This window comes from Prochlorococcus marinus CUG1415 (assembly GCF_017696015.1).
GTDB classification, from domain to species: Bacteria; Cyanobacteriota; Cyanobacteriia; order PCC-6307; family Cyanobiaceae; genus Prochlorococcus_A; species Prochlorococcus_A marinus_AE.
Genome location: NZ_JAAORL010000001.1, coordinates 573,237 through 802,601, shown reverse-complemented (window position 1 = coordinate 802,601; position 229,365 = coordinate 573,237). Strand labels below are relative to the sequence as shown.

At 30.9% G+C, this 229,365-nt stretch carries 273 protein-coding genes, 2 tRNA genes, 1 other RNA gene and 1 pseudogene (2 of these 277 running past the window's edge); 138 read left to right on the top strand and 139 right to left on the bottom strand.

The window, feature by feature from the left end; translation table 11 throughout:
- The 5 genes from HA143_RS04590 to HA143_RS04570 all read right to left on the bottom strand — a co-directional run.
- Positions 1–290, bottom strand: partial view of a Mini-ribonuclease 3 gene (locus HA143_RS04590; protein WP_209083453.1) — the 5' portion only. Its footprint begins 100 nt before the window's first position; 290 of the gene's 390 nt are visible here — the first part of the coding sequence; the start codon lies at positions 288–290; its stop codon lies beyond the left edge, outside the window.
- Positions 287–649, bottom strand: coding sequence for an STAS domain-containing protein (locus HA143_RS04585; protein ID WP_373921643.1), 363 nt, complete (start codon positions 647–649; stop codon positions 287–289). Before HA143_RS04585 ends, HA143_RS04590 begins: the two co-directional genes overlap by 4 nt.
- Positions 650–718: 69 nt before the next feature.
- Positions 719–1,858: a glutamine-hydrolyzing carbamoyl-phosphate synthase small subunit gene (gene carA / locus HA143_RS04580; protein WP_209083448.1), complete on the bottom strand. Its 1,140-nt coding sequence runs from the start codon at positions 1,856–1,858 to the stop codon at positions 719–721.
- A complete protein-coding gene (gene trpD / locus HA143_RS04575) occupies positions 1,858–2,907 on the bottom strand; it encodes an anthranilate phosphoribosyltransferase (protein ID WP_209083443.1) in 1,050 nt (349 codons plus the stop codon). Before trpD ends, carA begins: the two co-directional genes overlap by 1 nt.
- Positions 2,908–2,955: 48 nt before the next feature.
- A complete protein-coding gene (locus HA143_RS04570; protein WP_209083442.1) occupies positions 2,956–3,252 on the bottom strand; it encodes a DUF3288 family protein in 297 nt (98 codons plus the stop codon).
- Positions 3,253–3,332: 80 nt separating this feature from the next.
- Between HA143_RS04570 and HA143_RS04565 the strand changes: the two genes are divergently transcribed.
- From HA143_RS04565 to HA143_RS04555, 3 genes are all read left to right on the top strand, one after another.
- Entirely contained in the window at positions 3,333–5,084 is a 1,752-nt protein-coding gene (locus HA143_RS04565) for an ABC transporter ATP-binding protein (RefSeq protein ID WP_209083441.1), read from the top strand.
- 31 nt (positions 5,085–5,115) lie between these two features.
- Positions 5,116–5,844, top strand: coding sequence for a peptide-methionine (S)-S-oxide reductase MsrA (gene msrA, locus HA143_RS04560; protein ID WP_209083440.1), 729 nt, complete (start codon positions 5,116–5,118; stop codon positions 5,842–5,844).
- 27 nt (positions 5,845–5,871) lie between these two features.
- Positions 5,872–5,945, top strand: a tRNA-Pro gene (locus tag HA143_RS04555).
- A gap of 208 nt (positions 5,946–6,153) precedes the next feature.
- Here the strand turns inward: HA143_RS04555 and HA143_RS04550 are convergent.
- Positions 6,154–6,954, bottom strand: a complete 801-nt coding sequence (locus tag HA143_RS04550; RefSeq protein WP_209083439.1) for an undecaprenyl-diphosphate phosphatase — start codon at positions 6,952–6,954, stop codon at positions 6,154–6,156.
- 83 nt (positions 6,955–7,037) lie between these two features.
- On the opposite strand from HA143_RS04550, the gene HA143_RS04545 reads away from it, so the two are divergent.
- Positions 7,038–7,319: a hypothetical protein gene (locus tag HA143_RS04545; RefSeq protein WP_209083438.1), complete on the top strand. Its 282-nt coding sequence runs from the start codon at positions 7,038–7,040 to the stop codon at positions 7,317–7,319.
- 423 nt (positions 7,320–7,742) lie between these two features.
- On the opposite strand, the gene HA143_RS04540 is transcribed toward HA143_RS04545, so the two are convergent.
- The 4 genes from HA143_RS04540 to HA143_RS04525 form a co-directional block, all read right to left on the bottom strand.
- Positions 7,743–7,970 (bottom strand): DUF1830 domain-containing protein, encoded by a 228-nt coding sequence (locus HA143_RS04540; protein WP_032526118.1) that lies wholly within the window; start codon positions 7,968–7,970, stop codon positions 7,743–7,745.
- Between the two features lie 91 nt (positions 7,971–8,061).
- Positions 8,062–9,009, bottom strand: a complete 948-nt coding sequence (locus HA143_RS04535; RefSeq protein WP_209083437.1) for a kinase — start codon at positions 9,007–9,009, stop codon at positions 8,062–8,064.
- A 4-nt stretch (positions 9,010–9,013) separates the two neighbouring features.
- On the bottom strand, positions 9,014–9,811 hold the full coding sequence (gene yedP, locus HA143_RS04530) for a mannosyl-3-phosphoglycerate phosphatase-related protein YedP (RefSeq protein ID WP_209083436.1): 798 nt from the start codon (positions 9,809–9,811) through the stop codon (positions 9,014–9,016).
- On the bottom strand, positions 9,812–11,572 hold the full coding sequence (locus tag HA143_RS04525; RefSeq protein ID WP_209083435.1) for a sugar phosphorylase: 1,761 nt from the start codon (positions 11,570–11,572) through the stop codon (positions 9,812–9,814).
- A gap of 50 nt (positions 11,573–11,622) precedes the next feature.
- Between HA143_RS04525 and HA143_RS04520 the strand changes: the two genes are divergently transcribed.
- Positions 11,623–12,849 (top strand): glycosyl transferase, encoded by a 1,227-nt coding sequence (locus HA143_RS04520; protein WP_209083434.1) that lies wholly within the window; start codon positions 11,623–11,625, stop codon positions 12,847–12,849.
- On the opposite strand, the gene ureC is transcribed toward HA143_RS04520, so the two are convergent.
- Genes ureC through HA143_RS04500 form a run of 4 tightly spaced genes read right to left on the bottom strand, consistent with a single transcriptional unit; the run spans position 12,846 to position 16,138 of the window.
- Entirely contained in the window at positions 12,846–14,555 is a 1,710-nt protein-coding gene (gene ureC / locus HA143_RS04515; protein WP_209083433.1) for an urease subunit alpha, read from the bottom strand. The two genes, HA143_RS04520 and ureC, sit on opposite strands and share 4 nt — an antisense overlap.
- Before the next feature lie 4 nt (positions 14,556–14,559).
- Positions 14,560–14,880, bottom strand: a complete 321-nt coding sequence (locus HA143_RS04510) for an urease subunit beta (protein ID WP_209083432.1) — start codon at positions 14,878–14,880, stop codon at positions 14,560–14,562.
- Between the two features lie 2 nt (positions 14,881–14,882).
- Positions 14,883–15,185, bottom strand: coding sequence for an urease subunit gamma (locus HA143_RS04505; protein ID WP_025924424.1), 303 nt, complete (start codon positions 15,183–15,185; stop codon positions 14,883–14,885).
- Between the two features lie 50 nt (positions 15,186–15,235).
- On the bottom strand, positions 15,236–16,138 hold the full coding sequence (locus tag HA143_RS04500; RefSeq protein ID WP_209083431.1) for an urease accessory protein UreD: 903 nt from the start codon (positions 16,136–16,138) through the stop codon (positions 15,236–15,238).
- Positions 16,139–16,186: 48 nt separating this feature from the next.
- Between HA143_RS04500 and ureE the strand changes: the two genes are divergently transcribed.
- From ureE to urtE, 8 genes are all read left to right on the top strand, one after another.
- Positions 16,187–16,636, top strand: coding sequence for an urease accessory protein UreE (gene ureE, locus HA143_RS04495; protein ID WP_209083430.1), 450 nt, complete (start codon positions 16,187–16,189; stop codon positions 16,634–16,636).
- Positions 16,629–17,315: an urease accessory protein UreF gene (locus HA143_RS04490; protein ID WP_209083429.1), complete on the top strand. Its 687-nt coding sequence runs from the start codon at positions 16,629–16,631 to the stop codon at positions 17,313–17,315. Before ureE ends, HA143_RS04490 begins: the two co-directional genes overlap by 8 nt.
- 3 nt (positions 17,316–17,318) lie before the next feature.
- Complete coding sequence (gene ureG, locus HA143_RS04485) at positions 17,319–17,930, top strand: urease accessory protein UreG (protein WP_209083428.1); 612 nt, start codon at positions 17,319–17,321, stop codon at positions 17,928–17,930.
- 127 nt (positions 17,931–18,057) lie between these two features.
- On the top strand, positions 18,058–19,338 hold the full coding sequence (gene urtA / locus HA143_RS04480) for an urea ABC transporter substrate-binding protein (RefSeq protein ID WP_209083427.1): 1,281 nt from the start codon (positions 18,058–18,060) through the stop codon (positions 19,336–19,338).
- Positions 19,339–19,423: 85 nt separating this feature from the next.
- Positions 19,424–20,578, top strand: a complete 1,155-nt coding sequence (locus HA143_RS04475; RefSeq protein ID WP_209083426.1) for an ABC transporter permease subunit — start codon at positions 19,424–19,426, stop codon at positions 20,576–20,578.
- Positions 20,578–21,702: an urea ABC transporter permease subunit UrtC gene (gene urtC, locus HA143_RS04470; RefSeq protein ID WP_209083425.1), complete on the top strand. Its 1,125-nt coding sequence runs from the start codon at positions 20,578–20,580 to the stop codon at positions 21,700–21,702. Before HA143_RS04475 ends, urtC begins: the two co-directional genes overlap by 1 nt.
- The gene (urtD, locus tag HA143_RS04465) at positions 21,702–22,451 is read left to right on the top strand and encodes an urea ABC transporter ATP-binding protein UrtD (RefSeq protein ID WP_209083424.1); all 750 of its coding nucleotides are present in this window, start codon (positions 21,702–21,704) and stop codon (positions 22,449–22,451) included. Before urtC ends, urtD begins: the two co-directional genes overlap by 1 nt.
- A 2-nt stretch (positions 22,452–22,453) precedes the next feature.
- Complete coding sequence (gene urtE / locus HA143_RS04460; RefSeq protein WP_209083423.1) at positions 22,454–23,164, top strand: urea ABC transporter ATP-binding subunit UrtE; 711 nt, start codon at positions 22,454–22,456, stop codon at positions 23,162–23,164.
- Positions 23,165–23,199: 35 nt separating this feature from the next.
- On the opposite strand, the gene HA143_RS04455 is transcribed toward urtE, so the two are convergent.
- The 4 genes from HA143_RS04455 to HA143_RS04440 all read right to left on the bottom strand — a co-directional run bounded on the left by HA143_RS04455 (position 23,200) and on the right by HA143_RS04440 (position 24,875).
- Positions 23,200–23,379: a hypothetical protein gene (locus HA143_RS04455; RefSeq protein WP_209083422.1), complete on the bottom strand. Its 180-nt coding sequence runs from the start codon at positions 23,377–23,379 to the stop codon at positions 23,200–23,202.
- A gap of 262 nt (positions 23,380–23,641) precedes the next feature.
- Positions 23,642–23,815, bottom strand: coding sequence for a hypothetical protein (locus HA143_RS04450; protein ID WP_209083421.1), 174 nt, complete (start codon positions 23,813–23,815; stop codon positions 23,642–23,644).
- Between the two features lie 264 nt (positions 23,816–24,079).
- The gene (locus tag HA143_RS04445; RefSeq protein ID WP_209083420.1) at positions 24,080–24,394 is read right to left on the bottom strand and encodes a hypothetical protein; all 315 of its coding nucleotides are present in this window, start codon (positions 24,392–24,394) and stop codon (positions 24,080–24,082) included.
- 112 nt (positions 24,395–24,506) lie between these two features.
- Positions 24,507–24,875: a hypothetical protein gene (locus HA143_RS04440; RefSeq protein ID WP_209083419.1), complete on the bottom strand. Its 369-nt coding sequence runs from the start codon at positions 24,873–24,875 to the stop codon at positions 24,507–24,509.
- 75 nt (positions 24,876–24,950) lie between these two features.
- Between HA143_RS04440 and HA143_RS04435 the strand changes: the two genes are divergently transcribed.
- The 3 genes from HA143_RS04435 (at position 24,951) to HA143_RS04425 (ending at position 26,029) form a co-directional block, all read left to right on the top strand.
- Positions 24,951–25,100, top strand: coding sequence for a hypothetical protein (locus HA143_RS04435; protein ID WP_209083418.1), 150 nt, complete (start codon positions 24,951–24,953; stop codon positions 25,098–25,100).
- 106 nt (positions 25,101–25,206) lie between these two features.
- Positions 25,207–25,503, top strand: coding sequence for a hypothetical protein (locus HA143_RS04430; RefSeq protein ID WP_209083417.1), 297 nt, complete (start codon positions 25,207–25,209; stop codon positions 25,501–25,503).
- A gap of 343 nt (positions 25,504–25,846) precedes the next feature.
- Positions 25,847–26,029 (top strand): hypothetical protein, encoded by a 183-nt coding sequence (locus tag HA143_RS04425; RefSeq protein WP_209083416.1) that lies wholly within the window; start codon positions 25,847–25,849, stop codon positions 26,027–26,029.
- A gap of 21 nt (positions 26,030–26,050) precedes the next feature.
- Here HA143_RS04425 and HA143_RS04420 read toward each other — a convergent pair whose 3' ends face one another.
- On the bottom strand, positions 26,051–26,392 hold the full coding sequence (locus HA143_RS04420; protein WP_209083415.1) for an RNA-binding protein: 342 nt from the start codon (positions 26,390–26,392) through the stop codon (positions 26,051–26,053).
- A gap of 369 nt (positions 26,393–26,761) precedes the next feature.
- Between HA143_RS04420 and HA143_RS04415 the strand changes: the two genes are divergently transcribed.
- From HA143_RS04415 to HA143_RS04405, 3 genes are all read left to right on the top strand, one after another.
- Complete coding sequence (locus tag HA143_RS04415) at positions 26,762–26,950, top strand: hypothetical protein (protein ID WP_209083414.1); 189 nt, start codon at positions 26,762–26,764, stop codon at positions 26,948–26,950.
- A gap of 165 nt (positions 26,951–27,115) precedes the next feature.
- Positions 27,116–28,438: a Rieske 2Fe-2S domain-containing protein gene (locus HA143_RS04410; protein WP_209083413.1), complete on the top strand. Its 1,323-nt coding sequence runs from the start codon at positions 27,116–27,118 to the stop codon at positions 28,436–28,438.
- A 123-nt stretch (positions 28,439–28,561) separates the two neighbouring features.
- Positions 28,562–29,350, top strand: coding sequence for an ABC transporter ATP-binding protein (locus tag HA143_RS04405; protein WP_209083412.1), 789 nt, complete (start codon positions 28,562–28,564; stop codon positions 29,348–29,350).
- On the opposite strand, the gene HA143_RS04400 is transcribed toward HA143_RS04405, so the two are convergent.
- Entirely contained in the window at positions 29,343–29,531 is a 189-nt protein-coding gene (locus tag HA143_RS04400; RefSeq protein ID WP_209083411.1) for a hypothetical protein, read from the bottom strand. The two genes, HA143_RS04405 and HA143_RS04400, sit on opposite strands and share 8 nt — an antisense overlap.
- Before the next feature lie 156 nt (positions 29,532–29,687).
- On the opposite strand from HA143_RS04400, the gene HA143_RS04395 reads away from it, so the two are divergent.
- Together HA143_RS04395 and HA143_RS04390 are read left to right on the top strand one after the other, a co-directional pair.
- Entirely contained in the window at positions 29,688–30,275 is a 588-nt protein-coding gene (locus tag HA143_RS04395) for a Crp/Fnr family transcriptional regulator (RefSeq protein WP_209083410.1), read from the top strand.
- A gap of 4 nt (positions 30,276–30,279) precedes the next feature.
- On the top strand, positions 30,280–30,570 hold the full coding sequence (locus tag HA143_RS04390; RefSeq protein ID WP_209083409.1) for a hypothetical protein: 291 nt from the start codon (positions 30,280–30,282) through the stop codon (positions 30,568–30,570).
- On the opposite strand, the gene HA143_RS04385 is transcribed toward HA143_RS04390, so the two are convergent.
- Both HA143_RS04385 and HA143_RS04380 read right to left on the bottom strand, forming a co-directional pair.
- On the bottom strand, positions 30,556–31,110 hold the full coding sequence (locus tag HA143_RS04385) for a ferritin (protein WP_209083408.1): 555 nt from the start codon (positions 31,108–31,110) through the stop codon (positions 30,556–30,558). The two genes, HA143_RS04390 and HA143_RS04385, sit on opposite strands and share 15 nt — an antisense overlap.
- Positions 31,111–31,353: 243 nt before the next feature.
- Positions 31,354–32,412: an ABC transporter ATP-binding protein gene (locus tag HA143_RS04380; protein WP_209083407.1), complete on the bottom strand. Its 1,059-nt coding sequence runs from the start codon at positions 32,410–32,412 to the stop codon at positions 31,354–31,356.
- A gap of 96 nt (positions 32,413–32,508) precedes the next feature.
- Between HA143_RS04380 and nth the strand changes: the two genes are divergently transcribed.
- The 3 genes from nth to HA143_RS04365 are packed head-to-tail and all read left to right on the top strand — an operon-like array spanning position 32,509 to position 34,072.
- The gene (gene nth / locus HA143_RS04375) at positions 32,509–33,162 is read left to right on the top strand and encodes an endonuclease III (RefSeq protein WP_209083406.1); all 654 of its coding nucleotides are present in this window, start codon (positions 32,509–32,511) and stop codon (positions 33,160–33,162) included.
- Positions 33,163–33,197: 35 nt separating this feature from the next.
- On the top strand, positions 33,198–33,857 hold the full coding sequence (locus tag HA143_RS04370) for an SDR family oxidoreductase (RefSeq protein ID WP_209083405.1): 660 nt from the start codon (positions 33,198–33,200) through the stop codon (positions 33,855–33,857).
- 26 nt (positions 33,858–33,883) lie between these two features.
- On the top strand, positions 33,884–34,072 hold the full coding sequence (locus HA143_RS04365; RefSeq protein ID WP_025923092.1) for a hypothetical protein: 189 nt from the start codon (positions 33,884–33,886) through the stop codon (positions 34,070–34,072).
- 10 nt (positions 34,073–34,082) lie between these two features.
- Here HA143_RS04365 and HA143_RS04360 read toward each other — a convergent pair whose 3' ends face one another.
- Positions 34,083–34,694: a PCC domain-containing protein gene (locus HA143_RS04360; RefSeq protein ID WP_209083404.1), complete on the bottom strand. Its 612-nt coding sequence runs from the start codon at positions 34,692–34,694 to the stop codon at positions 34,083–34,085.
- 184 nt (positions 34,695–34,878) lie between these two features.
- On the opposite strand from HA143_RS04360, the gene pgsA reads away from it, so the two are divergent.
- Positions 34,879–35,418, top strand: coding sequence for a CDP-diacylglycerol--glycerol-3-phosphate 3-phosphatidyltransferase (gene pgsA / locus HA143_RS04355; RefSeq protein ID WP_209083403.1), 540 nt, complete (start codon positions 34,879–34,881; stop codon positions 35,416–35,418).
- On the opposite strand, the gene HA143_RS04350 is transcribed toward pgsA, so the two are convergent.
- Positions 35,392–36,312: an NAD-dependent epimerase/dehydratase family protein gene (locus HA143_RS04350; RefSeq protein WP_209083402.1), complete on the bottom strand. Its 921-nt coding sequence runs from the start codon at positions 36,310–36,312 to the stop codon at positions 35,392–35,394. The two genes, pgsA and HA143_RS04350, sit on opposite strands and share 27 nt — an antisense overlap.
- 92 nt (positions 36,313–36,404) lie before the next feature.
- Between HA143_RS04350 and hisA the strand changes: the two genes are divergently transcribed.
- The 17 genes and pseudogenes from hisA (at position 36,405) to fba (ending at position 52,552) form a co-directional block, all read left to right on the top strand.
- Entirely contained in the window at positions 36,405–37,172 is a 768-nt protein-coding gene (gene hisA, locus HA143_RS04345) for a 1-(5-phosphoribosyl)-5-[(5-phosphoribosylamino)methylideneamino]imidazole-4-carboxamide isomerase (protein WP_209083401.1), read from the top strand.
- Positions 37,173–37,251: 79 nt separating this feature from the next.
- Positions 37,252–38,868, top strand: a complete 1,617-nt coding sequence (locus HA143_RS04340) for a DUF3685 domain-containing protein (protein WP_209083400.1) — start codon at positions 37,252–37,254, stop codon at positions 38,866–38,868.
- A 14-nt stretch (positions 38,869–38,882) separates the two neighbouring features.
- Positions 38,883–39,410: pseudogene (locus tag HA143_RS04335) on the top strand (thylakoid membrane photosystem I accumulation factor); the annotation flags it as partial.
- A 266-nt stretch (positions 39,411–39,676) separates the two neighbouring features.
- Positions 39,677–40,846: a hypothetical protein gene (locus HA143_RS04330; protein WP_209083399.1), complete on the top strand. Its 1,170-nt coding sequence runs from the start codon at positions 39,677–39,679 to the stop codon at positions 40,844–40,846.
- A complete protein-coding gene (locus HA143_RS04325; protein ID WP_209083398.1) occupies positions 40,843–41,898 on the top strand; it encodes a hypothetical protein in 1,056 nt (351 codons plus the stop codon). Before HA143_RS04330 ends, HA143_RS04325 begins: the two co-directional genes overlap by 4 nt.
- Positions 41,895–42,362, top strand: coding sequence for a Holliday junction resolvase RuvX (gene ruvX, locus HA143_RS04320; protein WP_209083397.1), 468 nt, complete (start codon positions 41,895–41,897; stop codon positions 42,360–42,362). Before HA143_RS04325 ends, ruvX begins: the two co-directional genes overlap by 4 nt.
- 21 nt (positions 42,363–42,383) lie before the next feature.
- Positions 42,384–42,920 (top strand): DUF3727 domain-containing protein, encoded by a 537-nt coding sequence (locus tag HA143_RS04315; protein WP_209083396.1) that lies wholly within the window; start codon positions 42,384–42,386, stop codon positions 42,918–42,920.
- A gap of 5 nt (positions 42,921–42,925) precedes the next feature.
- On the top strand, positions 42,926–43,420 hold the full coding sequence (locus tag HA143_RS04310; protein WP_209083395.1) for a YqeG family HAD IIIA-type phosphatase: 495 nt from the start codon (positions 42,926–42,928) through the stop codon (positions 43,418–43,420).
- Positions 43,417–44,499 carry a glutamate 5-kinase gene (proB, locus tag HA143_RS04305; protein ID WP_209083394.1) on the top strand — a complete coding sequence of 361 codons (1,083 nt, stop codon included), beginning with the start codon at positions 43,417–43,419 and terminating at the stop codon, positions 44,497–44,499. Before HA143_RS04310 ends, proB begins: the two co-directional genes overlap by 4 nt.
- 21 nt (positions 44,500–44,520) lie before the next feature.
- A complete protein-coding gene (gene lpxD, locus HA143_RS04300) occupies positions 44,521–45,555 on the top strand; it encodes a UDP-3-O-(3-hydroxymyristoyl)glucosamine N-acyltransferase (RefSeq protein WP_209083393.1) in 1,035 nt (344 codons plus the stop codon).
- A 28-nt stretch (positions 45,556–45,583) separates the two neighbouring features.
- Entirely contained in the window at positions 45,584–46,657 is a 1,074-nt protein-coding gene (gene leuB, locus HA143_RS04295) for a 3-isopropylmalate dehydrogenase (RefSeq protein WP_209083392.1), read from the top strand.
- Positions 46,658–46,744: 87 nt separating this feature from the next.
- Positions 46,745–47,644: a phosphoribulokinase gene (locus HA143_RS04290; protein WP_032522338.1), complete on the top strand. Its 900-nt coding sequence runs from the start codon at positions 46,745–46,747 to the stop codon at positions 47,642–47,644.
- A 140-nt stretch (positions 47,645–47,784) separates the two neighbouring features.
- Entirely contained in the window at positions 47,785–48,666 is an 882-nt protein-coding gene (gene accD / locus HA143_RS04285; protein ID WP_209083391.1) for an acetyl-CoA carboxylase, carboxyltransferase subunit beta, read from the top strand.
- A gap of 1 nt (position 48,667) precedes the next feature.
- A complete protein-coding gene (locus tag HA143_RS04280; RefSeq protein ID WP_209083390.1) occupies positions 48,668–49,060 on the top strand; it encodes a hypothetical protein in 393 nt (130 codons plus the stop codon).
- A gap of 2 nt (positions 49,061–49,062) precedes the next feature.
- The gene (locus tag HA143_RS04275) at positions 49,063–50,160 is read left to right on the top strand and encodes a Gfo/Idh/MocA family protein (protein ID WP_209083389.1); all 1,098 of its coding nucleotides are present in this window, start codon (positions 49,063–49,065) and stop codon (positions 50,158–50,160) included.
- A gap of 103 nt (positions 50,161–50,263) precedes the next feature.
- Entirely contained in the window at positions 50,264–51,331 is a 1,068-nt protein-coding gene (locus tag HA143_RS04270) for a class I fructose-bisphosphate aldolase (RefSeq protein ID WP_209083388.1), read from the top strand.
- 147 nt (positions 51,332–51,478) lie between these two features.
- Positions 51,479–52,552, top strand: coding sequence for a class II fructose-bisphosphate aldolase (gene fba, locus HA143_RS04265; RefSeq protein WP_011376344.1), 1,074 nt, complete (start codon positions 51,479–51,481; stop codon positions 52,550–52,552).
- 50 nt (positions 52,553–52,602) lie between these two features.
- On the opposite strand, the gene purQ is transcribed toward fba, so the two are convergent.
- The 5 genes from purQ to HA143_RS04240 form a co-directional block, all read right to left on the bottom strand.
- Positions 52,603–53,268 carry a phosphoribosylformylglycinamidine synthase subunit PurQ gene (gene purQ / locus HA143_RS04260; RefSeq protein ID WP_209083387.1) on the bottom strand — a complete coding sequence of 222 codons (666 nt, stop codon included), beginning with the start codon at positions 53,266–53,268 and terminating at the stop codon, positions 52,603–52,605.
- A 1-nt stretch (position 53,269) separates the two neighbouring features.
- Positions 53,270–53,524: a phosphoribosylformylglycinamidine synthase subunit PurS gene (gene purS / locus HA143_RS04255; RefSeq protein ID WP_209083386.1), complete on the bottom strand. Its 255-nt coding sequence runs from the start codon at positions 53,522–53,524 to the stop codon at positions 53,270–53,272.
- Between the two features lie 97 nt (positions 53,525–53,621).
- Positions 53,622–53,786, bottom strand: coding sequence for a hypothetical protein (locus HA143_RS04250; protein ID WP_209083385.1), 165 nt, complete (start codon positions 53,784–53,786; stop codon positions 53,622–53,624).
- 46 nt (positions 53,787–53,832) lie between these two features.
- The gene (locus HA143_RS04245) at positions 53,833–54,897 is read right to left on the bottom strand and encodes a GTP-binding protein (RefSeq protein WP_209083384.1); all 1,065 of its coding nucleotides are present in this window, start codon (positions 54,895–54,897) and stop codon (positions 53,833–53,835) included.
- 9 nt (positions 54,898–54,906) lie between these two features.
- Entirely contained in the window at positions 54,907–55,419 is a 513-nt protein-coding gene (locus HA143_RS04240; RefSeq protein WP_209083383.1) for a pentapeptide repeat-containing protein, read from the bottom strand.
- A gap of 63 nt (positions 55,420–55,482) precedes the next feature.
- On the opposite strand from HA143_RS04240, the gene HA143_RS04235 reads away from it, so the two are divergent.
- Genes HA143_RS04235 through ilvD form a run of 3 tightly spaced genes read left to right on the top strand, consistent with a single transcriptional unit; the run spans position 55,483 to position 58,117 of the window.
- Complete coding sequence (locus HA143_RS04235; protein WP_209083382.1) at positions 55,483–56,100, top strand: uracil phosphoribosyltransferase; 618 nt, start codon at positions 55,483–55,485, stop codon at positions 56,098–56,100.
- 29 nt (positions 56,101–56,129) lie between these two features.
- A complete protein-coding gene (locus HA143_RS04230) occupies positions 56,130–56,420 on the top strand; it encodes a hypothetical protein (protein WP_032526055.1) in 291 nt (96 codons plus the stop codon).
- Between the two features lie 23 nt (positions 56,421–56,443).
- Positions 56,444–58,117 carry a dihydroxy-acid dehydratase gene (gene ilvD / locus HA143_RS04225; protein ID WP_209083381.1) on the top strand — a complete coding sequence of 558 codons (1,674 nt, stop codon included), beginning with the start codon at positions 56,444–56,446 and terminating at the stop codon, positions 58,115–58,117.
- 21 nt (positions 58,118–58,138) lie between these two features.
- Here ilvD and HA143_RS04220 read toward each other — a convergent pair whose 3' ends face one another.
- The 7 genes from HA143_RS04220 to glpX all read right to left on the bottom strand — a co-directional run bounded on the left by HA143_RS04220 (position 58,139) and on the right by glpX (position 65,088).
- Positions 58,139–58,525: a coat-like protein gene (locus HA143_RS04220; RefSeq protein ID WP_209083380.1), complete on the bottom strand. Its 387-nt coding sequence runs from the start codon at positions 58,523–58,525 to the stop codon at positions 58,139–58,141.
- Entirely contained in the window at positions 58,515–59,063 is a 549-nt protein-coding gene (locus HA143_RS04215; protein ID WP_209083379.1) for a CIA30 family protein, read from the bottom strand. The genes HA143_RS04220 and HA143_RS04215 overlap by 11 nt, the downstream gene beginning before the upstream one ends.
- A 30-nt stretch (positions 59,064–59,093) precedes the next feature.
- Positions 59,094–59,831, bottom strand: a complete 738-nt coding sequence (gene pgl, locus HA143_RS04210; protein ID WP_209083378.1) for a 6-phosphogluconolactonase — start codon at positions 59,829–59,831, stop codon at positions 59,094–59,096.
- A complete protein-coding gene (gndA, locus tag HA143_RS04205) occupies positions 59,819–61,237 on the bottom strand; it encodes an NADP-dependent phosphogluconate dehydrogenase (protein WP_209083377.1) in 1,419 nt (472 codons plus the stop codon). The genes pgl and gndA overlap by 13 nt, the downstream gene beginning before the upstream one ends.
- A 95-nt stretch (positions 61,238–61,332) precedes the next feature.
- Entirely contained in the window at positions 61,333–62,628 is a 1,296-nt protein-coding gene (locus tag HA143_RS04200) for a glucose-1-phosphate adenylyltransferase (RefSeq protein WP_209083376.1), read from the bottom strand.
- Between the two features lie 129 nt (positions 62,629–62,757).
- Positions 62,758–64,068, bottom strand: coding sequence for a glutamyl-tRNA reductase (locus tag HA143_RS04195; RefSeq protein WP_209083375.1), 1,311 nt, complete (start codon positions 64,066–64,068; stop codon positions 62,758–62,760).
- An 18-nt stretch (positions 64,069–64,086) separates the two neighbouring features.
- A complete protein-coding gene (gene glpX / locus HA143_RS04190; RefSeq protein ID WP_209083374.1) occupies positions 64,087–65,088 on the bottom strand; it encodes a class II fructose-bisphosphatase in 1,002 nt (333 codons plus the stop codon).
- A 189-nt stretch (positions 65,089–65,277) separates the two neighbouring features.
- On the opposite strand from glpX, the gene rpe reads away from it, so the two are divergent.
- Positions 65,278–66,036 carry a ribulose-phosphate 3-epimerase gene (rpe, locus tag HA143_RS04185; RefSeq protein ID WP_209083373.1) on the top strand — a complete coding sequence of 253 codons (759 nt, stop codon included), beginning with the start codon at positions 65,278–65,280 and terminating at the stop codon, positions 66,034–66,036.
- Positions 66,037–66,046: 10 nt separating this feature from the next.
- Here the strand turns inward: rpe and ccsB are convergent, their stop codons facing one another.
- From ccsB to HA143_RS04160, 5 genes are all read right to left on the bottom strand, one after another.
- Positions 66,047–66,976, bottom strand: coding sequence for a c-type cytochrome biogenesis protein CcsB (gene ccsB, locus HA143_RS04180; protein WP_209083372.1), 930 nt, complete (start codon positions 66,974–66,976; stop codon positions 66,047–66,049).
- 113 nt (positions 66,977–67,089) lie between these two features.
- Positions 67,090–67,818 carry an LPS export ABC transporter ATP-binding protein gene (gene lptB, locus HA143_RS04175; RefSeq protein ID WP_209083371.1) on the bottom strand — a complete coding sequence of 243 codons (729 nt, stop codon included), beginning with the start codon at positions 67,816–67,818 and terminating at the stop codon, positions 67,090–67,092.
- 94 nt (positions 67,819–67,912) lie between these two features.
- Positions 67,913–68,281, bottom strand: coding sequence for a DUF309 domain-containing protein (locus HA143_RS04170; protein WP_209083370.1), 369 nt, complete (start codon positions 68,279–68,281; stop codon positions 67,913–67,915).
- An 11-nt stretch (positions 68,282–68,292) separates the two neighbouring features.
- Positions 68,293–70,089: a translational GTPase TypA gene (gene typA, locus HA143_RS04165; RefSeq protein WP_209083369.1), complete on the bottom strand. Its 1,797-nt coding sequence runs from the start codon at positions 70,087–70,089 to the stop codon at positions 68,293–68,295.
- Between the two features lie 129 nt (positions 70,090–70,218).
- Positions 70,219–70,932: a M15 family metallopeptidase gene (locus HA143_RS04160; RefSeq protein ID WP_209083368.1), complete on the bottom strand. Its 714-nt coding sequence runs from the start codon at positions 70,930–70,932 to the stop codon at positions 70,219–70,221.
- A 116-nt stretch (positions 70,933–71,048) separates the two neighbouring features.
- Between HA143_RS04160 and chlP the strand changes: the two genes are divergently transcribed.
- Positions 71,049–72,389 carry a geranylgeranyl reductase gene (gene chlP / locus HA143_RS04155; RefSeq protein WP_209083367.1) on the top strand — a complete coding sequence of 447 codons (1,341 nt, stop codon included), beginning with the start codon at positions 71,049–71,051 and terminating at the stop codon, positions 72,387–72,389.
- On the opposite strand, the gene glyS is transcribed toward chlP, so the two are convergent.
- Complete coding sequence (gene glyS, locus HA143_RS04150) at positions 72,370–74,532, bottom strand: glycine--tRNA ligase subunit beta (RefSeq protein WP_209083366.1); 2,163 nt, start codon at positions 74,530–74,532, stop codon at positions 72,370–72,372. The two genes, chlP and glyS, sit on opposite strands and share 20 nt — an antisense overlap.
- An 87-nt stretch (positions 74,533–74,619) precedes the next feature.
- Here glyS and HA143_RS04145 point away from each other — a divergent pair, with 87 nt between their 5' ends.
- The gene (locus tag HA143_RS04145) at positions 74,620–76,407 is read left to right on the top strand and encodes an NADPH-dependent assimilatory sulfite reductase hemoprotein subunit (protein ID WP_209083365.1); all 1,788 of its coding nucleotides are present in this window, start codon (positions 74,620–74,622) and stop codon (positions 76,405–76,407) included.
- 3 nt (positions 76,408–76,410) lie between these two features.
- Here HA143_RS04145 and HA143_RS04140 read toward each other — a convergent pair whose 3' ends face one another.
- From HA143_RS04140 to HA143_RS04090, 11 genes are all read right to left on the bottom strand, one after another.
- Positions 76,411–77,094: a M15 family metallopeptidase gene (locus tag HA143_RS04140; RefSeq protein ID WP_209083364.1), complete on the bottom strand. Its 684-nt coding sequence runs from the start codon at positions 77,092–77,094 to the stop codon at positions 76,411–76,413.
- A 57-nt stretch (positions 77,095–77,151) separates the two neighbouring features.
- Complete coding sequence (recG, locus tag HA143_RS04135; RefSeq protein ID WP_209083363.1) at positions 77,152–79,605, bottom strand: ATP-dependent DNA helicase RecG; 2,454 nt, start codon at positions 79,603–79,605, stop codon at positions 77,152–77,154.
- Positions 79,606–79,626: 21 nt separating this feature from the next.
- Positions 79,627–80,694, bottom strand: a complete 1,068-nt coding sequence (locus tag HA143_RS04130) for an adenylate cyclase (protein WP_245210852.1) — start codon at positions 80,692–80,694, stop codon at positions 79,627–79,629.
- Between the two features lie 13 nt (positions 80,695–80,707).
- Complete coding sequence (gene tsf, locus HA143_RS04125; RefSeq protein WP_209083361.1) at positions 80,708–81,364, bottom strand: translation elongation factor Ts; 657 nt, start codon at positions 81,362–81,364, stop codon at positions 80,708–80,710.
- A gap of 42 nt (positions 81,365–81,406) precedes the next feature.
- The gene (gene rpsB / locus HA143_RS04120) at positions 81,407–82,111 is read right to left on the bottom strand and encodes a 30S ribosomal protein S2 (protein ID WP_209083360.1); all 705 of its coding nucleotides are present in this window, start codon (positions 82,109–82,111) and stop codon (positions 81,407–81,409) included.
- A 126-nt stretch (positions 82,112–82,237) separates the two neighbouring features.
- Positions 82,238–83,149, bottom strand: coding sequence for a glycosyltransferase family 2 protein (locus tag HA143_RS04115; protein ID WP_209083359.1), 912 nt, complete (start codon positions 83,147–83,149; stop codon positions 82,238–82,240).
- A gap of 60 nt (positions 83,150–83,209) precedes the next feature.
- Positions 83,210–83,359 (bottom strand): hypothetical protein, encoded by a 150-nt coding sequence (locus HA143_RS04110; RefSeq protein ID WP_209083358.1) that lies wholly within the window; start codon positions 83,357–83,359, stop codon positions 83,210–83,212.
- 18 nt (positions 83,360–83,377) lie between these two features.
- Positions 83,378–84,106, bottom strand: a complete 729-nt coding sequence (locus HA143_RS04105; protein ID WP_209083357.1) for a DevA family ABC transporter ATP-binding protein — start codon at positions 84,104–84,106, stop codon at positions 83,378–83,380.
- Positions 84,107–84,121: 15 nt separating this feature from the next.
- Positions 84,122–85,294 carry an ABC transporter permease DevC gene (devC, locus tag HA143_RS04100; protein ID WP_209083356.1) on the bottom strand — a complete coding sequence of 391 codons (1,173 nt, stop codon included), beginning with the start codon at positions 85,292–85,294 and terminating at the stop codon, positions 84,122–84,124.
- Positions 85,294–86,208 (bottom strand): HlyD family efflux transporter periplasmic adaptor subunit, encoded by a 915-nt coding sequence (locus HA143_RS04095; protein ID WP_209083355.1) that lies wholly within the window; start codon positions 86,206–86,208, stop codon positions 85,294–85,296. Before HA143_RS04095 ends, devC begins: the two co-directional genes overlap by 1 nt.
- Complete coding sequence (locus tag HA143_RS04090) at positions 86,208–86,933, bottom strand: phycocyanobilin:ferredoxin oxidoreductase (RefSeq protein WP_209083354.1); 726 nt, start codon at positions 86,931–86,933, stop codon at positions 86,208–86,210. Before HA143_RS04090 ends, HA143_RS04095 begins: the two co-directional genes overlap by 1 nt.
- Before the next feature lie 40 nt (positions 86,934–86,973).
- On the opposite strand from HA143_RS04090, the gene HA143_RS04085 reads away from it, so the two are divergent.
- Together HA143_RS04085 and HA143_RS04080 are read left to right on the top strand one after the other, a co-directional pair.
- Positions 86,974–88,239, top strand: coding sequence for a M16 family metallopeptidase (locus tag HA143_RS04085; RefSeq protein WP_209083353.1), 1,266 nt, complete (start codon positions 86,974–86,976; stop codon positions 88,237–88,239).
- A complete protein-coding gene (locus HA143_RS04080) occupies positions 88,236–89,459 on the top strand; it encodes a M16 family metallopeptidase (RefSeq protein ID WP_209083352.1) in 1,224 nt (407 codons plus the stop codon). The genes HA143_RS04085 and HA143_RS04080 overlap by 4 nt, the downstream gene beginning before the upstream one ends.
- Here the strand turns inward: HA143_RS04080 and HA143_RS04075 are convergent.
- The gene (locus HA143_RS04075; RefSeq protein ID WP_209083351.1) at positions 89,456–89,665 is read right to left on the bottom strand and encodes an NAD(P)H dehydrogenase assembly family protein; all 210 of its coding nucleotides are present in this window, start codon (positions 89,663–89,665) and stop codon (positions 89,456–89,458) included. The genes HA143_RS04080 and HA143_RS04075 overlap by 4 nt on opposite strands.
- Positions 89,666–89,770: 105 nt before the next feature.
- On the opposite strand from HA143_RS04075, the gene ftsH reads away from it, so the two are divergent.
- On the top strand, positions 89,771–91,684 hold the full coding sequence (gene ftsH, locus HA143_RS04070) for an ATP-dependent zinc metalloprotease FtsH (protein WP_209083350.1): 1,914 nt from the start codon (positions 89,771–89,773) through the stop codon (positions 91,682–91,684).
- On the opposite strand, the gene clpP is transcribed toward ftsH, so the two are convergent.
- Positions 91,681–92,271, bottom strand: coding sequence for an ATP-dependent Clp endopeptidase proteolytic subunit ClpP (gene clpP / locus HA143_RS04065; protein WP_348534777.1), 591 nt, complete (start codon positions 92,269–92,271; stop codon positions 91,681–91,683). The genes ftsH and clpP overlap by 4 nt on opposite strands.
- Positions 92,272–92,303: 32 nt before the next feature.
- Here clpP and psb29 point away from each other — a divergent pair, with 32 nt between their 5' ends.
- Entirely contained in the window at positions 92,304–92,960 is a 657-nt protein-coding gene (psb29, locus tag HA143_RS04060; protein ID WP_209083348.1) for a photosystem II biogenesis protein Psp29, read from the top strand.
- Between the two features lie 140 nt (positions 92,961–93,100).
- Here psb29 and petN read toward each other — a convergent pair whose 3' ends face one another.
- Positions 93,101–93,202, bottom strand: a complete 102-nt coding sequence (gene petN / locus HA143_RS04055; protein WP_011376303.1) for a cytochrome b6-f complex subunit PetN — start codon at positions 93,200–93,202, stop codon at positions 93,101–93,103.
- Positions 93,203–93,324: 122 nt separating this feature from the next.
- Between petN and HA143_RS04050 the strand changes: the two genes are divergently transcribed.
- The gene (locus HA143_RS04050) at positions 93,325–93,603 is read left to right on the top strand and encodes a DUF2103 domain-containing protein (RefSeq protein ID WP_209083347.1); all 279 of its coding nucleotides are present in this window, start codon (positions 93,325–93,327) and stop codon (positions 93,601–93,603) included.
- Positions 93,604–93,856: 253 nt separating this feature from the next.
- Here the strand turns inward: HA143_RS04050 and HA143_RS04045 are convergent, their stop codons facing one another.
- A complete protein-coding gene (locus tag HA143_RS04045; protein ID WP_209083346.1) occupies positions 93,857–94,126 on the bottom strand; it encodes a hypothetical protein in 270 nt (89 codons plus the stop codon).
- A 133-nt stretch (positions 94,127–94,259) separates the two neighbouring features.
- Here HA143_RS04045 and HA143_RS04040 point away from each other — a divergent pair, with 133 nt between their 5' ends.
- From HA143_RS04040 to HA143_RS04030, 3 genes are all read left to right on the top strand, one after another.
- Positions 94,260–94,697 (top strand): hypothetical protein, encoded by a 438-nt coding sequence (locus HA143_RS04040; RefSeq protein WP_209083345.1) that lies wholly within the window; start codon positions 94,260–94,262, stop codon positions 94,695–94,697.
- Positions 94,698–94,777: 80 nt separating this feature from the next.
- Complete coding sequence (locus tag HA143_RS04035) at positions 94,778–94,954, top strand: hypothetical protein (RefSeq protein ID WP_209083344.1); 177 nt, start codon at positions 94,778–94,780, stop codon at positions 94,952–94,954.
- Between the two features lie 40 nt (positions 94,955–94,994).
- Positions 94,995–95,345, top strand: coding sequence for an alpha-2-macroglobulin (locus HA143_RS04030; RefSeq protein WP_209083343.1), 351 nt, complete (start codon positions 94,995–94,997; stop codon positions 95,343–95,345).
- Positions 95,346–95,656: 311 nt separating this feature from the next.
- Here HA143_RS04030 and HA143_RS04025 read toward each other — a convergent pair whose 3' ends face one another.
- Positions 95,657–95,839, bottom strand: a complete 183-nt coding sequence (locus HA143_RS04025) for a hypothetical protein (RefSeq protein ID WP_209083342.1) — start codon at positions 95,837–95,839, stop codon at positions 95,657–95,659.
- Between the two features lie 141 nt (positions 95,840–95,980).
- Here HA143_RS04025 and HA143_RS04020 point away from each other — a divergent pair, with 141 nt between their 5' ends.
- Positions 95,981–96,175 (top strand): hypothetical protein, encoded by a 195-nt coding sequence (locus tag HA143_RS04020; protein ID WP_209083341.1) that lies wholly within the window; start codon positions 95,981–95,983, stop codon positions 96,173–96,175.
- Between the two features lie 23 nt (positions 96,176–96,198).
- On the opposite strand, the gene HA143_RS04015 is transcribed toward HA143_RS04020, so the two are convergent.
- Positions 96,199–96,396 carry a hypothetical protein gene (locus HA143_RS04015; RefSeq protein ID WP_209083340.1) on the bottom strand — a complete coding sequence of 66 codons (198 nt, stop codon included), beginning with the start codon at positions 96,394–96,396 and terminating at the stop codon, positions 96,199–96,201.
- A 136-nt stretch (positions 96,397–96,532) separates the two neighbouring features.
- Here HA143_RS04015 and HA143_RS04010 point away from each other — a divergent pair, with 136 nt between their 5' ends.
- A complete protein-coding gene (locus HA143_RS04010; RefSeq protein WP_209083339.1) occupies positions 96,533–96,706 on the top strand; it encodes a hypothetical protein in 174 nt (57 codons plus the stop codon).
- Positions 96,707–96,761: 55 nt separating this feature from the next.
- Here the strand turns inward: HA143_RS04010 and HA143_RS04005 are convergent, their stop codons facing one another.
- Positions 96,762–96,968, bottom strand: a complete 207-nt coding sequence (locus tag HA143_RS04005; RefSeq protein ID WP_209083338.1) for a hypothetical protein — start codon at positions 96,966–96,968, stop codon at positions 96,762–96,764.
- 221 nt (positions 96,969–97,189) lie between these two features.
- Between HA143_RS04005 and HA143_RS04000 the strand changes: the two genes are divergently transcribed.
- From HA143_RS04000 to HA143_RS03985, 4 genes are all read left to right on the top strand, one after another.
- On the top strand, positions 97,190–97,558 hold the full coding sequence (locus tag HA143_RS04000; protein ID WP_209083337.1) for a CopG family transcriptional regulator: 369 nt from the start codon (positions 97,190–97,192) through the stop codon (positions 97,556–97,558).
- 131 nt (positions 97,559–97,689) lie between these two features.
- Positions 97,690–99,009 carry a DUF2130 domain-containing protein gene (locus HA143_RS03995; protein WP_209083336.1) on the top strand — a complete coding sequence of 440 codons (1,320 nt, stop codon included), beginning with the start codon at positions 97,690–97,692 and terminating at the stop codon, positions 99,007–99,009.
- A 96-nt stretch (positions 99,010–99,105) separates the two neighbouring features.
- On the top strand, positions 99,106–99,393 hold the full coding sequence (locus HA143_RS03990) for a translation initiation factor IF-2 N-terminal domain-containing protein (protein WP_209083335.1): 288 nt from the start codon (positions 99,106–99,108) through the stop codon (positions 99,391–99,393).
- 399 nt (positions 99,394–99,792) lie between these two features.
- Positions 99,793–100,095, top strand: a complete 303-nt coding sequence (locus HA143_RS03985; RefSeq protein ID WP_209083334.1) for a hypothetical protein — start codon at positions 99,793–99,795, stop codon at positions 100,093–100,095.
- A 185-nt stretch (positions 100,096–100,280) separates the two neighbouring features.
- Here HA143_RS03985 and HA143_RS03980 read toward each other — a convergent pair whose 3' ends face one another.
- On the bottom strand, positions 100,281–100,427 hold the full coding sequence (locus tag HA143_RS03980; RefSeq protein ID WP_209083333.1) for a hypothetical protein: 147 nt from the start codon (positions 100,425–100,427) through the stop codon (positions 100,281–100,283).
- 152 nt (positions 100,428–100,579) lie between these two features.
- Between HA143_RS03980 and HA143_RS09810 the strand changes: the two genes are divergently transcribed.
- Positions 100,580–100,705 (top strand): hypothetical protein, encoded by a 126-nt coding sequence (locus HA143_RS09810; RefSeq protein ID WP_257469936.1) that lies wholly within the window; start codon positions 100,580–100,582, stop codon positions 100,703–100,705.
- Between the two features lie 108 nt (positions 100,706–100,813).
- Here the strand turns inward: HA143_RS09810 and pstB are convergent, their stop codons facing one another.
- The 4 genes from pstB to HA143_RS03960 all read right to left on the bottom strand — a co-directional run bounded on the left by pstB (position 100,814) and on the right by HA143_RS03960 (position 103,821).
- A complete protein-coding gene (gene pstB / locus HA143_RS03975) occupies positions 100,814–101,623 on the bottom strand; it encodes a phosphate ABC transporter ATP-binding protein PstB (protein WP_209083332.1) in 810 nt (269 codons plus the stop codon).
- Positions 101,624–102,517: a phosphate ABC transporter permease PstA gene (pstA, locus tag HA143_RS03970; protein WP_209083331.1), complete on the bottom strand. Its 894-nt coding sequence runs from the start codon at positions 102,515–102,517 to the stop codon at positions 101,624–101,626.
- 6 nt (positions 102,518–102,523) lie between these two features.
- Complete coding sequence (gene pstC, locus HA143_RS03965; RefSeq protein ID WP_209083330.1) at positions 102,524–103,471, bottom strand: phosphate ABC transporter permease subunit PstC; 948 nt, start codon at positions 103,469–103,471, stop codon at positions 102,524–102,526.
- A gap of 80 nt (positions 103,472–103,551) precedes the next feature.
- Positions 103,552–103,821 (bottom strand): ArsR/SmtB family transcription factor, encoded by a 270-nt coding sequence (locus tag HA143_RS03960; protein ID WP_209083329.1) that lies wholly within the window; start codon positions 103,819–103,821, stop codon positions 103,552–103,554.
- 164 nt (positions 103,822–103,985) lie between these two features.
- Between HA143_RS03960 and HA143_RS03955 the strand changes: the two genes are divergently transcribed.
- Positions 103,986–105,014, top strand: coding sequence for an ArsJ-associated glyceraldehyde-3-phosphate dehydrogenase (locus HA143_RS03955; protein WP_209083328.1), 1,029 nt, complete (start codon positions 103,986–103,988; stop codon positions 105,012–105,014).
- A 5-nt stretch (positions 105,015–105,019) separates the two neighbouring features.
- Positions 105,020–106,276, top strand: coding sequence for an organoarsenical effux MFS transporter ArsJ (gene arsJ / locus HA143_RS03950; RefSeq protein ID WP_209083327.1), 1,257 nt, complete (start codon positions 105,020–105,022; stop codon positions 106,274–106,276).
- Here arsJ and pstS read toward each other — a convergent pair.
- The 5 genes from pstS to HA143_RS03930 all read right to left on the bottom strand — a co-directional run bounded on the left by pstS (position 106,244) and on the right by HA143_RS03930 (position 109,866).
- On the bottom strand, positions 106,244–107,215 hold the full coding sequence (gene pstS / locus HA143_RS03945; RefSeq protein ID WP_209083326.1) for a phosphate ABC transporter substrate-binding protein PstS: 972 nt from the start codon (positions 107,213–107,215) through the stop codon (positions 106,244–106,246). The two genes, arsJ and pstS, sit on opposite strands and share 33 nt — an antisense overlap.
- A 111-nt stretch (positions 107,216–107,326) precedes the next feature.
- On the bottom strand, positions 107,327–108,382 hold the full coding sequence (locus HA143_RS03940; RefSeq protein ID WP_209083325.1) for a potassium channel family protein: 1,056 nt from the start codon (positions 108,380–108,382) through the stop codon (positions 107,327–107,329).
- 183 nt (positions 108,383–108,565) lie between these two features.
- Complete coding sequence (locus HA143_RS09805; RefSeq protein WP_257469935.1) at positions 108,566–108,697, bottom strand: hypothetical protein; 132 nt, start codon at positions 108,695–108,697, stop codon at positions 108,566–108,568.
- 77 nt (positions 108,698–108,774) lie between these two features.
- On the bottom strand, positions 108,775–109,128 hold the full coding sequence (locus HA143_RS03935; RefSeq protein ID WP_209083324.1) for a DUF1499 domain-containing protein: 354 nt from the start codon (positions 109,126–109,128) through the stop codon (positions 108,775–108,777).
- 354 nt (positions 109,129–109,482) lie between these two features.
- Positions 109,483–109,866 carry a DUP family protein gene (locus HA143_RS03930; protein WP_209083323.1) on the bottom strand — a complete coding sequence of 128 codons (384 nt, stop codon included), beginning with the start codon at positions 109,864–109,866 and terminating at the stop codon, positions 109,483–109,485.
- A gap of 283 nt (positions 109,867–110,149) precedes the next feature.
- Between HA143_RS03930 and HA143_RS03925 the strand changes: the two genes are divergently transcribed.
- Positions 110,150–110,461 carry a DUF3303 domain-containing protein gene (locus HA143_RS03925; protein WP_025967496.1) on the top strand — a complete coding sequence of 104 codons (312 nt, stop codon included), beginning with the start codon at positions 110,150–110,152 and terminating at the stop codon, positions 110,459–110,461.
- A 98-nt stretch (positions 110,462–110,559) separates the two neighbouring features.
- Positions 110,560–110,751: a hypothetical protein gene (locus HA143_RS03920; protein WP_209083322.1), complete on the top strand. Its 192-nt coding sequence runs from the start codon at positions 110,560–110,562 to the stop codon at positions 110,749–110,751.
- A 307-nt stretch (positions 110,752–111,058) separates the two neighbouring features.
- Here HA143_RS03920 and HA143_RS03915 read toward each other — a convergent pair whose 3' ends face one another.
- Positions 111,059–111,295, bottom strand: a complete 237-nt coding sequence (locus tag HA143_RS03915) for a hypothetical protein (RefSeq protein WP_209083321.1) — start codon at positions 111,293–111,295, stop codon at positions 111,059–111,061.
- 535 nt (positions 111,296–111,830) lie between these two features.
- Here HA143_RS03915 and HA143_RS09800 point away from each other — a divergent pair.
- From HA143_RS09800 to HA143_RS03890, 6 genes are all read left to right on the top strand, one after another.
- On the top strand, positions 111,831–111,956 hold the full coding sequence (locus HA143_RS09800) for a hypothetical protein (RefSeq protein WP_257469934.1): 126 nt from the start codon (positions 111,831–111,833) through the stop codon (positions 111,954–111,956).
- A gap of 254 nt (positions 111,957–112,210) precedes the next feature.
- Complete coding sequence (locus HA143_RS03910) at positions 112,211–112,462, top strand: molecular chaperone DnaJ (protein WP_209083320.1); 252 nt, start codon at positions 112,211–112,213, stop codon at positions 112,460–112,462.
- 16 nt (positions 112,463–112,478) lie between these two features.
- Entirely contained in the window at positions 112,479–112,634 is a 156-nt protein-coding gene (locus HA143_RS03905) for a hypothetical protein (protein ID WP_012007524.1), read from the top strand.
- Between the two features lie 91 nt (positions 112,635–112,725).
- On the top strand, positions 112,726–112,953 hold the full coding sequence (locus HA143_RS03900; protein WP_209083319.1) for a hypothetical protein: 228 nt from the start codon (positions 112,726–112,728) through the stop codon (positions 112,951–112,953).
- Positions 112,953–113,207 (top strand): hypothetical protein, encoded by a 255-nt coding sequence (locus HA143_RS03895; protein WP_209083318.1) that lies wholly within the window; start codon positions 112,953–112,955, stop codon positions 113,205–113,207. The genes HA143_RS03900 and HA143_RS03895 overlap by 1 nt, the downstream gene beginning before the upstream one ends.
- Positions 113,208–113,503: 296 nt before the next feature.
- Complete coding sequence (locus tag HA143_RS03890) at positions 113,504–113,698, top strand: hypothetical protein (protein ID WP_209084517.1); 195 nt, start codon at positions 113,504–113,506, stop codon at positions 113,696–113,698.
- A 41-nt stretch (positions 113,699–113,739) separates the two neighbouring features.
- Here HA143_RS03890 and HA143_RS03885 read toward each other — a convergent pair whose 3' ends face one another.
- Complete coding sequence (locus tag HA143_RS03885; RefSeq protein WP_209083317.1) at positions 113,740–114,405, bottom strand: SDR family oxidoreductase; 666 nt, start codon at positions 114,403–114,405, stop codon at positions 113,740–113,742.
- 181 nt (positions 114,406–114,586) lie between these two features.
- Here HA143_RS03885 and HA143_RS03880 point away from each other — a divergent pair, with 181 nt between their 5' ends.
- The 7 genes from HA143_RS03880 (at position 114,587) to HA143_RS03850 (ending at position 116,966) form a co-directional block, all read left to right on the top strand.
- Complete coding sequence (locus HA143_RS03880; RefSeq protein ID WP_209083316.1) at positions 114,587–114,790, top strand: hypothetical protein; 204 nt, start codon at positions 114,587–114,589, stop codon at positions 114,788–114,790.
- Positions 114,791–114,849: 59 nt separating this feature from the next.
- Entirely contained in the window at positions 114,850–115,020 is a 171-nt protein-coding gene (locus HA143_RS03875; RefSeq protein ID WP_209083315.1) for a hypothetical protein, read from the top strand.
- 12 nt (positions 115,021–115,032) lie between these two features.
- Complete coding sequence (locus HA143_RS03870) at positions 115,033–115,245, top strand: hypothetical protein (RefSeq protein ID WP_209083314.1); 213 nt, start codon at positions 115,033–115,035, stop codon at positions 115,243–115,245.
- Between the two features lie 193 nt (positions 115,246–115,438).
- Entirely contained in the window at positions 115,439–115,651 is a 213-nt protein-coding gene (locus tag HA143_RS03865) for a TIGR02450 family Trp-rich protein (RefSeq protein ID WP_209083313.1), read from the top strand.
- A gap of 98 nt (positions 115,652–115,749) precedes the next feature.
- Positions 115,750–115,917: a hypothetical protein gene (locus HA143_RS03860; protein ID WP_209083311.1), complete on the top strand. Its 168-nt coding sequence runs from the start codon at positions 115,750–115,752 to the stop codon at positions 115,915–115,917.
- A 500-nt stretch (positions 115,918–116,417) separates the two neighbouring features.
- Complete coding sequence (locus tag HA143_RS03855) at positions 116,418–116,672, top strand: chlorophyll a/b-binding protein (RefSeq protein WP_209083309.1); 255 nt, start codon at positions 116,418–116,420, stop codon at positions 116,670–116,672.
- Between the two features lie 96 nt (positions 116,673–116,768).
- Positions 116,769–116,966 (top strand): hypothetical protein, encoded by a 198-nt coding sequence (locus HA143_RS03850; RefSeq protein ID WP_209083307.1) that lies wholly within the window; start codon positions 116,769–116,771, stop codon positions 116,964–116,966.
- 909 nt (positions 116,967–117,875) lie between these two features.
- On the opposite strand, the gene HA143_RS03845 is transcribed toward HA143_RS03850, so the two are convergent.
- Positions 117,876–118,166 (bottom strand): DUF1651 domain-containing protein, encoded by a 291-nt coding sequence (locus HA143_RS03845; RefSeq protein WP_209083306.1) that lies wholly within the window; start codon positions 118,164–118,166, stop codon positions 117,876–117,878.
- Between the two features lie 497 nt (positions 118,167–118,663).
- Here HA143_RS03845 and HA143_RS03840 point away from each other — a divergent pair, with 497 nt between their 5' ends.
- The 3 genes from HA143_RS03840 to HA143_RS03830 are packed head-to-tail and all read left to right on the top strand — an operon-like array spanning position 118,664 to position 119,909.
- Positions 118,664–118,921 carry a Notch domain-containing protein gene (locus tag HA143_RS03840; RefSeq protein ID WP_209083305.1) on the top strand — a complete coding sequence of 86 codons (258 nt, stop codon included), beginning with the start codon at positions 118,664–118,666 and terminating at the stop codon, positions 118,919–118,921.
- 31 nt (positions 118,922–118,952) lie between these two features.
- Complete coding sequence (locus tag HA143_RS03835) at positions 118,953–119,159, top strand: hypothetical protein (protein WP_209083304.1); 207 nt, start codon at positions 118,953–118,955, stop codon at positions 119,157–119,159.
- Positions 119,160–119,909 carry an NAD-dependent DNA ligase gene (locus HA143_RS03830; RefSeq protein ID WP_209083303.1) on the top strand — a complete coding sequence of 250 codons (750 nt, stop codon included), beginning with the start codon at positions 119,160–119,162 and terminating at the stop codon, positions 119,907–119,909. It abuts the gene before it with no gap.
- A 138-nt stretch (positions 119,910–120,047) separates the two neighbouring features.
- On the opposite strand, the gene HA143_RS03825 is transcribed toward HA143_RS03830, so the two are convergent.
- The 5 genes from HA143_RS03825 to HA143_RS03805 form a co-directional block, all read right to left on the bottom strand.
- Complete coding sequence (locus HA143_RS03825) at positions 120,048–120,200, bottom strand: hypothetical protein (protein ID WP_209083302.1); 153 nt, start codon at positions 120,198–120,200, stop codon at positions 120,048–120,050.
- On the bottom strand, positions 120,190–120,330 hold the full coding sequence (locus HA143_RS03820) for a hypothetical protein (RefSeq protein WP_209083301.1): 141 nt from the start codon (positions 120,328–120,330) through the stop codon (positions 120,190–120,192). The genes HA143_RS03825 and HA143_RS03820 overlap by 11 nt, the downstream gene beginning before the upstream one ends.
- 5 nt (positions 120,331–120,335) lie before the next feature.
- Positions 120,336–120,626 (bottom strand): DUF1651 domain-containing protein, encoded by a 291-nt coding sequence (locus HA143_RS03815; protein WP_209083300.1) that lies wholly within the window; start codon positions 120,624–120,626, stop codon positions 120,336–120,338.
- Positions 120,627–120,801: 175 nt separating this feature from the next.
- A non-coding RNA gene (gene ssrS, locus HA143_RS03810) (6S RNA) lies at positions 120,802–120,986 on the bottom strand.
- Between the two features lie 17 nt (positions 120,987–121,003).
- The gene (locus tag HA143_RS03805; RefSeq protein WP_209083299.1) at positions 121,004–122,194 is read right to left on the bottom strand and encodes a 5-(carboxyamino)imidazole ribonucleotide synthase; all 1,191 of its coding nucleotides are present in this window, start codon (positions 122,192–122,194) and stop codon (positions 121,004–121,006) included.
- Positions 122,195–122,319: 125 nt separating this feature from the next.
- Between HA143_RS03805 and aroB the strand changes: the two genes are divergently transcribed.
- Positions 122,320–123,411 (top strand): 3-dehydroquinate synthase, encoded by a 1,092-nt coding sequence (aroB, locus tag HA143_RS03800; RefSeq protein ID WP_209083298.1) that lies wholly within the window; start codon positions 122,320–122,322, stop codon positions 123,409–123,411.
- Here aroB and HA143_RS03795 read toward each other — a convergent pair.
- Positions 123,408–124,598, bottom strand: coding sequence for an SAM-dependent methyltransferase (locus HA143_RS03795; protein WP_209083297.1), 1,191 nt, complete (start codon positions 124,596–124,598; stop codon positions 123,408–123,410). The genes aroB and HA143_RS03795 overlap by 4 nt on opposite strands.
- A gap of 31 nt (positions 124,599–124,629) precedes the next feature.
- On the opposite strand from HA143_RS03795, the gene HA143_RS03790 reads away from it, so the two are divergent.
- The gene (locus HA143_RS03790) at positions 124,630–125,427 is read left to right on the top strand and encodes a TPM domain-containing protein (RefSeq protein WP_209084459.1); all 798 of its coding nucleotides are present in this window, start codon (positions 124,630–124,632) and stop codon (positions 125,425–125,427) included.
- Positions 125,428–125,450: 23 nt separating this feature from the next.
- On the opposite strand, the gene HA143_RS03785 is transcribed toward HA143_RS03790, so the two are convergent.
- Positions 125,451–126,263, bottom strand: a complete 813-nt coding sequence (locus tag HA143_RS03785; RefSeq protein WP_209084450.1) for a TIGR04168 family protein — start codon at positions 126,261–126,263, stop codon at positions 125,451–125,453.
- 70 nt (positions 126,264–126,333) lie between these two features.
- Between HA143_RS03785 and nadA the strand changes: the two genes are divergently transcribed.
- The gene (gene nadA, locus HA143_RS03780; protein WP_257469940.1) at positions 126,334–127,302 is read left to right on the top strand and encodes a quinolinate synthase NadA; all 969 of its coding nucleotides are present in this window, start codon (positions 126,334–126,336) and stop codon (positions 127,300–127,302) included.
- Here nadA and HA143_RS03775 read toward each other — a convergent pair.
- The 3 genes from HA143_RS03775 to HA143_RS03765 form a co-directional block, all read right to left on the bottom strand.
- Positions 127,299–128,633 carry a S41 family peptidase gene (locus HA143_RS03775; protein ID WP_209083296.1) on the bottom strand — a complete coding sequence of 445 codons (1,335 nt, stop codon included), beginning with the start codon at positions 128,631–128,633 and terminating at the stop codon, positions 127,299–127,301. The two genes, nadA and HA143_RS03775, sit on opposite strands and share 4 nt — an antisense overlap.
- 63 nt (positions 128,634–128,696) lie before the next feature.
- On the bottom strand, positions 128,697–129,914 hold the full coding sequence (ispG, locus tag HA143_RS03770; protein ID WP_209083295.1) for a (E)-4-hydroxy-3-methylbut-2-enyl-diphosphate synthase: 1,218 nt from the start codon (positions 129,912–129,914) through the stop codon (positions 128,697–128,699).
- Between the two features lie 34 nt (positions 129,915–129,948).
- Positions 129,949–130,452, bottom strand: a complete 504-nt coding sequence (locus tag HA143_RS03765; protein WP_209083294.1) for a uracil-DNA glycosylase — start codon at positions 130,450–130,452, stop codon at positions 129,949–129,951.
- Between the two features lie 162 nt (positions 130,453–130,614).
- Here HA143_RS03765 and HA143_RS03760 point away from each other — a divergent pair, with 162 nt between their 5' ends.
- The 5 genes from HA143_RS03760 to HA143_RS03740 are packed head-to-tail and all read left to right on the top strand — an operon-like array spanning position 130,615 to position 135,635.
- Positions 130,615–131,793, top strand: coding sequence for a pyridoxal phosphate-dependent aminotransferase (locus HA143_RS03760; RefSeq protein ID WP_209083293.1), 1,179 nt, complete (start codon positions 130,615–130,617; stop codon positions 131,791–131,793).
- Positions 131,794–131,806: 13 nt separating this feature from the next.
- Positions 131,807–132,700, top strand: a complete 894-nt coding sequence (locus HA143_RS03755; RefSeq protein ID WP_209083292.1) for a putative selenate ABC transporter substrate-binding protein — start codon at positions 131,807–131,809, stop codon at positions 132,698–132,700.
- The gene (locus HA143_RS03750; protein WP_209083291.1) at positions 132,697–133,434 is read left to right on the top strand and encodes an ATP-binding cassette domain-containing protein; all 738 of its coding nucleotides are present in this window, start codon (positions 132,697–132,699) and stop codon (positions 133,432–133,434) included. The genes HA143_RS03755 and HA143_RS03750 overlap by 4 nt, the downstream gene beginning before the upstream one ends.
- A gap of 4 nt (positions 133,435–133,438) precedes the next feature.
- Positions 133,439–134,941, top strand: a complete 1,503-nt coding sequence (locus HA143_RS03745; RefSeq protein WP_245210850.1) for a PhnE/PtxC family ABC transporter permease — start codon at positions 133,439–133,441, stop codon at positions 134,939–134,941.
- Positions 134,942–134,990: 49 nt separating this feature from the next.
- A complete protein-coding gene (locus tag HA143_RS03740; protein ID WP_209083290.1) occupies positions 134,991–135,635 on the top strand; it encodes a GDSL-type esterase/lipase family protein in 645 nt (214 codons plus the stop codon).
- Positions 135,636–135,651: 16 nt separating this feature from the next.
- Here the strand turns inward: HA143_RS03740 and HA143_RS03735 are convergent, their stop codons facing one another.
- The 3 genes from HA143_RS03735 to HA143_RS03725 are packed head-to-tail and all read right to left on the bottom strand — an operon-like array spanning position 135,652 to position 137,628.
- A complete protein-coding gene (locus HA143_RS03735) occupies positions 135,652–136,395 on the bottom strand; it encodes a TIGR00297 family protein (RefSeq protein ID WP_209083289.1) in 744 nt (247 codons plus the stop codon).
- A gap of 6 nt (positions 136,396–136,401) precedes the next feature.
- Complete coding sequence (locus HA143_RS03730) at positions 136,402–137,175, bottom strand: 16S rRNA (uracil(1498)-N(3))-methyltransferase (protein WP_209083288.1); 774 nt, start codon at positions 137,173–137,175, stop codon at positions 136,402–136,404.
- Positions 137,176–137,184: 9 nt separating this feature from the next.
- The gene (locus HA143_RS03725; RefSeq protein ID WP_209083287.1) at positions 137,185–137,628 is read right to left on the bottom strand and encodes a DUF3531 family protein; all 444 of its coding nucleotides are present in this window, start codon (positions 137,626–137,628) and stop codon (positions 137,185–137,187) included.
- A gap of 83 nt (positions 137,629–137,711) precedes the next feature.
- Here HA143_RS03725 and HA143_RS03720 point away from each other — a divergent pair, with 83 nt between their 5' ends.
- Both HA143_RS03720 and hslO read left to right on the top strand, forming a co-directional pair.
- Complete coding sequence (locus HA143_RS03720) at positions 137,712–138,359, top strand: ABC transporter ATP-binding protein (RefSeq protein ID WP_209083286.1); 648 nt, start codon at positions 137,712–137,714, stop codon at positions 138,357–138,359.
- Positions 138,349–139,251, top strand: coding sequence for an Hsp33 family molecular chaperone HslO (hslO, locus tag HA143_RS03715; protein ID WP_209083285.1), 903 nt, complete (start codon positions 138,349–138,351; stop codon positions 139,249–139,251). Before HA143_RS03720 ends, hslO begins: the two co-directional genes overlap by 11 nt.
- Here hslO and HA143_RS03710 read toward each other — a convergent pair whose 3' ends face one another.
- From HA143_RS03710 to HA143_RS03700, 3 genes are read right to left on the bottom strand one after another with little or no spacing between them, the layout of a single operon-like run.
- Positions 139,252–139,929, bottom strand: a complete 678-nt coding sequence (locus HA143_RS03710; RefSeq protein WP_209083284.1) for a CPP1-like family protein — start codon at positions 139,927–139,929, stop codon at positions 139,252–139,254. It abuts the gene before it with no gap.
- 51 nt (positions 139,930–139,980) lie between these two features.
- A complete protein-coding gene (locus tag HA143_RS03705) occupies positions 139,981–141,618 on the bottom strand; it encodes a peptide chain release factor 3 (protein ID WP_209083283.1) in 1,638 nt (545 codons plus the stop codon).
- 32 nt (positions 141,619–141,650) lie between these two features.
- On the bottom strand, positions 141,651–142,346 hold the full coding sequence (locus HA143_RS03700) for a class I SAM-dependent methyltransferase (RefSeq protein ID WP_209083282.1): 696 nt from the start codon (positions 142,344–142,346) through the stop codon (positions 141,651–141,653).
- A 131-nt stretch (positions 142,347–142,477) separates the two neighbouring features.
- On the opposite strand from HA143_RS03700, the gene nrdJ reads away from it, so the two are divergent.
- Positions 142,478–144,811, top strand: a complete 2,334-nt coding sequence (nrdJ, locus tag HA143_RS03695) for a ribonucleoside-triphosphate reductase, adenosylcobalamin-dependent (protein ID WP_209083281.1) — start codon at positions 142,478–142,480, stop codon at positions 144,809–144,811.
- A gap of 88 nt (positions 144,812–144,899) precedes the next feature.
- Positions 144,900–145,166: an RNA recognition motif-containing protein gene (locus HA143_RS03690; protein WP_032525935.1), complete on the top strand. Its 267-nt coding sequence runs from the start codon at positions 144,900–144,902 to the stop codon at positions 145,164–145,166.
- Here HA143_RS03690 and HA143_RS03685 read toward each other — a convergent pair.
- Positions 145,163–145,363: a hypothetical protein gene (locus HA143_RS03685; protein WP_209083280.1), complete on the bottom strand. Its 201-nt coding sequence runs from the start codon at positions 145,361–145,363 to the stop codon at positions 145,163–145,165. The two genes, HA143_RS03690 and HA143_RS03685, sit on opposite strands and share 4 nt — an antisense overlap.
- A gap of 306 nt (positions 145,364–145,669) precedes the next feature.
- Between HA143_RS03685 and HA143_RS03680 the strand changes: the two genes are divergently transcribed.
- Positions 145,670–145,771, top strand: coding sequence for a DUF4278 domain-containing protein (locus HA143_RS03680; protein ID WP_209083279.1), 102 nt, complete (start codon positions 145,670–145,672; stop codon positions 145,769–145,771).
- A gap of 54 nt (positions 145,772–145,825) precedes the next feature.
- On the opposite strand, the gene HA143_RS03675 is transcribed toward HA143_RS03680, so the two are convergent.
- On the bottom strand, positions 145,826–146,080 hold the full coding sequence (locus tag HA143_RS03675; protein WP_209083278.1) for a hypothetical protein: 255 nt from the start codon (positions 146,078–146,080) through the stop codon (positions 145,826–145,828).
- 102 nt (positions 146,081–146,182) lie between these two features.
- Between HA143_RS03675 and HA143_RS03670 the strand changes: the two genes are divergently transcribed.
- The 4 genes from HA143_RS03670 to HA143_RS03655 are packed head-to-tail and all read left to right on the top strand — an operon-like array spanning position 146,183 to position 150,699.
- The gene (locus HA143_RS03670) at positions 146,183–147,079 is read left to right on the top strand and encodes an AAA family ATPase (RefSeq protein ID WP_209083277.1); all 897 of its coding nucleotides are present in this window, start codon (positions 146,183–146,185) and stop codon (positions 147,077–147,079) included.
- Positions 147,066–148,004 carry a DUF58 domain-containing protein gene (locus HA143_RS03665; RefSeq protein ID WP_209083276.1) on the top strand — a complete coding sequence of 313 codons (939 nt, stop codon included), beginning with the start codon at positions 147,066–147,068 and terminating at the stop codon, positions 148,002–148,004. The genes HA143_RS03670 and HA143_RS03665 overlap by 14 nt, the downstream gene beginning before the upstream one ends.
- The gene (locus HA143_RS03660) at positions 148,004–149,995 is read left to right on the top strand and encodes a transglutaminaseTgpA domain-containing protein (protein ID WP_209083275.1); all 1,992 of its coding nucleotides are present in this window, start codon (positions 148,004–148,006) and stop codon (positions 149,993–149,995) included. The genes HA143_RS03665 and HA143_RS03660 overlap by 1 nt, the downstream gene beginning before the upstream one ends.
- Positions 149,995–150,699, top strand: a complete 705-nt coding sequence (locus HA143_RS03655) for a hypothetical protein (RefSeq protein WP_209083274.1) — start codon at positions 149,995–149,997, stop codon at positions 150,697–150,699. The genes HA143_RS03660 and HA143_RS03655 overlap by 1 nt, the downstream gene beginning before the upstream one ends.
- Positions 150,700–150,706: 7 nt before the next feature.
- On the opposite strand, the gene HA143_RS03650 is transcribed toward HA143_RS03655, so the two are convergent.
- Positions 150,707–151,531, bottom strand: a complete 825-nt coding sequence (locus HA143_RS03650; RefSeq protein WP_209083273.1) for a prepilin peptidase — start codon at positions 151,529–151,531, stop codon at positions 150,707–150,709.
- 84 nt (positions 151,532–151,615) lie between these two features.
- Here HA143_RS03650 and HA143_RS03645 point away from each other — a divergent pair, with 84 nt between their 5' ends.
- From HA143_RS03645 to HA143_RS03620, 6 genes are all read left to right on the top strand, one after another.
- Positions 151,616–152,128, top strand: coding sequence for a prepilin-type N-terminal cleavage/methylation domain-containing protein (locus tag HA143_RS03645; protein WP_209083272.1), 513 nt, complete (start codon positions 151,616–151,618; stop codon positions 152,126–152,128).
- Positions 152,129–152,210: 82 nt separating this feature from the next.
- The gene (locus HA143_RS03640; protein ID WP_209083271.1) at positions 152,211–152,720 is read left to right on the top strand and encodes a hypothetical protein; all 510 of its coding nucleotides are present in this window, start codon (positions 152,211–152,213) and stop codon (positions 152,718–152,720) included.
- Positions 152,721–152,804: 84 nt separating this feature from the next.
- Positions 152,805–153,998 (top strand): type IV pilin protein, encoded by a 1,194-nt coding sequence (locus tag HA143_RS03635; protein WP_209083270.1) that lies wholly within the window; start codon positions 152,805–152,807, stop codon positions 153,996–153,998.
- Between the two features lie 6 nt (positions 153,999–154,004).
- Positions 154,005–155,654, top strand: a complete 1,650-nt coding sequence (locus tag HA143_RS03630; protein WP_209083269.1) for a GspE/PulE family protein — start codon at positions 154,005–154,007, stop codon at positions 155,652–155,654.
- Positions 155,655–155,664: 10 nt separating this feature from the next.
- Positions 155,665–156,708, top strand: coding sequence for a type IV pilus twitching motility protein PilT (locus HA143_RS03625; protein WP_209083268.1), 1,044 nt, complete (start codon positions 155,665–155,667; stop codon positions 156,706–156,708).
- A gap of 2 nt (positions 156,709–156,710) precedes the next feature.
- Positions 156,711–157,874 (top strand): type II secretion system F family protein, encoded by a 1,164-nt coding sequence (locus HA143_RS03620; protein WP_209083267.1) that lies wholly within the window; start codon positions 156,711–156,713, stop codon positions 157,872–157,874.
- Here the strand turns inward: HA143_RS03620 and HA143_RS03615 are convergent.
- The 8 genes from HA143_RS03615 to HA143_RS03580 are packed head-to-tail and all read right to left on the bottom strand — an operon-like array spanning position 157,871 to position 164,466.
- The gene (locus HA143_RS03615) at positions 157,871–159,574 is read right to left on the bottom strand and encodes a hypothetical protein (protein ID WP_209083266.1); all 1,704 of its coding nucleotides are present in this window, start codon (positions 159,572–159,574) and stop codon (positions 157,871–157,873) included. The two genes, HA143_RS03620 and HA143_RS03615, sit on opposite strands and share 4 nt — an antisense overlap.
- Complete coding sequence (locus tag HA143_RS03610; RefSeq protein ID WP_209083265.1) at positions 159,571–160,095, bottom strand: hypothetical protein; 525 nt, start codon at positions 160,093–160,095, stop codon at positions 159,571–159,573. The genes HA143_RS03615 and HA143_RS03610 overlap by 4 nt, the downstream gene beginning before the upstream one ends.
- A 10-nt stretch (positions 160,096–160,105) precedes the next feature.
- Positions 160,106–160,312 carry a hypothetical protein gene (locus HA143_RS03605; protein ID WP_209083264.1) on the bottom strand — a complete coding sequence of 69 codons (207 nt, stop codon included), beginning with the start codon at positions 160,310–160,312 and terminating at the stop codon, positions 160,106–160,108.
- An 8-nt stretch (positions 160,313–160,320) separates the two neighbouring features.
- A complete protein-coding gene (locus tag HA143_RS03600) occupies positions 160,321–160,758 on the bottom strand; it encodes a hypothetical protein (RefSeq protein WP_209083263.1) in 438 nt (145 codons plus the stop codon).
- Positions 160,759–160,794: 36 nt separating this feature from the next.
- Positions 160,795–161,448: a hypothetical protein gene (locus HA143_RS03595; RefSeq protein ID WP_209083262.1), complete on the bottom strand. Its 654-nt coding sequence runs from the start codon at positions 161,446–161,448 to the stop codon at positions 160,795–160,797.
- Positions 161,445–162,125 carry a PilN domain-containing protein gene (locus HA143_RS03590; protein ID WP_209083261.1) on the bottom strand — a complete coding sequence of 227 codons (681 nt, stop codon included), beginning with the start codon at positions 162,123–162,125 and terminating at the stop codon, positions 161,445–161,447. Before HA143_RS03590 ends, HA143_RS03595 begins: the two co-directional genes overlap by 4 nt.
- 34 nt (positions 162,126–162,159) lie before the next feature.
- On the bottom strand, positions 162,160–164,085 hold the full coding sequence (locus HA143_RS03585; protein WP_209083260.1) for a hypothetical protein: 1,926 nt from the start codon (positions 164,083–164,085) through the stop codon (positions 162,160–162,162).
- 3 nt (positions 164,086–164,088) lie between these two features.
- The gene (locus HA143_RS03580) at positions 164,089–164,466 is read right to left on the bottom strand and encodes a hypothetical protein (protein ID WP_209083259.1); all 378 of its coding nucleotides are present in this window, start codon (positions 164,464–164,466) and stop codon (positions 164,089–164,091) included.
- A gap of 322 nt (positions 164,467–164,788) precedes the next feature.
- Between HA143_RS03580 and HA143_RS03575 the strand changes: the two genes are divergently transcribed.
- Positions 164,789–166,003 (top strand): porin, encoded by a 1,215-nt coding sequence (locus HA143_RS03575; RefSeq protein ID WP_245210849.1) that lies wholly within the window; start codon positions 164,789–164,791, stop codon positions 166,001–166,003.
- Positions 166,004–166,148: 145 nt separating this feature from the next.
- Positions 166,149–166,304, top strand: a complete 156-nt coding sequence (locus HA143_RS03570) for a hypothetical protein (protein ID WP_209083258.1) — start codon at positions 166,149–166,151, stop codon at positions 166,302–166,304.
- A gap of 71 nt (positions 166,305–166,375) precedes the next feature.
- On the opposite strand, the gene HA143_RS03565 is transcribed toward HA143_RS03570, so the two are convergent.
- On the bottom strand, positions 166,376–166,633 hold the full coding sequence (locus HA143_RS03565; protein ID WP_209083257.1) for a hypothetical protein: 258 nt from the start codon (positions 166,631–166,633) through the stop codon (positions 166,376–166,378).
- A gap of 154 nt (positions 166,634–166,787) precedes the next feature.
- Between HA143_RS03565 and HA143_RS03560 the strand changes: the two genes are divergently transcribed.
- The 5 genes from HA143_RS03560 (at position 166,788) to HA143_RS03545 (ending at position 169,618) form a co-directional block, all read left to right on the top strand.
- Positions 166,788–167,060: a DUF3303 domain-containing protein gene (locus HA143_RS03560; RefSeq protein ID WP_209083256.1), complete on the top strand. Its 273-nt coding sequence runs from the start codon at positions 166,788–166,790 to the stop codon at positions 167,058–167,060.
- A gap of 912 nt (positions 167,061–167,972) precedes the next feature.
- Complete coding sequence (locus tag HA143_RS03555) at positions 167,973–168,137, top strand: hypothetical protein (protein WP_209083255.1); 165 nt, start codon at positions 167,973–167,975, stop codon at positions 168,135–168,137.
- A gap of 420 nt (positions 168,138–168,557) precedes the next feature.
- Positions 168,558–169,082 (top strand): hemagglutinin, encoded by a 525-nt coding sequence (locus tag HA143_RS03550; protein ID WP_209083254.1) that lies wholly within the window; start codon positions 168,558–168,560, stop codon positions 169,080–169,082.
- Positions 169,083–169,196: 114 nt separating this feature from the next.
- A complete protein-coding gene (locus HA143_RS09795; protein ID WP_257469933.1) occupies positions 169,197–169,328 on the top strand; it encodes a hypothetical protein in 132 nt (43 codons plus the stop codon).
- Between the two features lie 203 nt (positions 169,329–169,531).
- Positions 169,532–169,618: transfer RNA gene (locus tag HA143_RS03545), tRNA-Ser, on the top strand.
- Positions 169,619–170,004: 386 nt separating this feature from the next.
- Here HA143_RS03545 and HA143_RS03540 read toward each other — a convergent pair.
- The 3 genes from HA143_RS03540 to HA143_RS03530 form a co-directional block, all read right to left on the bottom strand.
- Entirely contained in the window at positions 170,005–171,762 is a 1,758-nt protein-coding gene (locus tag HA143_RS03540) for a GspE/PulE family protein (protein ID WP_209083253.1), read from the bottom strand.
- Between the two features lie 598 nt (positions 171,763–172,360).
- Positions 172,361–173,236, bottom strand: coding sequence for an ATPase, T2SS/T4P/T4SS family (locus HA143_RS03535; RefSeq protein WP_209083252.1), 876 nt, complete (start codon positions 173,234–173,236; stop codon positions 172,361–172,363).
- A gap of 81 nt (positions 173,237–173,317) precedes the next feature.
- Positions 173,318–173,593, bottom strand: a complete 276-nt coding sequence (locus tag HA143_RS03530; protein WP_209083251.1) for a hypothetical protein — start codon at positions 173,591–173,593, stop codon at positions 173,318–173,320.
- A gap of 95 nt (positions 173,594–173,688) precedes the next feature.
- Between HA143_RS03530 and HA143_RS03525 the strand changes: the two genes are divergently transcribed.
- Positions 173,689–174,018, top strand: coding sequence for a hypothetical protein (locus tag HA143_RS03525; protein ID WP_245210848.1), 330 nt, complete (start codon positions 173,689–173,691; stop codon positions 174,016–174,018).
- 28 nt (positions 174,019–174,046) lie between these two features.
- On the opposite strand, the gene HA143_RS03520 is transcribed toward HA143_RS03525, so the two are convergent.
- On the bottom strand, positions 174,047–174,505 hold the full coding sequence (locus HA143_RS03520; protein ID WP_209083250.1) for a Tic20 family protein: 459 nt from the start codon (positions 174,503–174,505) through the stop codon (positions 174,047–174,049).
- 132 nt (positions 174,506–174,637) lie between these two features.
- Here HA143_RS03520 and gloA point away from each other — a divergent pair, with 132 nt between their 5' ends.
- From gloA to HA143_RS03505, 3 genes are all read left to right on the top strand, one after another.
- Complete coding sequence (gloA, locus tag HA143_RS03515) at positions 174,638–175,027, top strand: lactoylglutathione lyase (RefSeq protein ID WP_209083249.1); 390 nt, start codon at positions 174,638–174,640, stop codon at positions 175,025–175,027.
- Positions 175,028–175,035: 8 nt separating this feature from the next.
- Positions 175,036–175,260: a hypothetical protein gene (locus tag HA143_RS03510; protein WP_209083248.1), complete on the top strand. Its 225-nt coding sequence runs from the start codon at positions 175,036–175,038 to the stop codon at positions 175,258–175,260.
- Positions 175,261–175,403: 143 nt separating this feature from the next.
- A complete protein-coding gene (locus HA143_RS03505; protein WP_209083247.1) occupies positions 175,404–175,595 on the top strand; it encodes a hypothetical protein in 192 nt (63 codons plus the stop codon).
- Between the two features lie 556 nt (positions 175,596–176,151).
- On the opposite strand, the gene HA143_RS03500 is transcribed toward HA143_RS03505, so the two are convergent.
- Both HA143_RS03500 and HA143_RS03495 read right to left on the bottom strand, forming a co-directional pair.
- Positions 176,152–176,439, bottom strand: a complete 288-nt coding sequence (locus tag HA143_RS03500) for a hypothetical protein (protein WP_245210847.1) — start codon at positions 176,437–176,439, stop codon at positions 176,152–176,154.
- 397 nt (positions 176,440–176,836) lie between these two features.
- On the bottom strand, positions 176,837–177,010 hold the full coding sequence (locus HA143_RS03495; RefSeq protein ID WP_209083246.1) for a hypothetical protein: 174 nt from the start codon (positions 177,008–177,010) through the stop codon (positions 176,837–176,839).
- Positions 177,011–177,739: 729 nt separating this feature from the next.
- On the opposite strand from HA143_RS03495, the gene HA143_RS03490 reads away from it, so the two are divergent.
- Positions 177,740–178,237, top strand: a complete 498-nt coding sequence (locus HA143_RS03490) for a VHS domain-containing protein (RefSeq protein ID WP_209083245.1) — start codon at positions 177,740–177,742, stop codon at positions 178,235–178,237.
- A gap of 2 nt (positions 178,238–178,239) precedes the next feature.
- Entirely contained in the window at positions 178,240–178,632 is a 393-nt protein-coding gene (locus tag HA143_RS03485) for an LEM domain-containing protein (RefSeq protein WP_209083244.1), read from the top strand.
- 8 nt (positions 178,633–178,640) lie between these two features.
- On the opposite strand, the gene HA143_RS03480 is transcribed toward HA143_RS03485, so the two are convergent.
- Positions 178,641–179,108: a pentapeptide repeat-containing protein gene (locus HA143_RS03480; RefSeq protein WP_209083243.1), complete on the bottom strand. Its 468-nt coding sequence runs from the start codon at positions 179,106–179,108 to the stop codon at positions 178,641–178,643.
- A 108-nt stretch (positions 179,109–179,216) separates the two neighbouring features.
- Here HA143_RS03480 and HA143_RS03475 point away from each other — a divergent pair, with 108 nt between their 5' ends.
- Entirely contained in the window at positions 179,217–180,857 is a 1,641-nt protein-coding gene (locus HA143_RS03475; RefSeq protein ID WP_209083242.1) for a GMC oxidoreductase, read from the top strand.
- Here HA143_RS03475 and HA143_RS03470 read toward each other — a convergent pair.
- Positions 180,844–181,101 carry a DUF2811 domain-containing protein gene (locus HA143_RS03470; RefSeq protein ID WP_209083241.1) on the bottom strand — a complete coding sequence of 86 codons (258 nt, stop codon included), beginning with the start codon at positions 181,099–181,101 and terminating at the stop codon, positions 180,844–180,846. The genes HA143_RS03475 and HA143_RS03470 overlap by 14 nt on opposite strands.
- A gap of 350 nt (positions 181,102–181,451) precedes the next feature.
- Complete coding sequence (locus HA143_RS03465; protein ID WP_245210846.1) at positions 181,452–182,603, bottom strand: sirohydrochlorin chelatase; 1,152 nt, start codon at positions 182,601–182,603, stop codon at positions 181,452–181,454.
- 47 nt (positions 182,604–182,650) lie between these two features.
- On the opposite strand from HA143_RS03465, the gene HA143_RS03460 reads away from it, so the two are divergent.
- Together HA143_RS03460 and HA143_RS03455 are read left to right on the top strand one after the other, a co-directional pair.
- Positions 182,651–183,931, top strand: a complete 1,281-nt coding sequence (locus HA143_RS03460) for an FAD-binding oxidoreductase (RefSeq protein ID WP_209083239.1) — start codon at positions 182,651–182,653, stop codon at positions 183,929–183,931.
- A 30-nt stretch (positions 183,932–183,961) separates the two neighbouring features.
- Positions 183,962–185,527, top strand: a complete 1,566-nt coding sequence (locus HA143_RS03455; protein ID WP_209083238.1) for a SulP family inorganic anion transporter — start codon at positions 183,962–183,964, stop codon at positions 185,525–185,527.
- Positions 185,528–185,533: 6 nt separating this feature from the next.
- Here the strand turns inward: HA143_RS03455 and HA143_RS03450 are convergent, their stop codons facing one another.
- The 4 genes from HA143_RS03450 to HA143_RS03435 all read right to left on the bottom strand — a co-directional run bounded on the left by HA143_RS03450 (position 185,534) and on the right by HA143_RS03435 (position 190,098).
- Positions 185,534–186,424 (bottom strand): homoserine O-succinyltransferase, encoded by an 891-nt coding sequence (locus tag HA143_RS03450; RefSeq protein WP_209083237.1) that lies wholly within the window; start codon positions 186,422–186,424, stop codon positions 185,534–185,536.
- Positions 186,425–186,437: 13 nt separating this feature from the next.
- Positions 186,438–187,766 carry an O-acetylhomoserine aminocarboxypropyltransferase/cysteine synthase family protein gene (locus tag HA143_RS03445; protein WP_209083236.1) on the bottom strand — a complete coding sequence of 443 codons (1,329 nt, stop codon included), beginning with the start codon at positions 187,764–187,766 and terminating at the stop codon, positions 186,438–186,440.
- Positions 187,767–187,837: 71 nt separating this feature from the next.
- A complete protein-coding gene (locus HA143_RS03440; RefSeq protein ID WP_209083235.1) occupies positions 187,838–188,497 on the bottom strand; it encodes a hypothetical protein in 660 nt (219 codons plus the stop codon).
- 92 nt (positions 188,498–188,589) lie between these two features.
- Positions 188,590–190,098, bottom strand: a complete 1,509-nt coding sequence (locus HA143_RS03435; RefSeq protein WP_209083234.1) for a hypothetical protein — start codon at positions 190,096–190,098, stop codon at positions 188,590–188,592.
- Between the two features lie 166 nt (positions 190,099–190,264).
- Between HA143_RS03435 and stpA the strand changes: the two genes are divergently transcribed.
- Positions 190,265–191,485: a glucosylglycerol 3-phosphatase gene (gene stpA, locus HA143_RS03430; RefSeq protein ID WP_209083233.1), complete on the top strand. Its 1,221-nt coding sequence runs from the start codon at positions 190,265–190,267 to the stop codon at positions 191,483–191,485.
- 40 nt (positions 191,486–191,525) lie between these two features.
- Positions 191,526–192,458: an arsenosugar biosynthesis radical SAM (seleno)protein ArsS gene (gene arsS, locus HA143_RS03425; RefSeq protein WP_209083232.1), complete on the top strand. Its 933-nt coding sequence runs from the start codon at positions 191,526–191,528 to the stop codon at positions 192,456–192,458.
- A 6-nt stretch (positions 192,459–192,464) separates the two neighbouring features.
- Here arsS and HA143_RS03420 read toward each other — a convergent pair whose 3' ends face one another.
- Positions 192,465–192,917 (bottom strand): Fur family transcriptional regulator, encoded by a 453-nt coding sequence (locus tag HA143_RS03420; protein WP_209084437.1) that lies wholly within the window; start codon positions 192,915–192,917, stop codon positions 192,465–192,467.
- Between the two features lie 120 nt (positions 192,918–193,037).
- On the opposite strand from HA143_RS03420, the gene HA143_RS03415 reads away from it, so the two are divergent.
- Both HA143_RS03415 and HA143_RS03410 read left to right on the top strand, forming a co-directional pair.
- Positions 193,038–193,604: a hydrolase gene (locus HA143_RS03415; protein ID WP_209084435.1), complete on the top strand. Its 567-nt coding sequence runs from the start codon at positions 193,038–193,040 to the stop codon at positions 193,602–193,604.
- A gap of 76 nt (positions 193,605–193,680) precedes the next feature.
- Positions 193,681–194,712 (top strand): mechanosensitive ion channel family protein, encoded by a 1,032-nt coding sequence (locus HA143_RS03410; RefSeq protein ID WP_209083231.1) that lies wholly within the window; start codon positions 193,681–193,683, stop codon positions 194,710–194,712.
- Here HA143_RS03410 and HA143_RS03405 read toward each other — a convergent pair.
- On the bottom strand, positions 194,683–195,684 hold the full coding sequence (locus HA143_RS03405) for an SDR family NAD(P)-dependent oxidoreductase (RefSeq protein WP_209083230.1): 1,002 nt from the start codon (positions 195,682–195,684) through the stop codon (positions 194,683–194,685). The two genes, HA143_RS03410 and HA143_RS03405, sit on opposite strands and share 30 nt — an antisense overlap.
- 225 nt (positions 195,685–195,909) lie before the next feature.
- Here HA143_RS03405 and crtL point away from each other — a divergent pair, with 225 nt between their 5' ends.
- Positions 195,910–197,193: a lycopene beta cyclase gene (gene crtL / locus HA143_RS03400; RefSeq protein ID WP_209083229.1), complete on the top strand. Its 1,284-nt coding sequence runs from the start codon at positions 195,910–195,912 to the stop codon at positions 197,191–197,193.
- 7 nt (positions 197,194–197,200) lie between these two features.
- A complete protein-coding gene (locus HA143_RS03395) occupies positions 197,201–197,908 on the top strand; it encodes an SDR family NAD(P)-dependent oxidoreductase (RefSeq protein WP_209083228.1) in 708 nt (235 codons plus the stop codon).
- On the opposite strand, the gene HA143_RS03390 is transcribed toward HA143_RS03395, so the two are convergent.
- Positions 197,905–198,447 (bottom strand): GIY-YIG nuclease family protein, encoded by a 543-nt coding sequence (locus tag HA143_RS03390; protein WP_209083227.1) that lies wholly within the window; start codon positions 198,445–198,447, stop codon positions 197,905–197,907. The genes HA143_RS03395 and HA143_RS03390 overlap by 4 nt on opposite strands.
- A 74-nt stretch (positions 198,448–198,521) precedes the next feature.
- Here HA143_RS03390 and HA143_RS03385 point away from each other — a divergent pair, with 74 nt between their 5' ends.
- Positions 198,522–199,181 carry a glutathione S-transferase gene (locus tag HA143_RS03385; RefSeq protein ID WP_209083226.1) on the top strand — a complete coding sequence of 220 codons (660 nt, stop codon included), beginning with the start codon at positions 198,522–198,524 and terminating at the stop codon, positions 199,179–199,181.
- Here the strand turns inward: HA143_RS03385 and HA143_RS03380 are convergent.
- From HA143_RS03380 to HA143_RS03370, 3 genes are all read right to left on the bottom strand, one after another.
- Complete coding sequence (locus tag HA143_RS03380) at positions 199,178–199,435, bottom strand: hypothetical protein (RefSeq protein ID WP_209083225.1); 258 nt, start codon at positions 199,433–199,435, stop codon at positions 199,178–199,180. The two genes, HA143_RS03385 and HA143_RS03380, sit on opposite strands and share 4 nt — an antisense overlap.
- 36 nt (positions 199,436–199,471) lie before the next feature.
- Positions 199,472–200,860, bottom strand: coding sequence for a sodium:solute symporter (locus HA143_RS03375; protein ID WP_209083224.1), 1,389 nt, complete (start codon positions 200,858–200,860; stop codon positions 199,472–199,474).
- Between the two features lie 97 nt (positions 200,861–200,957).
- Positions 200,958–202,016, bottom strand: a complete 1,059-nt coding sequence (locus tag HA143_RS03370) for a chlorophyll a/b binding light-harvesting protein (protein ID WP_209083223.1) — start codon at positions 202,014–202,016, stop codon at positions 200,958–200,960.
- Between the two features lie 327 nt (positions 202,017–202,343).
- Here HA143_RS03370 and HA143_RS03365 point away from each other — a divergent pair, with 327 nt between their 5' ends.
- Positions 202,344–202,520 (top strand): hypothetical protein, encoded by a 177-nt coding sequence (locus HA143_RS03365; protein ID WP_209083222.1) that lies wholly within the window; start codon positions 202,344–202,346, stop codon positions 202,518–202,520.
- Positions 202,521–202,566: 46 nt separating this feature from the next.
- Here the strand turns inward: HA143_RS03365 and HA143_RS03360 are convergent, their stop codons facing one another.
- The 3 genes from HA143_RS03360 to hisS form a co-directional block, all read right to left on the bottom strand.
- Entirely contained in the window at positions 202,567–202,800 is a 234-nt protein-coding gene (locus HA143_RS03360; RefSeq protein ID WP_209083221.1) for a hypothetical protein, read from the bottom strand.
- 137 nt (positions 202,801–202,937) lie between these two features.
- A complete protein-coding gene (locus tag HA143_RS03355; RefSeq protein WP_245210844.1) occupies positions 202,938–203,294 on the bottom strand; it encodes a TIGR02450 family Trp-rich protein in 357 nt (118 codons plus the stop codon).
- 225 nt (positions 203,295–203,519) lie between these two features.
- The gene (hisS, locus tag HA143_RS03350; protein ID WP_209083220.1) at positions 203,520–204,800 is read right to left on the bottom strand and encodes a histidine--tRNA ligase; all 1,281 of its coding nucleotides are present in this window, start codon (positions 204,798–204,800) and stop codon (positions 203,520–203,522) included.
- A 98-nt stretch (positions 204,801–204,898) separates the two neighbouring features.
- Between hisS and HA143_RS03345 the strand changes: the two genes are divergently transcribed.
- On the top strand, positions 204,899–205,321 hold the full coding sequence (locus tag HA143_RS03345; protein WP_209083219.1) for a hypothetical protein: 423 nt from the start codon (positions 204,899–204,901) through the stop codon (positions 205,319–205,321).
- Between the two features lie 30 nt (positions 205,322–205,351).
- On the opposite strand, the gene HA143_RS03340 is transcribed toward HA143_RS03345, so the two are convergent.
- Positions 205,352–206,131, bottom strand: a complete 780-nt coding sequence (locus tag HA143_RS03340; RefSeq protein WP_209083218.1) for a 3'-5' exonuclease — start codon at positions 206,129–206,131, stop codon at positions 205,352–205,354.
- Positions 206,132–206,261: 130 nt separating this feature from the next.
- Here HA143_RS03340 and HA143_RS03335 point away from each other — a divergent pair, with 130 nt between their 5' ends.
- Positions 206,262–206,984 (top strand): DUF1350 family protein, encoded by a 723-nt coding sequence (locus tag HA143_RS03335; RefSeq protein ID WP_209083217.1) that lies wholly within the window; start codon positions 206,262–206,264, stop codon positions 206,982–206,984.
- Here HA143_RS03335 and acs read toward each other — a convergent pair.
- The 6 genes from acs to HA143_RS03305 form a co-directional block, all read right to left on the bottom strand.
- Complete coding sequence (gene acs, locus HA143_RS03330; RefSeq protein ID WP_209083216.1) at positions 206,981–208,963, bottom strand: acetate--CoA ligase; 1,983 nt, start codon at positions 208,961–208,963, stop codon at positions 206,981–206,983. The genes HA143_RS03335 and acs overlap by 4 nt on opposite strands.
- Positions 208,964–209,055: 92 nt before the next feature.
- Positions 209,056–210,027, bottom strand: coding sequence for a solanesyl diphosphate synthase (gene sds, locus HA143_RS03325; protein WP_209083215.1), 972 nt, complete (start codon positions 210,025–210,027; stop codon positions 209,056–209,058).
- Positions 210,028–210,054: 27 nt separating this feature from the next.
- The gene (gene murI / locus HA143_RS03320) at positions 210,055–210,849 is read right to left on the bottom strand and encodes a glutamate racemase (RefSeq protein ID WP_209083214.1); all 795 of its coding nucleotides are present in this window, start codon (positions 210,847–210,849) and stop codon (positions 210,055–210,057) included.
- A complete protein-coding gene (locus HA143_RS03315) occupies positions 210,846–211,931 on the bottom strand; it encodes an N-acetylmuramoyl-L-alanine amidase (RefSeq protein WP_209083213.1) in 1,086 nt (361 codons plus the stop codon). Before HA143_RS03315 ends, murI begins: the two co-directional genes overlap by 4 nt.
- Positions 211,931–212,758 carry a carbon-nitrogen hydrolase family protein gene (locus tag HA143_RS03310; RefSeq protein ID WP_209083212.1) on the bottom strand — a complete coding sequence of 276 codons (828 nt, stop codon included), beginning with the start codon at positions 212,756–212,758 and terminating at the stop codon, positions 211,931–211,933. The genes HA143_RS03315 and HA143_RS03310 overlap by 1 nt, the downstream gene beginning before the upstream one ends.
- Positions 212,759–212,788: 30 nt before the next feature.
- Positions 212,789–213,517 carry a 2-phosphosulfolactate phosphatase family protein gene (locus tag HA143_RS03305; protein ID WP_209084419.1) on the bottom strand — a complete coding sequence of 243 codons (729 nt, stop codon included), beginning with the start codon at positions 213,515–213,517 and terminating at the stop codon, positions 212,789–212,791.
- A 125-nt stretch (positions 213,518–213,642) separates the two neighbouring features.
- Between HA143_RS03305 and aroA the strand changes: the two genes are divergently transcribed.
- The 3 genes from aroA to glmU are packed head-to-tail and all read left to right on the top strand — an operon-like array spanning position 213,643 to position 217,251.
- Positions 213,643–214,959, top strand: a complete 1,317-nt coding sequence (gene aroA / locus HA143_RS03300) for a 3-phosphoshikimate 1-carboxyvinyltransferase (RefSeq protein ID WP_209083211.1) — start codon at positions 213,643–213,645, stop codon at positions 214,957–214,959.
- Positions 214,960–214,971: 12 nt separating this feature from the next.
- Positions 214,972–215,877, top strand: coding sequence for a tRNA (5-methylaminomethyl-2-thiouridine)(34)-methyltransferase MnmD (locus HA143_RS03295; protein WP_209083210.1), 906 nt, complete (start codon positions 214,972–214,974; stop codon positions 215,875–215,877).
- A gap of 24 nt (positions 215,878–215,901) precedes the next feature.
- Entirely contained in the window at positions 215,902–217,251 is a 1,350-nt protein-coding gene (gene glmU / locus HA143_RS03290; RefSeq protein ID WP_209083209.1) for a bifunctional UDP-N-acetylglucosamine diphosphorylase/glucosamine-1-phosphate N-acetyltransferase GlmU, read from the top strand.
- A gap of 1 nt (position 217,252) precedes the next feature.
- Here glmU and HA143_RS03285 read toward each other — a convergent pair whose 3' ends face one another.
- Genes HA143_RS03285 through menD form a run of 4 tightly spaced genes read right to left on the bottom strand, consistent with a single transcriptional unit; the run spans position 217,253 to position 222,784 of the window.
- The gene (locus HA143_RS03285; protein ID WP_209083208.1) at positions 217,253–218,626 is read right to left on the bottom strand and encodes a UDP-N-acetylmuramoyl-tripeptide--D-alanyl-D-alanine ligase; all 1,374 of its coding nucleotides are present in this window, start codon (positions 218,624–218,626) and stop codon (positions 217,253–217,255) included.
- Between the two features lie 7 nt (positions 218,627–218,633).
- Positions 218,634–220,091, bottom strand: coding sequence for a glycogen synthase GlgA (gene glgA, locus HA143_RS03280; protein ID WP_209083207.1), 1,458 nt, complete (start codon positions 220,089–220,091; stop codon positions 218,634–218,636).
- Positions 220,092–220,127: 36 nt separating this feature from the next.
- Positions 220,128–220,985, bottom strand: coding sequence for a 1,4-dihydroxy-2-naphthoyl-CoA synthase (menB, locus tag HA143_RS03275; protein WP_209083206.1), 858 nt, complete (start codon positions 220,983–220,985; stop codon positions 220,128–220,130).
- A gap of 35 nt (positions 220,986–221,020) precedes the next feature.
- Positions 221,021–222,784, bottom strand: coding sequence for a 2-succinyl-5-enolpyruvyl-6-hydroxy-3-cyclohexene-1-carboxylic-acid synthase (gene menD / locus HA143_RS03270; protein WP_209083205.1), 1,764 nt, complete (start codon positions 222,782–222,784; stop codon positions 221,021–221,023).
- 50 nt (positions 222,785–222,834) lie between these two features.
- On the opposite strand from menD, the gene lepB reads away from it, so the two are divergent.
- Complete coding sequence (gene lepB / locus HA143_RS03265; protein WP_209083204.1) at positions 222,835–223,419, top strand: signal peptidase I; 585 nt, start codon at positions 222,835–222,837, stop codon at positions 223,417–223,419.
- Positions 223,420–223,464: 45 nt separating this feature from the next.
- Positions 223,465–223,800 carry a DUF760 domain-containing protein gene (locus HA143_RS03260; protein ID WP_011862621.1) on the top strand — a complete coding sequence of 112 codons (336 nt, stop codon included), beginning with the start codon at positions 223,465–223,467 and terminating at the stop codon, positions 223,798–223,800.
- Between the two features lie 6 nt (positions 223,801–223,806).
- Here HA143_RS03260 and HA143_RS03255 read toward each other — a convergent pair whose 3' ends face one another.
- From HA143_RS03255 to HA143_RS03235, 5 genes are read right to left on the bottom strand one after another with little or no spacing between them, the layout of a single operon-like run.
- Positions 223,807–224,973, bottom strand: coding sequence for a DUF4336 domain-containing protein (locus tag HA143_RS03255; RefSeq protein WP_209083203.1), 1,167 nt, complete (start codon positions 224,971–224,973; stop codon positions 223,807–223,809).
- A 2-nt stretch (positions 224,974–224,975) separates the two neighbouring features.
- The gene (locus HA143_RS03250; RefSeq protein WP_209083202.1) at positions 224,976–225,848 is read right to left on the bottom strand and encodes a metal ABC transporter permease; all 873 of its coding nucleotides are present in this window, start codon (positions 225,846–225,848) and stop codon (positions 224,976–224,978) included.
- A 10-nt stretch (positions 225,849–225,858) separates the two neighbouring features.
- Positions 225,859–226,623, bottom strand: coding sequence for a metal ABC transporter ATP-binding protein (locus tag HA143_RS03245; RefSeq protein ID WP_209083201.1), 765 nt, complete (start codon positions 226,621–226,623; stop codon positions 225,859–225,861).
- 3 nt (positions 226,624–226,626) lie between these two features.
- Complete coding sequence (locus HA143_RS03240) at positions 226,627–227,535, bottom strand: metal ABC transporter substrate-binding protein (protein ID WP_209083200.1); 909 nt, start codon at positions 227,533–227,535, stop codon at positions 226,627–226,629.
- 20 nt (positions 227,536–227,555) lie between these two features.
- On the bottom strand, positions 227,556–228,890 hold the full coding sequence (locus HA143_RS03235; protein WP_209083199.1) for a DUF697 domain-containing protein: 1,335 nt from the start codon (positions 228,888–228,890) through the stop codon (positions 227,556–227,558).
- Between the two features lie 166 nt (positions 228,891–229,056).
- On the opposite strand from HA143_RS03235, the gene HA143_RS03230 reads away from it, so the two are divergent.
- Positions 229,057–229,365 carry the 5' portion of a hypothetical protein gene (locus tag HA143_RS03230; RefSeq protein ID WP_209083198.1) on the top strand. It continues 114 nt past the right edge of the window, so only the first 309 of its 423 coding nucleotides appear in the window; its start codon is at positions 229,057–229,059; the stop codon falls past the right edge of the window.

Below are 229,365 nucleotides of genomic sequence, written 5' to 3'. Positions count from 1 at the left end.
GTGGGGTCTGAGGACTTTGGGTATCTCTTTATTTTATTTCTAGCACGTCTAATTAAATCTATTTCATTCTCATTTAGTAAATGTTCAATTTCACTTAAACATTTAGATTGAGATTTAGCTTTTACTTCGTTCACTACTGATAAATGGAGTTCTTTAGATTTCAAAGGGAAATGAACATATCTTAGTCTTTGATGAAGTTCCCATACCGAATCACCAAGCCAAGCAAGTTGAATAACACCTATTTCTTTAGGCGATCCATTTGGAACCAAGTTTTGAATCCAATAATTCAATCTTTTAAATAAGTTAATGCCTCTTCAAGACAAGACTTTAAGTTAAGAAAATCGCCTAAACGAACAAGTTTAATTGTTTGAGCAACTCTCGAATTACCAACAACTGAGAAACCTAACTTTAACTTTTTACATTCTTTAGCAGTCTGAACAAGAGCTCCAAGACCTGAAGAATCTAGAAAATCAATTTTTGTAAGATCAATAACGAATGGAAGTTCATTTTTTAAATTATTTTTAACAAAAGTCTTAAATTGTTTTTCTGAGAAAGCATCAAGCTGTCCTTTAAAAGTAAAAACAATAATATTTGTTTTTACCTCTAGGGTTCCTCTTAAAGAAACCGTTAGCTTCTGGAAATCTTCTATGATCTAATCCCTCCAAAGAATTAATGTTTCAAATGTAATAATCAAATCAAATCAAAAGAAAACAATATGTCAACATCTTTCTAACATTAGAGAAACAAATTTTCCAAATAAATAATCTGAGTCATGTGGTCCAGGTGCTGCTTCTGGATGATATTGAACACTAAATATTGGCTTATTATTAACTTCTAATCCTGCGACAGTATTATCGTTAAGGTTGTAATGAGTTATTTTGACTATGTCCTCTGATAGAGAATTAGGGTCAAGAGCAAAACCATGATTCTGACTAGTTATCTCAATCTGATTATTCATTCCACAAGGATGATTTAGACCACGATGACCAAAAGGTAGCTTATAAGTTGAACCTCCTAATGCCAATCCAAATATTTGATGGCCAAGACAAATTCCAAACATAGGTATTTCACCATGTTCAATAAGTGATCTAGCTAAATCTATACCTTCAGTCACAGAAGAAGGATCGCCTGGACCATTTGAGAAGAATATCCCATCAGGCTTATAAGATAGGACATCATTTAAAGAAGATTGGGAAGGTAAAACTAAAATTTCACAACCATGGGAGACTAGTCTATTTAAAATTGATTTTTTTATACCAAAATCAATTGCTATTACTTTTAATTTATTAGGATTTTCAGAGCATCCTTTTCCGACATTAAAATCTGTTTCTGTAGGATTTCTCCATAAATATTTTTGCTTTGTTGAAACTAATTTAGATAAATTTAATCCTTCCATTATTGGCGTTTCATGTACCATTTTTAAACAACTTTCTACAGTTCTATTTTCAGAATCAAGAACTCCATTCATAGAGCCATTAGATCTTAAAATTTTAACAAGAGCCCTTGTATCAATTCCATAAAGTCCTATGATATTTTTTTTCACTAACCACTGATTAAGATTCTCTAGAGATCTCCAATTACTATTATTGGTTGAATAATTTCTAACAATTATTCCTTTAACACAAATACTTGATTCTGAATCTTCAAGATTAATACCAGTATTTCCAATTTCTGGATAAGTGAATGTTAATATTTGGCCATAGTAACTTGGATCAGTAATGACCTCCTGATATCCGGTCATTCCAGTATTAAAGACTATTTCCCCAACAGCAGTACCCGGAGCTCCAAAAGAAAATCCAGGAAATATAATCCCATTACTTAAAACTAATTTTGCGTTTTTCTTATATGGATTACTCATCAATTTAAATTTAATTCATCTGAGGATAAATAAGTTTTTAATAGTAAAAATTTTTTCCAAGGAGTTCCTTGATTAATTGAAAATAAAGCTTTATTAAAGCCTTCATGCAAATCATCCTCAATTCCTGCTGCCCAGAGGACTAATGCAGCATTTAAAGCAACAACCTCTTTATGCGATTTTGTCCCAGAACCATTTAAAACAGATTTTAATATGTCCTCGTTAGAGTCTTCATCGGATACAACAAGCTTATCGTTTGAAATATTTTCATGATTAAAATCTGAGATATTTATTTTTGAAAAACGTAATTTTCCTTTTTCAACAAATACCAATTTATTATCTCCTTGAAGTGAAGCTTCATCAAGCCCGCCAGAACCATGAACTACTATTACTCTATTCATTCCCATATTCAATAGTGCACTTCCCATTGGCTCCAAAAGATCCTCAGAAGCGACACCTAATACTTGAGCATTAGGTCTTAAAGGATTTACCAATGGTCCAAGTTGATTAAATACAGTTCTTATTCCAAGGGCCTTTCTCAATGGAGCAAGTTTAATTAAAGATTTATGCCACACAGGAGCAAACAAAAAAGTTATTCCAATTTCATTAACGGCAGAGATTATTTTTTCTAGTGAACAATTTAAATTTAAACCAAGATTCAATAAAACATCAGCAGATCCAACTTTCCCACTAGCACTTTTATTCCCGTGCTTAGCAATTTTTACACCACAAGATGCCGCTACAAATGCTACTGCAGTTGAAATATTAAAGGTATTAGCCCCATCACCTCCAGTTCCACAAGTATCAACCATATACAAATTCGGTCTTGCTACTGGCAATTGGCAAACATTTAAGAGTTCCTCAGCCATAGAAGACAATTCAACTCCTGTACAACCCTTAGCTCTTAAAGCGCTCAAAAAAGCTCCTGTTTGAACATCAGATATTTCATCATTAAGCCATCTTTTCATTAACAATCTAGAAGTTAAATCACTAAGGTTTCCTCCATCCAACAAAATATTTAGGATCTCGGGGTTCGAAAGGTTAGAAGGCATTTATTTATTTATTTGTTTATTTATAAAAGAATAATTTCGAGATAACATTCAATTTGAAGCATCAAAACCTGAACCAACTAAATCTTTATTTGTATTAGAAGGTCTAAAGCTTTTTGACCAAATTATTTTTGTTTTTGAAAAAAGTTGATTTTTAGTAATATTCCAAAATTTTAAAATTTTTTCAATATCATTTTTAATGTCAATTTCACCAGGGAAATCATTATAACGATTTATCAATCTAGCCAAATTAATAAAGTCAAGATCTTCTGGTTTTTCTTTAGTGATAAGAGAATCTATAATATTCTTGTCTATTGCATGTAAAGGATGAGTTTGTTCTTTACTCATAAAAAAAATCTGAATCATTTATAAAATTAGCTCACATATTTAAAAATGAAACATTATCTTAATCATATCAGCAAAATTAAATGAAAAATTTAAAATTTAAAGTTATATCTAAATATCTCAGACCATACAAAAAAGAATTTCTATATGGGGCTTTAGCTCTATTAATAGTCAATATATTGAGCGTTGTAATACCCCTAGAAGTAAAAAATATAATTGACCAATTACAGAATGGTTTCTCTTCAGATTTTGTTATTTCTAAATCTTTGTGGTTAATCTTATTAGCAACTTGTATGGGTTTAATCAGACTATTTTCCAGACAAGTAGTTTTTGGAATAGGTAGAAAGGTTGAGGTTAATCTTCGTCAGAAACTTTTCGATCATTTGCTGATACAAGACCCAGAATGGATACAAAAGAAAGGAAGCGGAGACATTATCAGTAGAGCCACAAGCGATATTGAAAACATAAGAAGGCTTTTGGGTTTTACGGTTTTAAGCTTGTGCAACATTGTCTTAGCTTATTCATTAACTATTCCATCGATGTTTTCAATTAACAAGATATTAACAATATCTGCTTTGATGATATTCCCATTAATCCTTGTAATAGTAAGCTTATTCGGCGGTAGAATGGTGAACCAAAGAAAAATTCAACAAGAATCACTGTCAAAACTAAGTGATCTGATACAAGAAGATCTTTCTGGCATAAGCGCTATCAAAATTTATGCACAAGAAAATGCTGAGAAGAAAGAATTTAATATATATAATAATGCTTATCGAAATTCAGCGATAAAACTTGCAAGAACAGCAAGTACCCTATTCCCATTGCTACAAGGTATTTCATCAATTTCATTATTGATTTTATTGGGATTAGGAACTATTCAACTAGAGAGTGGATTTATTTCAATAGGTGGTTTAGTAGCCTTAATTCTTTACGTAGAAAGACTTGTTTTCCCTACTGCTCTTTTAGGGTTTACATTGAATACTTTTCAACTTGGTCAAGTAAGTTTAGACCGTGTAGAAGAAATCTTTCAGAACAAACCAAGTATTGTAGATGGAGCAAACACTAAATATTTAAAGAGAAAGATAAATGGATTTTTAGAAGCCAAAGACTTAACCATCAAATATCCCGGATCAAAGTTTAATTCATTAAATGGTCTCAATTTTAAAATTTATCCCGGAGAACTTATAGCAATAGTTGGCCCAGTAGGTTGTGGCAAAACAACACTAGCAAAGTCTCTTGGAAGAACAATTGAAATTCCTGAGGGTCAATTATTTTTAGATGAAATTGATGTAAAAAATATTAAATTAGCAGATCTAAGAAAAAATATTGCAATTGTTCCCCAAGAAGCATTCTTATTTACCTCTACAATCTCGCAAAACATAAGTTTTGGAGAACCAAAAGCTTCTAAAGGATTAGTCAAAAAAAGTGCTATAAAGGCTGGATTAATGGATGATATTAATAATTTCCCTCAAAAATTGAAAACAATTGTTGGTGAAAGAGGAATTACACTAAGTGGTGGGCAGAGACAAAGAACAGCACTGGGAAGAGCATTACTTGTAAATTCACCTATTGTCGTTCTTGATGATGCTTTAGCAAGCGTCGATAATAAAACAGCAGCTAAAATAATAGATGAAATGCGAGAAAGAAGTAAAAAAACAATTTTAATGATTAGTCACCAACTATCTGTGGCTGCAACCTGTGACAGGGTTTTAGTAATGGACAAAGGAGAAATTGTACAAGAAGGTCATCATAAAGATTTAGTAAAAGAGAACGGGCTTTACAAACAACTGTGGGAAAGAGAACTAGCAACTAACATCGTTAAGGGCAAAAAGTAATTTTTTAATTTATGATATAAAAATTGAAGTTATGTTCAAATTTCTAAAAAAAATCATGAAGAATATAGAGCCAACTTTAACTAATGATTTTAATTCAGTTCATAGAATATTAAAAACAGATATTAAAAGAGATCCTAATCCTCAAGAAGATGAAATAATATTTGGTTGTGGTTGTTTCTGGGGAGCTGAAAAATGTTTTTGGAAACTACCAGGTGTGTTAACAACATCCGTAGGGTATGCTGGCGGAGAAAGAAGCAACCCAACTTATTATGAAGTATGTTCAGGCTTAACTGGTCATTCAGAAGTTGTAAGAGTTATCTGGGATAAAAGAGAAATAGACATAAGTGATTTATTAAAAATGTTTTGGGAATGCCATGACCCAACACAAAAAAATAGACAAGGTAATGATATTGGAACTCAATATAGATCAGCTATATTTTTCAAAAATGAGAATAATAAAAATATTATATTAGCCAGTAAAGAACAATATCAAAAAGAACTAAATAAACAAAATCTTGGTTTAATTGAAACAGAAATAAAAATGATTGATACCTATTATTATGCAGAACAGTACCATCAACAATATCTTGCATCCCCTGGTAGCAGGCAGTATTGTTCTTCTTCTCCTACAAAAGTTAAGTTAGGAGGTTTTACTGGAAGTAATTACAAATTAAAAGATCATATATGGGAAAACTTTAATTGGGAAGTTGACAAATGTGTATTGAGATCTGATAACAATCCTATAAAGAATAACATTTAAATCAATCTTATCTTTATAGTAATAATACGGGGCGTAGCGCAGTTTGGTAGCGCACCACTTTGGGGTAGTGGGGGTCGTGGGTTCAAATCCCGCCGTTCCGATTACTTTTCTTCATCATTAATAAGAGATTTATATAGTTTATATGAGCTTATGCCGACAGCCATGAAAGTAAAAGATGAAAAAAAAGCTAATATTAATACGGTTAAGTTTGAGACTTCAACCTCACCTAGCTGGAAAGATATAAAAATATTCATTGACCACTAAATTAATTAAAGATTAACATAATTACAAAAATTTATTCAAAACGAATTATAAATTCAGAAGAATTACTACACCAAATACAATCCTATAAATAATAAATAATTTCAAACCATTTGAAGAAAAATACTTTAATAAGAAATCGATAGCAAATAAAGAAGATACAAATGTAGTAATAAGTGCAACAATTAGAGGTAGAAAACTAAATGAAGAAAATTCATTAAAAGAAGAGATGAACTCAACAATAGCAGCAATTGAGATGGCAGGTATGCCTAAAAGAAAGGAGAATTTTGCAGCATCACTTCTTTCCCAACCTGATATTAGAGCGGTAGAAATAGTAACACCAGATCTTGAGACACCAGGAAAAATAGCAAAGGCCTGGGAAAAACCTATTACAAAACTATCTGAATAATGATGATTTTTTAAATTTTTAGAACCTTTTTTCGAACTATCAGCTATGTACATAAAAATAGCCATAACGAAAGAAACTAATGCAATTGATAAATTTGAACGAAGAATCTTTTCAAAAAAATAAGGAATAAATAATTTTATGGTCCCACCTAGCAAAATAATTGGGATAGTACCAATCAAAATTGACATCAAAAAACTTTCAGATAATAGATAATTAAAAAACTTTTTTGAAGAGTTACTTCTTAATTTAAAAATTTCAATCCTAAAATACCAAACTATTGCGAAAACACTTCCAAGTTGAATAATTGCTGACAAAGAGGGACCTGGATCATCAATTCCTAAGAAAAGAGATATAACTTTTAAATGAGCAGTACTACTTACGGGAATAAATTCTGTTAAACCTTGAATTAAGCCATAAAAAATAAATTCTAAATATTCCAAAAACTCATAATAATTACCTAATTTATTAATAGCAATTTAAAAATTACAATTTACATTTAATAATTAAAAGCTAATATAAATTAATGAAAAAAAATCTTTTCTTAATTCCATTTTTTCTTTTTTATTTATTCTTTTTTTCTGATTCTGTAAAGGCTAATTATTGGTTAATAATAGGAACTTATAGACAAGGACCAGGTGGAAGACCAGAGGTTAGTGGAATAACAAGTCCTTCGTTATATTCTATTCCTATGAAAGATTTCGATACATGTAAAAAAGCAGGGGAAAAAATTACCAATGAAATATATAAACCTGTTTGGCAATTTGATAGTAAATGGACTTGTGTATTTAGTGGTGAAAATAAATAAAGTTACCTTTTCACATCGTGGGCACAACCATCACCTTTATAATTTTCACTTTCATAAAAATCATTTTTTGTGCCAAAATAAATAGTTAACAAAACAAATGGCAAACTTAATATAAATAAAATAGTTGTTAAATCCATGATTAAATTGTTGAATTAATAATGAGGTTATAAGAAATTAAAAAACTATTTGTAAATTTAACTAAGCTTTAATAATCTGTAGGACCGTTGATAAAAAGGGGAAAAGAAGTGTCCTAAAGCAATTAAAAGTGAAACTCCAGAAATAGCAGCAAAGGTAACTAAACCTTCAATTTCAAAAGAAGAAAAATAAAACATCCTTAAGAAACTAAAACTAGTTTGATAATATCAACAAAAAATAGGTATTTGTAAAAAATTTTGACTCGAAGACAATTTAAAGATTTTTGTTCTAAGCCACTAAGGTTGAATCTTCATTATCAGATGAAACTCTTATTCTCTCTTCCAACTTAGGGCCATATAATTCATTTCCCCAGATTTCAACTCTTGAATCGTTTGGGGCCATAAAAGTAAGAATATCCGTGGGGAATAAAACTCTTTCTAAAAAAAAATTTGATGGGCCAATACATCTCAAAACAACCATTCTACAGCCTTCATTTTTGTAAGAAAACTCAACCATCCTAAAGCAACAAAGTAAAGACCATTAAACATCATTTAGCTCTACAAATAATGTATAAAAAATTACTGAAAATAAAGAAACTTAGAAAATATTATATATTTAATCCTGCCTCAATTAAATTTCTTTCTTGATCAATTAATAACAAAGCGTACGAATTCATAACATCAAAACTTTTATATGGGATAGAGACATTAAGCATTCTCAAGAAACTGGATAATTTTTCATCTTGAAGAGCGTTTCCTTTTTCTAAAAACATTTCTTTTTCTTGATTAGACTTCCACATATTCATATATTCAAACTTCAAGGGCTTTAAGTGCCAAATATTGTCTATTAAACTCCAAACATCTAAATATTTACTTAGGTTATTCTGAATTTTTAATCTATAAGAAGATTCTTGAGGACTCAACTCTGCTGAATTTATTGGTAAATCATTAACGTCATCAATAGAGAAAGGTTCTATTCCCAAAAACCATCCCTCAAGTATTAATAAATCAGGATTATCTGATCTCCAATGTGATCTATCTCCTAAGCCATTTCTTAAGGATTTATCGTAAACTGGTACATTTAATTTTCCATTAATTTTCCAATTTAATAATTTTTCATGCATTAATTTTACAGAGTGACTCCCTGGGAAACCTCTTGATACATTCCAAGGGTTGTCCTTAATTGCTAATTTCATTTCATCTGACGGGAGATAAAAATCGTCAATTGAAATAACAGCAATTTTGAAATCTAATTTTAACGATATTGCTTCAAGCCATTTACCTAAAGTTGTTTTGCCTGTCCCAGGAAGAGCTGAGATCCCAATTGTTTTTCGTTCAGCAAAATTATTTTGAAATTTAAAAGCCTGAGATAAAAGAGGTAAAGCTAAACCCCATATCCAATCATCATTAACTTTATTATTCCAAAATTGATCAATTGAAAGAATATTTTTTTGATTGTTCCAAAAATTGAACCAATCATCCAAAGATTCCCAGCCAATATCAATAATTAATTTTTCAAATTTATCAAGTGGAAACTTAATATCTAAATCTTTCATATTTCTAAATTAGTACCAGCTTATTTATTAATTTATTGATTTCATTTTTCCAACCATATCCATTCGGTTCAGAAGCTAAAGTAAATTCCAAATCTTTTAATTGATCTATTAAATTTAAGTTAGGTCCATCTATTCCTGGAATAACTATTCTAAAATCTGAGTTTAAAAGTAAAGGTAAATCATTTGGAGAATCACCCAAACCTATAATTTGAATATTTGAAATATTTGAATATTTTTTAAGAGCATTTATTGCTTTACCTTTATTAGAGTTTGTAGATAATAAGTGACTCATTCTATTTCCTTTAAAAATATCTACCTGGTACTTTTTACAACAGATATAAATTTTCTCTTCTAAAAAGCTGGGCGGATTTAAAAAAGGCATACTCCAATGTCTATCTCGCATTAAGTTCAATGAGTTGCCTTTTAAGCCTGTAAGCTGAGTTGCTTCTTGATCAGTGAGATTATTAAGAGGAATAAGTTTATAGTCAATTTCTTTAGAAATACAATTTAAGATTTCTTCAAGAAATTCGTATGTTTTTCCAAGAATAATTTTTCCATTAACCTTTATAAGAGATTCACCATATATTGCCGCACCATTTTCAACAATATAGGGATCCTTCAAATTTAGTTCATTCCTAATAACTTTTACTTCAGATGCTGTCTTGCTTGTACATAGAATTACAGGTATGGATAATTTTTGAAGTGTTTTTATAGTTTCCTTAGCAGGCGTTAAATCATATGAATGATCCATTAAAGTGCCATCTACATCACTAACTACCCAAAGAGAAGAATTTTCAAACATTTATAAAGAACCAAGCCAAATAACTTGAAAAGGATCGAGACTAATATTTTTCCAATTGTATTTGTTGGATGTTAAAAAATCTCTCATATTAAAATCATTATCTATTATTTGAGGTAGATCATTATCATTTAATTGATAATTAATCTTATTTCCTGTCATGTTATGGATCGCAAAAATAGATTCTTGATCTTTACCTCTTTTAATAACAACAATATCACTTCTACCTTTTGACAAACATTTCATTTCTGAACAAGGATGAAATTGCTTTAGAACTGATCTGACATCCATAGCTTTGCGAAGATATTTTAAGTTTTTATTTGCATTAGATTCAGGATTATTTAAAACAGATAAAAGATTGTCTGATTTAAATTTCTCTCTATTGAGGTCTCTTCTTTGACCAGTCATAGAGAAACTTTTGATATCATTTTCGGAAGCAAGTAATGCTGGCAAATAAAATGCAGGAACTCCTTTAAGAGCCATGACTAATAATTGAGTCAAGATAAATCGCTCAAATTGGTATCTATTTGAATCTCTACTGGAGTCTTCCATTGCACTCCACCAACTAATGTTCAATTCATATGGTTTATCCTCCCCATTTGATAAACGTCTATGACTTACTAATCCCCCTCTTTTTTCACAATTAACTAATAGATTTTTAATTCTCTGTTCATTCATTAAGCCCTCAAGAGCTCTTAGCCCAACACCATCATGCGATGCAGTGAAATTAAATAAAGTAGTATCTTCAGGTAATATGGGCCAATCAAAAATCCATGAGTTTAGAATATCAGCTCTTGAAGTAATAATTGCCTCTAGAAGAAGAGGAGGTAATGGGAAATTATATGCCATGTGGGCTTCATCATCAGGAATCAGATAAGAGAGATTTTCCTTCTGAGGAACATTAGTTTCAGTTATTAAAACTCCCTCATCAAGAAGATTATTTAAAAGAACTCTTAAGAGTTTCACAATTGAATGTGCTTTTGGTAAATGCAAGCACGTTGTCCCTGATTCCTTCCAAATAAAACCTACAGCATCAAGCCTTAACCATTTAATTCCATTAGATAAATAAGTAATAATTAAATTCAAGAACTCAAGAGTCATTTTTGGATTATGCCAATTCAAATCAATTTGATCTGGACCAAAAGTTGTCCAAACTTGTTTAGGGCCATCTTCAGTATTTATTTGAGAAAACAAAGAGGAACTTCTTGGCCTAACTACATTTGACCAGTCAAGATTTTGTTTCGGCGAAAAAACATTTGATATGCCCGGTTCTTGGGATTTAATAAATTGTTGAACCCATGGGTGAGATGATGAGACATGGTTTAGTACTAAATCAGCCATCAAATCATGATTTTTAGAAATAATTTTGAGATCATCCCAACCACCAAATTTTTCTTCTAAGGATTCATAACTTGAGACGGCAAAACCTCCATCACTTGTAGATTTCAAAAAAGGAAGAATATGTACAACTTTAGAAAGACTACCAAAATGTTTACTTAACAACTCACTAAGAGTTATTAATGTTGCCTCTTCATTTTTATAAATACTATCTGCATAAGTTATCAAAACAGAATGTGCTTCATTCCACCTTTCCTTGTCTCTTATTTCTTCATAAGCAGATTTCTCTGAGAAATCATCTAAAATCTGTAATAATTGATTTGAAATAAAATTAATTTCTTCTGTAGTATTATTTGAATAAATTGTTTTTAACAATTTATCAATCTTTAATCTATCTAATTTTTTCTCTGAATCAATTTGCTTCACTTTGAAAAAATCAACGAAGTATTAATACTATTCTGCACATCAATTAGAAAATGGACTTTCAACAAGGTTTAATCACAACAATTCATGAATATGGAGTTACAAGAAATTTACTTAAAGAATTAAACAAAAGTCTTAAAAAAAGATCAACTAGCATTCTAATACCTTGCTTATATGAAGAGTTTGAGCGTCCAGCATTAAAAGATATAAGAGAAGTTTTAAAAAACCTTACAGGCTTAAATGAATTAGTTATTGCTCTCTCTGCAAAAACTGTTGAGCAAGTTAAAGCAGCAAAATCATTTTTCAACTCAATGCCATTCCCAGTTCACGTTCAATGGACTAATTCTCCCTTTGTAATAGAGCTGTTAAAAAGCCAAGAGAAAAATGGGTTAGAACTTTTAGGAACTCCTGGTAAAGGATGGGCTGTATGGCAAGGCATAGGAGTTGCGACGCGAAAATCAGAAGTTGTTGCTCTTTTTGATGCTGATATAAGAACTTTTAGTCCTTTGTATCCTTCAAGAATGATACTTCCACTTCTGGATGAATCATATGGAATATCATATGTAAAGGCTTTTTACAGCAGGTTATCCTTAGAGACCAATCAATTGCAAGGTCGAGCAACAAGATTATTTGTGGGTCCCTTATTGGCAAGTCTTGAGCAGTTAGTTGGGAAGGGTCCCTTTTTACAATATCTTCAATCATTTAGATATCCATTAGCAGGTGAGTTTGCTTTTACTAAAGACCTTGCTATGAATTTACGAATTCCTTGTGACTGGGGTTTAGAGATAGGCTTATTATCAGAGGTTTATAGAAACGTAAGAACCTCCAAGATAGCCCAAGTTGACCTAGGTTTGTTTGATCATAAACATAAGAATATTGGTGATTCATCTAAAGAAGGATTGCAAAAAATGTGTACAGAAATACTTTCAAGTGTTTTAAGGGGTCTCATGGAGCATCAAGCAGAGACCTTAACAAGTACTCAACTAGCAACCTTAGAAGTTCTTTACAAAAGAGTTGGGGAAGATAGGGTAAAACAATTTGGACTAGATTCAGCAGTTAATCAACTTCCATACGATAGGCATGAAGAAGAGCTATCAGTACAAAAATTTGCGAAACTATTGAGACCGGCTACAGAAGGTTACTTAGCTTGCCCTACGACACAGCAGTTACCAAGTTGGTCAAGAGTTCTATCTTGTGAGAACAAACTTCAAGATGATTTAGCAATTGCTGGGTCACAAGATATAAAGACAACTGAAAAAGAATTAATTAAAAACTTCTAAAGTAAAAAGTACCTTTGAGCCATTGGGACTTCATCAAGAGGTTCACAAGTAAGGAGTTCACCATCAGAAAAAACTTCATAAGTTTGAGGATCAACTGAAATATTTGGTAGTTTACTATTAAGTTTTAAGAGTGATTTATTGATATTTCTGGTATTTTCTACGGCAAAACATTTCTTTTGTAAGCCTAATTTATTTGGAATATTTTGATCAATTGAATTTTTACTTAAAAAGGTAAAAGAACTCTTAATTAGAGATTGGCCGAAACTTGCAAACATAGGTCGACCATGCACAGGACCTGGAGTAGGAATTGAAGCATTTGCATCACCCATTTGAGACCAAACTATAGATCCTCCTTTAATAACTAATTCAGGCTTTACCGCAAAAAATGAAGGTTTCCACAATACTAAGTCTGAAATTTTTCCCTTTTCTATGGATCCAACATATTTATTAATACCATGAGCTATTGCAGGATTAATTGTAACTTTAGAGATATATCGCTTTACTCTGTAATTATCGTTCCTATCAGAATCCTGTGATAGAGGTCCTCTTTGTACTTTCATTTTGTGGGCAGTTTGAAAAGTTCTTGTTATTACTTCACCAACTCTTCCCATAGCTTGAGAGTCACTAGCGATAATTGAGAAGGCACCCATATCATGTAGGATGTCCTCTGCAGCAATAGTCTCTCTTCTTATCCTTGATTCCGCGAATGCAATATCTTCTGGAATTTTAGAATCTAAATGATGACACACCATTAACATATCAAGATGTTCTTCAAGTGTGTTTCTCGTATAAGGTCTTGTTGGATTAGTACTACTTGGGAGAACATTTTTTTCTCCACAAATTTTAATAATATCTGGGGCATGACCTCCACCTGCTCCTTCGGTATGAAAAGTATGAATTGTTCTTCCTGCAATAGCATTGATGGTATCTTCAACAAAGCCTGCCTCATTTAAAGTATCAGTATGAATACAAACTTGAACATCAAAGTTATCTGCAACATTTAAACAAGAATTTATCGTAGATGGAGTCGTTCCCCAATCCTCATGAAGCTTCAATCCACATGCACCAGCTTCGACTTGATCAATAAGATTTCTTTCGTTTGTTGAATTTCCTTTACCGAAAAAACCTAGATTCATGGGGAATGCTTCTGCCGATTGAAGCATTCGAGAAATATGAAAAGAACCAGGAGTACAGGTAGTGGCATTTGTGCCGGTTGCGGGTCCAGTTCCTCCTCCCAACATAGTTGTAATTCCTGAAGCTAGTGCCGTCTCAATTTGTTGGGGACAGATAAAGTGAATGTGGGTATCTATTGACCCTGCAGTAAGAATATGTCCTTCTCCAGCTATTACTTCTGTTGAAGCACCAATAACAATATCGACTTTATCCTGGATGTCAGGATTACCAGCCTTACCGATTTCAAAAATCATTCCATCTTTAATACCCACATCAGCCTTAATGATTCCCCACCAATCCATGATCAATGCATTAGTTATTACGGTATCTACAGCTCCATCTCCTCTTGTTACTTGAGACTGTCCCATCCCATCTCGAATAACTTTGCCGCCTCCGAATTTAACTTCATCTCCGTAAGTAGTTAAATCCTTTTCTACTTCAATAAATAGTTCGGTATCAGCAAGCCTTACTCTATCCCCGGTAGTGGGTCCATAAGTTTGAGCATAAGTATTTCTGTCAATTTTATAGGACATAATTTTAGGTGTCTAAAGAACCGTTAACTAATGAATTAAAACCATACGCATTTCTTAAACCTGAATATGAAACTAATTTGACATCAGTTGTATCTCCAGGTTCAAATCTAATTGCTGTACCTGCGGGAATGTCAAGACGCATGCCAAATGTTAAATCACGATCAAAAATTAAGGCCTTATTAGCTTCAAAAAAATGATAATGAGATCCAACTTGCACAGGTCTATCTCCAGAATTCGAAACTGTTACAGTTTTAACTTCCTTACCAAGATTTAATTCGATTTCACCTTGTTCAGGAGTTATTTCTCCAGGGATTAAATTACTCATAACTAATTAATCGGATTGTGAATAGTAACTAATTTAGTCCCATCAGGAAAAACTGCTTCTATTTGAACTTCATCAACCATTTCAGGAATGCCCTCCATAACTTGTGATTTAGAAAGCCAAGTAGTCCCCTCTGACATTAATTGACTAACACTTTTACCATCTCTAGCTCCCTCAAGAACTTGAAAACTTAAAAAAGCAATTGTTTCAGGATAATTCAACTTCAAGCCTCGATTAAGTCTTCTTTCAGCTAAGAGAGCAGCTGAAAAAATCAATAATTTATCCTTTTCTTGAGGTGAAAGATGCATAATAAAAAATTAATCTATAAAATCTTAAAAAAAGTTCTCTCTGAACATAATTAATAATTCATAGAATCTTGTAAAGGCCATACACCTTGATATTTTGGCTCACAAAATCCACAAACAGACCTTATTTGTTTCCAAATACAAAAAAAACATTTCCTAGCATCTTGAGAAGAACTCCCGAGGAATCTTACAGAGATTCCATTCTCAAGAATTCCAATAGATAAATTATTATCACATTCATTGAAAATCTTTTTTATTTTTTCCACTAAATTATTAATTTTTGATTTGGGAAAATCTTTTTTGCAAATCCAAATTAAGGATCCGAAAACGGGCATGTAATCCATGCCTGACTTAGCTTCATAACTTGATTTAGATAATTCAATTTGATCAACATATTCCCAATCATCATATAAATCATTATTTCTCAAAATTTCTAATTTTGACCTAAAAACTCCATTTTCAATAGATTCTCCAGAAGAAGATCTTCCAAGTCTTATTAAATCAGTAAATAAAAAACTTGAAGTTTCTGAAATAGATACTTTAAACTTTTGATCATATAAACCATTTGAAAAAATAATTGTTTCTTGAGGGAGATATTCCAAATGAGAATTCTCAAGAATGTTTATGAGATTTTTTTGCTTTGAAAAACTTCCCTTCGGATTAATTTTAGATATTCCAACTGATCCATATACTTTCTGAGCGGAAGAAGTAGTCAACAATACTTTAGAGTTTTTTTCCAGATTTACTTCAAACCCCAATAAATCTCCTCCAACCAATCCCCCTGCAGTATGAAGAACAGGTAAAATACATCTACCTTCCTGATCATGAGTAGACTTTAATAACTTATAAGGAGAAGTTGATTTAGATTTAAAGATTGTTTTACCAACATTTCCTAAACTTGGATTATTATTGAAAAAATTTAAGAAACAATTACCTTCCCATGAAGTTTTTATCATAAATTATTTTCTTTAATTACTAAATTAAAGTAACCAAAAATTTTGATTATGAGAATGAATAAACAAATAGTTGTAACTGATTGGATTAAGGAAAAACCTCGAGGAGGTTCATTTCTAAAACTTACCTTAAGTTCAGAGGAAAGAAGAATCTTACGAGGTAAAAGATTAACTGACTGTGATCAAGAAATAATTTTACAATTACCTAGAGAGAGAAAATTAAATGATGGAGATATTCTTTCAACGAATGAATCCAATTTTTATGTAGAGATAATTGCCAAAACAGAAAATTTAATTGAAATAAGTTCAAAATCTAAAATTGAACTTATTAAAACTGCTTATCATCTAGGGAATAGGCACGTAGAAGTAGAAATTGAAAAAGATATTCTTCTAACAAAAAGTGATTACGTTATTGAAAATATGCTTAAAAATTTTAATGTTGATATCGTAAATACCCAGAAAAAATTTTTTCCTGAAAGAGGTGCCCATAGTCATGAGTAAAAGTCACTTATTAAAATATTTATTAATAAGCCCTAATTTACCAGTTGGTGGATTTTGTTATTCCGAGGGAATGGAGAGTTATCTTCATAATAAAAACTTAAAAGACTCAAATTCGGTAAAAGAATTAATCATAAGTGAACTTAAATTTGGCCAGATCAGACTAGATGCAAAACTCTTACTAGAATTTTTTGATATTTTCAAAGAAATAGAAAACGATAAAAATTTAAAAAGTAATTTGCAAAAGCTATTGAGTTTTGATAAGTGGATCCTCTCATCAAAGGACTCTGTCGAAATTAGAGAACAACAAACGCAAATGGCAAAATCTCTCTTTGATTTAACCAAAGAATTTGGATTTGAATATCTATATAAAAAAGATAGTAAAAGCTCTTGGCCTTTAGCGTGGAGTTGGGCTTGTTATTGTTTTGAAATTACTAAGTTAGAAATGGTTGAGAATTATTTTTACGCGTGGAGTGCAAATCAACTAAGTGCAGCATTAAGGATTATTCCTATTGGTTCAACAAAAGCACAATTAATTCAGCGAGACTTATTAGCAATAATTTCAAAAGTTTCTAGAGAAATTATGGACAAAGAAATTGATGACATCTATTTTGGCAATGTAGGTTTAGCTATGGCACAACAAAATCATAATGACCTATATACAAAACTTTTTAGAAATTAATTTATGAGCAGTAAATTGAGAGTTGGAGTTGCTGGGCCTGTAGGTTCTGGAAAAACTGCATTAGTAGAGACTCTATGCTTAAGCCTGAAAAAGAATTATGAGATAGCAGTTGTCACCAATGATATCTACACCAAAGAAGATGCTAACTTTCTTATAAATAAAAAAGTTTTAGAGGAAGGAAGGATTATTGGTGTAGAAACAGGAGGTTGTCCTCATACAGCGATCAGAGAGGATTGTTCCTTAAATAAAAATGCAGTTTTAGATTTAGAAAATAAATATAATCCTTTAGATTTTATTTTTGTAGAAAGTGGAGGTGATAATTTAGCATCTAGTTTTAGTCCAGAACTTGTAGATTTATCAATTTATGTGATTGATGTATCTGCTGGAGACAAAATCCCTAGAAAAGGAGGGCCAGGGATAACAAGGTCAGACTTATTATTAATAAATAAAATTGACTTAGCAGATATGGTTGGTGCAGATTTAAAAATTATGAAAAGTGATACGGAATTCATGAGAAAAGGGAAACCTTGGTTTTTTACCAACCTAAGTACCGGCAAAGGAGTTGAAGAAATAACTCAATTTTTAGAATCACATATCCCCAACAATCGAAACTAGAAAAATAATTATTTTTTATATATTGGATTCAACAAAAAGTTACGACTGATACAAAAGGATTCGCCACTCGTTAATAATTTTACTTTATCCCCTTAATGAGGGTCACTTACCTAATTTAAACGAATTCATGAGAATTTCAAGGCGTATTTTGGCAGGTTTAGCTACTGCCTCACTAGCCGTTACAGTCACTTCCTGCGGAGGAGGTTCAGACACATCCGGATCCTTCGATGATGTAAAAACAGTTGGAATTTTGCATTCCTTAACTGGTACTATGGCAATTTCAGAAAAGACACTTGTTGATACTGAAATAATGGCTATTGAAGAAATTAATGCTGCTGGCGGTGTAGTAGTAAATGGCAAAAGCTACAAAATCGACTACATAGTTGAAGATGGAGCATCTGATTGGCCAACTTTTGCTGAAAAATCCAAGAAACTTATAGACCAAGACGGTGTTCCTGTCGTATTTGGTGGTTGGACATCTGCGAGTAGAAAAGCAATGTTACCAGTATACGAATCAAAGGATGCATTCCTTTATTACCCAATTCAATACGAAGCTCAGGAATGCTCTAATAACATTTTCTATACAGGAGCCACACCAAACCAACAGTCAGAACCTGCCACAGATTTCATGTACTTAAGATCACCTGCAGCTGGTGGTGATTTCTTCTTAGTTGGATCTGACTATGTTTTCCCAAGAACTTCAAACACAATTACAAAAGCCCAAGTAAAACAATTGGGTGGAAAAGTTGTTGGAGAAGATTATCTTCCATTAGGAAATACTGAAGTAGCTCCAATCATCTCAAAAATCAGTAAAGCTCTTCCAGATGGTGGAATAATTATTAATACACTTAATGGTGACCAAAACGTTGCATTCTTCAAACAAATTCAAGATGCGGGCATTACTCCATCTAATGGTTACTATGTGATGAACTATTCCATAGCAGAAGAAGAAATTCAATCAATCGGTCCTGAATTCCTTGAGGGTCATTATGGTGCATGGAATTATATGATGTCTATTGATTCTGCTGCATCTAAAAAGTTTGCTAAGAGCTTTAAGAAGAGATGGGGTTCAGATCGTGTTGTTGCAGATCCACAAGAATCCGCATACAACATGGTTTACCTATGGAAACAAGCAGTTGAAGAAGCCGGAACATTCGACGACAACGCAGTAAGGGAAGCATTAATAGGTCAAAAATTTGATGCTCCTCAAGGACCTGTTGAAGTCATGCCAAATCATCACTTATCCCAAACAGTAAGAATTGGGGAAATCAATGCAGAAGGTGGATTTACTATTCTTGAAGAAACAGGAGTAGTTACACCTCAAGCATGGAACCAAAAACACCCAAGCTCTAAAGGTTATGCTTGTGATTGGACAGATCCAAAAAAAGGAGAGAAATATAAGCTTTAATTTATTTTAAACTTATTCTTCTCAAATCAAAGAGGAGGCGATAGCCTCCTCTTCTTTTATTCTTTAAAATAATTTCTATAAAAAATTGGAATTACTTCTTGATATTCTTTTTAACGGAGTAGCGATAGGTTCAGTCCTCTTGGTCGCAGCTTTAGGTCTTGCAATTGTATTTGGCCTAATGGGAGTGATCAATTTAGCTCATGGAGAATTGATGATGGTAGGTGCTTACACCACTTATGTTACTCAGTTAGTTTTCAAACTTCCTTTGTTAAAACCTTATTACAATAGCTATTTAATAATCTCTATTTTCCTTGCATTTATAGTAAGTGGTGTAGTTGGAATAATTCTAGAGAAGACCATAATAAGAAAATTATATGGTAGTCCATTAGAAACTTTGTTAGCAACTTGGGGAGTTAGTTTAATTCTTCAACAATTCGTAAGAAGCGTGCCTCTAGCGTATGGTGCTGGTTTAATTCTAAGTCTTGTTTTAGCATTGTTTATACCAACATTATTTCCATTAAAAATAAAAGATTCCATAAATGTTAAATATTATAATCTAAGCGCATGGATTTTTTCTGCCTTCTCTGGAGTTTTAACTGCAAGTTGGATCTCTTCATCAATTAGCAGATTAAGTAGACCAGATTCTAGAAATGTAGATGTAACAGCACCCGCCTGGATGAGAGGTCAAATAGAAATTTTAGGTACTAATTTTCCTAAGACCAGATTAATAATCATATTAATTACTCTGATATCGGTAATTGCAATAACGTTATTTTTAAATCAAAGTGCTTGGGGTTTAAGAATAAGAGCAGTTACACAAAACAGACAAATGAGTGATTGCTTAGGTATATCAACAGAAAAAGTTGATATATTAACTTTTGGTATAGGATCTGGCTTGGCTGGAGTTGCAGGTGTTGCTGTTTCCCTTCTGGGTTCAGTAGGTCCAAATGTAGGAGGCAACTACATTGTGGGTTGTTTTATGGTGGTGGTTTTAGGGGGGGTAGGTAACTTGTTGGGTACAATTATCGCTTCGTTTGGGATTGGTATAATGACAGATTTAATTGGAGCTGGGAGACTTTTAACTATATGGCCAGAAATGCCTTTACCTTTAGCTACTACTATTGATTTTTTTGCAACTACAAGTATGGCAAGAGTTATGATTTTTACCCTAATAGTTATTTTCCTACAATTCAAGCCAACAGGTTTATTTCCTCAAAAAGGCAGGATGGTTGAAAACTGATGATTTTAAATAGATTAAATCTTAAAAAAATAACAACCCTATCAATATGGATAATATTGATTGCAGTAATAATAGCGGCCCCAACAATATTGCCTGTTTTTAGATTGAATCTTCTTGGAAGATATTTATCATTGGCAATAGTAGCATTAGGAGTAGATCTTATTTGGGGGTTTACTGGTTTACTAAGTCTTGGTCAGGGTATATTTTTTGCTCTTGGAGGATACTGTGCAGCAATGTATTTACAGATTACCAGCTCTTCTGAATTTCCAAATAATATTCCAGAATTTTTTGCCTTATATGGGGTAAATAATTTACCTTTTTTCTGGGAACCTTTCAAATCTCCATTATTTACTTTGATTGCAATTTGGTTAGTCCCTGCTTTAATTGCAGGGATGTTAGGATTTCTAGTCTTTAGGAATAGGATAAAAGGAGTATATTTTTCAATACTAACTCAAGCGGCACTACTAGTATTCTTTAATTTATTTAATGGTCAACAAAAACTAATTAATGGGACAAATGGATTAAAAACTGATGTAACACAACTATTTGGACAAATGGTGGGATCTGAATCTATTCAACGTTTATTTTTTTGGATAACAGCAATACTAGTAATAGCCGCATGGTTTTTTTCAAAGTGGGTAGTCAAAGGAAGATTTGGCAATATTCTTATAGGAATACGTGATGACGAACCAAGAGTAAGGTTTACAGGATACAATCCAGTAATATTCAAGACAATAATATTTTCAATTGCTGGAGGTCTTGCAGGAATTTCGGGAGCTTTATATACTGTTCAATCTGGAATAGTATCACCTCAATTCATGACTGTTCCCTTTTCAATAGAAATGGTTATTTGGGTTGCAGTTGGAGGTAGAGGAACTTTATTGGGAGCAATATTAGGAGCGGTTTTCATTAACTATGCAAAAAGTCTAGTGAGCGAAGCTTTACCTGCTAGTTGGATGTTTATCCAAGGAGGATTGTTTATTTTAGTTGTAACAGCTTTGCCAGAAGGCGTTTTAGGATGGATTAAAGGAGATGGTCCTAGAAATCTTCTTCAAAGATTTGGTTTTAAAAGAAAAATTGAAACCTATCCAAGCTTGGAAGTTAATAATAAGGAGGAAAATTAATGAATAATAAATCTCTCCTAAATTTAATTGATATTACTGTTAGTTTTGAAGGTTTTTTAGCACTGAACAAGCTTAATTTGAATTTACTTAAAGGAGAATTAAGAGCTGTAATTGGACCCAATGGCGCCGGTAAAACAACATTCCTTGATGTAATAACTGGAAAAGTTAAACCAACAAATGGCGAAGTGATTTTCAAAGGAAAATCATTAATAGGTCGAAAGGAGCATAAGATTGCTCGACTTGGAGTAGGTAGAAAGTTTCAAAGTCCAAGAATCTTTGAAAATCTAACGGTTAAAGAAAATCTTGAAATATCTGTAACAACTCCTAAAAGTCCCTTAAACCTCATAAATAAAAAGATTAAAAATGAGCAGCTTGATGAGATAGAACGTCTTATGAAAATAGTTAATTTATCTCAAAGAGTCAATTCAAAAGCTGGTTCTTTGTCTCATGGCCAAAAACAATGGCTTGAAATAGCCATGTTAGTAGGACAGAAGCCAGACTTAATGCTTGTAGATGAACCGGTTGCTGGCTTAACTGATGAAGAGACTGATCTAACGGCTGATTTATTAAAATCATTATCAGGAGAAAATACTGTAGTTGTAATAGATCACGATATGGAATTTATTAGAAGACTTGATAGTAATGTTTCAGTATTAAATCAGGGAACAGTATTATGCGAGGGGACAATGGAAACTATACAAAAGGACCAAAAAGTTATTGACGTTTATCTAGGAAGGCCTGAGGATTAGTTATGGAAAATTTACTGGAAGTTAAATCATTAAATACATATTATGGTGAGAGTCATATTCTTAGAGATGTAGATTTAAATGTTCAATCAGGAGAAATGGTTTGTTTGATTGGAAGAAATGGAGTTGGCAAAACAACTTTATTGAAATCACTTATTGGTTTAATAAAAAACAAAAAAGGTGATATTTATCTGATTGGCGAAAATATCAATAGAAAAGCACCTCATCAGAGGGCTAGAAAAGGGATGGCTTACGTTCCTCAAGGGAGAGAAATTATTCCTTATCTATCAGTTGAAGAGAATCTTATGTTAGGAATGGAGTCTCTGCAAGGGGGGTTATCTAAGAACAAGAAAATAGATCCATTTATTTATGAACTCTTCCCAATCCTAAAAGATTTTCTTCAAAGGAAAGGAGGGGATCTTAGTGGAGGACAACAACAGCAACTAGCTATTGCAAGAGCATTGCTAGGCAAACCTCAACTTCTATTACTTGACGAACCAACGGAAGGTATTCAGCCGAATATAGTTTTAGACATTGAAAATGCAATCAATCAGATAATTAAAGAGAGAGGAATTGGTGTTTTATTAGTTGAACAACACTTACATTTTGTAAGACAAGCCAATAGATATTATGCGATGCAACGCGGAGGTATTGTTGCTAGCGGAAATACTAGTGAGTTGAGTCAAGCAGTTATTGATAACTTCTTAAGTGTTTAAAAAGATTATTATTTTAAATTAATTAAAAAATTTATTCATTCTTCGCATCTTATTAGGTCTATACTGTTTGGATGTTCATTAATATATTTATTCAATTCCATTGCTAGTGTTCTAGCTTCGTAAGCATCAGAAGCATAAAAACAATTTTCTAATCTAATATTTTGAAAGTTACGATAATGAACGGTATATGGCTTCAAGGTATTATTTTTGTTCATTTTTAATAAGCTAAAAAGCAATCAGTATATATCTCAAAAATGCATATGTTTATAAATAAAAAGTATATCTTTTGTTGTTATCAAAATAATTTGACTTTAATTATGTATATAAAGACACTTTATTAAGCCAAAAAGTAATTAATGTTTTTCTTTTTTATTTTTAGAATCTTGCTTATTACCTTCTATTAAAAAAACAAATTTAGATAAAATATAACCAAATATAGGAACCCAAATCTTATCATATAAAAATTTCATAAAAAAATTAAGCCGCTAATGAATCGTTATCTCCAAATTCATTTGTTTTAATACACTTTAAATCAATTGAATTAAATAAATGTTGCATAAGTAAAAAATCAAGTTCACCTTTCAATAAATGAGCATCCGAAGAAATTAGATCGTCAACAAAATCATCAAAAGTATCTGAAAGAATATTCAAAGTTAAAAAATTTAGTTAAGTAATTATTATCTGAGCAACAATAAAAGTCAACAAAATAAACAAATGAAAATAATTTCTCAAAAAAGATAAATTGATGGATTTCATTATTAAAAGAAATTTAAATAATCATCGTTAATGCATTTAATTTATTTATAGTAGGATTTTTGATGTATCAATTCTAAAAGAATCACTAAAAAGGCTTTTATAAACAACAAATATCAAAATAGAAATCTTATGTGAGATATAGAGAATTAATTATAAAAATTATTTTTTTATTAGTTCGAAGTAACCATTTTTATTCAACAAGTACTTATCAAACCAAAGGCTTAATAGATTGTCTAATCCAATTCCATTCATTTTATTTATTTGTGAAGTCTTATAGTCAGATAGTGCTAGTAATAAATAGGGAAAAATCATATCAGAAACACCTTTAGGGAGTCTTTCTAAAGGGACCCCATGGGCCCTCTCCCACAAAATCTGCATGTCCTGAGAAAACAATGAACTCCAATAACTAAAGTTGCAATATAACTTTTCTGGAGGGAGAAGATTTGCAGATAAAATTGGGAAAGATGATTTCATATCAAATTAATAATTTCAGGGTTTTGAAATGGTAATAAATAATTTCTAATTAGTAAAGCTACCAAAATACATACAAATACATTTTACCGCACAGTGCAGCACTTAACAATGCTTATCGAGTATTGTATTTGTCCATCATTTCCTGGAATTTAAGGAATGATAAGAACTTTTTATAAGTTTGCAAGTCAAAAGAATCCTGATTTGCTTGCCTTAAAAGGGTTGTTTTACTAGAATTATTATGATTACCTGAGTTAGCACTGATTTTAAATGTTTCACTCCCTGAAGAGTCATTAATATCAAGATATGATTGAGTTACTTTGCCCGTTATTTTGTTAAATATTCCTCTTACGGAAAGTGCTTCCTCTACTAAAATACTTATTATTTTTGAATTACTTAAATTATTCTCTGTGCTCAATTTATCAATTATTTTCATAACATCTTCTCTTGGTATAAAACCAACTCTTTTTTTCTTTGTAGGCATTTAAAAACGAATAAAGTTCAGCACTTGACTGTAATTAGTGTTGCACTATATTCAAAATAAGTCAATTAAATACTGATGGTTTTACCGACAGCCTTACTTCTTGGTGCACTTGGATATCTTTTTTATACTTCAAAAAAAGAACTTTCACTAGATTATGATTACCCTTTAGAAAACTCAAAAGAAAATGATGATTTGTATAAAGACTTGGAAGATTTATTTATTTAAATTACTAAAATAATATCTTAGAACTAATATCTAAGAACTTTATTTCTTAACTAAAGATATACAAAAACTAAACCATAATTAGAATCAAAACAAAGCTATAAAATCTATGACTGTTCATCAAGATTACGAAATAAAAATCAATTTAAATGAATTGATCGAGAAGAGAATTCCTTGCTGTGATTTTCTTCATCCAAATCATTGTTTAACTGAAAAACAAGTATCTGAAATTGCTCATGATATTCGTATGGATATAAATTTGCATGATCTTTATAAACAAGTAGATCAACATATTATGAACTATGTAAATGCAGCTGGTATTGATAACAAAGAGCATTGGGTTGAACCCCATCTTCCAGATTTGGATAGGGATTTAAAAGAAGAAGTCGGTATAGAATTTGATTAATCTTTTTCCTTCTAAAAAACTATTAATATATGTATTTTTTTTCTAAATCATCTATTAATTTATAAATACTTTTAGCTGATCTCTTTCTTTTCCTTAAAATCGTAAAAACTGTAAATCCAATCAATACTAAAAAGAATGGAGTGAAAATTATAATTTCAGAATTAATAGGCATTAAATTAACATTCATCTATATATTTAAACTATTAAAAAGTGTGATTAGAAAAAATAGGTACTTTATACAAAAAACTTTCACAATAAACGATTAAGATATTTTATCAATAGAAGAATGAGTAAATAATATTTTATAAATTAAGTATTAAGCAAACTTCAATTCTATAAGGTAATGATTAATTATTTCGCCTTAACTATAAAAGAAATGGGTATAGGTAAAATAGAGTTAGCAGTTATTGGAGTAGTAATTTTATTATTTCCAATATTGTTTGTTTATACATCAAAAAACCTTGATGCTAAGGGAGTTTTCGAGTGGATGCTGGAGAAACCTAATGATTGGATAGGAAGAAAATAACACTTTAACAATTTCATATTTCTAATCAAATTCTAATTTTTCTAAACTACTAATAGGAAAATCATAAATTTGGCAATTATTTTCTAAACCATCAACTATTGAATTTTTTAGTAGAGAATAGTCTATTAGGTTATTGAGTTTATTATTTTTAAATTCCTTATTAGTTTCTCCAATCGCGAATGCCAAAGCCCCTTCATAAGAGATCCCAAATTTGGAAGTATTGCAGTAAGTTCTAGTGAATTTATTAGAAATCTTTTTAGTATATTGTTCAAGAGTTTTAGAAGAAATATCTAAAGAGTAAACTGGCTTAAAAAAGACAAAGCACAAAGTTAAAAAAAAGATCGTAAAAATTCTTTTTATCATAATTTTCATAAATTTAAAATTTACTATAATTTATATTTAAAAAACATAACTGATTATTTATTTATAAAAAATTATAGAAATCAATAATCTTAATATTATGAAAAAAGGTATTTCTTATTTTTGAAGTGAGAAACTATCTAAATTAATATCTTAAAGTGTGAGTTCTTTTATTATTAAAAAAAAATACGCCTAAAAGCTTTTTGCATAATTAAAAATTCTTATCCATAATCAATAAATACCAAATACTTTTTAGGAATTTAATAAAAATTTATGAAAAAACAAGTAAATTAATTATTAAAAATATGACTTGAGCTATGGAAATGTATTTGCACTTGAATTATTGTTTAATTTAAGAATTAAAAACAAAATATGGCATTACCAGAATTAATATATGCTCCTATAGAGGGAGGAACAATACATAAATATGAAATTAGTGGTGGAAAGAGAAAGTTCTTAAGATTTATAGGTTGTTATCTTGGCCAGTGTAATTTCCACAACAATATAGATGATGCAATTGATTACATAAAAAATTTGAAAGAATTACAAAATATACAATAAAACCGAAATAAAGATACATAAATATCCCCCGAACTCATTATTTATTTAATATCGATATAATTATTGCTACAAATAATAGAGAATTTTATTTTTAAGAGAAATTCATTATTTACTTGAGTTATAGTCTGAAAAGATAAGTAGTAAATTAAAAAAAGAAATTAATTTATGGAAAACAGACAAATTAATTTTTTTAAATCTAAAGACTTAAATACAGTTAATAAGCCATTTAAAAAAGTATCAGCAGTTGAAATTGACTCCTTTGATATAAGAGAAACACAAAAGAAATTAAATGTAGGTTTATTTGGTTGGTATGCAATTTGTCCTTCAAAAGAACTTAAAAAAAATACACTACATTATTTCTCACTCTATGATGAGCCTCTTATAATTTATAGAGATAAGAATGAAAATGTAAGATGTATTAAGAATATTTGTCCGCACAGAGGTGCCTCCTTCTTTGGAGGAACATTATCAAATGGTGTAATAACATGTCCATATCATGGCGCTGAATTCTCTTCAGGGGGAAGTTGCCAAAATCTAGACCGAATAACTTGTAGTCACATAGTAGATAATAACTATGATAACTATGCCAAAAGAATACATTTATCTCAATACAAAGCATTAGAAAAAGATGAATATATATTTGTACATTTTTCTAAAAAATCTGAGACTGATCTAAAAAATATAATTGAAGATTCACCTATAAGTAACTACGAATTATCTAATAATGGTTTTTCATATGAGGATTATGTCTCTGAGGAGGTATTAGTTGACTTCAAATGTGATTGGTCAAGGATAATTGAAAATCACTTAGATATACTTCATCTTTTTTGGGTTCACGGAGACACAATTCCTGATAAAGATGTTAATAAAAACGTACTTGTTAGTTTTAATCAGAAAATTAATGTTACTCCTAAATACATTGAAAGTATTTATTTCTATAAGAATGACCCTAAAAAAGAATTTATCAGAATAAAATTCATGCCACCTGGAAGGATATTAATTTATAAAGGAGATCCTTCTGTATCACGATATTTACAAGTTTTAGATCATATTCCACTAGGAAATAATAAAGCAAGAGTAATAGTAAGACACTACAGGAAATTTTTAAAAAATAAACTACTTAATAACCTAATATTATTTAAAGAGACTCAAAGAAAGATTTTTTATAAAATATTTGATGAGGATTATATAATTTTAAAGACACAAACATTTAATAACAATTTGGGTTTTATTAACAAAGATGAAATAAAATTATTAGGAGAAGATAGAATAATAAATTACTTTTGGAAATGGTATAAAAAGTCTGAAGATAAAGATAACCCATGGAAAAATATTAATAAAACTGAGAATCTTTCTGTATACGACAAATTCATATTGAAATATCCACCAGAGATAAAGAGGTTGGAAGTTATCAATAATATAGATATTATTAGAAAAACATTTACAAGATTTGTTGCTCCACTACTAATTCTCATGTTAATCATATAATCTTATGTTAATCATATAATTTATGAAGAAAGTAAATAGACCTTCATGGTTGAATTGGCTTTATCTTTTTATATTTATTTTAAGCTCAATTCAATTAATTATATTTTGGAGCAATAAGTTTTAGTGGTTAATAAATTTTGGTTTGAAGCAAAAAATATAAATTGTTATAAGAACGGTATTAGAGTAATCAAAGATTTAAATTTAAAGATATCATTTTCAGAGAACGTAATATTAATCGGACCAAATGGTTCAGGTAAATCATCATTAATAGAAGTAATTAATAGAAACATATACCCAGTAGTGGCTAATGATTCGATACTAAAAATATTCAACAAAGAAGTTATAAATTTATGGGAACTAAGACAAAGAATAAGTACTGTTAATAATGATATTAAAGATAGAATAAATCCAAATCTACAAGTTTTCGATTTAATTTTAAGTGGACTATATGGAAGATATTGTTATGTATCAACTAAATCTAAAAGCGACCATTATAAAGTTGAAAGTATTATGAAAAATATGAATATAACAAGTTTATCTAAAAAATATTTTTCATATTTATCAGATGGAGAAAAACAAATTTCTCTCATTGCCAGAGCGTTAATTAAAAAACCAGATATATTAATCTTAGATGAGCCAACTGCAAATCTAGATTATAAATCAAAGTTTTTTATAATTGATAAGATTAATGAATTATCAAAATTAAATACCAAAATTTTATGCGTAACTCATGAAATCTCAATGATAACATCAATTTATGACCGAATCATAATGCTAAAAAATGGCGAGGTATTAGCTGAGGGGGATCAAAATAAGATTATAAAAAGTGAAAATCTTAATAAGTTATATGGTATTGATGTAGAAGTGATTAAAAATAATGGATTTTGGACTATCAACAGATTGCCTAAATAATAATCAAAAAAATAACAATACCAATAGCAAGGAAAATTAATTTTTTATTCTTAAAAAATGAAGAGGATTCTATTCTAAAAGAAGAAGATCCACATTTAGAGCAAATTATCTTACCTCCTAAAGATCGATCTGAAACGAATGAAGAACTTCCACAATTAAAACAAACTCTATTTCCGCTCATTACTAAATAAAATTTTTAAGAATTCTATTTAAATTATAATCTTTAAAACATATGTAAAGAAAAAACACAAAAAACATGTTGATAATGAGAATCTATTGCAATAAATAATTTTCTAATGCATAATTGATAATAATTCTCATTATCATATTTTATTAAATGAATTTCCATTCTTATGGAGAGTTCCCATCAAAATCAGTACGAATAATAACTGGACAATCTGTTCTAATAGATCCAACATCAAGGCCGAAAGGCACATGCCTAGAAGTTGAAAGTGGAATTGCTAGAGTTTATTGTCCTTGCGAAGAAACTGAAGGAATGACTCTTGCCTTTTTACAATCAGGTGATCAATTAAGAACAGACCTTTTATGTAGCGAGGGTGTCTGCGTTGAAGCATTAACAGATTTATCTTTTCATAGCAATGTAAATATTGATGAGAATATTGGTTTCGATGCAGTAAATGAATGGACTTTGCAACTTCTCAGAATTAGACACTTGGGGAATGCAGAACAAAGATTACAAGCTTTATTTTCAATACTAGTAAATCGTTTAGGAAGAAGATGTGGTCAATGGTGTGAGCTACCTTTTAGGTTGACTCATGAAAGGATAGGAGAATTAATAGGTTCAACACGCGTCACATCAACGAGATTAATTTCTAAATTAAGATCATCTGAGTTATTAATAGCTCCAATTGGCACCCAAACAGTAAGTGTTGCGCCTTCTTTTATTGAATCATCACTGTTATAGAAACATGAAGGAATCACAATCAATAACTAACAATCTGTTAATAGAAGTAGATGTATTGTCGAATAGACTCAGAAATATAAAGCAATCATTCAAAACGACTTATAATAAAGGATTGAAAGAAAGGTTATTTTCCGAAAACAAAAATATTCATAAAAGAGTTAATGAGATTCACAAAATAGCTGAGCTCTTAAATAAAGAAAATAATGAGAAAATCAATTTTTCAAAATTACTTGTAGAAAAAACCAAAAGGACATTAAATGAAAATAAATTTGAAAGTAATTTATTTTTTCTCTAAATCACTATCTATCAATAAGATTGCTGAGGGTTGATTACATGCAAATTTAACTTTCCCAAGTATGTTTGCAAATTCATCTTCGGATTTTGTTTGAGCATCAATAATAGGATCTAAAAATACGTTGGTCCTTGTATCTGAAGTTCTTTCAGCAATCGAATAAAGTTGTTGTAGAGAGGAGGTTAAATCAGACTCCATATTGAAAGAATAAGAAATTAAATCCTCTATTGAATCCCATGTTTGAACTGGTTCAGGAAGTTCATTAAGTTTGACAGATTGTCCTCTAGCAATTAAGTAATCTGCAAATTTCTGAGCATGTTCCATTTCACCTTGTGATTCACTGAGAAAATGAGAGGCAAATCCATTTAAATCTCTCTCTTGAAACCAGAGGTAAATAGAAAAATATTGAACGTTAGCAAATCTTTCCATTGTTAGATGATCAAAAAAATTATCCAATAAGCTATTGTCCATTGGTTGTGCAATAGCTCTCCCAGAAGGGCCAAAATTAATTAATTTCTTTGTTTTTAAATTATTTTCATTCATTATTCAAAATATGAACTATATAAATAATACAACATATTGTATAAATTAGTAATTAATTAATCCTTTAAATTAAATTAAATAATATGATAATGAATATCAATAGCAATATTATAAATGAATTTAGAGTACGATTTTTCTGAGCTACTTTTAACTAATAAAATATATATAAGTAAAAAAAAGAAATGTAAAAAGAAAAAATGCTCTAATTGGAAGGGGGGGAAGTGTAATTGCCTATAAAAGAGTTTAGATATATACCTTATGTGCCCCAGGATATAAAAAATAATAACTATTTTTATTAATAGAAATAGAACATTTATCACCATTATTTAGAAGAGTATTAATATTAGTTCTGACCCTCAATATATCGTTATTAATAGATACTTTATAGATAAGAAATTCACCAAGAAATTCTTTAGATATTACAATTGCATTACCAGATTTAGATCTTTTAATTGAAATAAATTTAGGAGAAATTGACATGCTTTTAATATTTGTATTCTTTAATGACCCTGAACTATTTATTTCACCTAAACAAGAAAAATATGAATTTCCATTTTTTTTGAGATTAAGAATATTATTTCCCAATATAAAACTACTAACAAAAATAGTCTTGGGATTATTTAGAAGATTAATTGGAGTATCAATTTGGTGTATTTTACCTTCATTCATAACGGCAACTTTATCGCAAATTGACATCGCCTCTTCAGGATCATGAGTAACCATTAATCCACTGGCATCACAGCCTCTTAGAATATTTGGGAGTTCACTTCTCAATTTAAGCTTGACATGCATATCAAGACTACAAAAAGGTTCATCTAATAAAATAAAATTTGTACCTGGAGCAAGAGCCCTTACAATTGCAAGTCTTTGTTTTTGACCTCCAGACAATTCATGTGGGTACCTTCCAACAAAACCATCAAGACCTACAACATTTAATAAGTAGTCAACTCTAGATCTATCTTTTTTGTTTTTCAAACCAAACATTGCATTTTCAAAAACAGTTAAGTGAGGAAAAAGTGCATAATCCTGAAAAACCATCCCAATATTTCTTTTCTCTGGACTAAGAATTCTTTTTCTAGTTGAAATTTCCATATCATTTAAAGAAATACTTCCTTTACAAGGGTATTCAAACCCTGCAATCAACCTCAAAAGAGTAGTCTTCCCACACCCAGAAGGACCAAGCAGACCCAACAATTCACCATTTTTAATTTTTAGGTTAATTTCATTTAATATCCATTTTGAATATTCTTGTTTATTATATTTATGATGCAGATCATCAATTATTAAAGCATCATTTTTCACAAAACCTTTCTATTTTAAATATTTTAAATTAGCAGAAAATATGCATCTAAAATATCTCTTGTATAATTTTATACACCGGTTATTCTATCAAATTTAATGAGAAAGGCTGAAAGAGCAGAAATAATACGACAAGAACTTAAGGAGCTATATCCATCGCCTCCAATCCCTCTAGATCATACAAGTGCCTATACACTTCTTGTAGCTGTAGTTTTAAGTGCTCAATCAACAGATAAGAAAGTTAATGAATTAACAAAGAGCTTATTTAAGGTTGCAGATAATCCAATAAAGATGGTAGAGCTAGGTATAACTGGCATATATGAATACATAAAATATTTAGGTCTATCTAATCAAAAATCAAAGAACATCTATAACCTATCTAAACTATTGATTGAGAAGCATAAAGGTGAAGTCCCAGATTCTTTTGAAAAGCTTGAATCTCTTCCAGGGGTGGGGCATAAAACAGCATCAGTCGTAATGTCCCAAGTTTTTAATATCCCCTCATTCCCCGTTGATACCCACATACACAGGTTGTCACAAAGATGGGGTCTATCGAATGGAGATAGTGTAATTCAAACGGAAAAAGACCTAAAAAAAATCTTTCCTATTAATGAATGGAATACCTTACATTTGCAAATAATCTTCTATGGAAGAGAATATTGCACCGCAAGAGGTTGTGATGGAACAAAATGTTATTTATGTCGTAAACTTTATCCCAAAAGAAAAAAGAAATTTATATGTAAAAAGCCCTAAAAAATTAATATAATTATTAAATTAGTTTTTAAATCATGAAAATTGCAATTACTGGTGCATCTGGGAAAACAGGTTTTAGAATTGCCGAAGAGGCCATTAAAAAAGGGTATAAAGTTAGGCAAATTATTAGAAAGAATTCAAAAGTTTCAGAAGGGCTAGAGAGTTTAGAAACAATTAGAGTTTCATTAGACAACAAAGAAGAACTAGATAAAGCTTTAAAAGATATTGATGCTTTGGTAATTGCTACTGGTGCGAGAGCATCTATAGATTTAACTGGTCCCGCAAAGGTTGATGCTTTAGGAGTATTCAGACAATTAGAGAGTTGCAAAAGAGTTGGGATTAAGAGGGTTATCTTAGTTAGTTCACTTTGTACTGGGAAATTATTTCACCCATTAAACTTGTTTGGATTGATTCTGATTTGGAAGAAAATAGGTGAAAATTTTCTCATAAATTCAAGTTTCGAATGGACTATTATTAGGCCTGGCGGATTAAAGGAAAATGAAGATATTAAATTAGAAAATATAAATTATTCAAAGGAGGATACTCAAACCAATGGATCTATACCAAGAAGATTAGTAGCAAAATGTTGTATAGAATCTTTAAAAAACAAAGATTGCATAAATAAAATAGTAGAAGTAACGAGTTCAAATGATAATAAAAAAATATCTTTTAAAAAAGCTATGCAAATGATTTAAAAGATGTAAATATATAAAATAAAAACATGAAAATAAATCCCAAAATTGACGCATTACAGTTAATGCTTACTGATTTAAGAACTAGAAATGAGCCAATAAGACATAAAGCTGCATTTAAAGGCTGTCAACCAGAATTTCAAAGTCTTGTATCAAGGTTAATAAAGCAGTTAGAGGAAGAATTAGTTGCTGAAAAACTTACTAATCGTGATAGTTAAAAAATTTAGATTACTTAAATGAACTTAAGTTATCGAATTTTGCTTGTTCTGAAAGTTCATCATATCCTCCAAAAAATTTATTATCCAAAAATATTTGAGGGAAAGTATTATGACTACTTTGAGACATTATTTTTCGAAAGCTATCATCATTATCTATTAAAGTAACTTCATGAGGGATAGATAAAGAATTAAGCAACCTAATTGCTCTTTTAGACCAAGGACAATCCTTTAAAATATATGCTTTTACACGTGATTCATTTTTTAATAAATCATTACTTGAGATATTAATAATTTTTTGTTCAAAAGATACTAATAATATATCAGTACCTTTTTTTACAATACATCCCTCCTCAAGATGCCCGCCAAAGACATTACATCCCTCATCTGCAAAACTCAAATGTAAATGAACATCTCCTTTATTAAAATGTCCATTTAAGGAAACTATCTCTAGATTTCCCTCGAATTTATTTATCTCTTGATTTCCTGGGCATTGAATACAAACTGCTCTAAGATTACCAACTACTCCAGAAACATACCCGTATAAATTATTCGATAAAGAATATTCTTTAATTGAATTTATCAAATCAGATTCTGGAGATAGCTTTAGGCTATGAGGCTGCATTAAATATAAGGAATAATTTTTTAATATAAAACATCATGAAGAATAAAGAGAAGTTGAGTTTATAATCTTTATGATTCAGATTTAAATTAAATTTTAGAATATAGCATTAAAAACCATTTAAAATTTTTACTAAAAATTTAAGCTTGTTGAGGGTGTAATATATTTTTTATATACAAAAACTAATTTGTTATTAAGAAAAAATCTTAAAAATTTGGCATTGAATATTCCCAACTTATTATCGATATCTCGCCTTTTCCTTGTATTCCCATTAATACTTTTTTTAGAAATTAACAGACCATTTTATGTCTTTATATTGATTATTATTGGAGGTTTAACTGATTTTTTTGACGGGTTTATCGCAAGGAAATTTAATCTTAAAACCAGATCAGGAGCTATCCTTGATCCCTTAAGCGATAAAGTATTCTATTTAATTCCTTTAACCTTCCTTTGTAAAAATAATTTAATACCTTTCTGGTCATTGTCATTAATTTTATTTAGAGAATTAATTATCTCTAGCCTGAGGAACTCTACAAAAGATGGTTTACCAGCATCTATATTGGGTAAATTTAAAACATTTTTCTTTTTTATTTCAGTAATTACCTTCTTTACACCATTAAAAATAAGCTTATTGAATAATTTGGCTTTAATTTTTTATTGGTTAGGATTCATCCTGACTTTCGTGACTTTAGTAGGATATTTAAGAATTAAAAAGAATATGATCTGAATTTTCATCAAACTCCTCTCTCTTTTTATTATTAAAATCTTTCACAAAACTATCCTTTAAACCATTAAGTAAATCAAAAGTTGGCACCCACTCTAAATCACGTTTAATCTTAGAAATATCAGTCTGATAATGATTTAATCTAATTGGAAATCCCTTTCGAGATTTAGGATCTAATTTTTGATAATCAAATGTTCTTAAAGAAATCTCATTTTGGTTTAATCCAAGAACATTCGCACAGAAATAAATTAAACCCTTGATTGTTACTCCTTTTTCACCAGAACAGTTGTAAATATTATTTTTAGAATTATCAAAATTCATGCACCTAATCATTACATCAGTTAGATCAGAAACATGGCCTAGCTGAGTAATTAAAGACCCGTCACCAGGGATTGGAATAGATTTTTTAGTAAATAACCTTTCAAAAAACCAATTTTCAATTTTATTATAATTTCCTGGTCCATAAATATAAGTAGGTCTAAAACTTGTAAAAGGAATTTTTTGTTTTTTTAACCAATTTTCTGTCTCAAATTTTCCTTTGTGTCTACTATCTGGATCAATAGGATCAACTTCGGATAAGGGTAGTTCACAATTATCTTTATAAACACCTGCAGAGCTGACATATATATATCTTTGGAAAGAGTTATCTAAATTTTCTATAAGAAGTTTTGTTTGTTCTAACTCTCGTCCAGAAATATCATAAACAACATCATACTTTTTATTTCTTAGCCTGAAGATATCTTCTGAAATATTTCTATCACCCTTAATTAAATTTGTTTTTTCAGGATTACATTTATTACCTCTCGTGAAAATATCAATATCATAATTTTTACTTAATAACTTTCCAACCAAAGACTTGCCAACAAATCTAGTGCCACCCATTACAAGAATTTTCATATTCAAAAAATATTTAACTGAAGTAGTAATCTTAAATAGAATTACATATTGAATAGTACTACTAATAAGTAATTAATGAAAAGGATGATTCTATGAACCTAATACCAGCAATTGATTTAATGAATGGTAAGTGTGTAAGGCTTTTTAAAGGCGACTTTAATAAAAGAAAAGACTTTACCAAAGAGCCTCATGAACAAGCTAAATTTTGGGAAAGTGAAGGGGCAAAATATATACATATAGTTGATTTGGATGCTGCAAAAACTGGATCGCCAACAAACGATAAATCAATAAAAAAGATTGCAAAAACAGTTAACATACCTATTCAAATAGGTGGAGGGATAAGGTCACAAGAAAGGATAGAACAATTATTTTCTTATGGTATTGAGAAAGTTATCATGGGAACCTCTGCAATAGAAAATAAAGAATTAGTTAAAAACTTATCAAATAAATTTCCTGGAAGGATAATTGTTGGTATAGATGCAAAAGATGGAAAAGTTAGTACAAGGGGGTGGCTTGAGCAATCTAATATTTTTGCCACAGATCTAGTAAAGGAGTTTTCTTCATTTAAAATTGCTAGTTTTATTGTTACAGATATAAATACAGATGGTACGTTAGAAGGAACGAATGAAGAATTCATAAAAAGCATACTTGAAATTACAGATATTCCAGTAATAGCCTCAGGAGGTGTTGGTTCAATTTCTGATTTATTATCGTTAGTAAAATTTGAAAATTCTGGACTCTTTGGAGTAATTGTAGGTAAAGCTCTATATGAAAATAAATTCACGATAAACGAAGCGAATAATGTATTGTCATCAGAGAGATTAAATGACTTTGATTTAAACAGAAATTACTACGCTTAAAAGAGTATAAAAAATGATTTAAGGCTGGTATTTGAAGTAATTGTTAGTTAATTTTGTATAAGAGATAAGAAATCTAGTCTTGGAATTAATTTCAAAAAAATCGATATTGATTATTGCTCCAAGCTTAATAGCAGAATCTTTATCGCTTAAGTTAACATCACTAGACCAAAATTTAGACATTAATTTTAATAATGGAACAGGTGATAAAACTCCGGATTTAGTTATATGGAATGTTCTTAATTTCCAATCAGAAGATCTTATAAGGTTAGAATTATTAAAATTAAGAGAAAGATATGATGAGTCAAATTTTCTTATAATTCTCTCTGGCGAACTTGTTTATGAAGCAAATACCCCTCCATCGTTAAATGCTGAAGGTTTTCTTTTAAATCCCAGTGTAGAAAAAGTTCTTGAATCTATTGATACCATTTTAAATGGAGGAAGGGTATTTGATATTGAAAATAATTCCCGAGTTCAATTAAACAAAAATAGGGCTCTCTCTTTTAGTCAAAAAATTCTAACTTCAGGTCTTAAACAAATAGATTCTGAAATTAATTACATATTCAAATATGTCAACTCTGATTCAACACCAGAATTTTATAAATTCATTTTAAAAGGAAGATTAAGAGAACTTATTACTGCAAAATCTTTTCTAATTTTCTTATGGGGTAATTCACTAGAACTTTATACAGAGGCAGTTTACACTGAAAATAAAATTAATCTTGAAAATAAGAACACTGTATTCATTAAAGATAAAAAAACTACAGAAATATGGAATTTAATTTTAGATAGACTAAAAGAAAGGTATAGCTCAACTAACTTACAGGTTGAATTTAATAATTCATCAATAATTCTCTCTGGGATAAAGAAAGAATTCATTTCACGACTAATTTGCAAAATGTTAGATGAGTTAGATAATTTAGTAAAAAATATTAAGGAAAACTATAAGGAGAAAGATTTTAAAGATGATTTAAATTCTCTCATAAAAGAACTTAAAGTTAATACAATTTCAAATATCACAGACAGCTATTTTCGTTTAAGAAAAGGAAGCGAATCTATTTCAATAAATGATTTTATTTATAGTGAGGTAAGTTGCGAAGAGATAGATAGAGAATCACATGAATCAATAATGTTTATTGAACCAATTATTAAAAATGAAGCTCTTGACTATGATGGGAAATTACTCCCTCTATATGAAACAGAATCGTTTTTGATCCTTGAAAATATAATTTCAAATTGGACAATAAGGAACTGTAATTTATTAGCTTCTGAAATCTTTAATATTTGTTCTTCTTGGCCTGAATTAAGAACTGTACTTATAAACCCCGAATTACAATCGACAAGAAATTTTGAAAGATTCAGGAATAATATTAATAACTATAATCGCTGGCATGACTACATTTATATGCCTATCTACTTATATGAGAGTAAACGAGAATATATTGATATTATCGATAAAAAATTCACCCGATACTTTAAAAACGAAAATAGAGAGAAAGAACTGCAGAATCTAGAATGGCTTCAAAAACAAGTTACATTATTAGTTGAGATAAGAGATGCATTAGCACCTCAGTTAGAAGTTGCGGTAAAGTATATCGGTAATCTTTTCGTAACTTTCCTAACAAAAATCGTAGGCAAAGCTATCGGTTTAATTGGGAAAGGAATCCTGCAAGGATTAGGAAGATCAAGTTCCAAGTAAGTTTTAAATCTTTAATGAAAATATTTCAGTGGTTCTTAATAGCATTAATTTTCTTAAGTCCATTTAAAGCAAATGCCTATAGAGATACTAATAGTTATGATGGCAACATCTTTCCTATATATGCAGGTAATGGAGCAATAGTTCCTCCAAAGACAACACTCAAGGATTCATTAAAGAATAAAAGGGTCTCAATTCTATTTTTCTACCTTGACGATAGTTCTGACAGCAAAGCAATGGCTCCAGTGATTTCAGGACTCGATTTAATATGGAGGGAAAATATAGATATTATTGCATTAACCACAGATGAATTACAAAATGAAGATAAGTCTAATCTGCCAACCGAGCCAAGTTTTTATTGGAATGGATTAATTCCTCAAACTATCATTCTTGATAGTAATGGCGAAGTTAAATTTGATAGCAATGGAATGGCTGACTTTGGTGATATTAACAAAATAATTAGTCAATCAACAGGAATCGAAACTGAAAATAATTCCTCATTTACAGTAGAAGCCTTTAATGAATACAACAGTACAATTTCTGAATCAAAAGAGGTAGAGGTTAAAGCAAAGAAACCAAAACAAAGTAAAGTTAAAGAAGAAAAAATTCAGCCAGATGTAAACTCAGAGGAACCAGAAGAAACCGAATTTAAAGAAGAAAAAATTCAGCCAGATGTAAACTCAGAGGAACCAGAAGAAACCGAATTTAAAGAAGAAAAAATTCAGCCAGATGTAAACTCAGAGGAACCAGAAGAAACCGAATTTAAAGAAGAAACAAAAGAAACTAACAATAATTAAATATTTAAGAAAAAATGTTATTTGTAAATATCCTTTTATTTTTACTGATTTTTTTAATTCTTTCAGATTTATATATTAAATACTCACCCAAATCAGATTTGAAACTTATACCTATAAATTACAAAATCAAAAAAAAGGATGGTTTAAACGAATTAATTATTGATTTTAAAATAACTAATACAAGTAAAACCAAAGAGACTATGGTATCTAATATAAATTTTGAATTAGATTTTTTTAAAAGTAAAGGTAACGAATATTGCCAAAATTTAAACTATCAAGAAGATATATATATATATGATAATAATAAAATTAAGAATTTAAATAATTATTGGCCAACAACAATTATCAAGTCAAATTCAGAATTATTTGTAAGAAGCATATATAAATTTAACAATAATAATTTTAGGGAAAAAATAAAATATCTATGGATAAAAGTATTTTGGGATAACTATGGACATTTTGGTATTTCAAAAAATAAGGATTGTTTATTAATTAATTTAGATTGTCAAAAAAAACGGCCGAAAGAAGTTTTTGAAATTTCAATAAATAATAAATATAATGCTTTTGCTATTAAAACTGATTTACTTGGTTGCTTTGATGACCCAGTAAATACTCTCATTGCATACTGTAAAGGAATTGTAGAAAAAAATGATATTTTAACAATCGGTGAGAGTCCACTTGCGATTATGCAAAATAGATATATTGACCCTCAAAATTTAGAGTATAGTTTATTTTCGAAAACATTATGTTATTTTTTTCACCCTACAAGCAGTCTCGCAACAGCTTGCGGCATGCAATTATTAATAAATAGAATTGGAATCACAAGAATAACTTTTGCATTAATTATTGGATTTCTCTTTAAATTAGTTGGTATTAAGGGGATGTTTTATAGATTAACTGGTTCAGAATCATCTCTAATTGATGATATAAGTGGCACAGTCACACCTTACGACAAAAGTATAGTTATGGGTCCTCTAAATGCAGATTTATTTTGTAAGGAGGTCTCGCAATATCTAAATATAGATGTTGCTGTAGTTGATGTTAACGATCTTGGAGGTGTAAAAGTATTAGCCAGTTCAAATAAAGCAGTTAATGAAATACTCAAAAGAAACTTAATATCTAATCCGGCTGGCAATGGTGATGAAAAAACTCCTATAGTGATAGTAAGAGAAAAAAGTAAATGAAAAAAGATACCTCTAATTCTTTTAAGACGGATAAAGGAATTGAAGTAACTTTTGAAGAACTACATATCCGTCACATTAACCTTTTAATAGATATTAAAAATAAAAAATTGAATAATTGGTTTTTAAAGATGGCAATTATTAATACCTTTGATGATTTAAAAATATTTCTAAATAATCTTAAGAAAAATAAAAACAAATGTATAATTGCCATTTGCGGAAATGAAATCATTGGTTATTTGAACATTTTTCCTTTGAATAAAAAAGAGACTTGCCTAAAAATATCTAAACCAAAGTTGATTAACAAAAACTTTTCTTTAACTGAGAAGCAATTAACTTTAGGATTAATAAAAAAATCTATCTCCATAACAGACATAAAGACTTCAAGTTGGATAATTAACGCGGATATAAACAATATTGACCTTATATCAACATCAAGAGAATTAGGCTTTCAACCTTTAGGTGAGATAATACTTTGGGATGGTTGCGATCTTAATAAATCAATAAAGCAAAATACCCAAGGCTATGAATCAATTAATGAATTTCAAAACATTAGTAATCAAAATATATTGAAAATAGTAAATTTTATAAGATCAAATCAATCTCCTTTAATAAGAAATATTTTAGATTTTGATCAAGACGATATTCTTAAAAGAAACAACTCTAAAAGTGGTTCTTTAATATATGAAAATTCTGTTTTATGTACAATTTTAAAAGATATTAATTATCAAGACAAAGAAATTTATACTTTAACCATAAGTAAATATTGGGATAATAGATTCAATACTATTTTAAAAGAATTTATAAAAAGATTTTTTTTAAAATCTCCCATATCTAATTTAAAAACATATAAAGAGAATTCTCAAGTGAATACTTTTCTCGAAGAATGTAACCTAAAAGAAACAAATCAAGAAATTATTCTTATCAGAAACACAATAGTTAAGAATAAAGCCAAACAAGTAAATAAAATAAATCAATCCTTGGAATCAATCTTAGAAAAATTAAATCCACAAGGTAATCCATATCCGTCTCCTTTCCCATTAAAAACAAAGTGAAATTTTGTAAACCTAAACCAAGGGCAATTTTAAGTTTTGATGTAGGTAAAAAACGAATAGGATTGGCTTATTGTGATCCCCTATGCATAACATCAAATATCCTTCCAGCAGTAAAAAGGTTTGAAAATAATCAAGAAATTAAAATCATTAGAACTTATATAGATGAATTTTGTTTGACTGGTTTTATTGTTGGCCTTCCACTTGATGAAGAAGGTAAAATGACCCCTCAAGCTATTGACTGTAAAAATTACGGTCAATTACTTTCAAATAAATTAAAGCTTCCATTCTCTTACGTCAATGAACATAGTTCAACATGGGAATCTACAAATAGATTTGGAATTAAAAAAGATAAATCCGGATTGATTGATAGTTTGTCAGCAAAAGTAATACTTGAACAATGGATCCAAGAAGGTCCTGAATTAAGAGAATTAGCTGGTAAAGATCAGATAAAATATTACTATTAAAAAGAATTAGATAAGTTTTAAATGAAAGAAACTAACTCAAATGATAATTATGAAGCGCAGACACTATTATTAAATGACTCAAATGGAAACGAGCTATTTTGTTATCTTGAACAATTAGTAAGTGTTCAGGGAGAAGAATATGCTTTATTAACACCAGTTGATACTCCTGTAAGTCTTTTTAAGATGAATGAGAAAGATGAACCTGAATTAATTGAAAAAATAGATAAAAATGAACAAATCTTAAAAAACGCTGAAGCAGTTCTTCAAGAACATGATTTAAGGCTTATCAGATCAGCAGTAACATTAACAGTATCAGGTGAGCTTGAAGAACCAATTTATGATGAATTGGAAGAAGATTTCATTGATGATGATAGCGAGAGTTATGAATTACTAGTTAACTTTAATCTTTTTGACCAAGAATATGGCTTATATATTCCACTAGATCCTTTTTTTATTGTTGGTAAATTAAAAGACAAAGGGGCCTTATTAATTGAAGATGATGAGTTTGATAAAATTCAACCTTTGATTGAATCTGAGATTGAAAAAAGTAGTTCTTAAAATAAATGAGATCTATCCTGAAAGCCAATTGGGATTCAAATTTACCCATATATGAAATTTCTCAATATGAATTACAAAAAGAAGGAATACATTGTTTATTACTTGACGTCGATGGGACTCTCATAAATAGAAAGTCAACTAAGATCCCAAAAGCTGTAAAAAATTGGATAACTGATTCTAAAAAACTTTTCTCCTTATATCTAATAAGTAACAATCCATCAAAAAAAAGGATCGCGAAAATAGCCAACGAATTAAAATTAAAATACAAATACAATGCTTCAAAACCAAGAAAAAAAGTTATTTTGAATGCTATCAAAGAAGTTAATTATGAGGTAAAAAGCATTGCCATTATTGGGGATCGGATTTTTACAGATATTCTCGTTGGAAATAGATGTAATATAAAAACAATATTAGTTAAGCGATTAAAGAGAGATGGCTTACCTATTAAATTTAATTTAACTTTGACAATAGAAAAATTAATTTCTCTTTTTATAAAATGAAAACTTGGGTCATAAAAATTGGTACTAGTATTTTAAGAGGTACAGAGGAAAAATCTACTGAAGAAGTTATTGATACCCTTTGTAGATCCTTTACAACTTTTCTTTCAAAAGGGAATAAATTGATTTTAGTAACTAGTGGAGCGGTTGGATTAGGTTGCCAAAAATTAAATATTAAAACGAGACCCAATGATTTAAGTACTCTTCAAGCTACTGCTGCAGTAGGTCAAGTTAATTTAATGTCTTTGTACGATAAAATATTTAATAAATTAGGTCACAATATTGCTCAAATTTTAATCACTAAAGCTGACTTTAATTCGCGAGAATCTTTCAATAATGCTTCTAAAACATTAAAAAAATTAATTGATTTGAATGTTATTCCAATAGTAAATGAAAATGATACCGTTGCAAATGAAGAGCTTAAATATGGAGACAATGATACCCTTTCTGCCTTAGTTGCCTTAGCTATAAATGCTAATAAGCTTATTTTATTAACCGACATTGAAAATCTATATTCAAAAGATCCACGGAAGAATAAAGATGCTCATCCTATTAAAGAGGTTTATAATAGTGAATTAAAAGAAATCAAAGATAGAAACACTAAAAACTCAAACAATGAATGGGGGACAGGAGGAATTTCTACAAAACTAATTTCTGCAGAAATAGCAACAAAGGGGGGGGTTGAAGTACAACTAGTTGATGGAACGAATAAAAAAAATTTAATTGAAATTTTTAATGATAATAAAATTGGAACTTTATTTTATCCAGTTGAAAAACCTATAGGAAATAAGAAAAGTTGGCTTTCTCATGCAATTCATACAGTAGGAAAAATCACTTTAGATGATGGAGCTTTTTTGGCAATTAAAAGAAAAGGTGCCTCACTTTTAGCGGTTGGTGTTAAAAATGTAGAGGGAAACTTTACGGTTAATCAAGCAGTTAAAATCGTAAATACTGATGATAAAGAAGTTGCAAAAGGTTTAGTATCTATAAGTAGCGACAAATTAAGAATTATCTTAAATAACACAGAAAATAACAACTCCTCGATAATTGTAGTTCACAGAGATGTTCTAGCTCTCTCTTAGAAAAAAATCAAACCTGAACAAATGCTTTTAAGTGACTTAGTTGATCTAATTAAAAAAGGAAATTCAAATTTCATTAGTGCCAATATTGTTAAAGATTTAAATATAGAGGATGCTGCTTCTTTAGATGAAGCAAGTAATTATCAAATATCTTTTTTAGAAGAAAATAATATCCTTAAAGAAAAATTAGATCAAACCAAAGCATCAGCAATAATAACTTCCAACAATAATGAAATAGTTAGTGCTCTAAATAAACTAAATATTTCAAACATAATAGTTAAAAATCCAAGAATTGCATTTGCAGAAGTACTGAATTATTTATATAAAACTTGCAACTTTAAACCAGGAATTCATGCTTCAGCCGTTATAGATAAAACAGCAATAATTGGAGCAGATTGCCATATTGGACCTAATGTTTACATAGGAGAAAATACTGTAATTGGTGACAATAATCATATTTTCCCTGGATCATCAATTTTAGGCAATGTTCGAATAGGAGATAATAATATAATTCATCCAAATTGTGTAATTTACGAAAACACCACTCTAAAAAATAATTGTGTAATTAATTCAAATTCGGTTATTGGATCAGAGGGATTTGGTTTTATTCCTAAAGATGGCAAATGGGTAAAGATGCCTCAAAAAGGTAGTGTAAAAATAATGAGTTTTGTAGAAATTGGAACGAATTGTTGCATTGATAGACCAGCAGTGGGGGTTACTTTTATTGATGAAGGAACAAAGTTGGATAATTTAGTACAAATAGGCCATGGAGTTAAAATTGGCAAGAATTGTGCATTTGCTGCTCAAGTTGGTATCGCTGGGGGAGCAAAAATTGGAGATGGGGTTATTTTAGCCGGACAAGTAGGAGTAAATAATAGAGTAAAAGTTGGAAATAATGTCATAGCGAGTTCAAAATGCGGGATCCATTGTGACATAGATGATGGCAAGGTAATTAGTGGTTTCCCCGCGATGGATAATAAATCATGGCTAAGGAGTTCAAGTATTTTTAAAAAATTACCCGAATTAGCAAAAAAACTTAGACAATTATACAAACAATAATTTATTGTTCTATTAAACAAAAATTTAAATGAAGAAATATAAGATTGTTTTATTGTCAGGTGACGGAATTGGACCAGAGATTTCAGAAGTTTCAAAAAAAGTTTTAATAAAGCTTTCAAAAAAACATAATTTCGATATTGAGATCATTGAAAATTTATTTGGAGGGATAGCTTATGAAAAATATGGGGATCCTGCTCCAGATGAAACGCTAGATCAATGCAAGAAAAGTGATGCAGTACTTTTAGCTTGTGTTGGAGATATTAAATATGACTCCCTTGCAAGAGAATTAAGACCAGAAAGTGGTTTACTTAAGTTAAGATCGGCCCTAAACCTTTTCGCAAATATCAGACCTGTCAAAATAAGAAAATCTCTTATAGATGCAAGTACATTAAAAAAAGAAATCGTTGAGAATGTAGATCTGATTGTTGTAAGAGAATTAATAGGCGGTATTTATTTCGGAAACCCAAGAGGACATATAACAAATACAAAAATCCCAAAAGCTTTCAACACGATGGTTTATGATTCGGCCGAAATAGAAAGAATAACTGAAATAGCAATAAAAATTGCTAACCAAAGAAATAAAAAAATATGTTCTGTGGATAAATCAAACGTTCTGGAGGTTAGTCAATTGTGGAGAGATACAGTTTTAAATATCACCTCAAAAGATAAAAATATATCTTTATGCAATATGTACGTTGATAATGCAGCAATGCAATTAGTCAGAGATCCCGGTCAATTTGATGTGATTTTAACAAGTAATTTATTTGGCGATATTTTAAGCGATTTAGCCGCAATGTTAACTGGTTCTATTGGTATGCTTCCATCTGCATCTCTAAACAATAATGGGCCAGGAGTTTTTGAACCTGTTCATGGTTCAGCTCCGGATATAGCTGGTAAGAACATAGCAAATCCTATTGCAATGCTTTTATCCGCTTCAATGATGTTAAAAATTGGATTAAATGAAGAAGAAGCCTCAGAAAATTTAGAAACTGCTATTGATAAAGTTTTATCAAAAGGATTTAGAACAGCAGATTTAGGTGATGGATCTTCCGAAGTATTATCTTGCAGTGAAATCGGAGATAAAATAATAGATGAAATTTAAAAAAATTAATAAATAAAAAAATATTTTTAAGTTGAACATAAAGATGGCATATGACCTGTCAGAATCATTAGATATTGTTTTTAAAAAATGTCAAAACGTCATCCAGTAGTCGCTGTAACAGGATCTTCAGGAGCAGGAACAAGTACAGTAAAAAGAGCCTTTGAGCATATTTTTGCCAGAGAAGATATTGTTCCCGCAGTTGTAGAAGGTGATAGTTACCATAGGTTTGAAAGAATGCCTATGAAAAAAGCTATGGCAGAGGCTCTTTCAAAAGGTGAAAATTTTTCTCACTTCGGTCCAGAGGCTAATCTTTTTGACAAGCTAGAAGAACTTTTTAAAATCTATGGTGAAACTGGAGGAGGGAAGAAAAGATATTATTTACATAGTCCGGAAGAAGCGGAAGAACATAATACAAGACTTGGTACATCCCTAGAACCAGGGCAATTTACTCCATGGGAAGATATTCCTGAGGGAACAGACGTACTTTTTTATGAAGGTTTACATGGCGGAGTAGAAGGTGATGGATACAATGTGGCATCTTATGCTGATTTGCTTGTTGGAGTTGTTCCGATAACAAATTTAGAGTGGATTCAAAAAATCCATAGAGATAATGCAGAAAGAGGTTACTCCGCTGAAACCATTGTTGATACTATATTGAGAAGAATGCCTGATTATATAAATCATATTTGTCCACAATTCAGTAAAACCGATATAAATTTCCAAAGAATTCCCACAATTGACACTTCCAATCCTTTCATATGCAGGAATATTCCAACTCCTGATGAAAGCTTTGTGATCATACATTTCAGAAAAGGGGCAAGAGAGAAATGGGGAATTGATTTTCAGTACTTGCTTGGAATGATTCACGATTCATTTATGTCAAGTCCAACAAGCATCGTTGTAAATGGTGGGAAAATGGGTTTCGCAATGGAACTTATTCTTACTCCAATAATTCATAAAATGATTGAGGAGAAAAACAAAGGATGATTAATTTTCGATAATCAACTCAAATCCTTATTTTTTTTTAAACTTAAAGGAGTTTCTAATCTACAAAATCTCAAATTTTTATATATCTTTCTTGATAAAAGTACCTTACTTAGATTTAAATAAGAAAAACAGGTAACGTTGTGTCATTAATCGACTGGTTTGCAGCAAAGCGTAAAGATCAATTTGTTGGGAAAGTTTCGCAAGATACTGACGAGGGAGATGGTTTGTGGGTTAAATGCTCAGAATGTTCGCAAGTAGCCTATAGAAAAGACCTAATTTCAAATTTCAATGTTTGTAGTAATTGTGGACACCACAATAGGATTAATAGCGATGAAAGGATAAATATAATTGCTGATAAAAATTCATTTAAAGAGTTTGATAGTTCACTAAGTCCTACAGATCCTTTAGGTTTTAAAGATAGAAGGTCATATGCTGATCGAATTAAAGAAAGTCAAGCAAGTACAGGTTTAAGAGATGGAGTCATAACAGGTTTCTGTTCTGTAAATTCAATGCCTTTAGCATTAGCTGTTATGGATTTTAGATTTATGGGAGGATCCATGGGTTCAGTAGTTGGTGAAAAAATTACAAGGATAATTGAGAGAGCAACTATAGAAAATTACCCAATTCTAATTGTTTGCGCATCAGGTGGGGCAAGAATGCAAGAAGGCATGTTAAGTCTCATGCAAATGGCGAAAATATCTGGAGCACTAAAAAAACATAAAGAAAGAAATCTTCTATATATGCCCTTACTAACTCATCCAACCACTGGAGGGGTAACAGCTAGCTTTGCGATGTTAGGTGATTTAATTTTGGCGGAACCTAAAGCACTTATTGGATTTGCTGGTAGAAGGGTTATTGAACAAACATTAAGGGAAAAATTACCCGATAATTTTCAAACAGCTGAATATCTTCTTGACCATGGTTTTGTTGATGTAATAGTTAAAAGGAAAGATCTCAAGGATACTTTGAACAAAATTTTAAAAATTCACGGTGTAAAAGAACTTACAGATGCAAATATATAAAATGAAAATTATTTATAATTTGTTTTATTTTTCATTAACTCTTTTATTTTTCATTTTAAGTTTTGCTTCCTATTCAAATGCAATAGGAAATGTTGATTGGATTCTCCTAAAAGAGAATAATGATGGGAAAGAATGGCTTGACAAAGGAAGTTTCAAGCTACTTCCAAATGGTGAAATAAGTGTCCTGACAAAGTTCTTTAAAAATCCAACCAATTCAGAGGATGATGGAGAGTTATCACTTTATGTAATGAGAATTAATTGCGATGATAAGAAGTTCAAAGATACTTCCATAAATGGAATTCCTCAATTTAATTCAAAATGGCAAACTTCTCATGATGATGAACTAATAGATGTTGTGATAGAAAATAGTTGTTCAGAGTTTATTAAGGGATAAGAATGAATACTAAAAATAAAAAATTAAAAATAGCCATCGCTGGACTAGGTTTTGGGAAAAAAGTTCATTTAGAGGCGTTAAAAGAATCTGGTTATTTAACGCCTGTAGCTATTTATCATTATGAGAAAAAACAAAAATCGATTTTAGAAAAACAAACGGGATTAGATTTTTTTCATAATTGGGAAGACTTAGTTAAATCTCCAGAAATTGATGGTATTATTATTGCTACCCCTCCTGAATCAAGATTTAAATTAGCAAAACAAGCTCTTGAGAATAATAAAAATTTGCTACTAGAAAAACCCGTTTCAATAACTTCCTCTGAAATTGAAGAGCTTCAGAGAATATCTTTGATTAATAACTTAAGCGTATGTGTTGATTTCGAATATAGAGCAGTACCCCTTTTCCTTCAGACAAAAAAACTTATTGATGAAAATATCCTAGGCGATATATATTTAGTCAAATTAGATTGGTTAATGGGCAGCAGATCCGACCCTAAAAGAGTTTGGAATTGGTATTCTTTGGAAGAAAAAGGTGGAGGAGTTATTGGCGCATTAGGTACTCATGCATTTGATATGTTGAATTGGTTTTTTGGAGAATCAATAAAAGTTTCTGGAAAGTTAGCCACATCAATAAAAAAAAGACCTTTAACAAATTCATCTGATTTACTTGATGTTACGAGCGAAGATATTTGTCTAGCCAATATAGAAATATCAAACTACAGTTCTAATCTTATTCCATGTCAGGTATCTTTATCATCGATTTCTAAAAACGGTAGAGGATTTAGTTTAGAAATATATGGCAGCGAAGGTTCACTTATTCTTAAAAGCGAAAACCAAAAGGATTATGTACATGGTTTTAATTTAAAATATTCGAATAATGACAATAAAATACAAAATCTAACTGCAGATTCAAGTTTTAATTTTGAAAAAACATGGACTGATGGGAGGATAGCTCCAATTTTGAGAATTCAAAATTTATGGGCCGAGAGTATTTTTAATAAAACACCCATCATTCCAGGTTTATGCGAGGGACTTGCCAGTCATAAAGTTTGCGAAGCCATAAAAGAATCATCGAAAAGTGGATTAACCATAAAAATTTAAGGCTATACATTTTTAAGTAGCAATTATCACCCAATAAAGTATTAGATTGATTTTATTTTTTATTCATATTCTGGAAAAATCAATTGAACTGAATTATTAAAGAATGGCTTTAAATTATTACAAAAATGAGCTTAAAGAAAATGCTCAATTACTAGCTTCTAAAGGGAAAGGGATATTAGCGGTAGATGAATCAACTAAAACAGTGGGGAAAAGACTCTCTGGAATTGGAGTTGAGAATACTGAAGAGAATAGGAAGGCATATAGAGGAATGCTTTTTACTACAGAAGGTCTCGGGAAATACATCAGTGGAGCAATTCTCTTCGAAGAAACTCTTTATCAGAATCACCAAGATGGTGAGTCAATGGTTAAGAAACTGAATGATTTAGGTATTATTCCAGGTATAAAGGTCGATAAAGGTTTAAATCCACTCCCTGGAGCAGGAGATGTAGAAACTTTTTGCTCTGGCCTAGATGGATTAGTTGAAAGAGCAGCAAAATATTATGAACAGGGTGCAAGATTTGCAAAGTGGAGAGCAGTTCTGCAGATTACAAATGATGGTTGTCCTTCAAAACTATCAATACAAGAGAATGCCTGGGGATTAGCAAGGTATGCAAGATCAGTTCAAGAATCTGGTTTGGTACCAATTATTGAACCTGAAATATTAATGGACGGCGACCATACTATTGAAAAAACTGCTGAAGTACAAGAAGAAGTAATAAAGCAAGTTTATATTGCCTGTCAAGCAAATGGAGTTTTTCTAGAAGGAACACTATTAAAACCTTCTATGACCGTTAATGGAGCAGATTGTCCAACAAAGGCTGATCCCATGAAGGTTGCTGAAATGACAATTAGAACTATGGAAAGATGTGTTCCTGCATCTGTCCCTGGAATAGTTTTCTTATCAGGAGGATTAAGCGAAGAGGCTGCTTCTGTTTATTTAAATAATATGAACACACTTTTCAGGAAAGCTTTATGGAATGTTTCATTCTCCTATGGAAGAGCATTACAGCACTCATGCCTAAAGGCCTGGAAGGGAAGTGATATAGAAGGAGGTCAAAATGCTTTAATAGCAAGAGCTCAAGCAAACTCTGAAGCTTCAAAAGGTGCCTATGTAGCAGGATCTCAACCTTCATCTGATGAACAATTGTTTGTAGCAGGCTACAAATACTAACTAAAAAATTCTAAAAATACACTCTAGGTCATAAAATTAGTTTCTTTAATTTAGTATTTTGTATATCTAATAACGTGACATTTGATACCTCTTTATACTAAACTCTCGGAAACATATGCTTTACATAGCATTTAACTTATTTTAATTATGGCCCTAGTTCCACTAAGACTACTTTTAGATCACGCTGCTGAGAATGGTTACGGTATTCCAGCTTTCAATGTTAATAACCTTGAGCAAGTTCAAGCAATCATGGAAGCAGCATATGAAACTGATAGTCCTGTAATCCTCCAAGCTTCAAGAGGAGCAAGAAATTATGCAGGAGAAATTTTCCTACGTCATCTAATCCTTGCTGCGACAGAAACATATCCTAATATTCCAGTGGTAATGCACCAAGACCATGGTAATGAGCCATCAACATGCTATTCAGCAGCAATAAATGGTTTCACATCAGTAATGATGGATGGTTCTCTAGAGGCAGATGCAAAAACACCTGCTAGTTACGAATATAACGTTGCAGTTACTAAAAAAGTAGTAGATTTTGCTCATTCAGTTGGAGTTAGTGTTGAAGGAGAGTTGGGTTGCTTAGGTTCATTAGAGACAGGAAAGGGTGAGGCAGAAGATGGTCATGGATTTGAAGGTGAACTTTCTACAGATATGCTTTTGACTGATCCTGAAGAAGCTGCAGATTTTGTTGCTAAAACAAAAGTTGATGCATTAGCAATTGCTATAGGTACAAGTCACGGTGCATATAAATTCACAAGGAAGCCTACAGGAGAAGTTCTTGCAATAAGCAGAATTGCTGAAATCCATAAAGCACTTCCGAATACACATCTTGTAATGCATGGATCTAGTTCAGTTCCTCAGGAATGGTTAGATATCATTAACAAATATGGTGGTGAAATTCCTCAAACATATGGTGTTCCTGTTGAAGAGATTCAAGAGGGAATAAGAAATGGAGTTAGGAAAGTCAACATTGATACCGATAACAGACTTGCTTTCACTGCCGCGGTAAGAGAGGCAGCATTTGCTGACAAGGCAAACTTTGACCCAAGACATTTCAACAAACCTGCTAGAAAATACATGAAGCAAGTTTGTCTTGACAGATACAAGCAGTTCTGGTGCGAAGGTCAAGCAAGTAAGATCAAACAAAACAGCACCAATTATTTTGCCGATCTTTACGCTAAAGGTGATTTAGATCCGAAAGTAAAAGCTACTGTTTAATTTCCTACCGAATTAAATAAAAAAGACCTCCAAAATTGGGGGTCTTTTTTTTATTTCAATATTAATGATTTTAATGTAAAGAGACCATCAGTCCCACCAATGGTCTCGTCACATGCTCGCTCAGGATGTGGCATTAAACCTAAAACATTTCCCTGTTCATTAGTTATTCCTGCTATATCGAATGAAGATCCATTAGGATTATTCTTATATCTCAAAGCGATCAATTCATTATCTAAAAGTTTTTTTAAGGTATCAGAATCACAATGATATCTTCCTTCCCCATGCGCTATTGGCAACTTAATAGTTTGTTTTTCATCTCCATTTTCAAACCAACCTCCATTCGAAGAAAAAATATCCAGTTCAACGTCATCACAGATAAAATTTAGATTCTTATTTGCAATAAGAGCACCAGGCAAAAAACCTGATTCTGTTAAAATTTGAAACCCATTACAAATTCCTAAAACTCTTTTTCCGCTTTTAACAAACTCATCCAAGGCATTTATTAATGGAGAGAATCTAGCAATTGCTCCGCATCTTAAATAATCACCATAGCTAAACCCTCCAGGTAAAACTATTGCATCTACATCGCTTAAATCTGACGACTCATGCCACAAATATTTTGTTCTTATGTCTAAACAACCTTCCAGTGCCCATGAAACATCACGATCACAATTAGAACCAGGGAAGACAACAACTCCTACAGTAAAATTATCCATCTTATAATTTTTCTAGTGAATACTCATAATCTTCGATAACAGTATTTGCGAATAACCTATCGCACAATAAATCAATTTTTTTTCTTACTTCGTTTTCACCATTACCTTCTAATTTTACTTCAATCATTTTTCCTATACGTATTGATTTTATTCCCTCGGCTCCAAGTTTTATAGAAGCAGATTTGGTGGCTTCCCCTGCTGGATCTAAAACTGAAGGTCTTAGTCTTACAAAAACTTTTACAGCAAATTGGTCCAATTAAAAAATAATTTCTACTAGAAGATTAGTTTAAATTCTAATAAAAAGTACTATTGATTAATAAACAAATATTTTTACCATCAGGTTTTCTGAATTTTTAAATGTTTATGTAGCCTTTACCAAAACAAACTAAGCAAGTTCTTCTTGAATTTTCAGCTGTTTTAAAATTTCCTGCCCCAGCACATTTTGAACATTTGATTTTATCAATTGATATTACATCGTCAGAGATTATTTGATTTAAAGCAATTTTTGGATTTTCCATTTCGGACTGTCTACTGTAGTAAGTATCCCGACAGCTAACTATAAAGTTAAATTGCTATTTTTGGGTCACTTAAAATCTTAAATTTCTCTTTAATTTTTCTATCAAGAGTTTTTATAGATTTTTCATCAAAGGAAATTATTACTAATTCAAGCCCAGCATTATCATTTGGTCTCCAACAATTGTCTGGAGCTTCTTCAAACCAAGTATTAATTTTTTTTCCAACAATTTGTATTTGTAAAGGTAATGATTTCTCTGGTATCCAAATACGTCCTTTTATTCTAAGAATGTTTAATTCATCCAAGATTTTTGACATCTCTTTTTCAAAGTGATTTTTTTCAAGGAAATAATTTAATTTAATTGAATCTGATACAAGCTCAACATGATTATGATCATGTTCTTCAGTTAAAAATTCTTTATAAGTCTCTTTCTTAAATTTAATATCAAATATGTAATTTAAATCAATTTTGCCATTTTTGGATTTAAGGACTGGCACAGATGAGTTTAGACTTCCCGTGATTTTGTTTTTTACAAAGTCAAATTGATCATCATTTAAGATGTCTGATCTAGAAACTAAAACGATATCAGAGACTTCGAGTTGATCCTCAAAAAGTTCTTCTATAGTGGCGTTGTGATCAATTTTATCTGTATCATTATATTGTTTTGTTATTTTATTTAGATCATTAATTGGTGAACCATTAAGCATTGATTCTCCATTAACGATACCAACAACAACATCAAGGTAGATGGAAGACCTAATTTCAGGCCAGTTAAGTGCTTGAATTAAGGGAATTGGTAGTGCCAAGCCGCTTGTTTCGATAATTATTGATTCTATAGGAGGATTAAATTCGAGGAGAGCTTTTATTGAGGGAACAAAATCATCTTGAACAGTACAACATAAACATCCATTATTTAATTCGATTACACAGTCCTCTTCTGTTTCATCGCATCTATCGCAACTTTTAATCAAATCACCGTCAATACCAACATCACCAAATTCATTGATTATTAAACCAAATTTTTTATTACTCTCCTTTAATAAATATCTAAGAAAAGTTGTTTTACCTGAGCCGAGAAAACCTGAAACTACTATTACTGGTATTTTCTTTTTCATACTTAATTATTAACATCCTAAACTATACTCTGTACTCTCTCCTGTAGAACTATTTGTGCCATTAGCAATTGCACATAATTGTTTTTGTTGTGTCCGACTAAGAACAGCATCAGTAAAATCTGCACCATCTATTTTTGCACCTTCAAAATTACTCTCCATTAGTAAAGCATTTGTAAAATTAACATCCGAAAGATCTGCATCTGTAAAGTCGGTTGCATAGGCAAGAGCGTCTCTCAAATTAGCCCCGGTAAACGTTGCATTTTGCAATTTACTATTATTAAATACCGCGCCTTCTAAATTACTTTCACTGAAATCAAACCCATTCAAATCAAACTTAACGTATTCGTTACCGCTTAAATCTTGACCGTGCATATCTGGCTCTAAATTAAGTTCTTGTTGGTTTCTAATCTCAGGAGGTCTTTTAGCCCATGCAGAATTTACAGAATTAAAAAATAAAATCCCAATGCATAACAAAGTAATTAATGAATTCTTTAGTGAGGGGAAAACAATTGATTTAATCATAATAAGACTGTATTTTAGAACTTAAGTATTTAAAGCTTGTAAGAGCATCTTAAAGGAAAATATATGGCAATGTCACTAAAGGTTATTGTTCCTCCTCATCCATTAATAAAACATTGGCTTTCTATATTACGAGAAAAAAACACTCCAAATATTTTGTACTCAACAGGATATGAACAATTGGGGAAATGGCTTACTTATGAAGCATTACGTAATTGGCTACCATATAAAAAAGAAATTATAAATACTGAAAATGGGGAAGCGGATGGATTTTTTATTAACAATGAATATCCAATAAAAGTTTTCGCAATGATGCCCGAAGGCTTATCTCTATGGTACGGATCTAAAGAGGTAATTCCTAATTCGACACTTTCATTAGGAGAACTACCTAAGAGTATTGAATCAAATGAAGGAGTTATATTTTATTCTGAACAAATAACGACAACATCAGCGACATTAGAAACTTTAATTAAATTAAAGAAATTAGGTGTTGATTCCAATAGGATTTTGTTAATAACTTCTATTTGCTCAAATAAAGGGTTAAATGAAATTGCGAAATTATTCCCTAATCAAGTAATCTATACATCTTGCATAGATGAGGAAGATGAAAACACAAAATTATTGTTACCCGGTATTGGGAATCCTTTATTGCGTTTGAGTACTATATTTCAAGATAAGAACTAATATAGAATATAGGAGTAAATATTTTACCAATGTCTGAATACAGAGATTCGTCTTCAAATAATCTTTTATCATTAATAAGCGGTGCTTTTATTGGGGCAGCAGGTCTAGCTTGGTGGTTAATATCCGAAGCAGACAAAAGAAAAGAGGAAAAAAAACAAAAAGCAATGATGTATTCCTCCAGAATTCAAGACGGCTCTGAAGCGATTGATTCAAATAAAAATATAAATGAAGTTGAAGGAGAGAATCTGGAGAAGAAAGTTGAGCAACTTAATTCTGCAATTGCTGATGTGAGGAAGCAACTTGAAGAGTTGGGGCAATAGAATAAAAATGGTTCTCAAATAATATGAATAAACTCAGATCATCTGCAATAACCCAAGGTGTGCAAAGATCCCCTAACAGATCGATGTTAAGAGCTGTTGGATTTAATGATGAAGATTTTAATAAACCTATTATTGGAGTTGCAAATGGATACAGCACCATAACACCATGCAATATAGGTTTAAATAAGTTAGCTCTCAAAGCTGAAGAGTCAATAAAAAGATCAGGTGGTATGCCTCAGATGTTTGGAACGATAACAGTAAGTGATGGCATTTCTATGGGAACAGAGGGCATGAAATATTCCCTAGTTTCAAGAGAAGTTATTGCTGATTCAATTGAAACAGCATGCAATGCTCAGAGCATGGATGGAGTGCTTGCTATAGGTGGATGTGACAAAAATATGCCGGGCGCCATGATAGCGATTGCGAGAATGAATATTCCCTCAATTTTCATTTATGGAGGGACAATAAAACCTGGAAAGTTGCATGGAGAAGATCTTACTGTTGTTAGTGCATTTGAAGCTGTTGGACAATTAACATCAGGCAAAATTAATGAAGAAAGACTAATCCAAGTTGAGAAAAATTGTATTCCTGGTGCTGGTAGCTGTGGAGGGATGTTTACAGCTAATACAATGTCTGCGGTTATTGAAGTATTAGGGTTAAGTCTTCCTCACAGTTCCACTATGGCTGCTGAAGATCTTGAAAAAGAACTAAGTGCAGATAAAAGTGCTGAGATATTAGTTTCTGCAATAGAAAAAGAGATAAGACCTCTAGACCTAATGACTAAGAAAGCATTTGAAAATGCAATATCAGTAATTATGGCAATTGGAGGATCAACAAATGCGGTATTGCACATCTTAGCCATCGCAAATACTGCAGGAATAGATATTAACATTAATGATTTTGAGAGAATCAGACAAAAAGTACCCGTTATTTGTGACCTTAAACCGAGTGGTAAATATGTAACGGTGGATCTTCATAATGCAGGTGGGATTCCACAAGTAATGAAAATACTTTTGAATGCAGGATTGATTCATGGCGATTGCAAAAATATTGAAGGCAAAACCATCTCAGAATACTTACAGAATATTCCAGATAAGCCTCCAACAAATCAAAATGTCATAAGAGACATAGATAACCCTCTTTATAAAAAAGGACACCTAGCGATATTAAAAGGTAACTTAGCGAACGAAGGTTCCGTAGCCAAAATTAGCGGAGTAAAAAACCCTGTATTAACAGGTCCAGCAAAGATTTTCGAAAGTGAAGAGGATTGTTTGAAATCGATATTGAATAATGATATAAAAGCTGGTGATGTTGTTGTCATTAGAAACGAAGGGCCTGTAGGAGGACCAGGTATGAGAGAGATGTTAGCTCCAACATCTGCAATTGTTGGTCAAGGCCTCGGAGAGAAGGTAGCTTTAATTACTGATGGCCGATTTAGCGGGGGTACTTATGGTCTGGTTGTGGGTCATATAGCCCCAGAGGCTGCTGTTGGTGGAAATATTGCTCTAATAAAACAAGGTGATTTAATAACAGTAGATGCTGTAAAACAACTAATTGAAGTTGATTTATCTGACGAAGAATTAGAAAAAAGAAAAAAAGATTGGGTAAAACCTACACCAAAATACAAAAGAGGGATACTTTCGAAATATTCGAAAATCGTAAGCACATCAAGTTTAGGAGCTGTTACTGATTTATAGATCAGCTTAAAGTTTATTTTCTCAATAAATAAAGCTTTTTATCCTATTTGCTAAGTTTTCCAATCTAGCGCTGTATTTTGGTGAATTGCATTTTTTCCCATTATTGCTATTCATCCACAATGTTTTAACTCCACACCATAATATTGGTTCATCAGGAAAATTAAGCTTAGAGATAACTAAAACTAACTCTTTATTTGATTTAAAAAGTTCTAATTCAAGATCGTAAATTTCTAATCTTTTACCTTCTTTATCTCGACATAAGATATTAACCGTCAAATCAATATCTTCTTCTTCGATTTCGTATTCACCATTTATTTTTACGACAGAATGCACAAAAGGTTTATTTGTTAAATCTGCTGACTTAGCGATTAAGCTCTCTATCTTTTTAGATGGATTTTCAAATAACACTTATTGATTTAATTAAAACTTTTATGGAACCCTGTTTAAACTCATTATTAAGTAATCCATCATCACCAAACTTAGAGTACAGTAGTTGCAATCTTTTGATTTTAGATGGCTTTAATTTAAATGAAAACCGTACCTTGTTAGCTCTTACTGAAGGTTTTAGCTCACTAAACGGAATTTGAACATTTGTTGTTCCGAATTTCTTTGTTGGGAATGATTTAATCCATCTAAGACCACCCGGAATAAATTCGGTTAGTCCAAGTAGATCATCTTCACAAGCTACAGCAAGTTTAAAAGTTCTTCCTTGTCCTTCAATATTTAATTCAAAGGATGAATATTCAGATACGTTCAAAGAGGGTTTATAAATAGGAGATCTACAACTAACAAATCCTCCTGCTTTCTCAACAATATTACCCTTTAATAGCAAGCCAGAATTTGAAATTTCACAAAAAGCTGAACTTGATCCGCCCATAACAGTATCATTTAATGTTTTCCAACCATCGAACTCCTTTTTCTGGAATAAAAATTTTTTCTTACTCATTAAATAATTTAAATTATTAATAGACTTTAACTAAATTTCTAATTCTTTTGATGATTCCTGATCACAAAATATTGAAATTTGATTAATAGATTTTATTAATTTTGATGGTGTTCTATCTGGTGGCTCTTTTTCCTCTAATAACCTCTGAAGAGCAATTCTTTTAGAAGCTCCACTAACCAAAAATACTATCTTTGAAGAGGCTGAAAGTACCTTTGGAGTTAATGAAATTCTTTTTAATCCTTTACCTTCATTAAAAATAACAAAATCATCTACATTATTATTTTCTTGATAAGGGAATAGTGAGGCTGTATGACCATCGTCTCCAAGACCTAATAATGTCAAATCAAAGGTTGGAGGGTTTGATCCGCATTTTTCAAATAATTTAGAAATAAACTGATTTTTTGTAGCTTCATCATCAGCATTTAAATCATTGAAAATTTCATAAAAAAAAGCTTTAGATCCAAAATTAGTTAACAATGAATTCTTCAACATTAACGAGTTACTTAATTCTGAATTTGGATCAACACATCTTTCATCTCCTAAAAAGACATCAACAGAATCCCATTTAAGATTGCTTTTAGAAAGCAGTTGATAAACAGACTTAGGAGTTGAACCTCCACTTACACAAAATTTGAATCTTTCTTTATTTTTTAATGTATGAACAATTTGGCTTTCAATAAACTTAAAAACCGCTTTTGATAGTTCTAACTTGTCTTTGTATATGTTTATGGTGTATCCATTTTTGACCTTTTCAATCATTTCATCCATTCAGTATGAAAACTACCTTCCTTATCAATTCTTTCATATGTATGAGATCCAAAACAGTCTCTCATTGCCTGAACAAGATTCTGAGGAAGTCTATTGGTTCTATAACTATTCAAATAATCTAAAGTACTGGATAGACATGGGACTGGTATACCAGCTTTTGTGGATAAAGAGACTACATTAGCTAAGTTATCTAATCTCATCGCAATTTCATTATTGAACCAATCATCAAAAATTAAATTTTTCAGATTAGGGTCTTTGTTATAAGCATCTTGAATTTTGCTTAATAATTTTGATCTAATTATGCAACCACCTTTCCATATCTGAGCAATTGATGGCATATTCAAACCATAGTTATATACTGCAGATGCTTCTCTTAAGATATCCATACCTTGGGCATAGCTAGCAATTGTGGCAAGGACTACAGCATCAAATAAAGGTTTCATTCCATCTGATATATTTCCTAAATCAAAATCCTCTATCTCTTTAGATGGAATAGTTTTTTCAATCTCACTACGTTGCTCTTTTAAAGAACTCATTACTCTTGCATTTAAAGATGCATAAATAGTTGGGACTGATACCCCCAGTTCTAAAGCACTTACAACAGTCCATAACCCAGTACCTTTCTGGCCAGCTTTATCTAATATTTTCTCCACGACATCATCTCCAGTTTTCTCATCTTTTGTATTTAGACAAATCTCTGTTATCTCAACAAGATAAGAAGCTAATTCATCAGTATTATTCCAAATACCAAATACCTCTGACATCTGTTGTCCATTCATACCTTTGACTCTCTTCATAAGGTCATAAGCTTCTGCGAGTATTTGCTCAATTCCATATTCAATTCCGTTATGAACAGTTTTCACAAAATGACCTGAGCCTCCGGGTCCAACATATGCAACACATGGTCCGTCTTCAACTTTGGCAGCCATTTTTGTTAATAAGCTTTCTATTGCATCATATGAAGCCTTAGTACCACCAGGCATCATACTTGGCCCTTCTAGAGCTCCTTTAGCGCCACCTGAGACTCCCATTCCAATGTATCCAAAACTTTTACTTTCAAGAGTATTTACCCTTCTTTCGGTATCTTTAAATTGAGAATTACCTCCATCTATTAATAAATCTCCTTCCTCGAGATATCCTGAAATATTGTCTATGACAGCATCTGTTGCGGGTCCAGCTTTTACCATCATTAGAATTCTTCTAGGTCTCTCTAGCTTATTAACAAATTCTTGAAGAGTTTCAGCTCCCTCTATATTCTTCCCAAGGCCACGACCTTGTAAAAATTCTTCAGTTTTTGAGTAAGTCCTATTAAAAACTACACTAGAAAATCCATTTCTCTCTGCGTTAAGAACTAAATTTTCGCCCATAACACCAAGACCTATTAAACCAAAATGTGCCTTGGACATAAAAAATTAAAAAACTCAATAAATATAGTGTGACTCCAACTCAACAAAATTGCTCAAAAAAATTACTTATGTCAGCGAAAAATGATCGAAAAGATTTAAATAACAGTTCCGTTTGCGATAGTTGCATTTTTAACTACTACAACAATTCCATTTCTTATATAGAAGCCCAATTCTGGCTTATCTGCTTCTTCTACTCGATCTTTATTAATGATTACGACATTATCACCAATCCTTGTATTCTTATCAAGAATTGCTCTTTTTACAGTAGTTCCTTCACCTACACCAAGGGGTGTTCCACCTCCTTTTCTTAATTCAATCCTCTCTTCAGGCGATTCAAAGAAATCTGCTCCCATAACTAGAGTATCCTCAAGAACAGAATCACTCTCGATCCTACTTCTTACACCTAAAACACAATGCAAAATACTGCATGACTTCAAGATGGTACCTTCACAGACTATTGAATCAGTAATTTGAGCATCTACAAGTTTAGAAGGGGGGAGAAACCTAGGTCTTGTATAAATTGGAAATTTTTCATCATAAAAACTGAATGGAGGTTTTGGTTGCTCAGTCAATGCAAGGTTTGACTCAAAGAATGCACCAATTGTTCCTATATCTTCCCAATAATCATCGAATACATAACTTTTAAGAGTATCGCCCCTATTAAGTGCTTCAGGAATTATGTCCTTACCAAAATCCGTATAACTAGGAAATTTATTTAGAAGATCGAAAAGAGTATTTCTGCTAAAAACATAAATACCCATGGAGGCTAGATAAGGTTTTTCGGCTGCTGAATCCTTACTTAATCCAAATTTTGAAGTATCTACTGCCATTGCCTTCAACGTCTCTCCAGTAGGCTTTTCACTGAATTCTTTTATATTTCCTAAGTCATCTGTTCTCATAAGGCCAAAACCTTCTGCTTGGGCTTCATCAACAGGTAAAGCTGCGACAGTTAAATCAGCTCCATTATCTCTATGATGTTGAACAAATAAACTGTAGTCCATTCTATACAGTTGATCACCAGACAATATTAAATACTCGTCAACATCCCATTCTTGAAATAACCATTGATATTTTCTTACAGCATCAGCAGTACCTTCAAACCACTTTGGGCTATCAGGAGTCTGTTGTGCGGCTAAAACCTCCACAAAACCCTGACCAAAAGGTCCATTTAAATTATAGGTTCTTCCTATATGTCTATTTAGAGATGCACTATTGAACTGAGTCAATACGTACATTTTTTCAATACCTGAATTAATACAATTACTGATTGGAATATCTATTAAACGATACTTACCTGCTAATGGAACAGCAGGTTTTGCCCTCATTTTTGTTAAAGGGTAAAGTCTAGAACCTTTTCCTCCTCCGAGGATGATGGCCAACACACGCTTCATTCAATCTAATGGAGGTAGAGATACAACTATTTAAAGTAACTGATTATGGGCAGATTTAGTAATAGTAATGGTCAGTTTATAAAGGTATTTCGATAAATTACTAGAAAAACTTAATATAAAAAAGAAAATTCAGCTATTTTCATCCTCTTCTACCAAAGAAAATAATTTTTCAACGATTTTTAAAGATGCCTGTCTTTCTTCCCTTGATTGGGGACTTCTCAACTTGGTAACAGGTGTGTGAAGTATTTTATTGATAATTCCTTTAGTTAAAGCTTCCACAACTTTTCTTTCTCGAGCAGAAAAATCTGGTCCCATCCTACTTAGTGCTTTTTGCAATTCCTCTTTTCTAATTAATTCCAAATCTGATCTAAGTTTATTAATTACCGGAACCGCCTCTAAACTTGCCCACCATTCTAGAAAAATGATTCTTTCTTCTTCCACTAAAGATTCTGCTTCCTTTGCAATTTTCTGTCTAAATTCTTGATTCCTTGAAACGACCTCTTGTAAGTCATCTACATCAAATGTTTTTACAAATTCATGATGTTTAACATCATTAGATATATTTCTCGGCACACCAATATCAATAAATTTAAGTTTATTGCTCAAACTTAATTTTTCAATTTTAGCGAGATCAATTATTGGTTTTTCGCAAGCTGTACTAGTGAAAATAAGAGAAGATATTGATATATTTTCATCTAATTCGTTTAACCCTTTACAAACAATCTCTAAGTCGGGAAAGTCCGCAGCAAGATTAAATGCTCTATCAATATTTCTATTGATAAGAATAAGTTTATGGCATCCTTTTGATTTTAAATGAGTTATTAAAAGCCTACTCATTCGTCCAGCCCCAACCACAAGAACCTTCTCAGATTCCAAGCTTACAAGAGTATCAAAACCCTTTTCTTGTCCAATTTTTAATTGGGCAAGTTCTACCGCTGCTGAACTTATTGATACAGCTCCAGTTCCTAAATTTGTTTCGGATCTAACTTTTTTACCTGTACTAACTGATTGAGTTAATAATCTATTGAGAATAGGCCCAGTAGATTGATTCTCTTGACCTAATCTCATCATTTTTTTTACCTGCGAAAGAATTTGTCCTTCGCCTAAAACGAGACTATCTAGTCCTGCCGATACTTTCATCAAATGCGAAACTGCTTCTTCTTGTCTAAAGCAAAAAAGATGTGGATTTAAATCTTCAAAAATAATTCCAGAATAATCTGATATAAATTCTTTAATAGATGAAATACCAGTATTTTTATCCTTTACTAGAGCATATATTTCTAGCCTATTACAAGTACTTAAAATTGACACCTCTAACACCTCAGAGAAAGCTTTTAATGCTTTCAATGATTCTGTTATGGATTGGTCAGGAATACTTAACTTCTCACGCACTTCGACAGGTGCCGTGCGATGACTTAGTCCGACGACAACAATATGCATAAAATCAAAAGTGAATTTTTAAAGACTGATATTCTTAGCACCATCTTTTATATGGACAGTATTTGTGAATCTTGCAGTGCTATCTAATGTACTAATTACTAGACTGCTTGTTCTAACACAATCCCTTTCAAATTTAACTCCGTCAAATAATAATCCATCAGTTATTCCACTTCCAGCGAACACAACATTTTCTCCCGATGCCAATTCATTAGCTTCATAAATTTTATCTATATCGGTTATGCCCATTTCATTTAGACGTTTTATATTTCCTTCTTTTGTATAATCAGCCCATTCAGAAGTTTGAGCAATTGCTGGATCATAAATTAGTTGTCCTTGAAAGTGTCCTCCTAGAGCTCTCATTGCAGCAGCTGAAATAACACCTTCTGGAGCTGCACCTATACCCATCAAGCAATGTGTCCCAGTCCCAGCAAAACCACATGCAATCGCAGCTTGAACATCACCATCAGAAATAGGTTGTACTTTTGCTCCACATCCTCGAATCTCTTTAATTAAATCTTTATGCCTAGTTCTATCCATTACAACAATAGTAAGTTCATCAATAGAAAGATCCAAACAATCACTAAGAATCTTTAAGTTTTCAGTAGCCGAATTTCTAATATCTACTTTCCCTTTAGCAGCAGGAGGAGCTGCTAATTTGTTCATGTAAAAATCAGGAGCATTAAAAAGACCGCCTGTATCAGAGGCTGCCAAAACCGCCATAGAACCTCTTTGATTATTCGCACAAAGATTAGTTCCTTCACAAGGATCTACTGCGAAGTCAACCCCTGGTCCACTTCCACTACCTACCTCTTCTCCTATATAAAGCATAGGTGCTTCATCTCTTTCACCTTCTCCAATAACAATTTTCCCTTTCATTTCAATTTTGCCCATTCGCAATCTCATTGCTTCGACAGCTGCGGCATCAGCTTCATCTTTTTGACCAAGTCCTGTTAGTTTTGCTGAGGCAATTGCTGCTTGCTCGACAACTTCGAGAATTTCTTGAATTAATGTTTGATTCACAATTAAATTTTTGAGGATTTTCTAAAAGGTTTTGAGTATGATCTCATAAAAAATGTCATTTTTTATGAGAATTATTATGCTAATTAAGCTTTTTTTAACTCTTTACAGCTGTTACTTTATCAGGCCGTGACTTGAAATTAGGAATAAACAACTAAATATAGTATCTTTATTAAATATTTTAAAAATTAAATGACTGAGTCAAAGCAAACAAATTTAGCTGGTGTTAATAGACCAATTCAAATAATTCCTTCTGTTTTACCAGCGGATTGGGCAAATATGGGGGCATGTGTGAAAGAGCTTGAGGAGGCTGGAGTAGATAGAATTCAATTTGATGTAATGGATGGGAATTTCGTGCCAAATCTTACATTTGGTCCTGAAATGATTTCTGCATGCAGGAAATATTGCAATGTACCTTTTGAAACTCAATTAATGGTGAGTCAATACAATTGTGAAACCATGCTGGAATCTTATGTAAACGCTACAAAAGGAGCAAATGGGGAACCAGGAGTAGTAATAGCTCATGCCGAAGCAAATATTCATTTGCATAGAGTTCTAGGAAGAATAAGAGACCTAGGAGGATCTCCTTCTGTTGCATTAAACCCTCATACTCCATTTGAAATGATTAAAAACATTATGGATATGGTTGATCATGTTTTGGTTATGACAGTTAATCCAGGCTTTGGAGGACAAGCTTATATACCAACAATGCTAAATAAAATCAGAAAAATAAGAAACTTTATTATCGAAAAAAACTTAAATGTGGACATAGAAGTTGATGGTGGCATAAAAGCAAATTGGACCATTTCACAATGTGCCGATGCTGGTGCTAATTGTTTTATTGCAGGCAGTGGAATGTTTGCTTATCCAACATTAAAAGAGGGATGTGATGACTTGAGAAAAGTTGCACAAGAAGCACAAAAAGGGAAGGTTCTTTCAGAACCGCAATGAGATTAACAAATTACCCAAATATCCATCCATAACTATGTAAACCTATTCCTAAGAAATTAACTCCTAAATAACAGACTAAAACCACTAGGAAGCCTGTAGTTGCCATTAATGCTGGTCTTCGTCCTTGCCAACCTTTACTTATTCTCATATGCAGATAAGCAGCATAAAACAACCATGAGATAAATGCCCACGTTTCTTTTGGATCCCAACTCCACCATGTGCCCCATGCCTCATTAGCCCAAACCGCACCTGAAATTAAACCGAGAGTCAAAAGAACAAAACCTATTAATATAGAACGATAACTTAATGTATCTAATTCTTCTGAATGAGAAAATTCAATAGAATCAACTAAATCATTTAAAGTATATTTATTAGAAATTTTGAACCCTCCTATACCTGTAGAACTACTTCTGATTTGAAGCGGTTTATTTTTATTAATGAACAAAACAGAAGCTGAAAGTAAAGAACCTATTATCAATGCCGCATAACTAAGCATTACGACACTAACATGCATCACTAACCAACTAGATCTTAAAGCTGGAACCAAGTTGGATGATAATTTCAAATCTTCTGGCAAAACAAAACAAGCAAAAGCAACAGTCAGCAACTGAATAGGTATAGCAATTGAGGGGATTATGGGAGATTGATATTCCCTCTCAATCAATAGTTGTCCTATTGAGATCCCCCAAGTAAGGAAATAAAGAGATTCATACAAATTGCTAATAGGAAAGTGTCCAGAAATTGACCACCTAAAAAGTAATTGTAATGTTATAAACAAATTCACTAGAATCGTAAGAAGTCTTACAGTAAAAGAAGACTTTTTTTTGAAAACTGCAATTAAAGATATTGGTAAATTAACTAATAAAATATAAAAGACTAAAATCCCTAGCAATGAAACCGGGTCATATATTAAATTTTTAAAAAGATTATCTATTATCATTTCTAGGAATTTATCAAGTTTTAATATTTAATGACATCCAAATAATAATTTAAATCATATTTATATGAGTAAATCTTTAATAAATAAGTTTTAATTTAATTTGCAAAAGGATTTCAAAGTTTAAAATTATCTCCCAAATAATACTTTTTGACTATTTGATTATCTGCTAATTCAATTGATGATCCGTAAGCCAAAATTTTTCCTTCACTTAATACATATGACTTATTGGTAATTAAAAGGGTTTCCCTCACATTATGGTCTGTAATAAGAATCCCTACCCCGTCACCACTTAATTTAAGAATTAGGTTCTTTAAATCATTAACAGCTAGAGGATCGATTCCAGCGAACGGTTCGTCTAGTAATAAATATTTAGGCCCTTTTCTACCTACAGTAAGAGCTCTCGCTATCTCACACCTCCTTCTCTCTCCACCTGAGAGTTGAAAACCATAGTTATCTACAAAATTATTCAAATTAAATTCATTAATTAATTGTTCTCTTCTATTTCTAATTGCCGCTCGACTATAAGATGAATTCTGCAAAGCCAAATCTATATTATCCTTAACGGTGAGATCTCTAAAAATACTCGCCTCCTGAGTTAAATAACCCAACCCAAGTCTTGATCTAATTGGGAGTGGAAAATTAGTTATATTTTTACCATTCATTATAATTTCACCTTTATCAGGTTTTATATTCCCAACTGCAAGATTAAAAGTGGTAGTTTTCCCTGCACCATTAGGTCCCATCAAACCTACAACTTCTCCTGGGTTTACAGTTATAGATACATCATTTACGATTAATCTTCCCTTAATTGAAAGGGATACATTTTGAATTTTTAAGTTCATCTTCTTTGAGATATATTAGTAATCTTATTTTCTTGAAAAAAAAATGAAATAGAAAACAATAATTTAATTAAACAGAAAGATCTATTCATTTTCATTAAAGAGGTTTCAAAAAAGGCTTATCATTCTCATTTAAAATCTCTTTGTATTGTAATTTCCTCAATAAATCTTCCAAACATCGGCAAAAGGATTCAAGATCAATACCTAAATTAATCGTGGTTCTGGTTTTAATTCTACCTAAACCTTCTCCAAGCAAAATAGTGGCCCCATTTAAATTACCCTTACTTAAGTGAAACTGCGAGACAGAAACTTGTAAGATACCCTGTATAACTTGTCTTTCATCACCATCAACAGAATTCCAAATTTCTTCAAAAGCATCATGGGCCTCATACCATTCATGATTGTTAAAAAGATTTAAAGCTATAAAAAGGGAATCTCTAAAACTTTTTGTACTTTCTTCATTCATGAAATTAATTATTAATATTTTTTCTTCTTATTTATTTTTCTCATTCGTATTGAATCCGGTGTCACCTCTAGCATTTCATCAGGACCAATATATTCAAGTGCTCGTTCGAGGGTAATATCAACAGGTGACTGCAAAGTATCAAGTTCTTCTGCCCCTGCAGACCTCATATTAGTCAACTGCTTAGTTTTACATATATTTAACTCAAGATCTTGAGGTCGATTATTCTCTCCAATTATCATTCCTTTATAAACTTTAACACCAGGTTTAATAAAATAGACCCCCCTATCTTCAGCATTCTTTAATGCATAAAATGTAGCCACTCCCTCCTCAAAAGCTATAAGGACTCCATTTCTCCTAGTTTCAAAATTTCCTGTTTTAGCTTTATATTCGTAAAAAGAGTGACTCATGATACCTTCACCTCGTGTTATACGAACAAATTCACCACGAAATCCAATTAGTCCTCTTGATGGGACAAGGAATTCTAATTGAGTTCTCCCATCTGAGCTTGTCTGCATATTTTTCATCTCTGCCTTTCTCGATCCAAGTTTCTCTATACATGAACCAACAGAAGCTTCAGGGACATCTAAAACCAAAGTCTCTATAGGCTCACATTGAACATTATCAATTTCTCTAAAAATTACCTGAGGTTGTGAGATTTGAAATTCAAACCCCTCTCTTCTCATGGTTTCAATCAAAATCCCTAGATGCAATTCTCCTCTCCCTGAAACTGAGAACCTGTCCGGAGAATCAGTTTCTTCCACCCTTAAGGCAACATTTGTTAAAAGTTCCCTCTCCAATCTATTTTTTAATTGTCTACTAGTAACGAATTTCCCTTCTTTCCCTGCAAAAGGGGAATCATTGACAACAAAAGTCATATTTAAGGTAGGTTCATCAACTTTGATTAATGGAAGAGGGTGAGGAGAATCGGGACATGCTATGGTCTCGCCAATATTAACGTCATCAAAACCAGCAACAGCAACAATATCACCTGCAAATGCTTCATTTATATCTATTCTTTGTAATCCTTCAAATCCTAATAATTTACTAACCTTACCTTTAATAGTTTTTCCATTTTCTTTAATTAAACTAGCTTGTTGACCATTTTTTACAGTTCCATTATGAATTTTTCCAATTACAATTCTCCCTAAGAAATCAGAATAGTCCAAAGTAGTTATTTGTAGCTGAAGAGGCTTATTTGAGTCGCCTACTGGAGGTGGAACGTGTCTGATAATAGCTTCAAAAAGAGGCATCATATTGTCACTATTAGATTCCATTTCTTCTTTTGCGAAACCAGATAGGCCGCTTCCAAAAAGATAAGGGAAATCACATTGATCATCATCAGCTCCTAATTCTAAGAACAAATCAAGAACCTTATCAATCGCTATTTCTGGTACTACTCTTGGTCTATCAATTTTATTTACAAAGACTATAGGTCTAAGTCCTTTTTCTAATGCTTTTTTTAAAACAAATCTTGTTTGAGGCATCGGTCCCTCATTTGCATCAACAATTAGCAAACAACCATCAACCATTCCCAAAACCCTTTCGACTTCTCCCCCAAAATCTGCATGTCCTGGTGTATCTATAATATTAATTCTGGTGTCTTTATAGTTAACTGCTGTATTTTTTGAGAGTATTGTTATTCCTCTTTCTCTTTCAAGATCATTTGAATCCATTACACATGTAGGAATAACCTCATTGTCTCTAAATATTCCCGATTGAGATAACAATGCATCCACAAGAGTTGTCTTCCCATGATCTACATGGGCAATAATTGCAACATTCCTAATTTCTTTTATTGAAGATGACATTTATAAAATTTATATAAATAATAGATTGACTAAATTAAGGCTAACTCAAAGAATGCTTATTATGAGAATTTTCTCTTGAAGACTTTGAAAAAAATAATCATATTGATTAATATTATAGATTAATTAAAATTATAATTCTCTATTTGAAGTTTCAAAAATTTTTAAAGCTTCAATTGAGCCTTCATACCTCCAATGCCAGGGTTCGTAATCTATATATTTATTATTTTTGTTGAACGACAGCTTAAAATGATACTTTGCTGCATTCTTTATTAACCATCTAAAGGCATCAGTATTTTCGAATTCGATCTCAAAGTCTGTTTCTCTTTGAGTACCATCACCAATATCAATTGCAAAACCAGTACTATGCTCAGAATATCCAGGCGGAGCTGAAACTCTTGCTCTCTCTGACGCTTCTTGATTTCTAATAGATTTTAAAGAATAAAAAATATCGTTTTGCAAATTTATTGATCTAAAACCGCTCAAGAAGACCAAATATATCCCATCCTTTATCGCCTCTTCTCTCATTTTCAATAGAGAATCACGCATATCAATATGAACTTCAATATTTGGCTCAATTAAAGCTAGTTTATTCTTGGGAATTTCGTTATAGGGTAGATGGCCCAAAATCCTATGATCGTGATTTCTCTCAGCCTGAACATTACGATTATTAAGAGGCTCTAGTTCTATATTCCTAATCATTCTAAATCCAGTGATAGAAAAGAGAATGAAAAGGAATGGAGACAATATAAATAATTTTTTGAAAAATATTGAATTAGATTTATATAAGTAAGTTCTCTTGGCGAGCGGTATATCAAGTTGATTTATATCTTTGTTTTGTTCCAATATTTATTATGAGGTGAATTTGGAAAACATATTTCGATATTAACTATTATTTTAAGAAATGCACTTTTATAAGCAAAAAAGATGTAGGTTTAAATATAGTATTATTTTTTTTTCATATGTTGAGGGTCGCTGTTATTGGAGGGGGTCCAAGTGGTTCATGTGCTGCAGAAATACTTGCTAAATCTGGAATAAAAACTTGGCTCTTCGAGAGAAAATTAGACAATGCAAAACCCTGCGGAGGAGCTATTCCTCTTTGTATGGTAGAGGAATTTGATTTGCCAGAGTCGATTATTGATAGAAAAGTAAGGCATATGCGAATGATCTCTCCTTCAAATAGAGAAGTAGATATAAGTTTAGATAAGGTTTATGGCAAAAGTGATAATGAATTTATAGGAATGTGCAGAAGAGAAGTCATGGATGCTTTCATGCGCAACAGAGCCTCAGATCTTGGTGCCACATTAATAAATGGATTAGTTACTTCAATAGAGACTGGAAATAACAACCAAGGTCCATATAAACTTACATATTCTGATTATTCATCTGGAGATAAAAAAGGAGAACTGAAGGAACTGACAGTAGACCTTTTAATTGGTGCAGACGGAGCTAATAGTAGAGTTGCTAAAGCTATGGATGCAGGCGATTACAAAGTAGCTATAGCGTTTCAGGAAAGAATTAAATTACCCAAAGAAGAAATGAGCTACTATGAAGATCTTGCTGAAATGTATGTAGGCACTGACGTCTCTCCTGACTTTTATGGTTGGGTATTCCCTAAATATGATCATGTTGCCGTTGGAACAGGGACAATGCAGAAGAATCAATCCTTAATAAAGGGGCTTCAGGAAGGAGTAAGGAATAGAGCAAAAAAAAGGCTTGTAAATGGGGAGGTTATCAAAGTAGAGGCTCATCCTATTCCTGAGCATCCTAGGCCTAGAAGAGTTGTTGGGAGAATGGCTTTAGTAGGAGATGCTGCTGGTTATGTTACTAAGAGTTCTGGAGAGGGAATATATTTTGCTGCAAAAAGTGGAAGAATGTGTGCAGAAGAAATTGTTGAAGCTTCAAAAAATGGAGAAATTATACCTTCAGAAAATGATTTAAAAAATTACTTAAAAAAATGGGATAAAAAGTATGGAGCCACATATAAGGTTCTAGAAATTCTACAAAACATATTTTATAGGAACGATTCTGCTAGAGAAGCTTTTGTAGAAATGTGTGATGATATGGACGTTCAAAGACTCACTTTTGATAGTTATTTATATAAAAAAGTTGTTGCAATGAAACCAATACAGCAAATTAAACTTACTTTGCTTACTCTTGGATCAATTTTAAGAGGTAAAGCACTTGCCCCATTAAACTACAAACCTGTTGATAGTGCTGTGAGAGAAGAGAAAGAAGTTGAAAAAATGCTTGAAAAATACTCAATTAAGGGTGGGATTAAAGTTAAGAGTTCAAAAGTGTAAAGTCAGCGATCTTTAAAGAATAATTTCTAATTAGGCTCAATAAATTGAGTCTATTATTTCTGATGTTTATATCCTCTGACATTATCAGAACTCCCTTTTCATTATCAAATAAATCCTCAATAGTGTTTATATTAATCTCGAATAAATTTAGAAGTTTCAAATAATTGCAATGACCTTCTGAAAAAAGTTTTTCTAATTCTCTAATAAATTCAAATACTTTCAATTCACATTCTTTTTCAAAAAGTTTAGTGTTTACGTAATCTCCTGTTGAAAGAACTTCTGTAGATAGATTACTGTTATTAGCTAATTTGCTTGCCCTGTTAATTACCTTCTGGATCACAAAAAAAGTTTCTTTTTCTTTAAAAGTGACAATAGATTTAATCCTATTCTTTAGATCAACAATATTCAATATTCTTTTTTGAGACAATTGATCGGAGGAGCAAACGGCCTTTATTAATTCTTTACTAAGTGATAATTCTTCGAGATGACTAACAATTCTTTGAACTAAGAATTCATTTAAATCATTTAAAACTTTCTCTTTTGAGAAGTTCAAATTAGGGAATCCGATTTCCCAAAATTCAATAAGTTCGTTAAACAAATTAACTAAAGGCAAATCAAATTCATAATCCCAAATTATTTTAATCACTCCATTCAAATTTCTTCTCAAAGCATATGGATCAGAAGATCCACTTGGGCGCTTCCCAGAAATAAATATACTTATTAAAGTTTCAATCTTATCTGAGATAGAAACTATTGCACCATATTTAGTAGAGGGCAAAGCATCTTTATAAAAAGAAGGTAAATAATGTTCAGCTACAGCCAAACAAACATCCTCACTAAATCCTTCATTCTTGAGATATTTACCACCCATTATTCCTTGCAAATCTGGGAATTCATAAACAATTTCGCTACACAAGTCGTTTTTACAGTATCTAGCCGCTTCTATTATTTTGTTATTTTCTAAAGACTTATCATTTAAAAATAGAAGAACTTTTTTAGTAACTTCTTTAATTCTCTCTACTCTCTGAAAAACATCACCCAGTCCTTCCAAATAAGAAACAGATTTAAGTTTTTCATTTCTTTCAATTGAAGCAACTTTCTTATCACTTTCTACAAAAAACTTTGCATCTGAAAACCTTGCTCTCAAAACTTTCTCATTACCCTTAGCAATATTATTATTTGATTCTTTAAGTCCATTTGAAATAACGAAAAAATTTGTACTAATGATTTTTTCAGAGCTTAAATCTAGTTTAGAAAAAGTATTATTTGTTAATAAAAGAGGAACATATCTCTGATGACATTTCATTACCTTTGAAAGAACCTCAACAGGCAGATCAAGAAATTCCTCACTAAATTTACCAATGATTAATTCTGGCCATTCAACTAAATCAGTTAATTCATTAAGCAATCCTTCAGATAAGTCAGGATTTAGATTTAGTGATTTAGATTCCTGATTTATAAGACTTTCAATTTTTTCTTTTCTTGCGTTTCGCTCAACTAATACCCTATTTTGTTTCATTAATTCAAAAAAATTATCAGGATTCTGAACTTCAAAAACTTTATTTAAGAGTCTATGGCTTTTTGATTTATTACTTATTTGGAAATTTGGATCACATTCATCAAATGAAAAATCAAGAATTTCATCATTGTAAAGAGAGGTAATCCACCTAATAGGTCTAGAAAATTTTATGTTCCCAGTACCCCATTTCATAAATCGAGGGCCTTGAAGACTATTCACTAATTTAGGAATAATTGAAGACAACGAAATTCTTGTTGATTGTCCCTTCTCAATTCTCTTTCCAAAAACAAAATCACCCTTTTCTGTATTTTTTATTTCTAGCTCACCTACATCTACACCTAGACTATTCGCAAAGCCCAAAGCAGCATTAGTAGGAGACCCATTCAAAAAAGCTGAATTTGCTTTAGGTCCTTTTCTCAATATAGTTTTGTCTTCTGCGTAATCGATTAAGCCTTCTACAAATAGAACTATCCTCCTTGGTGTAGAGGTAACAAGAATATTGTTATATTTAATAAGTTTTTTTTTCAATTCAAATTCTATTAGAGAATTAAATTGATCAAGAACAGATTGAGAAAATTCTGCTGGCAACTCTTCGGTTCCTATCTCAAGTAAATATTTAGACAAGAAAATAATATGATTTCTTTTACTATAATTTACTACCGGTTAAATAAGCTTTTCGCTAATGTATAAAAAGAGATATGTTTTGGTCCTTTGATCAAGGTTGAGAAAGTAAAAAAGAAAAAAGATTCTGCCAAAGAAGAAACTGTTTGCTTAGCAAATGGATTAGAAGTATCTAAATTTGAAAATTTCAAAAAAAGTAGCCACTTTCTTAGGGAGCCCCTTGCTACTGAATTAATTAATGATAGTGATCATTTTACTAATGATGCAGTTCAATTATTAAAATTTCATGGTAGCTATCAACAAGATAACAGGGAGAATAGAAAACCTGGGAAAAGTAAAGATTGGCAAATGATGCTTAGGTTAAGAAGTCCAGGAGGGGAAATTCCTGGGAAATTATTTTTAGCATTAGATGAATTATCTGACAAACTAGGTAATGGATCATTAAGAGCAACTACAAGACAAGCCTTTCAAATGCATGGCATTAGAAAGGAGAATCTAAAGGAAGTAATTAAAACAATTGTAAATTCAATGGGCTCAACATTAGCTGCATGTGGAGACATAAATAGAAACGTAATGGCCCCAGCGGCTCCATTTAATTCTCAGGATTACAATATTGCAAGAGCATTGGCTAAAAAAGTTGCAGACCTTCTTACCCCAATAGCTGGTCAAGGTACTTTTTTAGAGCTTTGGGCTGATGGGGATTTAGAATACACCATAAAGCCTGACAATGATATTGAAACTATTAGGAGACTACAATTCAAAGATAATGTTTTTAGTGGAATAAAAGATGAACCTCTCTATGGTTCATCTTATTTACCCAGGAAATTTAAATGCGCTGTTACAGTTCCTGGAGATAATTCTGTTGATCTTCTTACTAATGACATAGGATTAGTTGCTTTTACTTCTAAAGATGGAAAATTGGAGGGCTGCAACTTCTATGTTGGAGGTGGGATGGGTAGAACACATAATAATGAAGAAACTTTTGCCAGAATTGCAGATCCGCTTGGATATGTTGAAGAACAAGATATTTATGAATTAATACAAAGTATTGTGGCTATTCAAAGAGATTATGGTGATAGAAAATCAAGGAAAAATTCAAGAATGAAATACCTTCTCCACAGAAAAGGTATTAAATGGTTCAAAAAGTTACTTCTAGAGAAGTACTTCAAAAAAGAAATTAAAAAAATCAGAAAAGAACCCAAAAAAGTTCTTATTGATTATCTAGGTTGGCATAAACAAAATAATACCTCTTATTTCGTAGGATTACCTTTATTATCAGGGAGATTATTCGGAGAGAAGAAGAATACCATTACTAGTATCGTAAAAAAATATAATCTTGATTTAAGACTTACACCTAATCAAGATATTTTACTTTGTAATATCGCTAATAAAAACAAAAGTGCAATTAAAAAAGCTCTATCAAAAATTGGATACGACAATTTAGATGAAATTAATGAAATACAACGGCACGCTTTGGCATGCCCAGCTTTACCACTTTGTGGTCTTGCGATGACTGAAGCAGAAAGAATTTTACCGGATGTACTTAAAAGGATTGAAAAGTTACTATTAGATTTAAAAATAGAAAAAACAATTTTATTTAGAATGACAGGTTGTCCGAATGGATGTACAAGACCTTACATGGCAGAATTGGCACTTGTAGGGAGTGGACAAAATAAATACCAATTATGGTTAGGGGGTAGTAAAAATCTACAAAGGTTAGCCAAACCATTCTTACAAAAAATGGAACTAAACGATTTAGAAAAAACTCTTCAACCACTATTTGATTATTGGAAAAGCAGTTCAGATTCAGATTTTGGAGATTTTATAAATACGCAAGATGAAAGTTCTATTATGAATTTACTAAATAAAATTCAATAAAATTTAGATTTTTCCATAGAGGGCATTTTCTTTTTTGTTTTTCCAAGCCCATAATTGATCACCATAACTAAAATGCCACCATTCATTTGGATGTTGAGTGAAGCCAAATTTAGACATAATTTCTCTTAATAAATTTCTTCTACTATTCCAAATAATTGCTTCTTCACTATTAACTTTTTCATAAAAATTAGGAATTGAAGAATTATCCATTTGATCAACTTGGCTTCCCATTTCAACAAGATTTCCGTATTTATCTGATAAACAAACATCCAATGCTCCACCAGTTGAATGAGGAGGAGGACAATTAGAGTCGAAAGAAGGATATGCCCAAAATTTTTCAACTTTTTTTAAAATATATGGATAAGATTTCATATTTTCTATAGAAACATCAATATCCAATTTTTCACACTCTAAAGAAAAGGCTCTTTTAAACATAAATTCTTGTACTTCTAAAGGTCGCCAACCGTCATAAATTAAAAGGTAAAAACTATTCTTAGATATCAAATAATCATTTACTTTTACTAATCTATTTACGACCTCCTTTCTTAATTTCCAAAGAGCAGTTTTATCTTTATATGGTGCTCCTAAATTAAAGTAAGGGTGGGGATCAAAAAAATTGAAGTAGCTAGGTATAGATATTAATTTATCTCCATTCTCTTCAATTGGTATTTTATTCCAAATTTTCAATTAAAATTTGTAATTAATTTATATTTGCATATATTAAAAAAATGACAATAATATTTTTCAATTCAAGAAATCATGAATGAATTTATTATCAGAATTATCAATTAATATATTCCTTAAAACTATATTTTCTTTTAAATCAGGATCATTATTAATAACCCTAATAGCCTCTTCTCTTGCCTTTTCAATTAGGAATTTATTGTTAGGTAAATTGTCCAATACAAAATCAGGTAATCCAGATTGTCTATATCCTAAAATCTGACCTGGGCCTCTAAGCTCCAAGTCTTTCTCGGCGATATAAAAACCATCATTAGATGTTTGCAAAACACATAATCGCTTATTTTCTAATCCATTTTTATCCGAGGTTACTAGATAACAAAAAGACTTGGTTGATCCCCTACCAACTCTTCCCCTTAATTGATGTAGTTGAGACAATCCAAATCTTTCCGAGTTATAAATAATCATAATAGTGGCATTAGGCACATCAATCCCAACCTCAATTACTGTAGTTGAAACCAATATATTAATTTCATTTTTTAAAAAAGAATTAATCACTTCGTTCTTTTCTTGTGAATTTAATTTCCCATGTAATAATCCAACTTTTTTCTTAAAAAAAACCTCTTCTGATAAATGTTTAAATGTTTTCTTTGCAGACCTTAAATTCATTTTTTCTGAATCTTCTATCAGTGGCAAAATTACATAAGCTTGCCTTCCCTTAGTGATCTCATCTTCAACAATCTTGAACAAACTAGTCAAATCATCTTCTGAAATTATTTTTGTAGTTATAGGAATTCTTCCAGGAGGAAGTTCTGTAATTTGACTAACATCTAAATCTCCATAAATAGAAAGCGCAAGAGTTCTTGGAATTGGAGTTGCTGTCATTGATAACAAGTTAGTATTCTCGCCTTTTTTTAGCAATCTATTTCTTTGAGTCACGCCAAACCTATGTTGTTCATCAATTACTACCATCCCTAATGAATTAAAGATGACTTTATCTTCAAATAATGCATGAGTACCTACAAGGATATCAACTAGTCCATTGTTCAAATTAGAGAGAATTTCTTTTCTCTTTTTTTGAGGAGTATTCCCTGTAAGAAGCTCAATAGACACTAAAAGTGGGTTCAAATACTTTAATAAATTTTTATAATGTTGTTCTGCCAATACTTCAGTAGGGGCCATAAAAGCACCTTGTAAATTTTTTTCAATAACAATTAAAAGAGATGCTATTGCAATAATAGTTTTACCACTTCCCACATCTCCCTGAAGCAGTCTCGACATTGGAACGGGATTAGCTAAATCATTCTTGATTTCATTTAAAACTTTGACTTGAGATTTTGTTAATTCAAAAGGGAAAGTATTTAAAAATTCTTTTAGTAAAGATTTTTTTTGAGGAAATTGTTTGGCAACTATATTTTTTTTCGTCTTTCTTTTTCTAAGTAGGAACTTTAGTTGCAGAAGGAACAACTCATCAAAAACCAAACGTTTTTTTGACTCAATAAGTGCCTTTTGAGTTGGTGGTAAATGAATATTGATCAAAGAATCTCCTTTAGATAATAAAGACAATGCATCAAGTTGCTTTTTATTTAAAATTTCAGGATATTGCTTTGCATAGATTAGTACCTTTTTCATGAGTTTTATAAAACTCATATTTGTTAATGCTTCAGCTAATGAATATAAGGGTAATATTTTTCCAGAGAAATTAAAATTATCATTATTATCCTTAAGAATCTCAATCTGGGGATCTACAAAAGTTTTGCCATACTCTGTCAATTTAACCTTGCCGGATATCGCTAATTTAGTACCCAAAGTATACAAAGATTTTTGAGAAGCGAAGAAGGAATAAGATCGGAATCGCCTTCCTAAAAAAAATTTTGTAACCTTTATAGAAGAAGTTTCATCAGAAACTACAATGTTCATTATTGATAAATTACTATTCTTTTTACTTTTATAAATATAAAATCTTTTAATATTAGCGATGCAAGTATATAAATTATCTGGTTTTAGATTTATTATCTTAACTCTGTTCGTATAGTCTAAATATGTTCGTGGGAAATAATTAATTAGGTCTTTTATATTAAAAACACCTAATTCATTAAGCTTATTTTTATAAACTTTGCCAACATTTTTTATTAAAGCTATATCTGAATCAAGAGATAAACTTGAATCAATTTTATTCAAAATAAATGTATTAGAAATATTATTAGAATTTTCTATTTCTAAAGTTTTACCAAGTTTATAAAGACTTTTTCTTGTATCTATAATTAATCTTTTTCTTTGATTAACTTCTAATTTATTATATTCAATATATTTTTTGGAAAATTCATTAAATATCCTCAGATATTCGTCTGAGAGATTTAGATTTTCTAGTTTTGTCAATGATTCATACAAATAATCATTAAAATATTTTGTCCTTCCTAATGTATTAATAAATTTACTTTCCGTTTCAATGGTTAGAGACTTCTGAAGAGGTCTTATCCAATCCTTAATTAATTTATTGTTCCCGCTACTAGTCACATCTGAAAAAGATTTATTTTTTCAACGTATTTTATTCAAAGTTATTTCTTTTTGCCTCCAGTATCTTTCTTTTTTAATCAAACGCTGAAATTGATTTTTAAGCTCATTTATTTTATTCCTTTGGATAGAAAGATTTAAATTTTTAAATTCCAACTCAACAGTAGATATATTAAAGAAAATAATACTTGGAGGACTTTCGCTATTTGATGATGAATGATTTATATTGAATTCGAAATTGACTACAAAAGGATTTGGATATTTTATCATTAAATTTTTGCCTACTAAGTACTCAAAGGAATCTTGAGATATAATCCTTTTTATTAGATTGGCCTTAAATAATTCTAAGTTAATTTTGTATGAAAGATTTAATAATAGATTATTCAATGACTTGTCAATTAAATCTAAGTTTTTAAGACTCTGATGTTTGGGAGCAATATCCATTTGATTGATATTGTAGTTCTCAGCATGTCTTGGGTTTTTAACCTTAACTTCATCTATTAATTCTAATATGGAGGAAATAAATTGTTTTTCTACACCTATATTTTCAATAACATTGTTATTAGATAAATAATTAATATGGTCATTCTTATCTAAATCAAGTGATACGAATTTATCATGATTTTCAACTTGATAATATTCAGAGGTATTAGAAATATCTTCACTAATCTGAAACTGAAAATGTTCTTCAAATTGACAAACATCTTCATTTTGAAATTTCTCTTTTTGATCATGCTTTATTTTTGGGGACCTTCCTAAACTATTAAAATTAATCTCCTTGTTGATGTTTTTTTCAATTTTATTTATTTTTAATTGTTCTACTGTTATTAAAGGTAATTTTTTATAAATAAGTTTGCTTATTTTTTTTTCAAAGAGAGAAAAAAGTTCATTTGAATTTATGAAATCATCTTTAATTGATAGAGAAATAGATAATTCGTAAAGCCCTTTTTCTACAGAAATGCATAATAGATCTCTTACAAGATTAAGATAAAGTTCATATTCCATATATATATTACGAATTAATCTTCTTTTTTGTATATCTGCTCTCTCTAATTGAGAATTAATTTTATCTATTTCTTCGTAATTATTCAAATTATTCAAGTAACTAGTTTGATTTCATTGATGCAACTTCTTCAGCGAAGTCCATTTGATTTTTTTCGATACCTTCACCCAACGTATATCTTGTAAATCGTCTTACTTTGATATTTTCTCCAATTGTTGCGGCTGCTTGTTTAACAAGATCCTCAACAGTAAGAGAACTATCTTTAATATAAGGTTGTGAAAGCAAAACCATCTCATTAAGTCTTTTCGCTATTCTCCCTTCAACTATTTTTTCTTTAATTTGTTCTGGTTTTCCTGATAAATCATCTCTCCCCATTTCAATCTGCTTTTCTTTATCCACAACATCTTCTGGTATTTCATCAATTGAGACATACTCAACATTCGGGCAAGCTGCCACCTGCATTGAGACATCCTTCAACAGAGACTGAAATTTATCACCTCTAGCAACAAAATCAGTTTCACAATTTAATTCTAGTAGAACTCCAACTCTTGATCCTGTATGTATATAACTACCAATAGAGCCTTCAGCCGCAACTCTTCCGGACTTCTTTTCAGCACTAGCTATACCTTTCTTTCTTAACCATTCCAAAGCTTTATCAACATTTCCATCAGTTTCTTTAAGAGCTTTTTTGCAATCCATCATTCCTGCACCAGTCTTATCTCTAAGATCTTTTACGAGTTTTGCTGTAATGTTTGCCATTGAATTAATAAAAATAGTGATTAGTAAGTTTTAAATTAAAATTTAATTTTTTCTTTCGGCATTTGATCCCTTCCTGCCTTCATTAATGGCATCTGCAAGTCTTCCTAAAATAAGTTGAACAGATCTAACGGCATCGTCGTTACATGGAATTGGTACTTCACACAAATCTGGATCACAGTTAGTATCCAACATTGATACTAATGAGATATCTAATTTTCTAGCTTCTAGAACTGCGTTTGATTCTCTTCTCTGATCAACCAAAACCACTACGTCTGGTAATCTCCTCATACCCTTAAGTCCCCCCAAGTATTTTTGTAATCTTTCTAGTTCTCTCCTTAGAACTGCAGCTTCTTTTTTAGGCCTCATTGCAATCAAACCACTACTTTCCATTCTTTCTAGTTCCTTCAATCTTTCAATTCTAGCCTTCATGGTTGTCCAATTTGTCAGCATTCCCCCAAGCCATCTTTGATTTACATATGCAGCTCCGCATCGAGTTGCTTCTTGGGCAACTACGTCTGAAGCCTGTTTTTTTGTCCCAACAAATAGGAAACGTTTACCACTTTTTGCTGCGTTCCTTGTCCATTTGTATGCATTATTCATACATAATGCTGTTTTTACAAGATCAATAATATGTACTCCATTTCTCGCACAATATATATACTTAGACATTTTGGGATTCCAACGCCTAGTTTGATGCCCAAAATGAGCACCAGCTTCCATCATTTCAGATAGTGATACAACAGCCATAATTTAAAGGTTTCGGGTTAGCCTCCATCTGACGGGGAATTTAAATTAATAATTCACCCGAAACTGTCAGATGTGTGGATTTAATTTTAATAATTGTAGCAAGTGATGTGTATTTCTAAAAGTTTTTTATCTTGATTTGGTTAACTGCTTAATGTAAATCAAATTTAATGGGAGCCTAAGTATCTCAAGTGCAAGTCTATGTCTTCTTAAACTAACTAAAAATCTAAGTAATGGTAGGATTCTATCAACACTAATTATTCCTCCTAGGCAAAGGAACTGCCAAAGTAAAATATGAAGAGGAGTTAATTGAATCATAAATCTAACCCTCAAATTTGGATGTTTTTTATAAAAAATTAATGCCATCTTTGCCCTCTCTTTTTCTTGATTTATCAATGATTCTATTTGATCGCAATTAAAAGGTGGATGCCAATGAAAACCTACTGCATTAGGACATTTAATTAATTTTGTCCCTATTTTTTTTAATCTTTCTCCTAGTTCCAAATCCTCCCAACCATAAAGGCTAAAAGAAGTATCAAATAAGCCAACACTTAAAATCAATTCTTTTGATATCGCGACATTTCCAGTAGCGAAGTAGGCAAAAGAAGTATCTATGATTTTATGTTTTTCACTCTGAGGATATAGAAAATTAGATGTATTGATCACAGTACCATAGGTAAAACACTTCTTATTATTTTTCCTCCAAAAGGAAAGTAATTGATCTACATGGCAAGTTATAAAATTATCTAAAACAATTAGATCACTATCAATAAATATAATAATTTCATATTTTGATTTAATTACTCCAAGATTTCTTCCTAGTGCAGGTCCACTATGTTCTTGTTCAAATAGGACAACGTGTGGAAGATTAGCTTTATTTTTTTTTATCCACGAGCTTGTTCCATCAGTAGATCCATCATCAACTACTATAATTTCATAATTACTAGTATTTTTATTTAATTTCTGATTCTCTAGCGCAACAAGACATTTCTCTAAAATAGGTTTTCTATTGTAAGTCGGTATAACAATACTTACATTCATGATCACACTTTAAATATTCATTATAAAAGAACTCAGAAAGATAAAAATAAGAGATTTTTCCTAATCAGCTGCCCCGCCATTATTTGCTGTACCTGTAACATTTCCACCATCAGGTCTTCCGTCAGCTCTTAATTTCCTTTTTTTGAACTTTCTGGCATATGCTCGATTACGTTCTTGCTTTTCTTTTTTTAAATTCCTTCTCTTTGACATGAAATTTTTAACTTTTAACTATACTAGCTCACTATGGGCACTATATATTTTACCATCTTCCATATTTAATATCCTATCAGCCATATCAGAAATTCTTGGATCGTGAGTCACCATAAGTACAGAGCAATTTTGTTCTTTTGCTAATTTTCTTAAAAGGGTAACTATTTCCCTTCCTGTAATGCTATCTAAAGCAGAAGTCGGCTCATCAGCAAGTAAAAGTTTTGGATTAGCTGATAACGCTCGAGCAATTGCTACTCTCTGTTTTTGCCCTCCAGATAAGTCATTGGGCAACTTCTTGTAATGTTCTTCTAACCCTACTGCTGACAACCAATTTCTTGCAATTTCACGTCTTTGCAAATATGTTAGCCCTTTTATTAAATCGGCACCCATTTGAACATTTTGTTCGGCTGTTAAACATCTCAACAGATTGTGACCTTGAAAAATCATCCCAATACTTCTTCTAAGAATCTGACGCGTTTTTCTTGATGCTCCATTTAACTGATTATTTAATACAGTTAAATCTCCACTTTGACAGGTTCTCAAAGCACCAATTAAGGTTAAAAGAGTTGTTTTGCCACATCCAGAAGGTCCTTTTAAAAGAACCAATTCTCCTTTATCAATATTTAAATTAACATTATTAAGGACTTGTTTTTTATTTTCATTTTTTCCATAAAAATGACTCAAATTATTTATTGAAACAGTTTTTAAGATCTTAGTGTTATTTTTTGATTTATCAGCTTTAACCATTAATATTCTTAATTATTAAAAAATTTCAGCTGGATCAGCATCAACTAATTTACGCATAGCAATACCAGCAGAGCCCATACACATAACTAAAACTAATACAAAAATCAAAATCGTTTTATCTGCATCCATTATTATTGGGAGCTTAGTAGAGTTTCTTATAACTGAATAAAGTATTTGACCAGCGAAATAAGCAGGTAAATAACCAAAAAATGCCAACAAAAATCCCTCTCTTGCAACGACAAAAAATAAAGACTTCAGTCTATACCCCATCGCCAATAAGGTCGCATACTCTGCGAGGTGGTCAGTAACGTCACTATAAAGTATTTGATAAACAACCACACAACCTACAACAAAACCCATCAAAGCTCCCAAACTAAATATAAAACCTATTGCAGTACTATTTTTCCAATAATTCTTCTCAAATTCTATAAATTGATTTTTTGTTAAAACACGTACATCATTTGGGAGTGAGTTATTTAAAATTCTAGAAATTAATTCATGATCAGATCCTTTTCTAAGCTTTACTAAACCAATTTCTATACTCCCTGGAGGATTTGCAGGAAAAAGTCTTAAAAAAGTTTCTCTGCTAGTTATTAAATTACCATCTGCACCGAAAGATGGTCCCAATTCGACAAGACCTTCCACAATTACTCTTTTTCCTGCAACCTCAGTTTCAACTTTTTGATCTGATAAAAACCATTCTTCAATTGGTCCAAATTCGGGCCTAGAAAGTTTGTCAAATAGTACTCTTGATGGATTTCTTAATTTATAAGCTTTTTTTGAGAAACCATCATCTAATAGAAGTGAATCGGAGGGGTTAAAGCCTAAAGCAAGTATCGATCTAGTTTTAAGATTTTCGGGATTTCTCCATAGTAAATAATTTAAATTTACTGGAGCAGTTTTTTCTACATCTTCTACAGCTAGAGTTTGAATCAATCTTCTTTTTGGAAATCCACTCATGCTAATAGAACTTTTCGATCTGGGACTTATTAAAACTAGATCAGCATCTAAAAGTTTATGGATAGTTACGCTCGTATCAAATAAACCATCTCTGAAACCAAGTTGCATAAACATCAAAATTCCAGCAAAACTTATCCCTGCAATTGCGACCATCAACCTTAATGGTTGCCTTGTCAATAATAACCAAGCTAACGGTATTTTTCTGAATTTTAAAAGAGAAAAATGCATTAGGGAATAAATTTTGCTATCACTTTCATCCCTGAGAAATATTGCACAAGCTCCATAGATTCTTTATCTAGTTTTACAAGTACTTCGACAATACGAGAATCAGCATCCCCAGTTGGATCAGTTGATAAAACTTTTCTTTGTTTAACCTGAGGACTTATCCTTATAACCTTGCCTTTTAGAATTTCTTTGAAGCCACCATTCTCACTGCTCAATTCAACATTCTGAGACAAAAAGACTCTATCAATATCTGATTCATAAACCTCTATTAGAGCCTCCATCTTTTGACTAGAGCCAATATCCAAGATTCCTTTATTTGTTGGCCTCTCCCCAACTCTTGTATTTATTTCGAGTATAAAACCATCGATGGGGCTCCTTAATTCTGAGTTAAATAAATCTATCTCGATATTTTTTTTATCTCCGATGTAGGTTATTTTTTGTTTTTGCAATTTTAACAATTCGTCTTTTCTCTGCGACAACTGTACAAAAGAATATACATCTTTGCTCAAAGCTAATTCATACCTCTTAATTTGATCTTTCTTTAAGGAAATTTCATGGTTAACAGTATCGATTAATTTATTATGCATATCAAGATCTGAGATTAACTTTTCTCTGTTTTCGAAAATTGCAAGCACATCATCCTTCTTCACAAAATCTCCTTCATTTACTAAAAGTTCAGTTATTCGAGGAGACGAACCAAACTGACTTACGGGAGCTGCCAATTGCCTGACTTCTCCCGAAGGAGAAAGTTGACCCAGTGCCGCAACAGCTGTAATGGGGGGTATGAAATTTGCAGTTATTTCCTCTTTTAATCTAGGACTTGATTTATTATTGCCTGAGCAGGAAATAATCCCAAGAGATAATGGTGTTAATAAAAACACACTAATAAAAAACTTTTTGTATGTTTTTAGACGCATTAGAAATCAAATAGTACAGTTTTTATATAATTATTTACCCATTTTTCATCAAAATATTTTAAGAGAACCATACTCGTCTTTTCATTCTTCATCTGTTGCAAACAATAATTTTTTTGATAATTTTTTCTCTCTTGAATAATTTCCTTATTAAATTCGGGTCTGGCTTCTCTACTTAATTTGATTAAAATAGAGAGGTATTGATTAACTATCTTGCAAAAAGCATTTTTTTCTGAATCGTTTTTTAAAGAAGCAAAAAATACATTTTTAGAAAATATCTCCCCCCATTTAGGAATCTCCCGCAATAAGGTGAAAGAACTTTTATCTACTGCAGAAAGAAGATTTTCGTATTTGACATCTTGATTTTTAGATGCAGGCGATAAATCAACAATTGCAGCAGAAACAATATCATTTATTTTAACTAAATCCATACCAAAAATTGGGATATCAAACTTCGGATCAGGAAAAAAAACACAGTGTAAAATTTTAAGATTTCTTGAAAATTCTGCCACTTCGATATGTAACTTTCTAAATCCTTTCGCTTTATGAAATTCGTTTTCTATGAATAGTTCTTTACCTATTTCGTTGGAAACTATATTGGTAAGCTTTGGATCAATCTTTATACTCTTAAGGTTTTCAAGCATGGATCTGTGCTCTCTTATATTTTGTAACAAGTTCAAAATAAGAGGGTCTGTTAATTTAGTTTTAGTTAAAGATTCAGACAACAAGATTAAAAAGGATCAAAATAGAATTAAAGAGAGATTTTAAATGAATGTAGGGAACGTTAGCTACTACACCCATTCAAGCAAAACAAGATGTGTATTTGTGGATAATAAAGAATTGCCGCTTATAAGCATTGATATTTGGTGCAAAGCAGGTTCTTCATTTGAGGAGGTTGATAAAAACGGCACTGCTCATTTTCTAGAACATATGATTTTTAAAGGCTCTAACAAAATAATGCCAGGTGAATTTGATCATAAAATTGAATCACTTGGAGGTTTAAGCAATGCTTCAACAGGTTATGATGATGTACACTACCATGTCCTCATCCCCCCGAATAACTTTAGAGAATCACTTGTCCTTTTGACAAACATAATTGTTTCTCCAAATTTTAATATTGATGAATTCACAAAAGAAAAAGGCGTAGTCATTGATGAAATAAAACAACAAAATGATCAGCCTGAAGAAAAATTATTTAATTACTTTTTAAATAGGGTTTGGTTAAGTTCCAATTATGCCAATTCAATATTAGGAACTGAACAAAGTATTAAAAAATTAGAGATAAATGATCTTAAAAAATTTCATCGTAATCATTACACATGCGATAAAATTTGTATTGCCATTGCGGGAAATCTCTCAGAAGATATTTATAAGACATTTAAAAAAAGTGATTTATCTGGGATAAATAAAAGACCAATACTTAAGGATTCAAATTTTACAAATCTAAAAAAAAGTAAACCTGACTTGCAAATTAGAAAAGGAAGAGAGGTGATTAAGTTTGATAATTTAGAATTTTCAAGGATATTTATGGCTTGGTTTATCCCAAACCTCAATAATCAAAAATATATTATTGGATTAGAAATATTAGCATCAATACTTTCTGTAGGGAGAAATAGCAGGTTAGTAAAAATTTTAAAAGAAGATAAAAATATTGTTGAATCTATATATGTAGATGTAAATGCAGGAGAATTAGGCGGATTATTTATTATTGAAGCAAGTTTTGAAAACAAAGATACCTATTTAGTAGAGCAGCAAATAAATAAAACAATAGATGAAATATTTGACTATAAAACTTTGACTTTGAATGAAATAAGAAAATCCATAAATATTGTAAAAAGCAATTATGTCTTTAATTTAGAGACCTCAACACAGCTTTCTTCATTCTTTGGAAATGAGCTACTTTGGGGGAGGAAATCTTCGCTTAAAAAATTAGAAAGTCATTTAAACTATTGGAATGATTTAAATAATTTTAAAGAGATAACTAAATATATCCGAAGAGATAAATTTACTCTAATTGCATCTCCTAGTAAATGATAAAAAGATATTTCTTAAATTATAAAAAAAGAAATTTTTCGACTGCCTCTATTTGGATTAAAGGGGGTAGTGATATGGATAGTATCAGTAAAAGAGGAATAAACAGGATTCTTTGTTCATTACTTACACGGGGATGTGAAGGCTTTGATAATTTAGTCCTTTCTGAATATATTGAATCCTACGGAGCAGAATTAAATCAAGAAGTATTTGAAGATGGTATTTCTATAACTATTAAATCCCTAAATGAACATTTCAGCAAATTACTTCCTCTATTAGATTTAATAGTTAATAAGCCAATTCTTTCGGAAATTGAATTTCAAAAAGTAAAAAAATCCTCTATGGATTTAATTAAAAAAGATAAAGAGAATCCATTCAATAATTGTTTCGAGAAATGGAGAAAAATTGTTTACTCAACACATCCCTATGCTTTCAATACAATTGGTAATAAAAATGATGTCTCAAGTATTACTCATGAAGAGGTTTTAAGGGAATTTAAAAATTTCACAATGCGAGAAAAGTATATAATTTCAAACAATTTGGAAGTGAAGGGAGAAAATTTAGAGACAATCGATCAAAAAGACACAAATGAGATATCAAGCATTCAAAATCATGATTTAGACCATATGGAAAGATTTGATTACATTATTAATGAATCAAATCAAACAATCATAATGATAGGGAACCAAACTTGTTCTCGTAGAAGTAGTGAATACTTGCCACTTAAAGTTTTGGAGTCATATTTATCTTATGGAATGAGCTCTGCTTTATTTAAACTTTTCAGGGAAACAAATGGCATCACATACGATCTGGGAGTTTTTAATCCTGTCAGAAGTGGGAATGCGCCATTTTTAGTTTATTTATCAGTATCCAATAAAAATGCTCTTTTTGCTTTTGAACTTTTATCGTCTTTATGGGAAAATTTACTTTTAAACCCTTTAATTGATGCTGAACTATTTTTAGCTAAAGAAAAGTTAAAAGGTACTTTTCTTGTAAGTAATCAATCATTAGATGAGATTTTACAGCGGAACATACAATTAATTAGCTATGGATTATTTCCTTTTTCGGAAATCGATTTAAATTCAAAAATAGACGCTATCTCTTCATTAGATATTCTTAAATTGACTAACAAATATTTTTCGAAACCTTTTTTTTGTATTTCTGGGAATAAAAAATTATGTTTAGAAATTAATACTAGGTGGATGAAAAACTTTAGAAATTAGATTTTCTCAATTTTATTAATGTCGATCAAAAAGGCCCCTCTTCTAAACTTTACCTCAACTGTATTTAATGATTTTATTGATAGGATTTCTCCAATTTCATCAATCGCCACTAAATCTGGAGGTCTTAGCATTGGCATATTATCTGAAGTCTTTAAATAGGAAACTGGGGCAATCAACTTAACCTTATCTTTGATCTCAAATTTCATAAATAAATATAATACCTCCAAGAGTAATATAAGCATAAAGATAGAGAAAATATCAACGAAATGAGCTGAATCATTCTAGAATCTAAAAACAAATTTAACAAATTAATGAATCAGAAATTTAAAACATTAATTTTATGGGCTTTACCTATACTTTTAGTAATTGCACTTTCCTACCAACTTTTATCTTCTAATAATGTTGATTCACTTAAATCAAATGGTACAACCATTGCACCAAGAAATTCTGCGGTAGCAAGAGTTAGTTATGGAAGATTCTTAGATTACATTAATTCAGGAAGGGTTACATCAGTTGATATTTTTGAAGGAGGTAGAAATGCTGTTATAGAAACAATAGATTCGGATTTAGATAATAAGGTTCAAAGATTGAGAGTAGATCTTCCTGGCTTGACACCAGAACTTATAAACAAGTTAAAAAATGAGGGGATTAGTTTTGATGTTCATCCTGTTAAGACGGCTCCACCTGCATTAGGAATTTTGGGTAATTTACTTTTCCCAGCCATTTTGATTGGAGGTTTAATTTTATTAGCTAGAAGATCGAATGGCATGCCTGGAGGGCCTGGCCAGGCAATGCAATTTGGGAAAACAAAGGCTAGATTTGCAATGGAAGCTGAAACAGGAGTTGTTTTTGACGACGTTGCAGGTGTTAATGAAGCTAAAGAGGATTTACAAGAGGTTGTCACTTTTCTAAAGAAACCAGAAAAATTTACTTCCGTGGGAGCAAGAATTCCCAAAGGTGTTTTATTGGTGGGGCCTCCTGGAACTGGTAAAACCCTCTTAGCAAAAGCAATTGCAGGAGAAGCTGATGTACCATTTTTTTCATTATCAGGTTCTGAATTTGTTGAGATGTTTGTTGGTGTTGGTGCGAGTAGAGTAAGAGATCTTTTTAAAAGAGCCAAAGAAAATAGTCCTTGTCTAATTTTTATTGATGAAATTGATGCAGTTGGAAGGCAAAGAGGTGCAGGAATTGGAGGTGGAAATGATGAGAGAGAACAAACTCTCAACCAATTGCTCACTGAAATGGATGGATTTGAAGGGAATAGTGGCATAATAATCATCGCAGCCACAAATAGACCAGACGTTTTAGATTCAGCTCTTATGCGACCAGGTAGATTCGACAGGCAGGTAACTGTAGACGCGCCAGACATCAAGGGCAGACTATCAATACTTGAAGTACATGCGAGAAACAAGAGACTTCAAGATAATTTAACACTCGAAAGTATTGCAAGAAGAACCCCAGGTTTCACTGGAGCTGATTTAGCAAATTTATTAAATGAGGCTGCTATCTTAACCGCCAGGAGAAGAAAAGATTCTATTGGCATTACAGAAATTGATGACTCTGTAGATAGGATTGTTGCTGGGATGGAGGGTTCTCCTTTAACAGATGGCAGAAGCAAAAGATTAATTGCTTACCACGAAGTTGGTCATGCTCTTATTGGTTCTTTAGTCAAAGCTCATGATCCTGTTCAAAAAGTTACAGTCATTCCAAGAGGTCAAGCTAAGGGATTAACTTGGTTCACTCCAGATGATGAACAAACTCTCATTAGCAGGGCTCAACTCAAAGCTAGAATCATGGGCGCATTAGGAGGAAGAGCTGCTGAGGATGTTGTTTTTGGAAAAGGTGAAATTACAACAGGTGCCGGTGGTGATTTCCAACAAGTTGCTTCTATGGCGCGTCAAATGGTAACAAGATTTGGAATGAGTAATCTTGGTCCGATAGCTTTAGAAGGTGGTAATCAAGAAGTTTTTGTGGGTAGAGATTTGATGACTAGAAGTGAAATTTCTGATTCAATCTCCAAACAAATCGACGAAAGTGTAAGAGTAATGGTTAAGGAATGTTATGAAGAAACTTACTCTATAGTCAGCAAAAATAGAGAAGCTATGGATAAAATAGTTGATTTATTAATTGAAAAAGAGACATTAGATGGTGAAGAATTTGTGAGTATTCTTTCCAAATTCACCACTATTCCTGAGAAGGAAAGAACACCTCAATTATTAAGTTAAACCTTAACTGGTTTCTTATCTAGTACTAGATCTATTAATCCGTACTCAACGGCTTCATTTGGAGACATATAAAAATCCCTATCAGTATCTTCTTTGATAGTTTCATAATCCTTACCAGTTCTCTCTGATAATTCATTATTCAGACGTTCTTTTAAGAACAAAATTTCATCTGCCTGAATTCTTATGTCACTAGCTTGCCCTCTGGCGCCTCCAAGTGGTTGATGAATCATTATTCTTGAATGTCTAAGGCTACTTCTTTTGCCTTTAGTACCTGCCGCCAACAAAAAAGCGCCCATACTCGCTGCTAAACCAACACAAACCGTATGTATATCGGGCTTGACATGTTGCATTGTATCAAAAATGCCTAAACCATCATAGACAGATCCGCCTGGTGAATTTATATACATATAAATATCCTTCTCGGGGTCCTCTGCTTCTAGGAATAATAATTGAGCAACAATCCTATTAGCAGTTTCACTAGTAACTTGTTCCCCTAAAAAGATTATTCTCTCTCTTAATAATCTCGAATAAATATCAAAGACTCTTTCACTTCCACCTGATTCTTCCAAAACTAAAGGGATCATAATAATATTTATCTGTTTATTAGATACTAACGATTTTGAGTAAACATACGCTAACCTTATTAAGGTTTACATATAAAAAATTGAAAGAAAAATTGACCGTTTCAGATAGCAAAAAGTTATTTCATGAACAATTCCCTTACGTTATTCCAGGCTTATATAAAAGAATAGTTGATGAAATGCTTGTTGAGCTAAATCTTTTAAATCATCAAAATGAATTTACACAAGATTATCTCTTTTGTATTGGTCTCACCGAGACATTCAAAGACTTAATGAAAGGATACAAACCTGAGAGACATTTGGATCTTCTTTTTGAATCTTTATGCAGTTCTACAAATTTCGAAGGGAATAAAATCAAGGAAATCTCTCAAACATCTCAAAAGGAATTCGAGGATAAATCATCTAAAGATATATTGAAATTATTACAAGAAAAAAGCGATTCGAAACTCTATCCTTCAAGGATATTAAACTTAGGATTGTATATATTAATTTTAAAATACCTAGATCTCAAAGAAAAAAAAGAATCAGAGATAAATGATATCCTATCTAATATTTTTAAAAACTTAAAATTGTCTTTTAATAAAGCAGAAAAAGATATAGGAATTTACAAAAACACTCTATCAAAAATGGAACAAGCAAAAGAATTAATTGAAGAACTCAGAATAAAGGATAATAAAACAGCGCAAAAAAAATAAAATCTATTTTTTTAATCTTTTTTTATCTTTCCAAGAGACATAAGATATATAAATTACAGCTAATGTTATTAATATTAGTAAAACGAATGAGGTATATATGAGAAATTTACTTAAGTAGAGGTCATAACTTAAAAATGAACTCATATGTCAATAGATCCGTCACCATTTCTACCCCAAACAACCATTGCTATTGAAAAAGTAAAAATTGCAGCTAATGCTGCCCACCCTATTTGAAAGATCATTAGATTTAAATCACTTTTATAAATATAACAGAAGTTCAAAATTTTTTAATCATTTCTAATCTAAAGTTAATTTCTCAGAAACAAAATTTTGTAAATAGAATAAATTAAAGGGAAAATACAAATTGGGAAGGTTAGTAATAAATCATAGTACAAATATAGAAGGTCTAATTCCAATACTTCAAAAGTTAGTACTTAATATTAATATCAAGACAGTAACTCCAGCTGCGATATCAAGAGTAAGGGGAAGATCCTCTAAATTGACAATTAGATTGTCAGTGAAAACAATAAACGGATATAAAGCAATCGCAAGAAAGGGTAAAACAGCCCAAGAAGTTTTTATTTCGACAGACTTAAGTAAAGATGAATTAAAACAAATTATAGATATTTATAATAAAAAGTAATTTAATTAAAGATAATAAGAATTCAAGTAATAGGAAATCAATGAAAGCAAAATTAAATCTATCTTTATTTTTATTTGCTTTGTTAACATTTGGTGATAGAACATTCTCACTTACTAATTACCAAATAAAGAAAATTTGTAAAAATGAGCAAAGGAAATCAACTTGTATAAACAATTTGGTAGAGAAAAGATCGAATCTACAAAAAGGCAATCTAATTGAAATACCTGTGATACCTTATAAAGGTAATTAGAATTTAAATTTCAAATTCTGATTCAAAAAGATTAAAAGCATTTTTATAATTTATAAGAAGCTCTTCTGAATTGTCCTTAAAGCCTTGTTGTTCATACTCTTCTTTTAATTGATCATATAAGTACAAAACTCTATTAAAAGCACTAATATATTCTTTTTGTATATCTTCATCATCGATATCATAGATTTTAGCCAAAACTAATTCAACATTTTTTTTTGATGAATATATTTTTTTCTCGTAATCTTTATTTAACTTCCTTCTTTTTTTTGCCATCTATACATTTTATTTTAAATACAAATTAACAATACTCAAATTGATAGATAAATTAAATTAAAACTTATAAAATGAATATATAGTTTCCAAATCAAAATAAAACCTCTATATTCCAAATAAATTATTGGATGATATGAATAAAAAAGAAACAATTAATCCCAAAGAGGCTAGAAATCAAAATTATGAAGGTAAGAAAATGAATAGTGCCGAAAACTCAAAGAAAAAGAAAGATAAAGATCTTCCATGGTGGGTGGAGTTTTTATTTGTTCAAATAGGATTACCAGATAAATTGCTAATAAAAATATTAAAAACCAAAAAGAAAGCTAAAGAATTAATTAAAGACGACAAGAAATCATTAATAACATTTTTTTTTATAATTATTACATTGGCATATTTTTATCCAGTTATTAAACATGCAAAAAATCAACTAAATTGTGAAGCGATTGCCAGAGACTATATTATTAAAAATAAAAATATAATCGGACTTAATAAGAGGGAATTAAAAATGTTATCTACAAATTTTTGTTTCGGCGGTGAAGAAATCTATGAAATTGAAAATCTAAAAAATTAAATTTTTAATTATTATCTATTAATAAACCTCATAATATTATAATAGTCATTCTAAGTTTAATTAAATTTAATTTTAATCCTATGAATGATATAAAACAAAAGAAAGAAAACGTAAAAATGCATTTAAAAGATTTAAGGCAAAACTTAAAGAAAATGCATTTAGAAGTTACTGAAGAATTAATATTACCCCAGCCAGATGATGTAAAAAAACTTATGAATAAAATGGATCAACTATTAAAATTAATAGAAACAAAATAAACTATGTTTTAATAACTTGAAAACATAAAAAAATTAAAAAATGGAAAGAATAAAACAATTTGCACAAATACTTTTAATTACAATCCTCTTAAGTTCATGTAGGACATCAATAAATAAAGAATATCCCATAAATAATTCGGAAGAAAATATTAATGAGAATACTAATTCAGAAAAGAAAAGAATGGAAATAAAGTTTTCCTGTGGAGAGGATGGTATTTCAGAATACTTAGATGATGGATGGATTATCTTAAAAGAAGATTCTCAAGAAAAAATTTGTACTTGGAAATCTATTCCTGCTACAAAAGATTGTGATATGGAAAAAGATAAAGGATGTAAGATAACAAAGCCAGATAAAATTGGTGAAGAGAAAATTTATTTATTAGAAAAATAACTTTCTATTATGAATCCAAAATCAGAATATTTAGTTAATTTAATTTTTGAAAAATTAAAAAAATATAAGGCTAAAGAAATCTTTTTAGAAAAAGAAAATTTGCAAAAATTTATTTTTTCACTTTTTAAAGAAAACTGAATTCAAAGGCAAATTTAATTAAGACTGTTATAGTAAAAACAAATTTTAGATATAATTATGTATAATTTTTCCTCTTTAACAATTATTTTAATAGTCACTTTTATTGTAAGTCTTTATTTTTTATATAAGGTTACTTCGAATGCAAAGAATTAAAAATAGTTCTTAAATAGTTTTTAGATAATTGGGTCTTCTCTAAGTAATAAAATTGTATTATTATTTAAACCATCATTGATCCATTCCTTATATTCGTCTAAAACGCACTGTTTATCGGAATTATCAAGTAGATTAATTCTTTTTTTTGCATTCTCTAAAGCCACTTTAATACACAATGCATAGTCTTTGGTGTTTTCTTGCATTAGTTTTTTTTTTAATTTTAGTAAAAATAATTACCAATTCTGTAATATACATAACAATAATATGCTTTTTTTTGATAAGAGTATCAAGCAATACCGAAGTATTTTTTATATATTTGGGATAATTAAATTCTTTAAAATACTATGTCCTACGAAGCAGGCAGTAAAGAATGTAGACATTTAATAGAAGCGAAAGAAAGTCTACTATCCGCAATGGATGCTTTAAGTAATATAAATTCAACTGATCTAATCCAAATCCAAATTAAAGAAATATACAATGAATTAGAACAGATGCATGATAATCGCAAAAAAATAGAATCAGCTACTAATTATTTATAATTAATTGAAATGAATTAAAAAATTCAAAATTGAGTTTTAATGTTCTTTACTCTTTTATCTGATAATAAATCCAATAAAGCATCCAGCTGTGCATGAACTTCCTTAGCTTCACTTAGATCTGGTAACAAATCGTCTTTGATAAGCATTTGATGCATTTCTCTAAGTTCTAACCTTATATATCTAAGGTGAGAGCTTACTTCCTCTCTCTTGGTTGCACTCATATTACTTTTTATTCATTACATTATACATTATTGTGTTTTCATGATTCCTAAATAAATCTAGCTAAATTTAAAAAATACATGAGATTTACTAAAAAGATAAAGATTCCTAAAGTTACGCTGTAGTAAAATATCTTTCATGAAAAAGAAAAATTCCAAAAAGATTCAAACAGAGTCAAACAACATAAATAAAGAATTAGGTCAAACAAAAAATTCTGCAAAATTAGTACTTTTTATATTTGGAATAGGTCCAATTATAGGTATAACAATATTCTTATATAGCAAAGGATTTTTTAATTCTCCAAATATCTAATTTTTAAATATTGAATATTCAACTTAAATAATTAATTTCAATAAAAATATAAAAATTATTTTTTAAATTTTTTTAATGAAAATATCCTAAATTCAGCCATTCTTCTTGCATTTTCAGGATTAGAGACTAAAAAAGGATGGTCAGATAAAATTTCGAATACTTTATCTATCTTTAATTGTAAATCCGCACAATCAAGATTTTCCCATTCCTGATCAAATGACATCGCAAAACTGTCAGCATTGTCATAAAGTTTATCTTTCATAAGATTTGTAATTTAAATTAAAGAGATTTTGACTTGATCTTAAAAAAGTAATTAGAGGAAGCATATATAACTATACTAATGACTTATTAAGAAATAACTTTGTTTGAAGGTTCTTTAAAATCATACTTTCTTTCTTTCTTTCATTAAATTTACACTTATTACCATCAATAAATCTGACTTATTTGACAGAAGTGTTACAATAACGACATATATAAAATTTCATGGATATTAAAGTAAAAAGAATAGGATATCTTCCTAGAAAAAGGGTACTTGAAATTATTGACCAAATATCCAAAAGCGAATCTATAAGTAGATCTAAGGTTGTTGGAATATTAGTTGAGGAAGCATTAGATGCCAGAGGAATTGCAAATTTTGGATATAGCAATATTAACAAATCAAATTTAAACAACTCGAATATTTATAAAGAATCTCGAAATGAGAATATCCATTTAAAAGATGCAGAAGATGAATTTGTTGATGATAGTGGTTACACGGTTTCTTCTCATAAAACATTAGATCGCTCAATATCTTCTGCAGATATTGAATTAGCAAATAAAATTAACATACTTAAAGAATCCGGATTAATATGAATTCCATCGATTATTTATTTTATTTTTTAATGCATAACATTGAATCATTGTTTATTCTTAGTCAAGAATAATATTCTTTTTACATAATTCGAATATTAAATCCTTTCTAATATTAATTTTGAAATTAAAAAATGAAAGATATTAAATGCCCCTCATGCGGCAAAACTTTCCGAATTGATCCGAGTAGCTTTGAAGAAATCCTTCTTCAAATTAAAGATGAAGAATTTAATAAACAAATAACAGAAAGGCTTCAATTGGCTGAAGAAGATAATAAAAAAGCTTTGGAAATTTTAAAGAAAGAACTTAGAATACAGTTAATAGAACAAAACCGCATTAAGGAAAATGAAGTCCAATCTCTTGAATCTAAATTAAATATTGCTGAAGAAAAGAAAACAAATGCTCTAAATGATTTAAGAAATCAAGCAACAAATAAAATTAATTCACTCAATAATGAATTAAACAAATTAAAGGATGAAATAAAAAACCAGTCTTTAATTTCAGAATTATCTTTAAAAAATAAAGTTAATGAAGCTGTTACTAATTTAGAAAAAGAAAATTCATCATTAACAAATACCATTGAAAAGATTAGGCTTGAACAATCAATAAATGAAAAATTAATTGAAGAAAAGTTTAAAAGCAAAATTAGTGAAAGGGACCTGACTATTAATGAGCTAAGGCAAATGAAATCTAGATTGTCTACAAAGATGGTAGGAGAAACCTTAGAAATCCATTGCGAAAACCAATTCAATCTTAATCGCTCTACTGCATTTAAAAACTCATATTTCGAAAAGGATAATGATGTCACTTCAGGCAGTAAAGGGGACTATATTTTCAGGGAATTTGATGATAATAAAATTGAAATAGTATCCATAATGTTTGAGATGAAGAACGAAAGTTTAAATGGAACTAATAAAAGAAAAAACGAAGATTTTTTAAAAGAATTAGATAAAGATAGAAGACAAAAATCTTGTGAGTATGCAGTACTAGTATCGCTTCTAGAACCAGATAGTGAATTATATAATGCAGGTATAGTAGATGTTTCACATAGATTTCCAAAGATGTATGTCATAAGACCACAATTCTTTTTGCCAATTATTTCTCTACTAAGAAATGCATCTATGGAAACTTTAAAATACAAATCACAAATAGATTTAATGAAACGCGAAAACTACGACATAACAAATTTTGAAACTACTCTTGAGCAATTTAAAAATGCAGTTGGTAAAAATGTATCACTAGCCCAAGATAGATTTAATGATGCAATTTCAGAAATTGATAAATCAATAACCCATTTACAAAAAACTAAGGAGGCTTTAATTCTCTCAAAAAAACACCTTTTATCCGCTGACAGCAAATCTCAAGATTTAACGGTAAAGAAATTAACTAGAAATAACGCAACCATGAAAAAAATGTTTAATGATTTAAACAATATTGAAGATGAAGTTGCCTAATCAAAAAATTATTTGAAATTAATAATAATTAAAAATATAGTTAATTACTAATTTATAAATATATTATTAATGGTAAATTCTATAGTCATAAAGATAATGTCTAAAAACACTCCAATTTTCACTATTGCTAAAGATCTTAATGTCGAAAATAATAGAATATTACTAGCCTGCAAGAAACTTGGAATCAATGCAAAAGGGGCGGCAAAAAGATTAAATAAAGAAGAATTAGAAAAAATTAAAAATTATTTTGAAACTGGCAAAAATGTATCCGATGAAATAGTTAATCTAAATGAAAATAAAGTCAAAGTAAAAAGTAGTTCAAGAAAAATTTCAGAAAAAGTAAAGATAAACTATTTTGCAAACAGACTTATTCGCAAATCTTAAATAAAACTTATTTATTCAACTTCCTTAAAAAAATAATTCACAGAAGAGAAAGATAATAATTTATTATAAATATAAAATTATTTATCTACCTGAATTTGGAGATTTAACTAGAGCATATCCTCCCTGTAGAAGTCATTTAAAAAATGGGCCATTGTTTCTCAAGAAGAAATCATCAAAATATAATTACTAATTAAAAATTTAACTAAATTTAACTAATGTTTCATTTAAATATACCAATTTATACTTAAAATTCCCGTTAAACATTTTCTTCAATTAATTTGAAAATATTCATCAGTTCTTAATAAATTAAGAATAAATAATTAGAAAAATAAATAAGCTAATGCCCCTTCCTTTAGCAGACAATCCACGTTATAAAAAAAATAAACACATTTTATAGAAATGAAAAAATTAATAGCATTGATTTTATTTCCATTTCTTATTATTACATTTGGGACAAAAGCAAATGAGAATTTTTCCGTTGAGATAGAGGCTCTTACACTTGTAATGGAAAAATATAAAGAAGATCCTGAATCTAGTATTGAATTAGATATAGAAGATAAAAATCCAAGTTACATGGCTCTTAAACAAGACGAATGTAATGCAAAAGTTGAAGTTACGGAAAAGACAGGCTTAGAGGTTGTAAATACTGAATCTTTCGATGTAAATGTCTGTAAGAAAGAAATCTATAAAATCATCAACTAAATAAGCAGAGCGTAAAAATTCAAATAAACATAATTAAATTAAAGAGGTCTTTTACTATAAGAAGGTTAGACCTCGAGACCTAACAGAAAACATTGGAACGGGTTCTGCATATTTAATTAATAACTACAATCAAATTGGAAAGGTGTAATTATTAGTACAAAAACTAAAAAATATTTTTTAAAAAATTATTTCTTCTTTGATAATGTTTGTGATTCTTCTCTAGACATTAAAGCTTCAATTTGAGCAAGAACCTTATGAAGTTCATCCGTTTTTGTAAGAGATGCTTCTGCTACTTCTCTTAATTTTTCTAACTGTTCTTTAGTTTTATCCATGATAAATAAATTAGAAATTAACCACCTTAAAAAATGGTCTTAATACAGATTTTCCACTCCCACACAGATACATATTCTCTCTTTTTTTCATAAAGTCAAATAAATTCACTCTAATTAAAGTTTTATTAGGACTTCCAATTAATTCTCTATTTATGATTGAAAGCATAAAATTACCCTCAATAAAAATACTTTTGAATCATGAAGTAAATACAGGCAAGCCTATTGTTGCAGTGGTTATAAGGGCTCCTGCAAAAATCAAAAAGGGTAGAAAAGGATAGTTTTTCAAAGATACACACACTAATTCGAAATAACTATATAAGTATTTATACTGTTTGTCTACCCCTTAACTGTCTTAAAGGTAAAGATTTTCCTTTTAAAAGTAAAAATTAACCAAATTTACCAGATATGTATTCCTGAGTTGTTTTTTCTTTAGGAGAGTTAAAAATTTTCTTTGTCGAATTAAATTCTGCAAGATAGCCAACTTTTCCTCCATCACCCTCTTCATATTCAATTGCATTAAAAAATGCTGTCATATCACTAACTCTTAATGCCTGTTGCATATTATGAGTAACGATTATTATTGTGTAATTCTTTTTAAGTTCGTGCATCGTTTCCTCTATTTTCAGAGTAGAAATTGGATCTAATGCAGAACATGGCTCGTCCATTAGAATTATTTCAGGCTCAATCGCAATGGTTCTAGCAATACATAATCTTTGTTGTTGTCCACCAGATAAAGAGTAACCACTATCATTCAATTTATCCTTACATTCATCCCATAAAGCAGCTTTTCTTAGTGAACTTTCCACTAATTCATCCATATCTCCAGTAAAGCCATTAATTCGCGCCCCAAATGCAATATTTTCGTAGATAGATTTCGGGAAAGGATTAGGTTGTTGAAAAACCATTCCAATTCTTCTTCTTACTTCAACTGGATCTACTCTTTTGTCATAAATATTAGTTCCATCAAAGAGAACAGTTCCTTTTAAAGAACAATTGGGAATAAGATCGTTCATTCTATTTAAAGATCTAAGAACAGTTGATTTACCACAACCTGAAGGTCCAATAAGGGAGGTTATATTTCCTTTTTTAAAGTTACAAAAAACATTTCTTACTGCTTCAAAAGTTCCATAGCTTATAGAGACATTCTCAAGAGATAAAATAATATTCTTTGGTATTTTTTTATTAGTTTTAATCATTTATATTCTCTTAGTTTTCTCAGTAAAAGCGGCCAATATTCTTGAAAATATATTTACTGATAGTATCGACAAAACAAGAATAAAGGAAGCTGCCCAGGCTAATTTGTTCTGCGCATTATATGGCTCTAGAGCAAAGTTGTATATCAATACAGCCAAGGAACCCATCTCATAAAACAAGTCTCCAAAGCCTGTTATGTAGTAGTAAGAGAATAAAGCCGTAAATATCAAAGGTGCTGTTTCACCTGCAGCTCTTGCGATTCCAAGTACAACGCCAGTAGCAATAGATCTAAACGCAGAAGGCAATGTAACTTTCAATATGGTTGTATACATACTTGCTCCAACACCAAGAGACGCATATCTTAATTCGTTAGGAACTAACTTTAAACCTTCATCAGTAGTTTTTATAACTGTAGGCAACATCAATATTGAAAGAGCCATACCTCCTGCCAAGCCACTGTACATACTTCCAAATAAGATCTTTGTTGAGACAATTAGGGCATAAATAAATACACCTGCAATAATTGAAGGGACTCCGGCTAAAACATTTACCCCAAATCTGATAAATCTTGAAAAAGGACCACCTTTAGAGTATTCCGCCAAATATATTCCACCGCCAACACCTACTGGTATGGCAATAATTGAAGCAATGGTAGTAATTATTAATGTCCCTACTAATGCAGGATTAATACCTCCTGCATCTAAATCATCCCCAGGAGGATTTGGTTCTAAAGTAAATAGTTCTGGTGTGATTTGAGATCCACCTTTGATAAGAATATAAGTCACCAGAAAAATCAAAGGCAGTATTGCTATCAACGCACAAATTACTGATAAAGAAGTAAAGAATTTATCTCCTATATTTCTTGATAATCTTTTCTGGTAGTAAAGTGAATTCATAATTATCTAATATTTGAGACTAAATTTCTTAACTAGCCATTGAGCAAAGATATTAACAACTAAAGATAGGATCATCAATACAAAAGCTGCATAAAAAAGTGATGAAACCTGACTTCCATCAGCTTCACCAAACTGGTTTGCAAGCATGGAGGAAATGGTATATCCAGGAGATAAAAGAGACCAACTAAATGCATTGGAATTACCAATAATCATTGTTACAGCCATTGTTTCTCCCATTGCCCTGCCTAAAGCCAATAGAACCCCTGCCATAATTCCCGATAATGCTGCCGGCAAAATTACTGAAAATATTGTTTTCCATCTACTAGCTCCAATTCCATAGGCTGCATTTCTTAACTTTTTAGGAACCTGATTAAGAGAATCTCTAGCTATAGAAGTCACTATTGGCAAAAGCATAACTACTAAAATCAATATTGCTAACAAGGAATTCCTGCCTGTGGGTTCTGTACTGAATAAAGGTATCCAACCAAAGAAATTATGTAAAAAGACAAAAAAGTCTCTAAAAAAAGGTTCCATTACAAATATTGCCCAAAGTCCCAATACAACTGATGGAATAGCTGCTAATAATTCAACAAATGAACCTATTATTTCTCTGACAACTTTCGGTACAAAGTCTTCGGTAATAAATATTGCAGTTCCAACGCCCAAGGGGATAGTTATTAATAACGAAAGAAATGAGGTTACTAATGTGCCATATATTGCGGTAAAAGCTCCGTATTCATCTTTTACAGGATTCCATTCAGAGGTTACTAAAAACTTCAAGCCATACCTTGAAAAGGATTCAAATGACTGAAAAAAGACTACTAAAATAATTCCTAAAAGGATTATTGCTACGAAACTAGACAAGACTAGAGCAGTATTCTTGAAGATAATATCTATATTTTTTTCGATACCGAATCTTTTACGATTCTTGAAAAGAGTTAATTTCTCTTCCATTAAAAAAAGAATATCTCTATAAATCTACTACTAAATGAGCAAAAAGACTTTCAAAAAAATCAAAAAATTTTGATATTTGATTATTTACAATTCCTCTTATTTTTGGATGACTGAATTAAGTTACCCATCCAATTTTGAATTTCTGATAATACTTCTAAATTTAATTTGTAGTAGACCCATCTTCCTTCTTGTCTGTCACTGATGAGACCTGAATCTTTAAGAATTTTTATATGATAAGAAATTTTCGGTTGGGATAATCCTGTAACTTTTACTATGTCGCAAACACATATCTCTCCATCCATCATTAATTCAAGAATATTTATTCTAATTGGATCAGAAAGAGATTCCATTATCCCAACAAACTGCTCACTATTAATCTTTTTAAGTTGCTCTAACAAGGCCTATACATAATTGATTGTTTAATATTAACCTAAAAAAATATTATTTCACATATCAAGAGTTATTGATATATCAAATATTTTTGATATATAATTAGTCAGGTTTAAGATGTTTCATGAAAATTGGAATTAATGGTTTTGGAAGAATTGGCAGATTAGTTTTCAGAGCATTATGGGATAGAGCTGATATAGAAATAACTCACATTAATGAGATAGCAGGAGATTCGAATGCCGCTGCTCATCTACTCGAATTCGATTCAGTCCATGGCAGATGGGGGAAAGATATAAACGTTAAAGAAGAAGAAATAATAATTGATGGAAAGAAATTAACCTACACATCTTTTAAAAATTACCTTGATGTTCCTTGGGGAAAATCTTCTGTAGATATTATTTTGGAATGTACAGGAAAGAATAAAAAGCCAGACAAACTAAATCCATATTTTAATTCTCTAGGGATGAAAAGAGTAATAGTAGCTTGTCCAGTCAAAGGAATTGTTGCAGAAGCTGAATCACTTAATGTTGTTTATGGCATAAATCAAAGTCTTTATGACCCTTCCAAACATAAATTATTAACTGCAGCATCCTGCACTACAAATTGTTTGGCTCCGATAGTAAAGGTAATTAATGAAAATTTTTCAATTAAACACGGTGCTATTACAACTATTCACGATGTCACGAACACTCAAGTTCCTGTAGATTTTTATAAAAGTGATTTGAGGAGAGCAAGAGGATGTATGCAAAGTTTAATACCTACTACCACTGGATCTGCTAAAGCTATCGCTGAGATCTTTCCAGAATTAAAAGGAAAATTAAATGGACATGCAGTAAGGGTTCCTCTTTTAAATGCCTCTTTAACCGATGCAGTTTTTGAATTAAATAATGAAGTAAATGAAAAGCAAGTAAATAATGCATTTAAAAAAGCATCAGAAACATACTTAAAAGGAATTCTTGGGTATGAGGAGAGACCTTTAGTATCTGCAGATTACTTAAATGACTCAAGAAGTTGCATAATAGACGGACTATCAACGATGGTTGTGAATTCAAATTTATTAAAGGTTTATGCTTGGTATGACAATGAGTGGGGATATAGTTGCAGACTTGCAGATTTGACTTCTTTTGTAATTGAAAAAGAAAAAAAATTTTAGTTTTTATGAAATTATCTAGTCTTCAACAATATAGTGTCGTCACAGCAAACTATTGGGCATTTACGCTTACTGATGGGGCATTAAGAATATTAGTTGTTGGCCACTTTCATGCACTAGGTTATTCAACCCTGCAAATTGCTTTACTTTTTCTTTTCTATGAGTTTTTTGGAATAATTACAAACCTTTATGGTGGCTGGATAGGAGCAAGATATGGTTTAAGGCTTACTTTATGGATAGGAACAATTCTGCAAATTATTGCTCTTTTCATGTTGATTCCTGTCAAAGATAATTGGCCAGTAATCTTTAGCGTCGCATACGTTATGTTGGCTCAAGCGCTCAGCGGGGTAGCTAAAGATCTAAATAAAATGAGTGCAAAAAGTGCAGTTAAATCAATAGTTACAAGTTCAGAAGAAAATAATCAAAATAGTCAAAAACAATTATTTAAGTGGGTTTCAATTTTAACAGGATCTAAAAATGCGCTAAAGGGGGTTGGGTTCTTCTTAGGTGGACTTTTATATAAGATATTAGGCTTTAATAATGCTGTTGAAATAATGGGTTTAGGTCTGTGTCTCGCATTCTTTTTAACTTTGTGTCTTCCTAAAGATTCAGGGAAAATGAAAAGAAAACCTGTTTTTAAAGACCTTTTTTCCAAGTCTGAAGGTATAAATATTCTCTCAAGTGCTAGATTTTTCTTGTTTGGAGCAAGAGATGTCTGGTTTGTAGTTGCACTTCCTGTGTTTTTAGATATTTCATTTGGATGGGATTATTTAAAAATAGGTCTTTTCTTGGGTGGATGGATAATAATCTACGGATTCTTTCAAGTATTAGCTCCATTACTTAGAAAAATATGGAGAAAAAAAACTAGCCCAACAAAAACAACCGTCCAATTTTGGGGACTTATCTTGACAGTTATCCCATTATTTATTGCTTTAGCTTTAAACGGTGATAAATCATTAGGGCCTGTAATTGTAATTGGATTAATAATATTTGGCTTTATTTTTGCAATGAATTCTTCTACTCATTCGTACTTAATTTTGGCTTATTCAGATAATGAAAAAGTAAGTTTAAATGTTGGTTATTACTACATGGCTAATGCAGCTGGAAGATTATTAGGGACCTTACTATCTGGCTTATTATTTATGCTAGGCAGAAATGCCACTCTTGGTCTTCAATATTGTTTATATGCTTCAACTGCCTTGATTTTTATTGCATGGCTTACTAGTTCTAAATTACCTTCCTATTCTTCCAACAGCATCGATTGATTTTTTTAGAATTTCCCCTTTTAAAGGAACGAAGCCTAAAGCAGGAGCTTTTGATTGGTATTCATCACTTAGCAATTTATAGAACGTATCTTGAATTGCCTTAGTATTCCTGCCGTTACCTTTTTCATAAGCGAGTATCCAAGTCAGGGTTGCTATTGGATAAGCTCCTTTAGCAGTAGGATTCGGATTTTTACCAGCCAAGTTTTCATCAAGATTTATTCCATTTAAAGCTATTGCTCCTGACTCAGTATTGGGAGTAACGAATTCACCAGAAAGATTTTGAAGTGCAGCAGCCTTAACATTACCTTTAATGTATGACTGGTTTACATAACCAATTGCACCTGGAGTATTTTGTATAACACCCGCCACACCAGAATTACCTTTAGCTCCTACTCCTGCAGGCCATTTAACAGATTTACCAGTACCAAGATTCCAAGTTTTAGAAAAAGCCTCCATAGAATTTGTAAAAGCTTTAGTAGTACCTGAACCATCAGAACGATGTGCCCAAGTTAATTTACCTGACTTGCATCCTAATTCCTTCCAATTTTTTATCATTCCCATCGCAACTTGAACAGCTTGTTCTTGTGTTAGTTTCAAGTCGCAGTCATAGTTATATCCGAATGCAATTGTGCCTCCTACCATAGGTATTTGAACAAGCCCTCTTGTAACTTTCTCTATATCAGAATCTTTCATAGGATCATCTGATGCACCAAAATTTACAGTTTCATCTATAAAGGCTTTTCTGCCAGAGCCAGAACCTACTGCTTGATAATTAACTCTTGGGCCTCCAGATTTAGCTAAGTCAAAAAACCACCTGGTATAAATTTTTGAGGGAAATGAAGCACCAGCTCCGCTCAATCTTTTTGAAGCAATCGCCGCTGGAGAGAAAACTAATGAGATAGCAGAAGAAATAATGAGAGCTTTCTTAAAAATGCTCATGACATCGTTATGGTTGAAGACAATTCATTTATAGCATCAAACATAAAGCCAAAAGGAAAGATTAAGAAATACATCAAGATATTTTGATATAATCAATTATTCTTGATATATCTATTTTAATAGTTCTACTGCTACTACAAGATTTCCTAATAATCCGTTCAAAATATTTAGTTGTTCTTTACTACCAAATGCTATTAATACTTGACCTGGCTGAAGTATGAAATTGCCTCCAGGATTAGTTGCCAACTTTTCATTTTCTTTTATAGCCAAAATTTTTGCACCACTCTTTTTGCCTATCCCAAGTTCAGAAAGTGATCTTTTCTCTGCTGTTTCAAAAAGACTAATATCATTACTTAATGCAAATTCTTCAATTTCACATTCACTTCCTGCGAGCAGATCAAGGAAGTCAATAGCTATAGGTCTTAAGGCCATTGATGCCATGGCCCTTCCTGCCGCGATATAAGGGCTTACAACTATACTTGCCCCGGCTAATCTCAACTTACTTGCGGCTTCTTCAGTTCCAGCTCTTGCTATTACTCTAATAGAACTTCTTATACCTTTAGCACTTAAAACTACATATAAATTCGCAGCATCATTAGGTAAGGTAACGACCAAACTTTTGCATTTTTCTAACCCTGCCAGTTTTAACGTCTCATCAAGAGTAGCGTCAGCACAAAGTACTTCTAAACCATTTTCTTCAGCAATCTTTTTTCTATCTTCATCACTCTCAACAACAATAATTGGAATATTTTGTGTTTTTATTTGATTAGATATTTCCTGACCTACCCTCCCATATCCGCACAAAATTACATGATTTTCCATTTTTCTAAGAAGTCTTTTAAAACGTAATTCATTTACTCTTTGAAAATAGCCGGATTCAAATAATCTAACAGCTTTTTGAAAGGTAAATTGAATAAATATCAATCCGCCAACGATTACTAAAACAGTTACGATCCTGCCTTCAGGACTTAAAGGTTGAACTTCTCCAAAACCAATAGTGGTTATTGTGATCAGAACCATCCATAAGCAATCACTCCATTCCCATCCCTCTGTTATTCGATAGCCAATTGCACCTAAAAAAAACAGAAAGAATAAAGAATAAATAAGACCAAACCAAGGCCTTAAATAGTCTTTAATAAAATAGAACTCAAATAATCTAAGCTTCATATCCCTTATTATCGTTAACTATTCAAAAATTTCAAAAAAATTTTCTATTATGTTCCTAAAACTATTTATTTATTTAAGTGAAATACATATTAAGCAGGATAATAATATTTATTTTCCTAGCTGTATGCATTAAACAAATGATTACTGTCTCAGGCCTTATTTAATGCTTCATTAAAAATGAATTCAAGGATTTACTTTTACTGATTCAATAAGAAAATCAGAAGCTGCTTTTAACCAATCAGCGACTGTAAGACGAAGGTCAGGTTGAGAATATACAAGAGCAACAATAATTGCAACTAAGATTATTTTTACCATAGCATTTCAAATATTCTTATGAATTAAAGCACACCTATTTAGTAAAAAGAACCTTAATTTTATAAAAAACAGATTAATTACAATTTCTCTAATTGATCAAACAAATATTCCACTCTTCTGAGATTAACACCTAAATCTGATTGACCTAATCTAGCCGCAGATCTTATCTGAATAATTCCTTTAGATCTGTTTACATAACTTCTTACATCAAGTTTTAAAATTTCGAGGTCATCTGGAAATCTGAAAATCAAGCTTCTACAAACACCTTTCCAATAATTTCTTCCACTTTCAACAACTTCTGTACGAGGTAACCCCTCTGCCAGGGCAACAAGTTGAATATACTTTTGATCAACATTAATTAGTTTCTTTTCTATTAAGACACTGTTTAATGGATTTGTTATTGGAGCAAGACCTTGGATAGAGGAAACCATATTATTCAAAAGCAATGTAGATGTTCTAACCGATTTCACATACTATTTGAGAGGGAAAGTAAATAATTTCCAGATTAAAGTGTTCTTTATAAAGAGATTGCTTATTTTGTGATTAAAATTCTAAAACTTAAGATTTTTTATTGTTTTTTTTGATAAAGAGGGTTGTCTAGATTGTTTACTATTTAGTTTCTTGACCCATAAAAAAACTACTACTAACAAAAAGATTTCAATTATAATTCCAACCGTTATTAAACTCATTTTTTATCCTTTTTTTTCTTATTGGTGACCTCTATATGTGGCACAAGAATATTTAATAACCACTTTTTAAATGAACTTAACGGTTTCATAATCTATTTACTTGCCTTTTCCCCATAAACTCCTTCCTTTGATGAGATCTTCTATATTTGGCCAAGCTGCTATTAATTCTTTAAGTGCTTTTCTATTGGGAGTATAAAAAACACATGACAATGCACTTATCACATAAAGTATGAACCACAACTTACTTTCTGAATAAGCTAAAAACAAAGAGAAAAGAAAGCTTCCAATAAAGAAAAAGAAAAATAACCTATTTACTATCTCCAATGGAGTTCTTTTTAATCTGTAAAATTTAATATTTTTTTTTTCTGGTTCAGCATCTTTCTGGAACTTACTTTCATATGAATTAATTATTTCTTCTTCTAAAACTTTTTCGTACTCTAAGTTATTAATTGGATCGCTTTTATCCTTTTTATTTATCATTAGTATCTATACAGTATAAATATGGTAACTAATTTAAGGTATTTTAAAAAGTATCGAATTTTATCTTTTAATTTGAGCTATACGAACAGATCATGGTTTTGAAAATACTTCAAGATTGTCTTATTTATAAAAGATATATTACTTAAGACATTTTTTTTAATCTTCACAAATCTTTCGGTCATTTAAAACAATCACTTCTATTAACTTCATAGCACTAATTAAATTGGGAGGCAATATCTAAATCTAGAGTTAAAATAGTTTAGAGATTTTAATAATAATCTATATGCAAAGGTATTTAATTTCCTACGAATTTACAGATGGAGAGGATCAAGAAGAAGGGGCAGAAATGCTAATTAATTGGTACGAATCAGGTGGTCCCCAAAACCGACCTGAAAACTATGAGGTTCATTCTTGGATTTTTATGGTTCAAAATGGGATTGGACATTCTGTAGTGAGTGCAGATTCTCTTGAGACAATTTGGAAGCAATGGCATCCCTGGAGAAGGTTGATGGATATTAGTATTCAGCCGTGTATGGATCTTGATGAGACAGTCGGATTATTCAAAAAACAAAAAATGAATACACGGATATTCTAAAAGTATTTCTAACTCCTAAATATAAATTTCTTTTTAGTAGCACCTAATACTACATACATATTTCAATGCGTTAAAAAGGAAAAGATTTATTTTCCATAATGAATGATTCTTATCACATTTACTTCAAAGGAGAGATTCTTTTCAAGAATTTAAGTAAAGATGAATTCGAATTTATTTGGGGAAAACTTTATACATCTTATATAAATGCCCTAAATAAAGAGCTAACCTACGAATTAATTAGCGAAAACAATATTAGGGAGCCGGCCTTTAACCTTGAGCCATCTTACTAAATCAAGAAATAAATCCTAGATCATGAATAAAACAAGAAAAGCATTCTGTCTGTTATTTTGAGATAATCTTTTTCTTCTTTGCTTATATCCAAAGCTATTTTATTTGCCTCAATTTCAACATTAGAACTATAAGTTTCAAAGTTCTCATCTCTTTTAAATAGGGCAACAATTCCAATATTTGTTATTAACCAAATAAAATTATAAGTTTCTACAATTGGCTCCTATTTCAAAGAGTCAATAATCAAATCACAGGTAGAATCCATTTAATTGTCCTGTGAGTGATTTTTAATTGTCCTGTGAGTGATTTTTAATTGCCCCCATTACAATACCTTACTGCCTCAGAATTGGTACCACCATCTTCAATAATTTCGGAAACACATTTATTGAAAAGTTTAGACTCTTTTTTTACTGAACAGAATCCAAAAGCAATTGCAGCTAAAGCTATTGCAGATAAGAAACTAGAACCAAGTTGTATAAAACCATAGGCAAACATAATGTTTTTCTTCCCAGAACATTTTTTTGAATCCTTTTTTTCTTCTGTCATTTTAAATATTTAACTTATTCAAAGCTATTTGATTAATCTTAAGTTTGGGAAGTATTGCCATAGAGAAAACCGAATCAAGACTTAATTTAAACAGATGAGACAAATTTTCAAAAATTCAAGTTTCCTTTTATTTTTCTTAACTTTATTTGTCAATTTGATACATCATTCAAAAATAAATTTTTTAATTTTTTCTCAACACTAGTTTTCTAAAACAGATCCTTTTTATAAATATAAAAGTAATGATCCCACAGTTATAACAATCTATCATGATGCATTTTAAACTATATTTAAACTTGTCTTGATGAAGTATTAATACTTAAAAATTATTCTAGAAAAGCTTGTTTTGATAATGATCCCCGAGAGTTATCCACTTTTTTAGTGTTTTTCAACAGGGTTTTCCACAATATGTTGATTAAATTAATTCTTCTATGTGCAAAATAAAATATTTTCTCTTTAAAAAAAAATATATCCACATTTTGTATTGATGATCAGTATGATTCAAAATGTCATTTTTTTAAAATTGATTTTTAAATTTATGAATCCCAACAAAATAAAAAAAGATTCGACTACTGAAATCAAAGAAAAACTTAAGAAATCAAAGTTTGATGTACTTACTAACGAAAATGATTTTTTAGTTAAAAATCTAAAAAAGGCTGGATAATCTCATGGATTTTCCAAAATTATATTTTTTTTAAGAAATCTATTAAATTTAAAATTAGTTCATCAAATATAAATTTTCTATTAAAAATAAAAAAATAGTACTCCTTAAATAAACATTAAAAAAAAATATCCGTTATATTAGTCTAATCTCAATATGAGATCAGATTAGAAATATAAACGGTAAATTCATAGGGCTTATTTTAATTATTTATTGATTCCTTTTACCTATATTTGAAAACTAGTTCCAGTTAAAAGATGAATACCCAAGAACTTAAAGTCAACTACAAAAAGCTCTTAAACAAAGCTGCTAAAGCAAACGGACGTAAAGAAACAGTTTCTTACTTAAATCGTGCTGCTAAAATCAAGTCAAAACTCTATTCAAATACTAAAGTAAATTGCTTTAAATGTAATGGAGCAGGTTTTCTAAGAATTTCATTAGATGAGACTAAAACGTGTCTATCTTGCTATGGAAAGGGTTTTTTAATTAAAGAAATTCATCAGGTTTAAAAAAGTTTAATTATTAATGAAAGATCTCATTCAAGCTCACAAAAAATTAATTAAAACAGTCAAAGAACAAATGGGGTTTTCTGATTATGGTATGTACTGGCTAGCTTTTTTAGAAGGGGGGTTAACTATTTGGTTGCTTGATAGAATATTTTTTCACTGGTTAAAGTTTTAATTTTGATTTAATATCAAAAAAATTTTGTAGGTATTAAATAAATTAATTTATCGAAACCATTTAGAAAGTTGTAGCATAGTAAAAAACCAATATGCAATTACTGGGATTTATTCTTTTTCTAGCTAGTAGCTGGTATTTATGGAAATTAACATCAAACTTTCTTGATGAACCAACAAAAAAAGAGCTGGCAAATAGTTTTAATAATCTCAAAAATAAATTCTCTGAGGGGAAACAAAATTTCTCTAAAGCAAAAATAAGTGAAGCTTGGGAAAAATACAAAGAAGAAGCTGGAGCTTTATCAAATAAAGAAAAAAACTAGTGGACTTTTTTATTATTACAAGTTTTACTAAAGATATTTCTAGAATTGATCTAATTGGTATTTTGATTGGTCATTTAATTTTTGGTATCGCATTGACACAGCTTTTAGATTGGACTTGGTTGAAGAACCTTATGAGTGAAGAAGATAAAACAAGGATGCTTAAAAGTTATACTTGGAAAGACTTATTAGTTGATGGAGCAATTGTTACGGTAGTTCTAGGAATAATCTTTTTGATAATTAGCATTTTTTTATAAATGAACGTAACTTATATACTTTTAGTTTTTTTAATAATATCAATTGTGATTTTCTCTCAAATAATCAATTCCTCAGACAAAAATCAAAGCAAATGACAGAAGTAACTAGCAACTCCTCAACTGGGTGGTATTTAATCGCTTTGGTAAGCACATTATCTTTTTTAGCCTTAATTTATTTCGGCCAAAAAAGATAGATTAAAATTTAAAAGATTATTTAAATTCATAAAAAAAACTCTACAACTACTTGAGATGTAGAGCTTTTGATTATTAAGTGACTGATTTATATAAATCTATTGATGATAAAACCTTTTTTCTTAATTAAAGAAAAAGAGACCGATGAATGTGATGAAGATACTGGATTCACGGCCCCTTTGATAACCGCATTTTTCGGTAGATACGACAATGAATCACCTCCTTTACTAATTTTTCTTAAGATAACTAAAAGAATTAAACAAGCAACGAAATTCGTTAAAAATTTAAAAGTTTTTTAACAACTAGACGATTAACCCTCTTCAATATAAAAGTTTTGATATTACCAAGGCAAAACTTCTCCGTTGGCATGCCAAAACGTACCTGAATTTTTTTTATTTAAAGAATCAATACGTTTTAAAAGGCCATTTGCTGATTCTTCAGGACTAATTCCATTTTGAGTAAAGCCAGTCATTCTTGTACTAACTAACCCAGGATGCAAAATAGCCACATAAATATCTTCTTTTAATAAATCTATAGAAATTGATTTTGCTGCCATTGATAAAGCAACTTTAGACATCCTGTAACCATAAGAACTTCCAGACGTATTATCTTCAATAGATCCCATTCTACTTGTAATAAAAGCAACTTTAGAGGATCTTTTTAAAAGAGGCTTAAGTGATTGAGTGATAAGAATGGGGCTTAGAGCATTCACTTCAAATTGACGCAAAATACTTTTTTTATCTAAGTTTTCGAAAGAATTAAATTCATAAATTCCTGCATTGTTAATTAAGCAATCTAAATTAACTCCAGATAGCTTTTTACACAAATTTGTTATTGACTCATAAGAAGTAATTTCTATATTCTCTTCTATTCTCACGCCTAAATCTTTAAGTTCTTTTGAGGCTTTCCTACACGCTGCAATTACCTTATCTCCCCTCTTATGAATTTGCTTACATAATTCTAATCCAATACCCCTATTGGATCCTGTGATTAGAAAAGTGGACATGTTAGTAATAAATTATAAAATATTAATTTAAATCCAAATATAAAAAAACACAAACTAGAAAAAGAAAAAATGTCATGCAATTAATTCCAAATAAAAATTTTATAAGGCTATAATAAATATTGATATTAATTTAAGACTTTATTTAAGCTAAGCATTGATATTATTATCAGGCAATTAATTTATGGAAATTTTCAATCAAGAATTGATACAAGAAATTATTCGCTTAACTTGGAGAAATCCTGTTTTCATGGCTATAGCCATAGCTTCAGTTTGGCTTATCCCACAATTACTTATCAGAAATATTCTCTCAAAAAAATATGAACAAAGAAAAATAGAAATACAAAAAAATAAAATTCAGAAGCTTTATCCCAATACCCTTAAATAAAATTTTTAAGTTTTAAGATTTTCTAATAAATCAAAAATCCTTTTTCACCTAAATTTACTATGTTCTACAAAATAATTAGAGTAGACGGCAAAGATGACAAATTAACTTCTCAAAGCTTTGATAAATATTCAGACGCATACGATTTGCTAGACGAATTATATGGTGATTTATGTTGTTCAGATACTGACTATGGAGATATAACTTATTACGATATTGTGGAAAACAATTAAAACCTTCAAACAATGGATAATAAAAAATGTACTCCCATCCAAGTGGAAAATTTCGGGATAAGAACTATTGCATATCAAGGCATTAAAGAAGAGCTTTCAGAACTTCAAAAAGAAATTGGGTGTCCCGATTCTTTTATTTATGAATTCAATGGGAACATTCAAAATGAATGTAATCCAAAATCATTCCACTCACTAGTTAGAAAAAAAAATATTGTCAAAGATTAAACTAAATAAACAAATATTTGAAGTGATTTTTTTTAATAAAATTATTTAATATAATCAAAAATTAAAATAATAAAAAAAATGATTATTAGAATACTAGCGATAGTTCTAATTCTTGGGACGATTGCATATTATGGTTTAGTCTTGACTGGGCAAAGCAATCTCTAGTTTTTTTCAACTCATCTAAATTTTTTTTATGAAATGGCCTCCCACTCTTTGTTGGACCGCACCAAAGACGATAAATGGTAATCGACATTTTCAAGTTAAAACTTATGGTGGTAAAAATGAAAAAAGATGGGTTGATATTTTCCCTACCAAAAATAATAAAGATATTAAAAGGATCTCATGGTCAGAACTAAAATCCGAATGGAATACAGGTTGGTTAAGGCTCCCAAAAGATAAAGATTAATTTATTTATGTAAACAAATATTATTAACCAGAAAACTGTAAAAATTCATACTTCATACAAAAAAAATATCTTCTAATATTTTTAAAAAGCTATTAAATATGAAGCCAGAACCGAAGAAAAAACTTCCTAATAAAAGAGTTATAAGTTCACCAAAATTCGAGGCTAAAGAGCAATTTACAAAATCTGCATTAGAAAATCTAAAAACGGAAAACGAAAGACTTGTTAATTCACTAAAAAAGTCAGGTGAGATTAAAGAATCAAAATAAACATAAATTTACAGAACAAAAAAAAATTTATTATTATGATCTTTTACCGATCGAGAAATGATTGAAAAGATCTCTCTTGCAAATTCTCATTTACCCCAACTTATAGGTATTGTTCTTATTTCAATAGGCTATACATTAGGTAATAAATTTTATCTTCCCGAAATCAAAAAAAAGTGATTGTATTTAGGTTTAAAGCTTTAATTCGCAAATCAATATTCATTAAAAATATATTCCTATACAAAAATAACTGCTGAATACTGTAATTTCATTAAGCTAGCTACTTTGATAACGACAACACATAAACGTAACACTTAAGTTTTTTTATTAATTTGAAATCCAAAGAAAGTATAAATTAATACGATTTTTTTTAAAACTATGTTACATTTATTAATATAAGTTTAGTTATCCTTTGCCTAAAAGCAGATATAAGGAAATTTCTTATACATACATAATGTCATTTACTCTTATCCTTATTAATTGATCACAGATGAAATATAAAAATGGATGCTCTTACTAGTTTTATCATTGTAATCATTGCAATTACAATCCAATTCTCTTTATATACAATCAAAAGGTTAGAGGAACCTTTAGAACCAAATTATTTGATAGATATAAATTCAAAAAAGATTAAAAACTATATAGGTAAATATTGGAAAAATGCTGAAATGACAAATGGTAGATTAGCAATGATTGGTTTTTTAGTCTTAATAATAAACTACGGATTTTTTGGATGGATAATTCCTGGGTTTATTTAAGCGATAAATATATTTAATAATTTACTAAAATTTATTCTCTCGTTAGAAAAACTCTCCTTTTTAAAAAAAATTTTTTATTATTTAGAAAAATAGTAATTGAGTAATTCTGACTTTGATAAAAATGGATTAGACAGCAATGGAATACATTGGCTACAATATATTGCTTTTGCTATCTCTTGTTTTGCGATATTTACGACCTGGGGATTTTTCTATGATGAAAAATTCCATAATTTAATAATGAATATTATCAGAGTTATTAACTGCAGTGGATTTAACTGTAACGGAGCTTTTTAAAATTCTTTGGCTAATCCAGATTAAAAACAATATTAATATATTATGTCTTTGAAGAAATAAAAAATATCTGTACAAATCTTCAAAAGATACTGATGCTAGGAATTTATAAGTTAAAAGTTTTTAAAACTAATTATGAACTAATGAGAAGAAAAGAAATCACAAAAAACTGGTTTTGGATTCAGGTAGAGTTAGTAACTATCTAAAATTACCCTTGCAAACACATTAGTTAAATAAGAATATATTTTATACTTTAAAATTTAATATGCATAATTTAAGATCTTTTTGAAAAATCAAAAAGGAATGAATCTCCGATAAGAGATACATTCCTGACTTAGCATTAGTTTTATTTAGATTTAAATTTTATAATCTAACTCCTCTGGTGGACTGTCAATCATTAGATCCCTCCGATTCAACAAATTAAACTTACGCCTTACTTAGAAATAAAGTAAATCAGTAAAAATGCTGATTTTATTATTTAATCTATAAAATTGATTTTATTTTTTATAATTTTAAAAAAGTTTGGGTAATTAAAAAATAATGGAAAACTAATTTATCGATTCCTAAAATGTTTGAATTAAATAAGACAATTCTGTTGCATCTAACAAAAGTGCAAAAAAAGTAAGCACAATTAATAGAAATATGGAAAAGTAAAATTGAATCATAATTGACAAGTTACTTAAAAAAAATTTCTTAAGTTGTATAAAATAATGCTTTATTTACAAAATTAAATATCTCTATTTAAAAAAAATTAATTAGAGAATAATTAAGATGCTTCATGAGAAAATATAGTCCTATATTTTTGCCAATACTCAAAACCTTTAAGTAAATGATCAGAATGAGGTATACGTTTTCGTTTTAAAATTGATTCTTGTAGATATTCCCATTTTTACGGATTTAGCTTAATCATGATTACTGGAATTTATTAGTAACAATTTTCCAACCCCCTGAAATTAATTCATTCCATGTTTCATAAGCACACTCAATAGAATGAAGTCTTGAATTTTTAAGTTGGGCTGGTTCACCTAATTCATTTGCATAGAAAAGATGAGTATATACCTTTAAATTATTAGATACAGATTTCTTATGACTCTCAAAAAAAATTAATAAACCACTTTTTTGGTTAAACAACCAGCCAGTTGGGGGGTCAATAAGACTGCCACGATAAAAATTAGTCCAAACATTAGCCACTCCTGATGCCATGAGGATAATACTCTTGTACTATTAATATATATGTACTATTCGCCGACGTCAAGTATTCTTTCTTGGGAATTATTTAAAAACAAAAATTCCTTTCCAGAAATAAGCGGATTTAACATCTTACTTATGGATAGTTTATAAAAGTAAAATCTTCAAGAAGAAAATATCATTAAATAATAAACCAATAAAAAATATGTATCGGAATCCCTTCTAATTAGGATGGAATAAAGGTTCTTTCTTCTATTTATTTACAAGGCTTCATAGCCATAATCAAAGCAAAAGGTTTTGACATTTCTATTACAACAAAAGTTGAATAATGAGAATCACCCTCAGAATCAGCAGATAGATTAGTCTCTAAAGAAAAAAGGATTAGAGAATCAAGGTATTATTCATGGGATAGATTCATTAATAAACAACAATAAATTAAATAGTCCTTCAAATATTAAAGTATTTTGTTGACAGTCAATTTAAAATAGAAGTTAGTTAGTTAGTTATTTCTCGTGTCCAATAAATTTTATGACTGGTGGAAAAACCATAGAAAAGTTGTAACCTATGGAGCTTTTCTCGTCTTATTTGGTTTTTATTTATCTCCTGTTGTAAAAGAAGCAAGCTATAAAAACCAATGCATTAAGCACTCTAATAAAGGCGCATTAACTAAATTTAATAAAGAGGATATCGGAGAAACCTTATTAGAAGAAACAGGTTTAAAAGTTGAAGAACTAGCCAAGATTGAAGGTTATAAGAATTGCATAAATTAAACAATTTACAAAAATTATGCTGAGTTTTTGAATGATTAAGCTTGTGTTCAAACTAATTTTCTTAATATTATTATTTGTATTTATATCTATAAGTCCAAAAACAAGATATATGATTGGCATATCATTAGATCAGATTTCTTCATTTCTTTTGTGGACTGTTAAATCTGAAGATAGAGAAAAATGGATTATAGATAAACCAAGTTGGATTCCTAGCCAAAAACATCAGCCATCGTATTAAATGAAGACTTATTTAGAAGAACGAATTGAATGGTATGACGAAAACTATAGAAATGGTAATGCTTTAATCACTGATAAGCAGTTTGACCAACTTGAAAAGAATTTATTAAGAACAAACCCTAAGTGTGATTACTTTAAAAAGAAAAATAAACTAATTTTGCCTTCATTAGAGAAGGATTCAATAGATGAATTTTTGAAAGGGTTATTACCTGATACCAGGTTATTAATTGAACCAAAAATTGATGGTTGCGCTGTTGCTTTGCAATATATGGATGGAACCTTGGAGAAAGCAATTTCAAGAGAAGGAACTGACGTAACTAGTAAACTTATAAAAGTTGAAGACATCCCATCCCATCTACCTATTCGAGGAGTTCTTCAAGTTAGAGGTGAACTATACGCACCCAACCAAAATCCAGATATTTCCCAAAGAATTGCTTCTGGATTTCTGAGAGCTAGAGAAGGATTTTCTGAAAGTCTCAGTTTTTGTGCATTTCAAATACTTAATTCAAAACTCAACCAATGTGAATCCAAAAAGAATCTTTCTAAGCTAGGTTTCACAATCCCTCAGGATATTTATTGTAATTTTACTAGCCAAGTCAAAGTATATAGAAACCAATGGCTAGAAGGGAAACTTTTTAGGAAATATCCAACAGATGGAATAGTAGTAAAGATAAATTCGAGAAAATTACAATTAATAAGAGAAAAATCAAATTTAGATTATCCTTATTGGCAAGTGGCAATAAAAATTTAATGGAACTAATACACCAGATTTTTCCTCCTTGGCATATCTACTTGGACATGTTTTTGATTGGTTTTGGAACTTACGGTTTTCTAAGAATTACGAAAAGAATAAAAAGCAAATAAATCATTAATAAATAAAGTTTTTAAATCAACCGTGGTCTTTAAGTATGGCTCTAAGTTGTTCGCTATCCAATTGCTCGAGATAATTTCTCATTGCCAACCAAGATCTTCTGCTTTCTAACTTTCCGCTTTGCTTAAATAAATTTGCGGAAACTTGATCTATCAATTCCTTATGAGTCATATTTATATTCTTCATCAAGTTCAATAACAATACCATTAAAAAATTCTGCTAGTAATTTTGATGGGTCTTGGATAGATACATTTTTATCTAGTTTTGATGATTTTTTTTTGATTAGATTTAAGTTAGTCATGATGATTAAGGTAATTCAAGTTCTTCAAAAGTCCAACCTTCTAATTGAAGGTAATGCCATTTATCCCAAGCGTCATCCAAATACATTTGAGTTGATGATTTAATTGCCGTTGGCTCACCAAGATCATTAGCATAATATGTATGAGCAAAAATTCTCATACTATTTCTTAGAGATTTTTTATTCCTTACAAATAAAATTAATCTGCTGCGGTCCGGACTAAGCAACCAACCACTTGGGGAATTATTACGATAACCGTAAGAAAAATTAGTCCAAACATCAGCTCCTCCTAAAGTCATTACCAAGTAATACGTATGTACTATTAATATAAGTGTATCAGGAATGGGTCGTCAAGTATTTTGGTAAACAAATTATTTATACTCACCAAGCCTGAATTAGAAGAACGAAAAAAATAACTACAATTACATCAAAAAGAGAAAGACTCAAAACCCAGTTATAAGAATGGGTTTAAGTCTTAATACCGGATCCCCGTCAGTTCTCTGCTGCATCGACCTGGAAATGCCAGAAGAGGATTCAAAGTGGGCTTTCGTTTCCGATTACAAGATCGGTTTACTACCGCATCACGACAGTCTCCTCATGTCGAAAGAGAGTCAGATCAGAGCACATAAAGAAGAACTTAACCAAAGATCCAGTAACTTAACTCTAACTTATTTTTTTATACATTTGGAGATGGCCAAATGTCTCTTACCATAGTTAATAAAACTTGTGATTCATCGTATCTTTCTGCATGCGTTTTACCATTTAATAAAAATGTAATGTGAGCCATTTTTCTTCCCAGAATTTCTCGAGATTTGCCATAACAATGAATATTAGAACCCTCAATTTCAGATAACATTTTAACTCTTGTTTCCATTGAAATTGGGAAATTCTTTTTTAATCCCAGTAAATTTATCATAATTGCCCCTTCGCAGTTCATTTTAATTTCGGGTGGTATTATCCCAGAAGAAATGCAAATATATTGATCAAACTGACTTGAAGTACAAGCTTCAATAGAAAAATGAGCTGAGTTATGAGTTCTAGGAGCTATTTCATTAATCAAAAGACCATTTAATCCATAAAAGAATTCAATAGCTAAAACCCCAACGTAATTAAGTTCATTTACTATTGAAGAGAAAATATTTATTGCAAATAAATTTAAATCATATTCAGTTGTCGCAGGCGCAAAAACCCAATCACAAACATGGTTTGATTGGAATGTCTCAATGATTGGAAAGAATCTTATCTTACCGGTTATATCTCTCGAACCAACAAGAGCTAGTTCTTTTTCATAATCTATCCATTCTTCTATTAACCATTCATCAGAATTAGTCTCTGTTAAAAAAGAATCTAAATCTTCTTTTGTCTTTATTTTTTTGTTCCCTTTACCGTCATATCCACCTTTATTTGATTTTGCCATTAAAGGGAAGCTCCAATTATTGATTTCCTCATCCGAGAGATTTTTAAAATCTTCAATACTTATCCATTTTGGACAGGGTATCTTCATACTATCTATTAATTTTTTTTGAGAAAACCTATCTACTAAGGGCTTAATTGCATTAAGGCTTGGGACGAAAATATCATTATTGTCAATTAAATTTAATTTATCAATTTGTATCCATTCATTTTCAAAAATTATTTTTTCACACTCATTAATTAATGATTTATTACCCCTTATCTTTAAAGGATCAGCTTCTATGACATGATCTGCTTTTAAGCCGGCAGGATCATCAAACGATTTTGTTTGAACACATACTTCTAAATCTCTTTTTTTTGCTGCCTCAGTTAACATCAAAGCCAGTTGCCCCCCTCCAATTATTCCTAGAGAATAATTTTTCTTAATAATGTTTATATTTTTTTTTAAACTCATAGCATGATTTTATTACGATTTCTAATTCTTAACAACTGATTTTTTAAGTATCTAGAGCTTAAATTTTGCTAATATATAAAATATTTAATACTAAATATTTATAAATTTAAACTAGGTAATTAATTGTGCATAATAGAAAGATATTAGTTCCATTAGGTGATAAGTCATACGAAGTAACTATAGAAGCAGGAATACTCAATAATATCTGCGAAGAACTTTTAAAAATTGGAATAACAAAAAATAGAAAAATACTTGTAATTTCAAACAAAGAAATATCAAATTTATATGGAGAAAAATTATTAAGTCATTTCAAACATAATAATTTTCAAGCCCAAATATTTCTTATCAAGGCTGGAGAATCACATAAAAACTTGAAAACTTTAAGTGAAATATATGACATTGCATTTGAATTTGGTTTAGATAGAAATTCAATAATCATTGCTCTTGGAGGAGGAATTGTTGGAGATGTAAGTGGTTTTGCTGCGGCGACTTGGCTGAGAGGTATCGAATATATTCAGATACCAACAACATTATTATCTATGGTTGATTCATCCGTCGGAGGGAAAACAGGGGTAAATCATCCTAAAGGCAAAAATTTAATTGGAGCTTTCAATCAACCTAAAGCAGTTTTTATTGACCCAGAAACTTTAAAAAGTTTGCCCAAAAGAGAATTTTGTGCGGGCATGGCCGAAGTAATAAAATACGGAGTCATAAGAGATAAAGAACTTTTCGAATACTTAGAAATTGAAAAGAACAAAGATGAACTTATCAACCTCAAAAATGAATATTTAATTAAAATAATTTATAGTTCAATTAAAACGAAGTCTTATATTGTTTCTCAAGACGAACATGAAAATGGTATTAGAGCAATATTGAATTATGGTCATTCTTTTGGTCACGTTATTGAAAATTTATGTGGATACGGAAAATTTCTACATGGTGAGGCCATATCAATTGGGATGAATATTGCGGGGAAAATAGCAATTGAGAAAGGTTTATGGTCTAAAGAAGAATTAAAAAGACAGCGGAATCTTTTGGATAGTTACGATCTTCCTAGCGATATCCCCAGAATAAATAAGGAAGACGTTCTAACAATACTTATGGGCGACAAAAAAGTTCGTGATGGCAAAATGAGATTCATCTTACCGAAAAAAATTGGTGAAGTAGATATATATGATGACGTAAAGGATTCATTATTTTTAAAGTTTTTTTCTTAACGCAAGCAGGTTGAATTTATATTCATTTTCTTCTCCTTAAACTTATTAAAAACAAACCACTTAAAATCACCAAGACATACAGGATCAACAAGTCTCAGTAATGCCTCTCTTCTTAAAAGGGCATTAGATAAATCCTCCTTAAATTCTTTCTGAATTCCATAAAGTCTCTCTGCTAATCCAAGTGCTAACAACGCCTCTCCTTGTTTAGTGATCCCAACATTATTAAATCCAAGAGTCTCAGCATCATTAATTAAAGTTTCTATACACACATGAGATGTCAAATCGCAATTCCCAGGAGAATCTAGGACATTATTCATCATTTTTTGATTTTCATAAGAAACTATCGTCCCATCAGAATTCTTAGAGGTATAGTATTTTTTAGCTTCTTTAGCGTAATCAATTATCAATAAAATACCATTATTGATTTTTCCATAAAGAGCTTTTAACCATTTTGAGTTATCAACATGCCATTCTGTCGTCCATCCTTCAAGGGCATCTTTAGGAGGAATAGTTATGCCCAATCCATTTTTAGCAAGTTCGATACTTTTTCCCAATTCACTTGTAATTGGCATATTATCAAAAATTAATTTGCCTGATTTTTTGTCTATAGATACTGCTTGTCGAAATAAGTTTCCTTTTGAAAAGGTTATTCTCTCTACTGGCAAAGCATCTAAAACCTCATTTGCTATTACAATTCCATTGATGTTATTTTCCTCTATTTCTTCCAAACCTTTCCATAAAATATCAATACCTAAGTATAAAAATTCCTCCAATTTGTTTTTTTGTTTTTCTACCATCCCTTTATTAGGTTCAATGATTACAAAGGAAACTCCTTCCAAAAAATTCTTACTACTTCCTAATAAATATTTAATTAATCCACTCATAAAGCTTCCATCTCCAGCTCCAAATTCAATTACAGCTAATTTCTCATTTGATAAGAAACAACTTTTGAACTGAGTCAACCAATCTTCTATTTGTTTTCCAACCAAAAAAGCAAAATCATCTGATAAAGAGGGTGATGTAACAAAATCACCTCGAACACCCAACTCAGCTTTACCGCTGCCGTAATAACCATTAATAGGATCATTTAAAACAAAATTCATATATTCATAAAAACTTATAGTCCCACCCATTTTTGTTATTTTTTTTACTAACCAATCAGGATTATTCGCGGGTAAGCTATTCATCAGCGAAAATATGAAGAGACAAAAATTATTTATGCCTTCAAAGATTAACTATTTATTGGGAATATTTCTATCTATAGTAATTTTAATTTCACATAAACCCGTTTTCGCTATAAATAATCCAAATCTCTTACCAGAGGAAAAAACACCCGTCATTGATTTAGCTAAAACATTAAGCCCTAATCAGAAAAAATCTTTAGAGGATAAGCTCAACAATCTAGAAATTGAAAGTGGATGGAAAATTAAATATTTATCTCAGTTTGAGAGTTCTCCTGGTAGCGCAATAAAGGACTATTGGGATTTAGATGAGACAAGTTTATTAATAGTTGCAGATCCTAGAGGAGGTAATTTGCTGAACTTTAACGTCGGAGAGGCTTATTTTAATTTTATGCCAAGATTATTTTGGGTTGAACTTCAAACAAGATTTGGGAATCAATATTATGTAAAAGATCATGGTGAAGATGGTGCAGTACTAGATGCAATTAATTCAGTAAAGATTTGTCTTGAGAGAGGAGGCTGTCAAGTTGTGCCAGGCTTACCTAAAGAGCAATATATATGGACTTTGTGTACCTCTATTCTTGGAGGTTTAATCGCTGGTTTCGCCTCTGCTCCAAGAAAAGAAGGTAAGGTCATATCAATTGGATTTTTAGCTCTTCTTTCTCCTTTATGGGGAATGTTATTTGGAATTTTTGGTTTAGCACCTATAATATCCAGAACAAATGATTTGTTACCCTTATTTAAAAATAGTTTAGCTTTTACAGCCGCAGGAATTGCGGGGTATATTTTATCTCAAACATTTTCTTCAAGATATGAAAAACCCAAAAATACTTAAAATTTGATCAAAAGTATTTAATCTTAAAAAAATTTATCTTCTTCACAAATTTCACCAGACTCTGAATACCATCGGTGAGAAATATGTCTTAATTTCTTTTTTTCAAACTCGATCCATGAAAAGTTAATTAATAATTTTCCATCTTCATCAGTTTTATATCTTGGTACTACAGCAGTATTGAAATAAAATGTTCCTTTACTATCAATTTTAAACATCTCTCTTAAACCAAGATTTCTTTTAAGCCGATTGTGCATATGGCCAAAAATTACAAGATCAACTTTCCTTTTCTTTTGTATTTGTGAAATAGCAAAAGACAAATCTCTATCTCCCCAATCTAAAGAGGGTAATTTCCAATCTTTCCCACAAATACTGTTAGGTTGTGAACCTAAACCAGAAGGGCCAGCATGAGACATAATTATTAAAGGTATATCTTCAATAGTCTCTTCTGAACATTTGATGATTTTATTTATTGAATCTTGTTCGGTGATAGGCCCATAAACTCCTTTAACTTCTTTTGAAAGATAATAACCACCACCAGAACTACATGGTCTTGCAGATAGTAAATTTATTTTATTTTCAAAAACTTTCAAATCCCATGCGCAATATTTCCCACCAAGAACACGTATCTGCTTTGAGAGAATTTCACCAGTAGAATCCTTCCCCCTATCATGATTACCTAAAATCACAAAAGTAGGGATGTTAATCTCATTGATTTTTTTAATTATTTTTACACTCCCATCAGAAATATCACCAACAAATAAAACAATATTTGGTTTAATAATCGATAAAACTTTTAAGTCTAATTCAGACCATTGACCATGACAGTCACCAACAATAGCAATTTTTAAATTTGTCAGAATTTTTTCTGTTTAAAGGCATATAATCTATTTAGAGATATTCTAAATCCTGACCAGTATAACTTCTACTGCAAAACAGAAATCCATTCAAAGCCAAGAAGATTTGATTTCTGAAATAAAAAAGCGTTGCAAAAAAGCTAATGCCATTATTCTGGCGCACTATTATCAAGCTCCAGAGATTCAAGAAATTGCAGATTTTATTGGAGATTCATTAGATCTATCTAGAAAAGCAGCAGACAACGATGCAGATATAATAATTTTCTGCGGGGTACACTTTATGGCCGAAACTGCAAAAATACTAAGCCCAACTAAAACAGTATTATTACCCGATATAGATGCAGGATGCTCATTAGCTGACGATTGTCCCTCAGATAAATTTCAAAAATTCAGGGAAGAGAATCCAGACCACTTTGTAGTAAGTTACATAAATTGCACTGCAGAAGTAAAAGCTCAAAGTGATCTGATATGTACAAGCAGTAATGCAGTAGCATTAGTTAACAAGATCCCTGAAGATAAAAAGATAATCTTTGCACCCGATCAGAATCTCGGAAGATGGGTACAAAAAAATTCAGGAAGAAATCTTAAATTATGGCCTGGCAGCTGCATTGTTCATGAATCATTTAGTGAAGAAGCTCTATTAAAATTAAAATACCAAAATCCAGGAGCAAAAGTTATTGCTCATCCTGAATGTAGTCAAAATTTACTAGTTCTCTCCGACTTTATTGGATCAACCAGTAAACTGCTTGATTTCGTCACCAAAGATACATCTAAAACTTACATGGTATTAACTGAACCTGGAATAATACATCAAATGAAAAAGAAAGAACCCAATAAAATTTTTATTGAAGTTCCAGACATAGAAGGTTGTAAATGTAACGAGTGTCCATATATGAAATTAAATACTTTAGAAAAAATTCTTAATTGTTTGAAAAACAATTCCCCGTCTATCGAACTTGACCCAGAAATAAGAAGAAAAGCCTATGTACCAATAAAGAGAATGTTGGATATGAGTGATTAATTTAATGAAAACACTTTATTTTCCTTACTAATTTTTAAGAATGCATTCAGGTTTTTAGTGGCAGGGTTAAACCGGCTTATCTGATTTCTCACTTTAATTATATTTATCAGCTCTTTTTCACCTGCTTTATATTGTTTATCTTTTCTAGTTCCAATCTGTCTTGGAAGAATAGGATTAATATTCATTTTTACTTCTATGTCTGGGAAAATTCCAGATTTATTTATATCAGTGCCGTTAGGAGTTAAATACTTAGCTACTGTAACAGTTAGCCCTGAACCATCAACTAAAGTTCTCATGGATTGAACTAGACCTTTCCCAAAAGTTTTCTTCCCAACTAATTTTCCTCTTTTGTTATCTTTTATTGCCCCGGAAACTATTTCGCTAGCACTAGCAGAACCCTCATTAACTAAAACAACTAAGGGCTTTTTTGTTAAAGCTTGACCGTTTCCTCTTTTTGTTTCTTTTAAACCGTCTTTACTTAAAGTACTTACTATTACTCCTTTGTTAATGAAATGTCTAGAGATATCAATGCTTGATTCTAATAAGCCTCCAGGATTACTTCTTAAGTCAATAACATATCCTGCGACTTTTTTTGTTTCTAAATCCTTAATAGCATCTCTTGTCTCTCTTGATGCATTTGCATTAAATTGTTTAATTCTTACGTAGCCAATTAATAAACCGTTTTTGGCTTGATTGACTTTACTTGAAACAGATTTTATTTCAATCTTTTCTCTTGATAAAATCTTAAAAAAGGACTTAGAACCTCTAAGAATTTCAAGCTTAACTTTAGTACCTCTTTGTCCTCTTATTAATTTCACGGCATCGTCTATATTCATACCTTCAGTAGAAATATTATCTATAGATAATATTTTATCTCTAGCTTTAATTCCAGCATCAAATGCAGGTGTGTCCTCTATAGGAGAAATAATTATTAAATCATCAGATTCTTTATCTTTAACTATTTGGATACCAACTCCAGTTAATTCACCAGAAGTATCAATTCTCATTTGATTAAATTCCTTAGGTTCTAAAAATCTTGTATATGAATCATCTAAATTCGATAGCATATCTCTAATCGCATCATATGCTTCATTACTGTCTGAGTATGTTTTTGATAAAAATTCTTTTCTTAGCTTAATCCAATTAGACTTTTGAAATTTACCACTTGAATCAAGAAAATCTCTATATATAATTTGCCAAACATGATCAATCACTTCTTTATAACTATTATTTAAAACTGTTGCTTCTGCAAAATTATTAAAAAACATTCCAGAAAAGGTTGTCGTAAATAAAATTATAAAAGTTTTTTTAAGCAATTTTCTTATCTTCAAAGAATTAATTGTTTTCTATATTATAAAAAAAATTTATTTAAAATCTCAAAATTTGACAAATCCTTAAGGATCAATCCACTTACCATCATCCTTAATAAGTTGGATTAAAGCATTAACCCCCTCGTCTTCAGGAACTCTTTTTATCTCTTCTTTCCTTCTATATAAGGCAATAGTTCCTTTACCTTTCCCAACATAACCATAATCAGCATCTGCCATTTCCCCTGGCCCATTTACGATACATCCCATTATTGCTATATCTAATCCAGTTAAATGAGAAGTAGCATTCCTAACTTTGTCTACGACTTCTTCTAGATTGAAAAGTGTTCTTCCACAACTAGGGCAACTGATATATTCGACCATCGTTTTTCTTAATCCCAAAGATTGCAAAATTGAATAGCATACTGGAATTTCCTTTTCTGGGGCTTCTGTTAAAGAAACCCTAATGGTATCTCCTAATCCCTCTGCCAGAAGCGTTCCGATTCCTGCAGTACTTTTAATCCTTCCATAATCACCATCTCCAGCTTCCGTCACTCCTAAATGTAGGGGATAGTTATATCCTTCTGAATCAAGCCTATCTGCAACCATCCTGTAAGCTGCCATCATGACCGGGGCCCTTGAAGCTTTCATAGAAATAATTATATTATGAAAATCAAGCTCATCACAAATCTTGACGAACTCCATCGCAGATTCTGTCATTCCCAATGGAGTATCTCCATAAGTAAAAAGCATTCTCTCAGATAAAGAGCCATGATTAACTCCAATCCTTAAAGCTTTGTTTTCAGCCTTTAAAACTTCTACTAAAGGGGTAAATCTTTTAAGTATTGTTTGTTTAATAGTTTCAAATTCTTCATCTGTATATTCGGTTCTTGTGGGGTCTGCTTTCTCAAATACAAACAATCCAGGATTGATTCTTACTTTATCAACATGTTTTGCAACCTCCATTGCAATTTTCATGCCATTATGATGGACATCAGCAACCAAGGGAGTGTTGATATTATTTTCTAATAATTTTTCTTTTATATCACCTACTGCTTTTGCATGTGCTAGGGAAGGAACAGTTAATCTTACTATTTCACAACCAACATCATGAAGTCTTTTGATTGCTAAGAAAGCATTTTCGACATCCATAGTATCTTCATTTATCATTGATTGGACTCTTACTGGATAATCACTTCCAATAGCTATATCACCAACCATTACTGTTCTAGTTATCCTCCTCTCAATATGAGTTGAATATCTTTTGGAGAGACTATTAACCTCTTTGGGTTGAGTTAATGACATTAAAATTCTTGATATTCAAAAAGGATTCACTAAATTATAAGGCATATAGTTTACCACTTACATTCTCTAGGTCTTTTAAAGTTAGATGATAAGGTTTATTGATTTCTTTTGAAGGGAATCTCAACAAATAAGATGGATGAAAAATGACCATGAGTTCTCTCCCATCTTTTTTAATCCATTGACCTCTTAAATTACTTATAGGATCTTTAACTTCTAAAATAGCTCTCATAGCAGTCGAACCAGTAAGTAATATAAATTTCGGATCAACTAGTTTTATTTGTTGTAATAACCACGGTTTATGAATATTAATTTCTCTGGTCGTCGGTTTTCTATTATTAGGGGGACGACATTTAATTACATTACAAAAATAAACATCCTCCTTGTAATTAATCCCCGCTTTTATCAATAATTCGTTTAATAATTTACCAGATTTACCAACATAAGGTTTTCCCTCTAAGTCTTCCTTTGCTCCAGGTGCTTCACCAATTATTAACAAATCTGCAAATACACTTCCTCTTCCAATAACTAACCTTTTCACTGAAAATTAAACTTAAAATACTTTTTATCTTAAGGACTCAAAACATGAAAATAAAATAGATTAAGAAAATGAACTAAATTTAACCATTCTGTGATAGTTTTACCTATTCTTAATTTATGCATTTTTCATTATTAAAAGTCATATTTGAAAAGCTATAAATCAATGAGTAAAGTTAATTTATCTGAACGGGCACTTTCAATTGAGCCCTCACTGACACTGCAGATAAGTGCCAAAGCAAATCAATTAGCGGCAGAAGGACTAGATATTTGTAATTTAAGTGCTGGAGAGCCTGATTTTAATGCCCCAAAAGAAGTTATTGAGGCTACAAGTAAAGCTATATTTGAAGGATTTACAAAGTATGGGCCAGCAGCGGGTAATTTAGATCTCCGAAAAGCAATTGCGAATAAACTTCAAATTCAAAACAACTTAAATATTGAATTTGAAAATGTAATGGTCACAAATGGAGCTAAACAAGCAATATATAATCTTTTCCAAGTTTTATTAAATGATGGAGACGAAGTTATAATACCAACTCCATACTGGTTAAGTTATCCCCAGATGGTTAGGTTGGCTGGTGGAAAGCCAATCTTCACTAATTCTTCTGCTGAAGATGGATTTAAAATAAATATAAATGATTTGAAGTCTAAAATCTCTTCAAAAACCAAATTTATAATTATCAATTCTCCCAATAACCCTACTGGAAGAGTAATGTCAAAGGAAGAATTATTGCAAATTACTTATATAGCCAGAGAAAATCCAAATATCAATATTCTTTCTGATGAGATTTACGAACTAATCCTTAAAAAAGAATTTAAACACTACAGTTTATCTACACTAGCAAATGACTTAAAAGATAGAATTTTCATAATAAATGGGTTTGCGAAAGGGTGGGCCATGACTGGCTGGAGGATAGGTTATTTAGTAGGTCCCAAAGATGTAATCAAAGCATCCTCAGCATTACAAAGTCAAAGTACCAGTAATGTTTGCTCTTTTGTTCAAAAAGGTGCTTTAGAGGCTTTAAAAATTAATAATGAGTTTTTCTCAATGATAAATAAACATTATGATCAAAGAAGAAGTCTTCTATATGAGGGCCTTAAGAATATAAATGGGATTTATATTGAAGAACCTAATGGAGCATTTTACGCATTTCCAAGATTACCTAACTCCTCAATTACTTCTGTTGATTTCTGCAATAAAGTTCTTCAAGATTATGGATTAGTTGTTGTCCCTGGAAAAGCTTTTGGGGCTGACGAATGTATAAGAATGTCTTGTGCAGCTTCAGAGATTAAAATAAAAGATGGACTAGAAAGGCTTAAAAAAGCACTCTCTGAATATTATTAATTTAAATTCAAATATGTTTAAGATAAAAAATTTCCTACTAAGTTCATCTCTATTATTTTCTATCTTTTCATCACCTGTATTTTCCAATCCCAAAGTTTTAAAAGTTGGAGCAATACCTGATCAAAATCAAGATGTTTTGGACAAAAGATTTAATTTATTTTCAAAAGAATTATCCAAACAACTTGATGTAGAAGTTAAATACATTCCTGTTATTAATTATGTTGCAGCAGTAACTGGATTTAGGACTAAAGATTTAGATTTAGTTTGGTTTGGCGGTTTATCAGGAGTTCAAGCAAGATTACAAACTCCTAATTCAATTGTCATAGCTCAAAGAGATATCGATAAGGAATTTAAAAGTGTTTTTATAGTAAACAAAAATTTAGAACTTAACTCAATTTCAAATATTAAAGGACTTAAAAAACTAAAGAATTTAAGATTTACTTTTGGCTCTAAAAATTCAACTTCTGGAAGATTAATGCCAGAATATTTCCTAAATCGAGCAGGGGTAGAAATTAAACATTTTAAAGGTAAAAAAGCAGGTTTTAGTGGGAGTCATGATACCACAATAGCTTTGGTTAATAGTGGGGCATTTGATGCTGGTGCTTTAAATAAACAAGTTTGGGAAAAAAACCTTAAAAATTATCCCAAAAGAACTAGTAATTTACAATTATTCTGGATTACCCCAGAATATGTTGACTATCATTGGGTTGCTCAAGGAGATCTTGAAAATAGATTCGGGGAAGGGTTTACCAAACAACTTAAAAGCGTAATTCTAAATTTAGATATAAAGAAAAAATCACATAAAAAGATACTAGATATGTTCAATGCAAAAAGATTTATTAATGCAGAAGCAAAACAGTATAAAAATATAGAGGATATCGGGAGGAAATTAAATAAAATTAGATGAAGAATACTCTCTTAGAATTAAAAAATATATCTTATAAATACAAAAATAATCTGATTCTAAATAAAGTAAATTTAAAAATCAATTCAGGTGAGAAAATTGCACTTTTAGGTAAAAGTGGTTCAGGGAAAACTAGTCTTATATCAGTGCTTAATGGTACTATCAAGCCCACTAAAGGTGAGGTTAAATTATTCAACAAAAGTTTCGAGGAATTAGATAGAAAGCAGAAACGTAAGATAGCAACTATTTGGCAAGATTTAAGATTAATAGAAGATCTCTCAGCAGAACAAAATGTTAATTGTGGACTACTAGCGGAAAACAATTTTTATTTCGCCTTTAAAAATTTGCTAAATATAATTTCTTTTAAGAAGGCTCATAAATATATGAAATTATGTAACCTTGATCACTCTATTTACGCCAAAAATATCAAAAAACTTTCAGGAGGGCAAAAACAAAGGGTGGCTATAGCTAGATCATTAATTCAAGGATCAAATATATTACTTGCAGATGAGCCTTTTAATAATTTAGACCCCAAATTGATAACAGTAATTAAAAACCTGCTATTAAAAAATGTAGATAAAAATAATATAAAATCCCCAAAGACAACATTAGTTGCATTACATAGATTAGATTTGCTCAATGATTTCGATAAAGTTATTGGGATAAGGGATGGTAAAATTCTTTTCAATATTGAAAGAACTAACTTAAGGAAGTTTCATTTAGACAAACTATATTAATTAGTTGAATAAATTAAAATTAAACTATACCTCAATATCTTTTCTTCCAATTTTGGTTTGCATACCTATAGGGTATCAATTAATAACTAATTTACATTTTGGAGGACTTAATTTATTCCAAGAATTCGTAATTTCTGCATTTAATCCCAAGATCGATAATGAAATCATTATTACCTTAATTAATAGATTAAATGAAACTATATTAGTTGGTTTTATTAGTTGGTTAGTAAGTATTATTTTTGGAGCTATTTTGGGAATATTATCCTCAAATATTTTTTATAAAATTTTTAATATTCCAAAATTTTTCTACAGCATAATAAAGTCTTTTCTAACAATAATTAGATCCATTCATGAACTAGTTTGGGGACTATTATTAATGCAAATATATGGTATAAATTTTTTAATAGGAATATTAGCTTTATGTATTCCTTATATTGCTGTAAATTCAAAAGTTTTTGCTGAACAATTAGAAACTATTGACTACAAAAGTTTTGAATCCATAAACCAAATAAATGCTCCTAAATTTTCTTCTTTATTAACTTTAATATGGAATCCAATAATAAATACATTTAAAAATTTTGGTTTATATCGATTAGAGTGTTCAATAAGAAGTACTGTGATGTTAGGATTTTTTGGGTTTGGAGGAATAGGTACTAGTATTTTTTTATCTTTTCAAACTTTAAATTTTAGAGAGTTATGGACTTATTTATGGTCCTTAGCAATTTTGATAATTCTTTCTAGAGTAATATTCAAAAAAATAAAATTTAACAACACGAATAAAATTATATCTATTTCTTTAATTGCAGTTTTTTTTACAACAATTTTATTTACTTTCTCATATTTCCTTTATTTTGTTTTTAAAAATAATTTTGAAAATTTTCATTCTATTAATTATCTATTTAAATCAAGCTCGGATTTAGAATTATTTGATTTCTTAAGACTCATATTGGATACAATAATCTTAAGTCTTTTATCGACAGCAATCGCAATTAGTTTACCTCCTTTAGTTATAGGGATTTTCAACAACAATACTTCTAAGATTATTATAAGAATCTTTGCATTTTTATTACGTTTAATACCTACACCTTTAATACTTCTAACTCTATTAACTTTTAATAATCCTTCTTTATCTTTAGCAGCCTTAACATTAGGTCTTCATAATGCTGGCATTACAAGCAAATTACTTTTTAAAAATCTAGATATACAAGACAAGAGAAATTATATCGCAATGAAATCTTTAGGAATCTCAAAAAAGACTAGTTGGCTTCTAGGCTTATTTTCTCAACAAGCAAAAAGTTACCTAGCATATTGCGCTTATAGATCTGACATAATTATTAGAGAAACTGCAATAGTTGGGGTGATTGGAAGTGTCGGTCTAGGTTGGCAATTGCAAGAATCACTAAGTTCTTTCGCATGGCAAGAGGTTATCAAAGTTTTGATAGCTTATAGCTCCATCGCAATAGTTGGCGAATTAATAAATGGTAAAATAAAAAATAGTTTAACTTGATTTGTAAATATATTTTGTTGAATCAAGTGATTATTTTTTTCCAGTTATAGTGATTAGTTTACCAAAACAGCTAGTTGTAATTGGAGATAGCTCAGTTTATGGATGGGGAGATAATGAAGGTGGCGGATGGTGTGAGAGGCTAAGAAAAGATTGGTCCAAGAACCAAAGTGGGCCAGTTATTTATCAACTTGGAGTAAGAGGAGATGGGATAGAAAAAGTTTCATCTAGATGGGAAAAAGAGTGGTCATCTAGAGGAGAAACAAGAAGAAATAAACCTAAAGCAATCCTGCTAAATGTTGGTCTTAACGACACTGCCGCAATTGGGCAGAAAAATGGAAGGCGTCAATTAGATATCGATGGATTTGAATATGGATTAGAGAGATTAATTAATGAAATGAGCTCTCAAACAAATGTCTTTGTTCTTGGTCTGACGCCGGTTGATGAAAACAAAATGCCGTTCGCAGGATGTCTATGGTACGCAAATGATTTTTGTAATTCTTATGAAAGGAGAATAGAGGAAGTATGCCTCAATCAGAATGTTCCATTTCTACCTACTTTTAGAGAAATGTACTCGGATCAAAGGAGTAAGAATTGGATTACGCCTGATGGAATTCATCTAAATTCCGAAGGTCATTTTTGGATTTTCCAAAGACTGAAGAGCTGGGATATTCTTACAAAATGGAAGAATTCCTAAGTATTTCCTAATATTTTTAATTTAAAAAAAATGAGTATAAAATAAGTGAAAAGATAGCAAAAATGGAAGCAATGCTTGTCTGAATAGCATTCACCAATTCATTACTTAATTTATATTTATTTTGAAATTTGGCCCCAATTATACTTTCAGAAAGTGTTGCCAAAAAACCCGAAACTGCAACAATTATAAAATGGTATTTTGTAGAAATAATTGATAGACAAAGCATTATAAAAGCCATAAATATTGATCCCAATAGACTAGCTAATGTTCCTTCTAAACTTATTCCTCCTTCAGTTCCTCTCTCAACTTTTTTAAGTGAAGTAATTAAATATGTATCTTTCCCAAATCTTTTCCCAATCTCACTACCAAAAGTATCCGCCAATTTTGCAGCAAAACTTGCAGCAAAACCTATTTTAAAAAAGACCAAGTTAGCAAAATTAAATTTGGTCATCATGGCAAAAAATAATCCTGTAGCTGCAGAGCCCCACACATTTTCAGGACCTCTTCTCCCACCTCTTTTTTCGGCTATTCCTTGTTCTTTTTTAAATTTATAACCTATTTTGGTTACTAAAGAGCCAAACAACAAATAAATTACAACTGATATCCAACCCTGCCAGGACAAACATCCCCACAAAATAGTTCCTAAAATACCTGCACTTATCCACCCACCTTTTGTCATCAAAGGAATCTTGCAGAATATATAAATCAAAATAAAATTAATGCAAAAACCTATAAAAAATTGATTTGTAGTCAAACTCATTTTTATCTAATTCCTTAATTTCAAATCATTTCTCCATTGGTTTAGAATTGAAGATACGTTAATACTAGCTGTTGAAGTTCTTAAGATATTGTCAGAGAGTTTAACAAAGTTATTATTATTTTTATTAAAAAAATCAATTTCTCTTGAAGACCAACCTCCTTCAGGACCAATTACATTCCATAAAACACCTCCTTTTTTATTTAAAAATTCTTGCTGTTTTTTTAACCATTGGTTTAAGTCATAACAATTATCTTCTCTGGTTATGGAAATTGAAACTCTTTCTTGATTATCTCTACTTTTTATCCATTCAAAAATATCTATAGCATTTAAAATAGATGGTTTCCATAATCTCTCACTTTGTTCAACTGCTTCCTTGATAATTGAATTCCATCTAACAAGTTTTCTCGTGAAATTCAAATTTTTGTTGACCTGTCTTTCTGAAAATAATGGTTGTATAAAATCAATTCCTATCTCAGTACACATTTTTAAAATATCCTCAAAACCACTTTTTGGTATAACAACAGCTATTCCCAATAAGTAAATTTCTTTTTCTTGAAAAAAGTAAGGTTTTTTTAATTGACTTATCTGTAAATAATCATTCTTAACTTTTGTAGCTTTCCATAAGGAACCCTCACCATTAGCTATAAATATTTCTTTACCATTTTTTATCCTCATGACTTTATTTATGTAATGAGCCTCATCATTAGTGAGTTTTAAATTATTGTTTTTAATATTTACAATTCTTTCATCCGAAATAATTAATCTTGTTAAGTCTTCCATTTAAAATATTTAATCTTTGAAAACCAAATCCTCATGTTGTTCAATAGCCCAATCACTATTTTCACCACCAATAATTAACTCTTCAATTTTTACATAATTATTTGATATCTCATTCAAAGAATTAATTAAAATATCTATTGAAAGCGAATCTGAAGTTCCAAAATCAACCCAACATCTCGCCCATAAATTTTGATATTCCATAATTCCTAAATTATGCATTAATGCTGGAAGAGATGCATTTTTTTGGTCATTATCGTAGGACATCCAACTGAGATCTGAACCCTCTTCATGAGTTTGCAAATTTTCAGAGTTAAACCCCCCTAATCTTCCTAAAACGTACCAACTATCAAAAACACCATCTAAATAATTTTTTTCATCTTGTGTTGGTGATTCTGAAAACCTTATCCATATCCAACAGTTAAAAGGATCAACTTCTCTAAAAACAATATTCATATTGACTAATGGTTTTTTAGATCTATGGCTATTATAAGTAAGTTATTACTAGATTAAAATTTGTACCTATAATTTAATTAATAATGCTTGATTTAAAAGAAATATCTTATCAACCTCAAACTGGTGAAAGAAAAATAATAGACAATCTTAATTTAAAAATTCATGAAAATGAAATCATATTAATTTGCGGCAATAGTGGTTGCGGGAAAACAACCCTAATCGAAATAATAAGCGGGTTAACAAATCCCCAAAAAGGAAAAATTACTTGGAATAATAAAATTTTATCTTCTAGGCAAAGAAGATGGTTTTGTGGAGTAGTATTCCAATTTCCCGAAAGATACTTTATAGGCACAACCATTGGGGAAGAATTAAAAATAGGCCATAAATCTTTAAGAGAAAAAAATATAGCAATAGTTTTAAATAAGGTCGGTTTGAAAAATTTAAATCTGACTCAACTACCAGAACAACTTAGCGGCGGAGAACAAAGGAGATTAGCTGTAGCAGTTCAGCTACTTAGAAACCCCTCAATTCTTTTACTTGATGAACCAACTGCTGGATTAGACTGGTCAATGAGAAATGATGTGAAAAATTTAATTCTTGATCTAAAAAATAAAAAAACAATTATTATTGTTACTCATGAACCAGCTTTATTTGAGGGCATTCCCTCTAGGATGTTCATTCTAGATAAAGGGAAAATCAAAAATTTCATAAAAGAAAATTATGAAGGATAGGATAGTTCGGGCTACAGCAGCTAATGGAGGAATAAGATTAGTTGCGGTCTTAACAACAGAATCTTCTTTAGAAGCTAAAAAAAGACATGGTCTTTCTTATTTAACCACCTGTATCTTAGGAAGAGCATTTAGTGCTTCACTGCTTTTAGCAAGTTCGATGAAGATAATGCATGGGAGAGTTACTTTAAGAGTTAGATCTGACGGACCTTTAAAGGGATTGCTGGTAGATGCAGGAAGAGATGGAAATGTTAGGGGTTATGTAGGGAATCCTGATTTGGAATTAGATCTTGTAAAAACAAATAATAATAAGTACTTTTTTGATTTCACAAAAGCATTAGGTACAGGATATTTAAATGTTATAAGAGATAGTGGAATTGGAGAGCCCTTTACTAGTACTGTTGAATTAGTAAATGGGAATATTGCAGAAGACTTGGCTTCATATTTATATCATTCAGAACAAACTCCTTCCGCTGTATTTATTGGAGAAAAAATTCAAAATAAAAGTGTTATTTGTAGTGGTGGCCTATTAGCTCAAGTTTTACCAAAAAAAGATACTGATCCGTTATTAGTCTCACTACTTGAAGAAAGATGTAAAGAAATTAATGCTTTCAGCGAAGACCTTTTTCAGTCAAAAGATAATCTCCTTTCGTTAATAAGAAATATATTCCCCGATATTGACGATAAATCAATATCTGAAAAAGCTCGTTCTCAAGAAGTTAGTTTTAAATGTAAGTGTTCCAAACAAAGAAGTTTAAATGCAATGAAAATGCTAGATAAAAGTGAGTTGGAGGATATTCTCAAGAAAGAGGGTAAAGCAGAGTTGGTTTGTGAATTTTGTAAAAATAAATATTTGATAACTTATGAAGAAATCAGATCAATGATAGAAAATTAATCATAAGAAAATTACGCCCAGCCATAAAATAATCATGGCGGGGATACTTTGAACTTTTTGTATTGATAAAGAATTATTTGATATTTCCTGAATGAAAGAATTAGTTTCAAGTAATCCACCGAATATTAATCCTATTGAAAGAAATGTAACACTCCATCCTAAAGAACCTATGAATCTTTTTCCCGATTTAATTTGTGTATAGGTAAGTATTAACGTTGATATAGAGAGTAATAGTCTAATATTAGAATCTGGACTAATTAATAGAAAAATTAAAAATAATATCCCAACAGATAACTTTACTAAAAGGTTTTCAAAAGAAGGGGTAGTTATTTTAGGAAGGCTATACTGACTTGATTTGTTAGCGTTATTATTTAAATTTTTTATCTTAGAAAGCAGTGGAAATTTATTTTTTGTAAATTCATTTATTTGTTTTTCCTTTTTTGAAGCACTCTCAGCTGCAAAACTTACATTACCTGATTGTCTGGCTTTCAAACTATCCATAAGTAATTGATCAAAGGAAGATTCTATTTTTGCTTTTAAAATCAAATCTTCACCAGCTTCTTTAACTTTAATGTCTCTAGCTTTCTGAATATCTTCAAAAGCAGCATCTTTACTTACACCTAAAATTTCAAAAGGTGATTTCTCGCTATTGTTTTTTTTACTACTGTTTGAATCCAAAATTTTTTCCCTATACTAACAGACTAACCAATTTTGTAATCCATTAAGGCTTTATAAGGCAATTGGTTCTACTCCACTAACAACGGGAGCAACTTTATTTAAATTCAAGTGATTATTATCTTCAACAAATTGATTTAGATTCCACTCGTTTTTAAAAAGGATAACTGGTCTATTCCAAGAATCTTTAACAATTTTACAATTGAATACTCTTCCAAGTTTTTCAATAGCTGGCCAACCATCAAAAACCCATCTAGCCAATTGATATGGCATTGATTCAAGATTTGCATCAACGCCATATTCACTTTTTAATCTGTGAGTTACTACTTCCAACTGTAGTTGACCAACAGCTGCAAGTATAGGATCTCTTTTGCTCTCATCAAAGTCATAAAGAATCTGAACAGCACCTTCTTCACGAAGTTCATTCACACCCTTTCTAAAGTTTTTAAATGCTGAAGGATTTGGATTTCTTAGCCAGCTGAATATTTCAGGACTAAATGATGGTATACCTTCGTATTCTAGATGAGTACCTGTGTAAAGAGTATCTCCTATAGAAAACATTCCTGGATTATTTAAGCCAATAACATCACCAGGATAAGCATCATCAACTACTTCTCTGTCTTGTCCAAATATTTTTTGTGGTCTTGATAATCTAATTGTTTTACCAGTTCTGGAATGTTTAACTGACATATCCTTTTCAAATTTTCCACTACAAACTCTTATAAAAGCAACCCTATCTCTGTGCTTTGGATCCATGTTTGCTTGAAGCTTAAAAACGAACCCACTAAATTCATCACTTGCAGGCTCAATATCCCCTTTATTACTATTTCTTGAGGTTGGTTTTTGGGCCATTTTCAAAAAACTATCTAAAAATGGTCTTACACCAAAATTAGTCATGGCAGATCCAAAGAAAACAGGAGTTAAAGAGCCATTAAAAACTTTTTCTTTTTCAAATTTCGATCCTGCCTCATCAAGAACCTCCAATTCTTCAAGCGAGATCTCAAGTAAATCTCTCTCTACATATTTTGATAGCTCTTTATCTTCAAGACTTAATCTTTTCTCATTTGATTGTTTCCCTCTTACGGCTTTATCAAATAAAATAACCTCTCTTGAAAATCTATCAATAACGCCCCTAAATTCCTCGCCACTCCCAATTGGCCAGTTAATAGGTAAAGTATTTAATCCAAGTTCTGATTCGATTTCATCAAGTAAAGAAAATGGCTCTCTTCCCGGTCTATCCATTTTATTTATAAAAGTAAATATTGGTATTTTTCGCATCTTGCAAACTTCAAACAATTTTCTAGTTTGGGGTTCTAATCCTTTAGCAGCATCTTCCAACATAACTGCATTATCAGCAGCAGCTAATGTTCTATAAGTATCTTCAGAGAAATCTTGGTGACCTGGTGTATCTAACAAATTGATTACTGATCTTTCATATTCAAATTGCAATACAGTTGACGTAATTGAAATACCTCTTTGTTTCTCAAGTTCCATCCAGTCTGAAGTGGCTTTTCTCTGATTACCCCTAGCCTTTACTGCTCCTGCCTGTTGAATAGCTCCTCCATACAAAAGAAGCTTCTCAGTAAGTGTTGTTTTCCCAGCATCTGGATGTGAAATAATTGCAAAATTTCTTCTTTTATTTACCGCATCCAGAATATCTTTATTATTTGAAATTTTAATACCTAAGCTCATTTATCTAATATTCAGGGCCATACACTTTGTTCTTAAACATTACCATAGACTATTAAATATTTATCACCATCTGCAAACACTTCTAAAGAAGATAGATCATTCTCTAAAGTGAAATTTTTTAATTCTTTAAAAGTATATGAAGCTCTTAAAGATGCATAATAATCATTAGTCAAAATCTCATTATATTTATTTGAACATTGTATTTTTAGTGCTAGGGCGGAATTTTCATCTAATGGCCTTTTTAAGTCCTTGTGAAAATTTACAGTGTTATTACTAGACAAACTTCTTATAGTGTTAAAGAAATCTTCAAGATGAGTAATGTGATGGATCAAACTATTACTTACAAGTAAACTAATTTTTTTCTTAAGTAAAAAATCAGTTAATTTAATGTCTTTGATATCAGAACAGATGTAGCGTAAATTTTTTAATTTTCTTTGATTCTTAGATATCTCTTTGTTATATTCTGCTCTCAAAATCATTTCCTTAGAACCATCTATGCCAACTACTTCAGTATTAGGCCATTTAATAGCTAACTTTTCAGAAATATTTCCTGGGCCGCATCCTAAATCAACAATTAAATCTTTTTCATTTAAAGAAATATTTTTTCTAAAAAGATAATGATTAATTTGATTAACTAGTTTAACTTCCCCTTCTGAAAAATCAGCTTCGTCATAAGAAATTACCTGATCTTTTTTTTCCATCAATTCAGGTTCAGGGATTCTTTCCATATCCTTTGTTAAACAAAGATTTCATATTAAACATAATTCTACACAAACCATTAAATAGTGGTAAGAATAGTTGCAGACGCCACAGGTAGAGTTATTCTGCCATTACGGGTTATTTACATACATTTTTTATCGTGACTGTTGCATCAAATAAAGCTTCTTCAGAGAGCAACTCCAATAATCTTAAAAAAGATGATTTTCCAAAGACAGCACCAGCTGCCTATCCTGTTTTTTTTAGATCTTACAGTAGGAAAACTTCCTCTGGCAAACGAGAGAACTGGAGCGAAGTAGGTGAAAGAAACTTATCAGGCTTAAAAGAATTAGGAAAACTTTCTAATGAAGAATTGATCTTAATGAGAGAGATGCAAAGTAACCAAAAAGCCCAACCTTCAGGGAGATGGCTATGGATTGGGGGAACTCCTTGGATTAATAAGAACCAAAATTTCTCAGGAGCATACAACTGTACTTCAACAAACTTAATTGATTGGGAAGCCTTCGCTTTGATGATGGACTTAGCAATGATGGGATGTGGAACAGGTGCAATAATTGAGTCTCATTTTATAAACAATTTACCTACGGTAATAAACAAAATAAATATCAAATCAGTTAGTGAAGTTGGAATAACTCCTAAAGATAAAAGAGAAGAAAAATCATCTTTAGAAATCAAAGGAAAAGATCTTCACATAAAAGTTGGAGATAGCAGAAGAGGTTGGGTAGATAGCTATAAATATCTTCTTGAGGCATCAAGTAACGAAAGTCTTGAAAGAGAAATTGATGTTTACATTGACTTGGAAGATATTAGACCTGCTGGTGAATCATTAAAAGGATTTGGTGGAATGGCAAATCCTATTAAATTGAAAGATCTCTACTCTAGAGTCGCCTCACTGCTAGGAAAGGCAATTGGTAGGAAGTTAAGTACCGTAGAGTGTTGTTTATTAATTGACGAAGCTGCAGTAACCATAGTTGCTGGGAATATAAGAAGAAGTGCTGGAATGAGACAGTTCGCCTCAGATGACATGGAAGCAGCATCTGCCAAAGAAAATCTATGGAGTCAAGATGAGAAAGGTAATTGGAGAATAGATCCTGAAAAAGATGCGCTCAGGATGGCGAACCATACCAGGGTTTACCACACTAAACCCTCTTACCAAACTATTTTGGATGCTGTCACAAAACAATTCAATTCAGGTGAGGGTGCTATTCAATTTGCTCCAGAAGCAATAGCAAGGTCAAATGCAGATATTCTCACAGATGATGAATTGAAAAAGGAATTTATTGAAATTTACTCAGAACAAGGTAAGGATGAAGCAAGAAATTGGATAAATGCTAGTTATGGTCCATTTTCTGAAGAAGAGCTAAATCACAGAATGAGTAGATATGGGCTTAACCCTTGTGGGGAGATTTTGGGAAATGATTTTCACTGTAATTTGGCTGAAGTTCATTTAAATCAGATTGATCCCGATAATTTTGAAGAGCAGAAAAAGGCATTTAAAGCAGCAGCTCTTTCAGTAGCATGCTTACTTAATCATGAATTTGAAGTTGAGCGTTATAGAAAAAGTAGGGAATATGACCCCATTGTAGGGGTTAGTTTTACTGGATTATTTGATTTCTGCGTCCATGCCTTTGGTACTCCATGGTTAAAGTGGTGGGAAGCAGGTAGGCCCGATAGTGAAGAAGGGAAGGCTTTCAGAGAGAAGGAAGCTAAGTTCTTAGACTCATGGAGAACAACAGTAAAAGAAACTGTCTGGGAATATTGTGATAAACATAATCTAAGAAGACCAAACCGATGTACAACTGTTCAGCCGGCTGGGACTAAAAGTCTTCTAACTGGAGCAGCTCCAGGATGGCATCCGCCAAAGGCTCAAAGATTCATAAGAAGAATAACTTTTAGGAAAAATGATCCTATCGCTTTAGCATGCATGGATTATGGTTATTCAGTTGTTCCATCTCAATCTGATAAAGATGAGAATGGCTGTTTGCTTGATAATCCATTTGATCCAAGATGTACAGAATGGTTAGTAGAAATCCCAACAGAAGTAAGCTGGGCAAATATAGAGGGTGCAGATCAGATTGATATCAATAATTTCTCAGCATTAGCTCAATTTGATTTTTATATGCAAGTGCAGAAGTTCTACACAGAGCATAACACCTCTGCAACAGTAGAATTTAGAGAAAATGAAATAGAGGATTTAGCGAAAGCTATTCATAGTGCGATAGATAATAATGAAGGATATATTTCGGCAGCATTACTAGCTCGATTTAGTGCCAACGCAACTTTCCCGAGATTACCTTTTGAACCAATAAGTAAAGAGGAATATATATCATTGCAAAATAAAGTAATAGAGAGAAAAGTTAATAACGATTTCTTTGACGCTCTCAATAAATATGATGTTGGAGAACTATCTGAAGCAGGTCCAGCAGGTTGTGATTCAGATAAATGCCTTCTTCCTCTGGCTAAACCAAAAGATTAAGTTTTAAATTATTTGTAAATAAAAAATATAAATTAGTTTGTAAAAATTTAATTTATGGCTACCTCTTAAATAGGGACATAAATTATTTATGACATTAAGCTTAAATATTGGGAACTTATTTAATGATTCCTCTAGTCATGCCTTAGTGGATGAGCTAAGAAAAAGAACATCAGAAGAGGATATATTAGACTTTGAAGAAAAATTTAACTCAAAGAATGAAAAAAATCTACATATATACATATGTAGATTTCTCAAAAACAGATCAATATCTAGGGGATTGGCCTCTAAATGGTTAATAACAATAATTAAAAATAAAGAATCAAAAATTAATTATTTGCAAAAATCAAATAATTAAGTGAGCGCTGTGAGTCTCCATAGAGCAATTCCAAAAATTGAGATTCCCATAATAAAAGTAAAAGCCAAAGCATTTACTAATTGAACCTTCTCATTCATTCTGCCTGCAAATGGTAGTAAGTCAGCAAATAATGGAGTCCATTGTGTATTGGCAGAGTTAGATCTTTGTCTTGTAGGTTTTTTGCTTTGAGAAAACATAAAACAAATTTTATAATATTCAGAATTTTACATTTAAAAAGCGTTTAAATAAAAAATACTTCTCAAAAAAGTACAAAATGTAACCTGTAAGAAAGTTTAAAAAGATAAACGTAAATATTTTCAACTAGAAGACTAATTTCATGATTAATATATTATGTTTATTTTTTAAAAAACTAGACAAACAATTTTCTTAGATGTTATTATAAATCTGTAGCAACCGCTACCAAAACGTTCAACTTGCTTTTAGCAAGCCGCAGATCGACTTAAGCCATGGAACGGGGACTTAAGCGAAACCGGAGCTTAAAAATGACTCTAATTTACAGAGGACAAAAGTACGTCCAGAACAAAGAAGTTGCAAAAAAAGAACATACTACACTTACTTATAGAGGCAAATCTTACACAAACTAAATCTTAAGATTTAGTCCAAGAAAAACCTACTTTATGTAGGTTTTTTTTTTGAATTTAGTTTTTACATAATTTGGTATAAATATCCGACAACCCTCCAATCCAAGCACCTTCTTTACCAAAAGTCTCCCAATCAGAAGAATTTGCTGCTTTTAATTGCCTTAAATAAGATTTTTCTATCTCATTAACAATCCTAATGCAGTAAGTATTCAAGAAAGAATCTGCATCCTCCTTTGTCTTGATTTCTGAAAAAATTGGCGCTGTAAAAGCTAAAGTTAAGAAAAAAAAATAAAATAAAAAATTTTTTTGCATTAATGTTTTTATTATCTATACTTTCTTATCCTAATAAAACTACTATATTTAAAATTAATAAATTAAATTTTCCCAACAAATAATATTAATACAATATTTCTGATGAAAGAAAAAATAAGGGATCTAATTAGTTCAATAAATAATGTGATCCTAGGGAATGAAAAACAAGTTGAATTAGCTGTAATTTGTTTACTATCTAGTGGTAATTTGCTAATAGAAGACCTGCCAGGGACTGGTAAATCTACTTTATCTAGAGCATTAGCAAAATCTTTTGGCTTAGATTTTAAATCAGTTCATTTTACAAACGATCTTTTGCCTTCAGATCTTATTGGAATAAATATATTTAAATCTGAGACCTCATCTTTTATTTTTGAAAAGGGACCAATCTTTAGCAATGTATTACTTGCTGATGAACTCAATAGAGCAAGTCCACGGACCCAAAGCGCTTTGTTAGAGGCTATGAATAGTAATGAAATTAATGTTGATGGAGAACAAATGCAATTACCAACTCCTTTTTTTGTAATTGCCTCGCAAAATCCACTCAGTCAAGTTGGCACCTCTCCTTTACCAGAATCACAATTAGATCGCTTTCTGATGAGAATTTCACTTGGGACACCTTCTAGAGATTCTGAAAAAAGGATTTTAAAGGGAAAAAAAGTTTTAGTAGATTCTATAAACGAAATAATTTCTATTCAAGATCTCCTAGAAATTCAAAATTATATTGATAATTTAGAGTTCTCAGATGAATTATATGAGTATATTTTAGATTTACTCGCAGAAAGTAGAAAATTAAAAAGTGGTGGTCTTAGTACCAGAGCAGCAATTGGAATTGTTAATGCATCGAAAGCATGTGCCTTTATCAAAGGTGATAAAACAATCCTCCCAGATCATGTACAGTTTATTTTTAGTTCAGTTACAGAGCACAGATTAGATAATGGATTCAAAGAAGAAGTTCTAATCTCAGAAAACATTTTGAGAAAAGTAGATGCAATTCGTTAATCAAAAGAATTGGTTTTATAAAAGGTTTACAACACAATCTAAAAATATAAAACTTGGTTTTAATAGTCTCTATATTTTCCCAAATCTATTCGGATTTTATTGGATACTAGCAACAATTGTTTTATATATTTTAGGAACAAATTTAGAGATTAATTTCACAATTTTCATTTCTTATTTAATGCTAACAGTAATGATTATAAGCCTATTCCTTACTCACTTTAATATTCATGGCTTAGAATTAACTTCCACAAATCAAAGAATATTCTTTGCAAATTCAAATATTTATTATGAAATTATTATTAATTCAAATACCTATAGAAAAAACATCAAAATAAAATTTATCGGTAAAAGAAATAAATTTACTTTAATAGAAAAAGTTGAGGGACAAATAAAAAAATCATTAATCCTAGAGAAGAAACAAAGAGGGATTTATAATCCAGATACTATTTATGGAATTTCATCTTCCCCCCTATCTTTATTTAATTGTTGGTTTTACTGGAAACCATGCAATAAATTAATAGTTGCACCTGAAAAAAAGAAAGGCCCCTTAAAGGTTGAATACATATCTAATAATAACGAGTCACAAAGTAACGAATTAAAGAATAATACAGGTGATGAACTAAACGAGGTCACATACTATCAAAAAGGTGAAAAGAAATCATTGATTCATTGGAAATCTCTCGCTCGATCAAAAAATCTTTTATCCAAGAAGTTTAATAGCTCAACTTCAGAATATAAATGGCTTGTTCTAAATGAAAACTTGCCCCTAGAAGAATCTCTTGAACATTTGTCTTTTGAAATCCATAATCAATATATAAATAATAAAATTTATGGCCTTAGACTGACAAAAGACTATTACATTAGCCCTGATAGCGGAGATAAACATTATTTGAAATGTCTTACCACATTAGCCATGTTTAACTAATGAAGAAATTCAAGAGAATCATATTAATCGTTTACTTAATTATTTTTCTTAATTTATTACTATCAAAAAATTTATTAATAATTAATACTATCTTCATAGCGACTAATTTATATTTTGCAACTTTCCCAAAACTAAGTCAAAAGAGTATAAATACAATTGCCTTATTTGAACTATTACTTTGGGGAATTAATGCTTATATTGCTGTTATAAATAATTTTGATATTTGGTTCACAGCTCTTAATAATCTTTTGTGGTTACTTACATCAATAAAATTAATAGAAGTTAAAAACAATATAAATGTTAAAAATATAATTATATTATTGTTATTAAGTATTGGCACAACAGCATTATTCAATATTTCTTTTGCAAGTAATACAATAAATCTATTTTGTTTCTTTTTAGTTTTATATAGTTTATTAAGTCTAAATAAATACCAAAGTGAGAATTTTATAAAACAATTATTTCTTTTACTTTTATTATTACCAATTACATTAATTTCTATATTTGCTATTCCTACTCCTAAGCCTTGGTTAAAGTTTAATACAACAACATTAGCCAAAACGGGGCTAAGTAATGAGTTAAGACCAGGAGATATAAGTTCACTTGCTCAAACTGAAGATTTAGTTGGAAGAATTTTCTTTAAAAATCAACTTCCAAGATCAGAGAATCGATACTGGAGAGTATTTGTTTTAGACAAATTTGAGAATAATACTTGGGTAATGAATACAAAAAAATACGATGATAAATATTTTCAAACCTATAAATTCCCAGGGATTTCTAAAGATAAAGAGATATTAGATTATGAGAAATGGATTTTAGAGCCAAATTATATTAAACAAAGGCCTTGGAGTGGGAATGGTAATTTGATTACCAAAAAACTCCAAATAACAGATAAAGGGACACTATTAAGTGAAGAGATACTAAAAAGAAGAGAAGAATATCAAGTAATACCTTCAAATAATTCATGGAGAAAAAATGCACCTAAAAAAATAAGTTTTGATGCAATAAGTTCTAACAACAAAAAGCTCTATAACTTATCTAGAAAGTGGTTAGAAGAATCATCCAATCCATATGAAATAGTCGAGAAGGCTAAAGAATGGTTTTTAAAAGCTAATTTAACTTACTCAATAAATCCAGGATTAATGAATAAAAATGCGCCGTATGATGACTTTCTTTTTAAGAAGAAGATAGGTTTCTGTGAGCATTTTGCTGGAAGTTTTGCTTTGTTAATGAATTATGCCAACATACCTTCAAGAGTCGTAATTGGTTATCAAGGCGGTGAAATATTTAGGAATCATGAAAATCAACAATATATTTTGATTGACAATTCATATGCTCATGCTTGGAATGAGATTTGGATAGAAGATAAGGGTTGGATAAGAATCGATCCAACTGCATGGGTTTCTCCAGAAAGAATAGAAAATTCTCTATTAGAATTCAAAACCGAAAAGTCTAACTTCAACAAGTTTTCAAGAAATATAAATCTGAATTTATTAAATAATCTATCCAGAATCGAAATTAGTTTTAATAATTTATTTGATAAAATAAACATACAGTTAAATAAAATATCATTTTCAGAAAACAAAATAATTAATAATTTAATAAGTCTATTTTTAATAGCATTATTCATTTTATTAACAGTAATTTTATTGTTACTTAGTAATATATCTTTTGCTAATAAGAATTTGATTAGGATAAATTTAGACCGGTACTTTGACATACTTGGCTCATATGGAATTAAAAAGAAAAAAGGAGAAACATTAAAGAACTTATCTTTACGAATTGGCAAGTTTTACCCAAAAATATCTAGACATGCCAATAATTTATACTTAACATATAATAATTACAAATTTAGCAATAGAGAATTTTCAAAAAACGAATATATTAGAATATTCTACAAAATTTTATTGTGCGAAATTAAAATTTTATCTTACATTGGATACAAGAATTTTAAATCAGTATATTTTAACTTTCTTAATTATAAAAATTAATGTCAATTAAACCTTCTAAGATTAAGAGCCTCTTTATTTTTCTTTTTATTTTTTTCTTATCTTCTTGTAAAAATCTCCCTAATAACTACAAAGGGAATTCGAAAGTTTATAAAGAAATCGAATCAATCGATATTAATAATCTAATGGTTAGATTATTAGAATCTGATAAGAATTTAACTCCTAAATTAAATTATAGTAAAGATGGTGGGTCTTACTATAGTTATATAAAAAAGCCTGGAGAAGGTGACTTATCCCTCAAAGAAATAAAAAAAAGAGTTTCATTAGGGAGCCAATTTTATGAAAAAGATAGGGAAAATATAAAAATGCTCCTTGGAAAGATAAATGAATTAAAAATCAACAATACCCTCAGTTATATAGAAAGCGGAGCTCTTGGTCTTTGGATACCAAACAAAGAGCAAATTGTAATTGATTATAAAGTTATTAGTATGGGTTCTCCAACATTTTTAGATGTTTTAAGTCATGAAATTATTCATGTCGCACAAAGTTGTTCTACGAGTTCAAGAAAAAATTTCCCAAAAAGAATAGGTCTTCCACTTGAGTTTTCAAAGGAAATAAATTTAAACTTATCTCATAATGTTTATAGTAGAAATTCAAAGGAGGTTATGTACTTAGAGAGGGAAGCATTTACATATTCAAAAGTTGATGGAGCAGCAATAAAATTATTGAACAAATTCTGTAAATAGGAACTATTTACAACTGAAGACTATAAATTAAATTCACCAAAGAATAATTACCAAATAACCAAACCAAAAGTCCACCACAAGATAGAAATGGTGCGAATGGAATAATCGATCCTTTCTTGATTTTTTTAGCTTTGAAGGCGAACAGTAGAAATATAGCTGCTATTACATAAGCTATTCCAATACCTAATACCACTCCAACCGGTCCAAGCCAAAGTCCCAACATTGAGACCAATTTCGAGTCTCCTTTGCCTAATGCTTCTTTTTTAAAATAAAGTTTTGAAGCAAATCGTAAAAATTCAAAAATAATATAGGCTCCTATTGAGCCGGAGATACCTTTTAATAGAATACTTTCATTAAATAATTCATTTTTAAAAAATTCTACAAATAATAAATTTATTAACCCAGTAACATAACCAAAGTTTATAAGACTTTGGGGAATCCAAAAATGTTCGATATCAATAAAAGAAATAACAATTAAAATAGAGAGAAAAGTCCAATTAAACAAATTCTCAAAAGGAACAAATAAAGTAAAAGAATAAAAATATGATGATGAAAAACTAAAAATTATAAAAAGCACTCCCGTTATAATTTCTATCAAAGGATATTGAAAACTTATTTTTGAATTACAAAATGAACATTTGCCTTTTTGAAAAAGGAAACTTAGCAAAGGTATATTTGAAGACCATGGTATTTTATTTTTACATTTAGGGCAAAAACTCCTTGGTTTTATAATTGAAAGACCAACTGGCAGTCTATAAATAACTACATTCAGAAAACTCCCAATACATATGCCTATTAGAAAACTTTGAAAAATGTTTATTGTCAAAAGCATTTATATTTAAGGGATTGTTGTAATTTTTTTAGATAGTGTATATAATTTTAAAACAAAACTTGAGTCTACTAAATTAATTTTCTCATGACAATTCTAGAAAACTTTTTAAAGAGTAAAAAAGTACAAAAAACATTATCAGCTAAGCCAGGTGAAGAAGGTTTCTCTCTAGTTGAACTTGTTGTTGTTATCGCTGTTTTAGCTATTTTGTCTGCTGTTGCAGTTCCTGCTTTTGTTGGAGTTCAGGCCAACGCTAGAGCTTCTGCCGCCAAAAATGGTTTAGCAAATATCTTAAAAGAATGCATTGTTAGAGATGCTGACAATAAGAGTACAACATTTGCGGATGCACAATCAGGTAAAGGTAATTACTCTGGATATACATTATCTAAGTGGACCAAAGGAACACTAGCATTGACAGACAGTTGTTACGCCGCTCAGGCCGAAGCTGATAAAACTAAAACAGAGGCAGATTTCTTTATTGAAATGAATACTGCTACCGGTGAGGTTTTTAAAACATGCACGTACTCCACAGATGTAACTGATGCTCCTGGTTGCACAAAAACCAAAAATTCTGCGGGTAAATTTGAATATTCTTGGTAATAAATAGTATTACCTATACTTAATATTTTAATTTTTTCTATAAACTTATCGATCTCAAGCAATTTGCTTGAGATTTTTTTAAATGTATAAAAAACTTAAATTAAAACCATTTTTTTTAATTATTGCTTCCTTATTTATAGCAAGTTGTAGTAACAATAGTAAAAAAGAAAACTTTGATTTCTCAAATTTCAAACCTCCCATTAGAAAGTCAGAAATAGTTGAGCGTAAATCCCAAGAACCTGCAAAAATTAAAGTAGAAAATAAACTTTTACCCTTTAAGAAGAAAAATGAGATTTCTTCTTCTATGAAATATGGTAAAAATGATCCCTTTAGTTTTGAAAGCGGAGGCAATAATAATTTATTATCAAATTTAACCTTAAAGGGATTTATCTCAAATTCAGAAGAGACATTTGCACTTATTAATTATTTAGGAGAAGAAGGAACAATTACTATAAATTCAATTGGAGGAGTCAATACTAAATATTTACCAAATGGTGCAAAAGTAAGGAATTTAAATTTATTAGATTCTGAGATTACTATTTTATTTGAAGATGAGGAATTCATTATTTCTTTAAAAAATCAATTAAAATAAATTAAGGCTAATCTAAAAATTTCAATCATTTGCCTCAAATTAAACTTATATATATAATTAAATAATAAATATTGGTATACAAAATTGATCCAATATAAACTTAAAAAAGTATATAGCTATAACAGCGGTTTTACATTAGTTGAATTAGTAGTAGTTATTGGGGCTCTGGCTTCACTCGCAACATTTGCAATACCAGGGGTATTAAATACTATCAAATTATCTAAGGCAGAAGAGGCAAAAGCTCTTATGAATGCATATGCATCTGATTGCCTGGGTAAATATAGAATTTCAACAGATCCAGTGAAGTTCGTAAATGAATCAGTCCCAGACGATATAGATAGTGACAAGTTAGAAACTCTAGGTTACAAAATTGATGGGAATAAGAGTAAATGTAGCCATTTAGCTATTAAACCTTTAAAAGATAATGACAAATTTTTATATGCATTTGACTTCAGAATTTCTAGTGAAGGAAAAGTTTTAAAAACAGCAACTCCATCGGACAATCCTCGTTCACTAAATTCTTGTAAAGGATGGGCTGGCAAAAATTGCGGTTTATCTGAAGAACAAAAAGCGGAGTTCGCAAGACTGGCTGCAATAGCCAAAGCGAAATCAACATGTCTCTCTAAGTACCAAGATTGGCTTTCCAAGTCCAGTAGTGGAGAATATGTAAGCTGGGATAAGAAAAAAGAAACTTGTACAAGCAAAGTTTGGGCTTTCGAAGGCACGCCTGTTAGTAGTGCTGCTGCAGTGGAGGCTGCTTTAAAAGCAAAATATGGTCAGGCTTGTGCTGAATGGAGAGCAAATAAAAGAAATAATAAAAACTATATAAGTCCCAATGGCAATTCAGAAACAAAAAATCCTGAATGTGGAGGAGTACCTTATTGGTTCCATTCTGGAAATGAATTTACAAGTAAAGCGGATTGGACCGAATATGACACCAAAGTCAAAAAACAAGCATGCGAAAGCGACCGGCAAAATGCCTTATCTAATAAAAAGAAAGGTAAGTATGTTTATGGTCCCACACCAGGACCATCTCCATGTGGACAAGCTGTTTGGCTCTGCAATGGTGAGGAACTTACAACTTTAGAAGCATACAAAACGACCACATGTGGAGCAGTTCCTCCTCCTCCTCCTATTCTTCCCATACCAGATCCTCCCAAAGAGGTCCCCGGATTGAGACCAGGAGACCCTCCAGTTAAATGTCCAGGTGTTAAACCAAGATTATGTAGGAGTCCAAAGTACAAAAGATTACTGCCTGAATGTAAGTGTTGGAGATAATTCAAATTGGACAACAAGGTTACAGCTAATAGTGTAAGGAAATTAGTAGATAAATATTTTTCTCTCCAGTGGTGTAGAGATAATCTTGTTGTGCCTTTGTATGTAGAAACATCTCTACCTATGGAAAAAGGAATAATTAAAATTGCTATCGCTAATTATTCTTATCTTGGAACCATTGCAGAACCAATAAAAGCGAGATTAAGTCAGTCGGGTCAAAAATGCGAATTTGTTGAAAGATCACAAGAAGAGATACAGGAAATTTTAGACCTTGCTTCGGAAGAAAGATTTATTAGCGGAGATAGTATAGAGCTATCTCAATTTGATGAAGATGCAGTATTAGAGGCTATAAAAGCCACTTCAGATATTGATGAAGACAAGTTTGACTTCGAATTTGATGATGATGGAGAGGGTCCCGTTGAAGAAGAAGATCTTGATTTAGCAACTGAGATGTTAGAGAGTAAAATTCAAAATGCGGCGGGAGCAATACTTATAAACTCAAAAAAAGACAATGTTTCAGATATACATATTGAGCCAAAAGAAGATAAATATAAAATTAGGGTTAGAAAAGATGGTGTAATGCAGAATTTCATGACTATGCCTAGAAAAGCTGGGGCGCAACTTGTAGCTTGTTTAAAAAATATGGCGAATATGGATATTGCGGAAAAAAGAGCAAGTCAAGATGGGAAAATCTTAAGAAAATTTGAAGGCAATCGAATGGAATTTCGTTGTTCTACAGTACGAATAAAAGATGGTGAAAAAATGGTTTTAAGAATATTAAATAGTGATGCCTCAGTATTAAATTTAGACACATTAATACATATTGAAAAAGTCAGAACTGATTTTAGAAAAATAATGAATACCACAAATGGGATCATAATAGTATCCGGGCCCACTGGGTCTGGGAAGTCAACCACACTAGCTGCTGCGCTTAGAGAAAAAGATAACGGAGAGGTTAACATCGTTACAGCTGAAGATCCCGTTGAATATAATCTCGGAGGCGATATAAGCCAAGTCCAAGTAAATAAAGCTAAAGGTGAAAATTTTGCTAAATTATTAAGAACCTTTTTAAGACAAGATCCGGATATTATTCTAATTGGAGAGACTCGAGATCCAGAAACAGCAGAATCATCTCTTGATGCTGCTGAGACTGGGCATCTAGTATTTACCACCTTACATGCGAACTCATCATGTACATCTTTAACAAGGCTTCTAGATATGGAGGTTCCAAAATATAAATTAAATTCGAGTGTTAGAGGAGTTTTAGCCCAAAGGTTATTACGAAAAGTCTGTACAGGATGTTCTGTAAAAAGACCAATACATGAAAATGAAGCAAGAGAATACAACATAAATGTAAATACACCAGTTATGTATGCAAACAAATTAACTGCTGAAGAAAAAGCATCAAGAAAAAAAGAAGGAACTCTTTGTTCTAAATGTAATGGAACGGGTTATAAAGGAAGAATAGGTACTTATGAACTTTTAATTCTCGATCGAAAAATACAAAAAGCCTTAACTGATGGAAAAACTACAAGAGAAGTTGAAAATTTAGCTGTCAATGAAAATTCAATGTTAACTTTAACTCAATATGGGATAGAGTTAGTTAAGGAACATTTAACGACCATTTCGGAAGTTAAAAGAGTTTGTACCTCAGATTAAAAATTAATTTATGTCTATTGCAAGAGAAATAGTTAGTTTTGCTATTAAAGCTGGTTCCTCAGATATTCATTTAGAGGAAAATTCCCCCATAGCAGTTCGAGTTAATTCTGATATTAAAATAAGTCCTCAAGAGCTAAAATCTGAAGATATGAACAGCTTACTTTTGGAATTATTGGGTGAAGATAAATTAAAAGAATTTAATCAATCTGGAGATCTGGATACATCTATTGGTCTTGAGGGTTTATCTAGATTAAGAATTAATGCTTATGTTGCCAATGAAAAAAGATGTTTAACTCTAAGACTTCTACCAAATGATCTTCCAAAGTGGCAAGATTTAGGCCTCCCAGATTCTTTCATTAATTTATCTAAGCTTCATAGAGGATTAGTCTTATGCACAGGACCAACGGGTTCTGGGAAGTCAACAACCTTAGCAGCATTTATTAATTGCATGCTTGAAACTCAATGCAGACATGTCTTAACTATTGAAGATCCTATTGAATTTATTTTCAATCATTCTGAAAATTCCATTATTCATCAAAGGGAGGTTAAAAGAGATACAAATTCTTTTTCTACTGCTTTGAGAGCAGCCTTAAGAGAAGATCCAGATGTTATTTATATTGGAGAAATGAGAGATCTGGAGACAATTCAACTTGCTATAACTGCTGCTGAAACTGGACATTTAGTTCTAGGAACTCTCCATACTTCATCCGCAGCTAAAACTGTTGAAAGAATTGTTGATGTATTCCCTGCTGACCAGCAAGAACAAGCAAGACTTCAAGTATCCACATCATTAGCAGGAATAATGTCTCAAACATTATGTAAAAATACAAAAGGCAAAAGATCATTAGCATATGAACTAATGGTAAATACCCCAGCCATTGGAAATTTAATAAGAGAAAAAAAAGTAAGTCAGATATATTCACAACTTCAAACAGGAAGCCAAGAAGGGATGAATACCTTAGAGCAATGCCTTAATAAATTATATGAAGATGGATTAATAACTAAGGAAGAAGCCTTAGGGAAAGCCTCCAATAAAAAGGCTATAAATGACTAATTATGGCTGAATACGGCGCTCCAACGGCTGATAGTCAATCATCAAAAAGAACTCCCCCAGTTACCGTCTTTGGAATAACTTTAGGAGAGTCGTCTTATTTGGACTACGAGCCAAATACAAAATTAAAGGTCCCTCAAGCAGATCTTTTAGTATTTTTCAGACAAATGTCAGTAATGCTTACAAGTGGTGTCCCTTTAGCTCAAGGGCTTGAATTGTTAGCTGAGAACATGACAAACAAAAAATTTGGGGCTTGTATCTTTGACATATCTAAGAAATTGGCAGGTGGGGAGGAATTATCTTCATGTCTTAATTCATACTCCAGAATATTTACTCCCATAACCGTAGGTTTAATAGAAGCAGGTGAAGCAGGAGGTATATTATCTGAAGTACTAGAAAGATTAGCTTTACTACTAGAAGCTAGAAGCAAGATCAAAGGTCAAATAACAGGCGCCTTAATTTATCCTGTTGCAGTATTAGTGTTAGCAGTAACTATTAGTCTTGCTCTTTTGATTTTTATAGTTCCAACTTTTGATGAAATGTTTAAAAGCATGGGTGCAGAATTACCAGCACTTACTGGTTTTATGCTTACACTTTCTAAGATTGTTACATCTTTAGGTTTTGCAATAGGTGGTCCTATTTCTATATTTACAATTTTATATCTTTATAATACAACTTATAAAACCCAATCAGGCCGAGAGTTCTTTGATGGACTATTTTTAAAGATTCCTCTTTTTGGAGATTTATTATTAAAATCAGAGCTTGTTTCCATATCTGACACTTTAAGTACACTTATCAACTCAGGTGTTCCTCTTGTAGAAGGGATACAAAGATGTATAAATGCCTCTAATAATGAAATAATTAAAATAGCACTAAGAAAATCAATTACATTAGTTACTCAAGGACAAGAACTTAGTTACTCATTAATTTCATCAAAGGTTATTCCAAGACTATTAGTCTCAATGATTAAAATTGGAGAAGAAACGGGTGCCTTATCATTTATGCTCGAAAATCTTTCAAAATTTTATAAAAGAGAAGTTGAAGAAGCAGTAACAGTTTTAACTAAGGCAATGGAGCCAACAGTCATATTTGTTGTGGCTGCAATAGTCGGTACAATTGTAATCGCTCTTTATTTACCAATGTTTGATCTTATAAATCAAATGGGTTAATCAATATCAAGAAAAGTTGTATCCATCTTAAACCCATCTTTATTATTTTTCTCATCCTCAATTAATGAAGAATTTTTAAGTTTCCCCTTACCTTCTACTTTCTTTTCTTCTACTTTCTTTTCTACTTTCTTTTTATCTGATCCTATTTTTAAATCGGGTAACGGTGGGAGTTCATTAGATTTTCCCTTACCTTCTACTTTCTTTTCTTCTACTTTCTTTTTATCTGATCCTATTTTTAAATCGGGTAACGGTGGGAGTTCATTAGATTTTCCCTTACCTTCTACTTTCTTTTCTTCTACTTTCTTTTTATCTGATCCTATTTTTAAATCGGGTAACGGTGGGAGTTCATTAGATTTTCCCTTACCTTCTACTTTCTTTTCTTCTACTTTCTTTTTATCTGATCCTATTTTTAAATCGGGTAACGGTGGGAGTTCATTAGATTTTTCCTTCCCTTCTACTTTCTTTTTTGGAGTTTTATTCTTTTGTTCTGAATTCTCAGAGCCACCATTTAATAAATTTTCTTTTGAATCAACTTTTACATATTTATCAATAACAAATTTATCTTCATCATTTAAATTTTCAATATAGTCGTCTCTTAATAAACTTATCCCTAAACCAATAATTCTTGACATGGAAAATTGATCAATCTTCTCAGGATCGTAGTCGAATTCTCTCAATCTTGGATTCCCAATTGGTGAAATCAAAGAGACATTCATATTCAACGATTCTCCTAAAACCTTTACAAGATTTGTGTGTTGACTATTCCTTCCTGACAAAAAGACTTTACCTTCCATGTCTAGATTATTTACATTCAAGAAATTTGTGAAAGTATCTTTTATTTCTCTTGTTAATACTTTTACATCTAGTTTTGAAATTGGATAGTAGTTATTTTTTTGTTTCTTATTATTATTGTTACTCTCCTTATTAAGTAATAGCCTCTCTTCAATTGATGGATAATTACGAATAGATCCAAATCTTTTTATTAAAATTGGCCCGGAAATATCGAAAATAATGAACTGACTAAATTCATCCAATAGTTCCAAAGAAATAAGTAGTTGATTATTATTTAATTTTTTTATTTGCGTTTCTAATAAATTTGCCAAACATATATGACTCATTTGGAGAGAGCACAATTCTAGATTTGCATTTTTTAAAGTATTTATAACTAAATTTACATTTTTTTTAGGAATTGAAGTTAGAAAATATTTATTAAAAACTTTATTTTTTAATTTTGTTTTTGGCAAAGAAGTTAAATGAATATCATAGTCAGAGTTATTTATAGAGATTGGAATCTGAATGCCAGAACTAGGATCTTCTAAAAATTCTTTTGAATTATCTTGATCAATATTTTCAGGTATTTCTATCAATCTGGTATAACAAGTATCAGAGGGTAATAAAATTGCTACCCTTTGCCCAGGTAATTTATTTTCCTGTAGAACTCCTAAAATCATATTTCCAAACGCTACTGGATCTTTAGGTATGAATTTTTCTAATGCCTCAGTTGGCAATTTTTGTCTATAAACCTTTTTTATCAATAACTCTTTATTTTGACATTTAGCTATGGCTATATTAAAAAATTCGTTTCCAAGTTCTATTAAAATAATTTTACTACTTATCTTTCTTGTTAAGTTAAGAAAGAAAGTTTTTAAATCCTCAAAGGTATAGTCATTAATTTTCTTTTTTGTAGTGGATAAAGTCATAATGTACAAAAAGGCTTAGGTCTACAAAAAATTCTTCTTATGGGAGTTGCATTATATGATATCCCATTATTAGGTTTTGCATAAATTATGTAAATACCAGGCTTGCCAATAGAATTATTTAAATCTAAATAAGAACTTTCAGAAAGTTGCGAGGGTTTTATACAAATTTTGTACGTATTTGGTATTGCATCATTACTAATGCCTGGGATATCCCATTCTAATTTAGGAAGAGATGTACATTTTAAATTTAAAATATAATTTCTATCGATACCTGGTTCAGATAAAAAACTCACAATCGAATCAAAAGCTTCATTAATTTGAATCTGATCATTGAGAATATCACTTAAATCCACTTCAGAAGAATCAGAGATATCACTCGATGAAGGATTAAGAGGTTGAAAAAATCTTGCAGTAAACTGTGTCACTACTGCAAAAACAGCTGTAAAAGCTGAAAGCATTAAAACAGATAAAATTAATTCCGGTAATGTCATCCCTTCATTTTTTAATCTTTTTTTATTCATGATAAAGACGCTATTCAAAATTTAGAATCTCAATATCTTGATTCACTAAATCGAAATCCCCTGATGTGAATCCTGCATTTAAAAGAATTTCTTTTTCCTGTTCAGTTATTGGATTTTTTCCAACTTTGTTAAGGGCGTTATTACTTATATTTAATGCCACTAGCATTGAGACAGTTGCTGCTGACATTATTACTGCACCAACAAGAGAAGAAATCATTTATTTATTTATTTATTTATTTCGAAACTACAAAAAGGTTCAATTTCTAGATAACAGGAAAACATCTTATATTTGTAAGCTTCATTCGAAGAATTAGTGATAATAACTCTATGTTTATTTGATTTATTTATCAACGAACAATTTCTTGAGAAAATTGTATGTGTAGAGGGAGATTGGGTACCTGTAGATACAAAGACTTCACCATCCTCATATTTTGGAGATGAGATACTATTTTTTACATAAGTACAAATATCATTATCTGGCACAGTTTGACTATATAAAATTTTCATTATTTGTCTATCATATCCTGCTAATGGGGAATTACTATAGTTATCTAATTTTAAAACACTCAAAGGAATTAAAGTATTAATATTATTTCCAATTTGCATCATTGCAGCAATTCCTGAAATCATGGCAATCCCTAATCCAGCATAAAGATAAGTCATTTTAAAATTTTAATAAGTTTCTATGAAATAAATGATTCAAATTTTTCCATAGACATTCATTTTTAGAGATATATCGAGTAATTCAGCAGGAACTTCTTTCTTTTTTTCATCATTATTTTCCTCAGCAAAGGCAATTTTAATATCTTTAAATAAAATTACATTTTCTTGAAACTCTAAATTTCTTATAAATGATAATAGGTCCTTGAAATTTGACTTAAAATTAACTTCTATATTATATTTTTTTACTCCCTCAACAAGCAAGGAATCTGGATTTAAATTTAATTCATTTTGCAAATCACTATTTTGTGATTGAACATACATTATTGAAGATTTAGGAGTAATCGAAGAAATATTGATATTATGTTTTGCTGCTAAATTACCTAATCTAGAAAGAAAAGTTTCCAGATTAGAAGTGCCTGAAATTAAATTTATTATCTGATATTTTTCTTTATTTAACTTTTGAAGCTTTTCATTGATTATTTTATATTCAGCCTTTAAATTTGGAAGCTCATTTTTCTTTCTTAAAAATTCTTTATATTCTTTATTTATTTTATTTGATTTTATATATCTAGGGATAACAAATGCACTTACTATTATTAAAGAAATAAAAGATGATATTATTACTGGCAATAATACAGCTGATTTTTCTGGCGTAATAAATCTTTTGTTTTTAAAATTAGATTCAGTCATTTTATATTTTCTATATTTATTAAAAGTTCAATTCTGTTAGAAAGTCCAAAAGAACCTAATTTTTTTAAATACTTTTGATTAATATCTTTATATTCATTAGTAATTTTAGTATTTATAGTTGCAACATAAGTACCACTATTTGTTTCATCAGATTTAATATCTGCTAAATCAATTTGATTAAAATTAATAAATTCTGAACTATTAAGACTTATCAAAAATCCATTTATATAACTTAAATATTCCTGACCACTTTGTATACTTTTCAAAGTCAAATTATTACCTTGAGTACTTAAAACAGATAAATAAATTTTTTTAGGTATTAGTAAAGAAATTTCTTTTAGAAGAGCTGAACTTGAACTAATATTAACGATTGAATTTTTAAGATTAGTATTAAACCTTGCAACATTTTTAAGTTCTTTAGATTCTGTATTTAATTTAATTTGCAAAGAATCATATTCATCGGAATAGTTTTTAATTTGCAATTTCTTATTTTCTAATATCTGGGACCTTAAGATAAATGCGAATCCAGAAATTAAAGCTATTGAAATAATATTAATCCCAATATAAATTCCTTTTTTAATAAACTTTCTATTATCTATAAAATAAGGCTCTAATAAATATTGTTCCTTCCTCCTTTCTCGAAGTAAGTCGTTTTGTTTAAAGTTTAATTTGTTCATTATAAATTAAATTTATTTACATAAAAAGAAGAAATTAGTCATTTAATATTCTAGGAGTAACAAGAATTATTAATTCGCTTTTTCTTTTTACAGTTGAATTTTTTCTGAATAATCTTCCGAGTATAGGGATATCACCAAGCAAGGGGGTTTTAGTTGTTGTTACATTATCTTCATCTTTAAGAACTCCAGTAAGAATTAATGTATTTCCATTCTTAACTCTTATAGAACCAGTATCTAACTTTCTAACACTTAAAGTACTTGCGGTTCCGCAACTTCCTACAGTTTCAGTCTTTGTGACAGCTGAAATGGCAGGACTCAAAGAAAAAGTTACGTACCCATTATCGTCAATTTTATCAACCTTCGCACCAAATGTTATTCCTGCAGTCCCAGGAGTAGCAGCACAGGTTGTTACACCATCTTCGGTAGAGACATCATAAGATACTGTAACGGTTTCTCCCACCTTAACAAAACCTTCATTTGCGAATGGTCTGCCTATTGCTGCAGAATCCAACCCTCCGGTAGCTGATGCAACACCCGAAACCATCGCATCAGCATTCTCACCCAGTATCAATGTTGGTGAAGCCATAATTTTTGCATTTTCATTTTTTATTTTCATTTCTATCCAATTAGCAAAATTATTATTTCCTAAAGCAGTACCGCTTACTGAAGCATCAACTGCTCCGCCAGATGGAACTCTAGCAAATTGATTTCCAGTTAATATTGCCAATCCACCATTATTAATAAGATAAGTCGAACCACTGGTTAAATCAAAAACATTATTTGTTGTGTCATTTTTGGTTAATGAAACATCAATTATTTTTATAGATAATGCTACTTGCCTATGCCTTACATCTAAAGATTTTATATATTTTTCGGCAGTGAGAATTAAATCATTAGTTCCAATTAAAGTTATAGTTTGCAACCTTAAATCGACTGTACTTAGAAGTCCTTGCAAAGGTCCTCCCTGAGTACCATATGAATTAATAAAAGTTTCATTCCATTCAGCCTTGGTTACGAAAGAATCTCCAAGTTCTTCACCATCAACTGAGGATCCTTTTAAAAGAACTTTTGAAATCCTCGCGCCTAATGTTGCTAAATAATCACCTACAGATGCTGCATTTGCTTGATTTAATCGATAAGTTTTTGATACTTTTGGAATCAAGCTTTTGTTAAAAATGTTTTCACCAACAAAGATTATATTTTTTTCAATTTTTGCTTGCAAGCCAGACGCCATAAGAATGCTATTAAAAACATCTGAAATATCAACATTATTAAAGTTTACTGTAATCAAAGGAAGTATCCTATCTTCACTTTCATTTTTTTCTTCTTCTTTAGGGTTTTCAATTATAACCATTCCATAACCTGAAATCTTTGAAATTAATTTCAATGTTTCTAGGGCATCTGCTTTAACAAGATTCAATGAGAGTTTTTCTGGATTTAATTTCACATAGCCCCTTGTTGGGATTTCAAATTCACCAACTGATATATCCCCTACAGTTGGTGTAGGTAAATAATTTTCTTTTAATGCTTTGTTATCAATAGTTGTTTCATTAAGATCTATTATTATTTTTTTTCTTTGAATTGAGTCTTTTTTTGAATTGGATAAATCTAGAGCTTTATTATCTAAATTGTCATTTTTTAAAAAATCATCCTCTTTTTTAATTTTTTTTAATTCTTCATTATCCTCATAATTTGTATTGATTTTAACTTCTTCAACGCTTACATTTTCTACTAAATCATCAATAGAAGGTATAAGTTCTTTTGCTTCATTAATTGCTTCATTTATTAATTTGGAATCAGTATTTAGATCTTCATTTGATTCAATTATTTTTTTATTTATTTCACTCTTATCTGCATATTTAGTATTTGCGATAGCATTAAGCAATAAGGGATTTAATATAAATAGAAAAACAAAAATTAATTTTTTGATTTTTAATTGCTTTTTATAAATTAAATTCATGACTTAAATCTTTTTTTTATAGAAAACTTCTTTGTCTTTGCTGATTTTTTTAATATTTGTATGACCTTCGAGCATATACTCATATAAATCTCTTATTTTTTTGGAGTCAAAAGATATGGATAAATCTTGGAAATTTCTTTTATTTTCTGTTTCTAAATAATTCATCCCAAAAAAATTATCAAATTGATGGGAATAAGAATCATAATCTTCAAATGATATGGTGTTTTCAAAGTAGAGATTATCGAAATCAATTGATGTTATCTTTTCAACTCCAGAAAATTGCATAAGATCAGAACTTTTTACTAATCCTGCATTTAAAATTAAAGGACTGAATAACAAAAGTAAATATTTTAAATTTCTTGAAAATTTAACTAATTCCATTTCTTTATATAAATTTTTAATCATCTAAGGATTCTTTATAATTTGTAAATTCAAGAAAATAGATATCTAGGCTTTATCCCATTTTACAACATCAACAATTAATAATCTATCACTAATAAAGATTATTACTCCAAATTGAACATTTTAAAAAGAAAAAATTTACGATCTTAGTAGTTTGCTATTAAAAAATATCTTTATATTTTATTTACAATTCAAAACTTAAAAACGAGAGATAAGGAGACAGTTAAAAAATTTACACATATAAGTGCATTAATTTATTGACTTTCTTAGCAAAACATTAAATAATAAAGAATCTTTCAAAATGTGTGAGGACATTTTAATGAAACTTTTCCACAAATTATTAGTGGCCCCTGCAACATTAGGTCTATTAGCACCTTTTTCTGCTGTTGCTAATGAAATCAATTTAAACCAAGTTACTCAATACGGTATTGACCAAGAAGAATTATTTGAACAAGATTTTGATTCAAATACTTTCTCTAGAGAACTTGCCCAGACAGACTCTGTATTAACTAACGACTCAATATCTGGCTCAAATTTTGAAGCTGGTAGCTTCTCTGAGACAACAATTGCTTCTTTCTCTGCAGATTTTCTTATTGGAGCAACAGAAGGAGATGCAAATACTCAGGGTGATCCAGAAGCGGTTGTAGCAAACTATTCATTTGAAATCGGTCTCAATACTACCTTTACAGGAGATGATGATCTTTTTGTAAACATTGGATCTGGAAACACAATTGCTGTTAGCCCATTAACAACAGCTCTTGACTTCGGTAATGCAAACGCTGATGCATTAAGAGTTAAGGATGTTCACTATACAAGACCTTTTGGAGATAAATTGACTGTTGCTGTCGGCGATAGTTTGGATATTAGTGATCAATTCACTGGAGCTTGTGTTTACTCTGGTTTCACAGACGTAATTTCTGACTGTGGTACAGGTAATTCTGCTGGTGCAGGTGGTGATGTAACTATCTCTACTTCTTACGACATTGGTAATGGATTCACTTTAGGTGCTGGAATGTCAGGTCAAGAAGGAAGTACAACTGACGGTATTTTCACCAAAGAATCAAATGATATATTTGGCTTTCAGCTAGCATATGCAGCAGATAGTTATGGAGCAGCACTTTCATACGCAAGCGCTGATACACCAAATGTAGATACAATTTATTGGGGTGTTAATGGTTATTACTCATTTGATAATGCTTTCTTAGATTCAGTAAGTGTTGGTTATGAAGTAGGAAATCCATCCGCTGGTAATGATGCAAAAGCTTACTTTGTTGGCTTAACTACAGCAGAAGTTGGTCCAGGAGCTATTTCACTTGGATTAGGAACTAATAACGACATCGGATCTACCCCTTTGATTGTTGATGATGCTGAGACTACTATGCTATATGAAGTTTCATATTCTTGGAATCTTAATGATGCAACAACAGCAACAGTAGGTGGATTTCTTCAGGAGAGAGACAATGCTAATGGTGAAGACTTAACTGGTATTGCATTAAAAACTAGTTTTGCTTTTTAATTAAGTAAACAATTAAAAAACATCCCATTTTGGGATGTTTTTTTTTGTCTTTTAATAAGCTATTTTTTAAAAAGTAGCTTAAAGGGGAACGTATTAAGTTCTCCCTTAAAAACTATATAAGATTACTATCAGATATAATTAAATAATGAAAAATCCTAAACCTATTTTTAAATCTCCCTATGATTTAAAGGATGTAAGTATTCTTTTCTTAATTGTTGCATTTGTTCTCGTATTTACTGCAATTATTGGAAATAATTTATTTGGAATTTTCCAAGAAAATATTAACTTTGGAAAAATTTAGGGTGAAAATACTTTTTGAAAAAAATAATTTTCTTAGTTTCTCAAAAAATGTATATTATCTTCTTTCGATTTTTAGAAGAAATTTTGAAGTGTTAATTTCTTACAATATTCTCCTACAAACTTAACCTTTATTCCAGTTATAGATGCTGCTTCTTGTTCAAATAATTTAGAAGATTCTTTATCATTCATAAAAGCTTTCATTTTCGCACAAGCTCTCAAATCAGAATCATATCTTCCCGACTCTTTTAAACTGCTGGAAATTGAAAATAAAAAATAACCAATAATCGTCAAAAGGATGATAATCAAGTTCTTTTCGAGAAATTTACCCATAATCTTCTAATCTTATGTGATTGTTCATAAGGACCGACTAAGCCAAAATAACACTTTAATAATTGATAGTCGATCTAAATAAAAACATTTTCGATAAATCATATAATCAGGTCTTTTTTTGCTATTAATTTAGTAGTTATAATGATTAAAAATTATGCTTTATGTTCAACATTGGTCCTTCAAAACTGGGTATCATCAAAAAGGTGCAGAAAAATTTCTTGCAGGAGGCGGAATTTATCCTGGAGTCGAAATGATTGGTAGGTATCATGCTCCTGGTTCTTTAGAAGGTTGGATCGTTTTAAAAACTGATAATCCAAAAGCCATATACGAACATGCAGCTCAATGGGGGGAATTTCTAAATTGGAAAACAACTCCTGTTTTTACTGATGAAGAAGCAGGTCCTCTAGTAGCAAAGGTTTACTCATAGATAAAATTAAAGTTCAACTATAATAGTCAGATATATCTTTTTTTCATAATTTCCTCCAAATTAATATTAAATTGCTAAATAACTAGAAATGTTTTTCTCCGGGAGAGGGTAACTTCTTAAATGTTTATTTGAGAGACTCTCTAAAACCAAAAGCATATCTAATGAATCTAAGTTCCAATTTTTTTTCGCCTTAAGAGTAGTTTTAATATGGGATCTCTTATTTTTCATTTAATTTCCCTCAACTCAGAAGTCTGTTCTAAAAGTGTTTCTATTAAAAAAAGGCACTTTTTCTACTTGTTCTGGTCTATAGTCGCATATACCAAACTGCATACACTCCAGTTTTACATCACTTCAATTCTTTTCTTACGATATAACATCAATAAAAGGTGTAAAGTCATTCTGCATCATATGTTTATAAGGATTTCTGCAAGATATAATTAACCTCCTTTTTTGAAATTATTAATCCAATGCTACTTAGTTATGCAGTATGGATTACTTTGTGATTTAACGCAAAAAATGTTTTTGCGTAGATGAGCTCTCATACCTTGTTGATAAAAATTTCGTGTCATAAACAGACCAAAATAAATTAGCGAAAAAGTACATATAAGAAGCTCTACTCCTAGGCTGGTCATTGAAATAGCCTCCTTTTGGGTAGTAATTATTTTGTATCTTTCATCTACAAAAATCAAGAGTGGTAATACCTAAAAAAAACTATTTGCCCTCTTCGAGTCGTATGCACCTTGCTGTCCACAAAGTCTATGAAGTGCTTTTGAATATTGAATTAATTCTACTCAAGTTGAATAGGAAAAGATAGTTATGACAACCACAAAGCACTTCTACTCGGGTAGAAATACCCTATAAATTTTGAATGAAAAGTAGGATAATTTAAGAGTAGAGATTAAAGGAGGTTTTATGAAACTCACTACTCCATTAACTGCACTCAAACAGGCAACTGCAGACATGTGGGAAATGCATGATTTCAATTATCAATTCCCCAAAAAAGAAGTAAAGAAATATTGGGATAATGAATGCATGGTGCATCCTACTAAAAGTCATTGCAAAATTTATTGTGATTAATATTCGATCTTTTTTAAGTATTCTTACCCTTGATTTTTAGATATCATCCGTACTAAATGTCAGTTAGTTAAAAGGAGGAAAAGTAGATGAACAATTTAAGTTTAGAAATTCTTTTTTGGACAATCTTAATCTTATATCTTGGATTAAGGTTTAATCAAACTTGGAATGGTTACAAACAACAATATTAATTAGGAGGGAAAAATGAAACTGCAAAAAAATTCACTGTTCCCAAAAAAGATATTCGAGACCTTGATTGCGTCAAGAAACTGCACACTTTAAAAAAAACTTTAAAACACAATTGGATAGATTATCCATCTGGGGAAGATTGATTAGTTTGTCTCAACTAAGTATCAATAAAAACATATTTTTTGCAAATAAATTCTAATCGTATTTGTTATTCACTAGCAGAGAGGTTGAATTATGGAATTGAAATTCTGCCCTACAACTATTTTCAGAGAAACTCCCAAAGTAACTTTTTTTGATGCAGGAATAGAGTTTTCTAATGGTTGTGATGTGGTTATGCATTCAGGAGAGGCTATATCCCCTCCAGATGAATATGAGAATGAACAATACTATATGCACAATCATCAAGTTGATCACAATTTAGTTATTACTGGTGAGAGGAAATTTATTCTGATAAATCCAGCTTGGGAAGAGCCTCATCATGTGATTTATCTAAATAGATTTATGGGAGCACTTGAAATCCCAAAAGGAACTTATCACAGGTCAATCTCAAGTAAAGAAGGAAGCATTGTTTTAAATCAACCTATTAGAGATAAATTTTTTGATCCAAAAAAAGAATTTGTTCCTCAAAAACTCAACACATTAAACCTAATTAACGCTAGAAAAAGCGCACCAGTTTATTGGATCTGGGAAAATGATCAAATCAAAAGATTAATGTTTAATCCTTTAGGTCAAAAGACTGCCAAAACAAGCTCATATTAAAACTCAAATTCACTTCACACTTAATTTAAAGAGGAACTTAATGATGAAAAAACTAAAGTTGATTGGTTTCAACTTAGAAATTATGATTGCAAAAATTTCAGGTATATAGATTCTTTGCCAGTTGCTGTTAGAAAGGAAATACACTATCGAAAATATGTTTGGGAATATCCCGTAATTGGTACAAGAGGTTATGAAGACTTTGAAAAAGTATGTTCACACAAAGGAGGATATGATTTTAAAGAATAACTACTATAACTAACTTCTTATTAAGACTCTAAATATCATAAAACTGTTATAGCTCCATAGTGTTGCCAATTTGTTGCCAATTTCTGGAAATAATTTCACAAAAAATTTAATTTTAAAAATTTGTTGAAGAAAAATATTTTTTATTTACCGGTTAAATAGCAGGGACTGATATAATTAAATCTGAAAATTAAATATTTTCACCTGGAGGGGTGGTCGAGTGGTTTAAGGCTCTAGTCTTGAAAACTAGCGTATCTGCAAGGGTACCGTGGGTTCGAATCCCACCCCCTCCGTACTTTGAATAAATAGATTTATAATATATTTTTATTTTTAAGATGTTTTCGTAAAGCTGATATTCATTTTTTACAAAGTTCAGTCTTAGCTAGTCTTTAAATGTAATTTTGTTAGCTCCTCTTTTTTAAATTTGATCTTCCTTTTCTTAAAGAATATTTGGCAAAATCTATTAACCCAGAGAATTTATAATTAGGGTCAACATAATGCTGAATAACATAAAAAGCAAAATAGTATGCTCGACAGAAACCCCATATTGCTAATAAAAGCAAAACTATAGTTTTAAAATTTAAGTTTAATAAAACTAAGAGTAATGAAGATATAAAACCAGTTAGAAAAAGCAAAAATCCTTTTAGATAAAGTAGCCAAACTTTCTTTATATCTCCCATTAATCTTCCTTACATACTCTTATTACTTCAGAAAGAGTAGTCAAATGATCCTTAACTAACTCTAGGCCATATTGAGTAAGTGTAAGCATTGAATTTTCATTAACAGCTAACTGCTCAATTTCTTTTTCATTAAGTCCACTTGAAATTCCATTTTGAATATTTCTTTCAAGAAGAAGGAGTTCATATACCCCAACTCTACCTTTATATCCAGAACCCTGACATATGGGACAAAGAGAATTCTCTTTTTTACGGTTTGATTTTTCTTCTGAAGATAGAAAGTTAGCATACATTATTGGAGTATTATCTGGAATATTAAATTCAATCGCTTCATTTTCAGAAATCGGTCTTTTTATACCGCATCCTGTGCAGACTTTTCTAAGTAATCTTTGAGCTAATACTCCTCTTACGCTTGCATTTAATTTATATTTTGGTACATCCATATCAAGTAATCTAGTTAGTGAGCTAGTTGATGAATTTGCATGAAGTGTAGTAAACACTAAATGACCAGTTTCTGCTGCATCCATAGATGATTCTGCTGTTTCAGGATCTCTAGTCTCACCAATAAGTATTACGTCAGGATCATGCCTTAAGAAAGTTCTTAGAATAGCAGCAAATGTCTGTCCTTTAGCTCTATTTACCTGAACTTGTTGGATATCTCCTCCCAAGTCGTACTCAATGGGATCTTCGGCAGTAAGTATTTTAGAATAACCATTATCCTTTTCCCTTAAAGCAGCAGCAAGAGTAGTTGACTTTCCAGAACCTGTTGGCCCTGAGACAATTACAGTCCCATTTATTGAATTCATTATCTTTCTAAAATCATTTCTGACTTTTTCAATATGTATTAATGTGTCTAAATTTAATACTGATGCATCACTGTTTAACATTCTTAGAACCATAGATTCCCCATATTTTCCTGGAACTGTTGAACAGCGAATTTCCATTCTATTACCTTCAAGTTTTCTTAGGATCTTCCCGTCTTGACTAGCTCTTCTTTCAGCAATATCCATCATTGCCATATTTTTTAAACATGCAACCAACTGTATTCCTGGCTTTCTCGACATAGACATGAATTTTTGCATTACGCCATCTTTCCTAACTCTGATTTTGTAACCTTCTTCTCTTGGCTCTATATGAATATCAGATACGTTATTTTTTCTGGAATTTATTAATATCATTCCTGCCGCCTTTTGAATTTTACTAAAAGACATCTCTATCTCTAAATCTATAATTTGTTCCTCTAGATAATCTTCATAAGTATCACTTCTGGATTCTTTATCCTTGTCTTCATCTTCATCTTCATCTTCATCTTCATCTTCATCTTCATCTTCATCTTCATCTTCATCTTCATCTTCATCTTCATCTTCATCTTCATCAAATTCGAATTCAAAAGTATCCTCTGACTCAGAAACATCAACTATGGCTTCCAAAACGGAATCTTCATCAATTTGAGAGATTTCTAGTGAATCACCACTTATAAATCTTTCTTCAGAAGCCAAATCAAGAATTTCTTGAATTTCCTCCTGTGATTTTTCTACAAATTCACATTTATAACCAGATTGATTTAATCTCTCTTTTATCGGAGAGGCGATCGTCCCTAAATATGAATAATTAGCAATAGCAATTTTTATAACACCTTTACTGATTGGTAAAGAAGTTTCCTCATATAAAGGTACAACTAAATTATCTCTGCACCATTGAATAGAGAAATACTTATCTACTAATTTCCTTACACTTGCAGAATAATATCTTGATGCCATTCTTTACTTGTATTTATATTGAATTTTAAATCAATTGTTTATTTAAAGCACGCTAGTCTAGGGGTTGCAGTCATTTAGTAATTATTAGTGCAACCAAAACCTAGTAATAAGAGGAACGGTCATCGTTTTCACGAAAACAGATCCACATGTGCTATTCAGTTATATTCAGGCTTGAAAACTAGCGTGTCTGCAAGGGCACCGTGGGTTCGAATCCCACCCCCTCCGTACTTTGAATAAATAGATTTATAATATATTTTTATTTTTAAGATGTTTTCGTAAAGCTGATATTCATTTTTTACAAAGTTCAGTCTTAGCTAGTCTTTAAATGTAATTTTGTTAGCTCCTATTTTTTAAATTTGATCTTCCTTTTCTTAAAGAATATTTGGCAAAATCTATTAACCCAGAGAATTTATAATTAGGGTCAAAATAATGCTGAATAACATAAAAAGCAAAATAGTATGCTCGACAGAAACCCCATATTGCTAATAAAAGCAAAACTATAGTTTTAAAATTTAAGACAGTTTCTTAAAACTTAAAACTCTTTTCTTAAAAGGTTCAGTTTGAGCTAGTAATAAAAAGATTGTTTTGTCTTCCCTTTTTATAAATTCAAATTTCCTATTTTAATAGAGTTTTTAGCAAAATCGTTTAAGACAGTTTCTATATGAATTAGATTGTCCAAATTCAAAGTTGAAGAATCACTATTTAAAAATTTTAGAGCCATTGATTCTCCATTTAAGCCAGGCTTGGAATTACAACTTAATTCTAGTTTCTGCCCATCGAACTTTCTTAGTATCTTTCCATCCTGGTTTTTTCCTTTTTCAGTAACATCCATATTTGACATCTCTTTTAAACATGCCAAAAATTTTATTCCTGATTCCTTAGGCATTGAAATAAACTTCTGGGAAACACCCTCTTTTCTGAGACGAATCTTATAGCTATCCTCCTTAGGATCTATATAAATGTCAGAAACTTTTTCGTATTTCGAATAGATCAAAACAAATCCTACAGCTTTCTTTATTTTACTTTCCATCATCTCAGGCACTAGATCTAAAATTTTACGTCCCATATCTAGAACTATATCTTCATCAAATTCAAAAATAAACTCTTCTACTTTTTTATCAGAAGTTGTTCTAATAGATTCAGATAAATAATCATCCTCAAAAAATATGCTTTCGTTAACTTCATCACTTATAAAATTTTCCTCAGAGGCTTTATCCAGAATTTCTTGAATCTCATCTTGAGTCTTTTCTACAAAAAAGCATTTTTGTCCTGATTGGTTTAGTCTCTCCTTTATTGGTTCAGATATTGTCCCTAGATAAGAATAGTTAGCTATTGCGATTATAACTGTTTGTATTTCAGATGAACTTTCTTTCTTTATACTTAGTGGAACTACAAAGTTATCTCTACACCACTGAAGAGAGAAATATTTATCAACTAATCTTCTTACGTTTGTAATTGAATAATTATTAAACATAATAGAAAATACTATAGTTAAATTTTAAATGAATTATTCAAGAAATCTCGATAGTCTAGAATTTGCTTTCTTTTATTAACACTATTTAGCTTTTCTAAAACAAAAATCTCCTATTAAAAGAACCTTATTATATTTATTTTTTTCATTCCTAATTCTTAAAAGATAATTTGGAGATATAGAAAAAATAGTTCCAAGAGAAACACTCCCATCACTTCCGTCTTTTATAATTTCAAAGAAACATTTTCTCCTAGGTTCTGAAATCATCCCAGGCCAAATTGCGCCAATACCCATGATGAAACCTATTAAAAAAAACATCAATGGTTGAAATTTTCTAAGTTTAGATTTTCTCCTTTGCATGATTATATAGATTGATTTTTTATGTAATTCAATTATAAATCAAACTACTTTGTAATATATCCTAAATACCTTTTCTTTATCTCTAAAAATTCTTCATGATCAAGAACCTTTTTTCATTATTTCTAATACTATTAACTTGTATATTTTTACCAAGTCAAATTCGAGGAGAAACGGCTTTGGAAATATATATGAATGATTTCTATTCTAAGTCGAAAGAAGCTAGCCAAATTCTTAAAGAAATTGAGAATGGTCTAAAAGAGGGATCAAGAAGAAAAGTATGCTCTAGGCAAAGAGAAGCTGCAACACTGGGCTTATTAGCTAATAAATCATTAATTAAAGCTTTTGAGATAGAAGGTACTCAACCACCAATGAGAGCAATAAAAGCAAGTCAGCAAAGATGGGAATCTATTCTGAATGAGTGCTGAGAAAATTTAGTAAATCTATAAATCATTTTTAAATTTGCATTCTTACAGATTTACTAATTAAGGGAATTTCGGGTTCAATTCCATAAATACATTGAGAAATAGAATAAATAAAAATACAAATACTAAATATAAAAATAATTGAGCTAAGTATAGAAATAATTGAGCCAAGTTCAACTATTGGCAAGATTCTAAAGAGATATGTAATTATGATCAAAGCAATATCAATAAGTAATGCTTGGCATGAGTTATATCTAACAAAATAGGGTACTTTGGGATTTCTTACTATTCCTGCAAACAATAATATAAACAACAAAAAGCCACCAAAAGGTAATGATTCTTCAATTTTTGCTATCGGGAAGGTGAGACTATCCATTAGTATTTTTAAAAAAGAATATTTATAAAACAAATAATATCCAAAAGGTATTGATGCCTTTAATGGCAAAGTATAAATTAATACTGATGAGATTCTCTGAAATATTTGATCCAATCTATTCGTGAAATTTAGTATAAATACTTTAACCTAATTTTTCTAAACTTATTTTAAGACGGAGCCTCGAAGAAACAACTTTGGCAGATGGTGATTAAATATTAGATAATTAATCTAGGTTCATAATTCAAGATGCGTATCCTTCATACAATGTTAAGAGTAGGGAATTTGGATAAATCCATTGATTTCTATGTGAATAGATTGGGAATGCATTTATTGCGAAAAAAGGATTATCCTCATGGAAAATTTACTTTGGCATTTGTTGGCTATGGTTCAGAGAAAGAAAATGCAGTAATTGAGTTAACCCATAACTGGGATAAGAAGTCTGATGACTATGAACTAGGAGATAAGTATGGACATATAGCTATTGGAGTTAAAGATATTCATAGTATCTGTAAAGGGCTAGAAGACAACGGCTGTAAGATCACAACACAACCGAAGACCATGAAGAACAGTACAACAGTCTTAGCGTTTGTAGAAGATCCAGATGGATACAAGATAGAGTTAATAGAAAGAGACTAAATTTTTTTATGCGTAAATTATTAGTCCTTCCTTTGCTATTAGGTTTTACTTCTGCTATTAATGCTAAAAGTTATTGGTTAATTCTCAGTTCAGGTGCAGGTGGTTCTTCAGCTTTAGAAAAAATTGAGAGGGCAAGTATGGAACAATGCGAGGAGCAAGGAGAGATTTTTGCATCAGAAAGAATAAAATTTAAGATGAATAAAAAGCAGTATGAATGTTTAAAAGGTAAATAAATGAAACGCTTGCTACTTGCACCGTTGCTTGATTTTCTAGATGTTTAATAAATAAATTTAATTCGTTATCTTATAAAAACTTTACATTTTTTTTGTGAATTCTAAATAAATATGCTATTAAATTATCCCTGACCTTAAAAGTCATGATGAAGAAATCAACAAACTCATCTCAACGTAAAACTACTCTTAAGTGGAACATTAATGGAGAATTATCTTCTATTGATATGGCAAGAATAATTAACACTCTCTCAGTCAAAGAGTTAAGCGAATGTGAGCTTGCATGTAATAGAGTTAATAGAAATACAAAGAACTTAAACCTTGGTATGTGGTGGTAAATAGCGATTAAGTATTAATGGAATTTTTAAAGGAGCTTTGGCAGAATCACCATGACCCATACCATGCAGCTCTTGGTATAGGAGGAGTAATAGTATTGTTCATAATTTATAATCGATTACTCAATAAATATCAGTAAAAATGAATTTGAAAAAGTGAAGCCATAAAATTAGCCTGTTCTTTAATTAGCTAATGGAAAGTTGCTAAAGCAGGGAGCTTAATGGATCAGGAATAACCGTTAGTACCTTTAATTAAAGGTGAAGAAGTGATACCCCGAGATAAATGACAAAGGTATTTATAAGAGATGGATATATAGATCGATATAGGGGAACAAAACTTATCTATCCACCTGCACTTCGATTGCTGGCGATTTATCTTCCTGAGAAATTTACATATCACAAGAATGGAAAGATGATTGAGGCACATATTGCTTTTGGGAGCTATTCCCAACTATCGATCATCTTGTTCCAGTAGCTAGAGTAGGGAAAGATGAAGAATTAAAACCCAAAGGAGATTTCCAAGAATGGAGCGGATTAATTGATTGGTTTATTGAACAAGTTAAAACGAATGTCGTTTTTTTAGTATTGCATAAGCTTGTGAAGCCCATTCTCGAGATCCTCGTAAATCATCAAAATAAGCATCTAACTTCTTTATAAGTGATTTACTTATTTTAATTACTTCTTCGATGCCTAGATAAATTATTACCAGCACTTTAGTTACGTTTAGTGCAACAGCTGCTAACTTTTCAATTCTTTTTTCATTTTCCATTTTGCCTTCCAATTTCTTAATTAAGTTTTTATCTGTTTTAGTAAATGACCCTGAAACGGAACGATGCTTCAAGGCCATTTTTGTTGAGAGTAAGAAGTATGCAAGACATCATCCTTATTAATGTCTTTCTCTCCAGCTGGATAGATTCGATACCTGAACTATCCAATTGCTGTAAAATTAGCAGAGGTAAAAAATATTTCTCGCAAATGTTTTGGGGATCATATATTTACTTAATTCAGCCTTTAACAAAAAAGCTGTCCCTTCCCCTGTAGCTATATAGTTACTACTATAGGCTCCGTAGTTACTTAATCCTGTACTTTAATTCAGAAGTTTTTTATTAGAACCCTTAATCTTTGTCAGAAACTCTTTTTTTAACTAACTGATCTAAAGTTATTCTACAAATATCTAAATTAACTTTAGTTTTTACTGCAAATTCTACTTTTTCAACTAATTGAGTAGGTGTTATATAGTCGATCTATTGTTCCTCTGATATTTGCAAAACATCATGTTGCCTTTCAGGTAATCCACTTATAATCTTCTCTCTTTTTTGACCTTGCATTACTTCCCTAAAAGTACCTTTTAGTGCAAATCCATAATCCTGTTGCTCTACAACTAAATGAATATCTTGATCGCCTCGACCTAGACTCAACTACTAAGTTAGTACCATAAGGAATCTGACCTTTTTCAGCATTTTCAATAATTTTGTTTAAAGCACCTGCCTTAATGTTCTTCCCTCTACCTGATATACCCAAAACTTTATATTCATCTAAATTTCAATAGCTAGGGTTACATCTAAGCAGATTTTGATATGCCTTTTTTTGTCTCGGAATACCTTTACCATCTATTTGACCTTCAGCACTCATACAAAAATAAGGCAAGGAAATTTTAGTAGCAACTTTAATTGCTTTACTCTTTGAAACAGAAGTATTAGCAGCAGTTTAAATCATTCCATTGTCATGCGTTAAAGGCAATATGAAACAGGTTTTTACTTATAACAAAAGGTGTGAATTACTGCCCACTGTATTGGCTTTTAATGAGGATCCTTATGGATATAAAATTGAACTAATTGAAAGAGATTAATAATTCAGAAACACCTTAATAGACTAATAAAGAATATTTTTCAAAAAGATTTTAATTTATCTAATTAATTAGTATGCAGTTACCAGAAGATCAAGAACAGATTTCATTTTTGAATTCCTTCTAGAATTCTATTGCAAAGATTTTCCAAATTAATTAATTTTTCAATAACATTATTCCTAGGATACGGGGTCAAATAAATAGGTTTGAATATTGATTTTTATAATCAATTTAAATTCTAATTAGATTATATAGACAATCCAGACAGATTGTCCTATTGTATAGTTATTGCATAAAGCTTATGCCTAGTAATTGGTCAAAAATAAGAGATGAATGGCTTAATAGCACAGCTATTGCGAAAGATGATGCTAAATGGGCGTTAGAAGCTTTAATTAATTCGGAGGAAGAGTTATTTGAAATAGAACAAAAAATTAGAAATAAAGAGAACGCGCTAAGCCAAGTAAAAATTCTGAAGAAAAAAGTAAAAGAAACTATTTCCTCCAAAGAAATTAGTCTCGATGATATTGCATTAAACACCTCGAATTCGAACAAAGTACAAATCTCAGTACCATCAAATCTTACTTATCTTTTGAAGGTTTGGGCTGCGGCTGAAGGTCGAGATCTATCGAGTGTTGCTTTTCAGTGTTTAGAAACAGGAATAAGGGAAATGAAGAGCAAAGGTTCAATACCTTCAGTAGCAATAAATAGATATGATTCCGCTTGTCAAAAGAGAATTGCACTAGCAGAAGTAAACAATCTATTAGAAAAATACGAAATTGCTCAAAATAAAATCAAATAATTATGAATAACAGAAAAATCACAAAAGAATATCAAACATTTATATCCTCCAATTTTAATGTAAATACTTCTACAAATAAATTCAAAGATGGAATAATTTATACTCTTTATTCTGATGAATTTAATTCACTTAAAGTTGGTTATGCTGAAAATGATGGGCTTTTAGAAAACAAGTTATCAAGTGGGAAATTAATTTTATTAGATAAGAAAAAAGGCAACAAGAAAGATCTATTTTTGTTACTAAACACTTTAAAAGAACTTGATATCAAATATACAGGCAAACTTTATTTCAAATATTCAAGTTCTTTAATAAGACATTTATCTACTTTAGGTTGGCCTGTTGGCAGATCACTTTACAAACAAAGAAAGATTAAAAAAGAACTTATTTGTGCATAAATTCAAATTTAATCGCACTCTAATGTTTCTCTAGTATCTCTATTGGTGAAGGGATTAGTCCCAGAGGCACTTTCACAAAATTTCCTTACAACATCTTTTGGCAAGAACACATTTGTGAAGTCTGCGCCTTGTATTTTTACATTTTCAAACTGTGTACTATATGCAAAAGAATCCTCTAAATTAGTATTTGATAAATTTGTACCATCTAAAACAGCTGAGTCTAAAGTTACTTCTCTTAAATTAGAGTTACTTAAATTAGTATCTTTCAATTTTGCTCCATATAGAGTCGCATTTTGAAGATCACAATCTGATAAATTTGCGTCTTGTAAATCAGTTAAATAGAAAGTTGCTCCTTTTAAATCAGATCCAGAAAAATCTCCTCCCACTAAGGATTGTTTACCATAATCTAATGCTGCAAAGCTTATAGAAGGGAGGGTTAAAACAATAATTAGAAGAGTTAAAGTTATAAATCTCATTAATTTTGGATAATATTTCAGTAAATTCTAGCTTCTTAAGTTGAACTCTAGAAGTTAATTATTTACTGAATGCTATATTTATTGAAAATACAAATCTAGAATTAAGTTTTGGATATAAATCCTTATGATGCAATTGTTGTTGGTTCTGGGGCTACAGGAGGTATAGCAGCACTTACATTGGCCGAGCAGGGTATAAAAGTTTTAGTAATAGAAGCCGGAGCAAAAATCAAAAGGATTGAAGCTAGCAATTATGAGCCCATAAGCACCATAAAAAGATTATCAGGAGTAATAACAAAAAAACATTGCAATCAGTCTCAGCATCCTGGTTATTGGAAAAATAATCCTGATTTATATTCAAATGAATTAAAACATCCCTATGCATTCCCAGAAAAGAAACCTTTCCTATGGACTCAAGGTAAACAAATTGGGGGGAGATCATTAACCTGGGGAGGCATCACATTAAGATTTTCTTCAGAAGACTTTCATCCTGCAAAAAAAGATGGATTCGGGCCAAACTGGCCCATTTCATACGATGATCTTTCCCCTCACTATGATTTCATTGAAAATTTCTGTGGAATTTATGGACGAAAAGATGATATTAAGGAAGTTCCAAATGGTAACTATATAGGTGAAATCCCTTTGACAGATAACGAAAATATTTTTGGCAGCAAAGTCAAGTCAAAATTAAACTATCCATTTATCCAATCAAGAGGATTTGACCGAAATGCATCTGTAAAAGAAAAACAATGGCCAAATTCCTCTAGCATAGGAAGTACCTTGAAAAAGGCTTTAGATACAGGGAATGTTCAAATAATCTCTAATCACTTAGTAGAGAATTTTGAGATTAATAAGCTAACTGAGCTTGCATCAAAACTAACTGTCGTAAACTTAGAAAATGGGCGTAAAGAAACATTAAATTGTGATTTAATTCTCCTCTGCGCATCAACAATTTCAACACTGAGAATTTTACTTTGCTCAGAAAAGAAATCAAATCCCTTAGGTTTTAAAGATAATTCTGGAAAACTCGGTCAATACCTCATGGATCATATTTCTGTCTGTAGGTTCTTTTCAGTCCCAAAAACAAAAAACTCAAAAAAAATACTAAATAATTCTCTCGATCTTTCAGGAGCAGGGAGCTTCTTTATTCCATTCGGAACAAATTTACCAAAAATTGACAACATCAATTTCCATAGAGGTTACGGAATCTGGGGGGCAATCGATAGATTAGGAATACCTAAATTTTTGCAAAAAGATCTAAATACAGCTATTGGCTTTCTTATCGCACATGGGGAGGTCCTCCCTAGAAAGAAAAACTCAGTTTCATTATCAAAAAAAACTGATAAATGGGGGATTCCCATACCCCACATTGAATTCGAATGGAGCGAAAATGAACTAAATATGGCTAAACATATGACAAAAACGATAAAAAAATCTGTAGATGCTGCGAATGGAGAAATAAGAAATATTGATGAACTTATAAATATACCAATAGGAAGTATATTCACAAAAAATCTGATTGCACTATCAGATAGTCCTCCACCTCCCGGATACTATATTCATGAAGTTGGAGGAGCTCCAATGGGAGTTAGTGAAGAAGATAGCGTAGTTGATAAGTTTAATAGACTTTGGAGATGCAAGAATGTACTCGTACTGGATGGTGCCTGCTGGCCAACTTCATCATGGCATAGCCCAACTCTTACTATGATGGCTTTAACGAGAAGAGCATGTTTAAATATTAAAAAGATTTAGAAGGAGTAAATAATTGATTTAAATAAATCTCAGAAACATTTTCATCAGTACATCCGTTTTGTACTAGAAAAGTAGCTAGTGCTGAATTTATAAGCTTATATTGATCCCAAGTTGGATTACTTAATACGAAGTCTTTCATTTTATTATAAAGAGTCTCTGAAAGCTCCGTTTCTAAAGATACTTTATTTGAAGAGCATTCATCTAGTATTACATCGGATAATTTTGAATGACTGATTTGATCCATAAATTTATTTTTCTACAAAACAATAATTATGTTTTTTTCTCTAAAAGTCAAAAAATTTTTTTCAAAAAAAATTTAATGTATTAAATAAGACTCATGTTATAAATTGATTTTTTTTAAAATATGTTTTTTAACCTGGGAAATTGATAAATTCGAAAAGAAAAGTCAACAATAATGTTGAAGCCCTGTTTTTTTTAAAAAATACTGGCATTCCTTATCTAATGTGGATTTGGACGTGGAAAACTTTTAATAATTTGTGGAAAAGAAGGATATAAATGAACCAGTCGTTTCACATTAGCAATACTTATATATACCGAGTCTATTGAGACTCAAGCGAGAAAGAGACAGATGATTCAGTTGTTTTCAATGGATTTTCTTAAGATTTGATCTTTATTTAGCAAGCGAAGCGTGACAGGTCCCAAAGGGTGTTTTGAATTTGGATAAATACTTTGGTGATGGTGATGATTCTCATTATGTTGATGACATTCATTATGTTTATGTTCTAGATAATCATCTGCCACTAAATTTGATTCAACATGGTCATGAGTTGAAGTTTGATTTTGTGTTTCACAAGCACCATTACATTCAGGATCACATAAATCACAGCTTATGCCTAAACCCTCTACATGATCATGATGACTTTCTTGTAGCAATCCAACTTCTTTCTCAAAGCCAAATAAATTTGACCTATATTTGCAAGTGGAGCAATTCATGAAATTTTTACCTTCGTTATTAAGAATCTCTTCAATCCTTTCTACAAAAGTATCAACCACATAAGTTTGTGATGAAAGATATTTTGCATGATTAAATGAAATATGTGGATTATTAATTGCAACTAAATCACTTTGCCTTTTGATTCGTGTAACAAGCACGCCTGAAAAAAGGAAATAAGGGAAAATTATTATATTTTTATAACCAAGTCTCACAACATTTTTTAATCCAGCTTCAACAAGAGGGAACGTTACACCAGAAAAAACTGTTTCACCCCAACCTAATCCAATTCCCTCTACGATCATTCTCGTAATTTTTGAAACATTTGAATTTGCATCTGGGTCAGAAGAGCCTCTCCCAACAACAACTAATAATGATTCTTCAGGTTTAAGAGAATTATTTTGTTTAAATACATCTTTAACTCTCTCACAAGCTGCACTGATCATTAAATTATTAATACCTAACTCTCTACCATAAATTATTTCAATTTCTGTTTTACTTGAATAATTCATAAGCAAGCTAGGTATATCATTTTTTACATGACCAGCAGCAAAAAGCATTGCGGGTATTGCAATTACTGTTTTTATAGAATGATCTCTTAACTTTTCTAGAGCATCAACAAGCGAAGGTTTGGCAAATTCCAAGAAACCATATTCAACTAATATGTTTGGATATCTTTTTTGAATGAGTTTAGTTAATTCTTGAAATTCGGTAATAGCTAGTTTATTTCTACTACCATGTCCACAGATAAGAATGCCGACTTGATTATTTAACTTCGAATCTAAGTTATCCAAAATTAAGTTATTACTTATAACATAATAGTAAAGAACGATATTTAGTAGTGAACAAAAATAATAACTTGCTTTTAATTCCAAATATTAACTCGAAGGATGCAAAGTTTAAGGAATTAATTTATAACGTTGAAGATTCCTTATTTAATAAAGAGAATTATTCTAATAAGGAGTCCGAGCATCTTTGCGTATGTAGTGGAGGTACAACCTCAAGCTGTGCTAAAAATGGTTATACGACTCTTGATCTGAGAAAAAATTACAACAAAATTCAACTAGATAGAGAAAGCAATCTAGTTACAATTGGAGGTGGAGTAATAATGGGTCATCTAATAAATCATTTAGAAAAACATAATCGAAGTTTTCCTATAGGACTTTCTAAACTTCCTGGAGCAGGCTATATACTTACTGGTGGAGTAAGTCCACTTAGTAGAGCCTATGGACTAGCAATTGACAATATTGAATCAATAAAAGGTTTCTTAGGTAATGGTACATTTATCTCTTTAAAGAAAAATCAAATAAGTCAAGAGAAACAATTAATTTGGGAAGCAATTAAAGGCGCAGCACCCTTCTTTTCAATTATTACCGAAATAGGGCTTAAGACTATCCAATCTAATCCTATTCTAATTATTGAAGGATTTGTAAATCCAACTGAACTTTCAGAAATAATTCAGCTATCAGAGGTATTTCCAGAAAATATGAGTCTTCAATGGATATATGCCAAAAGAATTTACATATATATTTTTGTCGAACTAAAAAATAATTTAGAGGATAAAAGAACCAAAGAATACTTATTGCTTCTAGAAAAACTTCCTACTCTAGAAAAAAAAATTTATAAGAACTTTAACGAAATAAATTTCTTTCCAAAGGAATTGGAATTATATGAGCTAAATGCAAATTACCATTCTGAAGTAATAAGTCTTCTTGGAGAAGATTTAAAAAATGATATCCCAGTTTTGATAAAATGTTTGAATGAAATAAGGGACAATATGCCTAATAATTCCTGTTATGTTGCTTCTCAACAACTGGGTTGTAAAACTAAAAAATTAAATCATGGCTCAAGCTTTTTTGTTCATAGAAAAAGTACTTGGAAACCCTGGATATATGCATCATGGAAAAAAAATGATCTTCAAGAGAAGAAAGTCGTGATGAACTGGATGTATAAATCCTGGAGTAAACTAAAAAGGTTTTATCCAAATATTCACTTAGCCCAATTGCATAATCATTTAAATTCTCATAGGGAAGAACTTTCATTAGCATTCGGCAATAGATTTGAAGAATTAAAAACTTTAAAGAATATTTTTGATCCACAAAGTATTTTGCCTCCTTTATGAGCTAACTTCATAAGTATAAAAAAACTTTCAATGTCAAATTTCTCAGAATATTTATCTAAAAATTGGTTGGATGATCCAAAGTCAAATATTCTCTCTGGCTTAGTTGTTGCTTTTGCAATGATCCCCGAAGCAATTGCTTTTTCAGGTATAGCTGGTGTAGATCCTAAAGTTGGCCTTTTTGGTGCATTTTGCTTATCTATAACAATCGCAATTGTTGGAGGAAGGAGAGGGATGATTACCTCAGCGACAGGATCAACAGCTCTTTTGATGACTGGACTTGTTGCTTATGGAGAATCACAAGCTCCTGGATTAGGAGTTCCATATCTTATTGCCGCAGGAATATTAACAGGTATTTTCCAAATAATTTGGGGATATTTAAGACTTGCCTACCAAATGCGATTCGTCCCAACAGGAGTATTAAGTGGATTTGTAAATGCATTAGCGCTTTTAATATTTCAAGCACAACTGCCTCAGTTAGGAATAGGTATTAAAGAATCTAAGGAAATAGTTGAACAATCTATAACTCAATATCCAGGCAACTCTCAAATCCCAATAGTTTGGACTCTTGTAATCCTAGGATTAGTAATTATTTATGGGTTTCCAAAAATCACAAAAGTAATCCCATCTCAACTTATTGCGATAGTAGTAATTACTCTGATAAGTATATTATTGAACCTAGACATTCCAACAGTTAGCGATTTGGGCAAATTACCTGATGGATTACCAAGTATTTCTTTGCCTTTTGGATCAATAGAAAATGGGAAAGTACCTTTTAGTCTTGAAACATTAGGGATAATTTTACCTACATCACTTGCAATATCACTTGTGGGTTTAATGGAAACCTTTTTAACTCAAGATATTTTAGACGATGTAACTGATACTAGTTCTAATAAAAATAAAGAAGCGAGAGGACAGGGGATGGCAAATATTGTGGCATCTTTATTTGGTGGAATGGCAGGCTGTGCCTTAGTAGGGCAATCTGTAATGAATAATGAAAATGGTGGCAAATCTAGATTGTCAACCCTCTCCTCAGGTATATCTCTCCTAATTATGATAATCCTCTTAAAGGCTTGGATCGGTGCCATACCAATGGCTGCTTTAGTAGCAATAATGATAACAATCGCAATAAGTACAGCAGATATAAATGGATTAAAAAATATTAGAAAGATACCTAAAAGTGATACGGCTGTAATGCTTATGACTTTTGCAGTTACTATGCTGACAAAACCACATAATCTTGCACTTGGGGTTATTGCTGGAGTTGCATTAGCTGCGATTCTTTTCAGCAGAAAAGTCGCAAAAGTTATAACTGTCGCAAGAGCAAAAGAAAATAACCTAACTACCTACAAAGTCAAAGGACAATTATTTTTTGTAAGTAAAATTTATTTTTTACAAGGATTTGACATACATGAACATCCTGAAAATATTGTAATTGATATGTCTTTAGCTCATATTTGGGATCAGAGTGGAGTTGTCGCACTTGAGCAAATTATTAGAAAATTCCAGAATGGTGGTTCTAAAGTTGAAATTGTAGGATTAAATAAAGAAAGTCTTAACTTGTTTGAGAGATTAGGTGGGCTAGAAAGCGCTCATTAAAAAATGTTAATTAAGACTAACTTGCTGATAGCAGAACCAAAGCCATTGCTGAAAAAGCAAATTCCTATGAGATCTCCAAGAAGTTTTTGAACTATTTATTTCGAAATTTTCAGGAGGAGGGACATCTCCCTTCTCTTTATCCCTTTTGATTTCACTAATAATTCTATGAACCGTATATTCAGGGTGGCCTAAATGCATAAGTTGTTTTTGATCATTAGTTTCAAATATTGTGTATCCTACTTTTTCTCCATATGCCAATAAATTTAGTTTCCCTTCTTTTTGAGCCTGCTCCATCTCCAAATCTGGTAATCCTGCGAATCTACTTTGAGGGCAAATAAATTCATCATCTTGTGTACCCATCAAAGGATGTCCAGGAACAAGGCTTTTTAAAGGAAAGACGCCAAATAATTTTCTATCAAAAACTTTCTTATCAACACCTGCCAAATAAGCCAGAGCGAAACCAGCCCAACATAAGCCAAGAGTACTCGCACAAGAATTTCTGGCTTCATTTACAATTTTTACAAATTCATCCCAATACTTAACATCCTCAAAAGCCAAGTGCTCAATAGGTGCTCCAGTAATAATGATTCCATCTAACGGTTGTGAATTATTTGCCTCTTCCCAGGTTATGTATAGATTATTTAGATGATTAAAATCCCATGTTTTATAAGAGTGAGTTTTAAGCTTTATCCAAACTGGCTCTATTTGAAGAGGAGATAACCCAAGTGGATGTAGTAAGTTAAATTCATACTGCTTACCAAGAGGCATGATATTCAAAATCCCAATTCTAAGAGGACGTATATCCTGTCTTTCCGCCAATTTAGGTTCTATCCAAGAAATATGATTTTTCTTGACATCACTTATCTTGTGATAGTTGCTAGGAATTATTAAAGCCAATAAATCTCCTTTCTTATGTGATTTGTGACAGTGCTTGTTCGAAATCTGCTTTTATATCATCAATATGCTCAATTCCAACAGAAACTCTTACCATCGTGGGAGTAACCCCTGCAGATAATTGTTCTTCTTCAGACAATTGCTGATGAGTAGTTGAAGCCGGATGAATTACTAAAGTTTTTGAGTCGCCTACATTAGCAAGATGACTTGCTAATTTTAAGGAATCAATAAATTTCACGGCATTTTCATAACCTCCATTAAGAGAGAACATAAGCATGCAACCCATTCCCCTTCCAGTAGTATATTTTTTGGCACTTGAGTAATATGGATCAGATTCTAGGCCAGGATAATTAACACTACTGACATTAGAATTAGAATCTAACCATTTTGCTAATTCAAGAGCATTAGAAGTTTGTCTTTCTATCCTTAAACTTAGAGTTTCCAAACCCTGTAATAACAAGAACGAATTAAAAGGACTTTGAGCTGATCCCCAGTCTCTCAGGCATTCAAGTCTTGCTCTTAAGGCAAAAGCTATATTTCTATTATCAGGTACTCCTAAAGATTTGCAGATATCACTACCGAAACCAAAAGCGTCCCAATGAACGAGCCCATGATAAGCAGCGCTTGGCTCACTCATTAGTGGGAATTTACCATTTCCCCAATCAAAGGTTCCGGCATCAACAATAACTCCTCCGATACTTGTTCCATGTCCACCGATCCATTTCGTTGCACTTTCCACAACAACATCGGCTCCAAAATCAATTGGTCTTATTAAAGCACCTCCAGCACCAAGGGTATTATCCACTATTAAAGGAATTCCATTTTCCTTCGCCAAAGTAGAGAGTCCCTCAAAATCTGGAATGTTGAACCGAGGATTTCCCATTGATTCGACATATATTGCTTTGGTTTTATCATCAATTTTATTTCTAAAACTATCGATACTATCCCCATCAGCAAATTTAACTTCTATTCCTAATCTTGGAAATTGGACTTTAAATTGATTGTAGGTACCACCATATAGAAAAGATGTAGAGACAAAATTATCCCCTGCTGTCATGCAGTTCACGATTGCCAAGAATTGCGCAGCTTGACCTGAGGATGTGGCAAGTGCTGCCATACCTCCCTCCAAAGCTGCCATCCTTTTTTCGAAGACATCTGTGGTGGGGTTCATAAGTCGAGTATAAATATTTCCAAATTCTTTTAATCCAAAAAGATTCGCTCCATGTTCGGCATTATCGAATACATAGGAACTAGTTTGATAAATGGGTACTGCTCTAGAATTTGTAGTTGGATCAGGCACTTGGCCTGCATGTAACTGAAGAGTCTCAAACTTTTGGCTGCTCAAAATTTTTAAATAATCCTATTATCTATTTAACTTAAAAAAGTCGAAAAAAAAAACAAAAAAAAGATAAATATTTATAAATCCTTTTTTAATGAAGGGTAATTATCTTTCATATATAAACTCAAATCCTCTCTTATCGCAGATCTGAGTTTCTCAATATTTGCAGAATCAATTATTGGAAAAGTTTTATTAGCCTCAGGATCTTTTTGAGTAATTGATTTCCAATTCTTGCCAACATCTTTTTCAGAGTTGTTTAGAACCTCATCAAAATTGAAGCCCTTGTTGTTGTTTTTAGCGTCAAATTCGCTAAAAGCTTTATTTATGAGCTCTTTTCTATTTTCGAATAGATTCTTGGCTTTTAATGTATCTGGAAGACCCATAACTGGCTGTAATTCCTTAAGAAGTTTTATTTCCTCTTCAATTAAGAGTGTCCAAACACCATGTTTGTTTTTTGGAAGATTAGAATTACTAAAAATATTAATTTCATCGAGGTAAAATTTTAACCATAAATAATATGATTTTTCTTCAATAGTTTTTTTTACGGATATCTTTTTATTTTGGATCTTTGGGAGTAACTTTTCTGCTTTCTTTAAAAACTGTCTATCTTCTCTTTCTAAATTTATTAATCCCCATCTTTGACTGTAGTCCCATAAATCTTCGTATCTTGTTAAGTCTTCTTGATTCCAACCAAGAGCTTTAAGTTCATGAGAACGATGTGATAATTCCTTTTTCAAAAAAACCTTTTAAAACCATAATAATTCTAACCCCGCAATCAAGATTAGTAAATAAATGAAGAACTTAGCTTTTTAGTAAATTAAACAAATAATCAATTCTTAAAATAATTATTAATAATTTTCAATGCATTGATGTAACTTGGATTTTTTTTAGAAATTTGATTACTATATTCATTTTTTTTAAGATCGTTTTCCTTTTTGTTAAAAAAAAGTTTCTTGTAAAGGTTTTCAATATCATTAAAAAGATAATCTCCTTTTAATTTTTCATTTAGTTCTAAAGATAACTCAGATTTCACAGATTCTTGGCAAAAATTAGTGATTTCTTCTGAACTAATTAAAACCTTATAAATTTCTTTTTTTTCTTCTGAATTAGCATTAAAGCATAAATAAATAAGATTAATCATTGAACAATTATTATTTTTGATTTTGAATTCTTTATAAATGTCTGGCCAAAATTTTAAAGATTTTAGACCTTCTAAACCTCCTTGACTGAGAGAGTATTTATTACACCAATTTACAAATTCTGAGACATCTTTTGGACATCTTTTGAGTTGCAAAAGCATATCTGATAAAACTTGTCCTGCTTGAAAATTACGTGTTGGTTTTCCTTCAGTTGGTAGAGTCATACTACCTAAGACATCAGCCTTTACAGCATTTAATTGAGAAAAAGTATAATCTCCTTTTTCACAAAACTTATCGTTAATTATTTCCTTTGCACTAATTATTTCTTGACCATAACCAAGTTCTTTTAATGAAAGATATTTATTCTCTAATTTATTTACTTTTCTAACTTGTGATGATATTGATGCGGTCTGATCTAAACATTGAGTTAACAAAATAGTATTAATGGTAGGTAGCATTCCTGGCTTATCAGAATGAAAGTTATTTACAAAACCTGCAAATATGGATGAAATATTTTTTATTGATTTTATATATTGACATTCAATATTATGAACTCCGGGAGAAACTTGAATTTTCGGTGACAATTGATTCAGAATGCGAGCTCCTATTAAAGCAGTTAGGGCATCAGGATGGCAGAAATTTGCAGTAAAACTATCATTAGGATTTCGTAAAGCTCCGTGACGATGAAATCCTGTAAAAAAAGCTAAATTTGGATATTTATTACATACAATAAAAGGGTTTTTATTTCTATTATCAATGCAAAAAGAACCGACGAGACAGCCAAGGACCACATTTTCTCTTTTTAAATTTTTTCTGAGTTCTAAAGCATTTTTTATATCATTTTGTATGTGATTACTGTTTGAAGCAAGAATAACTATCTCGCATTCCAAGAGAAGATCTTTTAGATCAAAAGACTTGCTTTTCCCCTCTGAAGAATAATGTCCCATTCTCTCAATCTTTTCAATAATCTCATTATCCATACCCAAAAGAACATCATTAGAAAAAGCACCTAACAAATCTCTACCTTCCCTTGGAGCTAAAAGAATATTATTTGATTTTCCATGCATAGCACAGTTGTATGCTAATGATGCAGGATATAAACCAACACTGTAGAAGCCAACTTTGCTTTTCTCTATATCTTTAATCAATGAATAAAAATATTTTTCATCATTTATGTTTTCTATGAAATTATTCTTCATTTTTGGAAATTCTTGATAATTTTTTTTAATTTCTTACCCATACCAACATTTCTCTACATTAAAGCAATTTTTGACCATAGCAAATTATTTATTGTAAATATTGAATTTTTTAATTTATAATTTTTATGAAAATGGAAATTAAATTAAAAGATAAATAATTGTAAATATGGAATATATAGCAAATAATTTAAAGTTACAAAAACAATTAATTTCTTCTAAAAATATCTTATTTATTCAAGACATAGACGGAGTTTGTATTCCTTTAGTTAAAGATCCAATGACTAGAGAATTAGAATTAAAATATATCTATGCAGTAAAAGAACTTGCCGAGGAATTCTTTGTATTAACTTGCGGGGAACATGAAGGTCCGAGAGGGGTTAACAGAATAATAGAAAGGAGTGTAAAAAGCAATACTGAGCCTAAAAACAAAGAACTATATTTAAGAGGTTTAGCTGCCTGTGGAGTAGAATATCAAGACAACAATGGTGAAATAAGTTTTAAAGGAGTCTCAGAAAAAGAACTAAATTTTTTATCTAAAGTACCTAGTTTAATGAGACCAAAATTTAATTTTATAGTTAACAATATTTTTCCTGAACTTAGCCAAGAAGATATCAATTTTCACGCAGTAAAATCAATATGTGAAACACGCTTCTCGCCAACGATTAATTTCAATAGTCTATTTGATTTAGTACACAAAGATTCTGATAAAAGAAAGCTTATTCAAATTAGTTTTGAAAAAATGATGAATGAAATCATCTTAAAAGCTGAATCCGAAGGCCTCAAAAACTCATTTTTTCTTCATATTTCACCAAATTTAGGCAATGAAAATGGTAGAGAAAAAATTAAACTTTCTTCTAAATTTGATATTGGATCAACAGATATACAATTACTTATTAAAGGAGCTGTTAAAGATTCTGGAGTTTTATTTCTTTTAAATAAATTTATTGAGATTAAAACTGGCAAAGCTCCTTTTGGAAGTAATTTTACTTTTAAAAATTCGCCAAAATCTCTCAGAGAAAAAATTGATTTATGCAAAAGGACTATTCAAAAGGAAGATATGCCTTTGATTGTAGGAGTGGGTGATACAGTAACATCAAAAAGAAATAATGGTGAGAAAAATTATTTAAGAGGAGGAAGTGACAGATCTTTTTTAGAATTTATACAAATATTAGGTAATGAATTTGGCATTAATAATAAAATAATTTTTGTAGATAGTAGTTCTGGTGAAGTTGAAAGACCCTCTACAAAAAAAAATGGGTTAACGGGAATTAGTGATGTTTACGACAACCTAAATTTTGATATGGTTTTTCAAAATGGTCCCAAAGAATATATAAGTTGGTTTATTGAACTTGCGAATAAGAGATCAAACTTTAAAAAAAATAGTTGACTTTTTAATTTTCGAATGACAATTTAAAAATAATAGATTTATGAAAGAAAAATTCCCCTCAATTTATAAAGAACCTATAGAAACATTGCAAATCAATATAGGTTATAAATGCAATCAAGCTTGTAAGCATTGTCATGTCAATTCAAGTCCTCTAAGAACTGAAAAGATGTCCAATGAAATAATATCTCTTATTCCAAAAATAATTGATAAGTACAAAATCAAGACTTTAGATATAACAGGTGGAGCTCCAGAACTGCACCCAGAATTTAAAAACCTAATAACTAGTTTAAGCAAAAAACAAGTTGATATTATTGATAGATGCAATTTAACAATTTTCTTTGAGGAAGGTTATGCAGATCTTCCTCGATTTCTTGCAAAAAATAAAGTGATAGTAACTGCTTCGCTACCTTGTTACGAAAAGAATAATGTTGAGTTTCAAAGGGGTTTTGGGGTTTTTGAAAAAAGTATTAAAGCTATAAAAATCCTCAATGATTTAGGCTATGGAAAGAAAGAAAATGGATTACAATTAAATCTTGTTTACAATCCTGTAAGCCCAATTCTTCCTCCTTCTCAGGAAATATTGGAGAATGATTATAAAAAAATACTATTCGAAAAATATAACATCGTTTTTAATAGCTTATACACAATAACTAATATGCCAATAAATAGATACGAAGAATCTCTAAGAAGAGAAGGGAAACTAAATACTTATTACAACTTACTAAAAGAAAATTTTAATGAAAAAAATTTAGAAAATCTTATGTGCAAAAAGACTATCAGTGTAAATTGGCTAGGAGAAATTTATGATTGTGACTTTAACCAACAGATAAATTTCCGAGAAAATAAAGGGCCAAAGACACTTTCTGATTTGTTGGATGAATCATTTACTTTTGACTACGGGGTAGCTGTAAAAGAACATTGTTTTGCTTGCACTGCTGGTGCAGGATCAAGTTGTGGAGGGACTTTAAGTTAAAAACTACTAAATGCAATTAGGACAAATAGCTCGTACATTTAAAGAAGATTCAATTAGTTTAAACCCATTAACTTTTGCTGCAACTTTGCCTGCTTCTAAAACTTCGTCATTTTCGAATTCTTCTGTTCTTCCACACCTAATGCAAATTAAATGATGATGGTCAGGAGTGTCGTTACTAAGCAATTCATATCTGTGTCCACCCTCACTGAGTTCTAATTCATGAAGCAAACCCATTTGTACTAAAAGCCTTAAAGTTCTATAAATTGTTGCAAGTGAAACTTTGGAACTTGATTTAACTAAATTTTCATGAACCTCTTCAGCACTAAGATGTTTTCCAGATCCAATATTTTCAAATAAATTAAGAACCTTTAGTCTCTGAGGAGTTAACCTCTTACCATCTTTATGTAAACCATCACCAAGAGGAGATGTAATGACTTTGTACTGCGAGGATAATGACAAAATCAACCCATTGCTATTCTCAATAATAACCCTTGATGAGAGTAAAACAACTTTTTGATTTTAAATCTTTACTAAAGTTCTTCAAAATATTATTTTAGATGTATCTTCAATAAGGAAATGATGAAGGATCATGAAATCTCTTCTGATAAAGTATCAGCGAAACTAAACGCCTTGCTAATTATTGATACTCAGGAAAAAATAATAAGACCAATTTTTAATAAGGATTCAATAGTCAAAAACATCAAAAAGCTAATAAATGCATACCAAATTTTAGAAGAAAATATATTCGTATCTGAACAGAACCCACTGAAATTGGGAGTAACTATACCTGCATTATTACCCAAACCAGGATTTAGAAAAATTGAGAAAATGGAATTTAGCCTAGCTAAAATAGATGAATTTTTAAAAGAACTTAAAAATAAGAAAATTACTAATTTGATAGTTTGTGGGATCGAAACGCATATTTGTATTCAACAAACAGTCTTAGATTGTTTACAAATAGGATTTGAAGTGATTCTTATATCAGATGCCATGGGCAGTCGAAATAAGATAGATCATGAAATAGCATTGCAAAGAATGACTCAAAGGGGGGCGATCTTAACAACTACTGAATCAATGATTTTTGAGTTATGCAAAACTGCGGATAGAAAAGAATTTAAAGAAATTAGAAATATAATAATAAGTTAAAAAAATTAAGACTGGTTTGTTGTTTAGAGATAATTTAAAATTTTATTAGAGAAAAATTTTTAGGGTTTATTTGAATATGAGATTAGTTACTGAAAACTTCCTTTTGGCTATATCTATTTTTTTTATTGGGATTTTATTGTCGATAATAATTTCTAAACTTTCAAAAATATTTTTTAAAAAGGTCTCCAAAAGGACAAAAACAAATTTCGATGATTTTATTTTTGAGGTGATCTCTGGAATTATAAAACCTATAGGTTTCCTCCTCTCATTTTATTTTTCAATTGACTATTTTTTTTCTGATGAAATAACTTTTATCTCTGTCTTATTGAATATTCTGAAATTATTTATATTAATAATCATCATAAAAGCTCTCAACAAAGTTTTAATAAGGTCTTTAACAGAATCGATATCCAAGATTAATGATTCCTCAATTAGTTCAATGATTTCTTCACTAACTCCTTTGATAAAAGCATTAACATGGACTATTGGCTCAATATTTTTCTTACAGAATATAGGTGTTCAAATGACTGCTATTTGGGCTTTACTAAGTGCAGGTGGTATTGGGGCAGGATTGGCTTTGAAAGATCCAGTTCAGGAGTTTTTTGAATATATAACAATCTTGCTTGATAAACCTTTTCAAAAAGGTGAGTTTATAAAATCTGACGGAGTCTTAGGAATGGTTGAGAGGGTGGGGGTAAGATCCTCAAGGATAAGAAGTATTAATGGAGAAGTAATAGTAATGAGCAACAGCGCCCTAACAAATGGAATAATTTCAAATTACGCACAAATGGAAAAAAGGAGGTTAGTGCATAAATTAGGAGTCGTTTATGAAACCTCTCCAAAACTTATGAAATTGATTCCAATAATAATTAAAAAAATAGTTGAAGAGACAAAAGATGCATCTTTTGATAGATGTCATTTCACAGATTTTGGCGACTTCAGTCTTAATTTCGAACTTGTTTATTACATACCAACAAATAATTATCTTGCTGCAATGGAAGCTCAACAATCTATTAATTTAAAAATAATAGAGGAATTCGCAGCTAATAATATAGAGTTTGCATTTCCAACTCAAACCTTAAATATTGAAAGTAGCAAAGCCAAATGATTCGCAAATCTCTTCACTTAAAATCCAAAGTTTTGAAGCCAACTCAGTACTATTTGCTTCATTACTAACATTACTTTCAACTAATTTATGTTTCTTAAATGATATAAGTTTATTACTTAAATGTATGAAGCCAATATTATTTAAATTCGAGTCAAGGACAATCTCAGAAAGAATCCTTCCAGCATTTTCTGTACTTTCCGAAATTCCTAAAATATTTTTTGCAACTTTTGAAAAAATCAAATATCCAAAGAGATTAAAATTTCTACTATATCTAAAAAAACCTGAATCATCATTTGGTATTACTAGACCAGGAGCCCAAGTAATTACAGAGATTTTTCTAGAGGATATGCTTAATTTTTTTACAAGCTCTTTCGCAAACAAAATATTACATAACTTACTATTTTTATAAGATTCATCAGCATTAAAATTTAAAAATTGACCAGTAACTTTTTTTCTAAAATCAACTAAACTATTAAGTCCTGCTTTCTTTCCTATATTTCCACCTGAGCTTTTGGGATCGTGAACATCTGATGATGTAATGATAATTCTAGATTCTTCTTTATCTCTAACAAGATCTTTTAAGATGTTTACCAAGTAAAAATGTGCAAGATGATTAACTGCGAAAGTTAGTTCTATTCCTTGTTTTGATACTTTAGGGTAAAAAGAACCTGTATATTGCAATCCTGCATTTAAAACAACAACATCTAAAAATATCTTTTTACTAATGAAATAATCTTTAATTTTTTTTATATTTTCTAGATCTGAAAGATCACAATTATCAATAATATTTAAATATTTACTGAGGTAATTTTTATCAAAATGTTTTTCAATTCTTCTTAAAAATTCTTTCTTTCTTAATTCAGATTTAATTACAATGTATAAATTATTTTTAGTCTTTAGTAAATTAATAATGGCAAAAAAACCTATACCAGAATTCCCTCCAGTAATTAAAATATTTTTATCTTCAATCATTTAAATTTGTTATTTATTTCTTATGATAAAAAAAAGATATAAGTTTTTTTTATTTTGTAATCTTATAAATTATTGTTAAAACACTGAAAACTTATTCACTAGTATTTGAGTAATTTGATTATTATTAACCTACTCTCATTACAAGTATTGAATGAATAATGGAAACCTATTAGCGGAAAGTATAATTTGTTTCACAAATTCCTTTAATCATAAGATTTATATTTAATGTTAAAAGAAAGCTTGCCAGATGTTCTTGTTTTGGGTGCAGGACCTGCAGGTATGGCAATTGCATCAGCTTTAGGCAAAGAAAAATTGGATGTTGAAGTCCTCTCTCCAAATGGACCATATGAACCTTGGCCAAACACTTATGGTATATGGGGGGAAGAAGTTGATCAACTTGGGCTACAGGATCTGCTGGAATATAGATGGAAGAATACTGTAAGTTTTTTTGGCCATGGAGCTTTAGAAGAACAGCATGATGAGAATAAAGCTACTGAACATTCACTTGATTACGGACTATTTGATAAGAAGAAACTACACAATTTTTGGCTTAATGAATGCAATAAGTCTTTTATAAAATGGCATCAAGGTTTTGCAGATAAAATACATTTTGAAAAATATAAAAGTACTGTCACTACAAATAATGGCAATACTTACTCTGCAAGATTAGTAGTAGATGCAACAGGATATGATCCTGTTTTCCTTAAATTAAAATCATGTGGTCCCTTAGCTGTACAAACTTGTTACGGGATAGTTGGACATTTTAGTAAACCTCCTCTTAAAAAGGGGCAGTTTGTATTGATGGATTACAGAAATGACCATCTTAACGAAGAGCAAAAAAAAGAACCTCCCACTTTTCTTTATGCAATGGATATGGGGAATGGGAAATATTTTCTTGAAGAGACATCACTTGGTTTAGTAAATCCTTTAACAATGGAAAACTTAAAAGAGCGATTGGAGAAAAGGCTATCTTATCGAAATATATCTATCACAAGTATGCAACATGAAGAACTTGGTTTGTTTCTACCAATGAATATGCCAATACCAGATTTCAAACAACAAATACTTGGATATGGTGGAGCTGCTTCAATGGTGCATCCTGCATCTGGATACTTAATTGGTAATGTTTTAAGAAGAGCTCCGCTTGTCGCAAAAGCAGTATCAGAAGCAATTAAAAACAAAAATCTTAGTACCTATCATATTGCCAGAAGAGGTTGGGAAACTTTATGGTCAAAAGAATTAATTAGAAAGAAATCACTTTACCAATTTGGATTAGAAAAACTCATGAGGTTTGATGAAAAACTATTGAGAGAATTTTTTGGTAGTTTTTTCCAACTACCCAAAAATCAATGGTATGGTTTTCTCACTGATACTTTATCCTTAAGAGAGATTGTATATGCTATGTGCATAATGTTTATAAAGGCTCCATGGAGTGTAAAGAAAGGTCTTATGATTATGCATGGTAGAGAATTTAAAATGTTGCTTAGGATAATATTTCCAAATATATAGTTTCTAAATGAGAACCATATTAATAAGTGGAGCTAATAGAGGAATTGGACTAAATATTGCGCATAAAGAATTAAAAGAAGGCAATAGAATTAGTGTTGGCATAAGAGATATAGAATCATTAAAAGGAAGTGTAATTGATCCAAATAAATGGCCAGAAGGAAGAATTTTAATTAACAAATATGATGCATTAAAAAAAATTTCAGCCAGAAATTGGATTAAAAATACAGTAGCTGAATTCGGGGGATTCGATTCAGTTATAAATTGTTCTGGCGTATTGTCAAAAGTTCCTTTCTTATTTAAAGATGGAGATGAGGAAGAGATTTTAAATACACTGAATATCAACTTTTTAGCAATTTGGAATTTATGTAGACTTTCTTGGGATCATTTATGTGCTTCAGACAGAGGTAGAATAATTGTTTTAGTTTCAATGAGCGGTAAAAGATCTAAAGGGGATCTAGCAGCTTATTCTTCTTCAAAGTTTGCTTTGATGGGATTATGCCAAACAATGAAAAATAAAGGTTGGGATAAAAATATAAGAATTTCAGCAATTTGTCCAAGTTGGGTTAATACTGACATGGCACAAGACATCTCCTCTCTAGAAAAATCAAGCATGACCCAACCTGATGATATTGCTGAAATATGCTCAACTATTCTGAAGTTACCGACACAATCAGTTCCATTTGAAATTGCCTTAAATTGTAATTATGAATTTTAGCCGAAATTGAAAATTAAGTAAGCCATTGATATCATTGCAATTGCTATAAATAGGCCTTTTATTCGATTAGTTAACAATGAAAAAAGAGATAAATCTTCAGAAAAATATCCCCCAAAACTACCTGTAATAAATAACACAACCATTGGTAGAGATGCAGCTCCAAAAGAATACGATATAGATTTTACAAATCCAAAATTTAAATAATTTAAAATCAAGGAACTTAATGAAAACAATAAAAAAGATGCAAATAGAGCAATGGAAACTTCAGCATCTAAAGTGTGAGGTAAGCTTCCCTTTAACTCAAAGTGCTTTTTACATTCTCTAATCTGTCTTTTAGAAAGCTTTAAATAACCAGTCTCAGGTATTCTTTGCGACTTATATTTTCTTAGCAACCTTGCTTCAAGAGTTTCTGGCTCCTTTGTCATAATTGATGTTAATAATTCATCTGGGTTCAATTTCTTAATTTTCTGATCAAGATTATCAGTTTTCCCAATTCTATAAAGGTCTCCGACTCTTATAAGATAAACATATCCCGACATTTGCGTTGTAAAATTAAATCTATTCCTAACTAAATAATACTAAAAGAATCAAGTAAATTAAAAGTTTTTACAAAATGACAAACGATATTTTATATTCATTTCGAAGATGTCCATACGCAATTCGTGTTAGATGGGCTCTATTAATTTGCGAACTCAAAGTTGAGATTAGAGAAATTGATTTAAAAAATAAACCCTTTGATTTTCTAATTAAATCTAAGACAAAAACGGTTCCAATATTAATAAAAGAAAATAGTGAAGTTATTGAAGAGAGCCTAGAAATCATGATATGGGCACTCTCAGAGTCAAAAAAGAAAAACATTAAAAATATCTATTTTCCTAATAATAAGAAGGTAGACATTATTGAAATAATTAATGAAAACGATAACGAATTCAAATATCATTTGGATCGATTTAAATATTCCACAAGATATCAGGATAGTAATGAAGAATTTCATTTCAACAAAGCCATTAAATTTATTAAAAGATGGAATGCGCTTCTTACAGAAAATAAATATTTTTTCGGAGATCACCCCACAATCGCGGATTGGTCTGTTTGGCCTTTTGTCAGACAATTTAAAATCGCTTGTGAAAGTCAAAAAATAACAAATTATTTGGAACTTCCAATAAAAAACTGGTTAGATTCCTTTGAAAATAATAGAAAATTTAAATCTTTAATGTACAAGTACGAATTATGGGAACCAAATTCTAGAAAGAATTATTTTCCTTATAATTAGCTTTCTAAAAAATTCCTTTTCTCAATTATCCGTGCTAACTCCAAAAAATATCCTGCAGTCCTAAATTTTCCAATATTCTTCTCCTTAAAATCAAGGTCGCTTCTTATTTCTGCAGTCTCAGCCATAATCAAATCCAAATCATTTGGGCTAAGGCTATACAATTCACAAAGTTCAATTTCCTTCCCAAGTAAATGACTCCTAAACCACTTCCCTTTATTTTCCTGAGGTGGAATATCGTAGGAAGTAAATGACATTAAAATAAAATTATATCTAAAACCATTCTAGAGTTATTATTGAATTTTTTTCAATTCTCCTTTATTAAAAATCAATGCAACAAGGAGAATTACAAATGTAATTGCAGCACAAATTTCTGTCCAATAATCTATTCCAATTTTAGAAATCATTAATGGTGCCAAAACTGTAAATAATCCACCAGATAGAATTAATTGTGCGAATAGCTGTTTTGATGTAAAAATTGGTAAAGTCCTAGAAATATTTTTGGGATCTGCAAGCCTTAAAAGAAGTAATCCAGAAGCAACTACACCTGTAGCGTTACCAAACTCTATCAAACTTTTTTCGAACCAATAATCGTCAAAAATAAAGTATGCAAAATAAGAAATACAAATTAAATTCCAAAATAAACCGAAAATAGTAAAAACTAAAATTAGTATCCAATTTTCAAAAATAACAGCAATATCTAAACTGGCCATAGCTGTAAAAATCAATAGATCTGTAGATAAAATCCCAATCTCTCTTTGCAAAATGTTTGAAATAAATTCTGTATTTTTGGTTTTTTCTAAAATATATCTAATAAGGAGTGAGCCTATTAGAATAAAAGGGAATACTGGTAGTGAAAAAATGATTTCTTTAGAGAAGTCACCAAAAGAACCTGAGATATATCTTAAGAATTTAAGTAACAAAACACCAAAAGAAATTGCCATGCCGGAGAATCCTAGATTTATTATCAAAATTCTTAAATCCGCAAAAATTCCTACTTTGTTTTTTAACTTTAGATTATCTTTGTTTTCAATAATTTCCTCAGTATCTGAAATCCCTAAAGTTCTCCCGAGAAAAATAAATACGCTACCCAATATTGAAGATGATAAAAGACCCATTGTTGCCATAGCTAAACCAAGATCTAAACCATTTGGGAAACCTAGTCTATTAAAACTCTCACCTATAATAGAAGCAGCTCCATGACCTCCCTGAAAACCAACCTCGATTAAACACCCCATTAGAGGATTAGTATCAATAGATGGGGGCAAAAAATATTTAACAACTAGACCTCCAACAAAAAATTGTCCGAAACCTAGAGAAAGTGCAAGCAAAAACTGATTAAAGATTGGTTTAACTAAACCATTTATATTTGGAATAGGTCTTCCCATCATTAAAGTTGCGAATACCAAAGATAAAAGAGGTGTAGGAAAATTACTCCAAACATTAATTGTTTCTTTTGGCAAAAAGTGTATCACTCCAAATGGACCTATAGATATACCTAAAATTCCTGATATAACTGCTATTGGCAATCCAAATCTTTCAAGTTGAACAGCAAGTTTAAATCTCCTACCAAAAATTAAGAGAAAAAATATAATTAAGAATCCAAAACAACTTATTAATAGATAATTTGAAAAAATATCTTTATTCTGTAGAGTAACAATATTCAACGACTTCAAAAACATATAATTATAAATTTAAATTAATAACCAAATTTTTTCAAATAAAAAAGGCCCCAATAAAATTGAGACCTTTATATTTAGTTGCTAAATAAAATAATATTTAGTCCTTAAGAGTAACTGAGGCGTTATCAATGTTACCAATAGCATTTGTTACCCTCTTAAAGTCAAAGCCTAGAGCTCTTAAAGCATGCCATAGATGACCTTGAATAAAGAAGAATCCAAAATAGTAGTGAACATTTGCCAACCATGCTCTGTTAGTGTACTCACCAGCAGGAAGGTCGCCAGTATCTACCCAGTAAGGAGAAATACTAAATTTCAATTGAAGTGGCTCACCAAAGAAATCGACAGGATAGACTGTTGTATTAGTAGCGCTCCAGAAAGCAGCAATAATTGCCATCCAACCAATACCTGCTAGAGACCATGAAAGCACAGCTTCAGCAGATAGTAGTCCTTTACCTTTGAATTTGGTGTATTCTCCAACTTGCTTTGTAGCAATATGGAAAGCTCCACCAGTAATTTCAACAAAAGCTAAGAATGCATGACCACCTAAAACATCTTCAAGACTATCGATAGTCAAGAAATCAACCTGATGATTCCATATATGTGACAAATTCAAATCATATTCAACTTGTCTTACTGCACCAATAGCAGGGTCATAGATACCATGAACTCTCGCCCATTCTACGAACCAAATACATGCAACACCAAAGAATATTAAATGATGCCCAAGAATAAATGTCAATTTATCTGGATCATCCCAACTAAGGCTGAATTTTCTTGCTTTTTCTAAATCAGCTTCTTGTAAATCTCCTGGCAATAGTACTGAATGTAAAAGTCCTCCACCGGCATAAACCATTGATAAAATTAAGTGGACGATAGCAATTACTACTACAGGTTTAGTATCTCCCATAGCAACCCCATTAGCGTCAAACCCTATTCCAAGGGCTGCTAAATGAGGAAGTGCGATAAGAGGTTGATGACCCATAGGGATAGAGGGGTCAAATCTTGAAAGTTCAAAAAGGGTGAAAGCACCCGCCCAGAAAGCGATTAATCCAGTATGCGCAATATGCGCAGCAATGAATTTTCCTGTGCGATTAGTTACACCTGAATTACCAGCCCACCATCCGTAGGTGACATCTGGATTTCCATAGGTTTGCATTTAGGAATTGATTAGCTTAAACGTTTCGAGAATACTTGAAATTTCAACAAACAGTTGGATTCACAACAAAATTGTAAAGGTTATTAATTCTAGTAATAAATAACTAAGATAATTTCCTTAAAAATTTAACCCCAAAGAAGTTAGATTTAAGCAGTCAAATTATAGTTATCGTATGAATTACTCATAAAAAAAAGTATTATTTCGATTCGAATTTTTTTGATAAATTTCTTTTTGCTGACATTAAATAATGTTTTATTTCAGAAACCCATTTTCTTTATTGCGTCAGTATCAAACAATTATTAAAAAGGGGATAAGACATTTAATATTATGAAATCTCCTCAAGAATCTTCCAGAAAAATTTCACTAGAAATGAAATCTGAGGTTCATTACAAAAAGGCTGCAAAATCTTACAGAAAATCACAACAATATATAAAAATGATTAATTTATATCCAACTTTGCAAAACACTCTAATTGATTGTAAAGGAGAGCATTTAATTGAATAAAGATTAGATATATCTTTCCAAATTAATATTCAAAAAATATCTTTTTTTAAGCTGCAATACTATCATTCTGTTCAAAATAATAAATATTAATAATATTTCTGCACATTTTTATATTATATACGGCTTTGGGGTTCCAAGGTTTTTTTTGACCAAGAGGAGAGCTTTTCCAATGAATTCCAGGCTTTAGTATTCCATTTTCACGTAAAAAAGAAAGTTTAATCTCAGTAATTCCTAATTTTTCAGCAGTCAACTCAGAAGAGCTCCATTTATCCCCTATCATTGAATTACGTAAATATTATTAATCCTTGATAACGTTAATTTTCTAATTTTGAAAGGGGTAAAATGTTTAAAACCTTACTTAATCAGCAAAAACTTAGTCTCTGCATGAAAAGTAATTTTAAAAGATTAATCTTTAAATTAAGAAATATTAAATAAAGAATTATCATTAATGAATATCTTATTGATTCCTTCTTCTCTACAGGTTGATTTATATTTATTATATTCTTCCGTAATAGATTCGCTTTTAGGGATGTTGAGCCATCCCTTATCCCAATTTCTACTATTTATTAATTCTTCATAAGTAATTTTTAAATTAATTTCAGAGTCAAGTACCGAAACCATTAAAAAAATAACATCTCCTTTTTCCCTGCTCTCATTTACTAAAACAAAATGTCTTAATCCATTTATATTTTTCTTAGAAGTCCAGAAATATTCCACTATTTTGGTATTGTTAATTTTTTTCAGAATTTCCTCTAGAAATCCTTTTATATTCATTTCTAATTTCTTCCAATAATACTTTTCTATTATTCATATATGTAATAGATTCTTTTTTTGATAGGTTGTATCTTTCCTTTTTGGTTAAATTCATCCAACTATTTAAATTATTTTTGTTGAAGTTTACAAACTTTTTAGACCAAAAAAACTTTTTTAATTTAGAAAATCTCTTCAAACAAAAAAAGATCAATATGCAGAGAAAAATTATCATTAGCTTTAAGAGAATCACTTTACAAGCAGGTTATTCTTTAGCCACTTTTCTAATTGAATATCATTCCCTAAAGATATAACCTCTTCTTTATTTAAAGAGCTTTCTTTATCAAATAGCCTAATAACAAATTCTTTTTTATTTGCCTCATCATCTCCAATAACAATAATACTTTTGGATTTGAGTTTATTGGCCTTTTTGAATTGTTTAGAGAAAGAGGCGCCACTTAAATCCAATTCAACTAACAAATCATAATTTCTTAATTTTCTAGATAAATCGATGGCTAATACTTCAGCAATTAAGCCTTGATTAATAATATAAATATCAGTATTTCTTGGAAATTCAAGCTCTTTCCCCGCTAGTAAGATTAATCTTTCTAAACCAATAGCGAATCCAATTGCCGGGGTGTTTGGTCCTCCCATTTGTTTTATTAAATCATCATATCTACCTCCTCCGCACACTGTAGCTTGTGAGCCTAGAGCCCCACTAGTAATTTCAAAGGCTGTATGGGTGTAATAATCCAAACCTCTTACTAGATTAAAGTTTTCTACGTAAGGGATTTTTAAAGCCTCTAATTGTTTTTTTAAGTCTGAATATCTTTTATGGCTTTTATCAGACAAAAAACTAAATAATCTTGGAGCATTTTCAAGGACTTTTTTTGTTTGAATATTCTTAGAGTCCAAAATCCTTAAGGGATTTTTGTTAATCCTATTCTGAGAATCTAAATCTAGGGACTTTTTATTTATTTCTAGCCACTTTATAAAAGATTTTTGAAAATTTAATCTATCATTAAGATCACCCAACGTATTTATTTCAAGATTAAGTTCTTTTATTCCTAATTTCCCTAAAATATCCCACGCCAAAGCGATAATTTCAACATCACTTTTCACTGATTCGTATCCTATAAACTCAACACCTAACTGATGAAACTGTCTTTGCCTGCCTGCTTGAGGCCTTTCATATCTAAACATCGGGCCCATGTACCAAAGTTTTTGAAGAGGATTAGAGGAAATTCCATTTTGTATCAAAGCACGTGCGACTGAGGCAGTTCCTTCAGGCCTTAAAGTGCAAGATCTCTCCCCTCTATCTAGAAATGTGTACATTTCCTTGCTTACAACATCTGTTCCTTCACCAATTCCTCTTATAAATAATTCAGTCATTTCTAATATTGGTGTTCTTATTTCTTTGATAGATGTTCGTGAAAGCTGCTCCAACACAATTTTCTCAACATTTTGCCACTTTATTAATTGATCAGGTAATAGGTCTACCGTTCCTCTAAGATTTTTTAAGTTATTCAAAGTTCTAGAAAATAATTCAAAATTTTTAATTTAAAAAAAAATTAAATTTTGATTGGTTGTTCTGTGAGACAATTTTAATTATACATTTAGAAAAACTATTGGAAATAAATAAAAATAAAGAGAGTCAGCATTGTGGTACAAAACCAAAAAAAATTGCTTTTGGGATAGCACCACTTGGTATAGTTTCAATTGGAATAGTACCAATGGGAGTAATAAGTATTGGAGTAGTTCCAATGGGTGTATTTTCTTTTGGTGCAGTAGCAATGGGAATTGTCAATTTATCAGTAGTTGGAATGGGAATTATCTCTGCAGGTATTACTACTATGGGAGTATGGGAGTATTCACCTAATTCACAAAATCACCATCATAATCATTCCAAACAAATTTCAAATTCCAACAAGGAACATATGATTTCAGAGCTATTTAGCACTAAAGCAGAAGCTGAAAAGGCTGCCTCTAAGTACGGATGTATTGGGGCACATAAAATGGGAAATAAATGGATGCCATGCAAAATGAACTAAATATTTTCTTAGTCAAAAATTCATTAAATATTAATTTAAAATCTCTACTCTAAAATCAAGATTTTGTGCCTCATGAGTAGTTAATTTTCTAGACCAAGCTCCTTGAACAGGACTATTCCATCTAAACCCAGCATTTTTAGCTAAAGACCTCTCTTCATAACTAACCAATGCCTTATATAAAAACCTCGGTTCAGTAGCTTTAAGTAAAAGTTCCTCTAAATTATCGCATTTTTTGAAAACCTCAGATATGTAAAAGCAATCAGACAACGCCCTATGTAAATTCCAAACTGGTATTGAAAAGGATAAAGCCAGATCAGTTACGGAAGGTCTAGTTTTTAGTGATTTTTGAAAAGACCAATTAATATCCTCTAAACTACATATCCATTTTTTATTAAGTTTAGGCAATCTTCCTTTCCCAAACCATTTCTTATCGAACTCAACATTATGAGCCACAATGAAATCCGAACAATCAACAAGTTTCAAAAAGAAATTTAATCCATCTTCCCATGGTTGAGGGATATTAGTTACTTCTGCAGATATACCATTTACATATTCAGCTTCATTATTATTTACTGGGAATAAAAAAGAGACCTGCGAAAGTACACATTTAAAAGATACGTCAAACAAGATACAACCTATCTCTATCACTTCATCTTTATTTTCATCTAAACCTGTTGTTTCAGTATCAAGGATTAAAATTTTTTCAATTTTTTTATTTTGATTAATAACACTTATTTCAGAACAGCTGCTATTAATTTGATCCTGAATTAAATTCAATTGATTTAATTCTTTTTTGTTGAATAGTTCCAATTACATGAAAATACTTTCATTTATCTTGACGCATATAATAAAATTTTCTTTTAAATTAATATTAATTAAACAAATCTGATTAGAAAATAACTTCTGAAACCTTTTTAAATTTAAAAATAAATTTATAAATATGACTTTTAAAAAATATCAATTTAACAATTTTTGTTATTGGCCTTCAAATCCTAAGAAAATTGTAGAATTTATAGGAGGAAGTTATCTAGCTTCTAAACCAGATTTTACCTATAAAAGATTCATAGAGAGCTTAATAAATAAAAATTATGCAGTACATGCATACAAGTACTCTCCACAATTTGATCACCAGCAACTTGCTATTAAAGCATGGAAGGATTTTAAGAATTGCCGAACATCCTTATCTAAAAGAATAGGGGCATCAATTCCTTCAGTAAGAATTGGTCATAGCTTAGGCTGTAAACTTCATTTAATATCTCCCGATGGAGGAAGAAATTGCGAAAAGTTCATATCAATTAGTTTCAATAATTTCAGTGCAAAAAAATCGATTCCATTATTGAAGCAGATTGCTCAAAAATTAGAATTCAATAGCGAATTCAGCCCAAGCCCAGAAAGAACCTTTCGAATAATTGAAAAAACTTATAATCAAAAAAATAACTTCCTAATAAAATTCAACTTAGACGAATTAGATCAAACAGATAAATTATTTTCTTGTCTTAAAGCAAGAAAAGAAGATAATTCTAAGGGGATAATATTAAAAGGAACGCACACTATTATTGCTAGTGCAGGCCTAAGAGAAAATTTTCTAGGAGACTGGGCAGATGACGATTTCAAAAGAAATACTATAAAAAAAATTTCCAGTTTAATTGATGAATCCAATTAGGATGTTTCTTTCAATTTTTCCAAAACAGAACTATCTTCAAGAGTACTTATATCACCACTAATTTTTTCTCCAGCAGCCAAAGATCTCAAAATTCTCCTCATAATTTTTCCACTTCGTGTTTTCGGTAGAGAGTCAGAAATTATTATTTTTTCAGGCTTCGCGATAATTCCAATTTCATTAACAACATGTTTCTTTAAATCTTCTACTAATTCTGAAGAACTTTTCACAACTTTCTCTAAAGATACAAAAGCAACTATAACTTCACCTTTTAGATCATCTCTTCTTCCAACAACAGCAGCTTCTGCAACTGATTTATGACTTACTAAAGCAGATTCTATTTCCATTGTTCCTAATCGATGACCTGAAACACTTATAACATCATCCACTCTCCCCATAATCCATGTATATCCATCTTGATCAATACGTGCTCCATCTCCAGCGAAGTAAACATTCTTTTCTCCTTTATAGGAAATATATTCCCAATAACTCTCTAAGTATCTCTCAGAGTTTCCATGAATTGTTCTCATCATTCCTGGCCAAGGCTTCTTAATAATTAAATATCCACCCTCGTTCTCCATTACTTTATTTCCATTCTTATCGACGACTTCAATTTCAATTCCGGGTAAAGGAAAAGTAGCTGAACCAGGCTTTGTCGGAACAACTCCAGGCAAAGGACTTATCATCACACCACCAGTTTCAGTTTGCCACCACGTATCAACTATGGGACATTTATTTTTGCCAATAACATCTTTGTACCAAATCCATGCTTCAGGATTAATTGGTTCTCCTACTGTACCCAAAAGTCTAAGACTATCTAGATTATATTTATCAGGTATTTCACGTCCAGACTTCATAAATGCTCTTATTGCTGTTGGAGCAGTATAAAAAATCGAGACCTTATATTTCTGAACAATTTCCCAAAAAGCCCCTAAATTAGAGGGCCTTGGAACTCCTTCAAACATTAAAGTTGTAGCTCCATTGGATAATGGGCCATAAACTATATAACTATGGCCTGTGATCCAACCAACATCAGCAGTACACCAGTAAATATCATTATCTTTTAAATCAAAAATCCATTTAAATGTCAAATGAGTCCAAAGATTATAACCACCTGTAGTATGAACTACACCTTTAGGTTTTCCAGTGGAACCAGAAGTATAAAGAATAAAAAGTCTATCTTCGCTATTCATGATCTCTGGTTCACACCAATCTTTTTGATCTTTCAATAATTCATGCCACCAAAAATCTCTACCATGAAACATAGAAATATTTTTTTTAGTTCTTTGAACAACAACAACTTTTTCAACAACTTTATCTGCCCCACTTTCAATTGCCGTATCAACTGCCTGCTTAAGCTCAATCACCTTATCTTTTCTAAAGCCACCATCTGCAGTGATAACAAATTTAGCATTGCCATCAATTAATCTATCTTTTAAAGCTTCTGAAGAAAATCCCCCAAAGACTACTGAATGCGGCGCTCCGATTCTTGCACAAGCTAACATCGCAAACATGGCCTCAGGAATCATTGGCATATATATACATACCAAATCTCCTTTTTTTACACCAATAGCTTTTAATGCATTAGCTGCTTTGCATACCTCTTTTAGAAGTTCTTCATAAGTATAGTTTTTGCTATCTCCTGGTTCACCTTCCCATATCAGTGCAGTTTTCCCTCCAAGTCCTCTCTTTATATGTCTATCTAAGCAATTATATGTAATATTGAGCTTCCCTTCTTTAAACCACTTAAAAAATGGAGCATTATCGCTATCTAACACAGTTTGAAATGGCTCGAACCAATCTAATTCAGATTTTGCAAAAGATTCCCAAAATTTAATTGGATTATCTAATGCTTGTTTTTTGAGGCCAAGTAATTCTTTTTGAGATCTAATATTTGAGTTTTCTGAAAATTCTTTTGAAGGAGGAAAAATTCTCTTTTCTTCGAGGATGTTATTGATTGAATTTTTTTTATCTAATGACATTAAATAAATCTATGCTTAATAAACTTAGTCTAAAAATTTATGGTTTTCAAAAATTTTAATATTAATTTAGCAGGGAAATTTTCTTATTAGATCTAATAAATACGGCTGAGAACAAATTCTGGTAGAGCTAACAACGCTCTCTTATAGTCTGAATCAGGAATCCAGACTATGGATTCTTTAGAGATCATTGCAAAATCCTCAGCTAGTTTTCTGGAACTTTCGATAGCTTTAGAATTCATAATAATATTAAGAGCATCATCTAAATCATCTTTTTCAGCAAGTTCTCTGTTTATAAGAACAGATAATTGCTTATTTTCTTCTAAGGCATATAAAACTGGTGCAGTAAGATATCCACTAGCAAGATCGCTTACAGCGGGTTTTCCTAGTTCTTTATCGTTTCCAGTAAAATCAAGTATGTCATCTACAACTTGAAAAGCCAAACCAATATTTTTGCCAAAATTGTACAAAGAGGTTAATTTCTCATCATTAAGATCACTCAAAACTCCAGCTGATTTACAACTATTTGCTATTAATGATGCTGTTTTACAATAGCTTTTATTGATGTATTTGGGAAAAGATTGGGCTGAATCAAATCTATTTAAATTTTGTTTAATTTCACCTTCAGCTAAATCCATTATCACTCTACTTAGTAATTTAACTACATTTAAATTATCAAGATTTGCCAAATGCCAACTTGCTTGAGCAAATAAAAAATCACCTGCCAAAACAGCTACTCTGGCATTAAATCTGCTATGTACTGTATCAACACCCCTTCTTGTAGAAGCCTCATCAACAACATCATCGTGGACTAATGATGCTGTATGAATCATTTCAGTAATTTCAGCCAGCCTTTTATGTTTACTTGTTAGACTAAATTTAGGGGATATTGCTTTTGAAATTAAGAGGACTATACCTGGTCTCAGTCTTTTACCCCCAGCACTAAAAAGGTGTTCCGCTGCGGCTTGAAGAATTGGATGACCAGCTCCTATAAGATTTTTCAGTTCAAGAATAAGATCATCAAGATCATTTTCAACTGGTTGTAGTAGTTCTGTTACTGTGTTCATTATTGACCTCTTTTATATATTAAGGAATCAAACATTGCTTCGGAGGTTAACTAACCTAATTTCTTTATTAATTTCAAACCAAAATTTAACTTTTTTGCAAAATACATCTTTTTCTGAAGTAACAAAGAATTCTACATTTTCGTAAGAAAGACTTTCATAGAGTTCCGTTTTTAGAATAGCAAAAGATTCATTAAATTTTTTTATTAACGCTGCTGATGGGTCAATTATTTTTATATTTGAGTCTATTTTTTTTCTTAAAATGTCATAAATCAAAGGATAATGGCTACATCCAAGTATTAATTCTTCAATATTGTTTTTTTTGAGTGGTCTTAGATACAAATCCGAAAGATAATTTAATTTATTAAGATTTAGCTTTTCTTTTTCAATTTCTGACACAAATTCGGGGCATTCCTGCTGAAATATTCTTGAATTCTCTTTTTTAGAACTTATAGCGTTTTTGTAATATGATGATCTAACTGTTGCTTCTGTTGCCAAGATCCCAATTATTTGTTTGTCAACTATTTCCGATACTGAGTTTATAAGGTCAAAACAAGGGACTCTTAAGTTATTTTCTAGGATATCAAGTGCACACGCATTTGTAGTGTTACACGCTATTAAAAGTGCATCCAAATTCTTATCTTCAAAAAAGAGGCAAATCTCTTTAGCGATTGATCTTATCTCTTTAAATTTTTTTTTGCCAAAAGGGATTCTTTTTGTATCAGCTAAATAAAAAACTTCAACATCTTTACGTGTTTTCAATAAAGAATTAAGGATAGTAAAACCACCTATGCCACTGTCAAATATACCTATTTTTAGTTTCACCCTGCTTTAGAAAGATATTCAAGGATACCTTTTGAGATTGCATAAGCTAATCTTTTACGATGTGTAGTTTTTTCTAATCTTCTTGCATCTAATCTTCCTGTTAAAAAACCAATTTCCACAAGAACTGCAGGCATCCTAGTATTTTTAATTACGTAAAATCTACCTTGTTTAACTCCTCGATCAGGACTTCCAGGGGAAACTCTAAGAATTTGTTTTTGGATTCTTTTAGCGAGTAACCTACCTCTCCAGCCTCTAAAGTAAAAAGTTTCTAACCCATTAATATCTCTTCTTTTCCCTCTTGAGGCATTTGCATGAATGCTTACAAAGATATCCGCATCTGTATTATTAGCGAAGGAAACTCTTGGAGGTAAATCCAAATCAACTTCATTTGTTCTAGTTAATCTTACTTTGACACCCTTCTCAGATAGGAACTTTTTAACTATTTTGGCAACCTCAAGTACAACATCTGTTTCCCTTATACCTCCAATACCTATCGCTCCGGGATCAGGGCCTCCGTGCCCTGGATCGATAACAACCGAAAATTTGTTATGTATTATGTCTGGCAATTGCAAGGAATCAGGAACCTTTTTTCTCATATAACTTGAGTTTGGATTTGCTTTAATATTTCTTATTCTTTTTTCAATTACGCCTTCACCAATATCCCTAAATGAAAATTTTGGAGAAAATAGTTTTATTCTCCACCTATTTTGATCTAAGCCAACCATTTGCCAAGTCAAAGGTTTCAAATAAGTTTTCTCTTTAAATTCAATTACTAATCTTGTTTTACCATTATTTGGTTTACCTAATCTAATTTCTTTTATAGGACCATTACCTTTTATTGTTCTGGGACTTTTTAATTCTCCGGGGAAATCTACCCAGAATCTATCGCCATATATTTTGTTAGCCTTCTGAAAGTATGCTTTTAAATTCGTATTTGATTTAGTTCTTAATTCTAAAACCCCATTTTTTTTTAATGCCCATGCCGCCAGAGCACTTGAAGATTTAACTGGAAGAATTACAGAATTTAAAAATAAAAAAATAGATAAATAACGAAAAAGCTTATTATTTAAAAACTTCATCATTAGTTTGAAAACAATTTGTTTTTTCTATGCTTAAGGCTTGGCATCTGCTCCCTAATTTTCTTTACTCTTTCTTTATCAGCAGGTGCTATTGCCGCTCCCTGAGTTATTCCAGCATCAGACAAAACTGTTCCCCATGGGTCAATTACCATTGCATGGCCATGACTTTGCCTTCTCCCATAATGAATCCCAGTTTGAGCTGGAGCAACTACATATGCTGTATTCTCAATAGCTCTTGCTTGTAATAGGATTTGCCAATGATCTTTTCCAGTAAATGCTGTAAAAGCTGCGGGGATCATAATTAGCTCTGCACCATTTGAAGACAAATATCTATAAAGTTCAGGAAATCTAACATCGTAACAAATCGACAATCCCACTTTGCATAAACCTGGGACATCTACAACAGGTGGATATTCTTCTCCAGATAAGATAGTAGATGATTCCTTATATAAATTTCCATCTGGCAAATCAACATCAAATAAATGAATTTTGTCGTATTTTGCCAAAATCTGTCCATCCTTCCCAAATAGTGCTGACCTATTAAAAATATGACTGTCATTACCAGCAGGAACAGGATACCCCCCTCCCAAAAGAAATACTTGATATCTTTGTGACATGGTTTTTAGGAAATTTGCACACTTCGTTGACAATTCATAAGCCAATCTAAGTTTTGCATCATCTTCTCCTAAAAAAGCAAAATTCTCAGGCAATCCTATTAACTCAGCACCTCTTCTAGAAGCTAATTCTATCTGCTCTTCAGCCTCAGCAAAATTTGCTTCAACATTAGAAGTACTTGTAATTTGCAATGCAGCTACCAAAAAATCAGTCAAGGCTTAACTCCTATAGAAACAATTCGTAAATCATGAGGCACGAATCACACCTCTTTCAACTTGAGCAGGAACAATATCTAAGCAATCAAGTTCAGAGCAACATTTAAAATCATCCTCATAATCTCCAAGACTTGTCAATCTTTTGCCATGGGTTGCTGTTTTTAAACATTTCAAAATATCATTTTTCCAAAAATCCCATAGTGCCAAAGCGGCCTGCAATTCGTCATTCATAATATTAATTTCAAAATCACAGTTCTGTTGCAAGTATGAGGCCAAAGCACCTGCAGCCAAAGAATCCTCAAGAGAATATGAGCCTTCCCAACCACTACCAAGTATTAAAACATTTTCTTTATTTAATGTAATGATTTTTTCGGCAACTGCTTTCCTATTTGGGAGCCCCATAGCAAATAAATGATTTGCATTTTGAACTTTTTTCAATGATTTAGTCCCATTAGTAGTACTCATAAAAAGTCTTTTACCATTAACAACTTTTTTAGTAACTGATAAAGGAGAATTTCCTAAGTCAAAGCCCTCAAGCTTCTTTCCACCTCTCTCTCCGAGCATTAATCTCTCGTCAGGTTTCCACTTAATTGCAGATTCTTTCAATAGATCTAAATCAGCAAAAACTTGTACTGAGTCGGCTCCATTGTTTAAAGCCCAAGAAATTGTGGTTGTAGCTCTTAAAACATCAATGACAACTGCAATATCTGGACTGAATTCTGGAACATCCTTTGCAACGTGATAATAAGTAAGGTTAATGATCAGATCCTTTTCTTATTTTATTATAGAAAACAGTTACTTAATTTGATTATTTTTTTTTTAAAACAAACTTATTGATAATATAGAACTAATTTATTTTTATAGAAATTTCACCAGGTATTAATTTGAAAATGAATAATATCCGCACAATAAAAGGTGGAGTTAATTTGAAAGGAAAAATAAAAGTACCTGGAGATAAATCTATATCTCATAGAGCTTTAATAATTGGAAGTATTGCTAAGGGTGAAACGACTATAGAGGGATTTTTATATTCTGAAGATCCACTTTCAACTGCTGATTGTCTTAGAAAATTAGGTGTAAACATACCCGAAATAAAAAAAGATAAGCCTTTTACGATTACAGGATTGGGTCTTGATGGATTAAAAGAGCCCAAAGAAATCCTAAATTGTGGGAATTCGGGAACCACCATGAGATTATTAATGGGGTTACTAGCCGGTCAAGAAGGTAAGACTTTTATCTTAACAGGTGACATATCTCTTAATGAGAGGCCAATGGGAAGAGTTGGCAAACCTTTATCTTTGATGGGTGGCAAAATTTCTGGTAGAGAGAAAGGGAATAAAGCTCCAATCTCAATTGATGGGAATAAACTTAAAGGATGTGTTATCGGAACCCCTGTAGCGAGTGCTCAAGTAAAATCCGCAATATTATTGGCAGGCCTTAATGCTTCTGGAAGCACTTCTGTTATTGAGCCAGCATCTTCAAGAGACCATACAGAAAGAATGTTAAAAGCATTTGGGGCAGACATAAGTATCAGAGGAGAATTAGGAAGGAATGTAGTTATAAAGTCAGGAAGTAACTTAATGGGTCAGAGAATCTTAATCCCAGGAGACATAAGCTCTGCTTCCTTTTGGATGATTGCTGCATCTATTGTTCCAAATTCGGAAGTTTTAATTCAGAATGTCGGCCTAAATCCTACTAGAACAGGGATATTAAATGTAATGGATTCAATGGGTTGCGATTATGAGATTTTAGATAAATCAATTATTGCAGGAGAACCTATTGGATCTATTAAAGTAAAGACTGCAAATAAGTTAAGATCATTCACTATTGAAGGAGATATTCTCCCAAAACTTATAGATGAGATTCCTATTCTTACTGTAGCTGCCTGTTTTTGTAATGGAGTTTCTGAAATTAAGGATGCACAAGAATTAAGAGTTAAGGAGACAGATAGATTAAAAGTCATGGCACGACAGTTACAAAAATTTGGCGCTGAAATATCAGAAAAAGAGGATGGGTTAATTATTAATGGGGAATCAAAATTTCATTCTGCGGAGGTAGATAGTGAGACAGATCATAGAGTAGCAATGAGTCTCGCTATTGCTTCACTTCTTGCCAAAGGTACCTCAAAAATCATGAGAGCAGATGCAGCTAGCGTCTCATATCCCACCTTTTGGGAAGAGCTGACCAAACTAACTAACTAGCCTTAAAAGTTTTTGTCTGAATTAATAGAAGTATTAACTAAAGATGGTAGTTACTCTTTAAGAAGTGTTGTTTTTCAAGAGAACTTCCATAGTTTATTGGGCGCATTGGAGGAAACAAAGTTAAAGTTTACAGCTACTTCTAATTTGCAAAGATTTAAGGGCAAATCTCTTAATGTTTTGGATATATGTTTTGGTTTAGGATACAATTCCGCTTCTTTATTAGATGAATTAATTAAACAAAAATCGTATTTAAATTTGTATGCTTTGGAGATTGATAAAAAGCCTCTTGAATATTCGCTTAGAAATGAATCTTTCCTTAAATTATGGGATCCAAAAGTCAAAAAAATATTTGGATCACTGTATCAAAAAGATTACTTTGAGGATCAATTTTTCAAATGCAGTATTTTGTGGGGTGATGCTAGAAAAAAAATTAACATTATTCCTTCCTCTATTAAATTCGATCTGATTTATTTAGATGGTTTTTCTCCTCAAAAATGCCCACAAGTATGGACAATTGAATTTTTATCTAAAGTCACAGAAAATCTTAATTCTCAGGGTTATTTAATAACTTATTCTTCTTCAGCGGCAGTAAGAAAAACCTTAAAAAGTCTTGGATTAGAAATTTTTACTATTAAGCCAAGTTTTAAAAACAGAACTTTTTGGAGTCAGGGAACTGTCGCAATATCAAAATTTGATAAGAATAAATTGAAACCTAATTTCAATTTTGAAAAGTTATCTTTAATGGAAGAAGAACATCTCTTAACTAAAGCTAGTATTCCATATAGAGATCAAGATTTGAACTCAAGTAAAGACGATATAATCAGGAGAAGATTAGATGAGCAATTATTCTCAAATCTATTATCTACAAACAAATGGAGAGAGAAGTGGGGAATGACGAAGTTATACTTTAAGAGTTAGATTTAAATAAGATTTCAAATAAACATGTTAAGTGTTGCAATATTAGCGGCAGGCAAGGGCACTAGGATGGAAAGCTCATTGCCAAAAGTTTTACATAAAATTTCTGGCAAAAGTCTTATACAAAGAGTAATTGATTCATGTGTCGAATTAAAACCTGATCAAATTTTCGTAATTACTGGACACAAATCAAAAGAAGTAAAAAAGGCAATCCCAAACGATAAAAAAATCCATATTGTTGTTCAAGAACCACAATCAGGAACCGGTCATGCTATCCAGGTACTTTGTAAAGAAGTAAAAAAACATGCAGGAAAACTTTTAGTACTTAACGGAGATGTGCCACTCATTAGGCCTAGTACTCTAAAAAGACTTTTGTATTTACACGATTCAAAAAATGCTGATGTTTCTTTAATTACTACAAAGAAATCAAATCCTCATGGATATGGCAGAGTTTTTTTGAAGGGGGATTTTATAGAGAGAATTGTTGAAGAAAAAGATTGCAATGATCTAGAAAGAGAAAATCCATTAATAAATGCAGGTGTTTACTGTTTTAACTGGGGTAACTTGTCAGAAATAATTAATACCTTGCAAAGCAATAATAATCAAAAAGAGATTTACTTAACAGATACAATATCTTTGTTAAAAAATTCCTTAAGCCTCGAGGTAGAGGATAATGGAGAGCTTCAAGGAATTAATAACAGAATTCAACTATCAGAGTGCGAGGAAAGTATTCAGAATTCCATTAAAGAGAAGCATATGCTTAATGGTGTAACTTTTATAAATAAAGCAAGTTGTTCAATTAGTGAAGAAGCTGAAATTGGTAAGGATGTAATCATAGAGGCTAATACACATATAAGAGGAAATACGAAAATAAATAGTCATTGCATTATCGGACCAAATACTTTTATTGAGAATTCTTATGTGGGATCAAATTGTGAAATTTCAAACTCTACTGTTTATGCTTCTCAGATAATGGATTATATAAAAATTGGCCCTTATAGTCATATAAGACCTAATTCCAAAATATCTTCCTTTAGCAAAATAGGTAATTTTGTTGAAATCAAAAATAGTCAATTAGAGGAAGAATCTAAAGTAAACCATTTAAGTTATATTGGCGATTCTATTATTGGAAGATCTACAAATATTGGAGCAGGTACTATTACTGCAAATTTTGATGGTCAGAAAAAACATCAAACAAAAATTGGTAAAAATTCCAGTATTGGTGCAAATACAGTTTTTGTAGCACCAATAAGTCTCGGGGAATCAGTTACAACAGGAGCTGGTTCAGTGATCACAAAAGACTCCAAAGATAATTCATTAGCAATCTCAAGAACTAAGCAAGTAAATATAGAAAATTGGGAAAGAAAGAAATCCTGATCTAGTTAATTAATTCAATAATTTTTTCAAGTTGCCAACATCTGCTCCCTTTTATAAGAATAGAATCCCCTTTTTTTGTGGATTTGTTTATCTCTTGAGGTACATCTTTAATATTATTTAAAACTAAGAATTTTTTCTTATCTTTTAGATAATTGGTATAAATTTTTTCACTTTTTTTATCGCAAATAAATAAACACTTTTCTATTTCTGAATTATTTATTAAGTTGAATATTTCTTTATGATATTTTTCAGATTCTTTTCCCAATTCTTGCATACTTCCAAATATAAAAAATTTATTTCTCGGTTTTTCAAGCAGGTTTTTAATACATGCTTTTACTGACTCTGGCGAAGCATTATATGATTCATCATATATTGTTGTTTTTACTGATTTAAGAATTTTATTCCTTCCACCTAAACTTACAAAATCAAATTTATTAAAACTTGCAAAATCAATGCCTAGCTCTTTAGCAACTGCATAAGCAAATAAGAAATTCGAAGCATTATGAAATCCCTCAACTGAAATTTCAAAGGTATTTTCTTCAATTAAAATTGTTTTACTCGAAGGATTATAAAATCCTTGCAAATTATCATCTTTCTTAAACCTATCCTTTTGATTTTCTATATTTAATAGTTTTACTTTTATCACTCTACCTTTCCAAAATTCTTTTAAAGTTTTTTCTAGAAATGGATCATGTGCTGGAATTATTACAACTCCTTCTGGATTTAAGAACTTACTAATTTCACACTTTGCATGAGTAATATTTTTTTTCGAGCCTAACAATCCAATATGAGCTGTACCAATGTTAGTAATAACTGCAATATCGGGTTCACTATATTTAGATAAATTCTCGATCTGTCCAAGACCTCTCATCCCCATCTCAAGAACTAAAACTTTATCTTCTATATCTGTAGCAAGAATAGTAAGGCCTACTCCAATCTCATTATTGAAATTTGCATGAGATAATTTAATTCTTCCAAGTTTATTTAAAACTCCACCAATCATTTCTTTTGTTGTTGTTTTACCCACTGAGCCAGTTATTGCAACAATAGGAATATTTAATTTTTTTCTTTTTAGCAATGCTAATTTTTGAAATGCCTCTGTTGTGTCATTTACAACCCAATAAGGAAAATTACTAGGAAGTAATCTCTGCATCCCTTTTTTTATTACTACAGATTTAACTCCTTTATTTAAAACCTCTGGAAGAAAACTATGTCCGTCAAAATTTTTACCCTTGATAGCTATAAAAAGATCATTTTCTAATAAAGTTCTACTATCAATACTTATATTCTTAAAATTTAAAAAATCTCTTTTCCCCTCGCTCAGATTTCTAATATCCCCCAAAACATCATTTAATTCTGATAAAGAGAATTCCATTAAAAAATTAAGTCATACTTTTTTTTAAAGATGGATCCGCTGATTGTCCGTAAGAAAATTTTTCAACTTCAGCAACATCTGGCGATGGTTCTTTTATTCCGCAAACATCCTTATACATAACTTCGTATTCAAGAGCTGAACGTTGCCAACTAAACTCTTGGCTCATGGCTCTTTTTTGCAGTAATTCCCAACTATCTTTATGCCTAAAGGCTTCCCATGACCTTACTAAAGAAGTATAGAAATCTATAGGTTCAAAGCGATCAAAGCAAAATCCCGTACCATTATTATTTTCTGGGTCATGAGGTAAAACCGTATCAACTAAACCTCCAACTCGCCTTACTATTGGAATAGAGCCATATCTCATAGCGAGGAGTTGACTTATACCACAAGGTTCAAATCTACTTGGCATTAAGAATGCATCTGAGCCACCATAGATAAGCCTTGATAAAGAATCATCATAGGTAAGAAATACTGAGAATCTTCCTGGGTAATCTAATGCCAGTTGCCATAATCCAGACTCTAAATATCTATCTCCAGTACCTAAAACAGCAATTTGAGAATCTGTATAGGCTAATAGTCTTCTTGAAACTTGTAAAAGTAAGTCAACCCCTTTCTGATCAACTAACCTACTGACCATTCCTAAAAGGTATTTTTTAGAATTAACTTCGAGACCCATTTCTCTCTGCAGAATTTTTTTATTTTCTAGCCTATTTTCTAAATTGTTAATACTGAATTTTGCAGGTAAAACAGGATCTTTGGCTGGATTCCATTCATCAAGATCTATGCCATTAAGAATTCCCCTTAATTTACCTGAAATGTAATTAAGTAATCCTTCAAGGCTTTCTCCGTATTCATGGGTTTTAATTTCATCTGCATAAGTAGGAGAAACAGCATTAACCCTATCTGCGTACAACATTGCCGCAGCCATTGTGTGGTCTCCATGCATATACCAAGGACACCAAGTCATTTTTTCAAGTTTCCACCTCCAAGGGCCTTGGTATTTTAAATTATGAATTGTGAAGACAGTACTAATTTCGGGGTCCTGATGCATCCACACAGGAATCATTCCAGTGTGCCAATCATGGCAATGGAGAACTTGTGGTTTCCAACAATTCCAGGCAAATTCTGCAGTGGCACTAGCAAAAAATGTAAAGCGCCAGTCCTCATTTTCGCCTCCGTATATTTGGTCAGAGTCAAATGTTGGATGACCCACTAGGTAAATCACATAATTATGAATGGGATGTTTTGCTTCATATACGGCGAAATCAGTCCCCATTGTATTTGCTCTAAAGACTGGTTCATTCGATACCTCTAAAAGACTCCACAATTTTCCATATCCTGGAATTATTACCCTTACATCGTGACCAAGTTTTATCAAAGATGGAGGTAACGAACCAACCACATCTCCCATACCTCCAACTTTGATCATTGGAGCACATTCAGCAGCGGCAAGAAGGATTCTCATTGATAATTATTTAAAAAAGTTCTTTTGAAAAATAAACTAGGGGGTCCACTTATAGTCAGAAAAGTCTGGTGGACGCTTTTCAAGAAAGGCATCTCTACCTTCTTGAGCTTCTTCAGTCGAATAGAATAATTGAGTTGTGTATCCAGATAATTCTTGAATACCCGCAATCCCATCATTCTCCGCATTGAATGAAGCTTTAAGAATACGAATAGCAGTTGGACTATTACGTAAAATCTCTCTTGCCCAGATTACACCCTCAGCTTCTAATTCTTCAATCTTTGTAATTGCATTTATCAAGCCCATCTTAAGAGCTTCCTTGGAATTATATTTTCTACATAAAAACCAAATTTCTTTTGCTTTTCTTTGACCAACAAGTCTTGCCAAATAACTTGATCCAAAACCCGCATCAAAACTACCAACTCTTGGACCTGTTTGACCAAATATTGCATTTTCAGAGGCGATGCTTAGATCACAAATCAAATGAAGTACCTGGCCTCCTCCAATTGCGAAACCAGGAACCAAGGCAATAACCACTTTAGGCAAACTTCTTATTAATCTTTGCAGTTCAAGTACATTTAATCTCTGCTTCCCTTCATCATTTTTATATCCATTTTTACCCCTTACACTCTGATCACCTCCCGAGCAAAAAGAATAAACACCTTTCTTGTCAGGTCCCGCACCTGTAAAGAGAACTACGCCAATAGTTTCGTCATTTCTTACGATATCAAATGCGTTAATAAGTTCATCTACAGTTTGTGGCCTAAATGCATTTCTTTTTTCAGGCCGATTAATTGCAATTCTCGCAATTCCCTCATCTGATTTGTGAAACAATATATCCTCATAAGATTTGCATTCTGACCAATTTAAAGTTGTTTTACCAGGTAATACTTTCATGAAACCTAATTATTCAAAAATAGAAAATGATTAATTTAACTGCCAATTATTTTTTCTAGCAGGGCATTTTTTTCACAAATTTCATTTTCTGGATCAATATCAACTTTAATTATTACAGATTTCTGGATAGAAATGCTCCAATCGAATGCCTCTCGTAATTTTTTAAAATTTGCCACACTTTTAAAATTTACTTGATAGCCCTCTGCTAGTTTTGGCCAGTTTATTTCTTTTGGCATAAGAAAAAGTTTTTTTAATTCATCTTCTTTTAAATTTTCTTTATAAATTCGATTAAATATATTTCCGCCATTATTATTTATCAGAAGAATTGTTAAATTCATGTCGATTGAATTTTCAATCAACCAACCGTTTATATCATGAATAAAAGCCAAATCTCCAGTCACAAGAAGTAGAGGATTTTTAATTCTAGAAATACCTAATGCAAGAGATAAAGTACCGTCTATACCAGAAGCTCCCCTAAAGCTGAAACAATTTCTTGTTAAAGTAGCATTTTCAGAAAATGTAAGCCAATCTCTAATCGGGCTACTCGCTGAGAGCATTATAGGATTTTCAGCTGGCCAAAGTTTAGGAACAAGATTTGCAAGCATATACTCAGTAATATGATTATCTTGAGTAATTTTCTCTTTTAAAATTTCTTTAATTTGCTCACCTTCCTCTATTAGATCTAGAGCCATCGGAGTAAGAGACTTTTTGTTTTTTTCGTTAATTGATAATTCTTCTAACAATAGAGTAGTAAAATTTGATAGTCCAAAATCATATTCAAATGATTTTTTTATAGGGTCCAATTTTCTATGGTTTTTTTCTTTTATAAGAATTTGTATCCCTTCGAAGTTTATTAAAAACTTCTCCAAATCAATTGAGCATGACATAGGGCCAAGCCTCAAAAGTTGATGACAATTTATTGAATTTTTATTTTTTCTTAAGACTAATTCCCAATTCACAACTAATCCTCTCAAATCAGAATAAACTCCTGAAACAGGATCAGCAAACACTGGCCAACCAGTAATTTCTTGTAATCGTTCTAAAGATTTATTGAAAGAAGTTAAATCATTTATGGAACCTTGATAAGGACCTACCAAAATAATACCGGATTCATCTAAATTTAAACTTTTTGAAATTTCTAAGAATTTGTTTTTATCAGACTTTATTTCAACTTCCTGAAATATATATTTTTTCTTTAAATAAATTCTCTCAAAAACCTCTAAAACATTTTTTTTATTCAAAAATGAAATACCTAAAGGCTTATCAATAGGAATATTTAAATGAATAGGACCAGGGAATGTTGATATTTGTTTCTCAGTAATTCGCACTAAATTCAAGATTTCATTTTCTTGTGTTTCATGAAGTCCATTTAGATTTGTACTTAAAACCCTTCTGCAGACTGAACTCAAAAAATCTTCTTGATTTACTGTTTGATTAGCGCCACAATCTTTTAATCTTAAGGGTCTATCAGCAGTAAGAAATATAATACCTTTACAAGATCGGTCTGCCTCAACTGCTGCTGGCAATAAATTACTTACGGCAGTCCCAGAAGTGGTAATAACTAAAGAAAGATTACCTGATGCAGCAGAAATTCCAAGAGAGTGGAATCCAGCAGATCTCTCATCTATTGAATTAAAAATATTTACCAGTCCTAATTTATTTAATTCTCCAGCAGCTATTGCTAAAGGTGCTGATCTACTACCAGGACATACTATTAAATTTTGAACGCCTATTTTTATAAGAAGATTCAAAAGTTGTAAACTTCTAAGAAAATTTTTGCATTCAATAGATGATGTCATAATTTATATAAATGCTTTGGGGTTTTCCTTATAACTGAATTAAATAAAACATGTCTACAACTCAAGAAAAAAGAAATTCAATATTAAAGGATTTAAAAAATCTTTTAATCTGGATATCTATAGCTTTAATTATACGATGGCAGGTTATAGAGCCAAGATGGATCCCATCGGGTTCAATGCTTCCAACTCTTCAAATACAAGATAAAATTCTTGTTGAGAAAATATCCCCCAAAATCACATCCAAATCAAATCTTTCAACATTAAAAAATAAAATAGTTGTTTTTAAAGTTCCGGAACAATTAATTAATGCTGGTTATGAAGCAGATACTGCACTAATAAAACGAGTAATTGGAATTCCCGGAGACAAGATAGAAGTAAGAGACGGTAACCTCTACTTAAATGATATCACTCAAAGAAATTACGTTTTTGACAAAAATATTAATTATTCACTAGGGCCTTTTATTGTCCCAGAAGAGTCATTATGGGTGATGGGAGATAATAGAAATAACAGTATGGACTCACATATTTGGGGGTTTTTACCCTATGAAAAGGTTATTGGTAAAGCTATTTTTAGATATTGGCCGTTGAATAAAATTGGACCTATTCGGTTCCCTGCCCTTAATAATTTAGATTAATGGGTACGTGATGTTGTAGGGTTTTTATATATTGAAGCTGTATAAATGTTTAATCCAGAATTTCTTGCTACTGAAAATAATGATCCAAACGATGAGAATGATTTAATCCAATATTTACAAAAACAATCTCCAGAAGTTTTGCAAAGAGTAGCAAAATCAGCTAGTGAAGATATTCAAGAAATTATTAGACATAATGTTCAAGGTCTTCTTGGAATGCTTCCTTCAGATCAATTTGATGTAAAAATAACATCTTCAAAAGAAAACATTGCTAATTTATTATCTTCTGCAATGATGACAGGATATTTCTTAAGACAAATGGAGCAAAGAAAAGAGCTGGAACAAACTCTTAAAAATGATGAAAACATGTCTATAGAAGAGTAATAGTTTTTAAAGGTTTACGTCTTCTGGAATTATTCCTAGTTCAAACAACTTTTTATACAAACCCATCAAAAATTTATTATCTTCAGGAAGTTTGTCCCACTTTTGGGAATTAATTTCATTAATTAATTTTTGACAATCTTCTATTGTAAATTTTATAGGCGCCGTAAAATGAGCTGGAATTAAATATTCCATATCTTCAAAAGACTTTATATTTTCTAACCATTTAAGTAAAACTTCTTTTGAGCGCGGAAAAATTAATTTTTGTAAAACTGGTGCAATTTGAATCGTAGGAGTATCTTTACCCATTATTTCAACAAGAGAGGATTCCCAATCTTCGTCCCATAAAAAGGGATAAATGCCGAAATGATATCTCCAATTTCTAAGATCTTTTTTGAATGAATACTTAAATATTTTTTTTAAAGGTGGAATATTTAATTTACCTGGTTTCAAAAAAGATGAAAATAAGATTAACCTTTTCCATCCTTTTTTTCTTTGTTCGATGGAGTCAATCAAAGGTTCGTCTCCTCTCTCTCTAGAATGAAAAAGAAGTGGAGTTGGATCAAAATTAAAGATCTCAGGTGGTGTGGAATCTATTCCAACTATTGCGTCTGTCACATGAAGAGTTTTCGTAGGATAGTGGAAACAGCTTATCTCCTGATATCTTCCAAGTCCTAAATTCAGTGGGCCTAATGAAGACCATTTAAATGAGTTTGTATGTGGAGTACCTTCCTCAAACAGTATTCTTGTTCTTTTTGATGGAATTCCTAAAAAATCTAGTGGTAGATTTATTGGAAAACTCCATTGTCCAGGACAAAGCCAAATTTCTGCATCTTTAAAAACTCTTGAAAGAGCTGGCAGTCCGATTTTATGTTCTAGTCCAGAGGCACTCGGTAGAATTATTGTTTTTACTTTGCCGTGAATCGCAATTAATTTTTCTAACTCATTTATTAATTCTTTTGTCGGTGGTAGTGGATTTATTAGCATCAATCCATTCTCAACCTTTATTACCGTCATTCTTATTGGAACTGCAACATAATAAAGACCCTGTATTTGTTCCAAAGACCATATTTGATCAGGAATTAATTCTCTTAAAAGAGTTTTCTTTTGCCCATAGGGATATAAAGGGAATACAGGCCACCAATGCCAATTTTTATTACTACTTTCTTCAACCATGATTATTTGTAATTAGAAAAGAATTTTTTAAACTTGAATATTCCATATCTCGGAGCGAATAAAAAAGCAAATAAAAATATAAAAGTTTGCGCTAATACTATAGAACCTCCGGTTTCAAGATCGAACCAAAAACTAAAATAAATACCTATTACACTTGATATAATGGCGCTTAATACTGAAATAATGGTCATATTATCAAATTGATCAGTAAGTAAATATGCCGTAGCCCCAGGAGTTATCAACATTGCTACTACCAATATGATTCCAACCGTCTGCAAACCAACAACGGCCGCTAATGATAAGCATGTCAGAAGCAAATAATGTAGGAAAAGAACATTAATTCCCACAGTTTTTGCATGTCTAGGATCAAAACAGTAAAGCATTAAATCTTTCCTAAAAACTGATAAAAGTATTACTACCAACAAAGAGATCAATAATGTTTGCTTCACATCAGATAGTGATATGCCTAATGGACTTCCAAAAAGAATAGAGTGGAGATCAATATTACTTTTAATCTTAGAAACCAAAACTATTCCAAGAGCAAAGAAGCCTGTAAAGACTAATCCAATAACGGTATCTTCCTTAACTCTCGATTTTTGTTTAACAAATCCTATAAGCGCTACAGAACCTACACCGAATATAAATGCACCCAATGAGAATGGGAGTCCCAAAGCATAAGCCACAACAACTCCAGGCATTACAGAGTGAGATACTGCATCCCCCATTAAAGCCCAACCTTTGAGAGTTAAATAACTAGATAAAAAACCACAAACAGCTGCCACTAAAGAGCTCATCAATAGAGCTTTTCTCATGAAATCATGGGATAAAGGATCTGTTAAGAATGTATTTATACTAGAGAATAAATAGGGCTCCATAATTATTTTTTCATGACTCAGGCCCAAACAAAACGTCAGGAGAGATCCCACCAAAGGTAGTTGTTATATTTTCAGGTGTAAACACTTCAGAAGCCTCCCCATATGCAACAACTGTTTTGTTTATTAAAAGTACCAAATCACAAAATTCGCGAACATGGATAATATCATGAGTAGATAATAAAATTGTTTTACCCTCATTTTTAAACTGAATAAATAATTCTGAAATTAGTTTCTCAGTTCTTATATCAACTCCTGTAAAGGGTTCATCCAGCAATAATATTGAAGCTCTTTGTGCAATTGCTCTGGCTAAAAAAGTTCTTTTCCTTTGACCTCCAGACAAATTCCCAATTGGTGTAGATAAAAAATCGGTCAGGTCAACCCTCTCAATAGCATCTTTAACAGCCTGAATATCAGACTCTCTTGGACACCTTAGAACATTCATCGATCCATATCTTCCCATCATTACAACATCCCAAACATTTACAGGGAATTGAATATCAATACCTTCACTTTGAGGAACATAAGCGATTGTTTGGTCTTTCTGAGCAGACCTTAAAGACTCTCCATTTATTCTTATTTTTCCCTTAGAAATGCTAACAAAGCCAGTCAATGCATTAAAAAAGGTTGTTTTCCCTGCTCCATTCATTCCTACCAATCCACAAATTTGACCAGGCTTTAATCTTAAGTTTGCATCATACAAAGCAACTTTGCCGTTGTAGTCTACGCATATATTTTCTGCATCAATCCTATAGTTTTGATAATTAGGTTTTTCCATATTTTATTCAAGACCTCTTTTAATAATTTCCAAATTATGTTTCAGCATTTCCAAGTAAGAATTAGCTGGGCCATTATCACTTGACAAAGAATCAACATAAAGATTTCCTCCAAATTTAGTTCCAGTTTCATTGACAACAACCATTTGAGATTCATTACTTACAGTACTTTCACAAAATACAGCTGGGACATTTTTTTTCTTAATTAAGGATATTGTTCTTGCCATCCTCTGGGGCGTAATTTGACTCTCGGCATTAACTGGCCATAAGTAAACTTCATTTAATCCATAATCCTTAGCGAGATAAGAAAATGCCCCTTCACAACTTACTAGATACCTTTTATCTTTTTCTAAGTTATTAATAAAAAGTGAGAAATCTTGATCAATTTTAGAGAGTTTATGTTTATAAGTTTCTCCATTTTTTTTGAATAACTCTGTTTTGGAGGGCATCAATTCTGATAAAGATTCCACGATAATATCTACATAAAGAATTCCTCTTTTTGGAGAAATCCAGGCATGGGGATTTGGTTTCCCTTTGTAAGCATCTTCACTTATTAATATTGGTTCTAAATCATCTGCAATAGTTATTCTTTGAACTTTCAAATTAGAAACAAATTTTTCTGACCATATTTCAAATCCAAATCCATTATCCACAAAAACAAATGCTTCAGAGGCATTTATTAGGTCGCTTGGAGTTGGTTTATAACCATGAACCTCTATTCCAGGCTTAGTGATCGATTTAACCAGGAAGTCATCATTTTTAGAAATATTTTGAATTATATCTGCCAAAACGGTAAAGCTTACTAAAATCAACTTTTGTTTAGTTTCATTTTTAGTTGAGATTGACTTACATCCAGTAGTTGAAAAAAGAAAAATTAAACATCCAAGAATTGAAAGCAAAAACTTTTTACGCATTATTTGAATAATTCCAGAGATTATGAACTATATCTAAGTCGAATTAAAGGATTTTTTAAATCAGATATCAAAGATTGCCAATTTATTTTCTCCTTTTCAAAAGCTTTTTCAACAACTTTTTCAGAATTTTCTTTTATAAATTCTAAGTCAGGCTCAGATACTCCTTTTGTTATCGCCATAAAATCCGCCAGGGAACTAGAAACGACTCTTGTTAAATATGCTGCACTTATTGCCTGATAAGTTCCTGAAAACAACCAATTTGGGCCATGAAATTTTGTTAATCCAATTAAAGTCTGACCACTCCATTCAATTACTCCCTGAGCTATTGCAGTCTTTATTATTTGTTTTGATACTTTATCCAAAATTTCTGGCGACCAATTACATCCCCATATTGATTTTATCTCTTTAATCATTAGAGAATTTAAGACTGTCATAGATAAAACATCTATTGAAGGAAGTGGTGACAAGAAAACAGTCGTAGCAACAAGAATTTGATTCTTCCTCTGTAAAACTTTCAATTGTTTTCTTCTTATCCCCTCAATCTCAGACTGCCATTTAGTATGCAATTGCTTCAAAAGTCTTTTCTTCGTATTCTCAATATTTTTACTTGAACTTAGAAAAAATCTCCTTAAAGAAAAAGGTATATGAGTTAATTCATTTTTATTTGTATCAACTTTAATTATTCTATTTATAAATTCTCCTGAAATTTGATCCCTCAATTCATCTATTTCATTTTGAGATTCAAATCCATTTGAAGATTGGGCTACTAACCAAATGGGCATATCCTTGGGAAGCTTTTCTAACCATAAAAAATCATTAGCAGATAAAGGTGCATTTAGAAAATATAAAACAGCATCAGTATTTATTACATTATCAGGGACAATCTCCGAAGAATTATATTTTGGCAGTTTTTCAATAAAATTAAAATCAAACTTATCTTCTTTGAAGAAATCTCTAAATAAGGATTGAGTTGAGTCATAATTTTTCTTCCCAATAAAACATATTTTCTCTTTTGCAAATCTATTAAGTATCGAGTCAAGGGATTGTTGCCTTTTAAGATTTTCTTTTTCTAAATTATTAGTCTCCTCAAGTTTTTCATAGAAGTTTAAGTCTTCATTACAAAGATTTACCCAGCCATCTAAGTCCTTTGGCTCATTAAATTTTGGTTGGTCATTCTTAAGGAAAAAATATCCTCCAAAGCATAAAATAAAAAATCCTATTGACCCGCCTGTTAAATGTATTACATCACTTGCAAACCATTCTCCAAAGCCTAACAAAAGTAAAATTATAAAGATGTTTTTCTTCGGAAACTTTATTAAATCCTTCAAAAGGTTCTCTTTGGTAATATCAAACACAATACTTAGATTTATCTAATTTTATTTTAGTGCAAGTTGGGAATGAGAAAAGGAAAATTACATAACTCGTTAATTAATAGATAAAAATTTAAGGCTTTTAAAGAGACTTATTGCATAAATAGATGCTAAGTTAATAGACTATTTAAACAAATCAAGAAACATCAAGATGTCTAATTCAAATTTCAGCAATAATTCTGGACAAGAAAATTACAGAGGTCGTTCTAACAATGAAAGATCTGTTTTCAGAGATAGATCAGGCGGCAGAAGAGATGGAGGAGGATTCCGCATAAGATTGAGTGATAACGAAATGAAAGCTGTTAAATCAATACAAGAGACCTTTGAATTAAGATCTACCGTTGCAGTTCTGGGTTTCTCTGTTAGAACGCTTAGCGAAATGATCAAAGACGAAAAATTGATTGAATCAATTAAAGAATATGCAAAAAATAATAAAAACTCTTCTCCGAATAGACAATCA

Bases quoted from the DNA above. Each gene is read 5' to 3' on its own strand.
- carA (WP_209083448.1), bottom strand. From the start codon at position 1,858: ATGAGTAATCCATATAAGAAAAACGCAAAATTAGTTTTAAGTAATGGG.
- trpD (WP_209083443.1), bottom strand. From the start codon at position 2,907: ATGCCTTCTAACCTTTCGAACCCCGAGATCCTAAATATTTTGTTGGAT.
- HA143_RS04570 (WP_209083442.1), bottom strand. From the start codon at position 3,252: ATGAGTAAAGAACAAACTCATCCTTTACATGCAATAGACAAGAATATT.
- HA143_RS04565 (WP_209083441.1), top strand. From the start codon at position 3,333: ATGAAAAATTTAAAATTTAAAGTTATATCTAAATATCTCAGACCATAC.
- msrA (WP_209083440.1), top strand. From the start codon at position 5,116: ATGTTCAAATTTCTAAAAAAAATCATGAAGAATATAGAGCCAACTTTA.
- HA143_RS04545 (WP_209083438.1), top strand. From the start codon at position 7,038: ATGAAAAAAAATCTTTTCTTAATTCCATTTTTTCTTTTTTATTTATTC.
- HA143_RS04540 (WP_032526118.1), bottom strand. From the start codon at position 7,970: ATGGTTGAGTTTTCTTACAAAAATGAAGGCTGTAGAATGGTTGTTTTG.
- HA143_RS04535 (WP_209083437.1), bottom strand. From the start codon at position 9,009: ATGAAAGATTTAGATATTAAGTTTCCACTTGATAAATTTGAAAAATTA.
- yedP (WP_209083436.1), bottom strand. From the start codon at position 9,811: ATGTTTGAAAATTCTTCTCTTTGGGTAGTTAGTGATGTAGATGGCACT.
- HA143_RS04520 (WP_209083434.1), top strand. From the start codon at position 11,623: ATGGACTTTCAACAAGGTTTAATCACAACAATTCATGAATATGGAGTT.
- ureC (WP_209083433.1), bottom strand. From the start codon at position 14,555: ATGTCCTATAAAATTGACAGAAATACTTATGCTCAAACTTATGGACCC.
- HA143_RS04510 (WP_209083432.1), bottom strand. From the start codon at position 14,880: ATGAGTAATTTAATCCCTGGAGAAATAACTCCTGAACAAGGTGAAATC.
- HA143_RS04505 (WP_025924424.1), bottom strand. From the start codon at position 15,185: ATGCATCTTTCACCTCAAGAAAAGGATAAATTATTGATTTTTTCAGCT.
- HA143_RS04500 (WP_209083431.1), bottom strand. From the start codon at position 16,138: ATGATAAAAACTTCATGGGAAGGTAATTGTTTCTTAAATTTTTTCAAT.
- ureE (WP_209083430.1), top strand. From the start codon at position 16,187: ATGAGAATGAATAAACAAATAGTTGTAACTGATTGGATTAAGGAAAAA.
- HA143_RS04490 (WP_209083429.1), top strand. From the start codon at position 16,629: ATGAGTAAAAGTCACTTATTAAAATATTTATTAATAAGCCCTAATTTA.
- ureG (WP_209083428.1), top strand. From the start codon at position 17,319: ATGAGCAGTAAATTGAGAGTTGGAGTTGCTGGGCCTGTAGGTTCTGGA.
- urtA (WP_209083427.1), top strand. From the start codon at position 18,058: ATGAGAATTTCAAGGCGTATTTTGGCAGGTTTAGCTACTGCCTCACTA.
- urtC (WP_209083425.1), top strand. From the start codon at position 20,578: ATGATTTTAAATAGATTAAATCTTAAAAAAATAACAACCCTATCAATA.
- urtD (WP_209083424.1), top strand. From the start codon at position 21,702: ATGAATAATAAATCTCTCCTAAATTTAATTGATATTACTGTTAGTTTT.
- urtE (WP_209083423.1), top strand. From the start codon at position 22,454: ATGGAAAATTTACTGGAAGTTAAATCATTAAATACATATTATGGTGAG.
- HA143_RS04455 (WP_209083422.1), bottom strand. From the start codon at position 23,379: ATGAACAAAAATAATACCTTGAAGCCATATACCGTTCATTATCGTAAC.
- HA143_RS04445 (WP_209083420.1), bottom strand. From the start codon at position 24,394: ATGAAATCATCTTTCCCAATTTTATCTGCAAATCTTCTCCCTCCAGAA.
- HA143_RS04440 (WP_209083419.1), bottom strand. From the start codon at position 24,875: ATGCCTACAAAGAAAAAAAGAGTTGGTTTTATACCAAGAGAAGATGTT.
- HA143_RS04435 (WP_209083418.1), top strand. From the start codon at position 24,951: ATGGTTTTACCGACAGCCTTACTTCTTGGTGCACTTGGATATCTTTTT.
- HA143_RS04430 (WP_209083417.1), top strand. From the start codon at position 25,207: ATGACTGTTCATCAAGATTACGAAATAAAAATCAATTTAAATGAATTG.
- HA143_RS04425 (WP_209083416.1), top strand. From the start codon at position 25,847: ATGATTAATTATTTCGCCTTAACTATAAAAGAAATGGGTATAGGTAAA.
- HA143_RS04420 (WP_209083415.1), bottom strand. From the start codon at position 26,392: ATGATAAAAAGAATTTTTACGATCTTTTTTTTAACTTTGTGCTTTGTC.
- HA143_RS04415 (WP_209083414.1), top strand. From the start codon at position 26,762: ATGGCATTACCAGAATTAATATATGCTCCTATAGAGGGAGGAACAATA.
- HA143_RS04410 (WP_209083413.1), top strand. From the start codon at position 27,116: ATGGAAAACAGACAAATTAATTTTTTTAAATCTAAAGACTTAAATACA.
- HA143_RS04400 (WP_209083411.1), bottom strand. From the start codon at position 29,531: ATGAGCGGAAATAGAGTTTGTTTTAATTGTGGAAGTTCTTCATTCGTT.
- HA143_RS04395 (WP_209083410.1), top strand. From the start codon at position 29,688: ATGAATTTCCATTCTTATGGAGAGTTCCCATCAAAATCAGTACGAATA.
- HA143_RS04390 (WP_209083409.1), top strand. From the start codon at position 30,280: ATGAAGGAATCACAATCAATAACTAACAATCTGTTAATAGAAGTAGAT.
- HA143_RS04385 (WP_209083408.1), bottom strand. From the start codon at position 31,110: ATGAATGAAAATAATTTAAAAACAAAGAAATTAATTAATTTTGGCCCT.
- nth (WP_209083406.1), top strand. From the start codon at position 32,509: ATGAGAAAGGCTGAAAGAGCAGAAATAATACGACAAGAACTTAAGGAG.
- HA143_RS04370 (WP_209083405.1), top strand. From the start codon at position 33,198: ATGAAAATTGCAATTACTGGTGCATCTGGGAAAACAGGTTTTAGAATT.
- HA143_RS04365 (WP_025923092.1), top strand. From the start codon at position 33,884: ATGAAAATAAATCCCAAAATTGACGCATTACAGTTAATGCTTACTGAT.
- HA143_RS04360 (WP_209083404.1), bottom strand. From the start codon at position 34,694: ATGCAGCCTCATAGCCTAAAGCTATCTCCAGAATCTGATTTGATAAAT.
- HA143_RS04350 (WP_209083402.1), bottom strand. From the start codon at position 36,312: ATGAAAATTCTTGTAATGGGTGGCACTAGATTTGTTGGCAAGTCTTTG.
- hisA (WP_209083401.1), top strand. From the start codon at position 36,405: ATGAACCTAATACCAGCAATTGATTTAATGAATGGTAAGTGTGTAAGG.
- HA143_RS04330 (WP_209083399.1), top strand. From the start codon at position 39,677: ATGTTATTTGTAAATATCCTTTTATTTTTACTGATTTTTTTAATTCTT.
- HA143_RS04325 (WP_209083398.1), top strand. From the start codon at position 40,843: ATGAAAAAAGATACCTCTAATTCTTTTAAGACGGATAAAGGAATTGAA.
- HA143_RS04315 (WP_209083396.1), top strand. From the start codon at position 42,384: ATGAAAGAAACTAACTCAAATGATAATTATGAAGCGCAGACACTATTA.
- HA143_RS04310 (WP_209083395.1), top strand. From the start codon at position 42,926: ATGAGATCTATCCTGAAAGCCAATTGGGATTCAAATTTACCCATATAT.
- proB (WP_209083394.1), top strand. From the start codon at position 43,417: ATGAAAACTTGGGTCATAAAAATTGGTACTAGTATTTTAAGAGGTACA.
- lpxD (WP_209083393.1), top strand. From the start codon at position 44,521: ATGCTTTTAAGTGACTTAGTTGATCTAATTAAAAAAGGAAATTCAAAT.
- leuB (WP_209083392.1), top strand. From the start codon at position 45,584: ATGAAGAAATATAAGATTGTTTTATTGTCAGGTGACGGAATTGGACCA.
- HA143_RS04290 (WP_032522338.1), top strand. From the start codon at position 46,745: ATGTCAAAACGTCATCCAGTAGTCGCTGTAACAGGATCTTCAGGAGCA.
- HA143_RS04280 (WP_209083390.1), top strand. From the start codon at position 48,668: ATGAAAATTATTTATAATTTGTTTTATTTTTCATTAACTCTTTTATTT.
- HA143_RS04275 (WP_209083389.1), top strand. From the start codon at position 49,063: ATGAATACTAAAAATAAAAAATTAAAAATAGCCATCGCTGGACTAGGT.
- HA143_RS04270 (WP_209083388.1), top strand. From the start codon at position 50,264: ATGGCTTTAAATTATTACAAAAATGAGCTTAAAGAAAATGCTCAATTA.
- fba (WP_011376344.1), top strand. From the start codon at position 51,479: ATGGCCCTAGTTCCACTAAGACTACTTTTAGATCACGCTGCTGAGAAT.
- purQ (WP_209083387.1), bottom strand. From the start codon at position 53,268: ATGGATAATTTTACTGTAGGAGTTGTTGTCTTCCCTGGTTCTAATTGT.
- HA143_RS04250 (WP_209083385.1), bottom strand. From the start codon at position 53,786: ATGGAAAATCCAAAAATTGCTTTAAATCAAATAATCTCTGACGATGTA.
- HA143_RS04245 (WP_209083384.1), bottom strand. From the start codon at position 54,897: ATGAAAAAGAAAATACCAGTAATAGTAGTTTCAGGTTTTCTCGGCTCA.
- HA143_RS04240 (WP_209083383.1), bottom strand. From the start codon at position 55,419: ATGATTAAATCAATTGTTTTCCCCTCACTAAAGAATTCATTAATTACT.
- HA143_RS04235 (WP_209083382.1), top strand. From the start codon at position 55,483: ATGGCAATGTCACTAAAGGTTATTGTTCCTCCTCATCCATTAATAAAA.
- HA143_RS04230 (WP_032526055.1), top strand. From the start codon at position 56,130: ATGTCTGAATACAGAGATTCGTCTTCAAATAATCTTTTATCATTAATA.
- ilvD (WP_209083381.1), top strand. From the start codon at position 56,444: ATGAATAAACTCAGATCATCTGCAATAACCCAAGGTGTGCAAAGATCC.
- HA143_RS04215 (WP_209083379.1), bottom strand. From the start codon at position 59,063: ATGAGTAAGAAAAAATTTTTATTCCAGAAAAAGGAGTTCGATGGTTGG.
- pgl (WP_209083378.1), bottom strand. From the start codon at position 59,831: ATGGATGAAATGATTGAAAAGGTCAAAAATGGATACACCATAAACATA.
- gndA (WP_209083377.1), bottom strand. From the start codon at position 61,237: ATGTCCAAGGCACATTTTGGTTTAATAGGTCTTGGTGTTATGGGCGAA.
- HA143_RS04200 (WP_209083376.1), bottom strand. From the start codon at position 62,628: ATGAAGCGTGTGTTGGCCATCATCCTCGGAGGAGGAAAAGGTTCTAGA.
- HA143_RS04195 (WP_209083375.1), bottom strand. From the start codon at position 64,068: ATGCATATTGTTGTCGTCGGACTAAGTCATCGCACGGCACCTGTCGAA.
- rpe (WP_209083373.1), top strand. From the start codon at position 65,278: ATGACTGAGTCAAAGCAAACAAATTTAGCTGGTGTTAATAGACCAATT.
- ccsB (WP_209083372.1), bottom strand. From the start codon at position 66,976: ATGATAATAGATAATCTTTTTAAAAATTTAATATATGACCCGGTTTCA.
- lptB (WP_209083371.1), bottom strand. From the start codon at position 67,818: ATGAACTTAAAAATTCAAAATGTATCCCTTTCAATTAAGGGAAGATTA.
- HA143_RS04170 (WP_209083370.1), bottom strand. From the start codon at position 68,281: ATGAATGAAGAAAGTACAAAAAGTTTTAGAGATTCCCTTTTTATAGCT.
- typA (WP_209083369.1), bottom strand. From the start codon at position 70,089: ATGTCATCTTCAATAAAAGAAATTAGGAATGTTGCAATTATTGCCCAT.
- chlP (WP_209083367.1), top strand. From the start codon at position 71,049: ATGTTGAGGGTCGCTGTTATTGGAGGGGGTCCAAGTGGTTCATGTGCT.
- tsf (WP_209083361.1), bottom strand. From the start codon at position 81,364: ATGGCAAACATTACAGCAAAACTCGTAAAAGATCTTAGAGATAAGACT.
- rpsB (WP_209083360.1), bottom strand. From the start codon at position 82,111: ATGGCTGTTGTATCACTATCTGAAATGATGGAAGCTGGTGCTCATTTT.
- HA143_RS04115 (WP_209083359.1), bottom strand. From the start codon at position 83,149: ATGAATGTAAGTATTGTTATACCGACTTACAATAGAAAACCTATTTTA.
- HA143_RS04110 (WP_209083358.1), bottom strand. From the start codon at position 83,359: ATGTCAAAGAGAAGGAATTTAAAAAAAGAAAAGCAAGAACGTAATCGA.
- HA143_RS04105 (WP_209083357.1), bottom strand. From the start codon at position 84,106: ATGGTTAAAGCTGATAAATCAAAAAATAACACTAAGATCTTAAAAACT.
- devC (WP_209083356.1), bottom strand. From the start codon at position 85,294: ATGCATTTTTCTCTTTTAAAATTCAGAAAAATACCGTTAGCTTGGTTA.
- HA143_RS04095 (WP_209083355.1), bottom strand. From the start codon at position 86,208: ATGCGTCTAAAAACATACAAAAAGTTTTTTATTAGTGTGTTTTTATTA.
- HA143_RS04085 (WP_209083353.1), top strand. From the start codon at position 86,974: ATGAATGTAGGGAACGTTAGCTACTACACCCATTCAAGCAAAACAAGA.
- HA143_RS04080 (WP_209083352.1), top strand. From the start codon at position 88,236: ATGATAAAAAGATATTTCTTAAATTATAAAAAAAGAAATTTTTCGACT.
- HA143_RS04075 (WP_209083351.1), bottom strand. From the start codon at position 89,665: ATGAAATTTGAGATCAAAGATAAGGTTAAGTTGATTGCCCCAGTTTCC.
- ftsH (WP_209083350.1), top strand. From the start codon at position 89,771: ATGAATCAGAAATTTAAAACATTAATTTTATGGGCTTTACCTATACTT.
- petN (WP_011376303.1), bottom strand. From the start codon at position 93,202: ATGATCTTTCAAATAGGGTGGGCAGCATTAGCTGCAATTTTTACTTTT.
- HA143_RS04045 (WP_209083346.1), bottom strand. From the start codon at position 94,126: ATGGCAAAAAAAAGAAGGAAGTTAAATAAAGATTACGAGAAAAAAATA.
- HA143_RS04040 (WP_209083345.1), top strand. From the start codon at position 94,260: ATGAATAAAAAAGAAACAATTAATCCCAAAGAGGCTAGAAATCAAAAT.
- HA143_RS04035 (WP_209083344.1), top strand. From the start codon at position 94,778: ATGAATGATATAAAACAAAAGAAAGAAAACGTAAAAATGCATTTAAAA.
- HA143_RS04030 (WP_209083343.1), top strand. From the start codon at position 94,995: ATGGAAAGAATAAAACAATTTGCACAAATACTTTTAATTACAATCCTC.
- HA143_RS04025 (WP_209083342.1), bottom strand. From the start codon at position 95,839: ATGCAAGAAAACACCAAAGACTATGCATTGTGTATTAAAGTGGCTTTA.
- HA143_RS04020 (WP_209083341.1), top strand. From the start codon at position 95,981: ATGTCCTACGAAGCAGGCAGTAAAGAATGTAGACATTTAATAGAAGCG.
- HA143_RS04015 (WP_209083340.1), bottom strand. From the start codon at position 96,396: ATGAGTGCAACCAAGAGAGAGGAAGTAAGCTCTCACCTTAGATATATA.
- HA143_RS04010 (WP_209083339.1), top strand. From the start codon at position 96,533: ATGAAAAAGAAAAATTCCAAAAAGATTCAAACAGAGTCAAACAACATA.
- HA143_RS04005 (WP_209083338.1), bottom strand. From the start codon at position 96,968: ATGAAAGATAAACTTTATGACAATGCTGACAGTTTTGCGATGTCATTT.
- HA143_RS04000 (WP_209083337.1), top strand. From the start codon at position 97,190: ATGGATATTAAAGTAAAAAGAATAGGATATCTTCCTAGAAAAAGGGTA.
- HA143_RS03995 (WP_209083336.1), top strand. From the start codon at position 97,690: ATGAAAGATATTAAATGCCCCTCATGCGGCAAAACTTTCCGAATTGAT.
- HA143_RS03990 (WP_209083335.1), top strand. From the start codon at position 99,106: ATGTCTAAAAACACTCCAATTTTCACTATTGCTAAAGATCTTAATGTC.
- HA143_RS03985 (WP_209083334.1), top strand. From the start codon at position 99,793: ATGAAAAAATTAATAGCATTGATTTTATTTCCATTTCTTATTATTACA.
- HA143_RS03980 (WP_209083333.1), bottom strand. From the start codon at position 100,427: ATGGATAAAACTAAAGAACAGTTAGAAAAATTAAGAGAAGTAGCAGAA.
- HA143_RS09810 (WP_257469936.1), top strand. From the start codon at position 100,580: ATGATTGAAAGCATAAAATTACCCTCAATAAAAATACTTTTGAATCAT.
- pstB (WP_209083332.1), bottom strand. From the start codon at position 101,623: ATGATTAAAACTAATAAAAAAATACCAAAGAATATTATTTTATCTCTT.
- pstA (WP_209083331.1), bottom strand. From the start codon at position 102,517: ATGAATTCACTTTACTACCAGAAAAGATTATCAAGAAATATAGGAGAT.
- pstC (WP_209083330.1), bottom strand. From the start codon at position 103,471: ATGGAAGAGAAATTAACTCTTTTCAAGAATCGTAAAAGATTCGGTATC.
- HA143_RS03960 (WP_209083329.1), bottom strand. From the start codon at position 103,821: ATGGAATCTCTTTCTGATCCAATTAGAATAAATATTCTTGAATTAATG.
- HA143_RS03955 (WP_209083328.1), top strand. From the start codon at position 103,986: ATGAAAATTGGAATTAATGGTTTTGGAAGAATTGGCAGATTAGTTTTC.
- arsJ (WP_209083327.1), top strand. From the start codon at position 105,020: ATGAAATTATCTAGTCTTCAACAATATAGTGTCGTCACAGCAAACTAT.
- pstS (WP_209083326.1), bottom strand. From the start codon at position 107,215: ATGAGCATTTTTAAGAAAGCTCTCATTATTTCTTCTGCTATCTCATTA.
- HA143_RS03940 (WP_209083325.1), bottom strand. From the start codon at position 108,382: ATGAAGCTTAGATTATTTGAGTTCTATTTTATTAAAGACTATTTAAGG.
- HA143_RS09805 (WP_257469935.1), bottom strand. From the start codon at position 108,697: ATGGTAAAAATAATCTTAGTTGCAATTATTGTTGCTCTTGTATATTCT.
- HA143_RS03935 (WP_209083324.1), bottom strand. From the start codon at position 109,128: ATGGTTTCCTCTATCCAAGGTCTTGCTCCAATAACAAATCCATTAAAC.
- HA143_RS03930 (WP_209083323.1), bottom strand. From the start codon at position 109,866: ATGATAAATAAAAAGGATAAAAGCGATCCAATTAATAACTTAGAGTAC.
- HA143_RS03925 (WP_025967496.1), top strand. From the start codon at position 110,150: ATGCAAAGGTATTTAATTTCCTACGAATTTACAGATGGAGAGGATCAA.
- HA143_RS03920 (WP_209083322.1), top strand. From the start codon at position 110,560: ATGAATGATTCTTATCACATTTACTTCAAAGGAGAGATTCTTTTCAAG.
- HA143_RS03915 (WP_209083321.1), bottom strand. From the start codon at position 111,295: ATGACAGAAGAAAAAAAGGATTCAAAAAAATGTTCTGGGAAGAAAAAC.
- HA143_RS09800 (WP_257469934.1), top strand. From the start codon at position 111,831: ATGAATCCCAACAAAATAAAAAAAGATTCGACTACTGAAATCAAAGAA.
- HA143_RS03910 (WP_209083320.1), top strand. From the start codon at position 112,211: ATGAATACCCAAGAACTTAAAGTCAACTACAAAAAGCTCTTAAACAAA.
- HA143_RS03905 (WP_012007524.1), top strand. From the start codon at position 112,479: ATGAAAGATCTCATTCAAGCTCACAAAAAATTAATTAAAACAGTCAAA.
- HA143_RS03900 (WP_209083319.1), top strand. From the start codon at position 112,726: ATGCAATTACTGGGATTTATTCTTTTTCTAGCTAGTAGCTGGTATTTA.
- HA143_RS03890 (WP_209084517.1), top strand. From the start codon at position 113,504: ATGATAAAACCTTTTTTCTTAATTAAAGAAAAAGAGACCGATGAATGT.
- HA143_RS03885 (WP_209083317.1), bottom strand. From the start codon at position 114,405: ATGTCCACTTTTCTAATCACAGGATCCAATAGGGGTATTGGATTAGAA.
- HA143_RS03880 (WP_209083316.1), top strand. From the start codon at position 114,587: ATGGAAATTTTCAATCAAGAATTGATACAAGAAATTATTCGCTTAACT.
- HA143_RS03875 (WP_209083315.1), top strand. From the start codon at position 114,850: ATGTTCTACAAAATAATTAGAGTAGACGGCAAAGATGACAAATTAACT.
- HA143_RS03870 (WP_209083314.1), top strand. From the start codon at position 115,033: ATGGATAATAAAAAATGTACTCCCATCCAAGTGGAAAATTTCGGGATA.
- HA143_RS03865 (WP_209083313.1), top strand. From the start codon at position 115,439: ATGAAATGGCCTCCCACTCTTTGTTGGACCGCACCAAAGACGATAAAT.
- HA143_RS03860 (WP_209083311.1), top strand. From the start codon at position 115,750: ATGAAGCCAGAACCGAAGAAAAAACTTCCTAATAAAAGAGTTATAAGT.
- HA143_RS03855 (WP_209083309.1), top strand. From the start codon at position 116,418: ATGGATGCTCTTACTAGTTTTATCATTGTAATCATTGCAATTACAATC.
- HA143_RS03845 (WP_209083306.1), bottom strand. From the start codon at position 118,166: ATGGCATCAGGAGTGGCTAATGTTTGGACTAATTTTTATCGTGGCAGT.
- HA143_RS03835 (WP_209083304.1), top strand. From the start codon at position 118,953: ATGATTAAGCTTGTGTTCAAACTAATTTTCTTAATATTATTATTTGTA.
- HA143_RS03830 (WP_209083303.1), top strand. From the start codon at position 119,160: ATGAAGACTTATTTAGAAGAACGAATTGAATGGTATGACGAAAACTAT.
- HA143_RS03825 (WP_209083302.1), bottom strand. From the start codon at position 120,200: ATGACTCATAAGGAATTGATAGATCAAGTTTCCGCAAATTTATTTAAG.
- HA143_RS03820 (WP_209083301.1), bottom strand. From the start codon at position 120,330: ATGACTAACTTAAATCTAATCAAAAAAAAATCATCAAAACTAGATAAA.
- HA143_RS03815 (WP_209083300.1), bottom strand. From the start codon at position 120,626: ATGACTTTAGGAGGAGCTGATGTTTGGACTAATTTTTCTTACGGTTAT.
- HA143_RS03805 (WP_209083299.1), bottom strand. From the start codon at position 122,194: ATGAGTTTAAAAAAAAATATAAACATTATTAAGAAAAATTATTCTCTA.
- HA143_RS03795 (WP_209083297.1), bottom strand. From the start codon at position 124,598: ATGAATAGCTTACCCGCGAATAATCCTGATTGGTTAGTAAAAAAAATA.
- HA143_RS03790 (WP_209084459.1), top strand. From the start codon at position 124,630: ATGCCTTCAAAGATTAACTATTTATTGGGAATATTTCTATCTATAGTA.
- ispG (WP_209083295.1), bottom strand. From the start codon at position 129,914: ATGTCATTAACTCAACCCAAAGAGGTTAATAGTCTCTCCAAAAGATAT.
- HA143_RS03760 (WP_209083293.1), top strand. From the start codon at position 130,615: ATGAGTAAAGTTAATTTATCTGAACGGGCACTTTCAATTGAGCCCTCA.
- HA143_RS03755 (WP_209083292.1), top strand. From the start codon at position 131,807: ATGTTTAAGATAAAAAATTTCCTACTAAGTTCATCTCTATTATTTTCT.
- HA143_RS03750 (WP_209083291.1), top strand. From the start codon at position 132,697: ATGAAGAATACTCTCTTAGAATTAAAAAATATATCTTATAAATACAAA.
- HA143_RS03735 (WP_209083289.1), bottom strand. From the start codon at position 136,395: ATGAGTTTGACTACAAATCAATTTTTTATAGGTTTTTGCATTAATTTT.
- HA143_RS03730 (WP_209083288.1), bottom strand. From the start codon at position 137,175: ATGGAAGACTTAACAAGATTAATTATTTCGGATGAAAGAATTGTAAAT.
- HA143_RS03725 (WP_209083287.1), bottom strand. From the start codon at position 137,628: ATGAATATTGTTTTTAGAGAAGTTGATCCTTTTAACTGTTGGATATGG.
- HA143_RS03720 (WP_209083286.1), top strand. From the start codon at position 137,712: ATGCTTGATTTAAAAGAAATATCTTATCAACCTCAAACTGGTGAAAGA.
- hslO (WP_209083285.1), top strand. From the start codon at position 138,349: ATGAAGGATAGGATAGTTCGGGCTACAGCAGCTAATGGAGGAATAAGA.
- HA143_RS03705 (WP_209083283.1), bottom strand. From the start codon at position 141,618: ATGAGCTTAGGTATTAAAATTTCAAATAATAAAGATATTCTGGATGCG.
- HA143_RS03700 (WP_209083282.1), bottom strand. From the start codon at position 142,346: ATGGAAAGAATCCCTGAACCTGAATTGATGGAAAAAAAAGATCAGGTA.
- HA143_RS03690 (WP_032525935.1), top strand. From the start codon at position 144,900: ATGACATTAAGCTTAAATATTGGGAACTTATTTAATGATTCCTCTAGT.
- HA143_RS03685 (WP_209083280.1), bottom strand. From the start codon at position 145,363: ATGTTTTCTCAAAGCAAAAAACCTACAAGACAAAGATCTAACTCTGCC.
- HA143_RS03680 (WP_209083279.1), top strand. From the start codon at position 145,670: ATGACTCTAATTTACAGAGGACAAAAGTACGTCCAGAACAAAGAAGTT.
- HA143_RS03675 (WP_209083278.1), bottom strand. From the start codon at position 146,080: ATGCAAAAAAATTTTTTATTTTATTTTTTTTTCTTAACTTTAGCTTTT.
- HA143_RS03670 (WP_209083277.1), top strand. From the start codon at position 146,183: ATGAAAGAAAAAATAAGGGATCTAATTAGTTCAATAAATAATGTGATC.
- HA143_RS03665 (WP_209083276.1), top strand. From the start codon at position 147,066: ATGCAATTCGTTAATCAAAAGAATTGGTTTTATAAAAGGTTTACAACA.
- HA143_RS03660 (WP_209083275.1), top strand. From the start codon at position 148,004: ATGAAGAAATTCAAGAGAATCATATTAATCGTTTACTTAATTATTTTT.
- HA143_RS03655 (WP_209083274.1), top strand. From the start codon at position 149,995: ATGTCAATTAAACCTTCTAAGATTAAGAGCCTCTTTATTTTTCTTTTT.
- HA143_RS03650 (WP_209083273.1), bottom strand. From the start codon at position 151,531: ATGCTTTTGACAATAAACATTTTTCAAAGTTTTCTAATAGGCATATGT.
- HA143_RS03645 (WP_209083272.1), top strand. From the start codon at position 151,616: ATGACAATTCTAGAAAACTTTTTAAAGAGTAAAAAAGTACAAAAAACA.
- HA143_RS03640 (WP_209083271.1), top strand. From the start codon at position 152,211: ATGTATAAAAAACTTAAATTAAAACCATTTTTTTTAATTATTGCTTCC.
- HA143_RS03625 (WP_209083268.1), top strand. From the start codon at position 155,665: ATGTCTATTGCAAGAGAAATAGTTAGTTTTGCTATTAAAGCTGGTTCC.
- HA143_RS03620 (WP_209083267.1), top strand. From the start codon at position 156,711: ATGGCTGAATACGGCGCTCCAACGGCTGATAGTCAATCATCAAAAAGA.
- HA143_RS03615 (WP_209083266.1), bottom strand. From the start codon at position 159,574: ATGACTTTATCCACTACAAAAAAGAAAATTAATGACTATACCTTTGAG.
- HA143_RS03610 (WP_209083265.1), bottom strand. From the start codon at position 160,095: ATGAATAAAAAAAGATTAAAAAATGAAGGGATGACATTACCGGAATTA.
- HA143_RS03605 (WP_209083264.1), bottom strand. From the start codon at position 160,312: ATGATTTCTTCTCTTGTTGGTGCAGTAATAATGTCAGCAGCAACTGTC.
- HA143_RS03600 (WP_209083263.1), bottom strand. From the start codon at position 160,758: ATGACTTATCTTTATGCTGGATTAGGGATTGCCATGATTTCAGGAATT.
- HA143_RS03595 (WP_209083262.1), bottom strand. From the start codon at position 161,448: ATGACTGAATCTAATTTTAAAAACAAAAGATTTATTACGCCAGAAAAA.
- HA143_RS03590 (WP_209083261.1), bottom strand. From the start codon at position 162,125: ATGAACAAATTAAACTTTAAACAAAACGACTTACTTCGAGAAAGGAGG.
- HA143_RS03585 (WP_209083260.1), bottom strand. From the start codon at position 164,085: ATGAATTTAATTTATAAAAAGCAATTAAAAATCAAAAAATTAATTTTT.
- HA143_RS03580 (WP_209083259.1), bottom strand. From the start codon at position 164,466: ATGGAATTAGTTAAATTTTCAAGAAATTTAAAATATTTACTTTTGTTA.
- HA143_RS03575 (WP_245210849.1), top strand. From the start codon at position 164,789: ATGTGTGAGGACATTTTAATGAAACTTTTCCACAAATTATTAGTGGCC.
- HA143_RS03570 (WP_209083258.1), top strand. From the start codon at position 166,149: ATGAAAAATCCTAAACCTATTTTTAAATCTCCCTATGATTTAAAGGAT.
- HA143_RS03565 (WP_209083257.1), bottom strand. From the start codon at position 166,633: ATGGGTAAATTTCTCGAAAAGAACTTGATTATCATCCTTTTGACGATT.
- HA143_RS03560 (WP_209083256.1), top strand. From the start codon at position 166,788: ATGCTTTATGTTCAACATTGGTCCTTCAAAACTGGGTATCATCAAAAA.
- HA143_RS03555 (WP_209083255.1), top strand. From the start codon at position 167,973: ATGAAACTCACTACTCCATTAACTGCACTCAAACAGGCAACTGCAGAC.
- HA143_RS03550 (WP_209083254.1), top strand. From the start codon at position 168,558: ATGGAATTGAAATTCTGCCCTACAACTATTTTCAGAGAAACTCCCAAA.
- HA143_RS03540 (WP_209083253.1), bottom strand. From the start codon at position 171,762: ATGGCATCAAGATATTATTCTGCAAGTGTAAGGAAATTAGTAGATAAG.
- HA143_RS03535 (WP_209083252.1), bottom strand. From the start codon at position 173,236: ATGTTTAATAATTATTCAATTACAAACGTAAGAAGATTAGTTGATAAA.
- HA143_RS03530 (WP_209083251.1), bottom strand. From the start codon at position 173,593: ATGCAAAGGAGAAAATCTAAACTTAGAAAATTTCAACCATTGATGTTT.
- HA143_RS03525 (WP_245210848.1), top strand. From the start codon at position 173,689: ATGATCAAGAACCTTTTTTCATTATTTCTAATACTATTAACTTGTATA.
- gloA (WP_209083249.1), top strand. From the start codon at position 174,638: ATGCGTATCCTTCATACAATGTTAAGAGTAGGGAATTTGGATAAATCC.
- HA143_RS03510 (WP_209083248.1), top strand. From the start codon at position 175,036: ATGCGTAAATTATTAGTCCTTCCTTTGCTATTAGGTTTTACTTCTGCT.
- HA143_RS03505 (WP_209083247.1), top strand. From the start codon at position 175,404: ATGATGAAGAAATCAACAAACTCATCTCAACGTAAAACTACTCTTAAG.
- HA143_RS03500 (WP_245210847.1), bottom strand. From the start codon at position 176,439: ATGGCCTTGAAGCATCGTTCCGTTTCAGGGTCATTTACTAAAACAGAT.
- HA143_RS03490 (WP_209083245.1), top strand. From the start codon at position 177,740: ATGCCTAGTAATTGGTCAAAAATAAGAGATGAATGGCTTAATAGCACA.
- HA143_RS03485 (WP_209083244.1), top strand. From the start codon at position 178,240: ATGAATAACAGAAAAATCACAAAAGAATATCAAACATTTATATCCTCC.
- HA143_RS03480 (WP_209083243.1), bottom strand. From the start codon at position 179,108: ATGAGATTTATAACTTTAACTCTTCTAATTATTGTTTTAACCCTCCCT.
- HA143_RS03470 (WP_209083241.1), bottom strand. From the start codon at position 181,101: ATGGATCAAATCAGTCATTCAAAATTATCCGATGTAATACTAGATGAA.
- HA143_RS03455 (WP_209083238.1), top strand. From the start codon at position 183,962: ATGTCAAATTTCTCAGAATATTTATCTAAAAATTGGTTGGATGATCCA.
- HA143_RS03435 (WP_209083234.1), bottom strand. From the start codon at position 190,098: ATGAAGAATAATTTCATAGAAAACATAAATGATGAAAAATATTTTTAT.
- stpA (WP_209083233.1), top strand. From the start codon at position 190,265: ATGGAATATATAGCAAATAATTTAAAGTTACAAAAACAATTAATTTCT.
- arsS (WP_209083232.1), top strand. From the start codon at position 191,526: ATGAAAGAAAAATTCCCCTCAATTTATAAAGAACCTATAGAAACATTG.
- HA143_RS03415 (WP_209084435.1), top strand. From the start codon at position 193,038: ATGAAGGATCATGAAATCTCTTCTGATAAAGTATCAGCGAAACTAAAC.
- HA143_RS03410 (WP_209083231.1), top strand. From the start codon at position 193,681: ATGAGATTAGTTACTGAAAACTTCCTTTTGGCTATATCTATTTTTTTT.
- HA143_RS03405 (WP_209083230.1), bottom strand. From the start codon at position 195,684: ATGATTGAAGATAAAAATATTTTAATTACTGGAGGGAATTCTGGTATA.
- crtL (WP_209083229.1), top strand. From the start codon at position 195,910: ATGTTAAAAGAAAGCTTGCCAGATGTTCTTGTTTTGGGTGCAGGACCT.
- HA143_RS03395 (WP_209083228.1), top strand. From the start codon at position 197,201: ATGAGAACCATATTAATAAGTGGAGCTAATAGAGGAATTGGACTAAAT.
- HA143_RS03390 (WP_209083227.1), bottom strand. From the start codon at position 198,447: ATGTCGGGATATGTTTATCTTATAAGAGTCGGAGACCTTTATAGAATT.
- HA143_RS03385 (WP_209083226.1), top strand. From the start codon at position 198,522: ATGACAAACGATATTTTATATTCATTTCGAAGATGTCCATACGCAATT.
- HA143_RS03380 (WP_209083225.1), bottom strand. From the start codon at position 199,435: ATGTCATTTACTTCCTACGATATTCCACCTCAGGAAAATAAAGGGAAG.
- HA143_RS03375 (WP_209083224.1), bottom strand. From the start codon at position 200,860: ATGTTTTTGAAGTCGTTGAATATTGTTACTCTACAGAATAAAGATATT.
- HA143_RS03370 (WP_209083223.1), bottom strand. From the start codon at position 202,016: ATGCAAACCTATGGAAATCCAGATGTCACCTACGGATGGTGGGCTGGT.
- HA143_RS03365 (WP_209083222.1), top strand. From the start codon at position 202,344: ATGAAATCTCCTCAAGAATCTTCCAGAAAAATTTCACTAGAAATGAAA.
- HA143_RS03360 (WP_209083221.1), bottom strand. From the start codon at position 202,800: ATGATAGGGGATAAATGGAGCTCTTCTGAGTTGACTGCTGAAAAATTA.
- HA143_RS03355 (WP_245210844.1), bottom strand. From the start codon at position 203,294: ATGAATATAAAAGGATTTCTAGAGGAAATTCTGAAAAAAATTAACAAT.
- HA143_RS03335 (WP_209083217.1), top strand. From the start codon at position 206,262: ATGACTTTTAAAAAATATCAATTTAACAATTTTTGTTATTGGCCTTCA.
- acs (WP_209083216.1), bottom strand. From the start codon at position 208,963: ATGTCATTAGATAAAAAAAATTCAATCAATAACATCCTCGAAGAAAAG.
- sds (WP_209083215.1), bottom strand. From the start codon at position 210,027: ATGAACACAGTAACAGAACTACTACAACCAGTTGAAAATGATCTTGAT.
- HA143_RS03315 (WP_209083213.1), bottom strand. From the start codon at position 211,931: ATGATGAAGTTTTTAAATAATAAGCTTTTTCGTTATTTATCTATTTTT.
- glmU (WP_209083209.1), top strand. From the start codon at position 215,902: ATGTTAAGTGTTGCAATATTAGCGGCAGGCAAGGGCACTAGGATGGAA.
- HA143_RS03285 (WP_209083208.1), bottom strand. From the start codon at position 218,626: ATGGAATTCTCTTTATCAGAATTAAATGATGTTTTGGGGGATATTAGA.
- glgA (WP_209083207.1), bottom strand. From the start codon at position 220,091: ATGAGAATCCTTCTTGCCGCTGCTGAATGTGCTCCAATGATCAAAGTT.
- menB (WP_209083206.1), bottom strand. From the start codon at position 220,985: ATGAAAGTATTACCTGGTAAAACAACTTTAAATTGGTCAGAATGCAAA.
- menD (WP_209083205.1), bottom strand. From the start codon at position 222,784: ATGACATCATCTATTGAATGCAAAAATTTTCTTAGAAGTTTACAACTT.
- lepB (WP_209083204.1), top strand. From the start codon at position 222,835: ATGTCTACAACTCAAGAAAAAAGAAATTCAATATTAAAGGATTTAAAA.
- HA143_RS03260 (WP_011862621.1), top strand. From the start codon at position 223,465: ATGTTTAATCCAGAATTTCTTGCTACTGAAAATAATGATCCAAACGAT.
- HA143_RS03255 (WP_209083203.1), bottom strand. From the start codon at position 224,973: ATGGTTGAAGAAAGTAGTAATAAAAATTGGCATTGGTGGCCTGTATTC.
- HA143_RS03250 (WP_209083202.1), bottom strand. From the start codon at position 225,848: ATGGAGCCCTATTTATTCTCTAGTATAAATACATTCTTAACAGATCCT.
- HA143_RS03245 (WP_209083201.1), bottom strand. From the start codon at position 226,623: ATGGAAAAACCTAATTATCAAAACTATAGGATTGATGCAGAAAATATA.
- HA143_RS03240 (WP_209083200.1), bottom strand. From the start codon at position 227,535: ATGCGTAAAAAGTTTTTGCTTTCAATTCTTGGATGTTTAATTTTTCTT.